Annotated in this window: 228 protein-coding genes, 4 tRNA genes, 1 pseudogene and 1 riboswitch (2 of these 234 cut by a window edge); of the genes and pseudogenes, 111 read left to right on the top strand and 122 right to left on the bottom strand. The window is 57.3% G+C overall.

The window, feature by feature from the left end; all coding sequences use genetic code 11:
- The 5 genes in view from mreC to BSK21_RS11050 are tightly spaced (at most 1 nt apart) and all read left to right on the top strand, a layout consistent with a single transcriptional unit that may run on beyond the window.
- Positions 1–92, top strand: partial view of a rod shape-determining protein MreC gene (gene mreC / locus BSK21_RS11030; RefSeq protein ID WP_067550598.1) — the end only. Its footprint begins 817 nt before the window's first position; 92 of the gene's 909 nt are visible here — the last part of the coding sequence; its start codon lies off the left edge, out of view; its stop codon occupies positions 90–92.
- Positions 85–624 (top strand): hypothetical protein, encoded by a 540-nt coding sequence (locus BSK21_RS11035; protein WP_067550600.1) that lies wholly within the window; start codon positions 85–87, stop codon positions 622–624. The genes mreC and BSK21_RS11035 overlap by 8 nt, the downstream gene beginning before the upstream one ends.
- Positions 621–2,564, top strand: a complete 1,944-nt coding sequence (mrdA, locus tag BSK21_RS11040; RefSeq protein WP_067550602.1) for a penicillin-binding protein 2 — start codon at positions 621–623, stop codon at positions 2,562–2,564. The genes BSK21_RS11035 and mrdA overlap by 4 nt, the downstream gene beginning before the upstream one ends.
- A gap of 1 nt (position 2,565) precedes the next feature.
- Positions 2,566–3,705, top strand: coding sequence for a rod shape-determining protein RodA (rodA, locus tag BSK21_RS11045; protein WP_067550604.1), 1,140 nt, complete (start codon positions 2,566–2,568; stop codon positions 3,703–3,705).
- Positions 3,705–4,628, top strand: coding sequence for a glyoxylate/hydroxypyruvate reductase A (locus tag BSK21_RS11050; RefSeq protein ID WP_067550606.1), 924 nt, complete (start codon positions 3,705–3,707; stop codon positions 4,626–4,628). Before rodA ends, BSK21_RS11050 begins: the two co-directional genes overlap by 1 nt.
- On the opposite strand, the gene BSK21_RS11055 is transcribed toward BSK21_RS11050, so the two are convergent.
- Positions 4,625–5,407 (bottom strand): SseB family protein, encoded by a 783-nt coding sequence (locus BSK21_RS11055; protein WP_067550870.1) that lies wholly within the window; start codon positions 5,405–5,407, stop codon positions 4,625–4,627. The genes BSK21_RS11050 and BSK21_RS11055 overlap by 4 nt on opposite strands.
- A gap of 284 nt (positions 5,408–5,691) precedes the next feature.
- Between BSK21_RS11055 and BSK21_RS11060 the strand changes: the two genes are divergently transcribed.
- The 5 genes from BSK21_RS11060 to BSK21_RS11080 all read left to right on the top strand — a co-directional run bounded on the left by BSK21_RS11060 (position 5,692) and on the right by BSK21_RS11080 (position 11,149).
- Complete coding sequence (locus BSK21_RS11060) at positions 5,692–6,951, top strand: Na+/H+ antiporter NhaA (RefSeq protein ID WP_067550608.1); 1,260 nt, start codon at positions 5,692–5,694, stop codon at positions 6,949–6,951.
- Positions 6,952–7,104: 153 nt separating this feature from the next.
- The gene (locus tag BSK21_RS11065) at positions 7,105–7,767 is read left to right on the top strand and encodes an ABC transporter ATP-binding protein (protein WP_067550610.1); all 663 of its coding nucleotides are present in this window, start codon (positions 7,105–7,107) and stop codon (positions 7,765–7,767) included.
- The gene (locus BSK21_RS11070) at positions 7,742–9,436 is read left to right on the top strand and encodes a capsule biosynthesis protein (RefSeq protein ID WP_067550612.1); all 1,695 of its coding nucleotides are present in this window, start codon (positions 7,742–7,744) and stop codon (positions 9,434–9,436) included. Before BSK21_RS11065 ends, BSK21_RS11070 begins: the two co-directional genes overlap by 26 nt.
- Before the next feature lie 204 nt (positions 9,437–9,640).
- Positions 9,641–9,715 (top strand) — tRNA-Gln (locus BSK21_RS11075).
- Between the two features lie 255 nt (positions 9,716–9,970).
- Entirely contained in the window at positions 9,971–11,149 is a 1,179-nt protein-coding gene (locus tag BSK21_RS11080) for a cytochrome b/b6 domain-containing protein (protein WP_082959443.1), read from the top strand.
- Positions 11,150–11,202: 53 nt separating this feature from the next.
- On the opposite strand, the gene BSK21_RS11085 is transcribed toward BSK21_RS11080, so the two are convergent.
- Positions 11,203–11,781 (bottom strand): YceI family protein, encoded by a 579-nt coding sequence (locus BSK21_RS11085; protein WP_067550616.1) that lies wholly within the window; start codon positions 11,779–11,781, stop codon positions 11,203–11,205.
- A 388-nt stretch (positions 11,782–12,169) separates the two neighbouring features.
- On the opposite strand from BSK21_RS11085, the gene deoC reads away from it, so the two are divergent.
- From deoC to rsgA, 3 genes are all read left to right on the top strand, one after another.
- The gene (gene deoC / locus BSK21_RS11090; protein ID WP_197498188.1) at positions 12,170–13,081 is read left to right on the top strand and encodes a deoxyribose-phosphate aldolase; all 912 of its coding nucleotides are present in this window, start codon (positions 12,170–12,172) and stop codon (positions 13,079–13,081) included.
- Positions 13,082–13,091: 10 nt separating this feature from the next.
- Positions 13,092–15,449: an aldehyde dehydrogenase family protein gene (locus BSK21_RS11095; RefSeq protein ID WP_067550618.1), complete on the top strand. Its 2,358-nt coding sequence runs from the start codon at positions 13,092–13,094 to the stop codon at positions 15,447–15,449.
- A gap of 80 nt (positions 15,450–15,529) precedes the next feature.
- Positions 15,530–16,564 (top strand): ribosome small subunit-dependent GTPase A, encoded by a 1,035-nt coding sequence (gene rsgA, locus BSK21_RS11100; RefSeq protein WP_067550620.1) that lies wholly within the window; start codon positions 15,530–15,532, stop codon positions 16,562–16,564.
- Positions 16,565–16,625: 61 nt separating this feature from the next.
- On the opposite strand, the gene BSK21_RS11105 is transcribed toward rsgA, so the two are convergent.
- The gene (locus BSK21_RS11105; protein ID WP_067550622.1) at positions 16,626–18,908 is read right to left on the bottom strand and encodes an adenosylcobalamin-dependent ribonucleoside-diphosphate reductase; all 2,283 of its coding nucleotides are present in this window, start codon (positions 18,906–18,908) and stop codon (positions 16,626–16,628) included.
- Positions 18,909–19,045: 137 nt separating this feature from the next.
- Between BSK21_RS11105 and BSK21_RS11110 the strand changes: the two genes are divergently transcribed.
- Entirely contained in the window at positions 19,046–19,477 is a 432-nt protein-coding gene (locus tag BSK21_RS11110) for a DUF1489 family protein (protein ID WP_067550624.1), read from the top strand.
- A gap of 6 nt (positions 19,478–19,483) precedes the next feature.
- Here BSK21_RS11110 and hisG read toward each other — a convergent pair whose 3' ends face one another.
- The 3 genes from hisG to hisS are packed head-to-tail and all read right to left on the bottom strand — an operon-like array spanning position 19,484 to position 22,751.
- Positions 19,484–20,176, bottom strand: coding sequence for an ATP phosphoribosyltransferase (gene hisG, locus BSK21_RS11115; RefSeq protein WP_067550626.1), 693 nt, complete (start codon positions 20,174–20,176; stop codon positions 19,484–19,486).
- Positions 20,173–21,258: an ATP phosphoribosyltransferase regulatory subunit gene (locus BSK21_RS11120; RefSeq protein WP_067550627.1), complete on the bottom strand. Its 1,086-nt coding sequence runs from the start codon at positions 21,256–21,258 to the stop codon at positions 20,173–20,175. The genes hisG and BSK21_RS11120 overlap by 4 nt, the downstream gene beginning before the upstream one ends.
- Entirely contained in the window at positions 21,255–22,751 is a 1,497-nt protein-coding gene (hisS, locus tag BSK21_RS11125) for a histidine--tRNA ligase (protein ID WP_067550628.1), read from the bottom strand. The genes BSK21_RS11120 and hisS overlap by 4 nt, the downstream gene beginning before the upstream one ends.
- Positions 22,752–22,865: 114 nt before the next feature.
- Between hisS and BSK21_RS11130 the strand changes: the two genes are divergently transcribed.
- Positions 22,866–23,069: a SlyX family protein gene (locus BSK21_RS11130; protein WP_067550629.1), complete on the top strand. Its 204-nt coding sequence runs from the start codon at positions 22,866–22,868 to the stop codon at positions 23,067–23,069.
- Here BSK21_RS11130 and BSK21_RS11135 read toward each other — a convergent pair whose 3' ends face one another.
- Positions 23,070–23,924, bottom strand: a complete 855-nt coding sequence (locus BSK21_RS11135; protein ID WP_067550630.1) for a hypothetical protein — start codon at positions 23,922–23,924, stop codon at positions 23,070–23,072. It lies immediately after the preceding gene.
- 85 nt (positions 23,925–24,009) lie between these two features.
- On the bottom strand, positions 24,010–27,510 hold the full coding sequence (gene dnaE, locus BSK21_RS11140) for a DNA polymerase III subunit alpha (protein ID WP_067550631.1): 3,501 nt from the start codon (positions 27,508–27,510) through the stop codon (positions 24,010–24,012).
- A 229-nt stretch (positions 27,511–27,739) separates the two neighbouring features.
- On the opposite strand from dnaE, the gene xdhA reads away from it, so the two are divergent.
- From xdhA to BSK21_RS11180, 8 genes are all read left to right on the top strand, one after another.
- Positions 27,740–29,098: a xanthine dehydrogenase small subunit gene (xdhA, locus tag BSK21_RS11145; RefSeq protein ID WP_067550872.1), complete on the top strand. Its 1,359-nt coding sequence runs from the start codon at positions 27,740–27,742 to the stop codon at positions 29,096–29,098.
- Complete coding sequence (gene xdhB / locus BSK21_RS11150) at positions 29,095–31,431, top strand: xanthine dehydrogenase molybdopterin binding subunit (RefSeq protein ID WP_074039028.1); 2,337 nt, start codon at positions 29,095–29,097, stop codon at positions 31,429–31,431. The genes xdhA and xdhB overlap by 4 nt, the downstream gene beginning before the upstream one ends.
- A 17-nt stretch (positions 31,432–31,448) precedes the next feature.
- Positions 31,449–32,354 carry a xanthine dehydrogenase accessory protein XdhC gene (gene xdhC, locus BSK21_RS11155; RefSeq protein WP_156529602.1) on the top strand — a complete coding sequence of 302 codons (906 nt, stop codon included), beginning with the start codon at positions 31,449–31,451 and terminating at the stop codon, positions 32,352–32,354.
- Positions 32,351–33,868, top strand: a complete 1,518-nt coding sequence (locus BSK21_RS11160; RefSeq protein WP_067550633.1) for an ABC transporter ATP-binding protein — start codon at positions 32,351–32,353, stop codon at positions 33,866–33,868. The genes xdhC and BSK21_RS11160 overlap by 4 nt, the downstream gene beginning before the upstream one ends.
- Positions 33,855–34,940, top strand: coding sequence for an ABC transporter permease (locus BSK21_RS11165; RefSeq protein WP_067550634.1), 1,086 nt, complete (start codon positions 33,855–33,857; stop codon positions 34,938–34,940). Before BSK21_RS11160 ends, BSK21_RS11165 begins: the two co-directional genes overlap by 14 nt.
- Positions 34,940–35,845, top strand: coding sequence for an ABC transporter permease (locus BSK21_RS11170; RefSeq protein ID WP_067550635.1), 906 nt, complete (start codon positions 34,940–34,942; stop codon positions 35,843–35,845). Before BSK21_RS11165 ends, BSK21_RS11170 begins: the two co-directional genes overlap by 1 nt.
- 55 nt (positions 35,846–35,900) lie before the next feature.
- Positions 35,901–36,983, top strand: a complete 1,083-nt coding sequence (locus tag BSK21_RS11175; protein WP_067550636.1) for a BMP family ABC transporter substrate-binding protein — start codon at positions 35,901–35,903, stop codon at positions 36,981–36,983.
- Between the two features lie 98 nt (positions 36,984–37,081).
- Positions 37,082–38,152: an FAD-binding oxidoreductase gene (locus tag BSK21_RS11180; RefSeq protein ID WP_067550637.1), complete on the top strand. Its 1,071-nt coding sequence runs from the start codon at positions 37,082–37,084 to the stop codon at positions 38,150–38,152.
- A 57-nt stretch (positions 38,153–38,209) separates the two neighbouring features.
- Here BSK21_RS11180 and BSK21_RS11185 read toward each other — a convergent pair whose 3' ends face one another.
- Positions 38,210–40,714 carry an FAD-dependent oxidoreductase gene (locus tag BSK21_RS11185; protein ID WP_067550638.1) on the bottom strand — a complete coding sequence of 835 codons (2,505 nt, stop codon included), beginning with the start codon at positions 40,712–40,714 and terminating at the stop codon, positions 38,210–38,212.
- A gap of 158 nt (positions 40,715–40,872) precedes the next feature.
- Positions 40,873–41,325 (bottom strand): hypothetical protein, encoded by a 453-nt coding sequence (locus tag BSK21_RS11190; RefSeq protein WP_082959444.1) that lies wholly within the window; start codon positions 41,323–41,325, stop codon positions 40,873–40,875.
- 202 nt (positions 41,326–41,527) lie between these two features.
- Here BSK21_RS11190 and panC point away from each other — a divergent pair, with 202 nt between their 5' ends.
- Positions 41,528–42,385, top strand: coding sequence for a pantoate--beta-alanine ligase (gene panC, locus BSK21_RS11195; protein ID WP_067550640.1), 858 nt, complete (start codon positions 41,528–41,530; stop codon positions 42,383–42,385).
- Complete coding sequence (gene panB / locus BSK21_RS11200) at positions 42,382–43,194, top strand: 3-methyl-2-oxobutanoate hydroxymethyltransferase (protein ID WP_067550641.1); 813 nt, start codon at positions 42,382–42,384, stop codon at positions 43,192–43,194. The genes panC and panB overlap by 4 nt, the downstream gene beginning before the upstream one ends.
- On the opposite strand, the gene BSK21_RS11205 is transcribed toward panB, so the two are convergent.
- The gene (locus tag BSK21_RS11205; RefSeq protein ID WP_067550642.1) at positions 43,191–43,652 is read right to left on the bottom strand and encodes a pyridoxamine 5'-phosphate oxidase family protein; all 462 of its coding nucleotides are present in this window, start codon (positions 43,650–43,652) and stop codon (positions 43,191–43,193) included. The two genes, panB and BSK21_RS11205, sit on opposite strands and share 4 nt — an antisense overlap.
- Positions 43,653–43,719: 67 nt before the next feature.
- Positions 43,720–44,706, bottom strand: coding sequence for a D-glycerate dehydrogenase (locus tag BSK21_RS11210; RefSeq protein WP_067550643.1), 987 nt, complete (start codon positions 44,704–44,706; stop codon positions 43,720–43,722).
- A 116-nt stretch (positions 44,707–44,822) separates the two neighbouring features.
- Between BSK21_RS11210 and BSK21_RS11215 the strand changes: the two genes are divergently transcribed.
- Together BSK21_RS11215 and BSK21_RS11220 are read left to right on the top strand one after the other, a co-directional pair.
- Entirely contained in the window at positions 44,823–45,356 is a 534-nt protein-coding gene (locus BSK21_RS11215) for an SH3 domain-containing protein (RefSeq protein ID WP_067550644.1), read from the top strand.
- 29 nt (positions 45,357–45,385) lie between these two features.
- Positions 45,386–46,294, top strand: coding sequence for a cation diffusion facilitator family transporter (locus BSK21_RS11220; protein ID WP_067550645.1), 909 nt, complete (start codon positions 45,386–45,388; stop codon positions 46,292–46,294).
- Here BSK21_RS11220 and BSK21_RS11225 read toward each other — a convergent pair.
- From BSK21_RS11225 to BSK21_RS11255, 7 genes are all read right to left on the bottom strand, one after another.
- Positions 46,291–47,388, bottom strand: a complete 1,098-nt coding sequence (locus tag BSK21_RS11225) for an alpha/beta hydrolase (protein ID WP_082959445.1) — start codon at positions 47,386–47,388, stop codon at positions 46,291–46,293. The genes BSK21_RS11220 and BSK21_RS11225 overlap by 4 nt on opposite strands.
- Positions 47,385–49,406, bottom strand: coding sequence for a M3 family metallopeptidase (locus tag BSK21_RS11230; protein ID WP_067550646.1), 2,022 nt, complete (start codon positions 49,404–49,406; stop codon positions 47,385–47,387). Before BSK21_RS11230 ends, BSK21_RS11225 begins: the two co-directional genes overlap by 4 nt.
- 66 nt (positions 49,407–49,472) lie before the next feature.
- A complete protein-coding gene (locus BSK21_RS11235; protein WP_067550647.1) occupies positions 49,473–50,519 on the bottom strand; it encodes a molybdopterin-synthase adenylyltransferase MoeB in 1,047 nt (348 codons plus the stop codon).
- Positions 50,516–50,986 (bottom strand): dUTP diphosphatase, encoded by a 471-nt coding sequence (gene dut / locus BSK21_RS11240; protein ID WP_067550648.1) that lies wholly within the window; start codon positions 50,984–50,986, stop codon positions 50,516–50,518. Before dut ends, BSK21_RS11235 begins: the two co-directional genes overlap by 4 nt.
- A complete protein-coding gene (gene coaBC / locus BSK21_RS11245; protein ID WP_067550649.1) occupies positions 50,983–52,173 on the bottom strand; it encodes a bifunctional phosphopantothenoylcysteine decarboxylase/phosphopantothenate--cysteine ligase CoaBC in 1,191 nt (396 codons plus the stop codon). The genes dut and coaBC overlap by 4 nt, the downstream gene beginning before the upstream one ends.
- A gap of 56 nt (positions 52,174–52,229) precedes the next feature.
- The gene (locus BSK21_RS11250; protein WP_232230432.1) at positions 52,230–52,949 is read right to left on the bottom strand and encodes a ChaN family lipoprotein; all 720 of its coding nucleotides are present in this window, start codon (positions 52,947–52,949) and stop codon (positions 52,230–52,232) included.
- Between the two features lie 26 nt (positions 52,950–52,975).
- A complete protein-coding gene (locus BSK21_RS11255; protein WP_067550651.1) occupies positions 52,976–53,854 on the bottom strand; it encodes an RNA polymerase factor sigma-32 in 879 nt (292 codons plus the stop codon).
- Between the two features lie 83 nt (positions 53,855–53,937).
- On the opposite strand from BSK21_RS11255, the gene cobU reads away from it, so the two are divergent.
- The 4 genes from cobU (at position 53,938) to BSK21_RS11275 (ending at position 57,319) form a co-directional block, all read left to right on the top strand.
- Positions 53,938–54,462: a bifunctional adenosylcobinamide kinase/adenosylcobinamide-phosphate guanylyltransferase gene (gene cobU / locus BSK21_RS11260; RefSeq protein WP_067550652.1), complete on the top strand. Its 525-nt coding sequence runs from the start codon at positions 53,938–53,940 to the stop codon at positions 54,460–54,462.
- Positions 54,459–55,010 (top strand): histidine phosphatase family protein, encoded by a 552-nt coding sequence (locus BSK21_RS11265; RefSeq protein ID WP_067550653.1) that lies wholly within the window; start codon positions 54,459–54,461, stop codon positions 55,008–55,010. The genes cobU and BSK21_RS11265 overlap by 4 nt, the downstream gene beginning before the upstream one ends.
- Positions 55,011–55,131: 121 nt before the next feature.
- Entirely contained in the window at positions 55,132–55,749 is a 618-nt protein-coding gene (locus BSK21_RS11270; RefSeq protein WP_231924800.1) for a glutathione S-transferase, read from the top strand.
- A gap of 55 nt (positions 55,750–55,804) precedes the next feature.
- On the top strand, positions 55,805–57,319 hold the full coding sequence (locus BSK21_RS11275; protein ID WP_067550654.1) for a YifB family Mg chelatase-like AAA ATPase: 1,515 nt from the start codon (positions 55,805–55,807) through the stop codon (positions 57,317–57,319).
- Here BSK21_RS11275 and BSK21_RS11280 read toward each other — a convergent pair.
- The 4 genes from BSK21_RS11280 to rsmI are packed head-to-tail and all read right to left on the bottom strand — an operon-like array spanning position 57,289 to position 60,441.
- On the bottom strand, positions 57,289–58,197 hold the full coding sequence (locus BSK21_RS11280; RefSeq protein WP_067550655.1) for an alpha/beta hydrolase fold domain-containing protein: 909 nt from the start codon (positions 58,195–58,197) through the stop codon (positions 57,289–57,291). The genes BSK21_RS11275 and BSK21_RS11280 overlap by 31 nt on opposite strands.
- A 1-nt stretch (position 58,198) precedes the next feature.
- Positions 58,199–59,140: a glutathione synthase gene (gene gshB / locus BSK21_RS11285; protein ID WP_067550874.1), complete on the bottom strand. Its 942-nt coding sequence runs from the start codon at positions 59,138–59,140 to the stop codon at positions 58,199–58,201.
- Positions 59,141–59,200: 60 nt separating this feature from the next.
- Positions 59,201–59,581 carry a YraN family protein gene (locus BSK21_RS11290; protein ID WP_231924801.1) on the bottom strand — a complete coding sequence of 127 codons (381 nt, stop codon included), beginning with the start codon at positions 59,579–59,581 and terminating at the stop codon, positions 59,201–59,203.
- Positions 59,581–60,441, bottom strand: coding sequence for a 16S rRNA (cytidine(1402)-2'-O)-methyltransferase (gene rsmI / locus BSK21_RS11295; RefSeq protein ID WP_067550656.1), 861 nt, complete (start codon positions 60,439–60,441; stop codon positions 59,581–59,583). The genes BSK21_RS11290 and rsmI overlap by 1 nt, the downstream gene beginning before the upstream one ends.
- 100 nt (positions 60,442–60,541) lie before the next feature.
- On the opposite strand from rsmI, the gene BSK21_RS11300 reads away from it, so the two are divergent.
- From BSK21_RS11300 to murJ, 4 genes are all read left to right on the top strand, one after another.
- On the top strand, positions 60,542–61,726 hold the full coding sequence (locus BSK21_RS11300; RefSeq protein ID WP_067550657.1) for a penicillin-binding protein activator: 1,185 nt from the start codon (positions 60,542–60,544) through the stop codon (positions 61,724–61,726).
- A gap of 40 nt (positions 61,727–61,766) precedes the next feature.
- Positions 61,767–64,511, top strand: a complete 2,745-nt coding sequence (locus BSK21_RS11305; RefSeq protein ID WP_232230459.1) for a [protein-PII] uridylyltransferase — start codon at positions 61,767–61,769, stop codon at positions 64,509–64,511.
- Positions 64,511–65,041: a hypothetical protein gene (locus BSK21_RS11310; protein WP_067550658.1), complete on the top strand. Its 531-nt coding sequence runs from the start codon at positions 64,511–64,513 to the stop codon at positions 65,039–65,041. The genes BSK21_RS11305 and BSK21_RS11310 overlap by 1 nt, the downstream gene beginning before the upstream one ends.
- A gap of 66 nt (positions 65,042–65,107) precedes the next feature.
- Positions 65,108–66,649, top strand: a complete 1,542-nt coding sequence (gene murJ, locus BSK21_RS11315; RefSeq protein ID WP_067550659.1) for a murein biosynthesis integral membrane protein MurJ — start codon at positions 65,108–65,110, stop codon at positions 66,647–66,649.
- Here the strand turns inward: murJ and BSK21_RS11320 are convergent.
- The gene (locus tag BSK21_RS11320; protein ID WP_067550660.1) at positions 66,646–67,371 is read right to left on the bottom strand and encodes a rhomboid family intramembrane serine protease; all 726 of its coding nucleotides are present in this window, start codon (positions 67,369–67,371) and stop codon (positions 66,646–66,648) included. The two genes, murJ and BSK21_RS11320, sit on opposite strands and share 4 nt — an antisense overlap.
- A 103-nt stretch (positions 67,372–67,474) precedes the next feature.
- On the opposite strand from BSK21_RS11320, the gene trpS reads away from it, so the two are divergent.
- The 11 genes from trpS to BSK21_RS11375 all read left to right on the top strand — a co-directional run bounded on the left by trpS (position 67,475) and on the right by BSK21_RS11375 (position 77,212).
- Entirely contained in the window at positions 67,475–68,500 is a 1,026-nt protein-coding gene (trpS, locus tag BSK21_RS11325; protein ID WP_067550661.1) for a tryptophan--tRNA ligase, read from the top strand.
- Positions 68,501–68,749: 249 nt separating this feature from the next.
- On the top strand, positions 68,750–69,205 hold the full coding sequence (locus BSK21_RS11330) for a universal stress protein (RefSeq protein ID WP_067550662.1): 456 nt from the start codon (positions 68,750–68,752) through the stop codon (positions 69,203–69,205).
- A gap of 348 nt (positions 69,206–69,553) precedes the next feature.
- Complete coding sequence (locus BSK21_RS11335) at positions 69,554–69,895, top strand: hypothetical protein (RefSeq protein WP_067550663.1); 342 nt, start codon at positions 69,554–69,556, stop codon at positions 69,893–69,895.
- A gap of 126 nt (positions 69,896–70,021) precedes the next feature.
- Positions 70,022–70,582, top strand: coding sequence for a NifU family protein (locus BSK21_RS11340; RefSeq protein ID WP_067550664.1), 561 nt, complete (start codon positions 70,022–70,024; stop codon positions 70,580–70,582).
- Positions 70,575–71,171, top strand: coding sequence for a tRNA (adenosine(37)-N6)-threonylcarbamoyltransferase complex dimerization subunit type 1 TsaB (gene tsaB / locus BSK21_RS11345; protein WP_067550878.1), 597 nt, complete (start codon positions 70,575–70,577; stop codon positions 71,169–71,171). Before BSK21_RS11340 ends, tsaB begins: the two co-directional genes overlap by 8 nt.
- Positions 71,168–71,587, top strand: coding sequence for a ribosomal protein S18-alanine N-acetyltransferase (gene rimI, locus BSK21_RS11350; protein ID WP_067550665.1), 420 nt, complete (start codon positions 71,168–71,170; stop codon positions 71,585–71,587). The genes tsaB and rimI overlap by 4 nt, the downstream gene beginning before the upstream one ends.
- A 151-nt stretch (positions 71,588–71,738) precedes the next feature.
- The gene (locus BSK21_RS11355) at positions 71,739–72,734 is read left to right on the top strand and encodes a BMP family protein (RefSeq protein ID WP_067550666.1); all 996 of its coding nucleotides are present in this window, start codon (positions 71,739–71,741) and stop codon (positions 72,732–72,734) included.
- A 75-nt stretch (positions 72,735–72,809) separates the two neighbouring features.
- Entirely contained in the window at positions 72,810–74,348 is a 1,539-nt protein-coding gene (locus BSK21_RS11360; RefSeq protein WP_067550667.1) for an ABC transporter ATP-binding protein, read from the top strand.
- Positions 74,348–75,442, top strand: a complete 1,095-nt coding sequence (locus tag BSK21_RS11365; protein WP_067550668.1) for an ABC transporter permease — start codon at positions 74,348–74,350, stop codon at positions 75,440–75,442. Before BSK21_RS11360 ends, BSK21_RS11365 begins: the two co-directional genes overlap by 1 nt.
- A complete protein-coding gene (locus tag BSK21_RS11370) occupies positions 75,442–76,428 on the top strand; it encodes an ABC transporter permease (RefSeq protein ID WP_067550669.1) in 987 nt (328 codons plus the stop codon). The genes BSK21_RS11365 and BSK21_RS11370 overlap by 1 nt, the downstream gene beginning before the upstream one ends.
- Complete coding sequence (locus BSK21_RS11375; protein WP_067550670.1) at positions 76,412–77,212, top strand: purine-nucleoside phosphorylase; 801 nt, start codon at positions 76,412–76,414, stop codon at positions 77,210–77,212. Before BSK21_RS11370 ends, BSK21_RS11375 begins: the two co-directional genes overlap by 17 nt.
- A gap of 58 nt (positions 77,213–77,270) precedes the next feature.
- Here the strand turns inward: BSK21_RS11375 and BSK21_RS11380 are convergent, their stop codons facing one another.
- Entirely contained in the window at positions 77,271–78,116 is an 846-nt protein-coding gene (locus tag BSK21_RS11380) for a DUF1989 domain-containing protein (protein WP_067550671.1), read from the bottom strand.
- A 117-nt stretch (positions 78,117–78,233) separates the two neighbouring features.
- On the opposite strand from BSK21_RS11380, the gene BSK21_RS11385 reads away from it, so the two are divergent.
- Positions 78,234–78,587, top strand: a complete 354-nt coding sequence (locus BSK21_RS11385; RefSeq protein WP_067550672.1) for a DUF6455 family protein — start codon at positions 78,234–78,236, stop codon at positions 78,585–78,587.
- Positions 78,588–78,640: 53 nt separating this feature from the next.
- On the opposite strand, the gene BSK21_RS15920 is transcribed toward BSK21_RS11385, so the two are convergent.
- The 13 genes from BSK21_RS15920 to BSK21_RS11445 form a co-directional block, all read right to left on the bottom strand.
- A complete protein-coding gene (locus BSK21_RS15920; RefSeq protein ID WP_156529590.1) occupies positions 78,641–78,805 on the bottom strand; it encodes a hypothetical protein in 165 nt (54 codons plus the stop codon).
- Positions 78,806–78,971: 166 nt separating this feature from the next.
- Positions 78,972–79,751, bottom strand: a complete 780-nt coding sequence (locus BSK21_RS11390) for a succinate dehydrogenase iron-sulfur subunit (protein WP_067550673.1) — start codon at positions 79,749–79,751, stop codon at positions 78,972–78,974.
- A gap of 24 nt (positions 79,752–79,775) precedes the next feature.
- Complete coding sequence (locus BSK21_RS11395) at positions 79,776–80,126, bottom strand: hypothetical protein (RefSeq protein ID WP_067550674.1); 351 nt, start codon at positions 80,124–80,126, stop codon at positions 79,776–79,778.
- Between the two features lie 17 nt (positions 80,127–80,143).
- Positions 80,144–80,422 (bottom strand): hypothetical protein, encoded by a 279-nt coding sequence (locus BSK21_RS11400; RefSeq protein ID WP_156529591.1) that lies wholly within the window; start codon positions 80,420–80,422, stop codon positions 80,144–80,146.
- On the bottom strand, positions 80,407–80,781 hold the full coding sequence (locus tag BSK21_RS11405; RefSeq protein WP_067550675.1) for a hypothetical protein: 375 nt from the start codon (positions 80,779–80,781) through the stop codon (positions 80,407–80,409). The genes BSK21_RS11400 and BSK21_RS11405 overlap by 16 nt, the downstream gene beginning before the upstream one ends.
- The gene (gene sdhA, locus BSK21_RS11410; RefSeq protein ID WP_067550676.1) at positions 80,781–82,586 is read right to left on the bottom strand and encodes a succinate dehydrogenase flavoprotein subunit; all 1,806 of its coding nucleotides are present in this window, start codon (positions 82,584–82,586) and stop codon (positions 80,781–80,783) included. The genes BSK21_RS11405 and sdhA overlap by 1 nt, the downstream gene beginning before the upstream one ends.
- A 12-nt stretch (positions 82,587–82,598) precedes the next feature.
- Positions 82,599–82,970 (bottom strand): succinate dehydrogenase, hydrophobic membrane anchor protein, encoded by a 372-nt coding sequence (gene sdhD, locus BSK21_RS11415; protein ID WP_067550677.1) that lies wholly within the window; start codon positions 82,968–82,970, stop codon positions 82,599–82,601.
- A 10-nt stretch (positions 82,971–82,980) separates the two neighbouring features.
- Positions 82,981–83,373, bottom strand: coding sequence for a succinate dehydrogenase, cytochrome b556 subunit (sdhC, locus tag BSK21_RS11420; protein ID WP_067550678.1), 393 nt, complete (start codon positions 83,371–83,373; stop codon positions 82,981–82,983).
- Between the two features lie 245 nt (positions 83,374–83,618).
- Positions 83,619–84,647, bottom strand: a complete 1,029-nt coding sequence (locus BSK21_RS11425; RefSeq protein ID WP_067550679.1) for a MaoC family dehydratase — start codon at positions 84,645–84,647, stop codon at positions 83,619–83,621.
- On the bottom strand, positions 84,644–84,847 hold the full coding sequence (locus BSK21_RS11430; protein ID WP_067550680.1) for a DUF1737 domain-containing protein: 204 nt from the start codon (positions 84,845–84,847) through the stop codon (positions 84,644–84,646). The genes BSK21_RS11425 and BSK21_RS11430 overlap by 4 nt, the downstream gene beginning before the upstream one ends.
- Positions 84,848–84,890: 43 nt before the next feature.
- Entirely contained in the window at positions 84,891–85,436 is a 546-nt protein-coding gene (locus BSK21_RS11435; RefSeq protein WP_067550681.1) for an NnrU family protein, read from the bottom strand.
- Positions 85,437–85,469: 33 nt separating this feature from the next.
- Positions 85,470–86,318, bottom strand: coding sequence for a CoA ester lyase (locus tag BSK21_RS11440; protein WP_067550682.1), 849 nt, complete (start codon positions 86,316–86,318; stop codon positions 85,470–85,472).
- A gap of 100 nt (positions 86,319–86,418) precedes the next feature.
- Complete coding sequence (locus BSK21_RS11445) at positions 86,419–87,165, bottom strand: sulfite exporter TauE/SafE family protein (protein ID WP_067550683.1); 747 nt, start codon at positions 87,163–87,165, stop codon at positions 86,419–86,421.
- Positions 87,166–87,357: 192 nt separating this feature from the next.
- Here BSK21_RS11445 and mdh point away from each other — a divergent pair, with 192 nt between their 5' ends.
- The 9 genes from mdh (at position 87,358) to BSK21_RS11490 (ending at position 98,572) form a co-directional block, all read left to right on the top strand.
- The gene (gene mdh / locus BSK21_RS11450) at positions 87,358–88,320 is read left to right on the top strand and encodes a malate dehydrogenase (RefSeq protein ID WP_067550684.1); all 963 of its coding nucleotides are present in this window, start codon (positions 87,358–87,360) and stop codon (positions 88,318–88,320) included.
- A gap of 242 nt (positions 88,321–88,562) precedes the next feature.
- The gene (sucC, locus tag BSK21_RS11455) at positions 88,563–89,759 is read left to right on the top strand and encodes an ADP-forming succinate--CoA ligase subunit beta (RefSeq protein ID WP_067550685.1); all 1,197 of its coding nucleotides are present in this window, start codon (positions 88,563–88,565) and stop codon (positions 89,757–89,759) included.
- Between the two features lie 4 nt (positions 89,760–89,763).
- Positions 89,764–90,648 carry a succinate--CoA ligase subunit alpha gene (sucD, locus tag BSK21_RS11460; RefSeq protein ID WP_067550686.1) on the top strand — a complete coding sequence of 295 codons (885 nt, stop codon included), beginning with the start codon at positions 89,764–89,766 and terminating at the stop codon, positions 90,646–90,648.
- A gap of 101 nt (positions 90,649–90,749) precedes the next feature.
- Positions 90,750–91,445: a hypothetical protein gene (locus BSK21_RS11465; protein ID WP_067550687.1), complete on the top strand. Its 696-nt coding sequence runs from the start codon at positions 90,750–90,752 to the stop codon at positions 91,443–91,445.
- Positions 91,446–91,455: 10 nt separating this feature from the next.
- Positions 91,456–94,425: a 2-oxoglutarate dehydrogenase E1 component gene (locus BSK21_RS11470; RefSeq protein ID WP_067550688.1), complete on the top strand. Its 2,970-nt coding sequence runs from the start codon at positions 91,456–91,458 to the stop codon at positions 94,423–94,425.
- A gap of 2 nt (positions 94,426–94,427) precedes the next feature.
- Positions 94,428–95,618 carry a 2-oxoglutarate dehydrogenase complex dihydrolipoyllysine-residue succinyltransferase gene (gene odhB / locus BSK21_RS11475; RefSeq protein WP_067550689.1) on the top strand — a complete coding sequence of 397 codons (1,191 nt, stop codon included), beginning with the start codon at positions 94,428–94,430 and terminating at the stop codon, positions 95,616–95,618.
- A 102-nt stretch (positions 95,619–95,720) separates the two neighbouring features.
- A complete protein-coding gene (locus tag BSK21_RS11480) occupies positions 95,721–96,134 on the top strand; it encodes an MAPEG family protein (protein WP_074039029.1) in 414 nt (137 codons plus the stop codon).
- A 41-nt stretch (positions 96,135–96,175) separates the two neighbouring features.
- Positions 96,176–97,564 carry a dihydrolipoyl dehydrogenase gene (lpdA, locus tag BSK21_RS11485; RefSeq protein ID WP_067550690.1) on the top strand — a complete coding sequence of 463 codons (1,389 nt, stop codon included), beginning with the start codon at positions 96,176–96,178 and terminating at the stop codon, positions 97,562–97,564.
- A gap of 126 nt (positions 97,565–97,690) precedes the next feature.
- Positions 97,691–98,572, top strand: coding sequence for a TerB family tellurite resistance protein (locus tag BSK21_RS11490; RefSeq protein WP_067550691.1), 882 nt, complete (start codon positions 97,691–97,693; stop codon positions 98,570–98,572).
- On the opposite strand, the gene BSK21_RS11495 is transcribed toward BSK21_RS11490, so the two are convergent.
- Positions 98,569–99,219, bottom strand: coding sequence for a GntR family transcriptional regulator (locus BSK21_RS11495; protein WP_067550692.1), 651 nt, complete (start codon positions 99,217–99,219; stop codon positions 98,569–98,571). The two genes, BSK21_RS11490 and BSK21_RS11495, sit on opposite strands and share 4 nt — an antisense overlap.
- 31 nt (positions 99,220–99,250) lie before the next feature.
- Positions 99,251–99,838: a SprT family zinc-dependent metalloprotease gene (locus tag BSK21_RS11500; protein WP_318254760.1), complete on the bottom strand. Its 588-nt coding sequence runs from the start codon at positions 99,836–99,838 to the stop codon at positions 99,251–99,253.
- A gap of 212 nt (positions 99,839–100,050) precedes the next feature.
- Here BSK21_RS11500 and BSK21_RS11505 point away from each other — a divergent pair, with 212 nt between their 5' ends.
- Together BSK21_RS11505 and BSK21_RS11510 are read left to right on the top strand one after the other, a co-directional pair.
- The gene (locus BSK21_RS11505) at positions 100,051–100,374 is read left to right on the top strand and encodes a TIGR02300 family protein (RefSeq protein ID WP_067550694.1); all 324 of its coding nucleotides are present in this window, start codon (positions 100,051–100,053) and stop codon (positions 100,372–100,374) included.
- A gap of 87 nt (positions 100,375–100,461) precedes the next feature.
- Positions 100,462–100,537: transfer RNA gene (locus BSK21_RS11510), tRNA-Ala, on the top strand.
- Between the two features lie 10 nt (positions 100,538–100,547).
- Here BSK21_RS11510 and BSK21_RS11515 read toward each other — a convergent pair.
- Positions 100,548–100,889 (bottom strand): cupin domain-containing protein, encoded by a 342-nt coding sequence (locus tag BSK21_RS11515; protein ID WP_067550880.1) that lies wholly within the window; start codon positions 100,887–100,889, stop codon positions 100,548–100,550.
- A gap of 153 nt (positions 100,890–101,042) precedes the next feature.
- On the opposite strand from BSK21_RS11515, the gene BSK21_RS11520 reads away from it, so the two are divergent.
- The 3 genes and pseudogenes from BSK21_RS11520 to BSK21_RS11530 all read left to right on the top strand — a co-directional run bounded on the left by BSK21_RS11520 (position 101,043) and on the right by BSK21_RS11530 (position 104,615).
- Positions 101,043–102,431: a phosphomannomutase gene (locus BSK21_RS11520; protein ID WP_067550884.1), complete on the top strand. Its 1,389-nt coding sequence runs from the start codon at positions 101,043–101,045 to the stop codon at positions 102,429–102,431.
- A 2-nt stretch (positions 102,432–102,433) separates the two neighbouring features.
- Positions 102,434–103,450, top strand: a pseudogene (locus BSK21_RS11525) (SDR family NAD(P)-dependent oxidoreductase).
- 1 nt (position 103,451) lies between these two features.
- Complete coding sequence (locus BSK21_RS11530; RefSeq protein ID WP_067550695.1) at positions 103,452–104,615, top strand: nucleotide sugar dehydrogenase; 1,164 nt, start codon at positions 103,452–103,454, stop codon at positions 104,613–104,615.
- 35 nt (positions 104,616–104,650) lie between these two features.
- Here the strand turns inward: BSK21_RS11530 and putA are convergent, their stop codons facing one another.
- Positions 104,651–108,052 (bottom strand): bifunctional proline dehydrogenase/L-glutamate gamma-semialdehyde dehydrogenase PutA, encoded by a 3,402-nt coding sequence (putA, locus tag BSK21_RS11535; protein ID WP_067550696.1) that lies wholly within the window; start codon positions 108,050–108,052, stop codon positions 104,651–104,653.
- 363 nt (positions 108,053–108,415) lie between these two features.
- Between putA and BSK21_RS11540 the strand changes: the two genes are divergently transcribed.
- From BSK21_RS11540 to BSK21_RS11585, 10 genes are read left to right on the top strand one after another with little or no spacing between them, the layout of a single operon-like run.
- The gene (locus BSK21_RS11540; RefSeq protein ID WP_067550697.1) at positions 108,416–109,843 is read left to right on the top strand and encodes a mannose-1-phosphate guanylyltransferase/mannose-6-phosphate isomerase; all 1,428 of its coding nucleotides are present in this window, start codon (positions 108,416–108,418) and stop codon (positions 109,841–109,843) included.
- Positions 109,844–109,848: 5 nt separating this feature from the next.
- On the top strand, positions 109,849–110,967 hold the full coding sequence (gmd, locus tag BSK21_RS11545; protein ID WP_067550698.1) for a GDP-mannose 4,6-dehydratase: 1,119 nt from the start codon (positions 109,849–109,851) through the stop codon (positions 110,965–110,967).
- A gap of 1 nt (position 110,968) precedes the next feature.
- Entirely contained in the window at positions 110,969–111,901 is a 933-nt protein-coding gene (locus BSK21_RS11550) for a GDP-L-fucose synthase (protein WP_067550699.1), read from the top strand.
- Entirely contained in the window at positions 111,894–112,646 is a 753-nt protein-coding gene (locus BSK21_RS11555; RefSeq protein ID WP_067550700.1) for a WecB/TagA/CpsF family glycosyltransferase, read from the top strand. Before BSK21_RS11550 ends, BSK21_RS11555 begins: the two co-directional genes overlap by 8 nt.
- 2 nt (positions 112,647–112,648) lie before the next feature.
- A complete protein-coding gene (locus BSK21_RS11560; RefSeq protein WP_067550701.1) occupies positions 112,649–113,818 on the top strand; it encodes a glycosyltransferase in 1,170 nt (389 codons plus the stop codon).
- Positions 113,815–114,696: a sulfotransferase domain-containing protein gene (locus tag BSK21_RS11565; RefSeq protein WP_067550702.1), complete on the top strand. Its 882-nt coding sequence runs from the start codon at positions 113,815–113,817 to the stop codon at positions 114,694–114,696. Before BSK21_RS11560 ends, BSK21_RS11565 begins: the two co-directional genes overlap by 4 nt.
- The gene (locus tag BSK21_RS11570; protein ID WP_156529592.1) at positions 114,686–115,963 is read left to right on the top strand and encodes a lipopolysaccharide biosynthesis protein; all 1,278 of its coding nucleotides are present in this window, start codon (positions 114,686–114,688) and stop codon (positions 115,961–115,963) included. Before BSK21_RS11565 ends, BSK21_RS11570 begins: the two co-directional genes overlap by 11 nt.
- The gene (locus BSK21_RS11575) at positions 115,963–116,919 is read left to right on the top strand and encodes a sulfotransferase (RefSeq protein WP_067550704.1); all 957 of its coding nucleotides are present in this window, start codon (positions 115,963–115,965) and stop codon (positions 116,917–116,919) included. Before BSK21_RS11570 ends, BSK21_RS11575 begins: the two co-directional genes overlap by 1 nt.
- Entirely contained in the window at positions 116,919–118,145 is a 1,227-nt protein-coding gene (locus BSK21_RS11580) for a hypothetical protein (protein WP_067550705.1), read from the top strand. The genes BSK21_RS11575 and BSK21_RS11580 overlap by 1 nt, the downstream gene beginning before the upstream one ends.
- Positions 118,142–119,017 carry a glycosyltransferase family 2 protein gene (locus BSK21_RS11585; protein WP_067550706.1) on the top strand — a complete coding sequence of 292 codons (876 nt, stop codon included), beginning with the start codon at positions 118,142–118,144 and terminating at the stop codon, positions 119,015–119,017. Before BSK21_RS11580 ends, BSK21_RS11585 begins: the two co-directional genes overlap by 4 nt.
- Here BSK21_RS11585 and BSK21_RS11590 read toward each other — a convergent pair.
- From BSK21_RS11590 to BSK21_RS11605, 4 genes are all read right to left on the bottom strand, one after another.
- A complete protein-coding gene (locus BSK21_RS11590) occupies positions 118,995–119,921 on the bottom strand; it encodes a hypothetical protein (RefSeq protein WP_067550707.1) in 927 nt (308 codons plus the stop codon). The two genes, BSK21_RS11585 and BSK21_RS11590, sit on opposite strands and share 23 nt — an antisense overlap.
- Before the next feature lie 2 nt (positions 119,922–119,923).
- Positions 119,924–120,187, bottom strand: a complete 264-nt coding sequence (locus BSK21_RS11595; RefSeq protein WP_067550708.1) for a hypothetical protein — start codon at positions 120,185–120,187, stop codon at positions 119,924–119,926.
- A 93-nt stretch (positions 120,188–120,280) separates the two neighbouring features.
- Complete coding sequence (locus BSK21_RS11600; protein WP_067550709.1) at positions 120,281–122,803, bottom strand: ABC transporter permease; 2,523 nt, start codon at positions 122,801–122,803, stop codon at positions 120,281–120,283.
- Positions 122,800–123,480: an ABC transporter ATP-binding protein gene (locus BSK21_RS11605; protein WP_067550710.1), complete on the bottom strand. Its 681-nt coding sequence runs from the start codon at positions 123,478–123,480 to the stop codon at positions 122,800–122,802. Before BSK21_RS11605 ends, BSK21_RS11600 begins: the two co-directional genes overlap by 4 nt.
- Positions 123,481–123,499: 19 nt before the next feature.
- Between BSK21_RS11605 and BSK21_RS11610 the strand changes: the two genes are divergently transcribed.
- Both BSK21_RS11610 and BSK21_RS11615 read left to right on the top strand, forming a co-directional pair.
- A complete protein-coding gene (locus BSK21_RS11610) occupies positions 123,500–124,159 on the top strand; it encodes an arylesterase (RefSeq protein WP_067550711.1) in 660 nt (219 codons plus the stop codon).
- On the top strand, positions 124,156–124,455 hold the full coding sequence (locus BSK21_RS11615) for a DUF1330 domain-containing protein (RefSeq protein WP_067550712.1): 300 nt from the start codon (positions 124,156–124,158) through the stop codon (positions 124,453–124,455). Before BSK21_RS11610 ends, BSK21_RS11615 begins: the two co-directional genes overlap by 4 nt.
- Here the strand turns inward: BSK21_RS11615 and BSK21_RS11620 are convergent.
- The 19 genes from BSK21_RS11620 to BSK21_RS16055 form a co-directional block, all read right to left on the bottom strand.
- Positions 124,442–125,569: an OpgC family protein gene (locus BSK21_RS11620; RefSeq protein ID WP_067550713.1), complete on the bottom strand. Its 1,128-nt coding sequence runs from the start codon at positions 125,567–125,569 to the stop codon at positions 124,442–124,444. The genes BSK21_RS11615 and BSK21_RS11620 overlap by 14 nt on opposite strands.
- 9 nt (positions 125,570–125,578) lie before the next feature.
- Complete coding sequence (gene mdoH / locus BSK21_RS11625) at positions 125,579–127,366, bottom strand: glucans biosynthesis glucosyltransferase MdoH (RefSeq protein ID WP_067550714.1); 1,788 nt, start codon at positions 127,364–127,366, stop codon at positions 125,579–125,581.
- Positions 127,367–127,369: 3 nt separating this feature from the next.
- Entirely contained in the window at positions 127,370–127,561 is a 192-nt protein-coding gene (locus BSK21_RS15925) for a hypothetical protein (RefSeq protein WP_156529593.1), read from the bottom strand.
- A complete protein-coding gene (locus tag BSK21_RS11630; RefSeq protein WP_074039030.1) occupies positions 127,546–129,156 on the bottom strand; it encodes a glucan biosynthesis protein in 1,611 nt (536 codons plus the stop codon). The genes BSK21_RS15925 and BSK21_RS11630 overlap by 16 nt, the downstream gene beginning before the upstream one ends.
- Before the next feature lie 350 nt (positions 129,157–129,506).
- A tRNA-Phe gene (locus tag BSK21_RS11635) sits at positions 129,507–129,581 on the bottom strand.
- 133 nt (positions 129,582–129,714) lie between these two features.
- Complete coding sequence (locus BSK21_RS15930) at positions 129,715–132,534, bottom strand: calcium-binding protein (protein ID WP_156894215.1); 2,820 nt, start codon at positions 132,532–132,534, stop codon at positions 129,715–129,717.
- Between the two features lie 439 nt (positions 132,535–132,973).
- Positions 132,974–133,150: a DNA gyrase inhibitor YacG gene (locus BSK21_RS11645; protein ID WP_074039031.1), complete on the bottom strand. Its 177-nt coding sequence runs from the start codon at positions 133,148–133,150 to the stop codon at positions 132,974–132,976.
- Positions 133,150–134,184, bottom strand: a complete 1,035-nt coding sequence (locus tag BSK21_RS11650) for a ribonuclease E/G (RefSeq protein ID WP_067550716.1) — start codon at positions 134,182–134,184, stop codon at positions 133,150–133,152. Before BSK21_RS11650 ends, BSK21_RS11645 begins: the two co-directional genes overlap by 1 nt.
- Entirely contained in the window at positions 134,181–134,759 is a 579-nt protein-coding gene (locus tag BSK21_RS11655) for a nucleoside triphosphate pyrophosphatase (protein ID WP_197498193.1), read from the bottom strand. Before BSK21_RS11655 ends, BSK21_RS11650 begins: the two co-directional genes overlap by 4 nt.
- Positions 134,760–134,782: 23 nt before the next feature.
- Positions 134,783–135,001, bottom strand: a complete 219-nt coding sequence (gene infA, locus BSK21_RS11660) for a translation initiation factor IF-1 (RefSeq protein WP_067550718.1) — start codon at positions 134,999–135,001, stop codon at positions 134,783–134,785.
- Between the two features lie 83 nt (positions 135,002–135,084).
- Positions 135,085–135,963: a carbon-nitrogen hydrolase family protein gene (locus BSK21_RS11665; protein ID WP_067550719.1), complete on the bottom strand. Its 879-nt coding sequence runs from the start codon at positions 135,961–135,963 to the stop codon at positions 135,085–135,087.
- On the bottom strand, positions 135,960–136,547 hold the full coding sequence (locus tag BSK21_RS11670; RefSeq protein ID WP_067550720.1) for a GNAT family N-acetyltransferase: 588 nt from the start codon (positions 136,545–136,547) through the stop codon (positions 135,960–135,962). The genes BSK21_RS11665 and BSK21_RS11670 overlap by 4 nt, the downstream gene beginning before the upstream one ends.
- Positions 136,544–136,945: a ketosteroid isomerase-related protein gene (locus tag BSK21_RS11675; RefSeq protein ID WP_067550721.1), complete on the bottom strand. Its 402-nt coding sequence runs from the start codon at positions 136,943–136,945 to the stop codon at positions 136,544–136,546. Before BSK21_RS11675 ends, BSK21_RS11670 begins: the two co-directional genes overlap by 4 nt.
- Positions 136,946–136,947: 2 nt before the next feature.
- Entirely contained in the window at positions 136,948–137,340 is a 393-nt protein-coding gene (locus BSK21_RS11680; protein ID WP_067550722.1) for a low molecular weight phosphatase family protein, read from the bottom strand.
- 82 nt (positions 137,341–137,422) lie between these two features.
- Complete coding sequence (locus BSK21_RS11685) at positions 137,423–137,902, bottom strand: UPF0262 family protein (protein ID WP_067550723.1); 480 nt, start codon at positions 137,900–137,902, stop codon at positions 137,423–137,425.
- A gap of 11 nt (positions 137,903–137,913) precedes the next feature.
- Positions 137,914–139,218, bottom strand: coding sequence for a histidinol dehydrogenase (gene hisD, locus BSK21_RS11690; protein WP_067550724.1), 1,305 nt, complete (start codon positions 139,216–139,218; stop codon positions 137,914–137,916).
- Positions 139,219–139,300: 82 nt separating this feature from the next.
- Positions 139,301–139,780, bottom strand: a complete 480-nt coding sequence (locus tag BSK21_RS11695; protein WP_067550725.1) for a DUF2948 family protein — start codon at positions 139,778–139,780, stop codon at positions 139,301–139,303.
- Positions 139,777–141,045 carry a UDP-N-acetylglucosamine 1-carboxyvinyltransferase gene (murA, locus tag BSK21_RS11700; protein WP_067550726.1) on the bottom strand — a complete coding sequence of 423 codons (1,269 nt, stop codon included), beginning with the start codon at positions 141,043–141,045 and terminating at the stop codon, positions 139,777–139,779. The genes BSK21_RS11695 and murA overlap by 4 nt, the downstream gene beginning before the upstream one ends.
- A gap of 7 nt (positions 141,046–141,052) precedes the next feature.
- Entirely contained in the window at positions 141,053–141,202 is a 150-nt protein-coding gene (locus BSK21_RS16055; RefSeq protein ID WP_167668764.1) for a hypothetical protein, read from the bottom strand.
- A gap of 90 nt (positions 141,203–141,292) precedes the next feature.
- Between BSK21_RS16055 and BSK21_RS11705 the strand changes: the two genes are divergently transcribed.
- The 5 genes from BSK21_RS11705 to ptsP all read left to right on the top strand — a co-directional run bounded on the left by BSK21_RS11705 (position 141,293) and on the right by ptsP (position 148,089).
- Positions 141,293–141,367 (top strand) — tRNA-Thr (locus BSK21_RS11705).
- A gap of 163 nt (positions 141,368–141,530) precedes the next feature.
- Positions 141,531–143,807 (top strand): methyl-accepting chemotaxis protein, encoded by a 2,277-nt coding sequence (locus tag BSK21_RS16190; protein ID WP_067550727.1) that lies wholly within the window; start codon positions 141,531–141,533, stop codon positions 143,805–143,807.
- Between the two features lie 70 nt (positions 143,808–143,877).
- Positions 143,878–144,291, top strand: a complete 414-nt coding sequence (locus BSK21_RS11715) for a DUF1178 family protein (protein WP_067550728.1) — start codon at positions 143,878–143,880, stop codon at positions 144,289–144,291.
- A gap of 111 nt (positions 144,292–144,402) precedes the next feature.
- Positions 144,403–145,659 (top strand): aspartate kinase, encoded by a 1,257-nt coding sequence (locus BSK21_RS11720; protein WP_067550729.1) that lies wholly within the window; start codon positions 144,403–144,405, stop codon positions 145,657–145,659.
- 186 nt (positions 145,660–145,845) lie between these two features.
- Complete coding sequence (gene ptsP, locus BSK21_RS11725; protein ID WP_067550730.1) at positions 145,846–148,089, top strand: phosphoenolpyruvate--protein phosphotransferase; 2,244 nt, start codon at positions 145,846–145,848, stop codon at positions 148,087–148,089.
- Here the strand turns inward: ptsP and BSK21_RS11730 are convergent, their stop codons facing one another.
- Together BSK21_RS11730 and BSK21_RS11735 are read right to left on the bottom strand one after the other, a co-directional pair.
- Positions 148,090–148,887 (bottom strand): EcsC family protein, encoded by a 798-nt coding sequence (locus BSK21_RS11730; RefSeq protein ID WP_067550731.1) that lies wholly within the window; start codon positions 148,885–148,887, stop codon positions 148,090–148,092.
- Positions 148,856–149,407 (bottom strand): GNAT family N-acetyltransferase, encoded by a 552-nt coding sequence (locus tag BSK21_RS11735; RefSeq protein ID WP_082959450.1) that lies wholly within the window; start codon positions 149,405–149,407, stop codon positions 148,856–148,858. The genes BSK21_RS11730 and BSK21_RS11735 overlap by 32 nt, the downstream gene beginning before the upstream one ends.
- Before the next feature lie 84 nt (positions 149,408–149,491).
- On the opposite strand from BSK21_RS11735, the gene BSK21_RS11740 reads away from it, so the two are divergent.
- Positions 149,492–150,100, top strand: a complete 609-nt coding sequence (locus BSK21_RS11740) for a flavin reductase family protein (protein ID WP_067550732.1) — start codon at positions 149,492–149,494, stop codon at positions 150,098–150,100.
- 4 nt (positions 150,101–150,104) lie between these two features.
- Here the strand turns inward: BSK21_RS11740 and BSK21_RS11745 are convergent, their stop codons facing one another.
- Both BSK21_RS11745 and BSK21_RS11750 read right to left on the bottom strand, forming a co-directional pair.
- Positions 150,105–150,728, bottom strand: coding sequence for a YdeI family protein (locus tag BSK21_RS11745; RefSeq protein ID WP_231924804.1), 624 nt, complete (start codon positions 150,726–150,728; stop codon positions 150,105–150,107).
- A gap of 75 nt (positions 150,729–150,803) precedes the next feature.
- Entirely contained in the window at positions 150,804–152,417 is a 1,614-nt protein-coding gene (locus tag BSK21_RS11750) for a SulP family inorganic anion transporter (RefSeq protein WP_067550733.1), read from the bottom strand.
- 172 nt (positions 152,418–152,589) lie between these two features.
- Here BSK21_RS11750 and BSK21_RS11755 point away from each other — a divergent pair, with 172 nt between their 5' ends.
- Positions 152,590–153,459 (top strand): S-methyl-5'-thioadenosine phosphorylase, encoded by an 870-nt coding sequence (locus BSK21_RS11755; RefSeq protein WP_067550734.1) that lies wholly within the window; start codon positions 152,590–152,592, stop codon positions 153,457–153,459.
- 31 nt (positions 153,460–153,490) lie between these two features.
- Entirely contained in the window at positions 153,491–154,021 is a 531-nt protein-coding gene (locus BSK21_RS11760) for an adenine phosphoribosyltransferase (protein ID WP_067550735.1), read from the top strand.
- A gap of 6 nt (positions 154,022–154,027) precedes the next feature.
- On the opposite strand, the gene BSK21_RS11765 is transcribed toward BSK21_RS11760, so the two are convergent.
- Positions 154,028–155,338 (bottom strand): ATPase, encoded by a 1,311-nt coding sequence (locus BSK21_RS11765; protein ID WP_067550736.1) that lies wholly within the window; start codon positions 155,336–155,338, stop codon positions 154,028–154,030.
- Between the two features lie 102 nt (positions 155,339–155,440).
- Here BSK21_RS11765 and BSK21_RS11770 point away from each other — a divergent pair, with 102 nt between their 5' ends.
- Complete coding sequence (locus BSK21_RS11770) at positions 155,441–157,069, top strand: hypothetical protein (RefSeq protein WP_067550737.1); 1,629 nt, start codon at positions 155,441–155,443, stop codon at positions 157,067–157,069.
- On the opposite strand, the gene BSK21_RS11775 is transcribed toward BSK21_RS11770, so the two are convergent.
- The 14 genes from BSK21_RS11775 to BSK21_RS11840 form a co-directional block, all read right to left on the bottom strand.
- The gene (locus BSK21_RS11775) at positions 157,070–157,561 is read right to left on the bottom strand and encodes a prepilin peptidase (protein WP_067550738.1); all 492 of its coding nucleotides are present in this window, start codon (positions 157,559–157,561) and stop codon (positions 157,070–157,072) included.
- Entirely contained in the window at positions 157,561–158,412 is an 852-nt protein-coding gene (locus BSK21_RS11780; protein ID WP_067550739.1) for a lipopolysaccharide assembly protein LapB, read from the bottom strand. Before BSK21_RS11780 ends, BSK21_RS11775 begins: the two co-directional genes overlap by 1 nt.
- Before the next feature lie 27 nt (positions 158,413–158,439).
- Complete coding sequence (locus BSK21_RS11785) at positions 158,440–158,991, bottom strand: tetratricopeptide repeat protein (protein ID WP_067550740.1); 552 nt, start codon at positions 158,989–158,991, stop codon at positions 158,440–158,442.
- A gap of 8 nt (positions 158,992–158,999) precedes the next feature.
- The gene (locus tag BSK21_RS11790) at positions 159,000–159,971 is read right to left on the bottom strand and encodes a type II secretion system F family protein (protein WP_067550741.1); all 972 of its coding nucleotides are present in this window, start codon (positions 159,969–159,971) and stop codon (positions 159,000–159,002) included.
- A gap of 12 nt (positions 159,972–159,983) precedes the next feature.
- Positions 159,984–160,952 carry a type II secretion system F family protein gene (locus BSK21_RS11795; RefSeq protein WP_067550742.1) on the bottom strand — a complete coding sequence of 323 codons (969 nt, stop codon included), beginning with the start codon at positions 160,950–160,952 and terminating at the stop codon, positions 159,984–159,986.
- A gap of 5 nt (positions 160,953–160,957) precedes the next feature.
- On the bottom strand, positions 160,958–162,367 hold the full coding sequence (locus BSK21_RS11800) for a CpaF family protein (protein ID WP_074039033.1): 1,410 nt from the start codon (positions 162,365–162,367) through the stop codon (positions 160,958–160,960).
- A 60-nt stretch (positions 162,368–162,427) separates the two neighbouring features.
- Positions 162,428–163,702 carry an AAA family ATPase gene (locus BSK21_RS11805; protein ID WP_232230433.1) on the bottom strand — a complete coding sequence of 425 codons (1,275 nt, stop codon included), beginning with the start codon at positions 163,700–163,702 and terminating at the stop codon, positions 162,428–162,430.
- Between the two features lie 183 nt (positions 163,703–163,885).
- Positions 163,886–164,542: an OmpA family protein gene (locus BSK21_RS11810; RefSeq protein ID WP_067550887.1), complete on the bottom strand. Its 657-nt coding sequence runs from the start codon at positions 164,540–164,542 to the stop codon at positions 163,886–163,888.
- Between the two features lie 22 nt (positions 164,543–164,564).
- Entirely contained in the window at positions 164,565–165,986 is a 1,422-nt protein-coding gene (locus BSK21_RS11815; RefSeq protein WP_067550744.1) for a type II and III secretion system protein family protein, read from the bottom strand.
- A 174-nt stretch (positions 165,987–166,160) separates the two neighbouring features.
- Positions 166,161–167,027 (bottom strand): Flp pilus assembly protein CpaB, encoded by an 867-nt coding sequence (gene cpaB, locus BSK21_RS11820; RefSeq protein WP_067550745.1) that lies wholly within the window; start codon positions 167,025–167,027, stop codon positions 166,161–166,163.
- A gap of 205 nt (positions 167,028–167,232) precedes the next feature.
- Positions 167,233–167,418, bottom strand: coding sequence for a Flp family type IVb pilin (locus BSK21_RS11825; RefSeq protein WP_067550746.1), 186 nt, complete (start codon positions 167,416–167,418; stop codon positions 167,233–167,235).
- 28 nt (positions 167,419–167,446) lie between these two features.
- The gene (locus tag BSK21_RS11830; RefSeq protein ID WP_067550747.1) at positions 167,447–167,632 is read right to left on the bottom strand and encodes a Flp family type IVb pilin; all 186 of its coding nucleotides are present in this window, start codon (positions 167,630–167,632) and stop codon (positions 167,447–167,449) included.
- A 37-nt stretch (positions 167,633–167,669) separates the two neighbouring features.
- The gene (locus BSK21_RS11835) at positions 167,670–167,855 is read right to left on the bottom strand and encodes a Flp family type IVb pilin (RefSeq protein ID WP_067550747.1); all 186 of its coding nucleotides are present in this window, start codon (positions 167,853–167,855) and stop codon (positions 167,670–167,672) included.
- A 37-nt stretch (positions 167,856–167,892) separates the two neighbouring features.
- Positions 167,893–168,078 (bottom strand): Flp family type IVb pilin, encoded by a 186-nt coding sequence (locus tag BSK21_RS11840; RefSeq protein ID WP_067550747.1) that lies wholly within the window; start codon positions 168,076–168,078, stop codon positions 167,893–167,895.
- A 355-nt stretch (positions 168,079–168,433) separates the two neighbouring features.
- Between BSK21_RS11840 and BSK21_RS11845 the strand changes: the two genes are divergently transcribed.
- Together BSK21_RS11845 and BSK21_RS11850 are read left to right on the top strand one after the other, a co-directional pair.
- Positions 168,434–169,303 (top strand): lytic transglycosylase domain-containing protein, encoded by an 870-nt coding sequence (locus BSK21_RS11845; RefSeq protein ID WP_067550749.1) that lies wholly within the window; start codon positions 168,434–168,436, stop codon positions 169,301–169,303.
- A gap of 2 nt (positions 169,304–169,305) precedes the next feature.
- On the top strand, positions 169,306–170,733 hold the full coding sequence (locus tag BSK21_RS11850; RefSeq protein ID WP_067550750.1) for a UbiA family prenyltransferase: 1,428 nt from the start codon (positions 169,306–169,308) through the stop codon (positions 170,731–170,733).
- Between the two features lie 10 nt (positions 170,734–170,743).
- Here BSK21_RS11850 and BSK21_RS11855 read toward each other — a convergent pair whose 3' ends face one another.
- The 7 genes from BSK21_RS11855 to topA all read right to left on the bottom strand — a co-directional run bounded on the left by BSK21_RS11855 (position 170,744) and on the right by topA (position 177,945).
- The gene (locus BSK21_RS11855; RefSeq protein ID WP_067550751.1) at positions 170,744–171,478 is read right to left on the bottom strand and encodes an SDR family NAD(P)-dependent oxidoreductase; all 735 of its coding nucleotides are present in this window, start codon (positions 171,476–171,478) and stop codon (positions 170,744–170,746) included.
- A complete protein-coding gene (locus BSK21_RS16195; protein ID WP_231924805.1) occupies positions 171,475–172,188 on the bottom strand; it encodes a hypothetical protein in 714 nt (237 codons plus the stop codon). Before BSK21_RS16195 ends, BSK21_RS11855 begins: the two co-directional genes overlap by 4 nt.
- The gene (locus tag BSK21_RS16200; RefSeq protein WP_231924806.1) at positions 172,145–172,750 is read right to left on the bottom strand and encodes an FAD-binding protein; all 606 of its coding nucleotides are present in this window, start codon (positions 172,748–172,750) and stop codon (positions 172,145–172,147) included. Before BSK21_RS16200 ends, BSK21_RS16195 begins: the two co-directional genes overlap by 44 nt.
- Positions 172,751–172,769: 19 nt before the next feature.
- Complete coding sequence (locus tag BSK21_RS11865) at positions 172,770–173,762, bottom strand: lysylphosphatidylglycerol synthase transmembrane domain-containing protein (RefSeq protein WP_067550889.1); 993 nt, start codon at positions 173,760–173,762, stop codon at positions 172,770–172,772.
- A gap of 113 nt (positions 173,763–173,875) precedes the next feature.
- Complete coding sequence (locus BSK21_RS11870) at positions 173,876–174,505, bottom strand: CoA transferase subunit B (protein WP_067550752.1); 630 nt, start codon at positions 174,503–174,505, stop codon at positions 173,876–173,878.
- Entirely contained in the window at positions 174,505–175,209 is a 705-nt protein-coding gene (locus BSK21_RS11875; protein WP_067550753.1) for a CoA transferase subunit A, read from the bottom strand. Before BSK21_RS11875 ends, BSK21_RS11870 begins: the two co-directional genes overlap by 1 nt.
- Positions 175,210–175,356: 147 nt before the next feature.
- Positions 175,357–177,945, bottom strand: coding sequence for a type I DNA topoisomerase (gene topA, locus BSK21_RS11880; protein ID WP_067550754.1), 2,589 nt, complete (start codon positions 177,943–177,945; stop codon positions 175,357–175,359).
- Positions 177,946–178,103: 158 nt separating this feature from the next.
- On the opposite strand from topA, the gene BSK21_RS11885 reads away from it, so the two are divergent.
- A complete protein-coding gene (locus BSK21_RS11885; protein WP_067550755.1) occupies positions 178,104–178,538 on the top strand; it encodes a hypothetical protein in 435 nt (144 codons plus the stop codon).
- Here the strand turns inward: BSK21_RS11885 and dprA are convergent.
- From dprA to tldD, 3 genes are all read right to left on the bottom strand, one after another.
- The gene (gene dprA / locus BSK21_RS11890) at positions 178,535–179,665 is read right to left on the bottom strand and encodes a DNA-processing protein DprA (protein WP_067550756.1); all 1,131 of its coding nucleotides are present in this window, start codon (positions 179,663–179,665) and stop codon (positions 178,535–178,537) included. The genes BSK21_RS11885 and dprA overlap by 4 nt on opposite strands.
- Positions 179,666–179,732: 67 nt before the next feature.
- Complete coding sequence (locus BSK21_RS11895) at positions 179,733–180,176, bottom strand: hypothetical protein (protein ID WP_067550757.1); 444 nt, start codon at positions 180,174–180,176, stop codon at positions 179,733–179,735.
- Positions 180,177–181,601: a metalloprotease TldD gene (tldD, locus tag BSK21_RS11900; RefSeq protein ID WP_067550758.1), complete on the bottom strand. Its 1,425-nt coding sequence runs from the start codon at positions 181,599–181,601 to the stop codon at positions 180,177–180,179.
- Between the two features lie 188 nt (positions 181,602–181,789).
- Here tldD and coxB point away from each other — a divergent pair, with 188 nt between their 5' ends.
- The 10 genes from coxB (at position 181,790) to BSK21_RS11950 (ending at position 190,792) form a co-directional block, all read left to right on the top strand.
- Positions 181,790–182,689, top strand: a complete 900-nt coding sequence (coxB, locus tag BSK21_RS11905) for a cytochrome c oxidase subunit II (protein ID WP_067550759.1) — start codon at positions 181,790–181,792, stop codon at positions 182,687–182,689.
- A gap of 100 nt (positions 182,690–182,789) precedes the next feature.
- Positions 182,790–183,722: a heme o synthase gene (cyoE, locus tag BSK21_RS11910; RefSeq protein WP_067550760.1), complete on the top strand. Its 933-nt coding sequence runs from the start codon at positions 182,790–182,792 to the stop codon at positions 183,720–183,722.
- The gene (locus BSK21_RS11915; protein ID WP_067550761.1) at positions 183,722–183,940 is read left to right on the top strand and encodes a hypothetical protein; all 219 of its coding nucleotides are present in this window, start codon (positions 183,722–183,724) and stop codon (positions 183,938–183,940) included. The genes cyoE and BSK21_RS11915 overlap by 1 nt, the downstream gene beginning before the upstream one ends.
- Complete coding sequence (locus BSK21_RS11920) at positions 183,937–184,533, top strand: cytochrome c oxidase assembly protein (protein WP_067550762.1); 597 nt, start codon at positions 183,937–183,939, stop codon at positions 184,531–184,533. Before BSK21_RS11915 ends, BSK21_RS11920 begins: the two co-directional genes overlap by 4 nt.
- Positions 184,534–184,557: 24 nt before the next feature.
- The gene (locus BSK21_RS11925) at positions 184,558–185,364 is read left to right on the top strand and encodes a cytochrome c oxidase subunit 3 (RefSeq protein WP_067550763.1); all 807 of its coding nucleotides are present in this window, start codon (positions 184,558–184,560) and stop codon (positions 185,362–185,364) included.
- Positions 185,365–185,458: 94 nt separating this feature from the next.
- Positions 185,459–186,139, top strand: coding sequence for an SURF1 family protein (locus BSK21_RS11930; protein ID WP_067550764.1), 681 nt, complete (start codon positions 185,459–185,461; stop codon positions 186,137–186,139).
- Between the two features lie 3 nt (positions 186,140–186,142).
- Positions 186,143–187,531, top strand: a complete 1,389-nt coding sequence (thrC, locus tag BSK21_RS11935; protein WP_067550765.1) for a threonine synthase — start codon at positions 186,143–186,145, stop codon at positions 187,529–187,531.
- Positions 187,528–188,793 carry a pitrilysin family protein gene (locus tag BSK21_RS11940; protein WP_067550766.1) on the top strand — a complete coding sequence of 422 codons (1,266 nt, stop codon included), beginning with the start codon at positions 187,528–187,530 and terminating at the stop codon, positions 188,791–188,793. Before thrC ends, BSK21_RS11940 begins: the two co-directional genes overlap by 4 nt.
- Complete coding sequence (locus tag BSK21_RS11945) at positions 188,793–189,383, top strand: GNAT family N-acetyltransferase (RefSeq protein WP_067550767.1); 591 nt, start codon at positions 188,793–188,795, stop codon at positions 189,381–189,383. Before BSK21_RS11940 ends, BSK21_RS11945 begins: the two co-directional genes overlap by 1 nt.
- Complete coding sequence (locus tag BSK21_RS11950; protein WP_067550768.1) at positions 189,377–190,792, top strand: FAD-binding oxidoreductase; 1,416 nt, start codon at positions 189,377–189,379, stop codon at positions 190,790–190,792. The genes BSK21_RS11945 and BSK21_RS11950 overlap by 7 nt, the downstream gene beginning before the upstream one ends.
- Here the strand turns inward: BSK21_RS11950 and hrpB are convergent.
- Positions 190,789–193,194: an ATP-dependent helicase HrpB gene (hrpB, locus tag BSK21_RS11955; RefSeq protein WP_067550769.1), complete on the bottom strand. Its 2,406-nt coding sequence runs from the start codon at positions 193,192–193,194 to the stop codon at positions 190,789–190,791. The two genes, BSK21_RS11950 and hrpB, sit on opposite strands and share 4 nt — an antisense overlap.
- An 88-nt stretch (positions 193,195–193,282) precedes the next feature.
- Entirely contained in the window at positions 193,283–194,686 is a 1,404-nt protein-coding gene (gene gndA, locus BSK21_RS11960) for an NADP-dependent phosphogluconate dehydrogenase (protein WP_074039034.1), read from the bottom strand.
- Positions 194,687–194,779: 93 nt separating this feature from the next.
- Between gndA and BSK21_RS11965 the strand changes: the two genes are divergently transcribed.
- The gene (locus tag BSK21_RS11965; protein WP_067550770.1) at positions 194,780–195,241 is read left to right on the top strand and encodes an NUDIX hydrolase; all 462 of its coding nucleotides are present in this window, start codon (positions 194,780–194,782) and stop codon (positions 195,239–195,241) included.
- A gap of 83 nt (positions 195,242–195,324) precedes the next feature.
- Positions 195,325–196,806, top strand: a complete 1,482-nt coding sequence (locus BSK21_RS11970; protein ID WP_067550771.1) for an inorganic phosphate transporter — start codon at positions 195,325–195,327, stop codon at positions 196,804–196,806.
- 72 nt (positions 196,807–196,878) lie between these two features.
- On the opposite strand, the gene argF is transcribed toward BSK21_RS11970, so the two are convergent.
- The 3 genes from argF to BSK21_RS11985 form a co-directional block, all read right to left on the bottom strand.
- Entirely contained in the window at positions 196,879–197,805 is a 927-nt protein-coding gene (gene argF, locus BSK21_RS11975) for an ornithine carbamoyltransferase (RefSeq protein WP_067550772.1), read from the bottom strand.
- A gap of 69 nt (positions 197,806–197,874) precedes the next feature.
- Positions 197,875–199,053, bottom strand: a complete 1,179-nt coding sequence (locus tag BSK21_RS11980; protein ID WP_067550773.1) for an aspartate aminotransferase family protein — start codon at positions 199,051–199,053, stop codon at positions 197,875–197,877.
- 196 nt (positions 199,054–199,249) lie between these two features.
- The gene (locus BSK21_RS11985; protein ID WP_067550774.1) at positions 199,250–200,053 is read right to left on the bottom strand and encodes an ABC transporter permease; all 804 of its coding nucleotides are present in this window, start codon (positions 200,051–200,053) and stop codon (positions 199,250–199,252) included.
- A gap of 126 nt (positions 200,054–200,179) precedes the next feature.
- Here BSK21_RS11985 and BSK21_RS11990 point away from each other — a divergent pair, with 126 nt between their 5' ends.
- The 3 genes from BSK21_RS11990 (at position 200,180) to BSK21_RS12000 (ending at position 202,097) form a co-directional block, all read left to right on the top strand.
- The gene (locus BSK21_RS11990) at positions 200,180–200,776 is read left to right on the top strand and encodes a GcrA family cell cycle regulator (RefSeq protein WP_067550775.1); all 597 of its coding nucleotides are present in this window, start codon (positions 200,180–200,182) and stop codon (positions 200,774–200,776) included.
- A gap of 89 nt (positions 200,777–200,865) precedes the next feature.
- Positions 200,866–201,303: a PaaI family thioesterase gene (locus BSK21_RS11995; protein ID WP_067550776.1), complete on the top strand. Its 438-nt coding sequence runs from the start codon at positions 200,866–200,868 to the stop codon at positions 201,301–201,303.
- 215 nt (positions 201,304–201,518) lie between these two features.
- Positions 201,519–202,097 (top strand): SGNH/GDSL hydrolase family protein, encoded by a 579-nt coding sequence (locus tag BSK21_RS12000; protein WP_231924807.1) that lies wholly within the window; start codon positions 201,519–201,521, stop codon positions 202,095–202,097.
- Here BSK21_RS12000 and BSK21_RS12005 read toward each other — a convergent pair.
- Complete coding sequence (locus BSK21_RS12005) at positions 202,094–202,420, bottom strand: helix-turn-helix domain-containing protein (RefSeq protein ID WP_067550778.1); 327 nt, start codon at positions 202,418–202,420, stop codon at positions 202,094–202,096. The two genes, BSK21_RS12000 and BSK21_RS12005, sit on opposite strands and share 4 nt — an antisense overlap.
- Positions 202,421–202,498: 78 nt before the next feature.
- On the opposite strand from BSK21_RS12005, the gene rimO reads away from it, so the two are divergent.
- A complete protein-coding gene (rimO, locus tag BSK21_RS12010; RefSeq protein WP_067550779.1) occupies positions 202,499–203,875 on the top strand; it encodes a 30S ribosomal protein S12 methylthiotransferase RimO in 1,377 nt (458 codons plus the stop codon).
- Here rimO and BSK21_RS12015 read toward each other — a convergent pair.
- The 4 genes from BSK21_RS12015 to BSK21_RS12030 all read right to left on the bottom strand — a co-directional run bounded on the left by BSK21_RS12015 (position 203,872) and on the right by BSK21_RS12030 (position 205,976).
- Entirely contained in the window at positions 203,872–204,489 is a 618-nt protein-coding gene (locus tag BSK21_RS12015; RefSeq protein ID WP_067550780.1) for a hypothetical protein, read from the bottom strand. The two genes, rimO and BSK21_RS12015, sit on opposite strands and share 4 nt — an antisense overlap.
- A gap of 177 nt (positions 204,490–204,666) precedes the next feature.
- Positions 204,667–205,017, bottom strand: coding sequence for a YigZ family protein (locus BSK21_RS12020; protein ID WP_067550781.1), 351 nt, complete (start codon positions 205,015–205,017; stop codon positions 204,667–204,669).
- 39 nt (positions 205,018–205,056) lie between these two features.
- The gene (locus BSK21_RS12025; RefSeq protein WP_067550782.1) at positions 205,057–205,467 is read right to left on the bottom strand and encodes a cytochrome c family protein; all 411 of its coding nucleotides are present in this window, start codon (positions 205,465–205,467) and stop codon (positions 205,057–205,059) included.
- 110 nt (positions 205,468–205,577) lie between these two features.
- Positions 205,578–205,976, bottom strand: a complete 399-nt coding sequence (locus BSK21_RS12030; RefSeq protein WP_067550783.1) for a hypothetical protein — start codon at positions 205,974–205,976, stop codon at positions 205,578–205,580.
- 440 nt (positions 205,977–206,416) lie between these two features.
- Between BSK21_RS12030 and BSK21_RS12035 the strand changes: the two genes are divergently transcribed.
- Complete coding sequence (locus BSK21_RS12035) at positions 206,417–206,902, top strand: DUF4405 domain-containing protein (protein ID WP_067550784.1); 486 nt, start codon at positions 206,417–206,419, stop codon at positions 206,900–206,902.
- Here BSK21_RS12035 and BSK21_RS12040 read toward each other — a convergent pair.
- Positions 206,899–207,159, bottom strand: coding sequence for a DUF6455 family protein (locus BSK21_RS12040; RefSeq protein ID WP_067550785.1), 261 nt, complete (start codon positions 207,157–207,159; stop codon positions 206,899–206,901). The genes BSK21_RS12035 and BSK21_RS12040 overlap by 4 nt on opposite strands.
- 165 nt (positions 207,160–207,324) lie before the next feature.
- Here BSK21_RS12040 and ppk2 point away from each other — a divergent pair, with 165 nt between their 5' ends.
- Positions 207,325–208,224 carry a polyphosphate kinase 2 gene (gene ppk2 / locus BSK21_RS12045; protein WP_067550786.1) on the top strand — a complete coding sequence of 300 codons (900 nt, stop codon included), beginning with the start codon at positions 207,325–207,327 and terminating at the stop codon, positions 208,222–208,224.
- Here ppk2 and BSK21_RS12050 read toward each other — a convergent pair.
- Positions 208,202–208,576 carry a diacylglycerol kinase gene (locus BSK21_RS12050; RefSeq protein ID WP_318254761.1) on the bottom strand — a complete coding sequence of 125 codons (375 nt, stop codon included), beginning with the start codon at positions 208,574–208,576 and terminating at the stop codon, positions 208,202–208,204. The two genes, ppk2 and BSK21_RS12050, sit on opposite strands and share 23 nt — an antisense overlap.
- Before the next feature lie 81 nt (positions 208,577–208,657).
- On the bottom strand, positions 208,658–209,359 hold the full coding sequence (locus BSK21_RS12055; protein WP_067550787.1) for a M48 family metallopeptidase: 702 nt from the start codon (positions 209,357–209,359) through the stop codon (positions 208,658–208,660).
- Between the two features lie 126 nt (positions 209,360–209,485).
- On the opposite strand from BSK21_RS12055, the gene BSK21_RS12060 reads away from it, so the two are divergent.
- Complete coding sequence (locus BSK21_RS12060) at positions 209,486–209,722, top strand: hypothetical protein (RefSeq protein ID WP_067550788.1); 237 nt, start codon at positions 209,486–209,488, stop codon at positions 209,720–209,722.
- Here the strand turns inward: BSK21_RS12060 and BSK21_RS12065 are convergent.
- Complete coding sequence (locus tag BSK21_RS12065; protein WP_067550789.1) at positions 209,719–209,967, bottom strand: DUF167 domain-containing protein; 249 nt, start codon at positions 209,965–209,967, stop codon at positions 209,719–209,721. The genes BSK21_RS12060 and BSK21_RS12065 overlap by 4 nt on opposite strands.
- 91 nt (positions 209,968–210,058) lie before the next feature.
- On the opposite strand from BSK21_RS12065, the gene BSK21_RS12070 reads away from it, so the two are divergent.
- Both BSK21_RS12070 and BSK21_RS12075 read left to right on the top strand, forming a co-directional pair.
- On the top strand, positions 210,059–210,652 hold the full coding sequence (locus tag BSK21_RS12070; RefSeq protein WP_067550790.1) for a nitroreductase: 594 nt from the start codon (positions 210,059–210,061) through the stop codon (positions 210,650–210,652).
- A complete protein-coding gene (locus BSK21_RS12075; RefSeq protein WP_067550791.1) occupies positions 210,649–211,338 on the top strand; it encodes an EI24 domain-containing protein in 690 nt (229 codons plus the stop codon). The genes BSK21_RS12070 and BSK21_RS12075 overlap by 4 nt, the downstream gene beginning before the upstream one ends.
- Here BSK21_RS12075 and BSK21_RS12080 read toward each other — a convergent pair whose 3' ends face one another.
- Positions 211,339–211,632, bottom strand: a complete 294-nt coding sequence (locus BSK21_RS12080; RefSeq protein WP_067550792.1) for a DUF1467 family protein — start codon at positions 211,630–211,632, stop codon at positions 211,339–211,341. It lies immediately after the preceding gene.
- Between the two features lie 84 nt (positions 211,633–211,716).
- A complete protein-coding gene (gene mce / locus BSK21_RS12085; RefSeq protein ID WP_067550793.1) occupies positions 211,717–212,121 on the bottom strand; it encodes a methylmalonyl-CoA epimerase in 405 nt (134 codons plus the stop codon).
- 142 nt (positions 212,122–212,263) lie between these two features.
- Here mce and BSK21_RS12090 point away from each other — a divergent pair, with 142 nt between their 5' ends.
- Together BSK21_RS12090 and BSK21_RS15935 are read left to right on the top strand one after the other, a co-directional pair.
- Positions 212,264–212,989, top strand: a complete 726-nt coding sequence (locus tag BSK21_RS12090; RefSeq protein WP_067550894.1) for a response regulator — start codon at positions 212,264–212,266, stop codon at positions 212,987–212,989.
- Between the two features lie 159 nt (positions 212,990–213,148).
- Positions 213,149–213,325, top strand: a complete 177-nt coding sequence (locus BSK21_RS15935) for a hypothetical protein (RefSeq protein WP_156529597.1) — start codon at positions 213,149–213,151, stop codon at positions 213,323–213,325.
- A 70-nt stretch (positions 213,326–213,395) separates the two neighbouring features.
- Here BSK21_RS15935 and aspS read toward each other — a convergent pair whose 3' ends face one another.
- From aspS to BSK21_RS12105, 3 genes are all read right to left on the bottom strand, one after another.
- Positions 213,396–215,174: an aspartate--tRNA ligase gene (gene aspS, locus BSK21_RS12095; RefSeq protein ID WP_067550794.1), complete on the bottom strand. Its 1,779-nt coding sequence runs from the start codon at positions 215,172–215,174 to the stop codon at positions 213,396–213,398.
- Between the two features lie 61 nt (positions 215,175–215,235).
- On the bottom strand, positions 215,236–215,877 hold the full coding sequence (locus tag BSK21_RS12100; protein ID WP_067550795.1) for an aminotransferase class IV family protein: 642 nt from the start codon (positions 215,875–215,877) through the stop codon (positions 215,236–215,238).
- Positions 215,832–216,938: an aminodeoxychorismate synthase component I gene (locus tag BSK21_RS12105; protein WP_067550796.1), complete on the bottom strand. Its 1,107-nt coding sequence runs from the start codon at positions 216,936–216,938 to the stop codon at positions 215,832–215,834. The genes BSK21_RS12100 and BSK21_RS12105 overlap by 46 nt, the downstream gene beginning before the upstream one ends.
- Before the next feature lie 182 nt (positions 216,939–217,120).
- On the opposite strand from BSK21_RS12105, the gene carB reads away from it, so the two are divergent.
- Both carB and BSK21_RS12115 read left to right on the top strand, forming a co-directional pair.
- Positions 217,121–220,453 (top strand): carbamoyl-phosphate synthase large subunit, encoded by a 3,333-nt coding sequence (carB, locus tag BSK21_RS12110; RefSeq protein WP_067550797.1) that lies wholly within the window; start codon positions 217,121–217,123, stop codon positions 220,451–220,453.
- 128 nt (positions 220,454–220,581) lie between these two features.
- Entirely contained in the window at positions 220,582–221,694 is a 1,113-nt protein-coding gene (locus BSK21_RS12115) for a beta-ketoacyl-ACP synthase III (protein ID WP_067550798.1), read from the top strand.
- Here the strand turns inward: BSK21_RS12115 and BSK21_RS12120 are convergent, their stop codons facing one another.
- Positions 221,695–222,114 carry a hypothetical protein gene (locus tag BSK21_RS12120; protein WP_231924808.1) on the bottom strand — a complete coding sequence of 140 codons (420 nt, stop codon included), beginning with the start codon at positions 222,112–222,114 and terminating at the stop codon, positions 221,695–221,697.
- Between the two features lie 316 nt (positions 222,115–222,430).
- Here BSK21_RS12120 and BSK21_RS12125 point away from each other — a divergent pair, with 316 nt between their 5' ends.
- Complete coding sequence (locus BSK21_RS12125; RefSeq protein WP_067550800.1) at positions 222,431–223,015, top strand: thymidine kinase; 585 nt, start codon at positions 222,431–222,433, stop codon at positions 223,013–223,015.
- On the opposite strand, the gene BSK21_RS12130 is transcribed toward BSK21_RS12125, so the two are convergent.
- The 8 genes from BSK21_RS12130 to lnt all read right to left on the bottom strand — a co-directional run.
- Entirely contained in the window at positions 223,012–223,962 is a 951-nt protein-coding gene (locus tag BSK21_RS12130; RefSeq protein WP_067550801.1) for a D-glycerate dehydrogenase, read from the bottom strand. The two genes, BSK21_RS12125 and BSK21_RS12130, sit on opposite strands and share 4 nt — an antisense overlap.
- The gene (locus BSK21_RS12135; protein ID WP_067550802.1) at positions 223,959–224,297 is read right to left on the bottom strand and encodes a tRNA-binding protein; all 339 of its coding nucleotides are present in this window, start codon (positions 224,295–224,297) and stop codon (positions 223,959–223,961) included. The genes BSK21_RS12130 and BSK21_RS12135 overlap by 4 nt, the downstream gene beginning before the upstream one ends.
- The gene (gene proC / locus BSK21_RS12140) at positions 224,290–225,105 is read right to left on the bottom strand and encodes a pyrroline-5-carboxylate reductase (protein WP_067550803.1); all 816 of its coding nucleotides are present in this window, start codon (positions 225,103–225,105) and stop codon (positions 224,290–224,292) included. The genes BSK21_RS12135 and proC overlap by 8 nt, the downstream gene beginning before the upstream one ends.
- Positions 225,106–225,195: 90 nt before the next feature.
- Positions 225,196–225,699, bottom strand: a complete 504-nt coding sequence (locus BSK21_RS12145; protein ID WP_067550804.1) for a YbjN domain-containing protein — start codon at positions 225,697–225,699, stop codon at positions 225,196–225,198.
- A gap of 119 nt (positions 225,700–225,818) precedes the next feature.
- Positions 225,819–226,106: a hypothetical protein gene (locus BSK21_RS15940; RefSeq protein ID WP_156529598.1), complete on the bottom strand. Its 288-nt coding sequence runs from the start codon at positions 226,104–226,106 to the stop codon at positions 225,819–225,821.
- Positions 226,107–226,287: 181 nt separating this feature from the next.
- Complete coding sequence (locus BSK21_RS12150) at positions 226,288–227,001, bottom strand: tRNA (guanosine(46)-N(7))-methyltransferase TrmB (protein WP_067550896.1); 714 nt, start codon at positions 226,999–227,001, stop codon at positions 226,288–226,290.
- A gap of 81 nt (positions 227,002–227,082) precedes the next feature.
- Positions 227,083–228,264, bottom strand: a complete 1,182-nt coding sequence (gene metK / locus BSK21_RS12155) for a methionine adenosyltransferase (RefSeq protein WP_067550805.1) — start codon at positions 228,262–228,264, stop codon at positions 227,083–227,085.
- A gap of 5 nt (positions 228,265–228,269) precedes the next feature.
- A riboswitch (SAM-SAH riboswitch) is annotated at positions 228,270–228,318 on the bottom strand.
- 34 nt (positions 228,319–228,352) lie between these two features.
- Positions 228,353–228,509, bottom strand: the 3' end of a protein-coding gene (gene lnt / locus BSK21_RS12160; protein WP_082959451.1) for an apolipoprotein N-acyltransferase. Its footprint extends 1,292 nt past the window's final position; the window shows 157 of its 1,449 coding nt (coding positions 1,293–1,449); its start codon lies beyond the right edge, outside the window — the gene reads right to left on this strand; it ends in the stop codon at positions 228,353–228,355.

Raw genomic sequence — 228,509 nt, forward strand, 5'->3', positions numbered from 1 at the left:
GGGAACGCATCGACGACCCTGGCAATCTCTTAGCCCCCAACGCCGTAGAAGCCGCATCGCCCGAAACTATGGAAGCGCCTTCAGATGGCTGAGGTTCAGGCAACACGTCGTTGGGCTGGACGCGCCCTTTTTGTCGGTCTGTCGTTCACCTTTCTGTTCGCCCAGATGTTACCTCTGAACATGGTGCCTGACCGCATCGCAGCACCTGATATTCTGGTCGCCTTCACTCTGGCGTGGGTGATCCGACGTCCAGACCTAACGCCTGTTTCCTTAATCGCGCTGGTTCATTTCAGTGCCGATATCTTGCTCGACCGACCACCCGGGCTTTGGGCCGCGCTGATCGTGATCAGCACCGAGATTTTGCGCAATCGTGCCGCCGACCTGCGAGCCTTGGCCTTTCCGTTTGAATGGCTACTCGTCACAGGAACGCTCGTGGGTCTTTACGTGGGCTATCGCGTTATTTTGACCATCTTACTCTTGCAGCAAGCCCCGTTGATGCTGACATTAACCCAACTGACCATCACGATTTTGGTTTATCCTGTTGTGGTGTTCTTATCTTACTTCGCTTTCGGGATTAGCCGTCCCGCGATGGGCGAAGTTGACGATCTGGGGAGACGCCTGTGAAACGCCCACCAAAGGACACTGCGCAGAGCCAGCGGGGCATTGGCCGCCGCACTTTGGTCGTGGGTGGGTTGCAGCTTGCGACGGCAGGTCTATTGGCGCTGAAACTACGGTCGATGCAGGTCGAACAGGCAGAGACATTCCGCCTATTGGCCGATGAAAACCGCATTAACATCAAGCTATTACCGCCTGCTCGCGGTTTAATCTATGACCGCCGTGGCGTGTTGCTCGCGGGGAACGAACAGAACTATCGGATTACGATGACCCGCGAGGATGCGGGCGACGTTGAAGAGGTGCTCGACCGTCTGTCGCAGCTTATCCCACTGTCCGACACCGCGCGTGCGGAAGCTCTCAAAGAGATGAGCAACCGTTCCGCCTTTGTGCCTGTCACCATCGCGGACCGTCTGACGTGGGACGATATCACCCGCGTGACCGTAAATGCCCCTGCCCTGCCCGGTGTAACGACCGAGGTTGGCCTGAGCCGTTATTACTCCCAAGGCGCGGACCTCGCCCACGTTATTGGCTATGTCGGTCCCGTATCGGATTACGACCTCAGCCGCATCGAAAACCCTGATCCTCTCCTCCAGATTCCCAAATTTCAGATTGGCAAGACAGGCGTCGAAGCCAAGATGGAAGAAGTCCTGCGTGGATCGGCTGGCACCCGTCAAATCGAGGTAAATGCCATTGGCCGCGTTATGCGCGAACTGTCGCGGGAAGAGGGGCAACCCGGTGCCGACCTTCAGTTGACCATCGACAGCGCACTACAAACTTACGTCGAAGCGCGCCTCGAGGGTGAATCCGCTGGCGCCGTGGTGATTGACCTCGAAAACGGTGATCTGCGTGCGGTCGTGTCATCGCCTTCGTTCGATCCGAACCTCTTTGTGCGCGGAATTTCTGTGGCCGAATGGAACGCTTTGAACGAAAACCCGTTCCGCCCCCTCGCCGCCAAAGCCGTGCAAGGCACTTACCCACCGGGGTCGACGTTCAAGATGATCACCGCGCTTGCGGCACTCGAAGACGGCGTGTTGGACCCAGAAGAGACGATCCTTTGCCGTGGCTACACCGAAGTGTCTGGCACCCGTTTTCACTGCTGGAAAAGCGGCGGGCACGGCAACGTCAACTTACATGACAGCCTCAAACAGTCCTGTGACTGCTACTATTACGAGGTCTCCCAGCGCGTCGGCATTGATAAGATTTCGGCAATGGCACGGCGGTTTGGTCTAGGCGTCCGCCATGACCTCCCCTTGTCGGCAGTGGCTGAAGGGCTTGCACCCGATAAAGAGTGGAAAGCCACCGTTCGCGGTGAGGATTGGCGGATTGGTGACACGGTCAACGCATCAATCGGACAGGGCTATGTCCTAGCCTCGCCGCTCCAGCTGGCGATCATGTCCGCACGCATCGCAACCGGACGCACCATCACACCACGCCTGATCCACACGATCGACGGTGTCGAGACGCCAAAGCTGAGCGACGACACAATCGGCCTCAACGAAAACTACCTCCGCCGTATTCGTGCAGCGATGGATGCGGTGTCAAACAACAACCGTGGCACAGCCTATGGGTCGCGGATCAATGTCTCCGACAAACGCATGGGCGGAAAGACAGGCACCAGCCAGGTGCGCCGCATCACCGCAGAAGAACGCGCGCGTGGCGTGACGAGCAACGCTGATCTACCATGGGAACGCCGTGACCACGCGTTGTTTGTGGGCTTTGCCCCCGTGGATAATCCAAAATACGCGGTTGCGGTCGTTGTCGAACACGGTGGTGGCGGGTCCGCTGCCGCTGCACCAATTGCGCGCGACGTGATGCTTCAAGCCCTCTACGAAGGGCAGCCTCCGTTAGAAGCGTATCCGTCGAACGTGCGAGGCCGCATTTCGGAACAGCAACGCGCCATCCAAAACCGCGTTCAACCTGGGGCCATTCAAGGCAACGATAGGGCCTGACATGAGCTACCTCGAATATAACGTGAAATCGGTTCCGACGGGGTTCAGAAAGCTCCTCTTTCTAAACTGGCCGATCATTCTATTACTCTGCGCGATCTCAAGCGCGGGCTTTATCATGCTCTACTCCGTCGCTGGCGGCTCCATAAACCCTTGGCTCGAACCGCAATTGAAACGCTTTGCGTTGGGCATGGCGGTGATGTTGGGCATCGCAATGATTCCGATCTGGTTTTGGCGCAACGTCTCTGCGGTCGGCTATATCGTTTCTGTCCTTCTCTTGATCGCGGTTGAGCTTTTCGGCGAAGTCCGCATGGGGGCCCAGCGCTGGATCAACCTCGGCTTTATGGTTCTTCAGCCATCCGAGCTGGCAAAGATCACCGTAGTTATGTTCCTCGCCTCCTATTACGACTGGCTGCCTCTGAACCGCAAATCCCACCCACTCTGGGTCTTTATACCCGTGATGATCATCATGGTGCCCACGGCGTTGGTCCTAAAACAGCCCGACCTTGGAACAGCCTTGCTCGTGATGATTGGTGGTGGCACGATCATGTTCCTCGCCGGCGTCCATTGGGCCTACTTTGCAGCCGTCATCGCAAGTGGGGTCGGCGTCGTGTGGGCCGTGATGGTATCCAAAGGCCAATCTTGGCAGTTGTTGAAAGACTACCAATACCGTCGAATTGAGACCTTCCTCGATCCAGCCAGTGATCCGCTGGGCGCGGGGTATCACATCACTCAGGCAAAGATCGCACTCGGCTCGGGCGGGTGGACAGGACGCGGGTTCATGCAAGGCACGCAATCGCGCCTGAACTTCCTGCCCGAAAAGCATACCGACTTTATTTTCACTACCTTGGCCGAAGAATTCGGTTTCATCGGCGCCACGACCCTATTGGCGCTCTATGTTGCGCTGATTTTGATCTGCATTTTCACGGCCCTTCAAAACCGCGACAGGTTCGGATCTTTGCTGACATTGGGCATCACGATGACATTTTTCCTCTATTTCGCGGTGAATATGTCGATGGTGATGGGCATGGCGCCGGTCGTGGGTGTACCTCTGCCGATGGTCAGCTACGGCGGTTCGGCAATGTTGGTGCTCTTGGTCGGTTTCGGCCTTATCCAGAGCGCGCACGTCCATAGGGCACGATAATGATCAATATTCTCTTTTCCGCTCGTCCGCAGCTTTGGGACGTATACCGCGATCTCTTGATCGAGGCCTGCGCGGCTAAAGGCGTCGACATCAACCTCGGCACGGATATTCCTGCGGAACAGGTCGACTATATCATCTTTGCGCCCAATCCGACACTGACCGACTTTACGAAGTTCACCCGCTGCAAAGCGGTACTTAGCCTTTGGGCAGGGGTCGAAACCATCGCCCCAAATACCACCCTGACCCAGCCGCTGTGCCGATTGGTTGATACTGGACTGACCCAAGGCATGGTCGAATGGGTGACGGGCCATGTTTTGCGCCATCATCTGGGTATGGATCAGCAGATCAAAAACCAAAACGGCGAATGGGCCCCCGTGGCACCACCGCTGTCAAAGGATCGACCTGTCACGATTCTCGGGCTCGGGGAACTTGGTGCAGCCTGCGCTAAGTCATTGGTGCAGCTTGGATTCCCAGTGACTGGTTGGAGCCGAACACCAAAATCCATCGACGGTATCCGCTGCCTATCGGGATCACCAGCTGAAGCGCTCAAGGACGCGCAAATCGCGGTTCTTTTACTGCCTCTCACGTCGCAGACTGAAAATATTTTGGACGCAGACGCACTGGCCACGATGTCCAAAGGCGCGTTTGTAATCAATCCAGGTCGGGGTGCACTGATCAACGACCATGCGCTATTGGCCGCACTCAACTCTGGGCAGGTTGCACACGCCACGTTGGATGTGTTCCGTGTCGAACCGCTCCCCGCAGATCATCCCTACTGGGCGCACCCTAATGTTACGGTCACGCCCCATATCGCCAGCGAAACGCGACCCGAAACGGCTGTTGAACAAATCGCGGAAAATCTGCGCCGTGCCGAAGCAGGCGAGCCACTCCTAAACCTCGTCGATCGGACCCGAGGCTATTAACGCAGCTTTGGCGGACGCGCTGGGTCCATGCCTGGGTTAGACCCTGGGATGGCTTGTGGAACCTCTGGTTTCGGCAAATCGAACCGCAGCCCAACACGTTCCAGTCGCGCGACAAAATCGCTGTCTGCAGACACAAAGGTGACGTCGATCATACCTGCGTCCACGCCTGAAAACGTCAGCGCTTCGGCAACAGCACGTGCTAAGGCAGGTTCTGCGCCTTCGACAGCGCCCACATAGGTCAGAATATGACCGCGTGCGCCCGTGTCATAGGTCACGCCAGAAAGATAAGCGACCTCGGCCAATCCTCCGGCCGTTGCGAGTTTGCGGTCCAATCCTGTCACGACAGACTCGGGCAACCCTTTGGGAGCGGTGATTTCAACGGGACGCGCTTGGGCTTCTTCTGGTGCATTGCCAAGCGTTTCAATCAGCCAGTCGATCGCCGAAGGCGGGATCAGGATCGACGAGGGCTGACCAAGGTTCACCCCCATACCGACGCCCTGCCCGACCAACATCTGAGCAAGACCACGCCCTGACACAGCCGCATAGCTCGCTGCCCGCTCTGCAAAATCGGCCAGACGTTCTTCGCGGTCAAAGACGAGGACATATTGCACATCGTCAGCCTCAATCACTTCGGGATTTATATCGTCATCGCCCTCAGGCTCTGACGCCAGCAAAAGGAACATCTCGGTATCAGCGAGGCGTTCGTAAAACCGCAGACGCGCCGCATCATTGTCGGGGTCGGCATCCATCGCAGCGTGGGCTGTATCAAGCTCTGTCATCATGGAACACCTCATCCGTTTGCGGTCCGCATATTGGGCTTTGGCCTATTGCGCCGCGTGCCCAAGGGCAAGGGTCGGCTGCGGCGAATAGGACAATTTCCACGATACAAACTAGGCAAACCGATAAATTTCACCAATATGGCCGTAATTGCTCGGATTTGCCGAAAAGCCTTAGCGCAAATGGACACAACAGGGGCCAAAGGCGGTATAGAGCTACACCGCATCGTTGTGATTGACGTCAAGTTACGGTAATCGCACGTCACCTAAATAACGAGGAAAGCTGCATGTACCGCGTCTGGAACTTTCTTACGCAATACTCGCTCCTGCTAATCATCGGGGCGCTTGCCGCTCTCGCATGGGCGAACACCAACCCCGAAAGCTATCACCATTTTGTCGATTATGTTCTGATCGATAACTTCTTTATCGGTCACCTGCATGATGACGGCCACGGGCATGTCACACGCACGCTGACTCTCCACTATCTGGTCAATGACGTCCTTATGGCGCTGTTCTTTGCCATCGCAGCCAAGGAAGTCTGGGAAGCGATTATCCTCGAAAATGGGTCCTTGCGCGGCAAGAAAGCTGCAACCCCGCTGATCGCGACCGCTGGTGGCGTGCTTGGTCCAGTGGCTGTTTACCTTGGCCTCGCAGCATTCCTCGGTTCGGACACCTACGAAGCCGTGTCCAAAGGTTGGGCGATCCCCACCGCAACGGACATCGCGTTTTCGTACCTCGTTGGTCGTCTGGTGTTCGGCGCTGGTCACCCTGCGGTTCGCTTCCTGCTTCTTCTGGCAATCGCGGACGACGCTGTCGGCCTGTTGATCCTCGCGATCTTCTACCCATCGGGCGATCTGGCTCCGGTTTGGCTGCTGCTCTCGTTCGGCGCTGCCATCGCAGTCTTCGTTCTGGCAAACTGGCTGCCCCGCCATCTGGACCGCGGCAATCAAGCCCGCCCGAACTCCACTTGGGTGCGCAAAAAACTGTCGTTCTGGCCCTACGCGATTGCGGCGGCTCTTAGCTGGTATGGCTTCCAAGAGTCGGGCATTCACCCTGCGCTTGGCCTCCTGCCGATCGTTCCAACAATCCCTCATGCAGACCGTGCGTTCGGCTTCTTCTCTGACGCTGAAACTCACCTGCATGACCTGCTCAACGACATCGAACACGCGTTGAAGTATCCCGTTGAAATCATCCTGTTGTTCTTCGGCCTCTTGAACGCTGGTGTGGAGTTTAAATCCATCTCTGAACCGACTTGGCTCGTGCTTGCTGGTCTGCTGATCGGCAAACCCCTCGGCGTGATGATCATGGGCTGGATCGCGGCGAAACCACTTCGCCTTGGCCTGCCAGAAGGCATGCGGATCATCGACCTCTTCGTAATCGGCTGTGTCGCCGCGATTGGCTTTACCGTGGCTCTGTTCGTGGCCTCTGTTGCCTTTGACGCTGGTCCCGTTCAGGACGCAGCCAAGATGGGCGCATTGTTCAGCTTCTTTGCTGCTGCCATTTCAATCGTCGCCGGCAAACTGACCGGCGTTCAAAAAGTGAACTAATACTTAACGCGGCCCGCCTTCACAATTTGAGGCGGGCCGCGAAATCATTGTATTTTTCCTCTTCGATCCGACATAATGAGGGGAAAATTGCCAAACAGTTTGGCACAACCATGACCCAACAATGGGCGCCCGAGCAGGGCAGAGCGGATCGCGATGCTTGAATTCGTAAACGTGAGCAAGTCCTTTTGGACCGGAAAACAGCGCAAGGTCATCCTTGATCGCGCATCGTTTCGTGTGGACCTCGGCAACTCGCTTGGCATTTTGGCCCCGAACGGCACGGGTAAAACCACGCTGATCAACATGATGTCCGGCTTGGAAAAACCCGACGAAGGCGAAATCCATCGTAAGTGCAGGATTTCATTCCCGCTGGGGTTTATGGGCGGACTCGTCACGCGCCACACAGGCAAAGAGAACACCCGCTACATCGCGCGCCTCTACGGCCTAGACCCTGACTACATCGAAGCCTTCTGCCGCTGGCTCTGCGATATCAAAGAATACTTCGACATGCCCGTCGGCACCTATAGCCAAGGTATGCGCGCACGATTGTCTTTTGCGCTGATGTTGGCGCTCGATTTTGATATGTATCTGATCGACGAAGGCATGCCTTCGACAACTGACCAAGAATTTAACCCCAAAGCGGGCGAAATATTAAGAGAACGGTTGGAAACAACAACGGTGGTCATCGTGTCCCACCAAGCCGCCACGCTAGAGCGGTTCGCCAAATCGGCAGCCGTCTTGATGGACGGTCACCTACATATGTTCGATACCTTGGAAGAGGCAAAACAGCTTTATGACTATGAAACCCAAGGCCAGTAAATTCCGCCTACGGACCACCGATCCGAAAGCACCCGATGACAAACCGCAAGCGGCTCGCCCAACGCCACCGCAGCAGCCACAACCGCGCCCACAGGTCCAGCGCCCTCAACAGGCACGCGCACCGCAACCTGAGCAGGCGCAAGAGCAGCCGACGCCGCCCGTTGACGCCAATGTCGACAGCCCCGCCGTCGCCTCTGCCGAAGCTGAAATTGATGCGATCCGCAAAGAGGGCCTCACGGGTCGTCAGTTGCGAATGGCGCGGCGTGTCGCGCAAAAACATGGCCTAGCCACGACCTCCGATTTCGATGCCGTCCGCCAATTGCGCCAAAACGGAATTGATCCCTTTGAACGGTCGAGCATCCTCGAACTCGTCGCCCCAAGTGGCGGCGGGAATGGTGGCGGCGCGAACCCTCCCACTGGGACCGCGCTCGCGGCTGGTGGGAAAATGCAACTGCCACAGACGATCCAACAGGGCCGCGCACTCACCGCACCTGATCCCGCTGCCGCCGCAGAACGCCGCGCGAGCGAGATCATGCGCATCCAGCAGGACCTCATTCGCCGCCGCCGCCAACGGTTGGTGTCCCTGTTCTCGCGTCTCGCGATCTTTGTCCTGCTGCCGACGCTGCTGGCAGGCTATTACTACTTTGTCATCGCGACCCCGATGTATGCGACAAAGTCTGAATTCGTGATCCAGCAATCCCAGCCTGCAGGCGGTGCCGCTGGCGGCCTCTCTGGTCTGTTCCAAGGCACATCGCTCGCCACTCAGGCCGATGCGATTGCCGTGCAGTCCTATCTCACGTCCCGTGCCGCTATGGTGCGCCTCGACGAAGAAGAGGGTTTCAAAGCCCACTTTAGCCAGGATCACATCGACCCCATTCAGCGCCTTGATCCAGACGCCAGCAATGAGGCCGCCTACAAACTGTATCAGCGTCTCTTGACCATCGGCTATGACCCGACCGAGGGCATCGTCAAAATGGAAATGGTCGCAGCCGACCCACAGACCAGCCAACGGTTCTCTGAAGCGCTGATCTCATACGCCGAAGAACAGGTCGATCAACTGACGCAGCGTATGCGCGAGGACCAGATGTCCGGTGCAAACGCCAGCTACGAAGAGGCAGAGGCCCGCCGTAAAGAAGCGCTTGAGGCCCTTCTAACCATTCAGGAAGACCTCGAAACCTTCAGCCCCGATAGCGAAGCGCAGCTCGTCATGAACCAGATCGGGCAGCTTCAGACCAGACGGCAGGATAAGATCCTCGAATTGGCGTCCTTGCAGTCCGTCGCCCGCCCGAACGAAGCCCGCGTAAACGCCGTGAACAGCGAGATCGCGAGCCTTGAAACCTCGATTGAGGACCTGCGCCTACAACTCACCGAAACAACAGGCTCCGGGAATTCACTTGCGTCCAAAACAACGGAACTGCGAGCTGCGGAAGAAAATTATCAATTCCAGATCGCACTGGTACAGCAGGCCCTCACCATGATGGAAACGGCTCGGCTCGAGGCCAACCGTCAGGTGCGCTACTTGTCCCTCGGCGTTGTGCCGATCGCGCCCGATGATCCGACTTACCCCAAAGCTTTTGAGAACACCCTAGTCTCTTTCCTGATCTTCGCAGGGATTTACCTCATGTTCTCACTGACGGCTTCGATCCTCCGCGAACAGGTTTCGTCGTAGATTCTGTGTCCGACTCGCTTTGACATCGAACGTCCCGCCCATTCGGCGGGACGTTTTCGTATTCAGCGTGTCACCAAAGGCTCGAAAACACGCACGGATACCCCTGTTTTCCAACGGCCTAAAAAGAATGCACCAAGAGTAACAGTTTTTTGCCGCTTCCCCCTTGAACCGCCCCGCAGCAGCTTGTAATACCCCCCTCGCTGCTGGGGTGTAGCCAAGTGGTAAGGCACCGGTTTTTGGTACCGCGCACCGTAGGTTCGAATCCTACCACCCCAGCCAGTTTCTCAATAAGTTTTTGATATGTAGGATAAAATGGCACACCGTTGTCGCAGCCATTTCCTTGCGGTACTTAGGTGCGATACATGCGCCGAATACCCCCTTTCCCATGATCAGGATTCTATGACTGGGGACTAGCTGCACGGAACTTGCCTCATCCCACCATTTTGCACAGACTCTGTGGAAAGCGGGGCGAAGATTTGCGGAGGCTATTGCGATAACGTGCGCGTATCATAGTCCAACAAGATCGTTCACATCATGGTTTCCAACACGTCGAATAGCTACGGGGCGCTTGCCCGTTTTTTTCATTGGTCTATCGCCCTCTTGATCCTCACCGACATTGTATTGGGGTTGATCGGGGATGCGACCGAACGCAACGCAGAGACTGCGGGGTTCCTCCAGACCCTGTATTCCACACATAAAACCATCGGCGTCGCGGTTCTGCTCCTCGCAGTCCTGCGCGTGATCTGGGCCCTCACCCAGCCCAAGCCCGCACCATTGCACCCCGACCGCAAAGCCGAAACCTTTGTGGCCGAAGTCGTACATTGGGCGCTCTATGGCGCGATTTTCGTGATGCCTTTGTCTGGGTGGGTGATGCATTCGGCCGAGACGGGCTTTGCTCCGATTTGGTGGCCCTTCGGTCAAAACCTCCCGTTCGTTCCAAAGTCTGAGTCCGTCGCTCATATCGCGGGGGCCGTTCACGGGCTGTCCGCTATTGTCATCTACCTCACCGTCGGCGCGCATATCGCTGGTGCGCTGAAACACGCGATTATCGACCGCGATGATACTCTGGCCCGTATGACCAAAGGCACGGCTGCAGGTTCGAAGGCGTCATCGGGCAGCCATATTGCTGCGATGGTTCCCGCAACGATCCTTTGGGTCGCCGTCATAGCAACGCCTATTCTGACACAACCCGCTCACGAACACGGCCCAGAAACGGTTGCTGTCGAAACGGCGTCAGATGCGAATTGGCAGGTCGAGAGCGGAACCCTCACATTTACGGTCGCGCAAATGGGGGCGCCTGTGACAGGCCAGTTCGGCGCTTGGACGGCATCGATCCAGTATGGCGACACGGGGTCGGGTGAGGTTGAGGTCATCATCGACACCACGTCTCTCACTCTCGGGTCGGTCACTGATCAGGCCAAAGGAGCGGAGTTCTTTGACACCTCCAACTACACCACTGCCGTCTTTGCTGCCGACATCGAACAGATCGACGGGGTATCGCACCGCGCGAATGGGACGCTGACACTGGTCGGTCAAACCATCCCTGTGGTTCTGGACTTCACGCTCAACCGCGACGGTGATGCCGCGACAATGATGGGCACAGCATCACTGGATCGCCGCGACTTCGGGATGGGATCGGGTTACACGGATGAATCGACGGTTGGCTTTGGCGTCACAGTCGATGTGGCCCTCACCGCGACACGAACCCGCTAAACAAAAAAGCCGCCGGAGCGCTCCGGCGGCTTTCGCATTCACTTTGGTTCGGATTATTCAGCCGGTACCATTGCTTCGATCGAAATCTCGATGGCCACTTCGTCGCTGACGTAAGGCGCGAACATTCCCATATCAAAGTCCGAACGCAGAACAGTGGTGGTCGCGTTGAAACCAACCCACGGCAGGTTCGCCATCGGGTGGTCGCCCATCTGGGTCATGGTCGCGTCCAGAACGACCGGTTTGGTGATGCCGTTTACAGTCAGGTCGCCAGTGATGAGGCCTGTGTTTTCGCCAGTCACTTCGATGCCAGTCGAGGCAAAGGTGATCAGCGGAGCAGCGCCCGCACCAAAGAAATCGTCCGACAGGAAGTGTGCGTCGCGCTCATTCCAGCCGGTAATCAGGCTGTCAGCTTTGACTTCGACGGTCACAGACGACGCCGCGGGATTTTCAGCGTCGAACGAGATCGCGCCGTCAAAGCCCGAGAACATGCCAGTCGTGGTCGAGAAGCCAAGGTGGTTATAGGAGAACACGATCTGGCTGTGCGATGCATCCAGAACGTAATTTACAGGCTCTGCAGCCACAGCAGTTGCGAGGCCAAAGACCGCAGCTGACGTAAGGAAGAACTTTTTCATAATACACTCTCTTGGGTTGTGTGAGAACTGATCCCGACACTTAACCGAAACATTTGGTTCGGCAATTCACAGTGGCGGAACAGGGTCTGTGTTTTGGCGAACAGCCCGTCGCGCCAAAGTGACTTGCTAATGACGTAAGGGCAGGCCACCCACATTTTACCCTTCGATCAAAAAATACTTTTAATTTCGCCTGTGGTCTGGTCTGTCCTGTGGATGCATCGCGCAATTCAGGCTACCATCCTGACATTGCCCAGAGGTTTTGGAGCTTTCTATGACTGTAGACGCCCGCCAAGGCGCCACCACAATGCAGGCCGCGCATCAAGTGCCCGCAACGACTGATACGGCCCATGCGTTCGAACGAAACGCGGGCTGCCCCCTTGATGTGTCCATGTTCGACGGACACGCCGTCAACCTAAGCGCTACGGAACGGCGCGCGGCGACACTCACAACCCGCAGATCAGTAAAGAAAGCGCATCAGGCGGCCTGGCTCGTGAACGCGATCCGCATGATCGACCTGACGACTCTCTCTGGTGACGACACACGCGAACGTGTGCGCAGGCTGTGTGCTAAGGCTGCCCAACCCCTGTCCCCACAGCTTAAGGCCGCAATCGGGATGGAGGGCATGCGCCTCACAACCGGCGCTGTCTGCGTCTACCCCACAATGGTGCGACACGCGGTTGAGGCGCTCGATGGCACTGGCATTCCTGTCGCCTCGGTCGCCACCGGTTTTCCGGCGGGTTTGACGCCCCTGAACCTCCGCCTCGCTGAAATCCGTTATGCGGTCGAAGAAGGTGCCGAGGAAATCGACATCGTGATTTCCCGCGAACTGGCGCTCAAAGAAAACTGGTCGCAGCTTTACGACGAAATCGCCGCAATGCGCGAGGCCTGTGGGCCCGCCCACATGAAAGCGATCCTTGCCACAGGCGAATTGCGTACGCTTCGTAATGTCTATGCGGCCTCGATGGTCGCGATGCAGGCGGGTGCCGATTTCATTAAGACCTCCACCGGCAAAGAAGGCGTGAACGCCACCCTGCCCGTCTCACTCACTATGGTGCGCGCACTTCGGGACTACGGCGCTGAAACTGGGTTCAAAATTGGGTTCAAACCTGCGGGCGGCATCAAATCCGCCAAAGAAGCCATCGCATGGCAAATCCTGATGAAAGAAGAAATGGGCCGCGATTGGTTGAACCCTGATCTGTTCCGCTTTGGCGCGTCCTCTATGCTAGGCGACATTGAACGCCAGATCGAACATTTCGTCACAGGCCGCTATTCCGCCGCCAACCGCCACGCCACCGCGTAAGAGAGTTCAGATGACCGATATTACACCGCTTCTTTCCGACCTCGATTACGGCACCGCACCAGAGGACGCATCCATCGTTCGCAAATGGCTCGACGATCATAAGGCTGGCTTTGGCCATTTCATTGACGGTGCGTTTACGCCCGCGGGCGAAACCTTTACCGTCACAGACCCCGCAACTGGCGATGTCATTGCCCACGTGACCCAAGGCACGAACGCCGACGTGGACAAGGCCGTTGCCGCCGCGAACAAGGCTCAGCCGAAATGGGCGAAACTGTCGGGCCATGAACGTGCCAAACACCTCTATGCTTTGGCGCGTCACATCCAACAACACGCACGGTTTCTGTCCGTCTTGGAAACCATCGACAACGGCAAACCGATCCGCGAAAGCCGCGATATCGACATCCCGCTAGTCGCTCGCCATTTCTACCACCATGCAGGCTGGGCCGAAATTCTGTCGGACGAATTCCAGAACATGGATGCCGTGGGTGTCTGCGGTCAGGTGATCCCGTGGAACTTCCCGCTGCTGATGCTCGCATGGAAAATCGCGCCCGCGTTGGCAGCGGGTAACACCGTTGTTCTAAAACCCGCTGAATACACGCCGCTGACCGCGCTGGCCTTTGCCCAGATCGCGGCGGAGTGTGGCCTGCCCAAAGGCGTGCTGAACATCGTAACGGGTGATGGCGCGACGGGTGCTGCCATCGTCGGCCACAAGGACATCCAAAAGGTCGCCTTTACGGGATCAACCGAGGTGGGCCGCATCATTCGCGACCAGATTGCCGGTTCGGGCAAGGCGTTGACCCTCGAACTTGGCGGTAAATCCCCGTTCATCGTCTTCGCAGATGCTGACCTCGATGCAGCCGTCGAAGGCGTCGTCGATGCCATCTGGTTTAACCAAGGTCAGGTCTGCTGTGCAGGGTCCCGCATCCTCGTGGCAGAGGCCGTTGCCCCTCGCTTTACCGCTCTCTTGAAAACCCGCATGGCAAAGCTGCGCGTTGGTGATCCGCTCGACAAAAACACGGATGTCGGCGCGATTGTGCATCCCGTTCAGGCCGACCGCATTCGTGATCTGGTCCAAAAGGGCCAAGACGCAGGCGCCGTCCTGCACCAAATCCCTGCACCGCAGGGCTGTTTCTACCCCCCAACCCTCGCGACCGATGTCGAACCCGCGTCGATCCTGTGGGAAGAAGAAATCTTTGGCCCCGTGGTCACGCTTACGACCTTCCGCACGGTCGATGATGCCATCGCATTGGCGAACAACACGCGCTACGGCCTCGCGGCGTCGATCTGGTCAGAGAACATCAACCTCTGCCTCGATATCGCGTCCAAGGTCAAAGCGGGCGTTGTCTGGATCAATGCGACCAACATCTTTGATGCAGCCGCTGGCTTTGGCGGCTACCGCGAAAGCGGGTTTGGCCGCGAAGGTGGCCGCGAGGGGATGCTGTCCTACTTGAAACCCGCGTCGGTCAAATCGGGCAAGGTAGAACCCGCTCCCGCCGCACTGGATGCCGCCGTTGGCCTATCAACGACCAACGACGTTGACCGCACGGCCAAGCTCTATATCGGTGGGAAACAAGCACGCCCTGACAGTAGCTATTCCTACACCGTGTCTGGCGCGAAAGGCCCCGTAGGACTCGCCCCACTTGGCAGCCGTAAGGACATCCGCAACGCCGTTGAAGCCGCTGCCAAGGCCTCTGGCTGGGGCAAGGCGACAGGTCACAACCGCGCGCAGGTCCTCTATTACATTGGTGAAAACCTCTCGGCCCGCGCGAACGAATTCGCGGACCGCCTGCAGTCCTTCGGCGCCAACAAAGGTACCGCGCAAACAGAAGTCGAGGCCGCAATCCGCCGCTGTTTCTGGTATGCGGCTCAGGCCGACAAATTCGACGGTGCGGTTCACTCCACCCAGTCGCGCATGGTCACATTGGCGATGAACGAGCCGTTGGGAGTCGTCGGGATCGCTTGCCCCGACCGCCATCCGCTGCTCGGGTTTATCTCAACCGTGCTGCCAGCCATCGCGACCGGCAATGCCGTGGTCGCCGTGCCATCGCAGACCCACCCACTTGCAGCGACGGATTTCTACCAGATTCTCGAAACCTCTGACGTGCCCGCTGGCGTCGTCAACATCGTGACTGGCCCGCGTGAGGAACTCTCCAAAACGCTCGCCCAACACGATGAAGTCGCCGCCATGTGGTATTTCGGAACTGCTGACGGCTGCGCCATGGTGGAAAAGGCATCGACCGGGAACCTGAAACAAACGTGGACCGAAGTCGCAGGCACCCGTGATTTTGCATCCACCGCAGGGCAAGGGCGCGAATTCCTCGTCCGTGCGACCCAAGTGAAAAACATCTGGGTGCCCTACGGCGAATAACCCCGTTAGGTGCAGCCCTTTGATCAAAGGGGCTGCACCTAACACTTGCAACACTCGGCAATTCTAGCCATGCAGTGCGCGTGACTATTGCATCTGAATCCCAGTCTGATCGTTTGGCCACCCTTGGGTGGACCTCGTTCTATGTCGACCAATTGTCCGACGACGAGGCTGGCCTCGTGCCCATGCGCGTCGCGACTGTCCACCGCAGCCGAATGATGGCCACGACAGGGACGGATTCCATACGTCTGGTTCTGGGCCACAATGTCCGAACCACTGATTTCGCGGTTGGCGATTGGGTCTTGGTCGAACCTGACACCTCGCTTTTGGTGCGCCGCCTTGACCGTCATTCCCTGCTCCAACGCCGCACCGAAGGGGGCCGCGATCACCAGCTGATCGCCGCAAACGTGGACACACTCTTTATCGTCACCTCCTGCAACGACGATTTTAATCCTGCGCGGTTAGAGCGATATCTGGCCCTCTCGAATGAGGCAGGCACGACTCCCGTCATCGTTCTGACGAAGGCCGACCAAACCACCGAACTCGACCGATACAAGACCGAGGCCGCCGCCATCCAACGCGACCTGACCGTCGTCACGGTCAACGGCAAATCCCCTGACGCGGCCAAAGTCCTCGCGCCGTGGTGCGGCGCGGGTCAAACGGTTGCCCTGATCGGATCGTCTGGCGTTGGCAAATCAACACTCTTGAACACGCTCGCTGATAAAGCCCCCGACGAGGCCCAAGCCACGGGCGGCATCCGCGAATCCGATGCCAAAGGACGCCACACGACTACATCGCGGTCGCTGCATTCCATTGAGGGCGGTGGCTGGGTCATCGACACCCCAGGCATGCGCACCCTTCACGTCAGCGATCTGTCGGTCGGACTCGACCTACTCTTTGCCGAAATCGTAGAGCAAGCCGACAACTGCCGCTTTCGCAATTGCACCCACGCCCACGAACCGGGTTGCGCCGTCCAAGCCGCCGTCGCCCGCGGCGAAATCGACGCGGCGCGCCTAGATCGCTGGCACAAGCTCCAAGACGAAAACCGCACCAACACGCCCGTTCAAACTGGCCCGCGCGGGAAAAAGGTCACCAAACCGTCGGGGCGCAGGCGCTAAGCACACAACGAAAAAGGGCGGCTCTCACAGCCGCCCTTTCGTAAGTTCTATTCAGCGCAGATCAGCCACACTTGGAATATCCGCATGATGGGCAAGAGGCACAGCCGCTTTCCATTTTCATGCCGTATTCACCGCAGGATGGGCAAGGTTTGCCGCGCGGGGCTTCGCCGACGACCATAACTTCGGCTTGGGGATCGACCTTGAGGTGCTTGCCTTCGCCTTCGATAAAGCCAATCGCAACCATGTGTTGCTCCAGCACACCACCGATAGCCGCGAGGATCGACGGGACGTATTTGCCCTTCATCCATGCACCACCACGCGGGTCGAATACAGCCTTCAGCTCTTCGACAACAAAGGACACATCACCACCGCGACGGAAAACGGCCGACACCATGCGGGTCAGTGCAACAGTCCACGCAAAGTGCTCCATGTTTTTGGAGTTGATGAAGACCTCGAACGGACGGCGATGACCGGCGATCACAACGTCATTGACGGTGATATAGATCGCATGCTCGCTATCCGGCCATTTGACCTTGTAGGTGTTACCTTCGAGGGCGGCCGGACGGTCCAGCGGCTCGGACATGTAGATGACTTCCGCATCAGTCGAAGTGGTCTCTGGTGCCTCCGACGGGGTCTTGTCCGACGATTCAGACACCGACAGAACCGAACCCGTCACATCATTCGGACGGTAGGTGGTGCAGCCCTTACAGCCTGTCTCATAAGCTTCCATGTAGACTTCTTTGAACGAGTCAAAGTCGATGTCTTCGGGGCAGTTGATGGTTTTCGAAATCGACGAGTCGATCCATTTCTGCGCAGCTGCCTGCATGCGCACGTGTGCCAGAGGCGCGAGCGTCTGAGCGTTCACAAAGTAGCTCGGCAGTTCTGCGTCTGCGCCGAACTTATCACGGTAGAGTTTGACCGCGTAATCGACGACTTCTTCTTCGGTGCGCGAACCGTCTTTTTGTAGAACCTTTCGAGTGTAAGCGTAAGCAAACACAGGTTCGATGCCCGACGATACGTTGCCAGCATAGAGCGAAATGGTGCCTGTCGGCGCGATCGAAGTCAGCAGCGCATTGCGGATGCCGTGCTCTGCAATTGCGTCTTTCACGTCCTGATCCATGATCTTGAGCGAACCGGACGCGAGGTATTTGTCTTTGTCAAAGAGTGGGAACGCGCCCTTCTCTTTGGCCAATTCAACAGACGCGAGGTAGGACGCGCGAGCAATCTGTTTCATCCATGCTTCGGTTTGCGCGGCGGCTTCTTCGGTGCCGTATTCCAAACCAACCATCAGCAGCGCGTCAGCCAAACCAGTGACGCCCAGACCGATACGACGCTTGGCCGCCGCTTCTTGGGCCTGCGCCTCAAGCGGGAAGCGCGATGCGTCTACAACGTTGTCCATCATACGCACAGCGGTCGCCACTAGGTCATCGAGCTGTTCAACGTTCAGACGAGCGTCTTTTTCGAACGCGTTCTCAACCAGACGCGCCATGTTGATCGAGCCGAGCAGACATGCGCCGTAAGGCGGCAGCGGCTGTTCACCACAGGGGTTCGTCGCTGCGATGGTTTCGCAGTAGGACAGGTTATTCATCTCATTGATGCGGTCGATAAAGATCACGCCCGGTTCAGCGTAATCGTAGGTCGACTGCATGATGGTGTTCCACAGATCACGTGCGTTGACGGTCTTGTAGACCTTACCGTCGTAGATCAGTTCCCACGATTTATCCGCCTTAACCGCTTCCATGAACGGATCAGTGACGAGCACCGACATGTTGAACATGCGCAGACGTGCAGGGTCGGATTTCGCGGTGATGAACTGTTCGATATCGGGGTGATCACAGCGCATCGTAGCCATCATAGCACCACGGCGCGAACCAGCAGACATGATCGTGCGGCACATCGCATCCCAAACATCCATGAACGACAGCGGGCCAGACGCATCAGCAGCCACACCTTTGACCAGCGCGCCTTTGGGACGAATCGTCGAAAAGTCGTAACCGATGCCGCCGCCCTGCTGCATGGTCAGCGCCGCTTCTTTGAGCATGTCGAAAATGCCGCCCATCGAATCCGGCACGGTGCCCATAACAAAGCAGTTGAACAGAGTGACCGAGCGCGCGGTACCAGCACCAGCGGTGATGCGGCCAGCAGGCAGGTATTTGAAATCTTCCAGAGCGCCGTAGAACTTATCTTCCCATTTCTTGGGGTCTTTTTCGACAGCCGCCAATGCCCGCGCGATCCGACGCCACGAATCTTCGACGGTGCCATCCAAAGGTTTGCCGTCGGCATCCTTGAAACGGTACTTCATATCCCAGATTTGTTCGGCAATTGGGGCGGCGAAACGAGTCATTCGATCAATCCTCTGTCGGCATTCATATATGGCTGGACCGCATAGATATTGTGATGAAACTCGTGAGGCAACACAAAATATTGCCTTGCCCACAGGTTTATTTGCTCTATCTAGCTATGCTTCGGAGACCATAAGTTATGACCAAATTCACCCACTTAATCAAGCTATCGGTCGGCACAGAAGGCGTTTCAGACCTTGCTGATTGGCAGAAAACAGTTGCTGCACGGACCTCTGACGGATTGCCGCGCCATGTGACTCGCATGTGGCCGAAACGCGAGGACGAAGTTCTGAACGGTGGATCGATCTATTGGGTGATCAAAGGTGTGATCCTTTGTCGCCAAACGATTCTGCGTTTGGATGAGGTCACAGGACACGACGGCATCCGCCGCTGCGCAATCGTGCTTGATCCTGAACTGGTGCGCGTTGAGCCGACGCAAAAACGTGCGTTCCAAGGCTGGCGATACCTGAAACCCGAGGACGCCCCCGCCGATCTAAGCCGCGCCAAAGAGGGAGAGGCCGATCTGCCCCCATCCCTCTCTGCCGCATTGGCCGAAATTGGTGTTCGGTAGGACCGCTCAGATACCCAGCAGGTCTTCGAGCTGCGCCAAAACCAGACGATCTTCGTTCGACCAATCCGCAGAACGCGATTTGAACAAAGTCGCCTGTGACGAGTGAACCAGCGAATCCGACAGGATTTTCAGGTTATTCGCCCGCAGCGTTTCACCCGTTGACGTAATATCCGCGACCGCTTCGGCGGTTTCATTGCGAACGGTGCCTTCTGTCGCGCCTTGGCTATCGACCAACTGATAATCGGCAACGCCGTGTTCCCGCAGGAATTCCCGCACCAGGCGGTGATATTTGGTCGCGATGCGCATACGATAACCATGGGTCCGACGGAACTGAGCCGCCGCCGCATCAAGATCGTCGAGCGTCTCTACATCGACCCACGAGGTTGGCACCGCGATGATCAGATCAGCGCCACCGAATCCCATGCCCGCCAGTTCCGTGACACGGGTTTCCCAGCTCGGCACTTTCTCCCGAACGAGATCCGATCCTGTGACGCCCAAATGGATTCGCCCAGCCGTCAATTCACGCGGAATTTCCCCCGCCGACAAAAGCACCAGTTCAACGCCGTCGATCCCCTCGACCGCACCAGAGTATTCGCGCTCTGACCCGGTTTTCTTTAGCGTTAGTCCACGCTCTTCAAACCAGTCAAAAGTCTTATCCATCAACCGCCCTTTGGACGGCACACCGAGCTTGATCGTCATAGCGTATCCCTCAGCGCGAGAACGAGTTCAGGACGGATCACCCCGCCCACCGCAGGCACGGCACGGCCACGACCCAGAACATGGGTGAGCGCATCATATCGTCCACCCGACGCCACGGGCGGCAAATCAGGGCGTTTGTCCGCGTAAAAGCCAAACACGAACCCGTCGTAGTATTCGAGTGTGGTCCGACCAAAGTTGCCTTCGAAATCGAGGGCATCAACGTCAATCCCTGCCTTCGACAGCGCCTCAAGACGTTGGCTGAACCGCTGAACGGCAGCGCCAATCGATGGCATATCAACCGCGATATCGCGCAGGTGGCTCAAGACATTCGGAGATGTTTCCCGCAGGCTCAGGATTTCGTCCAGCAGGGCAATCTGTTCAGACGCAATCGGGGCCGCCGCCGCATCTTCGCGGAGCGCATCAATGCGGGCCTCAACCTCGGCACGGGTCCGAACACCGTGGCTGGTATCAATCCCTTTGAACGGGTCATCGCTCGCCAAAAGTGCAGTGCGTGACGCAGGCACAGGCGTTTTCCCTCCGAACCGATCGAGAAGTGCACGGAACCGACGCGGGCGCCAGATATGACGCAATAGCGCAGCCTTGCGGGCCTCAGTCGTTGACAGCCCACGCACCGCAGCCATCAAAATTCCCAAATCACCCGTCGCAGCGCGAACAGGCAAACCTTCGAGAGCTTTGGAAATCAGGGTGAAAACCTCGGCGTCCGCGTGATTGGGCGCCTTGCCGTCAAAGACCTCATAGCCGACCTGAACATATTCGTTCGGTCGCGATGTATCGTCTTCCTGCATACGGAATACTTTGCCCGAGTAGGTATAGCGGGCAGGTTCTGCGTTGGTTTCCATGTGCCACTGCACCACAGGAACGGTAAAGTCAGGACGCAGCATCATTTCGCCGCGCAACCCATCATAGGTTACATAGGCGCGGGCTCGGATGTCTTCGCCGTAGAGATCCAACAGGGTCTCAGCGGGCTGGAGGATATCCGTCTCAACGATCTGCGCGCCCTGCGCTTCAAACAGCGCACGAATACGGCGCGCTTCGGCGTTTGCTTGGATCAAGCCTGTCATTTCTTCTGGCTTTCCAAAATCTCTCGCACTTTCGCGACCAGATCACCGCGCGGCACTTCGTACTGGCTTGGACGTTCTTTCCATTCGTCGAGCGTTGCGTTCTGCGCGATCTGCGCACCAAGGATCAGGTCCTTGATCTGCACAACGCCGTTTTCTTTTTCAGAACAACCCTCGATCACAGCGATCGGAGAATTGCGTTTGTCCGCGTATTTCAGCTGATTGCCAAAATTCTTGGGGTTCCCCAGATAAACTTCGGATCGAATACCCGCGTTGCGCAGTTCCGCGACCATCGCCTGATAGTCCGCCATGCGGTCCTTATCCATCACGGTAACAACAACGGGGCCAACGGCCTCATTGCTCATCCGCCCTTTGGCGCGCAGTGCAGCCAACAGGCGGTCAACACCGATAGAGACACCTGTCGCAGGGACTTCTTGACCCGTGAACCGTTTCACGAGGTCATCGTAACGACCACCACCCGACACGGACCCGAACTGACGCGGACGCCCTTTTTCGTCGAGGATTTCAAAGGTCAGTTCAGCCTCGAACACGGGACCAGTGTAGTAACCAAGACCACGCACCACCGACGGGTCGATCAGGATACGGTCAGAGCCATAGCCCTGCGCGTCCAAAAGCTCTGCCATATACTCAAGCTCGTTCACACCGTCGTTGCCGACGACCGAAGCGCCAACCAACTCGCGCAGACGCGCAGCCGTTGCTGCTCCGCTTTCGCGACGTGCATTCATAAAGCCCATGACGATATCGGCCTGCTCGTCCGACAGACCTGCACCTTTGGTAAAGTCGCCAGAGTCGTCCATACGGCCTTTGCCGATCAGAAGGCGAACGCCCTCTTCGCCGAACTTGTCGAACTTATCGATGGCGCGCAAAACGATGCCGCGTTCATCAACGAACTTCTCGGGATCGGTCGGGTCGAGAACGCCAGCGACTTCCATCACGCCGTTCAGAACTTTGCGATTGTTCACACGGACAATGTAATCACCACGCGGAATACCCACGGTTTCCAGCGTATCCGACAGCATCGCGCAAATCTCTGCATCTGCGGCAACGGTTGGCGATCCAACGGTATCCGCATCGCACTGATAAAACTGACGGAACCGGCCCGGACCCGGCTTTTCATTGCGCCAAACAGGCCCCATCGCATAGCGGCGATATGGCGACGGCAGATCGTTGCGATATTGCGCGGCCACACGCGCCAGCGGCGCGGTCAAGTCATAGCGCAGCGCGACCCAGTCCTTTTCATCCTCTTGCCACGCGAACACACCCTCGTTCGGGCGGTCCACGTCAGGCAGAAATTTACCAAGCGCCTCAACGGTCTCAACAGCCGAGGTTTCCAGCGCCTCAAACCCGTAGCGATGATACACTTCGGCAATCTGACCGAGCATATGGCTCCGCTCGGTGACTTCTGCACCGAAGTAATCACGGAAACCTTTGGGCGTTTCTGCCTTGGGGCGGGGCTGTTTCTTTACCTTGGCCATCTTATTCCTCGAGGGTCGGCTATCGGGTCTGCGTTTAACCCGCCAATGGCCTAAGGGCAACGCGAAGGTTGCAGGTTACTGGCGGGGTCTCTTCGGACGTGCTATCTGGGCGATATGACAAATATTACCGACCTCGAAGAAAAAATCGCTCACCTGACCCGCACCGTCGACGATCTGTCGGATGTTGTGGCCCGTCAGGAACGCGCACTCGCTCTCGTGATGCGCCGCGTTGGCCTTCTGATGGAGCGCGAGGCCGAACGCGAGGCCGCCTCAGGCGACGGCGTCCCGCTGGCCGATCAACGCCCGCCGCACTGGTAATCAGTGTTCGTCGATTGCGGCGACATCACCGTTATGCAGCAGGATATTGGTCCATTCGGGGTTGGTCCCAAATGTCTCATACACCGTCATAAACACAGTATTCCGACCCAGCGCGTCCAGTTGCGCGCCGCAGGGTTCACCATGCCCGACGCGGCAGACCGATGATTTGATCGCCTCGTACGTGCTATCGGTGTCCGTATAGGGCAGCGCTGATTCAGGTGTCAGATAGCGCACCATTTCATGCGTGCCGACATCACCGAACATCACAACCGCCGCCGTCACCTGCCGTGCGCAGCCATCTGCGAAACCCGTGATGTAATGCGTGCGCGGAACCGATGTGTCCCCACCCGCGTCATAAACCGTGTAACCCGCAACCGATTCCACCTTTTGTCCCATGTCAGAAGTCGAAACCCCACAAACGGGCGCGATCATACCGTAAGGGAGGAAGGTCCCAATCGGCACCGCATCGGCCGGCTCTGCTGGTGTTTCAGCATCATCCGTATTCCGCGCAAACATGCGACCAAAGAAACCGCCACGGGCCGCAGGGGTCTCTGGTTCGAGGTCATCTACAGGGTCAGTCACTTCAACCGCGGCCAATTCGACCTCGGCCTCTGGGGTGTCATCGGCGACGGCAGCTTCGGCAGACACCTCAGCATTGCCCGCAAATATCCGCCCGAAAAATCCGCGTTTCTCTTCGATTTCTTCGGCGACTGTCACATCGGTTTCAGCCGCAATCGCTGCCTCTGGCACATCAGCGGCCAGTTCGACCTCATCCAGACGACCCACCTTATCGAGCGGGGACATACAGCCCGCCAACAGCCCGACAGAGGCGATAGCAAAAAGGCGGTTTAACATGGCGGGTCCCTTCCGAGTGGTCCCGCGTTTTAACACGATACCCCCGATGGTCCACCCGCGACCTTAGCAGCGGGCAAAAGAGCGCCTAGGCCTCGACCACATCCATGACCCCATCCAAGGACCGCAAGGCGCCTTTGATCTCGGGGTTGATCGGGAAATCTTCGCTCAGGTCGATGTCGATCTCAGCAAGGTCGCCCGAGGTCATCAATGTCAGGATCACAGGCCCACGAGCACCGCGCAATTTCTGCGTTTTTGCACCCTCAAGCACGGTAGAAATCGCCGAAACGGCCTGCGGTTCATTCACGTAGACCCGCAATGCCGACGACGTCAGATCAGAGACAACCGTATCAATCGGCACAATCGACCGCGCCAAGAGCTTCAGTTGATCGGATTCCATCGTCGCTTCGACTGTCAGAACAACCTTGTTGCCCGTCTCCAGATGATCGCGGCACACATCCAACGTGTCCGAGAAAATCGTGACCTCGTAGGCCCCTGTCGGATCAGACAACTGCGCAAAAGCAAAACGATTGCCCCGCGCGGATTTGCGTTCCTGACGCCCTGCCACGTGGCCTGCCATTTTGACAACGCAGGCGCCATGTTCAGCTTTCGCCATCACGTCGTCGAGCGATAAAACCTGATTGCGTTTCAGCGCCGTCATGTAATCATCCAGCGGGTGACCTGACAGATAGAAACCAATCGCCTTATATTCCTCGGCCAGTCGTACCGCAGGCAACCAGTCGGGCGTATTTGCCAATCGCGGCTCTGGCAGATCATCACCTGCCTCGCCAAAGAGCGACACTTGGTTCGATGTCTTCTGATCCTGAATAGCCGCCGAATAGCCGACCAACGCCTCTAGACTGTCAAAGACCCGCTTGCGGTTGCTGTCTAACTGATCGAACGCCCCTGCCCGTGCGAGCATTTCGAGCGGACGTTTCCCGATCCGTTTCAGGTCACACCGCCGCGCGAAATCAAACAGCGTCGCAAAGGGTTTTTCACCGCGACCCTCAACCACCAACCGCATCGCATCAGCGCCCACGTTTTTCAACGCGCCCAGCGCATAGACGAGCTTTTGATCGACAACGTCGAACGTCGCGAGACTGCGATTCACACAGGGCGGGATGTAGTCGATCCCAAGCCCCTTTTTCACCTCTTGGAAATAGATCGACAGCTTGTCGGTCAGGTGAATATCGCAGTTCATCACACCGGCCATAAACTCGACGGGATGGTTCGCCTTGAGCCATGCTGTCTGATAAGACACCACCGCATAGGCCGCCGCGTGGGATTTGTTAAAGCCGTAGTTCGCGAATTTTTCGAGAAGGTCGAAAACCTCCGATGCCTTCTTTTTATCGACACCGTTCTTGGCCGCGCCCTCTTCGAATTTCGGGCGTTCGGCGTCCATCGCCTCTTTGATCTTTTTACCCATCGCGCGGCGAAGCAAGTCCGCACCACCAAGCGAGTAACCCGCCATGACCTGTGCGATCTGCATCACCTGTTCCTGATAGACGATAATGCCCTGCGTTTCGGCGAGGATGTGGTCGATAGTCGGGTGTATCGATTCCAGTTCTTTGCGACCGTGTTTCACATCGCAATAGACAGGGATGTTCTCCATCGGACCCGGACGGTAGAGCGCAACAAGCGCCACGATGTCCTCAATACAGGTCGGCTTCATCCGTTTCAGGGCGTCCATCATGCCCGTGGATTCCACCTGGAACACCGCGACCGTTTTCGCCGCCGAATAGAGCTTGTAGGTCTTTTCATCCTCAAGCGGGATGGCGTTGATCTCGTTCTCTGCCCCTTCGGCAGGTTCATAGAGCTGCGTGCCATCCGCTGCGACGTGCAGCGGGCGACCCGATTTAAAGATCAAATCCATCGCGGACTGAATGACGGTCAGGGTCTTTAGACCCAAGAAGTCGAACTTTACGAGACCCGCCTGTTCAACCCATTTCATATTGAACTGGGTCGCGGGCATGTCAGACCGCGGATCCTGATAGAGCGGCACCAAGGCATCCAACGGACGGTCCCCGATCACGACACCCGCCGCGTGGGTCGATGCGTTGCGCAACAGGCCTTCAATCTTGGTTCCGTAGGTCAAAAGCCGATCAACGACCTCTTCGTTGCGGGCCTCTTCGCGCAGACGTTCCTCTTGGATCAGGGCCTGTTCAATGCTGACAGGTTTCACACCCTCGACAGGGATCATCTTGGACAGACGATCCACCTGTCCATAAGGCATCTGCAATACCCGCCCAACGTCACGCACCGCAGCCTTGGACAAAAGCGCACCAAACGTGATGATCTGACCCACTTTGTCACGACCGTATTTCTGCTGCACATAGCGGATCGTTTCTTCGCGTCGATCCATGCAGAAGTCGATGTCGAAGTCAGGCATCGAGACACGTTCGGGGTTGAGGAAGCGTTCGAACAGAAGGCTATACCGCAGCGGATCAAGGTCGGTAATCGTCAGCGCATAAGCCACGAGAGAGCCCGCACCCGAACCACGGCCCGGTCCGACAGGGATGCCGTTATCCTTGGACCACTTGATAAAGTCCGCAACAATTAGGAAGTAGCCAGGGAACCCCATCCCCTCGATAATATCCAACTCGAAATCGAGCCGCGCCTGATATTCCTCGACCGTAACCGCATGAGGAATAACCGCCAGTCTTGCCTGCAAACCCTCGTTGGCCTGACGACGAAGTTCAACGACCTCATCATCCGCAAACTTCGGCAAAATCGGGTTACGCTTATAAGCCTTGAATGCACAACGTTTTGCAATCTCAACCGTATTTTCCAGCGCCTCGGGAAGATCGGCAAAGAGTGTCGCCATCTCTTCGGGCGATTTGAAATAGTGCTGCGGGGTCAACCGCCGACGTGGTTCGGCCTGATCAACATAGGCCCCCTGCGCGATACAGATCAGCGCATCATGCGCCTCGTAAATATCGGGCTTAGGGAAATAGACATCGTTGGTCGCAACGAGCGGCAATTCCATCGCATAGGCCATCTCAATGTGACCGCGCTCTGACAATTGCTCTGCTTCAGGTAGGCCGTCCTCTTGGGGGTGGCGCTGAAGTTCGACATACAGCCGATCAGGGTAAATCCCTTTCATTTGCGACAGCAGCGCCTCGGCCTTGCCACGTTGTCCCGCCCGCAACAGACGACCAATCGGACCATCGGGCCCACCAGACAAACAAATCAGCCCTTCGGAATACCGTTCAAGGTCCGCAACCTCGACCTGCGGCAACCGCCCACCAGCGTCCACATAAAGAACGCTGTTCAGCTTCATCAGGTTCTCATAGCCGCGCTCTGACTGGGCCAGTAGCACAATCGGCGCTGGATCATCGGGACGCTTCCCCGGTTCGGGCGTGGTATACGCCAAATCGACCTGACAGCCGATAATCGGCTGGATACCCGCCCCGCTTGCGTATTCGGAAAACTCCAATGCGCAGAACATGTTATTCGTATCTGTCACAGCGACCGCAGGCATGTTCATATCCGCCGCCATGCCCGACAATTTCTTTACCCGCACCGCCCCTTCAAGGAGCGAATATTCCGTGTGAACGCGAAGATGGATGAATCGTGGCTGGCTGGTCATGCGGCTAGGATATGGTCAGCGCTTGGGATGTAAAAGCATCAAATGCACGCAAACTCACCGCGCAAATTTTGAGCACCTGACGCAAAGTGCGGCAAGTTTCGACACAAAATTCTTGCCAACTGAGGAAAGCATCGCTTTGATCGGTGTGATAAAGAGAGTGGGCGTCTACGCCGCATCGATGCCCAATGACATTCTCTGGACTTTTGGTAAGGCGGCAGGTCAAGACCCTATGGAGGTATCGTTTCTTCTCAACGGAGAGACAGTCCTTGTCTCGCAACCCGCGACACGGACCCTACTCGATTGGCTGCGCGAAGATCGCAGCCTTACAGGAACAAAGGAAGGCTGTAACGAAGGCGACTGCGGTGCTTGTACGGTCGTCGTGCAGGATGGCACCTCTGTGCGTGCACTGAATGCCTGCATCCTCTTCCTGCCCCAACTCAACGGTAAAGCCGTGCGCACGGTTGAGGGCATCGGCAAAGACGGCTTGCACGCCGTTCAGCAGGCTTTGGTTGATCAACACGGCAGCCAATGCGGGTTCTGCACCCCGGGGTTTGTCGCCTCTATGGTCGCGGGCCATGCCCAAGGTCGCACCGATCACGACACTGTCCTTGCGGGCAACCTGTGCCGCTGCACGGGCTATGCCCCGATCATTCGCGCCGCCCGTTCCGCCGAGGGCGCCGCCCTGCCAGAGTGGTTGAAACAGGACGCGGAATGGGTCGCGGCACAGCAGCCGACAGGCGCAGCACCGAAAACCAGCGACGACCTCGCCGCGCTTTACCTTGCCAATCCTGACGCAACGCTTGTGGCGGGTGCAACGGACGTGGGGCTCTGGGTGACCAAACAGCTCCGCGATTTAGATCAGGTGATTTTCCTCAACCAATGCGATGACCTGAAAACCGTTGAGGTCACTGACACCGCGATCCGCATCGGCGCAGGTGTCTCAATGACCGACGTTCGCGCCCTTATGGCCGAACACCACCCCAGCTACGCCGAAATGATCCGCCGCTATGGGTCCGAACAGGTCCGGAACGCCGCCACCATCGGCGGCAATATCGCCAACGGATCGCCCATCGGTGACAACCCGCCTGCCCTCATCGCGCTGGGCGCAATGCTACACCTGCGCAAAGGCGATACCCGCCGTGATCTCCCGATCGAAGACTTCTTTATCGACTACGGCAAACAGGACCGTGCAGAAGGCGAATTCGTTGAGGCCGTCACGATCCCGAAATCGGCACCAGACCTACGGTGTTACAAGCTTTCCAAACGGTTCGACCAAGACATCTCTGCCGTCTGCGGATGTTTTAACATCACGGTCACCGATGGCACTGTCACAGCGGCCCGCATCGCCTTTGGCGGTATGGCCGGGACGCCGAAACTGGCCAGCGCGACGATGTCCACTCTGATCGGGCAACCATGGATCGAGGCCACATTGGATGCTGCCTGCGATGCTCTTGCCACCGATTATAGCCCAATGTCCGATATGCGCGCTTCAGCCACCTACCGACTAGAGGCGGCGAAAGGCATGTTGCGCCGCTATTTCGCGCAGTCCTATGGCCTGCCGACAAACGTGTTGGAGGTAGAGGTATGACCGTTCGCCAACCCCTCCCCCATGACGGCGGCCCGCTCCACGTCACTGGCTCTGCACGGTATATCGATGACATCCCCACACCGCGCGATTGCCTGCATATCGCCTTTGGTCAGTCACCCGTCGCATGTGGGACGATCGCCTCGCTGGATCTGACAGCAGTTAAATCAGCCCGAGGCGTCGTCGCTGTCCTCACCGCAGATGATCTGCCTTTTTCCAATGACGTGAGCCCGTCGATCCATGACGAACCCTTGCTCGCCGTTGGTCAGGTCCACTATGTCGGCCAACCCATTTTCATGGTCGTCGCTGACAGCCACCTGAACGCCCGCAAAGCGGCACGTATGGCAAAGATCGAAATCGCAGACGAAAAGCCGATCCTCTCCGTTGAAGACGCAATGGCGGCAGGCAGCTTCTTTGAAGGTGGTCCGCGCACATGGACCAAGGGCGACGCAAAAACGGCTATAGAATCGGCGCCCCGTCGTCTGACTGGTCAATTCGACATGGGCGGTCAGGAACATTTCTACCTTGAGGGTCAGGCAGCCCTCTCTCTCCCCCAAGATAACGGGGACATGGTCGTTCACAGTTCGACCCAGCACCCGACCGAAATCCAACACAAGGTCGCCGATGCGCTGGGCGTGCCGATGCATGCGGTCCGCGTCGAATGTCGTCGGATGGGTGGTGGCTTTGGCGGCAAGGAAAGCCAAGGCAACGCGCTCGCCGTTGCAACCGCAGTGGCAGCCCGCCTGACGGGTCGTGCTTGTAAAATGCGCTACGACCGCGACGACGACATGGTGATCACAGGCAAACGCCATGATTTTCGGATCGGATACGAGGTCGGCTTTGACGACAAAGGTCGGATCAAAGGCATCGCCTTTACCCAGATCACCCGCGGGGGATGGGCGCAGGATTTGACAGGGCCGGTCGCTGACCGTGCGATGCTCCATTCAGACAACGCCTATTTGCTGCCTCACGCGATCATCACGTCGTATCGCTTAAAGACCAACATGCAATCCGCCACCGCGTTTCGTGGATTCGGTGGTCCGCAGGGTGTTCTGGGCATTGAACGGGTGATGGACCACATCGCCCATGACCTCGACATGGACCCCGTAGAGGTGCGCCGCCTGAACTACTACGCCCCCGCCAAAGGGGCCGAGGCCAAAGCGATTGGCACAGGCAAACCCTTTGGGGCAGAGTTTTCACCCGAAACCCATCGCCCCGAGCCGAACACCACGCCCTATGGGATGGAGGTCAAAGATTTCCTCCTTCACTCCATGACGGAACGGTTGCTCGAAACGTCGGACTATAAAAATCGTAAGGCACAGATCGCAGCGTGGAATGCGAACTCTCCGATCCTGAAACGTGGTATCGCCTTTAGCCCTGTTAAATTCGGTATCTCCTTTACCCTCACCCACCTGAACCAAGCGGGCGCGTTGGTCCACGTTTACCAAGACGGCTCCATCATGCTGAACCACGGCGGGACAGAGATGGGTCAGGGCCTGTTCCAGAAAATCGCCCAAGTCGCCGCCGCGCGGTTTGGCGTCTCGACCGAGACGGTCAAAATCACCGCGACCGACACCGCAAAGGTGCCGAACACCTCGGCCACCGCTGCCTCCTCTGGGTCTGACCTCAACGGCATGGCGGTCCTTGCGGCTTGCGATGCCATCCGCACCCGCATGGCAGAGTTCTTGGGCCAAGGCGCTTCGGTCACATTCGCAGACGGTATGGTCACTTGGGCAGGCCAATCCATCACCTTCGCTGAGGCCGCGATGCGCTGCTATCAGGCTCGTGTCGGACTATCAGCCACAGGGTTCTACAAAACCCCAGACCTCTCTTGGGACCGCGAAGCAGGCAAAGGGCGACCGTTCTTTTATTTTGCTCACGGCGCATCCGTCACCGAAGTTGTCATCGACACACTCACAGGTGAAAACCGCATCCTGCGGGCGGACGTTCTCCATGATGTCGGTGCATCATTGAACCCCGCGTTGGACAAGGGCCAAATCGAAGGTGGCTATGTCCAAGGCGCTGGATGGCTCACCACCGAAGAACTGGTTTGGGACGACCACGGACGACTGCGCACCCACGCGCCCTCGACCTACAAAATCCCTGCCTGTTCTGACCGCCCGCCTGTGTTCAACGTAGACCTCGTCGACGGTGAAAACCCCGAAGCCACGATCTACAGGTCGAAAGCCGTAGGCGAACCGCCATTTATGCTGGGCATTTCGGCATTCCTCGCGCTCTCGGATGCGGTTGCCGCCTGCGGGGATCGCTATCCCGACCTCGACGCTCCCGCCACGCCAGAGCGTATCCTCATGGCCGTGAAACGGGTGCAGGCGTGACGTTCGACCTGACATATATGCGCACCTGCGCAGAGCGTGGCCCTTTTGCCCGCGTGCTTGTGACGCGCACGGCAGGGTCAGTGCCGCGTGAGGCTGGAACCTCGATGGTCGTTTGGCACGACGGGCAAGACGGCACTATCGGCGGTGGTCGGCTGGAATGGGACGCGGTGCGCGACGCCCGCGCGATGATCGGGCGCGGTGGGATTAGCGAACGGACTTACCCGCTTGGCCCTGAACTGGGTCAATGTTGCGGAGGTTCAGTGACCTTGGTGACCGAGGTCTTTGATGCGCATTCTCTTCCCAGCAGCTTACCCTACGCGCGGCCCCTTCGCCCTGCATCCTCTTTACCCCCAAAAATCGCCAATCGGCTGGCAACCATGCCGCCGCAGTTGGTGCCCCTGATCATCGACGGTTGGCTGATCGAAACCGCCCATGTTGAAACTCGGCATCTCTGGATATGGGGCGCTGGCCATGTCGGGCGGGCGCTGGTCAATGTCCTCGCGCCGCTGCCCGAGCTTTCGATCACGTGGGTCGACATCGCTCGCGATCGGTTCCCCTACACGATCCCCGAAGGCGTAACCGAAGTCATCGCTGCCGATCCGCCCCTCTTGGTCGCTCATGCGCCAAAATCGGCAGAGCACATCATTCTGACCCACAGTCACCAGATCGACCTCGACCTATGCCATGCGCTTTTGTCGCGCGGATTTTCAGCGCTTGGGCTCATCGGATCGGCCACAAAATGGGCACGCTTCCGTAACCGACTGACATCGTTGGGTCATTCACCTGCACAAATTTCGCGCATTGCCTGCCCAATAGGCGACCCGACATTAGGAAAACACCCACAGGCGATTGCCTTGGGGGTTGCCACACGCCTGCTTGCGCGGGCAGATAGCGACCAAGACAAAGAAACGGGGACAACGTGACGCTTCTCGACCTACAGGGATTGACCAAGGCCTATCCGGGCGTTGTCGCAAACAGCGACATCAGTTTTGCCATCGGCAAAGGCCAAATCCACGCGCTCCTCGGTGAGAACGGCGCGGGCAAATCGACGCTCGTCAAGACGATCTACGGCCTCGTCCGCCCTGACGCAGGCACGATGACACTCGAAGGCGCGCCCTTTACCCCGACCGATCCCCGCGCGGCCCGAGCTGCTGGTATCGCTATGGTTTTCCAGCACTTTTCCCTGTTCGACGCCCTGACCGTCGCGGAAAACATTGCCCTCGGCATGGAGAACCCGCCGAAGCAACGCGAGCTTGCCCAGCGCATCCGCGAGGTATCGGAAAACTACGGCCTACCTTTGTCCCCCGACCGTATTGTAGGCGACTTGTCGGCGGGTGAACGGCAACGTGTCGAGATCATTCGCTGCCTGCTCCAAGACCCGAAACTCCTGATCATGGACGAACCGACCAGCGTTCTGACCCCTCAGGAGGTAGAGATTCTCTTTGGCACTCTCCGCCTTTTGGCGTCCCAGGGCACGTCGATCCTCTATATCTCGCACAAGCTCGAAGAAATTCGTGCGCTCTGCGAACACGCGACCGTTCTGCGTCTGGGCAAGGTCGTCGGCACCTGCGATCCCCGTGAAACCACCAGCCGTGATATGGCGGAACTGATGGTTGGATCGACATTGATGACACCGAAACGCGACAGTGAAACCCTAGGCGATGATGTTCTGGTCATCGAAGGGCTCACCGCTCCTGCGCCGCATCAATTCGGCACGGCTCTGAAAAACATCAGCGTTTCTGTGAAGTCTGGCGAAGTCCTCGGCATTGGCGGTGTGGCTGGCAACGGTCAGGACGAACTCGTCGCGGCTCTCTCGGGCGAAATGCCTGTAAGTGCGGCAATGGTATCGCTCGATGGGCAAGCGATTGGTCACCTCGACCCGAATACACGTCGCAAAATTGGCCTGTGTGCTGCACCAGAAGAACGCAACGGTCACGCAGCCGCCCCTGACATGACACTCACAGAAAATGCGCTCATGACGGCAAAGACGCGGTTGGGCCTGTCTAAAAACGGCTTCCTCGATTGGGCAAGCGCGCGTGACTTTGCCCTCTCTGTGATCGACGGCTTTGACGTGCGGACCCCTGGTCCAGAAACAGCAGCCCGCGCACTCTCTGGCGGCAACCTCCAGAAATTCGTGATCGGGCGGGAAATTCTGCAAAAACCGCGCGTTCTGGTCGTGAACCAGCCGACATGGGGCGTCGATGCTTCTGCCGCCGCTGCGATCCGTCAGGCGCTCTTGGACCTCGCGGGCGAAGGCTCTGCAGTGGTTGTTATCTCCCAAGACCTTGATGAGATTTTGGAAATTGCCGACCGTTTTGCTGCGCTAAACGAAGGCACCCTATCCCCCGCAGTGCCAACCGCTGGCCTCACGATGGAGCGGATCGGTCTGATGCTCGGTGGCGCACATGATATGGAGGCCGCTCATGTTGAGGCTTGAGAAACGGCCACAGCCGTCGAAAAATTGGTCCTATGGCGCGCCACTCCTCGCAGTGGTGCTGACGATCATCCTCGGCATGGGGCTCTTCGCGATCTTGGGCAAAGACCCCGTCATCGCGATCAAAACCATCTTCTGGGACCCGGTCTTTGGCCAGTTCGCGCATTTCTATCGACCTGAGGTCGTGAAAAAGGCCGCGCCACTGGTGCTGATCGCCGTGGGTCTGTCGTTCGGGTTTCGTGCAGGCATCTGGAACATCGGTGCCGAAGGCCAATACATCATCGGCGCGATCTGCGGCGCCGGCGTGGCGCTGGCGGTCTACCCCTATGACACCCGCTGGGTTCTGTTCCCGCTGATGATTGTCGCGGGGGCCTTGGGTGGGTTCCTCTGGGCGATGATCCCCGCGCTCCTCCGTGTGTTTTTCAAAACCAACGAAATCCTTGTGTCGCTCATGTTGGTCTATGTGGCCGAAGTGTTGATTAAGGCCTTTTCGATCGGTCTTTTGCGTAACCCAGAAGGCTACGGCATGCCGGGCAGCCGCAACCTGCGCCAATATCCGGCCGCAGCAAACCTCGACCTGATCAGCGGGACGGGGTTCCACTGGGGCGCACTGACCGCCGTCTTTGCCGTGGTCGTGGCCTACGTCATGTTCACCCGCCACCAGTTCGGCTTTAACGTCCGCCTCGCAGGGCAAAGCCCCCGTGCGGCTGGTTTTTCTGGTGTGAAAGCGAACAAACTGATCATTGTCTGCCTCGGCCTTTCTGGCGCAATGGCAGGCCTCGCTGGTCTGTTCGAAGTCGCAGGCCCCTCGGGGCAGATTCTCGGGTCGTTCCCGTCGTATTATGGCTTTACCGCGATCATCGTGGCCTTCCTCGGTCGTCTGAACCCCATCGGCATCTTGCTTGCGGGTCTGTTGATGGCGCTGACCTACATCGGGGGCCAAGCCGCCGAAGCCCAACTGAACCTCCCCTCAGCCGCGATCCTGACGTTCCAAGGGATGCTGTTGTTCTGCCTTCTGGCCGTGGACGTTCTGACCAACTACCGTTTCAAAATCGGCAAGGCAGAGGTGCGCTAATGGACATCAACCCAATCCTCCTACTTGCGGCGCTGATGGTTGCGTCGACGCCCATCCTCTTGGCCGCGATTGGCGAATTGGTCGTCGAACGTTCTGGCGTCCTGAACCTCGGTGTTGAGGGCATGATGATCGTCGGCGCGGTTTGCGGTTATATCGCGGGCCATTCCAGCGGGAACCCGTACTTGGGCTTCGTCGGTGCAGCGGCGGCTGGCGCGGCGTTGTCACTGATCTTTGCCGTGCTAACCCAGTTTCTCCTGACCAATCAGGTGGCGACGGGGCTTGGCCTGACAATGTTCGGTCTGGGACTATCGTCACTGATCGGCCAAGGCGCGAAAGGGTCGCCGGACCTGACCGTTTCGAAACTCCACATCCCGCTGCTGGCTGATATTCCCGTGGTAGGCCCGATCCTGTTCCAGCACGATGTCATGGTCTACCTGAGCGTTGCCATCGTCGCGGGCGTCTGGGCTTTCCTCAAATACTCTCGCGCAGGTCTCATCCTTCGGGCTGTTGGCGAAAACCACGATGCCGCCCACGCGCTGGGATATAACGTCCGCGCCGTCCGCGTCCTCGCCATCATGTTCGGTGGTGCCTGTGCTGGCCTCGCCGGAGCCTACATCAGCCTCGTGCGCGTGCCCCAGTGGATCGACGGCATAACCGCTGGTGCGGGCTGGATCGCTCTCGCCATCGTCGTCTTTGCCAGCTGGAAGCCGTGGCGTTTGATCGCAGGTGCCTATCTTTTTGGCGGTGTGACTGTCCTTCAGCTTAACTTACAGGCTGAGGGCTTGAAAATTCCTGTAGAATATCTGTCGATGGCACCATACCTCGCGACTATCGTCGTCCTCGTGATGATCCGTGCAGGACGTGCGCCTGCATCGCTGGGCAAATCTTTCCACCCCTCGACCTGAGGGACGAAAACTAACCGCCAGAGTCTGCTCTCTGGTCCAATTGGGAGAATACAATATGAAACGCAGAACGCTCCTTGCTACTGGTGCTGGCGCAGCAATGGCTGCAGCGCTCGGCCTGCCGGCTCGCGCTCAGGACAAAACCAAAGTTGGCTTTATCTATGTCGGCCCGATCAATGACGGCGGCTGGACACAGCACCACCACCACTCCGCTATGGAAATGGTTCACCACTTCGGCGACGCGGTAGACTTCGTGTACCAAGAGAACGTCCCAGAAGGCCCTGACGCAGAGCGCGCTATCACTCAGATGGCTCTCGGCGGTGCGGACATCATCTTTACCACCTCGTTCGGCTTCATGGACCCGACCATCAACGTTGCTGCGAACTTCCCTGACGTGAAATTCGAACACGCAACTGGCTACAAGCAGGCTGACAACGTGTCCGTTTACTCGGCTCGCTTCTACGAAGGCCGCGCAATCCAAGGCACCCTCGCTGGTCGCGTCACCAAATCGAACAAAGTAGGCTACATCGCGTCGGTTCCGATTCCGGAAGTTATCCGCGGTATCAACTCGGCATACCTGCACGCGAAAAAGGTTAACCCTGACGTAGAATTCAAAGTCATCTGGATCTTTGAATGGCTGAACCCAGCAAAAGAAGCAGACGCTGCTAAGGCGCTGATCGAACAGGGCTGTGACGTTGTTCTGCAGCACACCGACTCCACCGCACCGCATCAGGCTGCAAAAGAAGCTGGCGGCGTTTACACCTTCGGTCAGGCTGCTGACATGGCAGAATATGGCCCGATGCCGCGCATCTCGTCGATCATCGACAACTGGTCGCCCTACTACATCGAGCGCGTTCAGGCAGTCATCGACGGCACTTGGGGCTCCGTGAACACTTGGGACGGTATCGGCGCTGGCATGGTCGGCATCGGTGAAATCTCTGACGCTGTTCCGGCAGAAGCCAAAGCAGAAGCAGAAGCGATGCGCGACGCGATCGCAGCGGGCACCTACCACCCGTTCACTGGCCCGATCAACAAACAAGACGGTTCGGCTTGGCTCGCTGAAGGCGAGATTGCCAACGACGGCGATTTGGCTGGAATGTTCTTCTTCGTCGAAGGAATCGAAGGCGATATCCCGTCCTAATCAGGCGATTTTCCTGAATTTGAGGGGGCGCTTAGGCGCCCCCTTTTTCGTTCCAGCACTCCGTGGCAGGGTCGCCCACGACACATGAGGAGGATGAAATGATCGACTATCTCGTTATTGGCGGCGGCATAGCAGGACTATCTGCAGGCGCAGGTTTAGCGCCTCACGGGTCGGTCGTTTTGGTGGAGGCCGAAGACACATTGGGCCACCACACCTCTGGCCGCTCTGCCGCGCTCTACGAACCGAGCTACGGCAAACCCGCCGTACAAGCCTTGGGCCGTGCGTCCTATGACGGGCTAAAGGACGCGGGCACCCTGTCCCCACGTGGTGTGATGGTCGTGGGCCTCGCAGGGCAAGACGACGCCTTCAAAGAGGATGTCGCCCACATGGGACTGACTGAGGTCACATTGGACGAGGCCAAGGCCCTCTGCCCGATCCTCGACACTGATGCGATCACGCGGGCCGCCTACCTTGAGGCGGTCTATGACATCGACACCGACCTTTTGATGCAAACCTACGCAAAGGACATCCGCGCCAACGGTGGCCAAGTCCTAACCCGCCACCCAGTCAACGCGATCACCCGCACCGCCAACGGCTGGACCGTGACAGCAGGCGGCACAGAGTTCACAGCCAAAAACATCGTAAACGCTGCTGGCGCTTGGGTCGATAAGATCGCAGAAATGGCGGGTATAGCACCGATTGGCTTCACTCCTCTGCGCCGTTCGATGGCCCGCATCCCTTCCCCCGATGGCATGGATCCGGCGACATGGCCGATGGTGTTTGGCGCGGGCGAAGAATGGTATATGAAACCCGATGCTGGCGCGCTGATCGTCTCTCCCGCCGAAGAAGACCCGACCGAGCCGCATGACGCATGGGCAGACGATATGATCCTCGCCGAAGGACTCGCACGGTTCGAGGAAAACGTCGCCATGGAGGTCACACGCTTGATCGCAAACTGGGCAGGTCTGCGGACCTTCTCTCCCGACCGCGTTTTGGTCGTGGGACGGGACCCATTGGACGAGACGTTCTTTTGGTGTGGTGGCCAAGGCGGCTATGGATTCATCACGGCCCCCGCCGTCCGTGATCTGGTCGAAGCGCTCGTGACAGGTCGCGATCCCATCATCGGGGCGGAACACATCCCTGCCCTATCGCCGGTAAGATTCCGTTAACTAGTTGACAACTGTCAACAAATTGAAAGGGCGGCCACTTGGGCCGCCCTTTTTTGGTTATCCGTCGATGCGGATATTTGCGTTTGTCGGATCGTAGGGGCTGTCCTCGACGATTGTCGCATCCCACAGCTCGCCCATGATCTTAACCTTAAGCTTCGTGCCAACTTCGGCCAGCGCAGGCTTCACGTAGCCCATGCCGATCTGTTTACCAAAGGCGACCGAATAACCGCCCGAGGTCAGACGACCAGCGTAGTTGCCGTCCAGATCGCGCAGCGCTTCTTTGCCCCACGGATCAGCATCCGCCGGACCGTCGATCAACAGTGTAACGCACTTGGAACGAACGCCGATTTTCTCCATCGCGGCTTTGCCGTTGAACTCTTTACCGAGGTCAACAAAGCGCGGCAGGTCAGCTTCGATCGGGGTCGCATCACGGCCCAGTTCGGTGCCGAATGCGCGGTAGGATTTTTCCTGACGGAGCCAGTTCTGTGCACGAGCACCAACCAGTTTACCGCCATGCTTCTCCATTGCAGGCATCAGAAGATCCCACAGATAGTTCTGCATTTCGATCGGGTGGTGAAGTTCCCAACCCAGCTCACCCGTGTAAGCCACGCGGATCGCGTTCACAGGGCACATACCCAGTTCGATCTGGCGAGCCGACAACCACGGGAAGCGTTTGTTCGACAGCGCGGTTTCTGGATCGACGTCTTTGATGACTTCTTTCAGAATGTCGCGCGACTTCGGACCTGCGATTGCGAATACGCCCCACTGAGTGGTGACGTTCTGCATCTCGATACGGCCAAACTCGGCTTCTTTGTCTTCGATGCATTTCTTCAGGTAGTCCGCATCGTAGTCGGTCCATGCACCTGCAGACACCAGATAGTATTCGTCCTCAGACAGACGAACGATGGTGTATTCGGTGCGGGTGGTGCCTGCTTCGGTCAGTGCGTAGGTCAGGTTGATACGACCAACTTTCGGCAGTTTGTTGGTGGTGAACCAATCGAGGAACGCCGTCGCACCTGGGCCTTTGACGATGTGTTTGGTGAATGCTGTTGCATCGATCAAACCAGCGGTTTCACGAACGGCCTTGGCTTCGGCAACGGCATACTCCCACCATGCGCCACGGCGGAAGCTGCGGCTGTCATGGTCAAACGACGACGGTGCATCGACGGGGCCGTAATAGTTCGGGCGTTCCCAGCCGTTGACTTGGCCGAATTGTGCGCCGAGCTTTTTCTGGCGGTCGTAAACAGGCGAAGTGCGCAGCGGACGTGCAGCTTCGCGCTCTTCGTCTGGGTGGTGAAGAATAAAGACGTGCTCGTAGCATTCTTCGTTCTTTTTCACCGCGTAATCGGTGGTCATCCACGAGCCGTAACGTTTCGGGTCGAGCGACGCCATGTCGATCTCGGCTTCGCCGTTTACCATCATCTGAGCGAGGTAGTAGCCCGTGCCACCCGCGGCGGTGATACCGAAGGAGAAGCCTTCAGCCAGCCACATGTTGCGCAGACCCGGAGCGGGGCCAACGAGCGGGTTGCCATCCGGCGTGTAGCAGATCGGGCCGTTGAAGTCGTCCTTGAGACCGACAGTCTCAGAGGTCGGAATACGGTGGATCATCGCCATGTATTCTTCTTCGATACGCTCGAGGTCGAGCGGGAAGAGGTCCGCACGGAAGCTATCCGGAACGCCGTATTGGAAACGTGCAGGTGCGCCGCGTTCGTACGGGCCGAGGATCCAGCCGCCACGCTCTTCGCGGACATACCATTTCGCGTCAGCATCACGCAGAACAGGGTGCTCTGCACCACCGTTTGCACGGTATTCAACCAGCGCCGGATCGGGCTCGGTCACGATGAACTGGTGCTCAACAGGGATTGCAGGGATTTTGATGCCCAAGAGTTTCGCAGTGCGCTGTGCGTGGTTACCCGTTGCAGTTACAACGTGGTCCGCGTGGATCACTGTGGTTTCTTCGGTCGCAACGAGGTTACCGCCGCGCTCACCCATTTTGGTGACGGTGACTTCCCAGTGGTCGCCGGTCCATTTGTACCCGTCGACCTGCCATTTGCGTTCGATGATCACGCCGCGCTGACGGGCACCCTTTGCCATCGCCATAGTGACGTCAGCAGGGTTGATGTAGCCGTCTTGCGGGTGGAACAATGCACCTTTGAGGTCATCGGTGCGGACCAGCGGCCAGCGCTCTTTGATCTCGTTCGGGGTGAGGAATTCGTGGTAAACGTCTGCGGTTTCCGCAACAGACGAATAAAGCATGTATTCGTCCATGCGTTCTTGGGTCTGGGCCATACGCAGGTTGCCACAGATCGAGAAGCCAGCGTTCAGGCCGGTCTCTGCCTCGAGCGATTTGTAGAAATCGACCGAGTATTTGTGGATGTGAGTCGTCGCGAACGACATGTTGAACAGTGGCAGCAGACCGGCAGCGTGCCATGTCGAGCCTGAGGTCAGTTCGTCACGCTCCAAGAGCATGACATCTTCCCAGCCAGCTTTGGCAAGGTGGTAAGCAATCGAGGTACCGACGGCACCACCGCCGACGACTAGGGCACGAACATGGGTTTTCATTTGGCGACTCCATTTGGACTTGGCGTCACTTTTGCCCGAAACTCGCAGCCCATAACGGAACCAGACGACATACGACTGTCCAAAACCGACAGCCCGAAAACAAAGCGCCGCCCCTGATCACAGGAGCGGCGCGTCGATCACTGACAAAGGGAAGTAACTCAGTGACCAAAATCTGCAGGTGATAGTTCGCCGTCACCTGAGGTGTCCAGCTCTGCGAAAAGGCGTTCCGTCGCAGCGGTCCATTCATCTGCACTGATCGCGCCATCGCCGTTTGTATCGGCGTATTCGGCTGTCATCGTGGCGTGAATTTTCGCACCCGGACCACCCGCGCCGTGACCACCGCCGTTGCCATTGCCGCCACCGTGGTTAGCCTCCATCGCAGAAGCGACGGTTGCGTCCATATTGGCTTGTTCTTCGGCATCGATGCTGCCGTCTTCGTTCAGGTCGAACATGTAGAACTGATCACCGCGGCGCGCATGAAAATCTTCGATGGTGACCGCACCAGATGCGTCCACGTCCCATTCGTTCATGAACTCTGCCATCGGCCCTTGGGCGAATGCGGCGGTTGCTGTTCCAGCGAAAAGGACAAATCCAAGGGTTGCGACTTTCATATCATCATATTCTAATTTTGTTATGTTTTATATTTGGAGTTTTTAATTCAGGATTACTAGCCCCAAAACACGGACAGGTTGTCGCAGGTAAAAGTGAATATGTGTCCGACCTCAGGTCACCGTTAGCGTTATTCCCCCTCTCCGCCGCTTGCCGCAGTTCGGCAGGGGGGCTACACATTCGCAGCACACCTTGGGAGGGGACATGAAGATCTGTCGAACCATTGCAGAGGTCCGCGCGGTCGTTCGTGATTTGCGCCTATCTGGGCAGACCGTTGGCTTTGTTCCGACGATGGGTGCGCTGCACGCGGGACACATGTCACTGGTCGCCGCGGCAAAGGCTGAAAACGACGCGGCGATTGTGTCAATTTTCGTGAACCCGACGCAGTTCGGACAGCAGGCCGACCTCGACAAGTACCCTCGCACAGAAGAGGCCGATTGCGCCATGCTAGAGGCTGCAGGCGTGGTCGCGGTCTTTATGCCCTCGGTTGAAATTATGTATCCCGACGGGGCCGAAACAATCGTTGAGACGACGAAACTCGCCAACATGTTGCACGGGCTGGTTCGCCCTGGGCACTATCGCGGGGTCTGCACGGTGGTGACGAAACTGTTTAACATCGTAGGCGCGGATCGGGCCTACTTTGGCGAAAAGGATTACCAGCAATTACAGGTGATCCGTCGCATGGCACGTGATTTGGATGTCCCAACCGATGTCGTCGGTGTCCCGACAGTGCGCGAGGCCGATGGGCTCGCCATGTCGTCCCGCAACGTCCGCCTCACGCCAGCGGATCGCAGCGCCGCCGTTGTCCTGAACCGTTCGCTGATCGCCGCAGAAACCGCCGCCCGAACTGGGGCAACGGTAGAGGCGATTGCGCAGACGATCCGTGATACTATTGAAACCGAACCTCGGGCCCGCGATCCGCATGTGGACATCGTGCAAGCCCTCACGCTCGCCCCCGTTAGCGGTCGCCCATCAGGCACCATCGGGATCATGATTTCGGCCGCTTTTGGCCCCGTGGACGACCCTGTCCTGCTTATTGACCAGAGGGAGATCACCCTATGAGCACCCAAACCGAAACCATCCGCCGTATCACCGTGCCACAAATCGCACGTCGCAAAGGCGGTGAGCCGATTGTATCTCTGACCTCGTATCATGCGCATACCGCAGCAATCGTGGATAAGTTCGCGGATTTCATTCTGGTGGGCGATAGCCTTGGTATGGTGATGCATGGGATGGAATCGACCGTGGGTGTGCCTCTTGATCTGATGATCATGCACGGCAAGGCCGTTGTGCGCGGCACCAAGCGGGCGCTGATTGTCGTAGACATGCCCTTTGGCACCTATGAAGAAAGCCCGAATATGGCCTTCCGCAATGCTGCCAAAATCATGAAGGAAACGGGCTGCGGTGCGGTAAAACTTGAGGGCGGCAAACGGATGGCAGAGACCATTCGGTTCCTCGTTGAGCGCGGTATTCCCGTGATGGCTCATATCGGCCTTACGCCGCAGTCGTCCCACGTTATGGGTGGCTTCAAAACCCAAGGCCGCGAAGAAGACAGCTGGCCGCTCCACGAAGAGGATGCACGCGCTGTGACTGAGGCTGGTGCCTTCGCCGTCGTGCTGGAAGGCATGGTTGAGCCGCTCGCCGCGAAGATCACCAAACAGATCGATATTCCGACCATCGGCATTGGTGCTTCGGCAGAATGTGACGGGCAGATCCTCGTTCTCGAAGATATGCTCGGTCTGAACCCTTGGACGCCAAAGTTCGTTAAGGTTTACGGCCAGCTTGGCCCGATGATCGAAGATTCGGTCCGTCGCTATGCCGAGGACGTGAAATCCCGCGCCTTCCCGACCGAGGACGAGGTCTACCGTTAATCCACGGCCCTCACGCCGTAGGCTTTGAATGCCTGCCTCACCTGCTCTGCCTCGGTTCTGTCGGGGTAGTGCTGGTAGCTGGGCGCGACGATGGGTGACACCCGCACGGCATCCACACGGATCAACCCACGCAATGGGAATGCGGTTCCGATCATCGCTTTGATCGGGCCGCCGATGGCGTCGAATTCTGGCTCATCGGGCAAGATCAGGCGCGCGTCGCCAACGACCTTGTAGCCCTTCTGGCGGAACACATCGATAAAGCTGACACAGACCTTTGAATTTTCGGCGATATTTCGGCGAGACACTGGGCTTGCGATCTCTGCGATCAACAAGGTCACGTCATCAATGGCGCAGAAAATCTCTTTGGGGCTGACGTTGGGTTGGCCGTCCGCATCGACGGTTGCGAGCCAACATAGGACCGACCGATCAACGGCCTGACGTACTTCTCCGGTGAACATCGTGCTCCTCCTCCCAAAGGACTATGTTCAGGAAAACTAATCCAAATTCACGACAGGTAAAGGAAGGTTACACCATCCACGGGAGAACCTGATCCGGCGGGCGGTGCCCATCGGCAAAGGTATGCGCGTTGAGGATCACCCGTTCGCCCATCTCGATCCGGCCTTCAACTGTCGCCGATCCCATATGCGGCAAGAGCACCACATTCGGCAAAGCACGCAGACGCGGATTCACCTCGGTCCCGTGTTCGAACACATCGAGGCCAGCACCGGCGATTTCGCCCGTGCGCAGCATCCGTGTCAGTGCGTTTTCGTCGATCACTTCACCGCGCGATGTGTTCACGATCACCGCCGTCGGCTTCATCAATTTCAGACGGCGGGCATTCATCAAATGGAACGTCCCCGGCGTATGCGGGCAATTGATCGAGATGATATCCATCCGCGCGACCATCTGGTCGAGGCTATCCCACCACGTCGCATTCAGCGCCTGCTCCGTTTCCGCCCGCAGACGGCGGCGGTTGTGGTAATGCACCGACATGCCAAAGGCAGCAGCACGGCGGGCCACCGCTTGCCCGATCCGCCCCATTCCAAGGATACCGAGTTTACGTCCCGCAATCCGACCACCGAGCATGGCGGTGGGCGACCAGCCCGTCCAATCCCCCTCTTGCATTTTGGTCATGCCTTCGGGGATGCGGCGCACGACCGAGAGGATCAACGCCATCGTCATGTCGGCCGTATCATCGGTCATCACACCCGGCGTGTTCGTGACCATGATTCCGCGATCACGGGCCGCTTCGACGTCGATGTGATCGACCCCTGCGCCGTAGTTCGCAATCAAACGCAACCGACCGTTGGAGGCGTCCATGACGTCTGCGTCGATCTTATCGGTCAAAGTGGGGACCAGAACATCCGCCTGAGGGACCAAGGCCAAGAGCTCTTCGCGGGTCATGCGGGTATCGTCATCCCGCAAACGCGCATCGAATAGCTCTTTCATGCGGGTCTCTACGACATCGGGCAACCGTCGCGTGACGACAACACTCAGTTGTTTACCGGCCATTTGCCCCCTCCGTGACTTTCCTTCAGGCGTTCTTAGTGGCAGATTGCCCGTATGATCGACGCGATACAAGAGCGGCCAAACGCCCATTGCGTCTAAACAGGCAAACAGGTGGTAAGATGCGTTCTTTTCTGCGGTCCCTTACGGTGGTCATCGCACTCATCGGTGGTGTTTTGCCTGCCATCGCAGAAGAAAACGAAACCGCAGAGGATCAGACCGAGCTTCGCACGGGTCCCGTGACGGGTTTGCCGTTGCCCCGTTTTGTGTCGCTCAAGGCGAATGAGGCCAACGTGCGTCGTGGTCCATCGACCTCTCACCGCATCGATTGGGTCTTTGCCCGCCGCGATATGCCGCTACAAGTGACCGCCGAATATGAAAACTGGCGTCGCGTGGTCGATCGTGACGGATTGGGTGGTTGGGTCCACTACATCATGCTTTCGGGCGTGCGGACGGTGATTATCGACACCGACATGCAGCCGCTCTACGCACGCCAAGACGAATCCAGCCCCCAAGAAGCGATCCTCGAAGCGGGGGTGGTTGCGCGGGTTGAAGAATGCACCCTGAACTGGTGCCAGCTGAGCACCGCTGGATATAAAGGCTGGGCTCCAAAATCGGCGATCTGGGGTGTTGGCGCGGACGAAGTGCTCGACTAAACAGGACGGCCTAGCACAAGGGGGCCCGCATGACGACTTCTGGAAACAAGCTGAACCTCTCGGCAGGTGTGTTTTCTGTCATCGTTGCGATTACGCTGGTACTGGCAAAACTCTGGGCGCTCTGGGCGACGGGGGCGTTGTCGATTGCGGCAACACTCGCAGACAGTGCGTTGGATTTGCTGATGTCGATGGGCGGATTGGCGGCTATCGCCTATGCCGCAAAGCCCGCAGACGACGATCACACCTTTGGACATACCTCTGCCGAAGACCTCGCTGCGCTGGGTCAGTCCCTTTTCATCATCGTCTCTGCCGCCGCCATTTTCGGCGCTGCTGTGGTGCGACTGTCCCAACCAGAATCGGCTCATATCTCTTCGGAGACAGCTGGCGTTGCGGTGATGGCGCTGTCGATCGTGCTGACCCTGATTCTGGTCGCATGGCAGCGCTACGTCGCCCGCAAAACAGGGAGCCGCGTGGTCGCCGCCGATAGCCTCCATTATATAGGTGACTTGATCCCCGGGATCGGTGCGATTGTGGCGCTCTGGCTCAATGCGAAATTTGGCTGGGGCTGGGTCGATAGCGCCGTGGCCATCGTTGCAGCGTTGATCATGTTCCACGGCGCGCTCAAAATCGGTAAAGGCGCGTGGGACGCCCTGATGGACCGCGCGGCGGATGACGAAATCATTGCCTCTATCGCTGACATCGCGGGCAACTTCGACGGGGTACACGGGTTTCACGACCTCAAAACCCGCCAAGCAGGGAGCCGCGTTTTCGTGAACCTTCATATCGAATTGGACGGATCGCAGACGTTGGAAGAGGCGCACAGCATCGGTGCTGCGCTTCGACGTGCCATTGTGGCAGAGCACCCGAATGCCGATGTTCTGATCCACAAGGATCCTGTCGGGGTCGAACCCCACCCCGACGATACGCGCTATCCTTAATTCCGCGTCAGCACGTTCACAGGCAGCAACAGCCCCTGACCAATCGCATCGAACACGAATGTCCCTGCCGTCGCGAGGTCGGTGCGTCCGCTGGCCTGCCCTTCGAGAGCGGTATAGAGCGTAGCGAGGTTGATATAGCGGCTATGGCGCAGAGGATCAGATTCGACGGAACTCACATCGATGATCCGAATGTTAAAGTCCTCAGCGACCGAGGCCACCTCTGGATCGCTCACATCCAATGCCCCCAGCCGAGGCCGCCCGCCACCAACGCGGGATGACAACAACAAGGCGCGATCATCGGGCGACACGAGAACTGTCAGAGGTTCGCGCATTTCACCGATAACCTCCATCTGGCGGCGGAAGAGGAACAGGTCAACATCGGGTGCAGCCAGAACCACCGACAGCTTATCCAAGGTGTTGTCCTTGCCTTCGAGTTTGAGCGTCCGCATCGCCTCCATCGTCAGAAAACCACCCATAGAGTGGGCAAAGATCAGCGTTTTGCCGTTCCGTTTGACGATATCATCCATCAGTTCGGCCAATGGCTCGCGCGAGAAAATCGCGGCCTGACGGTCGCCGATGTATTCGAGAGGTCGCCCGTTCGACGGCCAAGCAAAGAGGATCGGCGCGTTGCCACCACCTGCATCCGCAGTCAATTGGGCTAGTCGGAACAGTGCCTCTTGGTAGCGTTGGTTAAAGCCGTGGACAAAGATTCCGACCTCGCCCGACCCATTGGATCGGTTGCGGGCGGTGACCTCATTCAAGAAATCGGGCCGCTCCATAATTCCGCTATCAACCACAACGAATTGCTTGGACGGATCGGGCGTGCGGCTGGGCCATGTCACCTGCCCTGCCCGACGGTGCGGCGGCACCGAAATATCATAATAGCGATAGGCCAGTTCAAAGCTCGGCGTGTTGTCGAACCCCAACAGTGGCGCCTCGTCCGCTGTGCGCGTCGTCACCGCGTAGAGACGGATCACCTTGGCCCCGTCCGCAACCTCGGGGATCGGGGTGAGCACCTCTGGCCCCGGGCGACCTGAACAGGCCGCAACGAGGCAGAGCATCACAAAACTGAGCCAAATCCGTCGCAGCATCATGCGACGTCGAGCAAACCACGGCCCTGAAGCAGCGCTTCAACACCAGGAAGCCGCCCACGGAAGCGGGTGTAGAGTTCAGCCGCATCGACGGTGCCCCCGACAGAGAGGATATGCGCCTCAAGCGATTGAGCGGTTTCAGGGTCAAAGGCATCGCCTTTTTCCTCGAACGCAGCAAAGGCGTCAGCATCCATGACTTCGGACCACATGTAGCTGTAGTAACCGCTGGAATAACCGTCGCCGCTGAACACATGGGCGAAATGCGGGGTGGCGTGGCGCATCCGGATCGCGCGGGGCATCCCGATGGCCTCTAGCACTTCAGCCTGTTTCTGCATCGGATCCGCGGGTGGTGTGCCGAGGTGGAATTCGAGGTCCACAATCGCCGAAGCCACATATTCAACCGTCTGGAACCCCATGTCATAGGTCGCCGCGCCAAGTACCTTTTGCAGAAGCTCCGCAGGCATCGACTCTCCTGCCGCGTTAACCGCAAATTCTGCCAACACTTCTGGCACATCAAGCCAGTGTTCATAAAGCTGGCTAGGGAGTTCGACGAAATCGCGGGCCACAGATGTGCCCGACATGGAATCGTAGGTCACATTCGACAGCATTTGGTGCAACGCATGGCCGAATTCGTGGAACAGGGTGCGGGCATCGTCATAGGACAACAGCGCAGGCTGCCCCTCGGCGGGTTTGGCAAAGTTGCAGACGTTGATCACGATCGGACGGACATCACCGTCGAGCTTGTTCTGGCTGCGCATGGCAGAGCACCACGCGCCAGAGCGTTTGGACCCACGAGCAAAGTAGTCGCCCATAAAGAGCGCGATATGTTCGCCGTTGCGTGTCACTTCGAACAGTCGCACATCGGGGTGATATTGCGGCCCTTCGGTCGGTTTGAACTCTAGCCCGAACAGACGATTGGCGCAGGCAAAAGCCGCGTCGATCATGCGGTCGAGTTGGAAATACGGTTTGACCTCAGCTTCATCCAGATCATGTTCTGCCTTGCGGCGGATGGCGGAATAATAGTGCCAGTCCCATGCCTCGAGCGGGCCTTGGTGACCATCATTGTGGAGCATGCCTTCGAGAATTTTAGCGTCTGCTTCTGCGCGGGATTTCGCGGGGCCCCAGACATCCATCAACAACCCGCGCACCGCATCTGGCGTACCCGCCATTTCGGTTTCGAGTTTGTAATGGGCAAAGTCCTCGTAACCGAGCAGTTTGGCGCGTTCAGACCGCAAGGCCAGAATTTCAGCGGCAATCGCACGGTTGTCCGTGTCACCGCCATTGGCGCCGCGCGCGGTCCACGCCTCATAGGATTTACGACGCAGTTCACGGTTCGGACAGGTTTGCAAGAACGGCACGATGACAGAGCGGGACAGAGTAACAACGGGGCCGTCTTGGTCCTTGTCTTTGCCAGCGGCACGCAGGGCTGAGACCACATAATCGGGCAAACCGTTTAGATCGGATTCCGCAAGCGGCATGAACCACGACCGTTCGTCGGCCAAAAGGTTCTGGGTGAACTGTGTGCCCAAGACGGACAGGCGCGATTTCACTTCGGTCAAACGCTCGGCCTCAGCGCCCTTGAGCTTGGACCCTGCGCGGACGAACCCACGGTAGGACAGATAAAGCAACCGGGCCTGTTCGTCGTTCAGACCCAAGTCATCCCGTTGTTCCCACAGGGTTTCGACGCGAGCAAAGAGCGCCTCGTTGGTGGTGACTTCGGACCAGAAGGCCGACATCTTTGGCGCAAATTCCCGCATCAATGCCTCACGCGCGGGGATCGCATCGGCACCCGCCAGCGCGTAGAACGCCCCCATCACGCGGTCGAGCGTGGCTGTCGTGCGCTCCATCGCCTCAACCGTATTAGCAAATGTGATCTCTGGCTCAGCAACAATCGCCGCATAATTCGCCCGCGCCTCGGCCAAGGCTGCATCGACCGCTGGCGCGAAATCATCGTCCGAAATCGCATCAAAGGGTGGCAAGCCAAAGGGGGTGGACCAATCGTTCAGCAACGGGTTTGTCATCGGGTTCTCCTATACTTGGGCAGAGTCTAGGTCCGTCGAAAGGGAACCGCCAGAGCCATTCACTCGTTAATCGTGGGATGTTCCGCAAACGGGGCAATCTGCCCGCGGTTTGGTCTTCATCATGCGACTATCGGCGTAGAGAGCATCATACATCATCAATCGACCACGTAGCGTTTCGCCCGCGCCTGTGATCAATTTAACAGCCTCTGCCGCCATCAACGATCCGATCACGCCAGGGAGTGGCCCAAGAACGCCAGCCTCTGCGCACGACGGAACCAACCCTGCGGCTGGAGCCTCGGGAAAGACACATTGGAAACAGGGGCCACCATTGGCGGGATCGTAGACCGAAATTTGTCCTTCCCATTGCGTCATCGCGGCGGCGATCAGCGGTTTCCCCAGTTTGACCGCGATGCGGTTCACCATGTAGCGCGTGGCGAAGTTGTCGGTCCCGTCGAGGATCAGATCGTAGTCGGCAAAAAGAGCCTCTGCCGTGTCATCGTCCAAGCGACGCGCATATGGACGCACTTCGATCCACGGGTTCAGCGAGGTCATCGCGGCCGCAGCTGAGTGCACCTTGGGCTGGCCGATGCGGGCATCGGTGTGGATCACTTGGCGCTGAAGGTTGGAGTTATCGACGGTATCGTCATCCACGACGCCGATTGTGCCGACACCCGCCGCTGCGAGATACATCAACGCGGGCGATCCAAGGCCGCCTGCGCCAATCACCAGTACCTTGGCTTGTTTCAGCCGTTTCTGCCCCGCACCACCGATTTCGCGCAGCATCATGTGGCGGGCGTAGCGGTCCAATTCGCTGTCGGAGAATGTTTTGGTCGGCGATGTGGCAACGGGTTCCTTCGCGGCGACCTTGGCTTTGATCCAGCCGAGGCCGACGCGGTAGATATAAATCACAACGCCCGCGCCGATGATCAGCGCCCAGAGGCGGGCGTCGCCGCCAGTGGCTTGGCGCAGCGGATTGCCTGCGGGCAAAACGATGTTCGCCAAAAGCACCGCCGCCATCAGAACGCCCGTCATGCCCCAACGCACGCGGTGGGGAACGTTCATCGCCCAACCGATGCCCCACATGACCGAAATCATCGCGAAAACGGTGATCATTTACGCCCCGTCGAGCCAAAGCCGCCTTGGCCGCGCGCCGTCTCGGACAAGCCAGAGCCGAGAGCGAACTGCCCCTGAACCACAGGCGCGACCACGAACTGCGCGATGCGGTCACCGTGGGCGATGTGGAACGGTTCGGACCCCGCGTTAAGGATGATCACCCCAACAGGCCCGCGATAATCGCTGTCGATAGTGCCCGGTGTATTCGGCAAGGTGATACCGTGTTTCAGGGCGAGGCCAGAACGTGGGCGGACCTGCACTTCATATCCTGCAGGGATTTCCATCCGAAACCCGCAGGGGATCAGTGCTCGAGCGCCCGCCTCGATGGTGACGCCTTCGCGCCCGTTGGGAGCAAAGTTCGCACGCACGTCCGCACCAGCCGCCCCCGCCGTTTCGTAGGCTGGCAACGCGATGTCGGTATCAGCTCCGTCGAGCCATTCGATCACAATAGTCGGCGTGGTAGTCATAGGGCCTCCGCGATCCGCTGGGCGAGCCGCTGTGCAACGGCATCCTTGCCCATACGCGGCCAGTCTTCGGCGGACGTTCCAGTGATGAGCGTCACAGCGTTTTCGGTGCCCCCCATGATCCCCGTTTCAGGAGAGACGTCATTCGCCACGATCCAGTCACACCCTTTGCGGGCCCGCTTGGCCGTTGCGTGGGCGATCACATCGTCTGTTTCAGCCGCAAACCCAACGACCAACGGCGGGCGGCCATCAGTCATCTGGCTCACGGTTGCGAGGATATCGGGGTTCTCTGCGAACTCCAAAACGGGCAGCGCGCCGTTCACTTTCTTGATCTTCGACCCAGAGGCCGAGGCGACCCGCCAATCCGCTACTGCCGCCGCAAAGACCGCAGCATCAACGGGTAAAGCGCCCTGAACGGCCTCTAACATTTGAGACGCAGTTTGCACTTTCACAACATTTACGCCCGCGGGCGGCGGCACATCGGCGGGGCCTGTCACAAATACAACATCCGCACCCAATTGAGCCAATGCCCGCGCGACAGCGGTGCCTTGGGCGCCTGACGACCGATTGGCGATGTAGCGCACAGGGTCGATAGGTTCGTGGGTCGGACCTGAGGTTACGAGGATGCGTTTGCCCTTGAGCGGCCCGTCAGAGAGAGCGGCGTCTATGGCGGCGATGATCTCAGGCACCTCAGACAGGCGGCCAAAGCCAAACTCGCCACAGGCCATGTTGCCTTCGGTCGGGCCAACGAACAGGATACCGTCGCCCTTGAGCGTCGCAACATTGCGCTGGGTGGCGGCATGTTCCCACATCCGCACGTTCATTGAAGGAGCCACCAGCACAGGTTTGTCGGTCGCCATCAACAGCGTCGACGCCAGATCATTCGCATGACCGCCCGCCATTTTCGCCAAGAGATCCGCCGTCGCAGGGGCCACAACAACGAGGTCCGCCGCGCGTGACAACTCGATATGGCCCATCTCGGCCTCATCGGTCAGATCGAACAAATCCTGATAGACCTTGCGGGCGGCGAGACCAGAGACAGAGAGCGGCGTCACGAACTCTGCCCCTGCTTTGGTCAACACGGGCGTGACCTCTGCCCCTTGTTCGCGCAGACGCCGGATCAGATCGAGCGACTTAAAGGCTGCAATGCCCCCGCCGATGATCAATAGGATATGTTTGCCAGCCAGCATCACGGCCCCCTTTGAACGATTGGTGGAACCCTAACCAGCGGCAACGAAAAGAACAATCACCGGAACGCCGCACATGTGTCGTCTCGTTCTGCGGGGGCTGTGACGATCACCCTGTCAAAGGGCGCATCGTCCTCGGGTGCTTCCAGCAGACCCAACGCATGAACCGTCAGTTCAGGCCGAACGCGGGCGATGTAGGCGGGCACCGCGCGGTCGGTGCGGGCGTGGCCGTTGCCCGTGATCAGAACCACCGGTCCACCAGTTTCATCATAGGCGGTCAGGGTCACGCGCGCGAAATGTGCGTCGCGCAAGCGCTGCGCCTCTACCATTCCAGGGAGCATTTCAGCGGGGAGTGCATCGCAATGAGCCTCTGCCTGTTCGGCCTCCATCGCGGCTCTTAGGTCGTCAGACAGAGTAGTGAGGCCATAACGATCGGCGCCCTCACCAAAGACATCGGCGGCCGACGATGCTATCGCAGCTATCACCGTATCCCGAGGAAGCGCCGCGCCGTAAACTGGGGCGTCGCTCGCCGCGAAGATGGGCGCGTAGATCGCGAACTCGGGCCAACCTGACTCTTCCCACCCAATGATCATGCTGAGATTGGGATCGTTGCGATCGCTGGAGTTAACCAGCGCGGCCTGATCAGGCGTCAGCATCTCGAACACGATTGCGGAGGGCGTAATAGCCGCGATCTGGTTTGCTTGTTCGATATGACGCAGAGGATTGTCATGCACCTCGCCCAAGATATGGATATCTTGCGCCACGGCGGGCGCTGACATCCATAACAGCAGGGCAAGGGCAGTTCTCATGCGAGGAAGTTCAACACTTCCTTTGACTGACCTTCAAGGCTCTTGCGCATTTTGTTGAAGGCCGCAGCCTCTAGCTGACGAATGCGTTCTTTGGACAGACCCAGCTCGTCACCGAGGCTCTCCAATGTGCGCGGATCGTCCCGCAGTTTGCGTTCGCGCACGATAAACCGTTCGCGGTCATTGAGTGCCATCAGCGCAGTTGTCAGCCATTGGCGCAGGGTTTCCTGATCGTGAGATGCCTCGACGCGTTCCGCCGCCTGTTCACTGTCATCGACGAGCGTATCGACCCAAGAGCGCCCCTCGTCTTCTGACGATTGCGTCGCATCGAGCGAGAAGTCAGACCCCGACAGACGACCATCCATCATTTCAACATCGTGTACAGGTACACCAAGTTCAGTCGCTATCGCGAGGTGCAGATCGCCTTTGCTGAGGGTGATCCCTTCGGCGGTGGCTTCGCGCTCCAGACGGGCCTGAACGCGGCGCATGTTAAAGAACAAGGATTTCTGACTGCTGGTCGACCCAGTGCGAACCATCGACCAGTTGCGCATCACGAAATCTTGGATCGACGCTTTGATCCACCAGACGGCATAGGTCGAGAACCGAACGCCACGGTCGGGGTCAAATTTTTCAGCAGCTTTCATCAGACCGAGGCTGGCCTCTTGGATAAGGTCGGGCATCGGCGCGCCATAGCGTCGGAATTTCCCTGCCATTGAGATCGCCAAACGCATGTAAGCGGTCGTCAAACGGTGGAGCGCTTCTTCATCGCGGTGATCCCGCCACGCGTAGGCCAGTTGAGCTTCGGTTTCAGCATCCAAAAGCTCCGCCTTCATCGCGCGGCGCGTCATGTTAAAGTTAGACGTGGTATCCAGAGCCATAATCTCATCTCCCGCCGGCTGTTGTGTGTGACTTCTGTCATCGTTACCAATGCTTACGCACCACACCGCGAAATGGATCACAGATGCCTGCACATCCCACCTTGCAAAAACTAACACTTGTGTTCGGTGGCGCGGCCTCAGGTAAGTCGAAATACGCGGAAAAGTTGATTTTCGAATCTGGCTTAGAACGCTTCTACATTGCGACTTCGCAGGTTTATGATGACGAAATGCGCGCCAAGGTGGAGCAGCACAAAGTGCAGCGCGGCGACGGCTGGACGACCATCGAAGAACCGATAAACATGTCAAAGGCTCTCGATAACGTGAGCGCAGATGGCGTGGTTCTGATCGATTGCGCGACGCTTTGGCTGACGAATCTGATGCTGGGTGAGGCGGATATTGACGCCATGATCCCCGAATTCATCGAAGCCTGCCGACGTTGCCCTGCCCCTGTTGTGGTGGTGTCGAACGAGCTTGGCCTTGGCATTGTGCCTGAGACAAGCATGGGGCGGCGGTTTCGGAATTTGCACGGTGCGATGAATCAACAGATCGCAGCGGCGGCGGATCACGTGGTGTTTGTGGCGGCGGGTCTGCCGATGGTTTTGAAATGACGCGGCTCTGGCTCGTTCGGCACGGCCCTACGCATGCCAAGGCGATGGTAGGTTGGACCGACCTACCCGCCGATCTGTCCGATGTTGATGCGATAGCCCGCCTGTCGGATCACCTGCCCGATGCGCCCGTTGTCTCGTCTGACCTATCCCGCGCGGTCAGCACCGCCGATGCGATCCAAGCCCATCGCCCTCGATTGCCCCACGACGCGGCCTTGCGCGAAATTCACTTTGGCGATTGGGAAATGGCAACGTTTTCGGATGATCCATTGATGCGCGCCTATTGGGAAACCCCCGGCGATATCGCACCACCCAATGGGGAAAGCTGGAACGCAGTCGCTGCGCGGGTCAGCGCGGCCATCGATGGGTACCTCGCGCTTGGTCTGCCCGATCTCATTGTGGTCGGACATTTCGGGATGATCCTGACCCAAGTCCAACGCGCCCTGTCGATCACCCCCTACGAAGCATTCGGTCATCGGATCGACAACCTCTCTGTCACCGAAATCAAAACCGCTCCGTGGTCGGCAGAACGGATCAATCACAAACCGTGATGACCGCGCGCACAAAACAACGATAGCGTTGTCTCGCAGCCCGACTTAGCATCCTCTCATGATGTATGATCTTTATGTTGGCGATCGCCTTTTTAGCAGCTGATCCCTCCGCGGCTGGCTTATGTTTGAAAAATTCGGAGTGCCCTATCGTGAGCATATGATGGGGCTCTACGCGGGCACATTGGCCCAAGACATGGCCGAACTGGCCCCTGCGCGTACTGTGCCTGCCGCAAAAACGCCCGAAGGCTATATTCTGTCAGACAGCCTGTCGATGGCAGAGACGCTGGCCGAACGGCATCCCGATGCCGGGCTATGGCCGAGCGACCCTGCGGCACGCGCATTGGCCCGCAACTTGGTCTGTGAAATGCATTCTGGCTTCGGCGCACTGCGCGATGTCTGCAACATGCAGATCAGTCACGTTTGGGAGGGCTTTATCGCGCCCGAGCCCGTTCTAAAAAACCTTGAGCGGATCGAATTCCTATGGGCCATGGCCCGCGAACGTCATGGGGCGAAAGGTCCTTGGCTGTTCGGTGAATATTCGCTCGCCGATGTGTTCTACGCCCCTGTTGCGATGCGGATCACGGGATATGGATTGCCCGTGTCGGACGCCGCCAGGGCCTATGTGGAAAACCACCTCAACGATCCAGCGTTCCTGCGCTGGCGGGCGGAGGCGTTGAAGGAAAATCACAAGACCTTCCCCTACGAGATGAACCTTCCGCGCAAGGACTGGCCGTTTTAACCAAACTTAAACACCTGCCCCGTTAACCAGAATAAGCTGGTTAGCGGGGTTTTTCATGGTCGCATCGACCTACACAGTTGCGTTCGAAGGGATAGAGGCCCGCATGGTCGAGGTGCAATGCGCCACCATGGCGGGTTTGCCGTCCTTTTCCATCGTGGGTCTCCCAGACAAAGCCGTTTCAGAGGCCCGCGAACGTATTCGGGCGGCACTAGAGGCTATGTCAATCGCCCTGCCGTCCTGCAAAATAACCGTGAATATGTCCCCCGCCGACATGCCGAAAGAGGGATCGCATTTCGACCTCCCCATTGCCTTGGCTTTGCTTGCTGCCCTAGAGATCGTGCCAAAAGACAAGGCGTTAGAGACAGTCCCGTTGGGGGAATTGTCGCTCGACGGAACGCTCGTGCCCGTGATCGGCACCCTGCCTGCCGCCCTCGCCGCTGCCGAAGAGGACCGCGTTCTACTCTGCCCAACAGCATCAGCCGCAGAGGCCGCTTGGGTCGGCGCGACATCTGTTTTCGGTGCCAAATCTCTCCTCGATGTGATCCGCCACTACACGGGCAAGGCGGTCTTATCCCCTGCCCTCCCCGGTGAAGTCAGCCACGCCCCCGCTGCCCGCGACCTACGAGATGTAAAAGGGCAAGAACGCGCCAAGCGGGCGCTTGAAATCGCTGCCGCTGGGCGTCATCATCTGTTTCTCCTCGGTCCTCCGGGATCGGGGAAATCTATGCTTTCGGCCCGCATTCCAGGGATTTTGCCGCCCCTCACGGCTGCTGAGGCGTTAGAAACATCCATGATCCATTCGCTCTCTGGCCTCTTAGACGAGGGCGGGATCAGCCGCACGCGACCCTTCCGCGAACCCCACCACACAGCCTCCATGCCAGCGATTGTCGGCGGTGGGAAAGGTGCAAAACCCGGGGAAATCAGCCTCGCCCACAATGGCGTTTTGTTCATGGACGAGTTCCCAGAATTTAACCGTCAAGTCCTCGAAACGCTCCGCCAGCCGATTGAGACGGGAGAAGTCGTCGTGGCTCGTGCCAATGCCCATATCCGCTACCCCTGTCGGTTCATGCTGGTCGCTGCGGCCAACCCCTGCAAATGTGGGTTCATGTCAGATCCCGCCCGCGCCTGTTCGCGAGCGCCTGCCTGCGGGGCCGACTACCTCGCCCGTATTTCTGGGCCGTTGATGGATCGGTTCGACCTGCGCGTCGAAGTGCCGCCTGTATCCTTCACCGACCTAGACCTACCCGCGACGGGCGAAAATTCGGCCAGTGTCGCGGCACGTGTGCAATCGGCGAGAGACCTACAAACCCAAAGGTATCAAGGGATTGACGGAATACGCACAAACGCTGAGGCCGAAGGCGCAATCCTCGAAGAGGTCGCTACGCCTGACGCAGAGGGACGCGACCTTCTGACCCGAGTGGCGGAAAAGTTCGGACTGACCGCGCGAGGTTACCACCGCGTCCTTCGGGTTGCGCGAACGATTGCGGACCTCGACGGATCGCCATCAGTGCGCCATCCTCACATCGCCGAAGCGGTCAGTTATCGGCTCGCCCTATCGAAAGAGGTTTGAACAAAATTGGCAATGTCACGAAGGGCAGCCCGCGCCTCTGGCACCCAATATTCCCCCAGATGCCAAACATGCGGCGCGTCGTGCCACGTCTGAACCTCAACGTCACCGCCTGCTGCCCGTAACACCTCAGCCATCCGATAGGTGTCATCGGCGAGAACCTCAGGGCTTCCCACTTGAAAGAATGCAGGTGGTGGGGCATCGAACTCGGCAAACAGCGGCGAAACTCGTGGATCATCGGCAGGCGTTTCAGCGTGATACATCCGCGCGGCCGCGCCCATCCAATCAGCGGGAATAATCGCATCAGCCGCTGCGTTTTGGGCCACAGACTCCCCCGAAAGGGTCAAATCGGTCCAAGGGGACATAGTAAAGATACCCGCAGGGCGTTCGCCCCTCGCGCAGAGCACGGACAAAAGAGCCAATGCCAGTCCCCCGCCTGCGCTGTCCCCGCCAATGACGATTTTGCTGGGGTCATAACCGCGCGCCACCAGATCATCCCACGCAGCATTTGCATCGTCGAAAGCCGCTGGGAACGGCGCCGCAGAAGAAAGTCGGTAATTGGGCATGACAACGGGCACGCCCGCATAGTGCGACAACCGCGCCATGATGGGGCCGTGCGTGTCCGCCGATCCTGCGAAATACCCGCCACCATGAAAATAAAGGATCACGCGACCACTCTCGGCACCACGTCCCGACACCCAATTTGCCGACCGCCCACCAAGGCCGCGCTCGAGCAGCAGGGAATAAGGCACATATTGCCCTGCCAAAGCGCCCAAACGGTCGAGCTTTGCCGCGTCGCGAATGGGGTCGTCGGATAAACGGAACAGTGGCTTTACAATGCGACGGCTAATCGCCGTGTAAAGCCACAGTCGAACCGACATATCAGGCTCTCCGCGCCTCAATCGCCTGCCAGACCTTCTCGGCGATATTCACGCCATCAAAACGTTCAAGCTCTTGAATGCCCGTCGGCGAGGTCACGTTAATTTCGGTCAACCAATCGCCGATTACGTCGATACCGACAAACACCTGACCTTTTTCTTTCAGAAGCGGGCCAATGGCGGCGCAGATCTCGCGATCACGGTCGGTCAGTTCAACCTTTTCAGCGCGGCCGCCGACATGCATGTTCGACCGGGTCTCGCCTTTTTGCGGAACGCGGTTGATCGCTCCGACGGGTTCGCCATCGACAAGGATCACGCGCTTATCACCCTTGGACACGGCGGGCAGGAATTTCTGCACGATCAAAGGCTCAGAATTGATACCCGTGAACATTTCCCACAGAGACGCGAGGTTGCCGTCGCCCGCCGAGAGTTTGAATACGCCAGCACCACCGTTCCCGTAGAGCGGCTTGAGAATGATATCGCCATGCTTCTCACGGAAATTTCGGAGCGTTTGCAGGTCACGCGCAATCGCGGTCGGCGGTGTCAGTTCTGGGAATTGGAGGACCAAGAGCTTTTCGGGGTAATTGCGCACCCAGAACGGATCATTCACGACCAGTGTTTTCGGATGGATCATGTCCAACAGATGGGTGGTGGTAATATACCCCATATCAAACGGAGGGTCCTGACGCAGCCAAACCACGTCGAAGTCCGACAAATCGACCTCTTGTTCTTCTCCCAAGGTAAAGTGATCGCCCTTCACCCGTTGAACCGTCAGAGGCCAACCACGCGCTGTTACCCGCCCTTCTTGCCATGCGAGTTTGTCAGGCGTGTAGTAAAATAGCGAATGGCCCCGCGCCTGTGCCTCTTCTGCGAGACGGAAAGTGCTGTCCCCATCGATATTGATCGCACCGATCGGGTCCATTTGAATGGCAACTTTAAGAGACATGGTTAGGCCTTTCGTATCTGTTGCCACATACATGGCGCAGTCCGACCTGCCCTTCAATGGCTACCACATCATTGATGCGTTCTCGATCACCTTTATCGCGCCAGTTCCGTCAACCAACGCCACATCAATCCGCATTGGTGTCAGCTGCCCCTTCGGTTCACCCGCTACGTAATCCGTGGCGCTGGCGCAGATACGCTGCATTTGCCGACTGGTAATGTGCGACACCGCCTGATCGTGGGATTTGCTTTGTTTAACTTCGACAAAGACAATCCGATCCCCGTCACGACAAATCAGATCGATTTCGCCATACCGACCGCGCCAGCGCCGCGCTGCAACCGTTTGCCCGCGACGTAAATAATCCCGTTCAACGATCCCTTCAGCAGCAAGGCCTGCATGATAGGCCCGCTGACCACGTTCCGATTTTCGCAGAGCAACGCCCACTAGTCCTCCTTGGAAAGGCCCAGCGCAATTTGGTAAACCTGCCGTTTGGGTAGGCCCAGCGCGCCTGCTACCGCTGTGGCGGCATCCTTGACCCGCATGGTTTCCATTGCCTGACGCAAAGCCGTTTCCACATCCATCTCTTCGACATCAGTGGCACCAGCCCGTCCGACCAGAACCACCAGTTCACCTTTGACGCTGCGCCCCTCGTAGGCGTCGATCACCTCATCCAGCGTGCCGCGCGTCACTTCTTCAAACTTTTTGGTTAGTTCCCGACAGACCGCGACATCCCGCGATCCCCCCAGAATCTCTCTCAAGTCTTCTAACATTTCTTGAATCCGTTTCGGACTCTCATAAAAAATCATGGTTAACGGCATATCCCGCAACGCGGCAATCTCGGTTTGGCGTTGGGCGCGCGCGGCGGGCAAGAACCCTGCAAACATGAACCGATCGGTCGGCAGACCCGACACAGTCAGCGCGGCCAAGACCGCAGAAGCGCCCGGGGCTGCGGTCACGGTTAGACCTTGCGCGATGACTTCGCGGCCCAGTTCGAACCCCGGATCGGCGACGAGAGGCGTTCCTGCCTCGGACACATAGGCCACCGATTTTCCTTCGGCGATGAGCTTTACGATCCCTTGGACCGAATTATCACCAGAGTGGTCATGATAGGCGATCATGCGCCGACCGTTCAGCGGCACACCATGGATATCGAGCAATTTGCGAGCGGTTCGGGTATCCTCGGCGACGATAAGGTCGCAAGAAGCCAAAATATCGAGCGATCGCAGGGTGATATCGCGGGCAGAGCCGATAGGTGTTGCCACCAGATACAGACCTGCGGTTAACGGCGTGTTGCGGTGATTCATCGCTGGACCCTCTGGTTGTGGGGCCTATGATACGCCCAGGAGATTTGTCCTATCGGTCTGCCGTATCCATGGCGCCCGATGCAAGAGGAGTAAGATATTCATGTTCGCATTTGCCCGCACCGCCAAACAGGTGGCCGCACGGATTTTCGTTTTGTTTTCCATCGCTTGGGTTGCTGCCTGTGAGCCGATTCCTGTCTCGAACGGAATGGGCGGCGGGATGCGTGTCGATCCGACAAAACCTGTCACAGTGGCGCTTTTGGTGCCCGGTGGGTCGGGCGTCGAATCGGATAGCTTCCTTGCATCGAACCTCGAAAACGCGGCGCGGATGGCCATTGCGGACCTTCAAGGCGTGCAAATTGACCTGCGCGTCTACAACACGGGCGCGTCACCTGAACAGGCGGCTACTGTTGCAACGCAGGCCGTAAATGATGGTGCCAAGATCATCCTCGGACCTCTATACGCCGAGGCTGCAAATGCGGCGGGCATCGCCGTCGCTGATCGTGGCGTGAATGTTTTGGCTTTCTCGAACAATGCGTCCATCGCGGGCAACAACGTATTTGTCCTCGGGCCGACCTTTGACAACACTGCAAACCGTCTCGTGTCCTATGCGGGCACCAAAGGCATCCAGAATTTCAGTATCGTGCACGGCGACGACCTCCAAGGGGCTGTAGGCCGTGATGCGATTGCCAATGCGGTTCGCAACGGTGGCAAAACCGTGGGCAGCGTGCAGAGCTATCCGATGACCCAGCAGGGCATCATTTCGGCGGCTGGCCCGATTGCCAATTCGATCCGCAGTTCTGGATCGCAGGCTGTGTTCCTCACAGGCGGGGTCAATGCTGACCTGCCGCTGATCGCAACTGCACTGCCAGAACAAGGTATTGACCCGACGATGACACAATACATCGGCCTAACCCGTTGGGATGTGGCGCCTCAGGCGCTCGCTCTGCCGGGCCTACAGGGTGGCATTTTCGCGATGCCGGATACGCAGATGATTTCCCTCTTTGAATCGCGTTACGCCGCGGCCTATGGGGAAAATCCGCATCCGCTGGCAGGTCTGGCCTTTGACGGGATCGCGGCAATCGGCGCGCTCCTCGCCCAAGGCAACCCCGAAGCCCTTTCGGTTGCTGGTCTCACTCAATCGCAAGGGTTCCAGGGCACACAGGGCGTGTTCCGCCTGCTGCCCAACGGCACAAACCAGCGTGCGCTTGCAATCGCTCAAATTCAGAATAATCAGGTGGTAATCCTTGAACCTGCCCCAAGAAGCTTTGCGGGACTCGGCTTCTGAGCCGACCCTCCTCACTCAAGCCCCCGATGAAACCTCTGCCATAGGGCTAATTTGCGCTGCGGTAGATATTTTTGACGAACTTGCCGTTCAGGCAGAAATCGACGCGAAATTGGCCGACCTCACGGACGCAATGGCGATCCGCAAGGCGGTGGTTGACGTCCTGATCGCAGCCCGCAAGAAAGGTGTGGCTGCGATTGAGGCTGCGTTCGTTGAGCGCCCATTTGACGCCCGCCCCGTGACGCGGTCCTACACGATGCTCACCGACTATCTGGTGAAAACCGTCTATGACGTTGCTCGCACACGGCTGCACAAACTGAACTCTCCCACCGATGGGGAACGGCTCGCTATTGTGGCAGTGGGTGGCTACGGGCGGGGCGAAATGGCGCCCCATTCGGACGTCGATCTACTCTTCGTCACGCCCTACAAGATCACCCCTTGGGCGGAGAGCCTGATCGAGTCCATGCTCTACATGCTGTGGGATTTACGCCTGAAGGTCGGACACGCGAGCCGCACGATCAAAGACTGTCTCAGGCTTGCCCGTGAGGATTACACCATCCGCACGTCATTGGTGGAATTTCGGTTCCTCGATGGGGATGCCGATCTGGCGAAGTCGCTCAATGACAAACTCTGGAGCGAACTGTTTTCGACCACCGCCACCGATTTCGTTGAAGCTAAGCTAGAAGAACGTGCCGAACGCCACCGCAAACAGGGTGGGCAGCGGTATGTGGTCGAACCGAACGTCAAAGAGGGCAAAGGCGGGCTTCGCGATTTGCAGTCTTTGTTCTGGATTGCGAAATACGTGAACAAGGTGCAGACCACGGCAGAACTGGTGGATTGTGGCGTGTTCACAGCTGAGGAATACACGACATTCTTACAGGCAGAAGAATTCCTGTGGGCCGTCCGCTGCCATCTCCATCTGATTTCCGCCAGAGCAATGGACCAGTTGACCTTTGACCTACAGGTCGAAGTGGCAACACGCATGGGATACCACGACAGCGCAGGTCGGCGCGGCGTCGAACACTTTATGCAGGACTATTTCCGCCACGCGACGCGCGTAGGCGAATTGACTCGCATCTTCTTGACCGCGCTTGAGGCCCAGCACGCGAAACCAGAGCCAATGTTGCAACGGTTGCTGACCCGCCGTCGCAAGGCCCGCCCCCCCTATGCGATCAAACAGAACCGTCTGACGGTCGCCGATGAACAGGCGTTCTTTGCCGATAAGGTGAACATGCTGCGCATCTTTGAAGAGGCGCTCCGTACCGGCACCCTGCTGCACCCCGATGCCATGCGCCTTTTGGCAGCGAACCTCGATTTGATTGATGACAGCGTCCGCGACGACAAAGAAGGAATCCGCATTTTCCTCGACCTGATGCTGAAGCACGGGAACCCCGAACGGGCGCTGCGTCGGATGAACGAATTGGGCGTTCTGGCTGCATTCCTGCCCGAGTTCGCACCGATCGTCGCGATGATGCAGTTCAACATGTATCACAGCTACACTGTGGATGAGCATATCATCCAATGTATCAGCCACCTCGCACAGATTGAACGTGGTGAATTGGTCGAAGAGCTGCCCGTCGCCTCTGGCATTCTCCAGGAAGGTGTGAACCGCAAGGTTATCTATGTCGCGCTTCTGCTTCATGACATCGGCAAGGGCCGTCCCGAAGATCACTCGATCCTCGGCGCACAAATGGCCCGCAAGATCTGTCCGCGTCTGGGTCTGACCAAAGAAGAGTCAGAGACAGTTGAATGGCTTGTTCGGTATCACCTTTTGATGTCCGACACCGCGCAAAAGCGCGATCTGTCCGAACCGCGCACCGTGCGCGATTTCGCAAAGGCGGTGAAGTCGGTCAAACGGCTCGATCTACTGACCGTTCTGACCGTCTGCGATATTCGCGGCGTTGGGCCCGGAACGTGGAACAACTGGAAGGCCATGCTGCTGCGTGACCTGCACCAGTTGACCAAAATCGCGCTGGAAAGCGGGATGGAAGAGATCAACCGCGACGCCCGTGAAAACGAAGCCAAGAAAGCACTACGCGAGGCATTGTCAGATTGGGACAGCAAAGATGTCCGGACCGAATTGGGTCGGCATTATGGTCCCTATTGGCAGGGCCTTCCTGCGTCGGCGCAGGTTGTCTTTGCGAAACTGCTTCGTGACATTTCGGACGTCGAAATCCGCATCGATATGGAGCTGGACCACGACCGCGACGCGACACGCGCCTGTTTCGCCATGGCCGACCACCCAGGTCTGTTCAGCCGTATGACGGGTGCGCTGGCTCTCGTTGGGGCGAACGTTGTGGATGCGCGCACGTATACGTCCAAAGACGGCTACGCGACGGCGATTTTCTGGATTCAGGATGCCGAAGGGCACCCCTATGAAAAGGCTCGCATGCCGCGCCTGCGCCAGATGATCGAACGCACCCTCAAAGGGGAGGTCATCACCCGCGAGGCGCTCAAAGACAAAGACAAGATCAAGAAGCGCGAGCAGGCTTTCCGCGTTCAAACCCATATCACCTTTGATAACGAAGGGTCGGACCTCTACACGATCATCGAGGTGGATACCCGTGACCGCGCGGGCCTCTTGCACGACCTCACGCGCACGCTTGCTGCGAACAACGTCTACATCGCCTCTGCCGTGATCGCGACCTATGGCGAACAGGTCGTCGATACCTTCTACGTCAAAGACATGTTCGGCCTGAAATTCCACCAAGAGAGCCGCAGACAGGCGCTTGAAAAGAAGTTGCGCGAGGCAATTATTCAGGGCGTGGAGCGGGCGAAGGTAAACTGATGCGATATGCGAAAGTCCTAGCGGTGATCGCCGTGGGGCTATCGATCGGGATGGTGGCGCGATCTGCGTATCAAAGCGCTCATCGCGTCGAGGCCATGATTGCGCATTTTGATCGGGTCTGCCGATCCGCCTATGACGGGGATTTCGTGTCTGATGCTGCGCGAGACGCGTTCGAGGGCACGGGGGAACCCGAGATGATCTGGGACGGCGCGTCGAAAACTTTTGCAGAAGTTCAGCACTCGCGCTGCGCTGTCTTCGAGGGTGAACACCTCTTGAATGACGAGGACCGAGCGCAATTCGAATTGGCCGCAGCGGACTATCTAGCAGAGGCTTTTCCCCAACTGACCTTCGACCCGAACGCTGAACTCGGTTATTTCGATCTATTCAAATTCTGGGCGCAATATGACGTCAACGACCAGAGGCGTTGGGGTATTTCACTAAGCCGTATCCAACGCCCCACCGACCTCACCGCCATTGTCGAAAACTGGTCTCTCGTGCGTACCGAGATCGAGATTGTCATTCCTCACTAAGATTGGCCTGACATTCCAATCGGCATTCATGCTAGAAGGCGGGGAATTTTACTTTTGGACTTCTAAATGAAACCCATTCGCCTTGTTTCCGGCTTTCTGACGGTTGGACTGTGGACCCTGCTCTCTCGTGTTTTGGGGTTCGCGCGGGATATCATGATCGCGGCCTATCTGGGCACGGGCCCCGTGGCAGAGGCGTTTCTGATCGCGTTTTCGCTGCCAAACGTGTTCCGTCGGTTCTTTGCCGAAGGGGCGTTCAACATGGCCTTTGTGCCGATGTTTTCCAAAAAGGTTGAAGGCGACGAAGACGCGGCGAAGTTTGCCAATGACGCGTTTACAGGTCTGGCGAGCGTTCTGATCGTCTTTACCGTGGTTGCGATGGTCGCGATGCCGTGGCTCGTGCTGGCGATGGCCTCTGGGTTTCAAGGGGACGAGCGGTTTGACCTCGCGGTTTTATACGGTCGGATCGCGTTCCCCTATATCCTGTTCATCTCCCTCGCCGCACTGTTGTCGGGTGTTCTTAACTCTATCGGTCGGTTCACGGCCGCTGCTGCCGCACCTGTGTTCCTGAACATCTTTTTCGTCAGTGCGATGATCCTCGCAACAATCATGGGGTGGCCGATTGGGGATACATTGGCGTGGACCGTTCCCTTTGCTGGGATCGGGCAAATGGCACTGGTTTGGGTTGCTGCGAAAAAGGCGGGCTTCACGCTGACTTTCAGCCGCCCCAAAATGACGCCAGACCTAAAGCGTCTCGCGATTATCGCGGCCCCTGCCGCACTGGCGGGCGGGGTGGTGCAGATCAACCTGCTGGTCGGTCGTCAGGTGGCGAGCTTTTATGACGGCGCTGTAGCGTGGTTGTCTTATGCGGACCGTCTGTATCAGCTGCCCTTGGGCGTTGTCGGCATCGCGATTGGCGTTGTTCTTTTGCCCGACCTGTCACGTCGTTTGCGCGCTGGTGACACTGAAGGCGGACGTGATGCGTTCAACCGTGCGTGTGAAATGTCTCTGGCCCTGACGATCCCTGCGGCGGTCGCTTTGATGGTGATCCCGATCCCGCTGGTTCAAGTGCTCTATCAACGCGGTGCATTTGGTACAGATGATACGATGGCAACAGCAATCGCGGTTGCGGTCTATGGCCTCGGCCTACCTGGGTTTGTAATGCAAAAAGCCTTGCAACCATTGTTCTTTGCCCGCGAAGACACCCGCCGTCCGTTTTATATCGCGCTTGTGTCCCTGATCGTGAATGCCACGGTCGCGATTGGCCTGATGCCGTACATCGGCTTTATTGCTGCCGCCATCGGTACCACCTTGTCTGGCTGGGCGACTGTCGTTTTCCTCTGGGTGAAATCCCGCAGCATGGGCGAAGCCGCCACCTTTGATGACCGTTTCAAGAGCCGTTTTTGGCGGATTTGCGCAGCATCTGTAATGATGGGCGTTGTGCTTTGGTTCGCAGCCGTGGTGCTAACGCCTGCTCTCGGCCTGCCACTCTGGCGCTATCTCGCACTTTTGGTGCTAGTTACCATCGGCATGGCCGCCTATTTCATCAGCGGCCAAATGATAGGCGCATTCAAACTATCAGAGTTCAAACGTGCGATGAAACGCGGTTAATCGCTGCGCTGGCGGATGCGGTTGACGAAGGCAGCCCATCCGCCCGGACCAACGAGCGGCGACAGCAAAAGCCCCGCAAAGAATCCAGCCATATCGGCGACGCCCACGTAAAACACCATCGGCGTGGCATCCCCACCCATGCCCAACACTGCAAAGATCTTGAGCATCAGGCCCCACATGACCTGAATGATCAAAAGCACACCGATCATCGAAAATGCACGCCAACGATTTTGCCCCGTTTGGCCGAGCCGCATCCACATCATGTAGGAAAATGCACCGATCAGGCCGTAGATCGGAGGGTAAGCGCCATAGAGCGGCCAGTTTTCAGGGGCCACCGCACCAAACACCATCGCGGCCACGATACTGGGGACGACGAACACAGACAGCATCGACGCCCAGTGCCAGCGTTCACCGACAAATTTACCCAAGGCCAAAACGATCGCCATCGCGAAAAACGCGTGGGTGAAGCCTGAATGGATGAAGGGATAGGTCACGTAGCGCCAGAGGAACTCAGGCACGAATAGCCCACGCGTAAACATCTCGTGCTGAACGGCAGGGAAGAAGCCGAAATCTGTGACTGTATCCGCGCGCCAGCCGATCCCAGCCGCCCCCGCTAAGACCCCCGACCCTGCCAATTGCATCAGGATTTCCACGCCAGCGATCAACAACGCCAGCACTGCAGCGGTGTTCGGAATGTCGTTCAACAGGCTTTCGCGTTCCATATCTCTGTCTTCCTTGCCTCTATCTGCCCGCTTCGCATTGACGGGACTTGCCCCCCTCGGTAAGCCTTCGCCGACTTTTAATCCAGCCCCGGAAGGTTTGACGATGACCGATACCAAATTCACACCACGTGTGTTCTCTGGCATCAAACCCTCGGGCGGGTTGACCCTTGGCAACTATCTCGGCGCGATCAAGCGGTTTGTGGATATGCAGGGCGGCCAGTTCGAGACGATCTATTGCGTGGTGGACCTCCACGCGATCACCGTCTGGCAAGACCCCAAAGAATTGGCAAATGCGACACGTGAAGTGGCTGCTGGCTACCTCGCCTCTGGTATCGATCCTGAACAGTCGATCCTCTTTAATCAGGCGCAGGTATCTGGCCATGCCGAGCTCGGTTGGATTTTCAATTGTGTGGCCCGCGTCGGTTGGATGAACCGCATGACCCAGTTCAAGGACAAAGCAGGTTCGGGCAAAGACGCGGAAAAAGCATCGCTTGGCCTCTATGCCTATCCGTCGTTGATGGCGGCTGACATCCTGCTCTATCACGCGACCCACGTTCCAGTGGGCGAGGACCAGAAACAGCACGTCGAACTGACCCGTGACATCGCGAAAAAGTTTAACCACGACTTCAAGGTGGATTTCTTCCCCGAAACCACGCCCGTCATCGAAGGCCCCGCCATGCGCGTCATGAACCTACGCGATGGGTCGAAAAAGATGTCCAAGTCGGGCGAGAGCGATATGGAACGCATCAACATGACCGATGATGCCGACACCATCGCAAAGAAGTTCAAGAAAGCCAAAAGCGATGCCGAAGCCCTGCCAGAAACCGTCGAAGGTCTGGCTGAGCGTCCAGAGGCGAGGAACTTGGTTAATATCTACGCTGCACTGAACGATCAAACCAACGAACAAGTGATTGCAGAGTTCGGTGGCGAAGGTTGGGGCAAATTCAAACCCGCCCTCGCAGATTTGGCTGTTGAAAAGCTCGCGCCGTTTTCGACCGAGATGAAACGTCTGATGGACGATCCCGCAGAGATCGATCGCATTTTGACCCGTGGCGCTGACCGCGCACGCGAAATCGCGCAGCCGATCCTGAAACAGACCTACGATATCGTCGGTCTTTTGCGCGGGTAACAACCCACAGCTGGTGTCGCTACGGCGACACCAACGTTGACCCAACGTCACATTATTGAATCGAACTCACCCCATCCTGGGTTCAACCGTGCGTCATTTGTCCTGGCCGCATGGTGTCAGCCGACACGTCCCAGTCGGTAAAGTTGCGCGCGTCCGGTTCTCCCCAGCCGGACGCGCCTTTCTTTCGATCAGCGATAGTCGTTGCCTCGCCCCAGCCATTGCGTCAATATCCCGCCAAAGGGGGATCCGATGCGTAAGTTTCTTGTGGTTTTGGACGATAGCCGTGAATGCTTGAACGCGATGCGCTTTGCCGCGATGCGTGCCTCTCATACAGGTGCTGGGGTTGCGATCCTGTCGATCATCGCACCCGAAGAATTCAATCACTGGATCGGTGTGGGAGAGATTATGCGCGAAGAAGCGCGTGAACGGATTGTCGCCCATTTCGAGGTCTTTGCGAAATGGATGCGCGACAAACAGGGCGTTGATCCCGAATTGATCATCCGCGAAGGCGAAGCAGTGACCGAAATCCTGTCCGTGATCGAAGAGGACCAGTCCATCGGCGTTCTCGTCCTCGGTGCGGGGAACGACAAAAAGGGACCGGGACCATTGGTGACGCAGCTTTCGCGTCAATCTGGGAGCTTGCCGATTCCGATCACCGTCGTGCCCGGTGATTTGAGCAAAGAAAAGCTCGAAGCGATCACTTGAACGCAGGGGCAAAACCCAAAATCAAATGTGAGAAGCCCGCGTGATGAACGCGGGTTTTTTTATTTTCTCATTTTGACGGCTGGCGCCTGTGATCGGACAGAGGGCTGAATTGCAGAGGTCACCATATCAAAATGCACCAAAGTCCCCCTTTTGCGACATCAATGCACACCCACCTCTGCAACGTTCAACGGACGTCGCACCCAACGTGGAATTCAATGCTTTCCGTCGCTCACCCGCCCTCATTTTAATGTGACTTATCAAAGGCTTTTCAACTTCAGCGCAAATGCACAGTTTCCAATTCACAAACGGCCAGCACGGTGTTGGCCAATAATAAAACTGGAGACTGAAATGCTGAAACAAACAACTCTTGCTGCCCTCGCGCTGACTGCAACTTTTGCTGCGGCAACCTCTGCTTCTGCGGCTGACGCTTACTTTGGCGTGCAGAACGCGGTGAAAGACAGCGGTGACCTCACGATTGGCTACGTGAATTCCCCTGCAGATGGTGTCATCGAAGTCTATGACTTCGACGGCAGCGTCAAAGGGCGCCTGCTCGGCACCGAGACAGTCAAAGCCGGCGGCAACATCAACACCGAGGTCGACGTTACGAACTACCCCGCGTCCAAACTGATCGCAGTCCTGAAAGTCGGCGGCCAAGAGCTCGCGACCAAGACGCTTTATGTGAACAACTAAGTTAGACCAGTGTCTCTCTTGCGGGGTCGCCTAAGGGTGGCCCCGAAAACATTTAGAACCATTCTAAACCTTGACTTCGATGCCCTGAGGGCAGATATGTAAGTCCGACAGAAAAGGTTGGCTTCCATGTTTATCCAGACCGAATCCACGCCGAACCCGGCGACACTGAAATTCCTGCCTGGTCAGGCCGTTCTCGAAGTTGGCACCGCTGATTTCCCGACCGCTGACGCGGCTGCACAATCCCCGCTTGCTTCCCGTATTTTCGGAATCGACGGTGTGAGCGGTGTGTTCTTTGGCACCGACTTTGTAACCGTGACCAAATCCGATAGCGTTGAATGGGACCACATCAAGCCAGCGATCCTTGGCGCGATTATGGAACACTTCCAGTCGGGCGCTGCCGTGATGAGCGGCGAAGGCTCTGGCGGTCACGCGGACAACCACAGCGAAGAAGACACCGATATCGTCAACCAGATCAAAGAACTGCTCGACACTCGTGTGCGTCCTGCGGTGGCTCAAGACGGCGGCGACATCACGTTCCATGGCTTTGATCGCGGCATCGTTTACTTGCACATGCAGGGTGCATGCGCAGGCTGCCCGTCTTCGACCCTGACCCTGAAAATGGGCATCGAAAACTTGCTGCGCCATTACATCCCCGAAGTGCTCGAGGTGCGCCCCGTTGCTGCCTAAGTCACCGACGATACTGGCATTTGATACATCGGCGGCGCATTGCGCCGCCGCTTTGTTACAGGGTGGCACGATCACCACTCGCATCGACGAAATGGCCAAAGGTCAGGCAGAGCATTTGATGCCGATGCTGACCGAGGTGCTGTCGAACGCAGGGCTATCATGGTCCGATCTGGATGCGATCGGCGTTGGCACTGGACCTGGAAATTTCACAGGTATTCGGATTTCCGTCTCAGCGGCGCGTGGTCTGGCCCTCGGCCTGTCGATTCCCGCAATTGGAGTGAATGGGTTTGAAGCGCTGACGCATGGCTTGCCCCTCCCCATTGCCGCACTGATCGACGCCCCGAGAGGGAGCGCATACCTCCAGCATTTCACCGTTGATGGACCGCAAGCACCCAAAATGATCGTCGTTGCGGATCATCAAATCGACGGGCCTCTCGCGCCCACACTGAGTGCTGCCGATCACGCTGCGAATATTGCCCGCGTCGCGGCAGAGCGTTTGAGTCAGCAGCAACCGCGTCCTGCGCCGCTCTATGTGCGGGCAGCGGATGCCGCGCCGCCACGCGACCCCGCACCGGTTATCTTAACGTGAACGCCGACGCGCTCGCCCAAATTCACGCGGAGTGTTTTTCGACGCCACGACCGTGGTCTGCGGATGAACTGCGCGGAATGATGGACGACAAGTTCACGACATGTATCACGTCAGAGAACGGATTTGCCGTAATCCGCATCGTTCTGGACGAGGCAGAACTTTTGACGATCTGCGTAGCGCCCTCTGCGCGCGGCACAGGTGAAGGGCGCAGACTGCTGGAACTCGCGCTCCACACGGCAAAAGAGCGAGGGGCAGAAAACATGTTTCTTGAGGTTGCAGCGAATAACGCAACAGCCATCGGGCTTTACCGCTCTGTCGGTTTCGTCGATTCGGGATTTCGTAAAGATTACTACAGAACACCCGACGGTGCGCGGATTGACGCGCTTTTGCTCCAATTACCGCTCTCACAACGCTAATTTATTGATCATCTGATCAAAGTGACACCAAGTGACGTGAGAATCCGGTTGACCCCCAGAGAGTTAATAGCCCTAATTCCAAAAGACACGAGAGATGTCCGCCCACGCGGGCCGCTGCGGCTCCGGGGCAAAACCAGTTGGGAGATACTAAATGACCCTCGTCACAAAATTCCTCGGCGCATCTGCTGCCCTTGCTCTGTCCGCAGGCGCTGCGCTGGCTGATCCGGCAATCATTTTTGACCTTGGCGGCAAATTCGACAAATCCTTCAACGAAGCAGCATTCGGCGGCGCAACCCGCTGGGCCGAAGAAACCGGCGGTAGCTTTGCTGAATTCGAAATCACCTCGGACGCACAGCGTGAACAGGCGATCCGTCGCTTTGCTGAAGACGGGAACAACCCGATTGTTATGGCTGGCTTCTCTTGGGCAACCCCGCTGGCAGCTGTTGCACCTGAATACCCTGACCTGAAGTTCTCGATCATCGACATGGTTGTTGATGCACCGAACGTTCAGTCGGTTGTGTTTAACGAACACGAAGGTTCCTACCTCGTTGGTATGCTGGCTGCGATGGCATCCGAAGATGGCACCGTTGGCTTTATCGGCGGCATGGACATCCCGCTGATCCGCAAATTCGCATGTGGCTACGCTCAAGGTGCACTTGCTGTGAACCCTGACGCGACCGTCATCGCGAACATGACTGGCACCACCCCTGCCGCATGGAACGATCCGGTAAAAGGTTCGGAACTCACCCTCGCTCAGATTAGCCAAGGTGCTGACGTGATTTACGCTGCTGCTGGCGGCACTGGCGTTGGCGTTCTGCAAACCGCAGCTGACCAAGGCGTCTATTCGATCGGCGTCGACTCCAACCAGAACTACATGCACCCGGGTTCCGTTCTGACCTCGATGATGAAACGCGTTGATAACGCTGTTTACGATGCGTTCACCGCTGGTGCGGACCTCGAAGCAGGCTTTAACGTGATGGGTCTGTCGAACGGTGGCGTTGGTTACGCGCTCGACGAATACAACGCAGAACTGATCACCGATGAAATGAAAGCAGCGGTCGAAGCGGCTTCTGCTCAGATCGCATCGGGCGAACTGGTCGTTCACGACTACATGTCGGACGAAACCTGCCCGGTTCTCGACTTCTAAGTCGAACGATCCACGCATATTGGGCCGCGCCGTTATTATCCGGCGCGGCTTTTCTATCTGCCCGAGGGACAGAGAATGACCGCACCTGCACCTGCCATCGAACTCGTCGGAATTTCCAAGGCCTTTGGGCCAGTTCAGGCAAACAAAGACATTTCCATTCGCGTTATGCCTGGAACGATCCATGGGATCATTGGGGAAAATGGCGCAGGCAAATCCACGCTCATGTCGATCCTTTACGGGTTCTACAAGGCCGATGCGGGCGAGGTGTTCATCAACGGGCAAAAGACCGAAATCCCTGATAGTCAGGCAGCGATTGCTGCTGGGATTGGGATGGTGTTCCAGCACTTTAAACTGGTTGAGAATTTCACCGTCCTCGAAAACGTCATCTTGGGCGTTGAGGACGGATTTTTGCTGCGCCCGTCTCTGACCAAAGCGCGCAAAGAGCTAAAGCAACTGTCCGAAGAATATGAACTCCACGTAGACCCAGATGCCGTGATCGAAGAGATCGGCGTCGGGATGCAGCAACGTGTTGAGATCCTCAAGGCGCTCTACCGTCAGGCCGATATCCTGATCCTCGATGAACCGACGGGCGTTCTGACCCCTGCTGAGGCGGACCAGCTATTCCGCATCCTTGGTCGTCTTCGTGAAGAAGGCAAAACGATCATACTGATTACCCATAAGCTACGGGAAATCATGGAGATTACAGACACGGTATCGGTCATGCGGCGCGGTGAAATGACAGCAACCGTCAAAACCGCAGAAACCGATCCCGCCCAACTGGCTGAGCTGATGGTAGGCCGTAAGGTTCTGCTTCAGGTCGATAAGGTTCCTGCAAAACCGGGTGACGTGATCCTCGATGTGCAGAACCTGAACGTCACCGATGCGCAGGGCGTTCATCGTGTCAAAAACGTATCCTTCAATATCCGCGCGGGCGAAATCCTCGGCATCGCGGGCGTTGCGGGGAACGGTCAGTCTGAACTTCTCGAAGTACTGGGTGGCTATGAAAAGGGCACGGGCACCATCATAGTGAACGGCCAACCGATTGACCTAACGGGTAAATACTCCGACGGACAAAGTCGCCGCAAACGGGGCATCGCTCACGTGCCAGAGGACCGTCAGCGCGAAGGTTTGGTGATGAACTTCTCTGCGTGGGAAAACACGGCATTCGGCTATCACAGCGACCCGCGCTACCAGAAAAACGCCCTGTTTATGGATCACGCTGCGATCAAGGCCGATACCGCCGAAAAGATGAAACGTTTCGACGTGCGGCCGCCGAACCCGCTGTTGGCCGCCAAGAACTTCTCTGGTGGCAACCAGCAAAAGATCGTTGTGGCGCGTGAGATCGAACGCAATCCAGATGTGCTGCTGATCGGTCAGCCGACCCGTGGCGTCGACATCGGCGCAATCGAATTCATTCACAAACAAATCGTGGCCCTGCGCGACCAAGGCAAAGCGATCCTCCTCGTGTCAGTCGAGCTAGACGAGATCATGTCGCTCTCTGATCGGATTGCCGTGATGTTTGACGGGCGGATCATGGGCGAACGCCTGCCGCAAGATACCAATGTTCAGGAACTCGGCCTGTTAATGGCTGGTGTTCAAGGGGATGCCGCCTGATGCAAAAGATGCCGAACTGGGCCGATGTGGTCCTTGTCCCTGTATTGTCGCTGGTCTTGGCCGCGATCATCTCTGCCATCGTGATTTTGGCGATCGGGCACAACCCGATTGATGCGCTCGGCATCATGGTCAAAGGCGCGCTGGGCAATAGTGCGAACGTGTCCTACACGCTCTACTACGCGACAAACTTTATCTTCACGGGCCTTGCTGTTGCAGTGGCCTATCATGCCCGAATGTTCAACATCGGCGGCGAGGGTCAGGCGTATATTGGCGGCCTTGGTGCAGCGCTCGCTTGCCTCTACATCTCGTGGCCGCATTGGACGCTCGCGCTGATTGGCGGCGGTGTTGCTGCGGCGGTCTTTGGTGCGGCGTGGGCAGCAATTCCTGCCTACCTTCAAGCAAAACGCGGCAGCCACATCGTGATCACCACGATCATGTTTAACTACATGGCCTACCCGCTGCTGAACTTTCTCTTGAATGGCCCGATCAAGGCAGGTGGAATGGAACCTGCGACTCCGTCATTTGCGGAGACAATGCACCTCCCTAACCTCTCAGCCATCCTAGGCGCAGTTGGCATCAGTTTCTCGGACCGCGGCCCTGCGAACTTTGCCCTGATCATCGCGCTTTTGGCCTGCGTGTTTGTCTGGGCGCTGATTTGGAAAACCAAGCTCGGCTACGAAACCCGCGCCTTTGGCGAAAGCGAAAGCGCGGCGAAATATGCAGGCATAAAACCAACGAAGATCATCATGATAGCAATGCTGATCTCTGGAGGTTTGGCAGGCATGATGGCCATCAACAACGTTATGGGCGAGGCGGAACGTCTGGTTCTCAACGCTGTTGAGGGCGCAGGGTTTATCGGCATCGCTGTGGCGCTGATGGGCCGCAACCACCCCGTCGGCATCCTGATTGCAGCGATCCTATTCGGCATCCTCTATCAAGGCGGCGCAGAACTCTCTGCCGAACTGCGCATCCCACGGGAGATGGTAACTGTGATCCAAGCACTGGTCATCCTATTTACAGGCGCGCTCGACAACATGGTGCGCATGCCAATCGAAAAACTCTTCGTGGCGTTTGGCCGTAAGGGGGCAAACTGATGGATCTTCTCGCGTTTTTCGACATTGCAGTTTTGGACGGCACTGTGCGCCTTGGCGTGCCGTTGCTGCTGGCATGCCTTGCAGGTCTTTTTTCTGAGCGGGCTGGCATTTTCGACATCGGCCTCGAAGGCAAGATGCTAATCTCAGCCTTCCTCGCGGCTGGCGTATCCTTTACCACGGGCAGCGTTTGGCTCGGGTTGATTGCTGGGATCATGGCCTCGGTGGTCTTGTCGCTCTTGCATGGGCTCGCCTCGATCACGTTCCGTGGGAACCAGCTGATTTCTGGCGTTGCGATCAACTTCTTCGCCTCAGGTATTACCGTCGTTGCCGCCCAAGCATGGTTCGGCGAAGGTGGTCGCACGCCGTCGCTATCGGGTGCTGCCCGTTTTGAGTCGATCCAATTCCCAGGCGCATTGACCCGCATCCGCGACATCGCCAAAGCGGACCTACCAATGAAGGTCTATTCCGAACTTCTGTCGGGTCACACGATCATTGTTTACCTCTGCATCCTGATCGTTCCCCTCGTTTGGTGGACCCTCTACCGCACCCGTTTCGGCCTGCGCCTTCGCGCTGTTGGCGAAAACCCAGGCGCAGTGGATACAGCTGGTATATCGGTCTACCGCATGCGCTATTCGGCTGTGATCATCTGTGGCGTGCTCTGCGGCCTTGCAGGTGCTTACCTGTCTACTGGGCTTCAAGCGGGCTTTGTCCGTGAAATGACTGCGGGTCGTGGCTATATCGCCCTCGCCGCGCTGATCTTTGCGAAATGGCGTCCGTGGCAGGCACTGGGGGCAACAATGCTCTTTGGCTACCTGCAGGCCCTCGCTATTCGCCCAGACATCCTTGAGCGGGCCATTGGTATCCGCGTCCAAACCCAAGTCCTCGACGCCCTGCCCTACGTCCTGACCGTTATCGTGCTTGCTGGTTTCGTCGGCAAAGCCATCCCGCCACGCGCGGGCGGAGAAGCCTATGTCAAAGAACGCTAAACTACTAAAAATCATCCGCGACCACGCAGGCGAAGAACCCGTTAAACTGGGCCTGATCCTCGGCTCTGGCCTCGGCCACCTTGCGGGCGCAGTCGAAGGCGTGGCCATCCCCTACTCCGAACTTCCGGGGTTCCCTCACGCGGGCGTGTCGGGCCACAACCCGAACCTCGTGATCGGAACGCTCGAAGGGGTGCGCGTTGCGGTCTTTGGTGGTCGGGCGCACTATTACGAACGCGGCAAACCCGATGAAATGCGCATCCCGCTAGAGGTCCTCTGCGAACTTGGCGCTGATACGGTCATTGCGACCAACGCCGCAGGATCGCTGCGCCCCGATATGCCAACGGGCTCGATCATGGCGCTGACAGATCATATCAATTTCTCGGGCCTCAACCCGCTGATCGGTGAACCCTCAGACAAACGCTTTGTCCCGATGATGGACGCCTACGAGCCTGAGTTGCGTGAAAAGCTCCTCTTTGCGGCCGCCTACGAAGAGGTCAGCCTGCATCAGGGCATCTACGCGTGGTATTCTGGCCCTTCGTTCGAAACGCCCGCCGAAATCCGTGCAATCCGAACGCTGGGCGCAGATGCTGTTGGCATGTCCACCGTGCCCGAGGTGATCCTCGCGCGGTTCCTAGGCCTTCGCGCCGCTGCCATCTCGACCATCACGAATATGGCCGCAGGTATGAGCGACGAGGCTATCAGCCACGAACATACCAAGGCGATGGCCCCCTTAGGCGCTGCGAAACTGGAAAAGGTCCTGCGCCGTTTCTTGCGCGACCTCTGATCCTGCCTTTGTGCAAAAAATATCTCGGGGGTGTGGGGGCAGAGCCCCCACATAACGATTAACGACCGTGGGTCCGATCATAAGAATTGACCTGTGGCGGCACCCACCCCTCCAGCGCCCCATCGGCTGGCGTCAAAACCTGCATTGAGAGCGGATAACAGGCCGCAGTATCGGACGAATGTTCCGATCCACAATCGCCACCCGGACAGGCACTCAGCACCGCTAAGAGATCAACCTCGGCAAAGAGATCGAGGTGGTCACCTTTGCGCACGGGGCTGGCCTTCATGAAATACTGGCCCGTATCGCGGGTGAAACCCGTGCACATGAACACGTTCAACACATCGTGCACGCGGGGTTCGGCTTCGGTCAGGCTCACGCCTTGATCGTCTGCTAAGGCGCGCGTCAGGTTTGAATGGCAGCAATAGTGGTAGTGATCCCCGCCCAAGGCACGGCCAGTATAAGGATCGCACCGTGTGCCGATCACATCATGCACACGCCCACCAAATTCATCCGCGCCATACCACGCGAGGCTATCTTCAACGACGGTCGCCATGGGGCGCAGATAGGGGAAACAGGACCAAAGCTGGTCGCCTTCGGTCACATGCGTGCCGTGAAGTGCACGCGTTTTCCCTGAATAGAACCGCTCCTCCAAGTTCTTCGCGTTGAATAAGTTCAAATCGCCCACCTGAGGTCCCTCGGGGCAGCCGATCCGCAGGAACGATCCAGCCGGCACGCGGATCGTTGCCGCATCGCGGGGCGGAACGATGACCAAAGGCCCTTCAACAGCCGTGTCGAGCGCTGTGCGATAGAGATCCATCTGTGGGCGCGGCAGAGTTTCGGTTGGGTAACAGATTACCGGAGCGATAGCGCGCCGTTTTTCTGCATCTTCAGGGATATTTGACACGTTTTGAACCTATCTGAGTGATCGACGCTCAATATCCCGCCCAATTTGATCCCAATCAAGTTTATTTCCCCACTTTGGAATCAAATGACCGCAGTTCCCAATTTGGAGTGCCTCCCAATGTCTTTCGTTTCTCAAGTTATCGACCGCGTCCGTGAACATGCCCGCATCGATGCAGAAGTTGACAATTTGGACGTCAATGACCTGAACGGCCTTGGCCTTACCCGCGGTGAAATGCGCAATATCGCTCATATGCCCCAAGAACAAATCGACCGTATGGAAAAGATGGCTGGGGTCTTTGATGTGAAGGTCGACAGCCTGCGCGCCTCTGGTGAACAGGTCGAAGTGGTGCGTCGCTGCGCCTGTTGCGGCGAGAATGGCGCCTGCAAATCCGCTCTGGCCAATGGAGCATCAGCCGAAGAGATGACGTTCTGCCCGAACGCGAGCACCTATCGGGCGCACCGCAATGGCTAAAATAATAAAGCCCCGGATCATCCGGGGCTTTTTAGTATAAAGTCATGGCAGGATCATGCATCGTAATAAGCGAACATTTGATCCAATACGGGTAAATTCCGCACAGCTTTGATCTTCTTAGGTCTTTCGTAAGTATAATATCCAATCCACTGCTCCATCGCGTCAGTCGACAGAACGATTTTTGCAGCAGCCTCTGGATTTCGAATGGCGATGTTCATCACAGGCTCCAATCACTCGATACTCCGCCCTTACAACATCATATCACTATACGAACGAATATTAACCTATCTTTTTGCATATGCAGCATGATTTCGCTGCATGGCAGAAACGCAAAAGGCCCTGCGCGTAGCAGGGCCTTCATCTTTAGCGTGCATTCTCTGACAACTAGCCTTGGCGTTCGACCAACATCTTCTTGATGCTCGCAATTGCCTTCGCAGGGTTCAGACCCTTCGGACAGGTTTTCGCGCAGTTCATGATGGTGTGGCAGCGGTAGAGTTTGAACGGATCTTCCAACTCGTCCAGACGCTCGCCAGTTGCCTCATCGCGGCTGTCGATGATCCAGCGGTATGCGTGGAGCAGCGCAGCAGGTCCGAGGTATTTATCGGAGTTCCACCAGTAGCTCGGGCACGAGGTCGAGCAGGAGGCGCACATAACGCATTCATACAGACCGTCGAGTTTCTTGCGATCCTCGATCGACTGACGCCATTCTTTTGCCGGACGATTGGTCTTGGTTTCAAGCCACGGCATAATCGACGCGTGCTGTGCGTAGAAGTGGGTCAGGTCAGGAATAAGGTCCTTCACCACTGGCATGTGCGGCAGCGGGTTGATCTTAACGTCGCCCTTAATCTCATCCAGACCGTAGATACAGGCCAGCGTATTGATCCCGTCGATGTTCATCGCACAAGAGCCACAGATACCTTCGCGGCACGAACGGCGGAACGTCAGGGTCGGGTCAATCTTGTTTTTAATGTAGATCAAGCCGTCCAGAACCATCGGACCACAATCGTCCATATCGACGAAATAGGTATCGATGCGCGGGTTTTTCCCGTCGTCAGGGTTCCAGCGGTAAATCTGGAACGACCGGAGGTTCGTTGCACCTTCGGGCTTGGGCCAGGTTTTGCCGACAGTCAGGCGGCTGTTCTTGGGAAGCGTAAGTTGAACCATGGGTTTAGGCTCCTGCGATTAAGGTCATGCCCCTGCGCCGCCCGTCAGTGCGCGAGACGCACAAGCGGTCGTAGAGGAACGGCTGAGAATATTTGACACCATGTAATTGGTGTCTGCGGTAGGTCCGGTTACGGCCGCTGCGGCAAGAGCCGTCAGTTCTACATCAGTAGAGTTTTCAATGATGCAGGTGGTCATAGCCGTGGCGATGGATTCGGGGATCGTGTGACCTCCGGGCAGTTCGGTGTTCATCACGATGGGAACCACTACTGCGCGAGCGGCGTCAGATTTTGCCTCTGCCGTCATCTCTGCCATGTTGTCAGTGGTGCATGCTGCCAATGCGGCAACGATAGTCCCAAGTGCGATAATCCGTTTCATGCCTGTCATCCTTTTCATTAACGCAGGTCCGGCTGTCGGATCGGGTCCTGTCCGGTGAGGTCAACGACACAGCGTTCGTAGACCAGCATTGGATCGGCACCACGTAGGTAATCGGACGAAACCCCGATTGACCCACCAACATAGCCCCCTGTGGACGAGTTTACGCCAAGCGTCAGGTGTCCGGTAGGACCTTGCGCCATACGCGCCCGCTCTTCGCATCTTTCCGCCGCCTTCTCAGGCGACATCGGGCCACAAGCAGACAAGGCCAGAAGGCAGAGGATCAACGCAGCACGCAATATCCTACCCCCCCTTGCATCGTCGCCCCACCCGGCAAACAGGTGCTGGATGACGCGACAGACAAAGTCGACTCTTGCGGTGCATCGACGATCCAGACCGCTTCGGGGGCAGCCCCGACAGTCCCGCCAACACGCGCAACACACTGGTTAAACGCACCCTCTAGGATACCTCGCGAAATCGAGCGGCCAAACAGGGCACCAGCGCCAGACGCCGAATAATTCGGACGGTTCAGGGCCGCGTCATATTGCGCTTGGCATTCTGCAACAGAAGTCGCAGGCGTCATCGACAGGACCTGCTCGCCACATCCAGCGAGCAAGGAACCTGCAACAACAGCCAATGCAATAAACGCGAACCGCATTAGAACGTCCGTGCTTTCGGCGCGATCTTCTTGAGGCTGATACCGCCTTCCGCTTCGGTGGTGAGCGGATCGACAACAACCGGACGATATGTCAGGTCCACCTTGTTCCCATCAACGCGGGAAATGGTGTGAACACGCCAGTTTTCGTCGTCACGGGTCGGGAAGTCCTCGTGTGCGTGCGCACCGCGAGATTCCTTACGTGCCTCAGCGCCGTGGATGGTAGCCAGAGCGTTCGGCATAAGGTTTGCCAACTCGAGCGTTTCCATCAGGTCAGAGTTCCAGACCAAGCTGCGGTCGGTGACCGACAGGTCATCCATTTTCGCAGCAATGGCGGTCATCTTCTCGACGCCCTCTTTCATGGTTTCAGCGGTACGGAACACAGCTGCATCCGACTGCATGGTTTTCTGCATCTCAAGACGCAGTTCTGCAGTTGCCATGTTGCCCTTCGCGTGACGCAGACCGTCAAAGCGATCGAACGCTTTGTCGATGGACGCTTGGTTCAGGGTCGGGTTCGCGCTGTCTGGGTTCACAACCTTACCAGCGCGGATCGCAGCCGCACGACCAAACACAACGAGGTCGATCAGAGAGTTCGAACCCAGACGGTTTGCACCGTGAACCGAGGCACACCCAGCTTCACCAACAGCCATCAGGCCCGGAACAACAGCGTTCGGGTCTTTCGCGGTCGGGTTCAGCACTTCGCCCCAGTAGTTGGTCGGAATACCGCCCATGTTGTAGTGAACCGTAGGCAGAACCGGGATCGGCTCTTTGGTCACGTCAACACCAGCAAAGATTTTCGCGGACTCGGAAATACCCGGCAGACGTTCTGCCAGAGCAGCCGCAGGAAGGTGGTTGAGGTGCAGGTGGATGTGATCGCCATCCTTACCTACGCCACGGCCTTCGCGGATTTCCATAGTCATCGAACGGGATACGTAGTCACGCGGTGCGAGGTCTTTGTACTGGGGCGCATAACGCTCCATGAAACGCTCGCCTTCGGAGTTGGTCAGATAACCGCCTTCGCCACGTGCACCTTCGGTGATCAGACAGCCAGAGCCATAGATACCGGTCGGGTGGAACTGAACGAATTCCATATCCTGCAGAGCCAGACCAGCGCGAGCCACCATGCCACCGCCGTCACCCGTGCAGGTGTGCGCCGAGGTCGCCGAGAAGTATGCGCGGCCGTAACCACCAGTCGCCAGAACGACCATCTTTGCGTTGAAGACGTGGAACGTACCGTCGTCGAGTTTCCAGCACACAACGCCAGTGCACTGACCGTCTTCGGACATGATGAGGTCGATTGCAAAGTATTCGATGTAGAACTCTGCGTTGTTCTTCAGCGATTGGCCGTAGAGCGTGTGCAGGATCGCGTGACCGGTGCGGTCAGCCGCAGCACATGTACGCTGAACGGGTGGGCCGTCACCGAATTCAGTGGTGTGACCACCGAACGGACGCTGGTAGATTTTGCCTTCTTCGGTCCGCGAGAACGGAACGCCGTAGTGCTCTAGCTCGTAAACCGCTTTGGGGGCTTCGCGTGCGAGGTATTCCATCGCGTCGGTATCACCGAGCCAGTCAGAGCCCTTAACAGTGTCAAACATGTGCCACTGCCAGCTGTCTGGACCCATGTTGCCCAGCGATGCCGCAATACCGCCCTGTGCCGCAACCGTGTGCGAACGGGTCGGGAAAACCTTAGAGATACACGCAGTGCGCAGACCTTGTTCGGCCATGCCGAGGGTCGCGCGGAGGCCAGCGCCGCCAGCGCCGACAACTACCACGTCGTATTCGTGAACTTCGTATTCGTATGATGCCATCGGTCGTATTCCTTACAGAGCCAGCTTCGCGAGCGCGAACAGGCCCGTTGCCATCAGAGCATAGGTGAAGGCGGTCATGAAAATGACTGACGCCTTGCGGGCGGTGCCGCGTGCGTAGTCTTCAATCATCATCTGGAAACCAGCGTTAAAGTGTTTCAGGCCGAAAACCAGAACGAGGCCCGTCAGGATCGCAGGGATCGGACGAGCAAAGGTCGCCTGAACAGTCGCATAATCGCTGCCCAGCGCATGGCCAAAGATATAGAGGAAGGTCGGCACGATCAGCGCGAGGCCAACAGCGCTCACCTGCATGTAGCGGTGATGTTCGGTGCCAGTGCCCGAAGCACCTTTGCCAACGGCACGTTTACGGTCGGTTAGATAACGCATCCCGTTCTCCTTAAACGATCACGATGGTCAGGATGGTCAGAACGACCGACCCGATGATGCAGGCCCAGCCCAGCTTTTCAGCGGTGGGGATGTCCATTCCGTGACCCGCATCAAAGTAGAGGTGACGCAGACCCGCGAGGAAGTGATACCAGATGCCCAGCGCCGAGAGAGTCATTACAACATCACCCACGAACGAGGTCAGGATAGCATTTGCAAAGTTAAAGTAGCTTTCCGACGTCGCCGCGGCGAACAGCCACCAAACAACCAGAAGCGTCGAAACGATCAGTGCGTTACCGGTGATGCGCGTCAGGATCGACGACATCGAAGTCAACTGTGGCCGGTAGTACGGGCCGATCATGAAAGGCGAAAGCGGACGTTCAACGCCCTTGGATTTTTCAGCCATGTGGGTCCCCTTTGGATTTGGGCAGCCATGCACGCAGGCGCACACGGGCCATCGCTGTCTGTTCTGACGTATAATTCCCGCTCTGTCACGCTATCCGATCAGGGTGATGGCCCAAAAAATGTCTGTTTTAGCGTTAACAGAGGGATTTGTGATCACGTAATTTTAACCTGTGATCACAAACTTATTCCCGACAGAAACTATAAGGAAATAAAGGCGCGACTCGCGTCACGCCCCTATTTTGCGTTTTAGATCGGCATCAGTGCCCAGTAGTCGAGATCGAGAAGGACACCCGGAAGATACTTGCCATCCTCGCCCTTCAACTGGCCCACTGACCCGTCACTGGTCGCAACCAACCGCAAACGAATAGCGCCAACGCCCGGCACATCGGTCTCGGCCTTATCCAGAACTTCGGACCATGCTTTAACCGTTGTCCCCGCAAAACACGGGTTCGCGTGAGCGCCGCCGTTCAGGCCAACGATCATCTGCGCATTCGCCAGACCATTGAACGACAAGGCCCGCGCCATCGAAATCACGTGACCTCCGTAGATCAAACGCCCCTCGGGACGGAAGGTCAGGTCAAAATGGACCTTCGCCGTGTTCTGCCACAGACGCGTTGCGATCATGTGCTCGGCCTCTTCGATGGTCACACCATCAACGTGGTCGATCACTTCGCCGATCTCATAATCACCCCAACGATGCTCTTCACCTGCGAGGCCAAAGTCATAGTCATCAAAGGTCAGACCTTCGGGAACGACCAGATCCTCAACCGACAGAACTTTTTTCAGGTCTGGCAGAACGGCTTCCGGTGCGGGCGCGTCGAGGTTGCCTTTGCGGACCATGACCCAGCGGACATATTCCAACACAACGTCGTCGTTTTGGTTGAACCCACGGGTGCGCACGTAAACCACGCCCGTTTTCCCGTTGGAGTTTTCTTTTACCCCGATCACTTGGGATTCCGACCGCAGTGTATCGCCCGGATAAACAGGAACCAGCCAGCGTCCTTCGGCATAACCGAGGTTCGCAACCGCGTTCAACGAAACGTCAGGCACAGTTTTGCCGAACACCACGTGGAACGCGATCAGATCGTCCAACGGCGACCCATCCAGACCGCAATCCGCAGCAAAAGCGTCCGACGAATACAGCGCGTGACGCGCTGGATAGAGCGCGTGATAGAGTGCGCGTTCGCCTTCGGCCACGGTGCGAGGCACCGCATGACGGATCACATCGCCGACTTTGTAGTCTTCGAAAAAGCGGCCTGAATTGGTTTTGGTCATAGCTGTCCTAACTTCATGTCTGGGGAATAGTCGGCGTCCACCTCTTTCACGACGGCTTGACCACAGCGCATCACGCCGCGGGCCGCATCAAAGGAATACGTGGGATCGCCATGCAGGCTCCAACCCTTGGAGAGGGCTTCGGTCACCTTGTGGCAGAAGGCCGAGGTGTCATCCTCGGAGAGAAAACGATAGGCAATCATTGGGTCGCGTCCTGTGCTGGCCGCGACCCGATAGGCAGCGGCATTAACCGAAGGGCATATAGCCCAGCAGGATATGGATATAGGCGATCACGCCGTAGACCAAGAGTGACCCGAACGCCGCGCCGATCTCTTTGCCCTTGGGTGCAGGCGCGGGTTTTTCCCACACGGGGTTCTGCGCGTTGATCAGCGCGATGGACACCACGGCCCAGATCAACATGCCACCAAACAGTACCACCGAAGCCCAGTCGCCGTTGGCGAGAAGGTGCGCGACCGACCACAAAATCACGCCAATCAGCATCGGATGACGCATCTTGCGCGCGATGGCAGTTTTCATTCCCGACGCCGCAAAGAGATACATCGACACGAGCATTAGCGTGTTGTTCGCATGTTTGCCCCACGCGGGCGGCGCGTAGGCCAGATCGGCCCACCACATCCGATAGCCAACGATCATCAAGCCGACCGACACAAAGAGCAGGATCGCGATCGGACCGCGCCCTTTGTCGCCCATAGCCGCCCGCTGTTCGGGTGCCAGTCGTTTGAAGAGATGTGCGCCGCTCCATAGCAATACGCCTAATATCAGTAGAATCATTCCGCCCCCTTTGGGCGGAACGCTCCGCCCGAATTAACTATCCAACGCGGCGATGGCCGCAGCTTTGGCAAGAGTTGCCCGCGCTGTCACAATATGCAGGTTTTCGACGATCTTGCCATCAACAACCGCAACGCCGAGCCCTTGCGCCTCAGCTTCTTCAAAGGCCGCGATCTGACGCTGGGCCAGTTCGATTTCGGCTTCGGTCGGGGCAAAAGCTGCGTTGGTGATTTCGACCTGTGCAGGGTGGATGAGCGACTTACCGTCATATCCCATGTCACGGCCCTGCTCGCACTCGACCTTGAGGCCTTCGTCATCTTTGAACGCGTTGTAGACACCATCAATGGCAATCACGCCATAAGCCTTAGCAGCCAATAGCGCCGCTTGAAGTGCGTATAGCAGCGGTTCGCGACGTTCTGCCTTGCGGGTGTTGAGATCTTTGGCGAGGTCATTGGTCCCCAGAACGAACCCTTCGATCGAGGGATGCGCCGCAATCGACGCGGCGTTGATAATGCCCAGTGGGGTTTCCATCATCGCCCAAATTTTCTTGTCACCGATGATCGCGGCCAGCGCGTCAACATCGGCGGTGGAGTTCACTTTGGGCAACAAAACCGCATCACACTCCATCTCGAGCGTCTCAGCAGCGTCGTCTTTGCCCCACTCGGTATCAAGACCGTTGATCCGCACGACACGGTATTTGTTCCCATAGCCGCCCTGATACAGCGCTTCTTTCAGAGTGTGCCGTGCGTTCACCTTTTCATCGGGCGCAACCGCGTCCTCAAGGTCAAAGAGAATTGCATCGACAGGAAGCCCCCGCGCCTTTTCCAAAGCACGCTCTTTCGAGCCAGGGATATACAGAGCTGAACGGAACGGACGGTCGGTCATGATTCTTCCTCGCAATAAAGTTGCGCAAAGATGACCTCATCCATTCGATTCATTCAACAGGCTTTTTGCCGCATCGCAGCGATACTTTGGGAGGAGAGCGTTAAATCTGCCCGAAACCGTCCCACAACAGCTTTACCGAAATCAGTAGAAGCGCACCCGTTACGATTTTGAAGAATGCCGCATCCGGAAGGATCCTCACCAAACGCGCACCGACCACAACAGAGATCGCAGCAGGCACCATGAGGAACCCTGCAATCTTTAGGCTGCTAAAGTTCACCTGCCCGAGCATCACGTAAGGGATCATCTTAATCCAGTTGATGTAGGCAAAGGCGATGGTCGAGGTGCCCGCAAAGGCGAGCTTTGATAGCTTCTGCGGCAGAACCCAGACCTGATAGGGCGGCCCACCTGCATGGCTCACAAAGCTGGTAAAGCCCGTCAGAACACCCCAGAACAGACCAGATGGCGTATGCGGCGCCTTTGCTGGAACCTCGCGGTTACGGCGCCAAATTAGGTTCAGGGCGAACACAAACCCGATCAAACCCACAAGTATCGTCACCCACCCTTTGGGCGTGATGCTGGCCGTCAGACCACCAATAGCGACCCCAACTGTGGCTCCCGCACAGATGATCACGATGACCCGTTTGTTGAACTCATGCCGATAGGTCCAGACGCCAACCACATCCGAGACGATGTAGACGGGCAGCAAAAGACCAGCCGCGACCACCGGATCAATGACGAGCGCTAAGAGCGGAACCGCGAGGTTACTCACGACGGGCAAACCGCCCTTACTCATACCGACGGAAATCGCAGAAAGAGTCGCCAAAACCCAAAAAAGAGTCCCGTCCATGCTGTTTTCCCTAGAATCACCCGTGTGATTCCCTGTGAAAATCCGCCACGGCATACCATTGTGTGCCGTTTTTTAGCGCAAACATCCTTTTAACAACAGGCGAAACCCTTTGCCGCATCGCAGCACTCTTGATTGCGGCGTTCCAAAAGACTACCCCTTGCGCCGACCACAACCCCTATCAAGGACGGAAAAATGGCTCGACCCAAGATTGCCCTTATCGGCGCTGGCCAGATCGGTGGCACCCTCGCCCACCTCGCAGCGATCAAGGAACTCGGTGATGTTGTTCTCTTCGACATCGCAGAAGGCACCCCGCAGGGCAAAGCCCTCGACATCGCGGAATCCGGCCCGTCGGAAGGCTTTGACGGCTCTTTCAAAGGCTCGAACGACTACGCTGACATCGCGGGCGCAGACGTTGTTATCGTAACTGCTGGTGTTCCCCGCAAACCGGGCATGTCCCGTGACGACCTGCTGGGCATCAACCTCAAAGTTATGAAATCGGTTGGCGAAGGCATCAAAGCTCACGCACCGGACGCATTTGTAATCTGCATCACCAACCCGCTCGACGCGATGGTTTGGGCTCTGCAGCAGTTCTCGGGCCTGCCCACCAAGAAAGTCGTCGGCATGGCTGGCGTTCTGGACTCGGCTCGTTTCAGCCACTTCCTCGCGACCGAATTCAACGTCTCCATGAAAGACGTTACTGCATTCGTTCTCGGCGGCCACGGCGACACCATGGTTCCTTCGGTTCGTTACTCGACCGTTGGCGGCATCCCGCTCCCGGATCTGGTAGAAATGGGCTGGACCACTCAGGACAAACTGGATGCGATCGTTCAGCGCACCCGTGACGGCGGCGCAGAGATCGTTGGCCTGCTGAAAACTGGTTCCGCGTTCTACGCACCGGCAACGTCTGCTATCGAAATGGCTGAAGCATACCTCAAAGATCAGAAGCGCGTTCTGCCTTGCGCAGCTTACTGTGACGGCGAAATCGGCGTTAAAGGTATGTACGTTGGCGTTCCGACCGTAATCGGCGGCAACGGCATCGAGCGCGTCATCGACATCAAGCTCAACAAAGAAGAGCAAGAGATGTTCGACAAGTCGGTTGATGCGGTCAAAGGTCTGATCGAAGCATGTAAAGCAATCGACCCGTCGCTGTCCTAATCGACACGACATCTGATTTGCAAAGGGCGGTCTTCGGGCCGCCCTTTTTCTATTTGCGACTCTTCACGGTCGAATCCGCCTTTGCACGCATGGCGAATGCCGCAACGCAACATTTGTGATCACACCCTTAAAACCTGTGATCACAAATGTCGGATTTTACCGCTCACACTAAAAATAAACGTTCTTTGCACCGTCATCATGTGCTTAGACGGTACAAACCGAAGCACAGCGAGGGACACTCGATGAACATTCATGAATACCAAGCCAAGGCGCTTCTGCGCAGCTACGGCGCACCCGTCTCTGACGGTCGCCCCGTTCTGAAAGCAGAAGATGCGAAAACTGCAGCTGGCGAACTCGATGGCCCGCTCTGGGTTGTTAAGTCGCAAATCCACGCAGGTGGCCGCGGCAAAGGCAAATTCGTAGAGCCTGAAGCCGGCGAAAAGGGCGGCGTTCGCCTCGCTTTCTCCGTCGAAGAAGCTGCCGAAATGGCAAAACAGATGCTGGGCAAGACCCTCGTCACCCACCAGACCGGTCCGGCTGGCAAACAGGTGAACCGCATCTACATCGAAGACGGCTCCGACATTGAACGTGAACTTTACCTCGCTCTGCTGATCGACCGTCAGACCTCGCGCGTTTCGTTCGTTTGCTCGACCGAAGGCGGCATGGACATTGAAGAAGTCGCAGCATCGACCCCTGAGAAGATCCTCTCGTTCTCTGTCGATCCGGCAACTGGCTACCAGCCATACCACGGCCGTCGCATCGCGTTCGCTCTGGGCCTCTCGGGCACTCAGGTCAAAGAATGCGTTAAGCTGATGGGCATCCTCTATAAAGCTTTCATCGAGAAAGACATGGAGATGCTGGAAATCAACCCGCTCATCGTTCTCGAAGGTTCGGGCAGCCTGAAACTGCTGGACGCAAAAGTTGGGTTCGACGGCAACGCGATCTACCGCCAGCCTGACATCGCTGAACTGCGCGACACCACCGAAGAAGACCCGAAAGAGCTGGAAGCGTCGAAATTCGACCTGAACTACATCGCTCTCGACGGTGAAATCGGCTGCATGGTGAACGGTGCTGGTCTCGCTATGGCGACCATGGACATCATCAAACTCTACGGCGCAGAGCCTGCTAACTTCCTCGACGTAGGTGGCGGCGCGACCAAAGAGAAAGTGACCGAAGCATTCAAAATCATCACCTCTGACCCGAACGTCAAAGGCATCCTCGTCAACATCTTCGGCGGCATCATGCGCTGCGACGTGATCGCAGAAGGCGTTATCGCTGCTGTCAAAGAAGTTGGCCTGAAGGTTCCGCTGGTTGTTCGTCTCGAAGGCACCAACGTCGAAAAAGGCAAAGAGATCATCAACAACTCTGGCCTCGACGTTATCGCTGCTGACAACCTGTCTGACGGCGCAGAGAAAATCGTGAAAGCGGTGAAAGGCTAAGACAATGGCAATCCTTGTAAACGAAAATACCAAAGTGATCTGCCAGGGCTTCACCGGCTCGCAGGGCACGTTCCACTCGGAACAAGCAATCGCTTACGGCACCAAAATGGTTGGCGGCGTGACCCCTGGTAAAGGCGGTCAAGAGCACCTCGGCCTGCCGGTTTTTGACTCGGTTCACGAAGCGAAAGCAAAAACCGAAGCAAACGCGACCGTAATCTACGTTCCGCCGCCGTTCGCAGCAGACTCGATCCTCGAAGCGATCGACGCTGAAATGGAACTGATCGTCTGCATCACCGAAGGCATTCCCGTGCTCGACATGATGAAGGTAAAGCGCGCGCTGATCGATTCCAAATCGCGCCTGATCGGTCCGAACTGCCCGGGTATCATCACCCCTGACGCATGTAAGATCGGCATTATGCCAGGTCACATCCACAAGCGTGGTTCGGTTGGCGTTGTGTCCCGTTCGGGCACCCTGACCTACGAAGCTGTGAAACAGACCGCTGACATCGGCCTCGGCCAATCGACTGCTGTTGGCATCGGCGGCGACCCAATCAAAGGCACAGAGCACATCGACGTGCTGGACATGTTCCTCGACGATCCGGAAACCCAATCGATCATCATGATCGGTGAAATCGGTGGCTCTGCAGAAGAGGAAGCCGCAGCATTCCTCGCTGAGCAGCGCAAAAAAGGCCGTTGGAAACCGACCGCTGGCTTCATCGCTGGCCGCACAGCCCCTCCGGGCCGTCGCATGGGTCACGCTGGCGCAATCGTCGCTGGCGGCAAAGGTGACGCAGAGTCCAAGATCGAAGCTATGAAGTCGGCAGGCATCATCGTTGCAGATAGCCCTGCAACGCTCGGTGAAGCTGTTCTGAAAGCGATCAAGGGCTAAGATGCGCCCGCGTGCTCGTCATATGCAAGACGCAGCGGTCAGCCTCGTGCTGGCCGCTCGTCGCGCATTTTCGGGCCAAGCTATTGGCGGAGGCTGCTGATATGCGCCGCCTTCGCCCCATTTTCGATTTTTCGACCTCGCGCGAAACGCTGGCACCTCGTGTGTTTGTCATGCTGATTGCCGCGCTGGGTCTGATCCTCGTCAGCGCCTTTGCTTATGGCGCGTCGAATGATCCTGATCGCCTCTCTCCTCCGTTTGATACCTGCTATGAGACCCGTGACGGCAAGGTTTCATATGTTGATGGCCTTGCATCTGAGGGATGGATTGATGTCGCCGACCGTGTGGGGGCCATTGCCCGCCTCACGGATGCATTTTTGCCGATCAACGTGCCAGAGCAGCCATCGGATTGGGCCGGTATCATGGCATATCGTAGCTCAAACGCCCTGCCCGATGCGAACACCCTCACCGAAGGCCGCGCAATCCTCGAACAAGAAGGCGCTACCCTACTGCTGGCGGGCTATCGTGCCGACAACGGCGATCTGATGGTAGAGTGCGCAATCGCGCTCCCTGACAGCCGCCTCACCGACAATTTCTTTGATGGTGCCGATCATGACGATGAGCACGAAGTCACAGTCACCGATGGCTACCGCATGATGACCCTATCTGGCATGCAAGCCGACGGCACCGAAGCCGCCATCTATGTCATTCAACTGGTTCCCGAAACAGAGCCAGTCCCGCCCCTTGCCGCGTCGAACGCTGTGTTGACGCGCCTGACCATTCCCGCCCCCTCGAACTGAGGTTCAAACTATGAACGATCAATCCCCGAACGACGTGTTCCACGCATCATCCTTCCTGCAAGGCCACAATGCGGAGTATATTGAGCAACTTTACGCTCGTTATGCTGACAACCCCAATGCAGTCGACGAAAGCTGGCGCGATTTCTTTGCATCGCTCGGCGACACTCCGTCTGAGGCAAAAGCCGAAGCCGCAGGTGCATCGTGGACCCGCCATGACTGGCCGCCGGTTCCGAACGACGACCTGACCGCTGCGCTGGATGGCCAGTGGCCGGCAGACGCCAAGGCGGCTGGGGATAAGATCAAAGCGAAAGCCGCCGAAAAGGGCGCTTCGATCTCTGAAGAGCAAGTTCGTCTCGCGGTTCTGGACTCGATCCGCGCGCTGATGATCATCCGCGCCTATCGTATCCGTGGTCACCTGATCGCTGACCTTGATCCGCTGGGCATGCGCGACACTGTTCCGCATCCAGAGTTGGACCCGAAATCCTATGGCTTCACGCCTGCGGACATGGATCGCCCGATCTTTATCGATAATGTTCTAGGTCTAGAAGTTGCGACCATGAACGAAATCATGGCAATCGTGCGCCGCACCTACTGCGGCACCTTTGCTCTGCAATACATGCACATCTCCGATCCCGAACAGGCGGGCTGGCTGAAAGAGCGGATCGAAGGTTTCGGTAAAGAGATCACTTTTACCCAGAATGGCCGTAAGGCGATCCTGAACAAACTGGTTGAAGCCGAAGGCTTTGAGAAGTTCCTCCATGTAAAATACATGGGCACCAAACGCTTTGGTCTGGACGGCGGCGAAAGCCTCATTCCGGCGATGGAACAGATCATCAAGCGCGGGGGCGCGCTGGGTGTGAAGGAAATCGTCATCGGTATGCCACACCGCGGTCGTCTGTCGGTTTTGGCAAACGTGATGTCCAAACCCTACCGCGCGATCTTTAACGAATTCCAAGGGGGGTCGTTCAAACCCGAAGACGTTGATGGTTCGGGCGACGTGAAATACCACCTCGGCGCATCGTCTGACCGTTCGTTCGACGGCAACGAAGTGCACCTCTCGCTGACCGCGAACCCATCCCACCTCGAAGCGGTGAACCCCGTTGTTCTGGGTAAGGCACGCGCGAAAACCGACCAGATGAACGACCAGACCCGTCACTCGGTTCTGCCTATCCTTCTGCACGGTGACGCTGCATTCGCAGGTCAGGGCGTTGTGGCCGAATGTTTCGCTCTGTCAGGCCTGCGCGGTCACCGCACTGGCGGCACCATCCACATCGTTGTGAACAACCAGATCGGTTTCACCACCGCACCGCACTTCTCGCGTTCGTCGCCGTATCCGACCGATAACGCACTGGTGGTTGAGGCTCCGATTTTCCACGTAAACGGTGACGACCCAGAGGCCGTTGTTCACGCTGCGAAAGTTGCGACCGAATTCCGCCAGAAGTTCCACAAAGACGTTGTCATCGACATCTTCTGCTACCGCCGCTTTGGTCACAACGAAGGCGACGAGCCGATGTTCACCAACCCGGCGATGTACAACCGCATCAAAAAGCACAAAACCACGCTCCAGCTCTATACAGAGCGTCTGGTCAAAGACGGCCTGATCCCCGAAGGCGAAATCGAGGATATGAAGGCACAGTTCCAAGCCCTTCTGAACGAAGAGTTCGAAGCTGGCCGTGAATACAAGCCGAACAAAGCTGACTGGCTTGATGGCCGTTGGTCGCACATGGACCGTCAGAAGCAGGGCAAATATCAGCGCGGCAAAACCGCGGTGAAAGAAGCGACCCTTAAAGAAGTTGGTCAGGCTCTGACCACCGTTCCTGAGGGCTTCAACCTGCACAAAACGGTGGGTCGCCAGCTCGAAGCGAAAAAGGCGATGTTTGACAACGGTACTGGCTTTGACTGGGCAACCGCAGAGGCATTAGCCTTTGGCTCGCTCCAACTCGAAGGCTATCCCGTTCGTCTATCGGGTCAGGACGCAACACGCGGCACTTTCTCGCAGCGTCATTCGGCCTTCATCGACCAGCAGACCGAAGATCGGTACTACCCGCTGAACCACATCCGCGAGGGTCAGGCTCAGTACGAAGTGATCGACTCCATGCTGTCCGAATACGCGGTTCTGGGCTTCGAATACGGCTACTCGTTGGCTGAACCGAACGCTCTGACCATGTGGGAAGCCCAGTTCGGCGACTTCGCAAACGGCGCGCAGATCATGTTCGACCAGTTCATCTGTTCGGGTGAATCAAAGTGGCTCCGTATGTCGGGCCTCGTGATGCTCCTGCCGCACGGCTTCGAAGGTCAAGGTCCGGAACACTCCTCCGCACGCCTCGAGCGCTTCTTGCAGCTCTGTGGTGGTGACAACTGGATCGTTGCAAACTGCTCGACCCCAGCGAACTACTTCCACATCCTGCGTCGCCAGTTGCACCGCAATTTCCGTAAGCCGCTGGTTCTGATGACGCCGAAATCGCTTCTGCGCCACAAACTCTGCGTCTCGGATATGGCTGATTTTGCAGAAGGTTCGTCGTTCCACCGCGTTCTGTGGGACGATGCGGACACCGAAAAGAAAACCGGTCGTTCGACAGCGAACCTCGTCTCTGACGACAAGATCAAGCGCGTCGTGATGTGTTCGGGCAAGGTCTATTACGACCTCCTCGAAGAGCGTGACGCACGCGGCATCGACGATGTCTACATCCTGCGTCTGGAACAGTTCTACCCGTTCCCAGCACAGTCGATGATGAAAGAGCTTGAGCGCTTTAAAGACGCCGAAATGGTTTGGTGTCAGGAAGAGCCGCGCAACCAAGGTGCATGGACCTTTGTTGAACCCAACATCGAATGGGTCCTCACCCGCATCAAAGCGAAACACAAGCGTCCAGTCTATGCTGGTCGCGCTCCATCGGCATCGCCCGCAACGGGCCTCGCCAGCCAACACAAAGCCCAACAAGAAGCCCTCGTTAACGAGGCGCTGACCATCGAAGGAAAATAACCATGAGCATCGAAGTCCGCGTGCCCACTCTGGGCGAAAGCGTCACCGAAGCCACCGTCGCAACTTGGTTCAAAAAACCAGGTGATGCGGTCGCCGTTGACGAAATGCTGTGCGAGCTGGAAACCGATAAGGTCACCGTCGAAGTGCCGTCTCCGGCGGCTGGCGTGATGGGCGATATCGTCGCGAACGAAGGCGACACTGTTGGCGTTGACGCCCTCCTCGCCCACATCAACGAAGGCGAAGGCGCTGCACCCGCACCGAAAGCAGCGGCGCCTGCTGCTGCTCCTGCCGCCGCTGCTGCACCGGCAGGCAAAGATGTTGAAGATGCACCGTCTGCCAAAAAGCTGATGGCTGAAAACAACATGGCTGCAGGCTCTGTTTCCGGCACAGGCAAAGACGGTCGCGTGATGAAAGAGGACGTTCTGAACGCTCTCAACACACCTAAAGCGGCGGCTCCTGCTGCGCCTGCCGCTCCACGCTCCGAGGCAAACGCCGCGCGCGAAGAGCGCGTAAAAATGACCAAGCTGCGCCAGACCATCGCGCGCCGCCTGAAAGAGTCGCAAAACACCGCCGCCATGCTCACCACCTACAACGAGGTGGACATGACCGAAGTGATGGCTCTGCGGAACCAGTACAAAGACCAGTTCGAGAAGAAACACAAAGTCAAACTCGGCTTCATGTCCTTCTTCACCAAAGCTTGCGTGCACGCTCTGAAAGAAGTGCCGGAAGTGAACGCCGAAATCGACGGCACCGACATCGTTTACAAGAACTACGTAAACATGGGTATCGCTGCAGGCACCCCGACTGGCCTCGTTGTTCCGGTCATCAACGACGCGGATCAGATGTCCTTTGCTGACATCGAAAAAGCGATCGCTGACAAAGGCGCACGCGCACGTGACGGCAAACTGTCCATGGCAGAAATGCAGGGCGGAACCTTCACCATCTCCAACGGCGGCGTCTACGGCTCGCTGATGTCCTCGCCCATCCTGAACCCCCCGCAGTCCGGTATCCTCGGCATGCACAAAATTCAGGACCGTCCGATGGCCATCAATGGTCAGGTCGTCATCCGTCCGATGATGTATCTGGCTCTGTCCTACGATCACCGCATCGTTGACGGCAAAGGCGCTGTAACCTTCCTCGTTCGCGTGAAGGAAGCCCTCGAAGATCCGCGCCGCCTGTTGATGGACCTGTAAGGCAAAGAGGCCTCGCCTCTTTCACCTTGCATTAACAACTCTCGGGGGGTCCGGGGGGCAGACAGCCCCCCGGCCTCTCAACAAAAGGCACCGATTGCACTCATGACCCCCGAACTCGAAGCCCTCGCATATGCTGCTTTGCTGCAAGGCATACAGTTTGGCTGGATGTCGATCCGTGCCAACCTCGAAGTCGGCCCCGGTGTCACAACGAGTCCCCGTGACCCTGATCGTTTGACCAAACCCTTGGTCGAGATGGTCAGCACCAAAACGGGTCGCCTTTTCCGCGCCATGAACAACCACTTCGAGGCGCTGATCATGTTCACCATCGCGGTCCTTGTGGTCGTGCTGGGAGACAAAACCACAGGATTTTCTGCGGCCTGCGCTTGGACCTACCTCGCGGCCCGCGTTCTATACGTTCCGGCTTACTATTTCGGTTGGCGCCCATGGCGTAGCCTGATCTGGATGGTCGGATTTCTCGCAACAATGGCGATGATTGCATCTGCCATTCTCTTTTGACTACGCTTGCCACAAAGGTGGCTACTGAACAGGAGACTGCTATGTCCAGCTATGACGTTATCGTAATCGGCGCCGGCCCTGGTGGCTATGTCTGCGCAATCCGTTGCGCCCAGCTGGGTCTGAAGACCGCAGTTGTCGAAGGTCGTGACACCCTCGGCGGCACCTGCTTGAACGTAGGCTGCATCCCGTCCAAGGCCCTTCTGCACGCGTCTCACTCGCTGCACGAAGCCGAAGAGAACTTTGGCAAAATGGGCCTCAAAGTCGCAAAACCCAAGGTCGATTGGGCAGCGATGCTCGATTACAAACAGGGCGTGATCGACGGCAACACCAAAGGGATCGAATTCCTGTTCAAAAAGAACAAGGTCGATTGGATCAAAGGTTGGGCCTCCATCCCCGAAGCTGGCAAGGTCAAAGTCGGCGACGACATTCACGAAGCCAAGAACATCATCATCGCCACAGGCTCCGAACCTTCTGCCCTGCCCGGTATCGAAGTTGACGAAGAAACCGTTGTGACCTCGACGGGCGCTCTGGCTTTGAAATCAATCCCCAAATCGATGGTTGTGATCGGCGCTGGCGTCATCGGCCTCGAACTCGGTTCGGTCTACAAACGCCTCGGCGCTGACGTGACTGTGGTTGAATTCCTAGACGTAATCACCCCAGGCATGGACGGCGACGTTCAGAAGACCTTCCAGAAGATGCTCGCGAAACAAGGCCTCAACTTTGTTATGGGCGCTGCCGTTCAGGGCGTTGCAAAAGGTAAAGGCAAGAACACCGTCACCTACAAACTGCGCAAAGACGACAGCGAGCACAGCATCGACGCCGAAGTCGTTCTGGTCGCCACAGGTCGCCGCCCCTACACCGCAGGTCTCGGCCTTGACGCTCTGGGCGTAGAAATGACCCAACGCGGTCAGATCGCAACCAACGGCCATTACGCGACCAACATTCCGGGTGTTTACGCCATTGGTGATGCAATCGAAGGCCCGATGCTGGCGCACAAAGCCGAAGACGAAGGCATGGCAGTTGCCGAAGTCATCGCGGGTCAGGCTGGCCACGTGAACTACGACGTGATCCCGGGCGTGATCTACACCGCACCCGAGGTAGCTTCGGTTGGCAAAACCGAAGAGCAGCTCAAGGCCGAAGGTCGCGCCTACAAGGTCGGCAAATTCTCGTTCATGGGCAACGGTCGTGCAAAGGCTGTCTTTATGGGCGACGGTTTTGTTAAAATCCTCGCTGACAAAGCAACCGACCGTATCCTCGGCGCGCATATCATTGGACCGGCAGCGGGCGACCTGATCCACGAGATCTGCGTTGCGATGGAATTTGGCGCAGCCGCTGAAGATCTGGCACGCACCTGCCACGCGCACCCGACATACTCTGAGGCAGTCCGCGAGGCGGCGCTCGCCTGCGGCGACGGACCGATCCACAGCTAAGACATCCAAAGGGCGGCCCTCGGGTCGCCCTTTTCATTTACGCTCCTGAAATTCCCCGATCCCGTCCAATCTCCGCCCCAATTCACAGGCACAAATGTCCTCAAGTTGTAACGAGGAGCCTGCAATATGCGCGGAATGATGACCCTGTTTTCGGTCCTATTGACCCTAGCCTTTGTGCCGTCACAGGCTGAGGCCAAACAATATTCCACCCCGAGCACAGGCATTGGCGAGAGCCTGAAATTCATCGCCGAGACGGACCAAGTTGATCCCAACGGAAATCCGATGTCGCTCTGCTATTTGGGCGAAGGCATCGTTCTCTTCTCCGCCCAAATGACGTTTGAGGTTCAGGCATATGTCCTCGCTGAAAACCGCTGCGACGCCGATAGCTATTTCGAACTCACCCTCCAACAAATGATCATGAATAAAGCCGCTGGTCTGTTCCCGTCCGACCTTCCGCTCGTGCCTGAAACCCCTGCTGATATCAAACTGCGCAACTATGGGTTCTATGGTCTGATCGCGTTTATCATCGGCTTCGGCGTCCTATCAAAACTCATCGGATCGATGGGTGGCCTGCAGGCCATGACCAGCAAACGCGGCACGCGCAAGGCACGCTACAATGATGAGACAGCCGTTCATGCCTTGGCTGCGATGTGCTATGTCGCGACCTGCGATGGTGACTATGACCAACGCGAGATCAAACAGATTTCCCACACGCTGAGCACCCTGACAGGCTGCGTTTATACGCCAAAGCAAATCATCGAGATGCTCAACTACACGGCCCAAGACAGCGACGCTGTTTCGGCCATCGGTGCGGACCTAAGCGAAAACGACCGTCACATCGTGATGGAAGCCGCAATGCGCATCGCCTTTGCCGACGGTAAGGTTGAACAGGTCGAATACGACGCCATTGCCCGCATCGCGAACCTTTTGCAGGTTCCGGCACAGGTGATGCGTGATCTGGTCCAAAAAATCGCGAATGCAGGTGCGGCGCAGCCCGCGACGGCCTAACCCCTAAGGAGCCGTAGACCTTGGGTCACGTCCGCCCGCACGGCGAGCCGCAGTCCGGGCTCATCCCCTGCCTTGAGCGCCGATAGGATCAGACGGTGATGGGGTGGCGGCTCTTTGCGGTTTAGACGCCCATAGAGTGCCCGCATCGTTGGCCCCATCTGGAGCCATACCGTTTCCGTCATCATCAACATCGCAGGAGCCTGCGCCCGCAGATAGAGCGTGCGGTGGAACTCTAGGTTCATGCGGATGTAACCAATCGCATCGTGCCGCGCGACCATCTGACTGACCGCCTGATTAATCGTCTCAAGCCGTTCGATCAGCGCAAAGTGCGCACGCGGCAAAGCACGGCTCGCCAATTCGGGTTCGAGCATGGCACGCAGGGCCGCCAATTCCTCGATCCGTTCGTTGGACAGTTCTGGCGTCGAGACGCGCCCCGAAGAGGACAAGAACAACGCGCCTTCGGCGACCAACCGACGGACGGCTTCGCGGGCGGGGGTCATAGACACGTCGAACTGTTTTCCAATGCCCCGTAGGGTGAGCGACGCCCCCGGCATAATCTCTCCGTGCATGACCTGCATACGCAGGGTGCGATACACCCGTTCATGGGCAGCGGCAGAAGGATCAGTGGGGCGGCTCGTCGGTATCATGCTTCGTTTGTGATCACAAAAACCGCAATCGTCAATCGCTGAACCGAACCCGATGCAGAACCTGCCCTTCGGTTTTCAGCCAGTGACGGGGTTCTTCGTAATCGGGGTAAATATCGGCGACGACATCCCAAAACGCTTGGGAATGGTTCATCTCGACCAGATGCGCGACCTCATGCGCAGCCACATAATCAAGCACCTCTGGCGGAGCCATAATCAGCCGCCAGCTATACATCAAATCACCCGCAGAGGTGCACGACCCCCAGCGCGACCGCGTGTCCCGTAGGCTCAGTCGCCCGTAGCTGCGCCCCAGACGGGCCGCATAGCGATCCGACGCCTCTGCCAAGGCATCGCGGGCTTGATGTTTGAGAAAAGCTAGAACGCGCGTCCCTGCCCGCTCTGGATCATTAGGAACCTCGAACGCCTCACCAGTGAACCGCACCCGTTTGCCAGTCGTGCCCAAAACGGGCACCTCGTCCCCCCGAAACAGAACCGTCCCGTCGATCCCGACGGTGCGTTCTTCGCCCATCTTATCCAGATGCGACCGCAGCCAAAGTTCCCGCTCCCGCACAAAGGCGATTCCTTCGCGTTCGTCCACACGGGTCGGCATCGTCAGGGTCACTCGACCATCCAACCTAGAGATTCGCAGCGAAATTCGCCGCGCGCGTGCAGAACGGCGCAGATTCACCGAAATCGGGGGGTTGCCAGCAAGCGTTATACGGCCCATATGCCTGTTCCTGATGTAAACCGGTGTCAAAGCCTTTGACACCATGGATGGCTTATGGCAGGTGGCATCATTCCACCGCAAGAGCGTGACAGATTGAAGGGATAGCCATGCCCAATGAAGAATGGGGAACAAAACGGATTTGCCCAACCACAGGCAAGCGTTTTTACGACCTGAACAAAAACCCGATCGTTAGCCCCTACACGGGTGAGGTCGTCAATATCGACTCGTCGAAGACCCGCACCATGATTGCGGACGCAGAAGACGCGCAGACCAAGAAAATGAAGGTCGAAGACGCGGATGATGATCTGATCCTCGACGATGATGACGACGAAGACGTAGATCTGGGCGATGATGTGCTCGACGAAGACGACGACGATACCGTGTCGTTCGACGATCTGGGCGACGTTGCTGCAGGCGACGACGAAGACTAAAAAATTCCGGCTCGGGCGAAATTTGCACTTGCACCCGCCCGAGCCAGCGCATAATCAGCGCAGCACGGCAGAAATGCCTACATTGATGGGGCCTTAGCTCAGCTGGGAGAGCGCCTGCATGGCATGCAGGAGGTCAGCGGTTCGATCCCGCTAGGCTCCACCAAATCCTCCCCTTATACCTTGATCACGTAGTCTTTGACCGTCGTTTCAACGACTTCCCACGTGCCCGAAAACCCTGGTCGGATGATAAAACTATCGCCCGCCTTAACGGTTTTCTCTGACCCATCGTCCCCGCGCAGGATCGAATGACCAGCTAGGATGCGGCAGTATTCCCATTCGTCATAAGACACCTTCCAAACACCCGGTGTCGCCTGCCAAATCCCCGCATAGATGCCGTCACGATCTTCGATGTCCCATGAGGTAAAGACGGGATCGCCTGCGATAACCTTGGACGGGTCTGGGCGGCTCTCAACAGGATCGGCAGCGGATTGGGTGATGGATTGAAGAAGTGTCATGGGGCCCCCTTGTTTGCCGTGATCAAATCCGAAGCAATGCGTGATTGCCACATCTTTCTGCACAAAGCCCGCGGCTTGCCGTTATAGGTTGCATGATCGTCCCTGAACGCTAGGGTCGCGCCATATTTTATAACGTTGATCTTGGACTATCAGATGGCTCCCTCTTTTGGCACCAGTGGCTTGCGTGGACTTGTCACTGAACTCGCACCCGAGCTGGTGACAGCCTATGTGCAGGCATTTTTGTCAGTCTGCCCTCATGGTGGCGCTCTCTATGTGGGGCGTGACCTGCGGCCATCGTCACCTGACATCGCAGGTCAAGTGATCGCTGCCGCTCGTGCCGTCGGCATCCGTGCGGTGGATTGCGGTGCTGTGCCAACCCCTGCTCTAGCCTTGGCGTCAATGTCCGCAGGCGCGGCAGCCGTGATGGTCACAGGTAGCCATATCCCCGCAGACCGCAACGGTCTGAAGTTCTACGTGCCATCGGGCGAGATCAGCAAAGAGGACGAGGCCGCGATCAGTGCAGCCTATGCCGCGAAACAAACTCCCGCAGCGGGCAGCGGCACCCTCGACCAGATCGATGCCACGGCCCCCTATATCGCCCGCTATGTGACCGCCTTTGGCACTGAGAGCCTCAATGGGCTGACCATCGGCGTCTACGAACATTCCTCGGTCGCGCGAGACATCATGTCGGATGTTCTAAACGCCTTGGGCGCCAATGTCGTGCGATTTGGTCGATCCGAAGTGTTTATCCCCGTCGATACCGAAGCCGTCGATCCCGATACTCGCTCCATACTTCAAACGCTCTGCCGCGACCATGGGCTCGATGCGATTGTGTCGACAGATGGTGATGCAGACCGCCCGATGGTGACGGATGCAAGCGGGCAGGTCATTGTCGGTGATGTGCTGGGCGTGATGACCGCGCTGTTGCTCGCGGCGGATACAATCTGCACACCGGTATCATCAAACGACATGGTGCGCCGCATGCCAGAGTTTGGATCGGTCCACCTGACACGGATCGGATCGCCCTATGTGATCGCCGAGATGGAAGAGGCACAAAAGAACCCAGCCAATCACGTGGTCGGATTTGAGGCCAATGGCGGGTTCCTGATCGGGTTCGAGGCAACCCTCAAAGGCCCGCTGCCCCCACTGATGACGCGCGACAGCCTATTGCCGATTATCGCGCCGCTGGCCTCGGCCAACTTGGCAGGTAAATCCTTAGCTGATTGCGTTGCCGACCTTCCACCATGCTTTACCGCGGCCGACCGCGTGCAAGAGATCAACCGCGATAAAGCAGCTGCTTTCCTGTCGGCCCTGATCGAAAATGACACCGCGCGAGAGACCTTTTTCGCGCCAACAGGCAGTATCAAAAACGTCGATTTGACGGATGGCCTACGGGTCAACTTTGACGGCGGTCAGGTGGTGCATCTCCGTCCGTCTGGCAACGCCCCCGAATTCCGCGTTTACGCCCAATCCCAAAGCGCCGCAGACTCAGCTGAACTGGTTAAGACATATATGGCCCGCGTGGCCGCAGAGGTTTTGTAAAAATGACAACGCAACAACGAACCGCACTGGTGACGGGCTCCTCGGGCTTTATCGGCTTTCACCTTTGCCAGAAACTGCTCGACGATGGCTTCCGCGTGGTCGGTATCGACAACCTGTCGGACTACTACGATGTGGCGTTGAAACAGCGCCGCCAGTCGATCCTGCTGCAGAACTCAAACTTCCGAGTCATCAACGATAACATTGAGGCCCCAAACCTTATGATGTCCCTCTTTGCTGAGGAAAAACCTGACGTCATCATTCACCTCGCGGCCCAAGCAGGCGTTCGTTATTCCATCGACAACCCGCGCGCTTATCTGGAAAGCAACATCGTCGGCACCTTTGAAATCCTAGAGGCCGCCCGCGCGTATCCACCCGCGCATATGTTGTTGGCCTCGACCTCGTCCGCCTATGGTGCAAACACGGTTATGCCCTATCAAGAAACCGTCAAAGCGGACCATCAAATGTCTTTTTATGCCGCCACCAAAAAGGCGACAGAGGCGATGGCGCATTCCTACGCGCATCTCTACGACCTACCTGTTACGATGTTCCGCTTCTTTACCGTTTACGGTCCATGGGGACGTCCAGACATGGCGCTATTCAAGTTCACCAAAGCGATCCTGAACGGTGATCCGATCGACGTCTAAAACCACGGCGATATGAAGCGCGACTTCACCTATGTGACGGACCTCGTCGAAGGAATCCGCTTGCTGATAGACGCAGCTCCCAAACGTGTCGATGAGGTGCCTGAGGGAGACAGCCTTTCCCCTGTGGCCCCGTGGCGCGTGGTGAACATCGGGAATTCGGACAGCGTCCAATTGACCGATTTCATCGCCGCAATTGAGGATGCGACAGGCAAAACCGCGACACGCAACATGATGCCGATGCAAGCGGGTGACGTGCCTGCGACGTGGGCTGATGCCTCGCTCTTGCAAACGCTGACGGGTTACAAACCACAAACGAATGTCCGCGACGGGGTGCAGGCCTTTGTCGATTGGTACCGCGATTACTACGAGGTCTGAGATGAAGATTGCTGTTGCAGGACTTGGCTATGTGGGCCTCTCGAACGCTGTGCTGCTGTCACAGAACAACGAGGTGATTGCAGTCGATATTTCGGAACATCGTGTGCAAATGGTGAACGGCGGAAAATGCCCCATCGTTGACAAAGAGATGGAAGAGTATTTGTCGCGCGGGAACCTCAACCTCTCCGCCACGACTAGCGCGGATGCCTACCGCGATGCAGAGTTCGTGATCGTAGCAACGCCCACGAACTACGATCCGCAGAATAACTACTTTGACACTTCCTCGGTCGAGGATGTTATCCGAACTGTTATCGCACAAAACCCCAAGGCAACGATTGTCGTCAAATCGACGATCCCCGTGGGCTTTGTCGAACGGGTCCGCAAAGAGTTGAACACGGATCAAGTGATCTTTTCGCCCGAATTCCTGCGCGAAGGCCGCGCCCTTTACGACAACCTCCATCCCAGCCGTATCATCGTTGGTGAACGCTCTGACCGTGCCCGCCGCTTTGCCGATCTGCTGCTCGAAGGCGCCATCACCAAAGATGTTGAAGTTCTCTTTACAGACCCGTCTGAGGCCGAAGCGATCAAACTATTCGCCAATACCTACCTCGCCATGCGCGTCGCGTTCTTTAACGAACTCGACAGCTATGCCCTATCGCGCGGCATGGACAGCCGTCAGGTCATCGACGGCGTGAGCCTCGATCCCCGCATCGGCAGCCACTACAACAACCCGTCCTTTGGCTACGGTGGCTACTGCTTGCCTAAGGATACCAAGCAGCTCCTCGCGAACTACTCTGAGGTGCCCCAGAACCTCATCGCAGCCATCGTGGATGCAAACCGCACCCGCAAGGACTACTTGTCTGACCGCATCATCGCGATGCAGCCCAAACAGGTCGGCGTCTATCGCCTCGTGATGAAAGCGGGCTCGGACAATTACCGCCAGTCGTCAGTGCAAGGCATTATGAAACGCGTAAAGGCCAAAGGGATCAAGGTCGTCGTTTACGAACCCGTCCTCGACGCGCCCGACTTCTTTGGGTCAGAGGTTATTCACGACCTCACCGCCTTCAAAGACCAATGCGATGTGATCATCGCCAACCGTATGACTGACGATATTCGGGACGTCGCGGATAAAGTCTTTACCCGCGACCTCTTTGGTGAGGACTAAGAGAAACGCCCGCCGAATGTGGCGGGCGTTTTCGTTTATCCAGCCAGAAGGGCTGCGTTACCCCCTGCGGCTGTTGTGTCGATGCACAAGTGCCGTTCATGCGTCACATGGCCAAGGTCAGGCATATCCGTGATCAGCGGAATGATCGGTCCCTTCCGACGCGCCAGCGCCTCCACATAGGGGCGCGCACCGTTGCCCCACCAGATCGCACCATGGAAACCGTTCAGCGTCGCGAGCGCAGAGGGCGCCAATTCACCCTGAACCGCAATCGCAACACCACCCAAAGCCTCTACCGCCGCGACCTGTGCCGCCACGGCCTCAACCCCTGGTCCCATGCAGAGGATCGGGCCACGCGGCAGGATAGAGAGCGTGTTGGCCTCACCCGTCGGACCGGGGAGTTCGATCTGACGAATAATGCCAACAGCCTTGGCCGCGTTGATTGCGTCTTGGGTATCCGACAGGTCCGCCGCTGTTTCCCAATCTGCGCCCTTCGCTGCCGACTTGGGTGCAGCAAAACGATAGAGGTACTGCGGACCGCCAGCCTTTGGCCCCGTGCCCGATAGACCCTCACCGCCAAACGGCTGGCTTCCAACGACCGCGCCGATTTGGTTACGGTTCACGTAAAGGTTCCCGACATGGATACCGTCCGCGACTTCTTGGACTCGGTTATCAATGCGGGTGTGCAGTCCAAAGGTCAGGCCAAAACCTTTTGCGTTTACCGCATCAATCACCGTTTGCAGGTTCGATCCCTTAAAGGTCGCAACATGCAGAACAGGCCCGAAAATCTCGCGCTCCAGATCTTCGATCCCGTTTACCTTGATCATGGTCGGGGCAATGAAGTTCCCAGTGCTCGGCACGGGCAGCTGATGAAGGACAGAACCCTTGGTCGCTTCGATGTAGGCGCCAATCTCAGTATAGGCCTCTTGATCGATGACAGGGCCAACGTCGGTGTTCAAACTCCACGGATCCCCCACAACCAATTCGTCCATCGCGCCCTTAATCATGTCGATCACATGAGGTGCCACGTCCTCTTGGATATACAAACAGCGCAGGGCCGAACACCGCTGACCCGCTGATTGGAAAGCCGAGGCCACAACATCGCGCACCGCTTGTTCAGGCAGCGCGGTCGAGTCCACGATCATCGCATTCAAACCACCCGTTTCCGCAATCAACGGCGCAGATGGCGACATATGTTTCGCCATGGATTTGCGGATGATCAGTGCGGTATCGGTCGAACCCGTAAACACAACACCCGCAATCCGTTTGTCTGACGTCAGCGCGGCCCCAACTGTGCCACCCTGTCCCGGAAGAAGTTGCAGCGCTGAAGCGGGAACGCCAGCCTCTATCATCAGCTGCACAGCGATGGCGGCGACAACGGGCGTTTGCTCTGCTGGTTTCGCCAAAACAGCATTCCCGACAGCCAGCGCCGCCGCGATCTGGCCCGTGAAAATCGCCAAGGGGAAGTTCCAAGGGCTGATTGCGGTAAAAATACCCCGCGGGAAATGATCCGCTTCTTCGGCCTGATCCGCATAGTAACGCAGGAAATCGACCGCCTCACGAACTTCACCCACGGCGTCGAGCAACGTCTTGCCTGCCTCTTGAGCCAAGGCCGCAAAGATCAGACCATAGTTTTCCTCGTAAAGATCCGCCGCCTTGCGCAGCACCGCCGCACGTTCAGATACGGGCGCATACCACACCTTTGCGTCCGCAATGGCGCGTTCAACAGTCGCGCTATCAGCCTCGACCACGGTCGCGATGGTCTCGCCTGTTGCGGGGTTGATCACAGGAACCTCTACGCCTGTGGCTGGCGACACCGTGATTGGACCAGCATTGGGCAGGACAACATCGCGCGCGGCAAAGACCTCTGCCAGCGTTTGTTCATCGCTCAAATCCCAACCCTTGGCGTTTGTGCGCCCTGCGCCGAAAATCTCGGGCGGGAGAACGAGGCCTATTGGGGCGGTCGCGGATTTAACCGCTTCAAACGGGTCGGTCGCGATCAGTTCAGGCGAAACGGCTTCGTCCACGATCTGGTGCACAAACGAAGAGTTCGCGCCGTTTTCGAGCAAGCGACGCACAAGGTAAGCGAGCAAGTCACGGTGCGCACCCACGGGCGCATAAATGCGGCAGCGACCTTTGGTTTCCTTGAGCACGATGTCGTGCAAACGTTCGCCCATGCCATGAAGTCGCTGGAATTCGAACGGACGGTCCTCTGCCATTTCCAGAATAGCGGCAACAGTATGCGCGTTATGCGTCGCGAACTGAGGGTAGATGCGGTCGGTGTAATCGAACAGCTTTTTCGCGTTTGAAATATAGCTCACATCGGTCGCAACCTTCGAGGTGAACAGCGAAAACCCCTCGAGGCCCTGCACCTGAGCCAGCTTCATTTCGGTGTCCCAATAGGCACCCTTTACCAACCGCACCATGATCCGACGGTCGAGCCGCGTTGCAGTCTCATAGAGCCAATCGAGCGCCGCCCCAGCTCGTTTGCCGTAAGCCTGAACAACAACACCGAACCCGTCCCAACCCGCGAGGCTATCGTCGGACAGAACCGCCTCAATCACCTTGAGCGATAGAACCAAACGGTCCTGTTCTTCGGCGTCGATGTTGAACCCCATACCAGCCGCTTTGGCCTTTTGCGCAAGTTCCAGAACCACAGGCACCAGTTCGGCCATCACACGGTCCTCATGGGCGACCTCGTAACGCGGATGAAGCGCGGAGAGTTTGATCGAAATCCCTGGGTTCGCTTCAACGCTGCCTTTGGTGCACGATGCGGCGATACCGTCGATCGCTTTGGAATAGGCGATGGCATAACGGCGGGCATCCTCTGCGGTCCGCGCTGCCTCGCCCAGCATGTCGTAGCTGTAAGTGTAGCCCTGCGCCTCTAGCTTTGCCGCGCGGTCGAGTGCCTTCGCGATGGTTTCGCCCAGTACGAACTGACGCCCCATTTCCTTCATCGCACGCCCAACGGCAGTGCGGATCACGGGTTCACCCAGACGTTTGATCGCGCCGCGCAGAACACCAGCCATCCCCGGCTTTTCATCGTCGAGCACACGGCCCGTCAGCATCAGCGCCCATGTTGAAGCGTTTACCAGCGACGATGACGCTTCGCCCAAGTGTTTGCCCCAATCCGACGGCGCGATCTTATCTTCGATCAGTGCGTCGATGGTGTCCGCGTCGGGTACGCGCAACATGGCTTCGGCCAAACACATGAGCGCGACGCCTTCACGGGTCGATAGACCGTATTCGGACAGGAAGTGCTCCATCAGGCTCGGATCGGCAGAGGTGCGGATATTCCGAACCAAGCCCGCCGCACGCGCCGAGATTTTAGTGCGCTTCTCCACCGACAAATCGGCCTGCTGGATCAACGATTGAAGCAGGTCAGCTTCGGAAGCGAATTTCATAGTGCGTGTGAACGCGGTCATGGGCCGTGCAGGCATTGCTGTCACCTAGAATGGAAGTTTCGCCTATAATCCTGTTTTGCCACGAATTTTGAAATGGGTCTTTTAACTGCATTGATGCCAATCTACATACTTTTGACCCGCAAATTTATCAATTCTCAAACCATGACCCCTTTCAGGCCACTTATAGCAGTGAATCTTCCTATTTGAAATTTGACCACCGAGTCTTTCAAATCACTGCTTATTTCTTCTCGAATTTTTAACCATTTCCCAAAATACTCTGCGAAGGTTCCGCGCATTTTTATGAAAATGTTTGGAATTTCCGCGCACTTACTGCGGTTCACTTGCTACATTCACCCTGCGGCCCTACCACGGCCCTATTGCGACACCCTTGGATAGAAAATGATTACACCGATTATACTTTGCGGCGGTTCTGGCACACGGCTCTGGCCGTTGTCCCGTAAGTCCTATCCAAAGCAATTCGTTCCACTTGTTGGTGACAAGACCCTGTTCCAAGGTTCGGCCCTCCGCATGACAGGCTCCGATTTCGCGGCGCCTATCGTGATCACCAATTCCGATTTTCGGTTCATCGTGACCGAACAGTTGCAAGAGGTCGGCATTGACCCCGGTGCCATTTTGATCGAACCCGACGGCCGCAACACCGCACCTGCGGTCCTTGCTGCAGCCCTTTATGTCGCGCGCAAAGACCCCGATGCGGTTCTGCTGGTCGCGCCGTCTGACCACATCATTCCCGATACCAACGCGTTCAAAGCCGCTATTGAGGCTGGCCTCAGCGCCGTTGACAGCGGTCAACTCGTGACATTTGGGATCACACCGACCCATCCCGAAACGGCCTATGGCTATCTCGAACTGACGACCCCATCGGACGGCCAGCCTGTTGCGCTCAAACGGTTTGTCGAAAAACCAGATGCCGAACGCGCAGCAGCGATGTTAGCCGAAGGCTCGTTCCTCTGGAACGCAGGTATTTTCCTCTTCCGCGCGCGCGACATCATAGCAGCCTTTGAAACCCACGCCCCCGACCTGATCGCTCCAGTAACGGCAGCGATTGAAACAGGACATGTCGACCTCGGGTTCTGTCGCCTCGGGCCCGAGGCTTGGGCGGGTGCCAAAGACATCTCCATCGACTACGCTGTGATGGAAAAGGCCGACAACCTATCCGTCGTGCCCTTTAACGGCGGCTGGTCCGACTTGGGCGGCTGGGATGCCGTCTGGCGGGAAAGCGACACGGACACCAACGGCGTCGTCACCTCCGGCGAGGCAACCGCGATTGATTGCACCGACAGTCTGTTGCGATCTGATAGCGACCGACTAGAGGTCGTGGGCATTGGGCTGAAAAACGTCATGGCCATCGCGATGAATGATGCCGTTTTGGCCGCCGACATGTCCCGCGCCCAAGACGTGAAAAAAGCCGTCGACGCGCTCAAAGCCAAAGGCTCGACGCAAGCCACCACCTTCCCAAAAGATCACCGCCCTTGGGGTTGGTTCGAAAGCCTCGCCATCAGCGACCGCTTTCAGGTCAAACGCATTCACGTGCACCCCGGTGCGGCACTGTCACTGCAGAGCCACCACCACCGCGCCGAACATTGGATTGTCGTAACAGGCACCGCCGAAGTCACCATCGACGATAAGGTCCAATTGGTGACGGAAAATGAATCCGTTTACATCCCTCTCGGCGCGGTGCATCGCATGAGAAATCCCGGCAAGGTTCCGATGGTCCTCATTGAGGTCCAGACAGGTGCCTACCTCGGTGAAGATGACATCATTCGATACGAAGATGTCTATGCTCGCGGACAAGGAGCGAAAGGCTAACCTTCATGAAAACAGCTCTCATTACGGGGGTAACTGGCCAAGACGGCAGTTACCTAGCGGAATTCCTATTGTCTAAAGGCTATGAAGTTCACGGGATCAAACGCCGTGCATCATCCTTTAACACCCAGCGCGTTGACCACATTTATGAGGACCGACATACCGACAATGCGCGCTTCAAACTGCACTACGGAGACCTGACGGACACGTCGAACCTGACCCGCCTGATCCGCGATATTGAACCTGACGAGATCTATAACTTGGGCGCGCAATCGCATGTCGCCGTGTCGTTTGAAGCACCCGAATACACTGCCGACGTCGACGCGATGGGCACTCTACGGATCCTTGAGGCGATCCGTTTTCTAGGTCTCGAGAAAAAGACACGGTTCTATCAGGCCTCGACCTCTGAACTCTACGGCCTCGTCCAAGAAACCCCACAGCGCGAGACGACACCGTTTTACCCCCGTTCGCCCTACGCTGTAGCGAAAATGTATGCCTATTGGATCGCTGTGAATTACCGAGAAAGTTACGACATGTATGCCTGCAACGGCATCCTCTTTAACCATGAATCCCCCCGTCGTGGTGAGACGTTCGTGACCCGCAAAATCACCCGCGGCCTAGCGAACATCGCACTCGGCCTCGAAGACTGTCTCTATATGGGCAACATCGACAGCCTGCGCGATTGGGGCCACGCCAAAGACTACGTGCGGATGCAGTGGATGATGCTGCAACAGGACGCGCCAGACGACTTTGTGATCGCGACAGGCGTTCAGTATTCGGTGCGTGAGTTCATCACGTGGACCGCCGCGGAGCTGGGCATTTTGGTCGAGTTCACAGGCAAAGGTGTCGATGAGGTCGCGACTGTGGTGGGCATCTCGGGCGACTTGTCCCCCGCGCTGAACGTCGGTGACGTGATCATGCGCATCGACCCGCGCTATTTCCGCCCCGCAGAGGTTGAGACGCTACTGGGTGATCCGACGAAAGCGAAGGAAAAGCTCGGGTGGGTGCCAGAAATCACCGCCCAGCAGATGTGTGCGGAAATGGTCGCTGAGGATCATAAATCCGCGCGGCGCCTCCAACTGCTCAGGGAATACGGGCTCGAACTGCCTGTGGCTTTGGAGGGCTGACATGACCTACGATCTGACGGGCAAACGCATCTGGGTCGCGGGGCATCGCGGCATGGTCGGTGGCGCGGTCGTGCGGCGTCTAGCATCCGAGGGCTGCGAGGTCATCACCGCTGGCCGCGATGTCGTCGATCTGGTGAACCAAAAGGCCGTCGACGATTGGATGGCAATGTCCAAACCCGACGTTATCGTGCTCGCTGCCGCTAAGGTCGGGGGCATCCACGCGAACGCCACCTCCCCCGTGGATTTCCTCTACGAAAACCTAATGATCGAGGCGAACATCCTCCATGCCGCCCACGAGGCAAACGTGGAGCGCCTTCTGTTCCTCGGTTCATCCTGCATTTACCCAAAATTCGCGATCCAACCGATCCAAGAGGCTAGCCTCCTCACGGGAGCGTTGGAGCCAACTAACGAATGGTATGCGATTGCAAAAATCGCTGGCCTCAAACTGGTCCAAGCCTTCCGCAAACAGCACGGACGTGACTGGATTTCGGCGATGCCCACGAACCTCTACGGTCCGGGCGATAACTACGATTTAACGACCAGCCACGTCCCGCCCGCGCTCCTCCGCAAGTTCCACAAGGCCAAAGAGAGTGGTGACACAGAGGTCGTCGTCTGGGGCACGGGCACCCCCCTGCGCGAGTTCCTGCATTGTGACGATCTGGCTGACGCGCTTGTGTTCCTGCTGCGCAGCTATTCGGGCGACGACCATATCAACGTGGGGTCTGGCGTTGAGGTGACGATCAAAGAACTGGCTGAGACCATTGCAAAGGTCGTCGGCTGCGACGCGGTCCTGACGTGGGACACCTCAAAGCCCGACGGCACCCCACGCAAGCTGATTGATAGTTCGCGCCTGCACGCATTGGGGTGGAACAACGCGCGCGACCTCAAAGAGGGGATCGCGCAGACTTACTCGGATTGGGTCGCCAATGGCTAAGATCGTTCCAGACGACGTGATCTACGACGTCCTCGGCGTGCCGATCACCGTAACAAACCTCCAAGCCGCTGCGGACCGCATTCATGCGTGGAAAGGTGGGCAGTCGCGCTATGTCGGCTGTCGCGATGTGGCGAGCCTCATGGTCATGTCCGAGACACCCGATCTGCGGGAAATCGCGAAAAACGCCGCGATGAATGTGCCTGACGGTGCGCCCATCGCGCTTCTTGGGCGGATCAAGGGGCACAACGTCAGCCGCACTTGCGGCCCCGACCTCATGGAAAAACTGCTCACCGATCCCGCCTATCATGACCTGAAACACTTCTTCTACGGTGGCAAAGACGGGATCGCAGGGGTGCTCTCGCAGACATTTGCAGCGAAGGGTGCCCAGATCGTCGGAACCCATTGCCCCCCCTTTCGTCCTCTGACGCCAACCGAAGACGCGAGGGTCGTGGCCCAAATCCACAACAGCGGTGCCGAGGTCGTTTGGGTTGGGATTTCATCACCAAAACAGGACATCTGGATCGCGGAACACCTTGGGCACATCAACGCAACGATGATCGGCGTGGGGGCAGCCTTCGACTTCCATTCTGGTGCTGTTGAACGCGCCCCTAAATGGATGCAACGCGCTGGGTTGGAGTGGTTATTCCGACTGCTTCAGGAACCTCGCAGACTGTGGCGACGGTATCTAATCCTCGCGCCGAAGTTCGTATTTCGCGTTCTGACCACGGGCACGAGGGCAGCATAAAGATGTTCAGTTTGTCAGGGTCACGCGTTGTTTTCGCCACCACCGTTCTGCCCGATGAAAGGGCCAATGGCGGTGAGATTTGTTCGCAGGAATTCATCGACGTTCTGCGCGATATTGGAGCCGACGTCAGGGTGGTTGGATATGAACGGGTGGGTCGCGGGCCGCTGCAGTCCGATCCATCGGTCTATTCAGCAGGGCCATGGTTTATCGAGATGGCTGAAGCAGGATGGCGCCGCATTTTGTGGCTGGCGCGCGCGTTCATCACCCATGCGCCCTTTACCCAGACCAAGTTCAAAGGCACCGCATACGTTCGGGCTTTGCGAAACGCGCTACGTGATGGGGCAGACGTATTGATAATCGACCATGCGCATATTGGCTGGATCGCGGAGTTGCCCGACCTGCCCACGCGCAAACTTTTCATCGCGCACAATTTAGAGCATTCACTCTACAACAGCATTGCCCAGCACGGTTCGATAGCAAAACGAGCGATCTATGCTAGAGAGGCAAGGCTACTGGAGGACAAAGAGGCAGCCCTTGGGGTCGAATGCAAAGCCGTAGTCGCCCTGTCCAACGCGGACCGAGGTGGCTTTGCCCGTTTGGGCGTCCCCACCGACAAAATCACCGTCATCGACCTGCCCGGACAGGCGTTCGACCTGTCCAAACCCGCACCGCCGAAATCCTATGACATCGGCTTGATCGGAAGCTGGCAGTGGGAGGTAAACCGCCAAGGCATTCGATGGTTTCTTGCTGAGGTCTTGCCTCATCTGCCAAACGACTTGACGGTCGCTATCGCAGGCAGTGGTTCCGAAACACTTTCGACCACCGATCGCCGCGTGTTCAAACTTGGGCGCGTTCCAGACGCGGGGCAATTCATGCGCGCTTGCCGTGCTCTCGCCGTCCCGACGGTGGTCGGATCAGGCATCCAGCTCAAAACCATCGAAGGCATATCGGTCGGCGTCCCAATGGTTGTCACGCCCTTGGCCTTACGCGGGATCAATGACGCGCCATTGCATGTCCGAACCGCTCAGACGAGCGTCGAATTTGCAAAAGCCCTAACCGAAGCGATGACCTCCTCCCCTACCGATGCCGACCCCCAATGGGCCAGCCGCCGCCGCGAGCGATTCCGCGAAACTCTGCTGTCAGTCTTTGAAAAGATCGGAGACGCCACATGACGCAGAACGTTCTGGTCAATTCGCTCCCCAAAAGCGGGACGCATCTTCTCGAAAAGGCGCTCATGGTTTTGGGCGGCGCAGCGCGTGAAAATGGGCGTACGGTTCTCGAACGGGCGACGGATAAGATCGGCCTCACGCCACCGCCTTTTCTCGACCGCCGTACCGCGGGGCGTTGGGGACGGCTGCGCATCTACAGAAATCGCGATCGCAGAGCGCACCCCACGGACGTTCCTGTTGGCGTCTTTTCGCCCTACTTCGTCCCTCGGTTCACTTTCGAAAACTGGCTCCAGAACCGCCCTCTCACCTCTTTTGGGAAAGCACATGTGCCCTTTAGCCAATGCGCAATGGAGGCCTTCGACGCCACTCAGACGAAGGCCATCACCATCCTGCGTGACCCTCGCGCTGTCGCCGCTTCGATGATCCCCTATGTCTTGGATGCGCGAAATTGGAACCATTTTTTGCGCCCCTTTTTCGAGACACTGACTGAGGACGAGCGCGTCGATTTCAGCATACACGGCGGTTACGCCAATCCGCCTGGACTGCCTGTCAAATCGCTCAATGACGCGTTCGAAAGCGTGCTGAATTGGGACCAACACGTCGGCACCCTGATCATCAAATTCGAAGACCTCGTTGGCCCACAAGGGGGCGGCACGATTGACGCCCAATCCGCTTGTTTTCAGGCCATCGCCGCGCATCTCGACGTCCATATGACCGATGATCTTTGGGCAAAGGTAGGCCAAGTCTTCGACCCGTCCTCACCGACCTTTCGCGGCGGGCGCATCGACGGGTGGCGGGATCGACTGACGACCAGCCAAATCGCACGGATTGAGGCCTCTCTCGACCCTGCTCTGATACGACGGGCGGGCTATGCAGAGTGAAAAAACGGCCATAAGGGGCAGCGTGATCCTCGCCATTGCCCGCGTCAGCACAATGGTGCTCGGCTTTGGGATTAATGTGCTCTTGGCGCGAATTCTGCCCATCGACGGCCTCGGCACGTATTTTCTTTTGACAAGCTTCTCTCAGGTGGCCGCCTTAATCGCGCTCGGCGGCTTTAACCACAGTGCGGTACCGCTGCTGTCGGGGTCTGATCGTGGATTGCCTATCCTTCGGGGGAGCGGGCTGTTCCTCATCCTCACGATTAGCATCACCTGCGGCGTTGCGATCCTGTTCATGCCCCTAATCCCGATGTCAGACGGGGCTGTGACCTGCATGGCGATCCTGCTCATTTGGATTATCGCACGCGCGACGACCCAAGCCATTGCCCATATCCTGAGGGCCTTCGGGCGAATGACCGACTTTGGCCTGCACGAAGTGTTTTCCTTCAACCTTCTGCTGTTTATCGCTTGCGCGTTGGCGTTTGCGCTAGGAAGAACCCCTAACCTCACGCAGATCGTGTGGATCACGGCGATTGCCGCTGCACTCTGTGTTCCATTGTCCATTGGCAGCCTGATCCCAGCCTTGCGGGCACTTCCGAAAATGTCAGGGGTCGACGTCGCACCCGTGGTCAAAACCAGCCTTCCACTCGCGATTATCGTCATCGCCAATACGGCCCTGTCAGAGGTACATCTCTGGATCGCGGGCGCATTGGGCGACACGGAAACTGTTGCGTTGTTCGGGGCTGCATTGCGCGTGGTGCGGTTGCTGGCGCTGCCACTCATGGCAGTCAACATGGCGATCGGACCGCAGATCGCACATCTCTGGAAGGCCAACGAAACGGTTCCGCTCGAACAGCTTTTGCGGCGGTCGGCAACGGTGATTATGGTTATCTCGCTCACTATGATGAGCGGCTTGGCGGTCGCTGGGCCCTCGATCCTCAGCCTCATTTTCGGGGATGCCTTTGCCTCCGCTTGGCCCGCATTACTCGTCCTTCTGGTCGGGCAATCCGTCAATGCCACGACAGGATCGCCGATGCTCGTGTTGACCGTCACGAACGGTCAGCGGATCGCGATGTGCTTTGCCGTTCTCGCCAGCGTCATTGGCGTCGGCGTGTCGCTTATCCTCGGACAAATCGATCCACTATGGGGCGTCGCGATTGGGGCCAGCGTGACGGTGATCGTTCAGAACCTACTGGCGGTTAGGTATTGCTCGGTCCGCATGGGGATCAAGACCTACCCCACCCTGCACTTTGGCAAGGAGCCGTGCTGATGGCTGTGACACCAGTCTTTCTCTTATCCCTACCTCGGTCTGGGTCCACCATGTTGCAACGGGCCTTGGGGCGGCATCCGAACATCGCGACCCTATCGGAGCCTTGGTTTCTGTTGGGTCTGATCCCGCCCCATGCTGTGGACGAAGCCGTCGCGACCTTTGAGTATTCCACCTATCGTATGGCGATAGAGGACCTCACGGCGGCACTCCCCAACGGGGAGGATGACTGGAACGACGCCATGCGCAGCGCAGCGCAAGTGATTTATGACCGTCTCTGCCCGGGCGAGCAGGCGATCTATTTCTTAGATAAAACGCCGCGCTACGCCTTAGCACCAAAAGCAGTGACCGCGTTGTTCCCTGACGCCCCAGTGATCATCCTGTGGCGCAATCCATTGGCTATCGCGGCGTCGATGATGACGACATGGAGCAAGGGCCGCTGGAACCTGTTTCGGTTCAAACAGGATTTGGACATCGCGCTCCCCCGCCTGATCGACTTTGCACGGACCAGCGATACCGCGCTGACGATCCGCTATGAGGATGCCTCAGAGAAGCTCGACGCGACGACGACGATGATCTGTGATCATCTTGGCATCTCCTGCGCCAACTTGAGCGAAAGCACCGACGTCGCGCTCTCGGGGCGCATGGGTGATCCGACGGGCGGGATGAAGCAGGTCGTGGCGGATGACCGTTGGAAGGCGATGTATTGCAACCCGCTGCGGCGCTGGTGGGCACGACGGTATTTGGATCGGATCGGGCGAGATGGCTTGGCCGTGATGGGCTATGACATTGATGTGCTGAAATCAGAACTGAACACCTGCAAGGGTGTTTTCAGGCACCTGAGCACAGACTTCTTATTGATGCCGTGGGGGACGCTGCGGGCGGTATTTGTGCTGCCATTGATCGGGCGACAACTGCGCCGACTGTTCGCGGGCCAGCTAGTGACGGAGGTCGATTGATGCAGGCCGCCACGGCACAGGATCACGCCCCTTCGGTCGGACTTGGGGCGCGATTGATTTACACCTCGGTTCTGTTCTTGCTCGCTATGGCAGTGGACCCGACGGATAGCGGTCTGGGCCTGCCGCTTACGTTTCAGTTCCTGCCTGCGATCATCGCGATTTCGGGCAGCGCCGCGTATCTAGCCCAAGGGTTCCGCCCTATCGGCGGTATCATTTGGCAAGACATCGCCTTTGCCATTTTGATCACCATGATCACCCTCGGTGGCGCCTCGACAAGCTATGTCACAGGCGACACCGCCGACAGCTTCCTACGCCTCGCTCTCTCTGCACTGAGCTACATTCCGATCCGCATGATGGCGAGCGTTCCTGAGGACCTCGATTGGTTTATGCGCAAACTGACATGGCCCGTGATTGTCATCGGACTGCTGATGTCAGCGCAATTGTTTTACTGGCAAATCGTCGGCCCGTTTCTGAAGCAGCGATCAGGCATTAACCATATTTTCCACGAAGAGGTTTTCCTCATCGGCGTTGCGACAATGGTTGCTGCGATGGGTTTGGTAGATCGCCCTATTCTAAGAATGATCGTTGGAGCCATACTGATTTTAGGGCAGTTTTTTACCTTTAAGATCACAGGTTTCCTGACGGCCTTTGCCACCATCGGCATCCTGCTTTTGATCCCGATTGATTGGGTGAGCCAAACGCCGAACCGCTCTGTCGTATTTCGATTTCTCAGTGTGATTTACGTGCTGATCGGGGTCGGCGTATTTTTGACCTTCCTCCCCATGATCGTTGATCATCTACCGTCGGGCAGTCGGTCCGTGAGGCTCTTTACCTACGCGATACGCTGGCAAAAATTTCTGGATGCGCCGGTCTTTGGAGCGATGTTTCATGGCTCCCCGCTCGTCTCGGTTCAGCGACAAAACCTCATCATCCCGAGCCACAGTGACCTTCTCGACCTCCTCGCTTTTGGCGGCACGGTCGGGACACTCGCGCTGTTGCTGCCCGTGCTATCCTTTGTTTTCAGTATCTTCCGCCTCAGGCACCTGACCTCAGAACGATTGGTCGCGCTGTTCGGCTATGGCCTCGTCGTGATGCTGGTCATTGTGATGACGTTTAACCCCCTGTGGCTCCAACCCAAGATGGGTGGGTTTTTATGGATGGGTTTCGCGGTCATGGCGGGTGTTCTGTCGCGTTCACACTTCAACACGAGGTCCGTTGCACCATGATCCCATCCATCGCCGTCCTTCTGACCTGTTTTAACCGTCGCGCCAAAACGCTCAATGCGCTTGAGGCACTTTTCAAACAAGACGGCGCTAGTGCCGCGTTTAGGCTGAACGTGTTTCTGGTCGATGACGGCAGCAGCGATGGCACGGGCGACGCGGTGCGTGAGGCATTTCCGCAGGTGCACGTGATTGATGGCACGGGCGACCTCTATTGGAACGGCGGGATGCGCCGCGCATTTGAAGGAGCGCTAGAATACCCGTTCGACTATATGCTTTGGCTCAACGATGACACCGATCTGAACGATGATGCAATCCTTCGCTTGCTTGAGACTTCGCAGATCCTCGCACAACAAGGACAGGACAAAACAGCCGTTTTCGGATCGACCTGTGATCCCCTATCGGGGGAGCTGACATATGGAGGGTTTCAACGGCGAAAGGGGCCGATTTTACGATTGAGGCACGTTGGTCCCGATCTACAAAGCCCACGCGAAGTCACCACGATGGCCGGCAATTGCGTGCTCGTCAGCAAAGCTGCCGTTGATGCGATTGGGAACTTAGAACCAAGGTTTTTCCATGCGTGGGGCGATGTGGACTACGGGATGCGGCTGCGCGATGCGGGGGGCAGCGTTTGGCTCGCGCCAGGGTATTTGGCGCAATGCGACCCTAACCCCGCCGCGCAACGGTGGCGCGACGATCCGAGCTTAAGCCTTCGGGATCGCTTAGCGCAGATGAACTCGTTTCGGGGGCTTTATCCCCCCGATTGGCTCCTGTTCATGCGTCGACATGGTGGGGTGATGTGGGCGTTGGCCTGGGCCATCCCCTATGTCCAACTCATCACCCGCCATCTCAAGTTCAAGCTATCGGCGTCAGCGTGATACTCTGAATTCGACGCGCCGTCGGGGCGATGCCATAGCCCGCGGCCACCATAACACCGCTACGGATTTCGACGCCGCCGCCGTCATAGGTCAGCGCGATGTCATACACCCCGTCCCAACTATTGAGCATCACACTGTCAGCTGCACGGGAGACCGCAGCACCTGAGGTTGGGATATAGCTTGTGCCCGCTCCGATCTCGACCTGAACACCAAGCGCGACGACGGTCTCGCCTGCGGACGCACTAAAAGGCCCGATGCCAAACTTGCCAGAGGTGCTGCCCGCGTTCGGGGTAAAGGTGTAGGTCACGGTGTAGACCCCACCCCCAAGCACGGTATTGACGATATCAGTAATCGCCCCCGCCGCAGCGCTATGAACGCCCAGAGCACCGACTGTGCCAGACAGGGAGCTATCAACACCCGCATCCACGTTCCGCAGCGAAAGGAACATCGCGCCCGAGGTCCCTGCCATATACCAGACACGCACCCGGAGGTTCTGTCCCGCCGACCAGCCGTCCGTATCCGCCTGAAGCCGATGCCACTTTGCCCCGCCGCTAGCGACCGACATGCCCGAGAAATAGCCCAAGGCATTCAGCGCCAAAGGTGTCGAGGTGGACACTAGATCCGCCCAGTCGGTGAGGTTCGGCTCTGATCCGTGGACAAGGTTGGTCGACGCGGGTTCGACCAACAATCCTCGTGGGTCGAGGGTTTGCGGATCATAATCGAAACGCGGCTGATCATTGCCAACAACCTCTAGCACTCCGACAGAGTTGATGCGGGTGCCCGTAGACGCTCGTGAATGCGAAACCCCCGCGGGTAGGCTATCTGTCAGAAACGATAGAACAACAGGACCATTGCCCGCAATTGCAGGGCGCTGCCCCAATTCAGCGATAGAAAACCCCAGCATGATCAGATCACATAGCCGTGGATGCCCGTGGCCGTTGTCCCCGTCGCGTGGACCTCTTTGATCCCCACAGGCAGGATCGACTTATCGCCAACCGTCACAGTCCTGATCATGTCCGCGACGGTCTTCACGACCAACACACCACCCGTTTCGACGTAGAGCGCGACCGCAACGTCCGCCAATTCAACGCCATCAGCGGGCGTGACTGGCACGATGTCACGCGCCGGACCAGAGAGGGACAACGTGCGGTTCTGAAATGGGTTCGACATGGTTACTCCGTTCTGTCAGCGGGCAAATTCGCCCTGTTGACAGACACAATAACAATGCCGCGTTAATCCCCGTTCAATCGACCGTACGCTGGGTCATTCGCGGGCACGCAACACCCGCGCGGGCTTGGCAGCTAAGGGGCGCAGAGCAAAGGCCAAACCTGCGAGCAAAGTGGTTCCCATACCGCCCAGAACGATCAGCGCAGCGTTGGACCAGATCGGAGCAAAGCTCGTCTCCATCACAAAGGTCGTCACAGCCCAACCGCCTGCGATCCCAGCGATCAACGCGACAATCCCAGCCGCCAATCCCAAGAGGACCGAGCGGAGCGCGAAACTACGCAGGATCAACCGCCGATCTGCGCCAAGCGTTTTCAGGACCGCCGATTCAAATACCCGCGCCCGTTCGCCCGAGGCGGCAGCGCCGATCAGCACGAGGAACCCAGTGACCAGTGTGGCGAGCGCACCATATCGGGTGGCCGCAGCGATACCTGCGACGACGACCATGACTTGATCAATGGCATCACGCACACGGATCGCGGTAATATTAGGATAGCTATTGGCGAGGTCACGCAGGATCGCGGCCTCGGCTTCGGGTTGGGCGTAGACCGTGCTGATCCAGCTATGCGGCGCACCTGCGATGGCAGCGGGGTTCAACGTCATGACAAAGCCCATGCCTGCGTTGCTAAAGTCCACTTCACGGAAGCTAGTGATGGTCGCGGTGATGTCACGGCCAAGGATGTTTACCGTCACCTCATCCCCAAGGGTGAGGCCCATCTCAGCAGCTTCTTCGGCGGCAAAGCTGACCTGCGGCGGACCATCGTAACCCTCTGGCCACCATGTGCCTTCGGTCACGGTCGTGCCATCGGGTGGCGTATCGCCATAGGTCAGCCCACGATCACCACGAACAACCCAATGATCGATCACATCCGTGGCCTTTACCCCGTTGATGCGAGTGACAATCCCGCGCAGCATCGGTGCGGCTTCATAGTCTTTGACCGCTGGATCGGCGTCCAAACGCGCGCGGAATCCATCGATCTGATCGGGCTGGATGTCGACAAAGAAATAGGATGGCGCGACGTCGGGCAATTCATCCGAGATCGCCGCACGAAGGTTACCGTCGATTTGCCCGACCGCTGCGAGAACCGACAAACCGAGGCCGAGGGACAACACGACCGAGGTCGCCTCGCCCCCTTTGGCACCGATTGAGGCCAACGCCAGTCGTAGGGTCGGGCGACCCCGCGCGGCACGTCGGAACCTTCGGGCTAAGGCGCGAACGCCTTGGGCCGAAAGCACCAAAAGGCCCAGCGCAAAGGCGATCCCGCCCGCAGTCCAGATGGTCAAACGCACGGTGCCCGTGAACCAAATCGCCAACCCGATGAGCAACGCAACCAAAAGCACCGTGATCGCGATATAGCGGGCGGCAGGAAGGGTTGTGCCCGCGCCGCTTGCATCGCGGAACAGGGTGGCGGCGCGGATTTCCTCGGACCGCGCCAGTGGCCAGAGGGTAAAGAGCGCTGCCGTGATCAGACCGTAGATGCCAGCTTCGATCAGGGGGCGGGGATAGACGGCAAATTCGACAGGGATGGGCAGTTGCGCCGCGATCATGGGCGCGAACAAGAGCGGGATCAGAGCGCCCATGAGGATGCCCAAACCAACGCCGAACAGCGTCAGAATGCCGATCTGGATAAAGTAAGTCTGAAAAATAACCCGCCGTGTGGCGCCTAGGGTTTTCAGGGTCGCGATGACTTCGGTCTTGCCCGTTAGATAGGACCGCACAGCAGCCGACACACCGACGCCACCCACAGCCAAGCCTGACAACCCAACCAAAACCAAGAACGACCCGAGGCGATCGACAAAACGTTCTACGCCCCGCGCCCCATCGCGGCTATCGCGCCACCTCATCCCAGTGTCACGAAACCGCTCTTGAGCCACCTGTTCCAGCGCTGCGAGGTCGGAGCCCTCAGGCAATTTGAGGCGGTAGTTCGTGTCCATCAACGTCCCCGCCGCCAATAGGCCAGAGTTCGCGAGGTCACGCGTCAACACAATCGACCGAGGTCCAAGCCCGAACCCGCCAGCCGCGTTGTCGGGGTATTTCGCGAGGATCGCGGTGAGCACGAAATCTTGGGTTCCCAGGCGGACAGTGTCGCCCGCAACTACGCCCATCCGTTCGGCGAGCACACGTTCTACCACGATACCCGGCGTGCCATCCACGCCCGCAAGCGCCGCATCCAGTGGCATCGCAGGGTCCAGCGTCACTGACCCGATTAACGGATAGGCCGAGTCCACGGCCATGACCTGCGTCAGCCCGCGTTCGACCGTGTCGCGGGTCACAACGAGCATGGATCGGAAATCAACCGTCTCTGAAACGGTGTCCGCGATGCTCTCCATCCACGCGCGTTCTGCTTCAGAAGCGAAACGGTAGGTCAGTCCGACCTCTGCATCCCCACCCAAGAGCGCCGCGCTTTCGCGTTCTAACCCTGCGGTGATCGCAGACCGAACCGTGCCAACAGCGGCAATCGCCATGACACCCAGCGCCAAACAGGCAAGGAAAATGCGGAACCCACGCAGACCACCGCGCAGTTCACGGCGAGCGAACCGATAGGACAAGGACAGGCTCATGCGGCGGACCCGTCGATACGACCATCCCGAAGGCGCACCACGCGATCACACCGCGCCGCAAGGTCGTTCGAATGCGTTACCATCACGAGCGTCGCCCCATGCCGATCACGAAGTCCGAACAACAGGTCAATGATCGCCGCACCATTGGTTTCGTCCAGATTACCCGTAGGTTCGTCGGCCAACAGCAGCTTGGGCCGTGAAACGGACGCGCGGGCCAGTGCCACGCGCTGTTGTTCGCCACCCGACATTTGCGAAGGGTAATGATCGGCCCGAGACGCCAGACCAACCGCCGCCAATTCCGCCTCGGCCCGATCAAAGGCATCGCTGACACCTGCCAGTTCTAGCGGGGTTGCGACGTTTTCTAAGGCGGTCATGGTGGGAATGAGGTGGAAGGATTGGAACACAACCCCCATATTGTCTCTGCGGAACCGCGCCAGAGGGTCTTCGCCCATGCGGGTGATATCCGTGCCCAGCGCCGTGATCCGCCCCCCCGTGGCGGTCTCTAGCCCGCCCATCAACATGAGGAGTGAAGATTTGCCCGACCCGCTTGGCCCGACAAGCCCCAAGGTTTCCCCCTGCGCCACGTCCAGCGTAATGTCGTGCAAAATATCCACTGGTCCAGCATTGCCCATCAATGACAGGGATACATCTAAAAGGGACAATGCTGGTTTGGTCATAAAGAGGGCTTTCTGTTCAATGCTTTCCTACACATATGGGTCACTTCGCCGTGCCTGCAACATCGCTGCGGCAATTGTGATCGGCGCAAGCGCTGTTCAGGCCGAAACGGTCACTATTGCAGCACTGGGTGATAGTCTAACCCAAGGCTACGGGCTGATCCCCGAGGACGGCTTTGTTCCGCAGTTAGAGGATTGGCTGATCGACCATGGCGTGGATGTGTCCGTACTGAACGCAGGCGTGTCTGGAGATACAACGGCGGGGGGGCTGAGCCGTGTTGCCTGGACCCTGACGCCCGATGTGGATGCGATGATTGTCGCGCTGGGTGGCAACGACCTGCTCCGTGGAATTCCCCCCGAAGTGAGCCGTGCCAATATCGACGGGATTTTGACCGCTGCAGAAGATGCAGGCGTTCCAGTTCTATTGATCGGGATGGAAGCACCGAACAATTACGGCCCCGACTACAAACTGGCCTTCGACACGCTGTATCCAGACCTTGCCGCACGGCATGGGGTGCTGTTTTTTCCCAGCTTTCTGAGCGCACTCTATCCCGATGGCGACCTGACCGCTGCGCGTGACCTGATCCAAGCGGACGGCTTTCACCCCAATGCCCAAGGTGTCGAGCTCATCGTCGATGCAGTCGGCCCCACTGTCCTTCAACTGATCGAGCAGACCCAATGACCGCCAAAGCCTATTGGGTGGCCCATGTCACCGTCACTGATCCCGACCTCTACGCCGCCTACCGTCGGGCAGCCGCACCCGCGATTACAGCAGGTGGCGGTGTGATCCGTGTCTTGGCTGGGGAACAGGTTACAGGCGCAGGGAACGCTAGGCCGCAGACGGTCGTAGTGGAATTTCCGTCCCTCGACGCGGCGAGGACCTGTTATTTCGGTGAAGCCTATCAGGCCACTGTCGCCCAGCGAGACGCAGGGGCAGAGGTCGACTTGGTCATCGTTGAGGGCGTTATGCCGTCGTAGGTTTCGGCCAATACTGACGTGCCGCGGCCAGCGCAAATTGCGCGACGAGACCACCGCCGACCAGCATCAGGTCGGTCCACACATTATCGCCCAGCACGCGACCCACGCCCTGCAGCCAGATGCAAAGCACCGATCCCAAGGCAAACACAGGCAGCGCCTGACGACCCAAAAGGGCAAATGGTGCCATCGCCTTGGTTCCTGTGAGCCAACGCACACCGCTGAAGGCAGACAACACATAGGCCAACGCCAAGATGTGCAAGAGGCGCGGGACGCTCAGGAAGGTTTTGTCGAATGCGGTGATGAACCACGGCAGGTGGAACGTCTCTTTGGCGAGCCACATCGTTTGGCCAAAGACCTTTGAGAACGGAGGGACTTGGACCGTGAGCACACCGACGATCAACAGGAAGATCGCAGGCACCAAAAGCCACCATGTGACAGGCACAAAGCGTTTCCCCTGTTTGTAATAGACCCCAGTTAACAGGCCGACCACAAAGATGAGCTGCCAAGAAAACGGGTTAAAGAACCACCCACCCTGCATTGGGAAGTTTGGCAGATTGATCCGCCACATGGCGGCAGAGAACCAAAGCGCGATGGACGCCAATAGAACGATCCGCGGCGCGCGCCACGCGAAGTAAAACGCAATCGGCGAGACAAAGAGCAGCACGAGGTAAAGCGGCAGAATATTCACATAACCGAACTGATGGGTCATGAGGATCAACCCGACCGAGGTTTCTAGCGGGTTATACCACAAGTGCTTCATCGCGTTGATGAACAGGATCTCACCATTCCCCATCCACAGCGCAACCGAGGCCGCAGCCGCAACCGCTGCAAAGGTCGTCAAAATATGCACCTGATAAAGCGTCCATGCCCTACGCCACAATCGCGCGAGCCCTGTCCAAAGCCGCATCGAGTTGTCCTTGAAATCCAGGGAATAGGCGAGGCCCGCCGCGACACCGGACATAAACACAAACCCTTCAGCCGCGTCAGAGAACCCGAAATTTCGGTTGGTAAAGGCTTCGAGCACGTTACCGGGCACGTGGTTGATGAAGATCATCACAAGGCAGAGGCCACGGAACACATCAAGGCGCGGATCGCGTTGTTTTTCGGGAGTCATAACGGGGCCTTATTCGGCGAAAGGGACAGCATCGGCAGAGGTGTCCGCCTCTGCGCTTGCAGATGGTGACCACCGCGATAGGACATCGGCCTGTATCACCATGATCGGCGCTGCAGCGATCTCGGTCGGGGTGGTGAAAAGCGTTGGAAAACCGGGACGTGAGAGCCACGCGATCAGCAAGGGCGAGATCACCATCGGCAGGGCAACGGGCAGCAACCACGGCACCAAGGCAGGCGAGAGCATCTGCGCCGCTCCGATGACCGCTGCGCCTGTGAGAACAATCCAATAGCTCGCCGACCACGCATCGCCGAACGATAGGCTTCCATCGCCACGACTCTGCGCGGGCCAACCGCCATCGGCACCACGCAGGACTTGGCTCACCGAGCGGGTCTGGAACATCAGGAATATGGGCGCTGTGAGGGTCGAAAGTGCCACTTCGGCCAATGTTGAGGCAGCGGCTCGTAGCATCCCGCCAAAGCCAACGACCCGTCCGTCGAACCCAGCCTTGATCGCGATCAACACCTTGGGCAGGAACAACAGCCCAACAACGCCGACCATGAGGCTCAGCGCCTTGGACACTTGCGACACGGGCAAAACAGGAAAAGGCCAGTTTTCGATGGGGAAGTAATCAATCGGCGGTGCGAACAAAGGGGCCGCGATAGAAGCCGTCAAAAACGCCAGCCAAAAGACGGGCGCGATATAGGCGAGGATTCCTTGGAGAAAGACAAAGCGGCTCCATGGTTTCAGGCCGCGCGCCAGCAAAAGACGACTGTGTTGCAGGTTGCCTTGGCACCAACGGCGATCCCGTTTCGCGAAATCGACAATGTTTTCTGGGCCTTCTTCATAACTGCCCGCCAGATCATCATCGACCCGCACGACCCAGCCACCACGAGCCAGCAATGCGGCCTCAACATAGTCATGCGACAGGATATGCCCGCCAAACGGAGGACGCCCCGCCAATTCGGGCAGAGCGCAACACTGAGCAAAGGCACGAGTTCGCACGATGGCGTTATGTCCCCAAAACGGACCCGTACGCCCCTGCATCAAGGCCAAGCCACGGGCAAAGATGGGGGAATAGAACGTCGCCGCAAACTGCATCACGCGGCCAAAACGGGACCGCGCGTGAATGATATTCGGCAATGTTTGCAAAAGCCCCAGATCGGGCGTCGCGATCATGCGGCGCACCATTTCGATCATGGTGTCGCCTTCCATAAGGCTATCGGCATCGAGGATGATCATGAACTCATAGGCAGACCCAGAGCGTTTGATGAAGTCCTCGATATTGCCCGCCTTGCGACCCGTGTTTTTCACGCGGCGGCGATAGAACAGTCGTCCGTCCCCATCCGTCTCGCGCAGCAACCTCTCGAACCAGAGACGTTCCCGCGCCGCAATCGCATCATCCCGCGTATCCGACAGGATGGCAAAGTGGAACCGATCGCCCTGCCCTGTCTGATCAATCGACGCCATCATCGCAGCAATCCGCGCATAGGTGGCGACGGGGTCTTCGTTATAGACGGGGATCACAACGGCGGTGCGTTCGGTGAAATAACCCGCATGTCGCGCGGGAGGTTTGGGTTGGCTGAACAACCCCGCAATCGCGGTAAACGCACCCCAAGCCAGCCAGAACGTTGATGCGAAAATCAATCCAGAACGGACGAAATCCATCACGTCGATCCCGTCTGCGGCTCCGAATTCAAAAAACAGAGAAAACCCACCGTAGGCCGCTAGAATAGCCGCCAACAGCACAATGGTTCGGATGATCATCACCCGAACGGCTGCCCCGATGGGATGTGCCATCTATTATTGACCAGCCCGCGACGGCAGCAGCGTCAAAGCCCGCAACCAGCCCCGAACCGAGAATGTAATCGGCGCAGAGAGGTCTTGTTCAGGCATAGCCATCGGCGCATCGGGCAAGGTGCCTGCCGCGCTCATCAAACGCTCTTCCAAGGGTGCAAAGTGTCCTGTCGAACGATCCATTATGCGTTGATCCATTGATAGAGCCACACTTCGGTCAGACGTTGATCAAATCCGTTCACATAAGCGGAGAGCTCGACAACGGCGTCCGCATTCGCGCGCACGTCGATCACCAACCGCCAGATATCCGTTCCGCTGATTTTCTCGAGGGTATGGCCATAGATTTCGCCGCCCGTGGCGTTCAACACCGGCTCAATCTCTGCCTCGCCATCCAAAGCAGCCATCAAGCCACCTTTGAAATCGATCACAAATTTGCGGGTGCCTTTTTCGGCCTCGACGCCCGAAATGCCGCCATGGCCTGAACGGGTTTCAAACACCCAAGCCAAATCCGATCCAGCATTTTGGGACAGATCACCCCAACGCAAACGGTACGAATATTCACGATGGTCACCTGCAACGGCGCGATCTTCGGGGATCCAATAGGCAACGATATTGTCGTTCGCCTCGAGGTCAGACGGGATTTCGACGAGCCGAACATGGCCTTTGCCCCAGTCACCAACAGGCTCCACGTTCAAAGACGGACGCCGTTCATATCGTGCACCAACATCCTGATAGCTCGCGAAATCGCGGTCGCGTTGATGTAGACCAAAACTGCGCGGAACGGTTTCGCTAAAATACGAACCCGTCAGGCGCGGCGGATTGTTCAACGGTCGCCAGATCACATTGCCATCCGCCCGTTCGATCCGCAGTCCATCGCTGTCGTGGACGTTCGGGCGGTAATCATCCCAGCCCGCACGGTTCTTTTCGGAGAACAAGAACATCGATGTCATCGGCGCAATGCCCAGCTCGACCACATCCTGACGGAAATAGAGACGGCAGGTCACATCCATGAGCGTTTCAGCGCCCGGCTCAATAACAAAGCGGTAGGCACCCGTGACGCTTGGGCTCTCTAGCGCGGCATAAATCGTGAGGGTCGGACCACCGTTCTGATCACGCTCCATGTAGAACCGTGAGAACCGCGGGAATTCTTCGCCCTTTTGCGTGCCCGTGTTCAGCGCCAAACCGCGCGCCGACAGTCCATAGGCCGATCCACGACCCAAAGCGCGGAAATAGGACGCCCCCAAGAATGCAGCCACTTCATCCCATTTATCGGGGCGGTTCAGTTGCGCATTCAAACGGAACCCCGCCACACCCGGCAAAGCATAGTGATCGGGAACGCGGTCTTTCAGATCGTTGAGATATTCGAAATCATCGGTCGAAAAGACCATTTCGGTCGCGACACCGTTAGCAACTTCGAAAATGCGAACGGGTTCGGGAAACAGCCAACCCATGTGAAACGCTGCGAGTCGGAAATCTGAGCCGCCATCCTGCCAACGCGCCGCTTTGTCGTTGAAACGGATTTTCCGATAGTCGTCGTAATTCAACCCGTCGATGAAACCTTCGGTCACAGGGTGGGATTCATACACGCCAAGCGAGAGTTCTCGCATCTGTTCTGACAAAAGATCGAACGAAAATTGCTGCACAGCAGCAACAGAATTCTCCGCAACGACATCCGCCTCTTGGGCGTATGTCGGAACAGGCATCCCGAGGAGCGTTGCAGGAACCAGCCCTGCAACAAGAGCCAAGAGATCACGACGCGAAACAGACGCATCAGTCGGGCGCAAAGAGGCCATTTTCGTTTTACATCTCAATAGTTTTGCCGGAATCAAGGTCGCCAGCGGTTTTCAAGCTCCCAATTAGTGCCTCGCCCAGATTCTCCGCAAGAGGCAATGTAACAATCCTGTGGCACAAGCGTGTTACCGCCTGAATTCGGGCGCGATATCAGCAGGTTTTCGCACCTCTGGTTGCTGCAATTGCAAACATATCATAGCCGCAATGCAACCAACGCAGATCAGCCCATACGTGCATGGGCGGCTGGCACGACGTTGAGGGTCAAGAAAGATTGGAATGCAACGATGCCTAAGCGCATCGCAAAAACAACTGCACTGATCAAAAGCTACGTTATATCTGGGAGAGGTTTAAATGGTGCCCAGGGGCGGATTTGAACCACCGACACGAGGATTTTCAATCCACTGCTCTACCCCTGAGCTACCCGGGCACCGGTTAGCAAGAAACTCTGTTCCTCGCTGGGTAGCGGCGTTCTAGACAGGTAGCGCGGGGGTGTCCAGAGGCATTTTGACCGATTTTGAATTTGTTTTCCGAATTTTCGCGGAAAGAGGGTATTCCTCTTTCTAGCCCCTACCAGAGAGGTGATAGGAACTACGGAAGCCTTTGCTGTAACGGGCAACGACATCGCGATCACGCATGTAACCGATCACCCGAGCCAAAGCACCACGTGCAAAACCGCGCAAATGCGGATGCGGCATCAGCATCTTTGCGAGAATCGGACCAACGCGCCAGTAGGTCCAAATAAAGGCCCGACCGAATCTGTAGTGAACGAGGATTTCGTCCCGAACACGGCGCAGGTAGTTCACATCTGGATGGTAAGTGTCGCCGTAAGCGGCGGTTGCAACAAAGCACGATCCAGCACCACCATCCAAAGTCATATCGGACACGTCTTCACCACTGTAAGGCGTGGTGTCTTCTTCCTCGATCGGCTGGTTCATCGCTTGGATGATTTCGTCGACAGAGGGGATGACAGTAGCGTTGGCTTCATATTCGTCGGCCAGCAACGCTTTGGTATCGAGTTCGACGTCTACACTTTCTTCAAGCGGGAACGCTTCGGCGATCCGCATCAGGTAGTCGTCGAGAATATCAGGGTCGAATGCAGCCAACATAGCGTCAGCAGCATCGCCAGCATTTTCGAGATGATCGAGAAGCGACAGCGGATCAGCGTCTTCGAGGAAGGCATCAAGGTCGGCCTGATCGAAAGCGTTCAAAAGCAGCGGGAGGTTCTCTGCTGGAATGTTCTCGAGCAGCGCGTTGACGTCGGTGGTTTCCAGAAGGTCCGACAATTCGCTTGCGCTAAGATCTGACAGGTAATCCGCAACGTCCTCAGGAGATGCCGTCGTCAGGAAGTCTGCGAACTCGGTATCGCCACGCATGTTCTCAACACGGTCGAGCGTTGCTGCAACCCCTTCGGGGTCGGTGAAATCAACGAGCGAATTGGTCAGGTCATCCAACTGGCCAGCAGCGCCGAGCAGCTCAGTGGTGCCGCCGTCAGCGTGCAAGAAGATCAGGTCGTCGTCCTGAACGGTGACAGCGCTCATCAGATCATCAACAGTTTCATAAGCGCCCATAAAGCTGAGCGTATGTCCTGCAGTGGCATCAAAGCCCGTCACAACGGTGTCGCCTGTGGTGTCGATGAACAGATGTGCGCCTTCGCCCTCGATGGTAACGTCGTTTTCGCCTGCACCCGTGATGACGGTATCAGTGCCTTCACCCGTGGTGACGATGTCATTGCCTTCGCCTGTGACAAGCGTGTCATCGCCCGCACCACCGTCGATGGTGTCGTTGCCTTCGCCACCGAAAATGGTGTCACGGCCGGCTTCGCCCATCAGCGTGTCATCACCGAGGTTGCCCGCAATGGTGTCAGCGTGGTCTGTGCCGATCAGACGGTCAGAATAGTCAGCATACCGGTCAACTTTGGCGTCGTTGCCCCACATATCGACGCCCGTTCCAATCGAAAATTCCAGCTTAACGATGTCGTAGCCGTCGAGGGATAGATGGATGTCGCCGTCGCTCGCCGTGACTTCGTCACCCATAAAGGTTTCCGTGAATGGGCGTGACAGGTACGAAAGCGGATCACCTTCGTCCAAGGTGCTCGAGAACGGGTTATCGATGGTCGAAAGTTGCTGAACCCACAGGTGATCGTAGTCGCTGACGAGGTCGCCAACGTTCAATTCGATGTCGATGCCATCGGCGGACCGCGAGGCGAGGAAGATGACGACCTTTTCGTCATTGCCAAAGGCGTTGATGTCCACCTGATCCTGCGCAGTATCGTCGCCGATATCGCTAAAAAACCGCTGTGGATACGACACGTCGATCACTTGCGTATCAACGAGGCTGCGCGACATCATACGCATCACTTCGCCAGCCGGCGTCAGTTCGCTTGCTGTGCCACCAGGTGCGTCTGCGTCGTTATAAATGCGGCCAAGGCGGGTGTAGAGCGCCTTGTAGGTCGTGCCCCAAACAGACGCCTGATCGACACCGTGGACGGCCATGTCCTCGAACATTTCGATGATGTTCGACGCCTGCTCCATCCCGAATTCATTGCCGACGCGATTCTGAACGTTCCATTCCGAAACGTAGTATTCAACCTCGCCAAACCCTTTTGCGTAGGCGATGTCATCCAATCGATCAAAGACACCACCGCTGGACTGGATCTCGGCGTAGTCATCGGGGTAGTAGTGAGTTTCGATCACATCGATGGCACCACGGGCGTCCATGTCCATCTCGCCGATGATCTGAGGGATATCGTCGCGGTCCCAAGGCAATGCAGTCTGCATCGCGATTTTGGGAGCAACCCAATCAGGATCGCCAATTTCCACACGATACTGTTCAAACAGATCGTCCAGCTTTTTGGCCATCATGTTGACCATTTTGCCGTACTCGGCAGGGGTCTCACGGGCGCCGTCGTTCACCCAGTATTCGTTCCCGATGGTGACGGTGTCGAGCGTGATATCGCCATACAAACCGTGGATCAGGTCATCGATGTGAACAAGCAGGCCATCAACCGCTGCTTCATCAGGCAAATGGTTGCCAGCAGAGTCGGTGGCTGCAGAATAGAAATGCTCGGTCGGCAGAACCCAGTCGATTGTCGCGCCTTTGTCGGCAGCGTAGGCGACAAACTCTTTCGCGGTGACAAAATCATCTTCGAGATTGGGCGCATCTGTTAACGACCAGAATTGCTGCGAGGTGGCATTATCAGGCTCGAAAAGTTTTTCGGTGACTGTGCCGCCCGGAAAACGAAAAGAGGTCGTGCCCAATTGGTCGACAAACGTATCGTATTGACCGCCATCAATGGTGCCGTCTTTGGTAAACAGCGCATTAATGCCGAACATCTCGGACGATAATACGTCAGAAGCGTATCCATCATTTCCGATGATCATTTGCTGTACGATAGCCACGACAAACCCAACTGATGCGAGATGAAGAGAACGGCACCCGAACTCTGAGGACGCTTGTGCGCCTCAACTCAATCATCGCGGGAAAAGCTGTGATACTTAAGGAAACAGAGGTCTAACCAACGGTCACGACAGAAGAGTGACCTGACCAAATTCCACATTTCAGACCCTTAAAAAGAGTCAAATATACCCATTCGTATATTGTTTATATTTTTATGTATAAAAAATTTTGAACCCTTCAGGCGCAAACATAAACCTTAGAATATACCCGTTAATCATCTTTAAGTTGTTTTAAATTCTAAAAAATGACGATTTGAGAATCTAAAACAACTTTAATCAGAAGTTTGCTTTCCGATTCGCCTCGATTGAAAATGAACAGGCCGCCCAAATGGCGACCTTTTTCGTCAATTTTCCCTGATTGCGACTAGTGCCGCTGTGGGGGCATTTCATCTTCTGGGATATCTGACTCATCGATCGGTTCGGCGGACGGAATGGCGTAAGAACCCGACAACCACTTAGCCAAATCAATGTCCGCGCACCGTTTAGAACAGAACGGGCGGTATTTTTGATCCGTTTCTTTTGCGCAAATCGGACAGGCCATTACAGCCCCCGAAGGATCGCAGCCAGCGGCAGACGTTCGCGTTTGCGCTGCAATTCAAACAGACCCATCGTCGTCCAACCGACAAGGCTCGTTTCAATGGCATCATTGCGGAACGATGCGCGCAAGGACTGTTCGACCTGCTTACGGTGCGCCTTAGAGATCGGCGCGAAATCAACCGCTAGCTGGCCACCAAGGCCACGCAGACGTAAGGCACGCGGCAACATACGGCTCGCAGCCAAGTTCGCCTTGAGGGCCGCAGCAGGCGAGGTATCCCCGCCCGTGTTCACATCGACAGCCACCAAGGCACGGGTTGCTTCGACATACATATGGCCTTCGCCCAGATCGATGAACGGCGATTTCAGCGCTTCGATCTGATCCATAACGCCGTGATCTTCGAAACAGCCCTCATCGGTCACCACCTCAGCCGCAGACACCCATTCCCGCCACGCGAGGACATGCGGGCCATCACCCTCAGTCAGAGCCTCAGGTTCCGTGCCTTCGAGGTCGTTCAAGACAGCACTCGCCAGATCAGCCATCGCGGCAATGTCCTCGGCAATATCATCGTCATCGGCGCCAGCACAGGACGACCGTAGGATCAGACCGTGTTCGATCCCTTCCATGACGGCATGGCCGATAGCACTGATACGAGCGCGGTCTTCTTCGTCGTCGATAGAGCGGCTCACGTTCACGCCCGGCTTGCCCGGCGTGACGATCGCATAGCGGCTTTTGAACAGAACGCGGTCGGTTACAGGAACGGCTTTGCCCGCCTCCGTGTAACCCGTGACCTGAACCAGCATCGGTTGACCCGGACGCAGACCTTTGCTCTGACGCAGGAACGCGGTCTCACCCTCAGGCAGACGCAACATCATGCCACCCTGCCCCTTGAGTGGACGATCACAGATCGCGCGGAAAATCGCACCGGGTCGCGGCTGGCTATCATCGTCGATCAGCAGATCTTCGAGCTTGCCATCCACCATCAGCGCGGCAGCTTCTCGCTCGCCTACGTGGTCCAGAAGGATCGAACGTCCCTTCATTGTTCTACTCCGTATAAAGGAAAGCCCGCAGCAGTCAGCAAACCAGCGGTTTCAGCCAACGGAAGGCCAACCACGCCCGTAAACGACCCGTTGATCCACGGGATAAAAGCGCCCGCAGGCCCTTGGATCGCATATCCGCCCGCTTTGCCCTTCCAATCGCCAGATGCGAGGTAAGCATTCACTTCGGGATTAGAGAAACGCTTCATCGCCACTGTGGTGACAACGTCCGTCTGCCAAATCTTTTCTCCACGTTTCACCGCAACGGCGGTGATCACGCGGTGACGACGACCAGACAGGGCAAACAGGAACGCAGCGGCCTCGGCCTCGTCCGCGGGTTTGCCCATAATGCGACGCCCCAGCGCAACCGTCGTATCGGCGCACAACACAACCTCATCCGCGCCACAGGAAACGGCAGCGGCCTTGTCAGCGGCAATTCGATTAACATAGTCGCGCGGCAGTTCTCCCTTACGCGGATCTTCGTCCACGTCAGGCGGGCGCACCGCAATTGGCGTTACCCCGATTTGCGCCAAAAGCTCCAGTCGCCGCGGCGAACCAGAGCCCAAGATAAGCTGCAAACCGGATGTCGGTGAAACCGTGCTCACCGAAAACGATAGTTAATCCGACCTTTGGTGAGGTCGTAGGGGGTCATTTCCACCTGAACTTTGTCGCCCGCGAGGACGCGGATGCGGTTCTTGCGAAGTTTACCTGCCGTGTGTGCGATGATCGTATGGCCGTTTTCAAGCTCGACCAGGAATGTCGCGTTCGGCAGGAGTTCCTTCACGACACCGGGGAATTCGAGCAGTTCTTCCTTGGCCATGTGATCTCCGTAATTGCAAAATCCGCCATCATGAGCGGAACGGCGGTTAAATGCGCCCGATTTACCAATAATTCAAGCGCAAATCAGGCGAGGGTCGCCAAGGTGAGGTTTTGAAGCCGCGAATCCTGTTCGGTCCAGTGGCTAAAGTTGCCGACCTGCCCCGAAACCCGAGGGGCCGCAATAGCCGCAGGATCGACCTCTGCAATGACCCATGCCGCCTCGTCTGTGTCGCCTTGGGCGATAATCCCGTTGCTCGGCAGTCCGTGATCGGGCGGGCAGAACAGCGCAGCGCGGCCTGTTCCCGTGTCCAACACATCGCAATCTGACACAGGACCCAACACGGGCGACTGCACGATAAGGCATTGGTTTTCAATCGCACGCGCACGGCACGACTGGCGCACACGTGTTTGGCCCGCAGGTAAATCGGTCGCGGAGGGCACGAGGATCATATCCGCGCCACCTTCGCACATCGCGCGGGCCTGAAGCGGAAATTCGCTGTCATAGCAGATCAAGATGCCCAACCGACCCAAGGCCGTATCGAACAGCTTTACCGAATCCCCGACCGACAGCTGCATCTCGCGGCGTTCATACGGTGTCAGGATCAGTTTATCCTGAAACACCGCATCACCCGATGGGCCAAGCAAATAAGACCTATTTACCATCCGCGCCCCATCCCGAACGCAGAGCGATCCCGCGAGAATATGAACACCAAACTGTGCCGCCAGATCGGAATGTAGCGCTATCCAATCCTCAGCCGCATCCGCCATTCGGCCAGCCCATTGCGCAGGCAAACAGTCGTTCGGGGTCCCAATCAGCGCCGCTTCGCACCCGCCATATTCGGGAAACACGAGCAGATCAGCGCCCTGCTCCGCAGCGGCTGACACCCAGCCCGTCAATTTCATCTCAAGCGAAGACCACGTCGCGTGCCATTCGGGGCGGTAGGCAGAAGTAGCTATTTTCATAGAGCTTTCATCCAGAATTGAAGCGGCTTTTCGGTCTGTTCGGCGTCACCGTGGTCGGTCCATTTGAACCGCGCGATGACCCCGTCGAGTTTTTCATATCCACGTTTCCGCCAGAAACCATCCAAGGGTCGGTAGTCCGCAGGCCGCGCAGGATGATCCTCTGGCCGCATCACCGAACAAAATGCCACATAACGACGACCCAGCGCCTTCGCCTTGGCCTCGCGCATATCAAAGAACACATGCCCAGCGCCCTGCCCCCGATAGTCAGGCAGCAACACCGATTCGGCGCAGTAAAAAATGTCGGTCAGCGGAATACCCGTCTCCGCAAAGGGAGCCGCGAAATCGCTCGCATGATCTTCCATCGGGGTGCCTGTTGCCGCGCCAACAATGCGATCCCCATCCTTGGCTGCCACCAAAATAGCGTTTTGCGCATCACGATATGTCGCAACATAGTCCCGCTCGTAGTCGAGCGACCCTGCATAGAGGTAAGGCCAATCGGCAAACACATCGATCCTCAGCCGCGCCAGATCATCCAGCGCCGCCGCGACCGCATCTCCGTCGAGAACCTGATACGTCAGGGTCATGCGCTGACCTGACGGATCCAATCTGCGAGGTTGTAATAGGTGGTGACACGGCAAATCTTGCCGTCTTTGAGCGTCATGAACGACCCAGCCGGTAAGACGTATTTCTGACCCGCAGCTTCGGGCAGACCTTCGTCGGTCGACAGATATTCACCGTTCACCGTAAATTCAGCTGCCGCACGAGTGCCGTCAGCCGAGCCAAAGATCACAATGTCGGTCAGGCATTCGCGATAGCAGCGATCCATGTGGTCGCAAAATGCGCTGAACAACTCTTTGCCAACGCGCACTTGGCCCTCGTTCACGTGGTGAGCCACGTCATCCGACAACTCAGCCAACATGCCAGCCTTATCGCCCGCATTGAAAGCATCAAAATAACGTTGAAGAACGGCTTTGGCGTCCATGGTCACTCCTTTGAGGGGCCCCATCTGTCATGCAGGCGGGCAATTATCTGGTCACGTGTTTTGCGATAGCTCTCTAGCTTTTCATCCCGCGTGGTCCCCAACCCCGTCGGATCGAGGATCGGCCAATACTCAACGTCGAGATGGAAAAACCGCGTCATTTCAAGAGCCTGACGCTGGCTCGCAGGAGACAACGCAACAACGAGGTCGAACGACGACAGGTCGTCACCCCATTGTTTTAGCTCATCAAACGACCGCGCACGATGGCGGGATAGCTCTACGCCGACCTCTTGGCAGACAGCTATGGTAAACCCGTCGATTTCGAGATCGCTCTTAACGCCCACGGACTGCACATAGCATCCCGTGCCGTAAAATTGTTTCATCAATCCTTCGGCCATAGGAGACCGAACCGAATTATGATCGCAGCAGAACAGAACCGACTGCGGGAGAGGCTGATATGTCTTACCGCCCTCGTCCAAATCAGCCCCCGAAATGCAGAACGCAGATAAGGGTGAACAGGCGACGCGCGGTGTCGTGATCCACAACCGCCTTGCCCTCTAACCGTTCTTGCAGAACGTTGGCGCCTTCGTTGTGGATACCGCGGCGGGCCATATCGATTGTTTCAATCTGGCTAGGCGCAGCGGTTTTCACCGCATCAAAATAGCTTTCGCAGATCAAGAAGTAATCTTTGACAACCTGACGGAACGGCCCAAGGCTCAGGTGAAATTCACCAGCGGGATCGTTCGCTTCGGTTTTAATTTCGAACACAAGACGGCGTTCACGTACCGACAGGAACAGCTTATACGGCCCCTCGGGCACAGGACGGTCGTCCCGCGACACAAGGTCAAAGCTGTTCTCTTCGAGAAGATCAAACATCGCTACGCGGCGTTCCTGTTCGACCTCAGGTGTGGGCGGCGGCAGATTGCTGTCGTCCAGCTCTATGTGAATGATCTTCGACATTCCGCGATGCCCTATCCCTTGTTCAAACGGTCCAGACGTGCGCGGACCGACAATCCGTGCGCTTCCAGACTTTCCGACTGTGCCAGACGTTCCGCCGCGGGGCCAATAGCCAAAAGTGCCTCAGGCGTCATTCGTGACAAAGTGGTGCGTTTTACGAAGTCCATCACCGACAAACCCGACGAAAAACGGGCCGAACGCGCCGTAGGCAGCACGTGGTTTGGTCCGCCAATGTAGTCGCCGATGGCCTCGGGTGTGAAGGAACCGATGAAAATAGCGCCTGCGTGGCGAATCTTTCCCGACAGCGCTTCAGCATCTGCGGTGCAGATTTCGAGGTGTTCGGGCGCAATCCGATCTGAGAGGCGCACAGCCTCCTCCATGTCGCGCACAACGATCACCGCGCCAAAATCACGCCAGCTGGCGCCCGCGATCTCGCGACGTTCAAGCGTCTCTAGCCGTTTTTCGACGGCAGCAGCGACCGCGCGACCGAAATCGGCATCGTCCGTGATCAAAAGCGATTGAGCGCTCTCATCGTGTTCTGCCTGAGACATCAGATCAACCGCGATCCAGTCTGGATCGTTATCTTTATCCGCGATCACGAGGATTTCGGACGGACCCGCGATCATATCAATACCGACCTTACCGAACACACGACGTTTCGCCGCCGCGACAAAGGCATTGCCCGGTCCCGTGATTTTATCCACGGGCGCGATGGTTTCGGTGCCATAGGCCAGTGCCGCAATAGCTTGCGCCCCGCCCACACGGTAAATCTCATCCACGCCAGCGATCCGAGCAGCCAGCAAAACAAGCGGGTTCGTCACACCATCGGGTGTCGGCACCACAATCGCCAAACGATCAACACCCGCCACTTTGGCAGGGATCGCGTTCATCAGAACGGACGACGGATAGGACGCGAGGCCACCTGGCACGTAGAGCCCCGCAGCCTCAACAGCGGTCCAGCGCCAGCCTAGCTGCGCTCCAACTTCATCCACCCAAAGAGCATCCGCAGGCATCTGACGTTCGTGATAGGCCCGAATACGGTCTGCCGCGAGTTCGAGTGCAGCGCGATCTTCGTCCGATACTTTGGCACATTCGGCCTCGATCTCAGCATCCGAGAACCGCAACTGATCGGCAGTCAATTCCATACGGTCGAATTTCGCGGTCAGTTCCAGAACAGCCGCGTCACCACGTGCCCGAACATCAGCGATGATACCCGCAACGACGGTATCCACATCTGGGCTGTCTTCACGCTTCATCCCCAACAGGGCAACAAAGTCCTGTTCGAAACCTGCGTCGGTGGTGTCCAGAAAATGCGGCATGGGCGGTCTCCTTCTGAGGCTTGATAGCGCCCCATCACGGCCCCTTCAATCATCGGGGCCGCGTCATTTTAGGCATCAGCCATTATTCAGGGTGCTGCGGAGCCTTGTGAGACGGCGCAACATAGGGACGGGTGACATCGCGCAGCACGACTTCCAACGCCTCAACCGACAGCGCAATGGCGCCATCTCCTGCGAGGATCAGAATAACAGTGCCTGTCCCATCTTCGCCCGCTTCAAAGCTAATGGACAATAACGACAGCACAGTATCTGCATCACCGCGCGGCACACCTTGGGACCGAACAGAGGTGACATCCTCAATGGCCAGAACGGACTGAACACGTTCAAACGCACGATTGCGGGTCTGCGCCTTATCCGCATCTTCCCAACGGAAACGGTTCAACAGAAGGGCAAAGCGGCGCTCTTTCGATTTCCAAACCATTTCTGAGGATGGAAAAACCGAATCCTGAACCAGTGACGACACAACAGCGAGGTCGTCCGCATCCAGCGCCTTTAGCCGTAGCGGCGCGTCTGCGCCATCTTCGAACCGAGCATCTTGGGTCACTGGCCTTTGATCCTTTCGATCTGCGCACCAACGGCACCCAGTTTTTCTTCGACGTGCTCGTATCCACGGTCGAGGTGATAAACGCGGTTCACCTGCGTTTCACCTTCCGCCGCCAGACCAGCAAGGATCAGCGAAACCGATGCACGAAGGTCCGTCGCCATAACAGGCGCGCCCTTCATCTTTTCGACACCATGGACGGTCGCGGTACCGCCATGAACATCAATCTTTGCACCCATGCGGATCAGTTCCGGCGCGTGCATGAAGCGGTTCTCAAAGATCTTTTCTTCGAGCACCGATGTGCCTTCCGCAAAGCAAAGCATCGCCATCATCTGCGCCTGAAGGTCGGTCGGGAAACCTGGGAACGGTTCTGTCGTGACATTCACAGCTTTCGGACGACCGCCGTCACAGCGCACTTTGAGGCCACGATCGGTTTCCTCAACAGTGATTCCCGCCTCAGTGAGTTTTTCAACGAATGATTCGACGAGCGAGAGCTTCCCGCCCAGACATTCAACTTCACCGCCCGCGATCACAGGGGCGAGCATATAGGTGCCGAGCTCAATACGGTCGGTCACAACTGGGTGGGTTGCACCGTGCAGACGATCGACGCCCTGAATTTCGATACGGCTCGTGCCGTCGCCTTCGATCTGGGCACCCATCGCCCGCAAACAAGTCGCGAGGTCAACGATCTCCGGCTCGCGCGCTGCGTTTTCAATGATTGTCGTACCTTTGGCCAAGGTCGCGGCCATCAGAACGTTTTCGGTCGCACCAACAGAGGCAAAGCGCAGCTTTACGACGCCGCCTTTCAACCCGCCTTGGGTTGTTGCGTGCAGATAACCGTCTTTCAGATCGATGATCGCGCCCATCGCCTCGAACGCGGCAATGTGGATGTCCATCGGACGCGCACCGATCGCACAGCCACCCGGAAGCGACACAATCGCATGACCTTCACGCGCCAAGAGCGGCCCGAGAACGAGGTTAGACGCCCGCATTTTACGAACGATTTCATAATCCGCACGGGTCGAGTTCAGACCATGCGACGACATCGCCATGACCTTACCATCGGCCAGCGCAGACACTTCAGCGCCCAAGGACTGCAACAGAGCGGTCATCGTTTTGATGTCAGACAGGCGCGGCGTGTTGGTCAGCGTGAGGGGTTCGTCACTGAGCAAAGTTGCGGGCATCAGCGTCAACGCGGCGTTCTTTGCGCCCGCAATCGCGATTTCACCGCGCAGCGGTTTACCGCCCGTAACCAGAATCGAATCCATAATGCCCCTACTCTTCCTCAGAAATATCTGTTGCGGTCGCTCGTGCACGCGCCTGTGCCTTGCGCTTCGCCATATTAGCTTTCAACGCAGCTTTTAACCGATCCTCGCGGGTTTGCACCTTAGGATCACCAATTTTATTGCCTGTTTTCTCACTCATGACCCTTCTGATACCCGCTGATAAAAAAACCGTCCAGAGAGGGGTTGCGTATGGAATCTTTTGCAGCTAATTCCCCCGCACCGTAAGGACGCTGCAGTAGCTCAGTGGTAGAGCACTCCCTTGGTAAGGGAGAGGTCGGGAGTTCAATCCTCCCCTGCAGCACCATCCCCCCCGACATTTCAATACGATACGACAGACCGTGGTCGTTTTGCGTTTGCCGCGATGTCGCAGGTTCGAACGGCATTTTTTCCTAAAACCTTTTTCCTTTGGGCCGTAACCCTCGGTGAAAGGCCGTGTGATCGGTCGATAAGTAATTAGGCCGGTCGGTATGAAACTGTCTCTTTCGTGGAAACTTCCACTCGCGTTCGTGTTTTTCAGTGCAGTCTCTGCAAGCTTCGTTGGCATTTTGGCCTCGAACCGCATGAACGCAACTATGGAAAACGCCGCGATTGAAAACCTGACAGCCAGCCAACAGGTCATTTCCGACGCGATTGTCGCTCGGATGGACAGCTATCGCGGGGCGCTGCACCTTCTTGCTGACGACATCTCTATCGCCTCAGCCCTGCGTGGTTTTTCGCGAGCGCTATCTGCGAATGACGGCATCGAAGCAAACCTGACGACAATCCGCGACCTCTACACCACCAACAACCCGAACATTTTGATGAATGATCGGTCAAAATTGCTGAACGCAGGTGACGGTAGCCACTACTCAACACTCCATTCGAACCTACATCGCTGGTTCAACGTGATCGCATCTGAAATGACGATCGACGACCTCCTGTTGGTCGATCCGGACGGGAATATCGTTTACTCCTTTGCGAAACGAGACGATTTCGCGCTCAACATCTCTGATCCGAAGATCGCAGATACAGATATCGCAGCGATGGCGCGGGACCTTCTTTCGATGGATCTCACAACCACGCACACCAAGGGCAACGGAACCTTTTTAGATGGCACGCCGATCCTGACATCGGAATTCGACATCTACGATTTGTCAAACGGCGCACTGAACGCGTTCATGGGCGCACCTGTCGTGGATGATTTTGGAAACACACTCGGGGCAATTATTTTTGCCGTCCCACAGACACCAATCCAAACGGCCATGCGCCAGAAAAACGGTCTCAGCGTCGACGCGCAGATCGTTCTTGTGAACCAAGACGGTAACGCCGTGATCCTGTCTGGCCTGCTGCCCTCGGGCATCCGTCAAGGACATCACCTGCGCCTGTCGCGTAATTCCCCCAACATTGCCAATGCGATTAATGGCGAAACGGGGCAGATGGTGTTTGACAGTCCCGAGGGTGTGTCTCTCATGTCGGCTTACGGTCCAGTTGAGATCGGTGACACCTCCTACGGCCTCGTGATCACCGTAAACCATGGCATGATTTTGTCGGACGCCACTTCACTGACGAACATCATTGCTGCTCTGGTGGTCGGGATCATTATCGTGGTCGGGATCATCAGCGGCCTGATGGGCCGGGCGACCGTCCGCCCGATCGTTTGGGTATCGCGCCGCATGAACCGTATGGCCGACGAACGCGACCTGACCAAACGCATGATGGTCATCCAACGGGATGACGAAATGGGCGAGGCCGCCGGCGGGTTCGACCGATTGATCAAGTTTATCGCTGATACGATGAAAAAATTCCGCAATGGCATGGATGAACTGACTTTGTCTGCGCGTGACCTCGAAACTGCAGCGCAATCGCTTGCCAACAACGCGGAAATCCAATCCTCCGCGGTTGAAGAACTGTCCAGCTCGGTCGAACAAACCGCAAGCCAAGTGAAAACCAACGCGGAATCGGCAAAGGCGGCTGAAGAACTTGTTGAGAGCACCTCGACTGTTGTTGAACAGGGCACGCTCAAGGTTTCGCGAATGGTCGATGCGATGGATGCGATTAACGCGTCGAGCCAAGACATCGCTAAGATCATCAAAGTCATCGATGAAATCGCCTTCCAAACCAACCTGCTCGCGCTCAACGCGGCTGTTGAGGCCGCCCGCGCAGGTCAGCATGGTCGTGGCTTCGCCGTGGTCGCCCAAGAGGTGCGCAACCTCGCGGGCCGCTCGGCCAAAGCCGCACGCGAGACTAGCGAATTGATTGAAGGCAGCTCTGAACGTGTGCGCGAAGGCGTAGCTATTTCCGAGGAAACCCGCACGTCCTTTGACAAAATCGCGGAGAACATTGCGCATGTTTCTGATCTGGTGACGACGATTTCCGCGGCAAGCGCAGAACAGTCACGCGGCGTTGATCTGATTAACGATGCTATCCTCGATATCGCACGGATCACACGGGTCACGAGTCAGCAGGCCGACGCGTTTGCATCAACCGCAACGCAGTTGACCATGACCAACGAGGCGCTTCTGGAAGAACTGAGCAAGTTCAAACTGGACAAAGAGGACCACGTCGAAGCCATCGACGTGACCCCTGTCCAGGTTGAGGAAACACAGGCCCCTAAACCTGCATCTGGTCCAGAGAAAAACCACGTCGCGGCAGAACCCGAATCAACGCCAGTGGCAGAGGTGGAAACCGCGAACGTGCCGACCAAACCCGCGCCACTCGTGGTCATCGACGCCGACAACGACGAACGCGGTTACGGCACCTTCTGACGCCCCCCCCTTTTCCACACGATTAAGACACGCTAATTCTGTGTCATCGTTGCGAAACTGAGGGTTCATCATGATCCGCTACGCACTGAAGTGCGACCAAGGCCATAGCTTTGAAAGCTGGTTCAAATCCGGAGAGGCGTTTGACACGCTTCATGCCTCCGGACTGGTCGCCTGCACGCAATGTGGATCATCAAAAGTGACCAAGTCCCTCATGGCGCCGTCGGTTCGGACCGATCAGGACCGCCCGCTGACAACGACCGCATCCCCCGAAGAAGAGGCAATTGCGAAGCTGCGTAAAGAGGTCGAAGAGAACTCAGACTACGTCGGGATGAGCTTTGCGTCTGAAGCCCGCAAAATGCACGAGGGCGACGCGCCAAAACGCAACATCTATGGCGAAACAAAGCCCGAAGAGGCGATCAAACTCCTCGAAGAGGGCATTCCCGTTGCGCCCCTGCCCTTCACCCCGCGCAAACAGACGAACTAGCCCAGTCGACCGCCGTCTTTTGTTACAAAAATGACGCATCCTTACGTTTGGACAATTGCCCTTTATCGCAATGCCCGCTAAGGGGATCGCGATATTTTGCAAGGGACAGCCATGCCGACGCTTGTCATGAAATTCGGTGGGACTTCGGTCGCCAACCTCGACCGCATCGCCCGCGCCGCTAAACGTGTCTCTCTTGAGGTTGCCAAAGGCTATGACGTGATCGTCATCGTTTCGGCAATGTCGGGTAAGACAAACGAACTGGTCGGCTGGGTGAATGAAACCTCGCCGCTTTATGACGCGCGTGAATACGATGCGATTGTCTCCTCTGGTGAGAACGTAACCGCAGGTCTGATGGCGCTGCGCCTTCAGGAAATGGGCATTCCGGCGCGCAGCTGGCAAGGCTGGCAGGTTCCCGTGAAAACCACCAGCGCACACGGCGCTGCGCGGATCGAAGAGATCCCGAGCGATAACATCAATAAAAAGTTCGACGAAGGCATGAAGGTTGCCGTGGTCGCTGGCTTCCAAGGCATCTCACCCGAAGGCCGCATCACCACTCTTGGCCGTGGTGGCTCTGACACCACCGCTGTTGCCTTCGCGGCCGCCTTCGAGGCTGAACGCTGCGACATCTACACCGACGTTGACGGGGTCTACACCACCGACCCGCGTATCACGTCGAAGGCGCGTAAGCTCGATAAAATCGCTTTTGAAGAAATGCTGGAACTGGCCTCGCTTGGTGCGAAGGTTCTGCAAACCCGTTCGGTCGAATTGGCCATGCGCTACAATGTTAAACTGCGCGTGCTAAGCTCGTTCGAAGAACCGTCAGATGACGCAGGCACGCTGGTCTGCGCAGAGGAGCAAATCATGGAATCCAACGTCGTTTCCGGTGTCGCCTATTCCCGCGAAGAAGCGAAAATGACCCTCGTTACCATCGAGGACAAACCGGGTATCGCTGCCGCAATCTTTGGGCCGCTGTCCGAAGCTGGCGTAAACGTCGATATGATCGTTCAGAACATCTCTGAACAAAACTATCAGGGCCATGCTGGCGGCGTGACCGACATGACCTTCTCCTGTCCCATCGAGCAAAAGATGCGTGCAGAAAAGGCGCTGAACGATGCAAAAGAAAAAGGTCTGATCAACTTTGACCGTCTCGAAGCAGACACCGAAGTTGCGAAAGTCTCTGTCGTTGGCATCGGCATGCGTTCCCACGCTGGCGTTGCAGCTAAGATGTTCGAAGTGCTGTCAAAAGAAGGCATCAACATCAAAGTGATCGCCACCTCGGAAATCAAGATTTCTGTCCTGATCGACCGCAAATACATGGAACTCGCTGTTCAAGCGCTCCACGATGCGTTCGAACTCGACAAAGGCTAAACCAGCCTAGATCTTTACGAAGGGCCGCCGTGGGTTTCCACTGGCGGCCTTTTTCTTGTGCAAATACCCCATGCTGCAGCTGCGAAAAAATGCTGCGATAGCAAGAGTTTGCCGTGACACCTTTTGTCCACTCCCATTCTTGACAGAGGTCGCTTATAGATGGGCGTAACAAAAACGGATGGACCGATGGGACACAGGATCGAAAGCGACAGCCGCAAGCTGCTGGGCCGCTTGCGCGACACCATGGCCGAGGATGCCGCAGGGCAGGCTCGACTAGATAAAATCGTGCACCTGATCGCATCCTCGATGCAGACACAGGTGTGCTCGATTTATCTGTTCCGCGATTCTGAAACACTCGAACTTTGCGCGACCGAAGGTCTGGATGCGGCCGCTGTGCACCAAACACGGATGCGCTTGGGCGAAGGTCTGGTGGGCCGCGTTGCTCGCACCCGCAGCGTAATTAACACCGCCGATGCCCCCGCCGCCAAAGGGTTCCGCTATATGCCGGAAACGGGCGAAGAACGGTATTCGTCCTTCTGCGGTGTGCCGATCCAGCGGCTAGGCAGCGCCTTGGGCGTTCTGGTCGTTCAGTCCAAAGAAGCCCGCGAGTTTTCCGCAGACGAGGTCTACGCGCTCGAAGTCGTCGCAATGGTTCTCGCCGAAATGGCAGAACTAGGCGCGTTCGTCGGCGAAGGGTCCGCCATGACCGCCCGCCACCAGCAGCCTGTGCTGTTCCGTGGCACCACGGGCCAAGAAGGTGCAACCGACGGCCACGTTTACCTGCACGAACCGCGCGTTGTTGTGACGAATCCTGTCGCCGACGATCCTGACAGCGAACTGGCCCGCCTGCGCGAGGCCGTTGATACGCTACGTGTTTCTGTCGATGACATGCTGAACACGACAACGACTGTGAACACCGAACAGGTTCAGGTGCTCGAAGCTTATCGCATGTTCGCGAATTCGCGCAGTTGGATGCGCCGCATGGAAGAAGACGTGCAGAGCGGCCTATCTGCCGAAGCTGCCGTCGAGAAAGAACAATCCCTCGCCCGCAGTCGAATGAACAGCGCGGGCGACGCCTATCTGCGCGACCGTTTGCACGACCTCGACGACCTGTCGAACCGACTGCTCCGCATCCTGACAGGCCAAGGCAAAGAGACGGGCGCCGCGATGCCCGAGAACGCCGTTCTCGTCGCGCGCAACATTGGGCCGGGCGAACTGCTCGAATACGGCAAGGGTCTACGCGGTATCGTTCTGGAGGAAGGCTCAGTCGGATCGCACGCGGCCATCGTGGCCCGCGCATGGGCGATCCCGCTCGTCATTCACGCAAAGAACATCACCGCTGAGGCGCTCAACGGTGATCCGATCCTCGTTGATGGCGATCAGGGGATCGTGCACCTGCGGCCTGACGAAAACGTGCACAACGCTTTCCGCGACAAGATCGCGATGCAGGCTTTGGCCCAAGAACGCTATGGGTCGATCCGCGATCTTCCCGCGACTGCGCTCTGCGGCACCACCGTGAACCTGCATATGAACGCCGGGCTTATGGCGGACCTACCGTCGCTGCCCTCCTCGGGGGCCGAAGGTGTGGGGCTGTTCCGCACAGAGCTCCAGTTCCTGATCCGCAATCAAATGCCGAAACGCGCAGAGCTTTCGGCGCTCTATTCCCGCGTCATGGATGCGGCGAACAACAAACGCGTTGCCTTCCGCACGCTCGACATCGGGTCGGACAAGGTTCTGCCCTACATGCAGGCGCAGGACGAACCGAACCCCGCGATGGGCTGGCGCGCGATCCGCGTGGGCCTCGACAAACCGGGGGTCTTGCGGATGCAGCTTCAGGCGCTGATCCGCGCCGCGCATGGGCGTCCGCTAACCATTATGTTCCCCTTTGTGGCTCAGCTACAGGAATTCCGCGACGCAAAGGCCGAGATGAACAAGGCCTTGGACCGCGAACGCATCCTAGGCCACCCGCTGCCGTCCAAGATCGAAGTGGGCGCAATGCTGGAAACCCCCAGCCTTGCCTTTGCGCCTGACGCCTTCTTTGACGAGGTGGATTTCCTGTCGATTGGCGGGAACGACCTCAAGCAGTTCTTCTTTGCTGCCGACCGTGAAAACGAACGCGTCCGCCGCCGCTATGACACGCTGAACGTCAGCTTCCTTTCGTTCCTCGAACTGGTTGTTGAACGTTGCGCCAAGGCTGGCAAACCCGTGTCCTTCTGTGGCGAAGACGCTGGTCGCCCGATTGAAGCGGTCTGCCTTGCCGCGATTGGCCTGCGTACCCTGTCGATGAGACCTGCTTCTATCGGTCCAGTGAAACATCTGCTGCGCCGTGTGAACCTGAACGAGGCACGCGGAGTGATTGCCGATGCCCGCGCCCGCGGGGAACAATCGGTCCGCGAGGCGATCAGCGAGTGGCTATCCAAACAGAGCTGATCAGCGTTTCGCGACAGAACGCCCTTTAGCCGTTTCCGCATGGAAGGCCTCGATCACCTGATCGGGGTCGAATTCTCGCGCCAACTGCCGCAAACCAAAGTGAACATGCGCCATTTCGGTGTAGTAGTTCACAAAAGCTAAATTGGTTCCCGCCCCAGCAGCCGCACCCAAAACAGGCACCGCTTGCGTGGCGAGCTTTTGCGTCAGAACTGCCGCAAATTTCGGCGCCACCTTAGCAATCAGAGAATGGATCGCAGGCCCCGTCAGGGCCACGCGAGCCCCGATGAAGCTCGTGTCGATCCCATCGTCATCGGCATCCGGTCCGCCCGCGCTGAACACCCGCAGACACTCTGCGCGCGTCTCGTCACTGTCGATATCTTCGCCATAGGTTTGCGCCACGCCCTGCACAGCCCGAAAGATAATCGTCGTCGCGACAGGTATCTCTGCAATCGCAGTCGGAACGCCACCAACACCACCCAAGGCTCCCGAAATCGCGCCGATCACCTTGTGCAGACGGTCGCTGGCAACGGCCCGTTCTAACGGACCCTGCCGCGATGCTTTGGCCAGATGAAAACTGCGCTCTAACGCAGTTCGTGCGGCCCCTTCGATTTTGGTTCGGAACGCCGCGGGCAGCAGTTTCATGCCGTCCTCGACCTGACCACCGACATAGGTGATCACCTGCATCAACATGCCGTTTGCAGAGGCTTGACGCTTCGCCAAAGCCCGCACCCTCTCGCGCCCAGCGGCATCAAGCGGGTTGGTCGGGTTAATCAGTCGAGGCGGGCTTTTCGTGATCATGCCCTTTAAAATGGGGACGCCCACCAGGATTACAATCAGGGGCGGGCAGAACTTTGCCCGTAACTCCCGTCCATGCCGACGGACAAAGATTATAGCCCAGAATACGGTCAGGGTTTGTCGGCGGCGGCATCTCGACGCCCTCTAGATGAAAGAAACCGAACCGTTTGTAATAGGGGTAATCCCCCACCAGCATGACCCGCGACCAACCCAGATCAAAGGCGCGGTTCAGGGTCTTGCGCATGAGCGCGCCACCGACCCCTTCGCCCTGACGGGTCGGGTGAACGGCCACAGGGCCGAGGAGGATCGCCAACCGATTACCCACATAGACAGGCCAGTTGCGGATCACGCCCGCGAGAATCCCGTCTTGATCTCGTGCGGTGAAACAAAGCTGCTCAATCGGATCAACGCCATCGCGAAGCCGATACGACGAAAGTGCCGTTCGACCTGGGGCAAAGCAGAGGTCATAAAGTGCCTCGACTTCCCACCAATCCTGCACTGTTTCCAAATTCAGTTGGATCATTGCGAGCTTTTTTCCGCTTAAAGTCTGGAAGACGCCCTAGCATGACGCTACCTCTGCCGCAAACCAGATGAGGGTCTTTTTAATATGTTCTATCGTCCGGCCGATGGCCACGGCCTGCCGCATAATCCGTTTAACGCGATTGTATCTCCCCGACCGATTGGCTGGATTTCGAGCCGTGGCGCGGATGGCGTCGACAATTTGGCCCCCTATTCGTTCTTTAACGCCGTCGCCTACACGCCGCCCCAAGTCATGTTCTCATCCAGCGGGACAAAGGTTGATCGTGACGGCAAAGACAGCCTCGCCAATATCCGCGAAACAGGTGTCTTCTGTGTGAACATTGTTGAATACGCCATGCGCGACGCGATGAATGCGACCTCGGGCAGCCATGCAGCGCATGTCGATGAATTTGAATTCGCTGGGATTGATAAGGCTGAGTGCGACCAGATCGCTTGCGCCCGAGTCGCGAATGCACCTGCATCATTGGAATGCCGCCTTACCCAGATCGTAAAGCTCGAAGGGGACGAAAGTACCGCGATCTTTGGTGAGGTCGTTGGCGTGCACATGCGGGATGACTGCCTAGTTGATGGCGTGTTCGATGTGACCCGTTTCCAGCCACTCGCTCGCCTTGGCTACCGCGATTATGCGATCGTCAAAGAGGTCTTTTCGCTCACGAGACCCGACGACAAGGTGTAATCGCCTAGCGTTCGTTCAGGCCCTTACCCGCTAAAATACCCTCGCGAAACTTGGCGATCCGATTGATGCGGGTCGCCGACTGTTTGGCGGCGTTCAGGTTCATCACGTAACTGCGCCGCCGCCCCGGTGTCAGTGCGGCAAAGGCCTCAGCCATTTCGGGATCAGCGTCGAGAGCATTGGCCAATTCCTCGGGCAGTTCCAACTCTGTCGTCGTTTTCTTTTCCTTGATGCCTGCCTCTGCATAGCCCATTGCCTCTGCAATATAAGCCGACGCGATTGCAGCTTTGGCCGCCACCTGATCAGCCGCGGTAAAGCGCAGCATATCGGGGGTCTTTGTCTCAGCGCCCTGTTTTTCCAGAACACCTTCAGGGTCTTTAAGCAGTCCCGCATTGAAAAAGTTCAGACGGAAATTGTCGCGGAAGGCCCCAATGATCACGATGTTGCGGCCCGCGTGCGTGTAGCAGGCATGACCCCATTTCACCGTTTCCTTCAGCCCCGCGTTCAAGCAGATCTCGCGCAACTGCCGCACACCATCGCCCCAAATTTGGGTCGAGCAGTCTGGCGTCTCAAAGCGGGCACAGCGACCGCAGCCCTTTGTAAAGAAATCTTCGACGTCAGTTATCATCATGGTGCCCCCTCATACAGCCACGATACATCCACTCCTCATCACTGAGAAATGAAAAGGGGCCCGAAGGCCCCTAAATCAATGTCCACCCAAGATGCCGGTGCGGACGCCATAGTCCACAGCGATCTCGTAATCCGGATCATCGTCACTATCGACCATCAGGTGCCCAGCTTTGGTCAATAGCTTGTGGCAATCACGGCTCAGGTGACGCAATTGGATTCTCTTACCCGCCTGCTCGTATTTCGCTGCAACGGTTTCGATCGCCTGCAAAGCGGATTGGTCCGCCACACGGCTGTCGTTGAAGTCCACGATCACGAGGCTCGGGTCGCCAGCAAAATCGAACAATTCGATAAAACCATCCGTCGAGCCAAAGAACAGCGGGCCCTGAACTTGATAGACTTTCGCCCCCTCGGGAGTGCTGTAGGTTTTCGCGTGGATACGGCGCGCGTTGGTCCATGCATAAGCCAGCGCCGACACAATCACACCAACCACAACAGCCGTCGCAAGGTCGGTCCACACCGTCACAACGGTCACGAGGACGATCACAAAGGCATCCGTCATCGGCACGCGGAACAGGATTTTGAACGAGTTCCACGCAAAGGTGCCGATCACCACCATGAACATCACACCAACCAGCGCCGCCAACGGGATTTGTTCAATGAGCGGCGAAGCCACAACGATAAACGCCAGAAGGAACAACGCCGCAGTGATTGCCGCCACGCGGGTGCGACCACCAGATTTCACGTTGATCATCGACTGACCAATCATCGCGCAACCGCCCATCGTGCCAAAGAAACCAGCGATAAAATTCGCGGTGCCCTGCGCGATGCACTCCTGCGATGCGCCACCACGTTTGCCCGTCATTTCACCCACAAGGTTCAGCGTCAGGAGGCTCTCGATCAGGCCAATCGCGGCCAGAATAACCGAATACGGCAGGATGATTTTGAGAGTCTCAAAGGTCATCGGCACCTGCGGAAAATGGAACATCGGCAGACCACCCTTGATCTCGGCCATGTCACCGACACGTGGAACGTCGATGCCAAACGCAATCACGATGATCGCGGTAATGCCGATCCCAGCCAGTGGAGCGGGGATGATGTTCGTCACCTTCGGAATACCCCAGATGATCGCCATCGTCAGCGCCACGAGGCCCAGCATCATATAAAGCTGCATACCCGACAGCCATTCACCACCCGACATGCCGTGGCCAGCAGCCTCAGCACTGCCCGGAACCTGAAACTGGCTCATCTGCGCAAGGAAAATCACGATCGCCAGACCATTCACAAAGCCAAGCATAACAGGGTGTGGAACGAGGCGGATGAACTTGCCCCAATGCATCACACCAACGAGCAACTGGATGATCCCCATCAAAACAACAGTGGCAAAGAGGTATTCAACGCCGTGCTCAGCCACCAGCGCGACCATCACAACGGCCAACGCACCTGTTGCGCCCGAAATCATACCAGGGCGGCCACCGATCACTGCTGTCACCAGACCAATGATAAACGCCGCATAGAGGCCAACCAACGGGTGAACCCCTGCGACAAAGGCAAAGGCGACCGCTTCGGGCACCAGTGCCAACGCAACGGTCAGGCCCGACAGCACTTCGGTCTTGAGCTGGTTCGGGGTCAGATCGCCCTTATCGGCAATCGCGAGTTTTCCGGCCACAGCCGCCAGTCTTGCACGGGGCATATTGGTTTTCCTATTCCTGTTCGCTTGCCGCCGCCCTAACCTGTTAGCGCCTGAAAGTGAACCCGCTCGCGCGTTCGGCGCCCATGTGTTGCGATGGCGGCACTGACTTTGGGCTTGTGGAACGCCTCTCTGCGGGGCAGCATAACAACCATAGATTGCAAAAGGTGGGGTCATGCAGCCAAAAATCGGGATTATCGGCGGATCGGGCGTTTACGACATCGACGGATTGGAAAACCGCGACTGGGTGACGGTGGAAACGCCGTGGGGGATGCCGTCGGATGATTTGCTGACAGGCACGCTTGATGGGATCGATATGGTATTCCTGCCGCGCCACGGACGCGGCCACGTTCAGACCCCTTCGACCGTGAACTACCGCGCGAATATCGCCGCCCTGAAAATGCTCGGCGTGACAGATGTCTTTAGCGTTTCCGCATGCGGGTCATTCCGTGAAGACATGGCCCCCGGTGATTTCGTGATTGTCGACCAGTTCATCGACCGCACCTTTGCCCGCGAAAAGTCATTCTTCGGCCCGGGCCTTGTGGCGCATGTCAGCGTCGCGCACCCGACATGCTCCCGCCTCATGGACGCTGCCGAAGCCGCAGCGCGTGCGACAGGCACGACCGTTCACCGCGGCGGCACCTACCTCGCGATGGAGGGCCCGCAGTTTTCGTCGATGGCCGAAAGCCACCTCTACCGCCAATGGGGGTGCGATGTGATCGGTATGACCAACATGCCCGAAGCCAAACTCGCCCGCGAAGCAGAACTGTGCTACGCCTCCATCGCGATGATCACCGATTACGACAGCTGGCACCCTGACCACGGCGCAGTCGAAATCTCGGACATCATCCGCACGCTGCATGGCAACCCGGCCAAGGCTCGTGAAACTGTGGCTGGCTTGCCCGCGCAACTCGGCTCTGACCGCACTCCCTGCCCCTGCGGATGCGATACCGCGCTCGAATTCGCGATCATGACCGCCCCAGAGAAACGCGATCCGTTGATGGTCGAGAGGCTACGGACGATTGCGGCCCGCGTGTTGAGTTGATACCCAAAGGCGCAATCAGTCAGAGGCCGCTATGAAAACCGTCAAGGATTACATCCGTACCATTCCCGACTTCCCGCACGAGGGCATTATGTTCCGTGACGTGACGACGCTGTTTAGCGATCCGCGTGGTCTGCGGTTGGCGATTGATCAGCTTTTGGAACCTTATGTCGGCCAGAAGATCGATAAGGTGATCGGGTTAGAGGCGCGTGGTTTTATCCTCGGCGGTGCGGTTGCGCACCAGCTTGGCGTTGGGTTCGTACCCGTGCGGAAAAAGGGCAAACTGCCCGGAAAAACGATCTCGCAGGATTACAAACTCGAATACGGCGAAGCGACGGTTGAGATACACGAAGATGCTCTAGAAGCAGGTGAACGCGTGCTGATCGTGGATGACCTTCTGGCCACGGGTGGCACCGCCGTTGCTGGGATCAAACTGGTCGAACAACTCGGCGCGCGGGTTGTGTCGTGCGCGTTTGTTGTCGACCTTCCCGAACTCGGCGGGCGCAAGGTGCTGACCGATATGGGCCTTGATGTGCATACGATTTGCGATTTTGAAGGGGCCTAACGCCCCTTATTTCACAATCACTTCGTCCTTTACGAACAGGTTGGCCCATGCGCGGTCAACCAGTTCAGGGGTCATGTGATAGTGCAATCCTTCGAACTCGCAGATCGAAATAATCTGGTCGATTAAGAAACCTGGTTGGTAGTTCGCGTAGGTATTCTCAATCGTCGGATATTTGTTTTTCAGCAAATGGACCAATGACGCCTCATCCAGCGGCATCCCTTTTTTCTTTGCGATCATGGCAAAGATTTTAAGGAAATCCTGTTTGTTCGGCCCGTCGATCTTAATCTTGTAGAAAATCCGCCGCAGCGCCGCTTGGTCAAAGATTTCATTCGGATGGAAGTTGGTCGAAAAAATCACGAGGGTATCGAACGGCACCTCGAATTTCTCACCTGACTGCAGCGCCAGAATATCGCGGTTTTCCTCAAGCGGAACAATCCAACGGTTCACCAGCTTTTGCGGCGGGTCTTCTTGGCGGCCAAGGTCGTCGACGATGAACACGCCGCCTGTTGCCTTGAGCTGAAGCGGCGCCTGATAGGTCCGTGCCACGGGGTTATAAACAAGGTTCAGCATGTCGAGCGACAGCTCACCGCCCGTGATAACAGTAGGACGTTCACACTTTACATACCGCGTATCGAACTTGCCCGACGTGCGGCGGATCGCATTCGGGTCATCCAAATCTTCTTCGGCGGCAGAATGCACAATCGGATCATAAACGGTGATCACCTGCCCCGCGTATTCAACTGCACGCGGCACATAGATCTTATCGCCCAGCGCGTCCCTGATCCCGTTCGAGATCGACGATTTACCGTTCCCCGGAGGGCCATACATGAGAATCGAACGGCCTGCCGAAATCGCGGGTCCCAGTTCACCGATCAGTTTCGGCGGTAGGATCAGATGCCCCATTGCCGAAGTCAGACGATCACGGGTCATTTGCAGGTTACGGATCGACTGGCGTTTCACCTGTTCTGCATAGACCGCCATCGGCACAGGCATCGCGCCGTAGTATTCCGATTGGGTCAGCGCCTCTAGCGCCCGCGCTTTGCCCGCGTCGGTCAATTGGTAGCTCAACTCGCCGGCTGAATTGGGGCTCAGCATTCCGATGGTTTCGATAAGCCGTTGAGAACGCGCAATTTCGATCAGCTCCTGCGTCACGGGGATCGGCAAACAAATGACCCGCGCGATGTCAGAGACGATGGTCATATTGGTGCGGAACATCGACTTGATCATGATGTCGCGCATCATGACAATAGGCAGCTGCATCCCCTCCAATGACTTGGGGGCGGGTGGTGCCATGACAGCGTTCACTTGCATATTCATCGTCGTGCCTGTGTCGTATGGGCCGCGCTGCCTGATCTGATCCAGTCAACTGGTGCTTGTAATCCTTGTGAGAAATACATGACGGGGTATTGTGGCCAAAAAATGGACAAACCATTGAAAGAGATGGGCATGAGACAGGCAAACCGGACTTCGGTCTTAATCGTATTGATGGCAGCGATCCTCGCTTTGGGTGGCATGGCCATCGCAAAGAGCGGATTTTACCTCGGCAAGCACGAAGGTGACACGCTCCATATGGTCGAGATCGTGTCGCGGATGGCCGCTGGCCAATTGCCTCATATCGATTTCATGACACCCATCGGGGCCTTGGCATTTGCGCCCATCGCCCTGTTCAAGGCAAACGGGTTCGGCATCGGGATGTCTGTCCTTTGGGCGCAAGTACTCATGGCCTTGGCGTTCGTGTTGCCCACCTTCTGGGTCGCAATCTCACGCTTCCCGCGACTTCTCGCGGCACCTTATGGTTTTGTCGTAATGGTGTTGATCCTCGCCCTCGTCCATGGCGAGGCAGAGAGCGGCGTCTCGATCTCTATGCACTACAACCGTTGGGCATGGGCTGCGGCCTATGTCGCGATCCCTGCCGCGCTCTTTGTACCTCAATTCGCCCGCAACAGCCTATTTGACGGGATCATCATAGGGTTGATGCTTAGCGTTATGGCGATGATCAAAGTGACCTACTTCGTCGCCTTCGCCCCTGTGATCGTCGTAGCTCTCTTGATGACGGGTCAGCTACGGGCCTTTGGCATCGCAATCCTGACAGGTTTGGGTGTCGTCGCGATCCTCACCGCTGGGATGGGCATCGGCTTCTGGCTGGCCTACGTTGCGGATTTGCAGACCGTAGCGGGATCGGCCAATCGTGCCGCGCCAGGTTTGCCGTTGGCGTCTATCCTTGCCGCGCCCGCCTACGAAGGTGGGACAATCGCCGCCATCGCTGGCGTGATTTTCCTTCGCCGTGCTGGGGCTAACGCCGCTGGGATGGGCCTCCTCTTGCTGATCCCAGGGTTCATTTACGTGACCTATCAGAACTTCGGGAACGATCCGCAGTGGCTGTTGCTGATGGCGTTCATCCTGCTCGCCCATCGCCCCGACCAAGGCGACGAGCGCGCCACAATCACTGGCATTGCACTCATGTCGATTGCATTCGCGACGCCATCATTCCTGAACCTCGCCTACAGCCCGTTTCGGCATTTCAACGCGGATGTCGAACGCTTTACACCTCTGATCTCGGGCACCCCTGACAACGCGGACCTCTACACCCTGACCGCCCGTGCGATCCGCGTTGATGCGACCGTTGCTTTGGATACCGAAGGCCAGCCCTATGCGAAATGGCAGGATCAATCAGGCCGCGACGCACCCGTTTCGTTCAAAGGGGAAACCTTCGGGAATTGTGCGCTCGACAGTGGGATCACGGCATATTTCACCGATGTGTCCTCTGATTTGACCGAAGTTGGATATCAAGGTGCGAAACTGTTCACCGCTGACCTGTTGAACTCGTTCTGGCTCTACGGAGAGTTCGAACCGCTCACGGGCGGTGCGCCTTGGTATTACGGCGGGCTAAGTGGGTTTGCGGATGCCGAGTATCTGCTCGTGCCGCTCTGTCCACTGTCGGTCGAGGCCCGTGAATTGATCCTGACGGAAATCACAGAGACAGGCGCGGACACGACCCTCACCGAAGTGCGCCGCACGCCGCTCTATGTGCTGTTCGAAAAGGGCTAATCAGCCGAAAACGATGGGCCACGCGAGGTAGCAAATCAGCGTGGTCCCAAGCGGTAATCCCATTGGGAACCGTTTGCCTGTCGTCCAGCTTTCCCAATCGGGCACCATGCGGCGAATGGGGCTATGACGGGCGATGCGGTGCACGACAAACCCAGCGAGCGTGCAGCCCGCGAGAATATACATGACCATCACCGCGTCTCCTAAGGCTACGAACGGGGCGGCGGCTGCGATGAACTTTGCGTCCCCTGCCCCCATCGCGCCCGCTGCATTTGCCACGATCCCAATCACCAACATCACCGCGAGGTGCGACCATCGCCACGCCCAGTCTTGGATGCCAAAGGCGATAAGGCCGAACACGGCAAACACAACAACCAACGCGATGACTGACCAATTGGGGATCTTCATCGCCCGCATGTCATTCCACGCGACATAGAGGCAGATCGGCAAAACGGGCGGCAAAAGCCACAGCGCCTGAGAAGCGGTTAGGATCATCAGTTCACTACGTTATCTTCTAGCGCCCGAAGCGCCCGAACAGCCGCTTCAAAGTGTTGGGGATGGGTATCAATTGCTTCGCGCAAGAGGCCCTTGGCCATCGTCACGTCACCCTGCCGAACAGCCGACAGGGCAAGAGTATGCAATAGCTGCGCCCGCTCTGTCTGCGACATCTGGATGACCGGCAGATCGTAGTTCCGCTGTGCCCCACGGGCCAGAACAAGGTTGTTTTTCGCGGTGAACATGGTCGGGTCATGACGCAGGGCATCTGCGAACAAACGTTCCGCACCAGAGTAATCGCCACGGGTTAGCTTGGAAAAGCCCCAGTTGTTCAGCGCGCCAGCAGGACGTGTCGTCAGGCCCACGGCGGTTTCATAGAAACTATCTGCGCGATCCCATTCCTGATTACTGTCGGCAACCATCGCCTCAAGCCGATACCGCTCAAATGTCTCATAGGTCGGCGGGATCGCATCGAGCACCCGTTCCGCCTCGGCCCATTGGTCCGCGCGGATCAACGCATCGGCGTAGCCAACGCTATCCTCTGACGTGACCTCTGCATGTTCGATCACAGCTTTCCACGCGGTCACAGCGTCCTCTGGACGGCCCGCACGCACCAGCGACTTTGCCAAACCGCGGAGGAAATCGATCCGACCCGGGTCATTGGCGTTCGCGCGCTGAAAATAGGCGACGGCCTCGTTCGGGTCGCCGACGGTCAGCATCACGTCGTTGAGGTTGGTTTCATCGATGACGTTCACGTCTTGCATGGCGCGCGCCACTTCGGCTTCGCCATCTTTGACACAGCCCGATAGAGCCGAGGCGCCCAAAAGGGCGATGAATAGGGTCTGGCGCATTGCCTGCGTCCTTACTGCTCTGCCGTTCTAGATATCCGACAAGAGGAGGAAATCGCCTGTTCCCCGTCGGACAAGTTGGAACGTTTCATTATCGTTGGGGTCAACATACGCGGAATTATCGCGTTTTGCGAGTGCCAAGCGCAGGTTGTCGCGGATCATGTCGGAATTCCCGTTGTCCGTTGCATAGGCGATACGGAACACTTCTGCGGCTTCATAAACCTCGCCGCGCTCCATCAAAACAACACCGAGGTTGTTCCATGCCGCCGCAAAGGTTTCGTCCTCTTTGGTGGCGCGGCGCAACAGCTCTTCGGCTTGTCCGAGCCTTCCCAGCTTGAGGTTTGCAGAACCCAGCGCAGAAAGCGTGTCGACGTTTAGCCCCTGCTGACCCGCCGCCCGCATATAGGCCCGCAGCGCCAATTCGTATTCGCCCGCTTCCATCAAACGGTGCCCGACGATCAGCCCGTCGATGTCGGATTCACCCGCGACACCGGGGGCATAGACCCCGTCACCACGGTTGAGGCCGCCCGTGTCACAGGCGGCCAAAGCAATTAGCGATACAATCAAAAGGATAACGCGCATGGTGCGTGTTAGTTACCACCCATGCTCATGAAAGTCATGATGCCGTAGACGGAGGGGCCAATGAGAATGATCAACAGTGGCGGAACAGTCAGCATCATCGTCGCGAGCGTCATCTTGGTCGGCAGGGTGTTGGCCTTTTCTTCGGCGCGCATCACACGTTTATCGCGCATCTCGCCCGCATAAACCCGCAGTGCTTCGGCAATGGACGTACCGAACTGTTGCGACTGGATCAGCACGGTTACAAACGAGTTCACATCTGGCACGCCGCAGCGTTCAGCCATGTCGCGCATCACTTGGGTGCGGTCCTTACCAGCTTTAAGCTCATAGCTGACGATTTCGAATTCTTCGGCCAGTTCGGGGAAACCTGCCCGCAATTCACGCGCCACCCGCAAAATCGCTTGGTCCAGAGACTGACCCGCCTCAATACAGACCAAGAGCATGTCGAGGCTGTCAGGGAAGCCATTGACGATCGCATCCTGACGTTCAGCCTGACGGCGTGTGACCCAGTATTTCGGCGCCATATAGCCAACAGCACCCGGAATAAGGATCGCCAACATTGTGTCTTGGGTAGAGGGATCGCCCGTCTGCGTCTTCAAGATCGCATAGGCAACGCCAGCGATCAGCGCACCGATGCCCAAAGCGAATTGGAAGAAGTAATAGACGCGAACAGCGTTCTTTGTCCGATAACCAGCCTGCAGAAGTTTCAGCTGGATCGCGGAAAATTCGTCTTCGTTCTGCGGCTCTAGGAAGTTGGAGTATTTCTCCAGCTTATCCTTGCCCGTGGCCTGACGCAGCTTTGCCTTTTGACGACCAGCGTCATGGCTGCGTGCCGATTGTTTCAGACGATCAAGCGGATCCTCGCGCTTTTGCACGATCATCGGGATTGCCAAAAGCATCAGGGCCATAACGATCCCTGCAACCAGATAGAGCGGTCCGTAGGCGCCAAATTTATCCGTCAGTAGGTCCAGAAGTGCAGTCATATCAACGCCCCCTTACACTTTGATATTCACGAGCGCGCGCATCACAAAGAGGTTCGCCGCAAGGAAGCCAGCCACAATCAGACAGCCAGGAATAAAGGCCGCCGTGTCTTTTACGCCGTCGTAGTAGTCCGGCTTTGCCACGTTAATCAGCAAGAGCGCAGCCAGCGGGAAACCGGACAGGAACATGCCCGACCATTTGGCCTCGGCCGTGATCGCCTTAACGCGGCGGAAGAGTTTGAAACGTGCGCGGATCACCTTGGCCAAACCTTCGAGGATTTCAGCGAGGTTACCACCCGATTGTTGCTGGATCGTTACTGCCACCGCGAGAAAGCGCAAATCCTGCATATCAATGCGTTCGGCCATAGTTTTCAGGCTCTCACCCATGTCGCGACCATAGGCGGCCTCATCGGCGATCATGCCCATTTCGGTGCCCAGCGGGTCAGCGACCTCTTTGGCGACGATATTCACTGCAGAGGCAAACGGGTGCCCAACGCGCAGCGACCGCACCATCAGTTCAACCGCATCAGGCAGTTGTTCTTCGAGCAGGGAAATCCGTTTCTTGGCTTTGCCGTTCACCCAGACATAGACACCACCGATACCCATTGCGGCCGCCATTGCAGCACGCACAGGGGTGCTCGCCGAGGTGCCAACAGAAAGCGCAATGAAAGAAGCGACACCCAGCACACCCATGATCATGATCAATTGCACGGGGGTAAACGCGATGTTCGCCTTCTGCGCCTTCTGGGCCAAAAGCGAATACAGCGGGATTTGCTGTGACTTGATGTGTTGGGTCATCTCTTTGCGGAGCTGTTCCAACACTTGCTCACGGTTCGCGCCGCGCTCCATCAGAGCCAAACGACGGTTCACGCGGCTGTTCAGGCTGATCGATTTGCCAAATACCGTAAGGTAGAGGCCTTCGACCAAAACGAGGACCGCGACGAAAACGATGCCGTAGATAAGCGGTTCAGCAGAGAGGACCATGGCTATTACTCCGCAGCGTAGGGTTCAAAGATGGACGACGGTAGGTCATAGCCCCACAGACGGAACCGTTCAGCAAAGTGCGAACGCACGCCAGTGGCGGTGAAATGACCAATGATTTTGTTGTCAGGTGTCAGACCAACGCGCTGGTAACGAAACACCTCTTGCATAGAGATAACGTCGCCTTCCATGCCGGTGATTTCGGTGATCGAGGTCATGCGACGCGAGCCGTCTTGCAGACGCGACGCCTGCACGATCAAGTTCACAGCCGATGAAATCTGGCTCCGCACCGCTTTGATCGGCATCTCAATACCAGCCATCGCAATCATGTTTTCCAGACGCGACACGCCATCACGGGCAGAGTTGGCGTGGATGGTCGTCATCGATCCATCGTGGCCCGTGTTCATCGCCTGAAGCATGTCGATAACCTCTTCACCACGGGTCTCACCCACGATGATACGGTCAGGACGCATCCGCAGTGCGTTGCGCAGACAGTCACGCTGGGTCACAGCACCCTTGCCTTCGACGTTCGGAGGGCGGGATTCCATACGGCCCACGTGGGTCTGTTGCAGCTGAAGTTCCGCGGTGTCTTCGATCGTCAGAATACGTTCACTGTCATCGATGAAAGACGATAGCGCGTTGAGCGTCGTGGTCTTACCAGAACCCGTACCACCCGACACGATGACGTTCAGACGGGTCGCGACAGCCGCTTGAAGATAGGCGGCCATTTCTTCGGTAAAGGCACCGAATTTGACCAAGTCATCAATCGCCAGCTTTTCCTTTTTGAACTTACGGATCGAAACAAGCGACCCATCCACCGCAATCGGACCAACCATCGCGTTAAAACGCGAGCCATCAGCCAAACGGGCGTCCACATAGGGGTTCGATTCATCAACGCGGCGACCCACAGCGGACACGATTTTGTCGATGATCCGCAGGAGGTGCTTTTCATCCTTAAAGGTGATGTCGGTCAATTGCAGCTTACCTGCACGTTCGACGAAAATCTGTTTCGGACCGTTGACGAGAATATCGTTCACGGTGTCGTCTTTCAGAAGCGCCTCAAGCGGGCCTAGGCCCGTCACTTCGTCATATAGATCCTGGCTGAGCTGAAGCCGCTCTTCACGGTTCAAAACCAGTCCTTTTTCTTCGAGCGTTTCCGCCGCAATCGCGTTGATTTCCTGACGCAGATCGTTTTCGGTCGCTTTTTCGAGCGCCGCGAGGTTCAGGTTGTCCAACAGCGCCTTGTGCAGTTCGAGCTTGATCTCGGACAGGCGCTCTTTGCGCTTTTTCTCACGATCATCTGGGATGACCTGCGCACTGGCCGTTGGCGCGGGGCGACGTAGTGATTTCGGAGCTTCGGGCAAGGGCGAAGACGGCGCCGCGCTCGGCTCAACCGTCTTACCCTTGATCGCAGCCAGACGGGCAGCCGGCGCGGTTCCGCTCGATTTTTTTATACTTCGAAAACATTTTGCGCCTCCTTATCCGTGTGCCGCATCAGCGTCGGCGGTGTTATGTTCGTGAACTGACAGAGCCAGCTTTGCGATTTCCTTGCGCAGCGGGTTCTTCGCCGCCGTCTCAGACAACGGCGCACCGTGGTCGTTGGCTTGGGTGACTATTTTGCCGCCATCAGGCAGTTGCACCTCAATCGAGATACCGAGGCTTTCTGCCATACGCTTAACGCGGGCCTTGCCGTTCAAATCAGTGAATTTCGGCGCACGGTTCAGCACAAAGCGCAGCTTTTGGAACGGCAGTTCTTCGGCTTGCAGGGCCCGTTTCAGGCGCAGTGTGTTCTGTGCGCTGCGCATATCGAGTTCGGTCAGCGCGAAATAGACATGTGCCGCCTCAAGAACGGACTGCGACCACTCCACCATCACGGGCGGCATGTCGATCACCACATAGTCAAAGTTCGTCCGAGCCAGTTCGATCACCCGCTCAATATCTTCGGGCATCACAATATCCATCGGCACCAGATCCGCAGGCGAGGTCAGCACGTAGAGTTTGCTTTCGAACGGCAAAAGCGCCTGCATGAACGAGTCTTCGTCCATCGCTTCGGTATCGCTGAGCATTTCGAGCACAGCTTCACGGCGCGGCATGTCGAGGAAAGTCGACACCGATCCGAATTGCATACCGAAATCCAAAATCACCACGCGCGGCGGGTTCTTTTTATCGATATTTGCCAGTTCCCAGGCAAAGTTCACCGCAAAGGTCGTCGTGCCAACGCCACCTGCCATACCCTGAACGGGAATAACGACACCTGAACGATCTCCCGTTGCCTTGAGTTTATTGCGCGGTTCTTGAGCTACAGGCGGTGCGGGCGGTTCTTCTGCAAGTACACGATCGATCGCTTGAGACAGTTCACCTTCGGGCAGCGGATAGGGAATAAATTCGTCACCACCCTCACGCAGCAACTGATGCAACGCTTTGGGGCTGACGTCTTCGGCAATCAGAATAACCTTGAGGCCCTTTGCTTTTGCAGCAGAGATCACATTGGAAATCAGGCCAAGGTCGCCCTCGTCCTCTGCATTCAATGCAACCGCGATAAATTCGAGAGTGTCCGCATCAGGCTGTTCCAAGAACGCCAGAGCATCCTCAAACCCAAGATCACCCCAGCGTTCGCCCAGAGCCTCTTCCATGTCTTCAATCAAGAGATCAAAGAACTGCACATCGCGACTGACCGTGCAGGCGACAATCGGCTGCGGTTCTGGCTGCATGACTGCTATTTGACCCATTTTCGTTTCCTTCGTCTCGTCCATTGGCGGCGATACCGTCCGCCACAAACCACCTCGGAATCGCCGAGGACTACTTCTTTCGGACATTCATCACCTCCAATCGTGTCCAGAATTGGGCCGAAAGGATGCAATTGTGCGGAAATGAGAGACGATAAACAAAAAAGGAGGCGAATTGTTCGCCTCCTGCTTGCGTCGATTTAGACAGTGTTATCTGTCGGTTGCAATCTCTGCACCAGAGATGCCAGACAACTGAGTCGAGGCCGCCGCGCTGTTCACATACTCGCGGAAGATCACATCGGCGTAGCGGCCATCCATGATCATCTGGTTGCTTTCGACAAAGCCCGACACTTCGGTCACTGTGCGGCGGTTTGCACGCTCGCGACCCTCGGTCACGATCAAAGGCTGCTCTTCGCCATAGGAAACCACAGCCTCTAAACGCGAACGGTCGATGCCTTGGGATTGGAAATAGAGAACCACAGCCTCTGCGCGGCGCAGACCCAAACGACGGTTAGATGCGGTCGACCCCACGAGGTCAGTGTGGCCGTAGACCTTGAACCGAACTTCAGGGAACTGTTTGATAAAGTCGGCCTGTGCACGCAGCACGGCGCGGGCCTGTTCATCCAAAGCAGTCGAGTTGAAGTCAAAGTTGATCATTGTCGGAACTTCGGCTTCAAAACGGCGATTCAGGTTGGTCGCATAAGAAATAGCACCGGTATGAACCGCAGTATTGTTCATCGTGGCCAGACCAAAGGTGCCCGTATCCACGAGCGATCCCGCCTCACGATACGATGCCATGACAGAGGCGTTCTGGCTACAGGCCGTCAACGCGCCACATGCAGCGATCAGAAGTGCGATCCGTTTCATGTCTGCCCCCGCCTTCATACCATTAATCCAGAACGTAACCATAAGAGCCCGAGAAATCCTGACGTGCCACTTCGCCCGCAGGACCGGTGGTCGGTGTGCCCGTGACACGACCCATCAGGAACAAATCACGCTCAGACGGCAAAGGCACACGGTCCGTCGGCAGCGCAAGCGCTTCGCCACGGGTCGGGGTCACCAAATGCGCGGTCACGATAATAACCAATTCTGTCTGCTGACGTTCGTAATCCGCACTACGGAACAACGCGCCGAGCACTGGGATATCACCAAGCCACGGAACCTGTGTGTTCAGGTCACGGAAATCGTCGGACATTAGACCCGCGATGGCAAAACTTTCGCCGTCGCGCATCTCGACCGTGGTCGAAGTTTCGCGCTTGCGGAACGCATCAATCGTAAAGCCGTTTGCGGCGGTGTAACTGTTCGACGGGTCGATGCTCGATACCGCGGCATTGAGTTCAAGGTTGATCGCATCGCCATCCAGAACGCGCGGTGTAAAGTTCAGCTCGACACCAAAAGGTTTGAATTCAATGGTGATCTGGCCATCTCTTTGGCTGATTGGAACGGGGTATTCGCCGCCAGCGAGGAACCGTGCCTCTTGTCCAGACAAAGCGGTCAGGTTCGGTTCAGCCAAGGTGCGTACTACGCCGCGTTCTTCGAGGGCTTCGAGCAATAGACCAACTTCGAGGCCACCTGCGTTAAAGCCGAACAGAACCGCGCCCGCTGCTTCACCTGCGCCGATGGTCGTGCCTGTCGCACCGCCAACAGCCGTCACAGCCGTGTTCAAAGAGTTCGACCCACCCAGAACGCCAACGTTTCCGCCCGAAATGCTTCCCTGCATCCCCAATGACGACGATAGCGATTTCGCAACGGTGCGCTGCATTTCAGCAAAGCGGACGCGTAGCATCACCTGTTGGGTGCCACCTACGCTCATCAAATTCGACACGCGTTCGGGTGCGTAACGTTCAGCCAGTTCCAAGGCGCGTTCCATCCGCGCAGAAGAGGACACTGTGCCAGACAAAACGATCCCGTCGTTCGCAGTCCGCACTTCAATCGTTTCACCCGGAAGGATCTGTTCCAGCCGTTCTTTGAATTCCGTGATGTCAGGTGTGACCTGCACTTCAACGTTCGTGATCAGTCGTCCATCCGCGCCCAAAAGGGTCAGCGTGGTCCGACCGGGCTCTTTGCCCAGCACATAGATCGTGCGATCCGAGAGCGATGAAATGTCCGCGATCCCAGGGTTCGCGATCGACAATTCTGTAAAGGGAGTGTCGCTTTCGACAACAACTGCGCGGTTCATTGGAACCTGTAGCGCACTCGACGGTGCGCCGCGCATCACTTGCAATGTTTCCGCCACGCCAAACGATGGCATTGCTGCGAATGCCAAGGAAAGGCTGGTCAGTGCCGCCGTGATAATACTTTTACGTGTCATTGTGACCTGCCTCTTGGATCACGCCCGTTATCGGGTCTCTTGCCCGTATTTTTCTGCAGACTGCGCTGAAAAAGCATTTTTTGCAAGAATCAATACGTTGCGAGGCAAATTATATGTGGGACTTGGGCAACAGACCCATGTCCCACGACAACGCATCAGGGTTGTAAACGTGTCTTAGTCGGTGCAAGGGATCGGGATTTCGACCACATCACCACCACGACGCGTGCGGACGGTGCAAACCTTTTCCTCGACCACTTCGGGTTCAGGTTCAGGCGCAGGGGCCGCTTCGATGCCGAGCAACGTGTTCTGATCCACAACAACCGGAGCCGCGATGGTTTCGTCAAACGCACCGACCAGAGACAACATCAGGCTGCCGGTCGATTGCGCCTGAGCCAAAGCCGCAACCTGCTGTGGCGTTGCCTCAACCGTCACGGTGCGGGCAACGGTGCCGGTGTTTACCGATCCGTTGATAATCTGGTCAATCGCGATGATTTTGAGGCTCGATTGGATCAGTTGGGTCACGTCAGTGGTCCCCATATCGCCCACATTCATAGCGCGACCTGTCCAATAGACGTCAACACGGTCATTCGGGCGCAACAGTCCAGACACGCCCGATGCCACGTCAACGCGAATAGCAAAAGCTCGCATTCCGGGCTGCAAGAGCGAAGTAATACCAGCGTCGCCACCTGGCTCTGTCACCTTAACAGCCAAAACAGGTTCGAGCGGTTCCATCTGGCGCAGCACAACGCGGGGTTCTTCGGCACCATTGGGGAACAATTCTTCGATCGTGCGGAACACACCTTCGGGCAGGAAGGGCTCGGCATAGAGGATCATGCCCACATCGTCAGGGGTCAGCGTGGCGCCATAGGGCACCATTTCTTTGACGGCGACGACCTCAATTGTGGGGGCACGTGCGGCGATTGCGGCCCGCTCAGCTGCACGGACTTGTTCTTGCTCGTCGATATAGCCTTTGACCATAAAGACCGCAAAACCCGCGAGGCCAAGACCAATCACCAGAACCAAACCAAATACTGATCGCATATTTTTACCCTCTGCCGCCTCAAGCTGCGTCGATCCAACGTTTTCTTAGTTTATCACTCGCAGGAAAATGCGGCGATTTGTGGACAAATAACAGCTAATGATCGTTTTATTGTCGAATTCAGAGACAATCACTAGTGCTCACACCCCTGAAACGATTTTGACCGCCCCCACGTAAGGGACGGTCAGTCATTTTAAGGCACCAAGATCAATAGTATTGATCTGCGAGCTCTGACATCTGGCTAGACATCTTATCGCCCATGGCCGTTTGGTGTTCCCCAGTCGTCGAGACAATCGAGATCCCAAGTCCCACCAATGCCGCGGCCAATACAACCCAATCGACGGTTACGGCACCTTCTTCATCATGGCGTAGTTTTTTAAACCAAGTTGTCATGTCGAGGCTCCGCTAACCTGGGATGATCTTAGTAGGTTGCGTCTTTTTGTGCGGACAGCATGGTCGACATCTTGTCGCCCATTGCAGTGGTGCCGCCCGATACGGACGAAATAACTGCGATGCCGATACCTACGAGAGCTGCGGTCAGAACAACCCAGTCAACAGTTACTGCGCCGTCTTCGTCGTTGCGGAAGTTTTTGATGAAGTTAAGCATGATACGCTCCAGAATTTCTTTGATGATTGAATAAGGATTAGTAGGTTGCGTCTTTTTGTGCGGACAGCATGGTCGACATCTTGTCGCCCATTGCAGTGGTGCCGCCCGATACGGACGAGATAACTGCAATGCCGATACCTACGAGAGCTGCGGTCAGAACAACCCAGTCAACAGTTACTGCGCCGTCTTCGTCGTTGCGGAAGTTTTTGATGAAGTTAAGCATGATACGCTCCAGAATTTCTTTGATGATTAAATAAGGATTAGTAAGTTGCGTCTTTTTGCGCAGACAGCATGGTCGACATCTTGTCGCCCATTGCAGTGGTGCCGCCCGATACGGACGAGATAACTGCAATACCGATACCTACGAGAGCTGCGGTCAGAACAACCCAGTCAACAGTCACAGCACCGTCTTCGTCGTTACGGAAGTTTTTGATAAAGTTCAGCATGTCGGTCCCTCCTCAGGGAAATGTAATCGCTCAGTTTTCAGTTCCTTGCGGGGGTGTTTCTCACCAGCCTCTCTGGTTCGTTTCCCGCTTTGGATGAGATGATATAGCCATCCGAATGGGGCGGGATTTGGGCAGCTTTGGTGCAATTTCTGTCCATCTGAGATTTTTTAATACGAAAGGTATAAGTTACTGATTAATAAGGTATAAAAGGTTAAATTTTATATACTTTAGGGTATTCCGCCCCTGAAAATACTCTACAATTAGGCTCACTCATGGCCATTGTTCCTCCTTTAGGTAGCAATTGGACAGATTTTCTGCGATAGATTTGAAAAAAGCAGAGGCAGGGCAGACCCGCATGACGCGGCGCTTCGCAATCATTTTCAGTTTGGCGACTCTTTTGGCGTCCTCGGCCTTGGCCGAGTCGAGCCGTTTGCAGCCCGACTTTACCTTTAGGCGAGTCACCGCGCCGCCCGTTGGCACAACCACAAATCGTATCAATGTGCAGATCGACCCCGCAGCGCCGCGTGCGCCCAGCGCTCCATCTGCACCCGCCGCAGCAGGTGAGGCGGCGATCCCGACGTCGCGCACTCCTGCCCCATCGTCGAACCCAATTGAAGGCGCCGTTCCGCAAACAGGAACCCTCGATTGGTTTTGGGAGGCCGTGCCCCCTACCCTCGATGCCACCGCTCCTGGACGATTGATCCTTGCGTTGGACGCGATGGCCAAAGCCCCCGAAGGCGAAGCGGTCACGGAACCTCGCTTATCCGCCCTGCACCAGATTGCCGCCGCGCATGGCAAAGACATTATGATCAGCACGATTGATACAAATGTCTCGCCCGCGCTGGCTTTGGCCGTGATCGCAGTTGAAAGCGGCGGAGACGCCAGTGCCGTGAGCCGAGTAGGCGCGCAGGGCCTCATGCAACTCATGCCAGCGACGGCTGCACGGTTTGATGTGCGCAACAGCCTCGATCCATCACAGAACATCCGCGGCGGGATTGCCTATCTCGACTGGCTCATGACCGAATTTGATAACGACCCAATTCTATTCATCGCAGCATATAACGCAGGCGAGGGTGCGATCCGTGACAACAACGGCGTTCCGAACTTTGCTGAGACACGTGCCTATGTACCCAAAGTGCTGTCCGCATGGACAGTGGCACGCGCGCTCTGCGTCACACCGCCAGAGCTGATGTCGGATGGCTGCGTCTTTAATCTAGGGGACTGACTTTGACCGCTTCAAAGCCACTTGTGCTGGATATCGACGGCACGCTTTTGCGCACCGACATGTTGTTCGAAAACGTCTGGGCGGGTCTGGGCACTGATCCGATCAGAACGATCAAAGCAGGCGTGACGCTCTTTCGTAAACCCGCGCATCTGAAAGAGGCCGTTTATAATATAACCGATATTCGCGTGGACTTATTGCCCGTTAATACCGAGGTTCTAGAATTCGCAAAGGCCGCCCAAGCCGACGGGCGCGAGGTGATCCTCGCCAGCGCATCGGACGAACGATTGGTTCAGGCGCTTGCCGATCATCATGGGTTCGACGGGGCCATCGGGTCGAAAGACGGTCACAACCTCAAAGGCGCGAACAAAGCCGCCGCGTTGGTCGAACGCTACGGCAAAGGTGGGTTCGATTACGCAGGCGACGATTCATCAGACACGGCGATCTGGGACGTCGCAGATAAGGCGATTATCGTGGGAACCGCAGGCGGAGCCGCCGCACGTTACCCCTCTGAAAAGGTGACGACCTTCGACGCGCCGCACAAAACCTCCGAAGCCATTCGCGCCATGCGTCCGCATCAGTGGGTCAAAAACGTACTGCTATTCCTGCCCATGATCGCGGCCCACCAATTCGGGTTGGTGTCCTTTGGTCTGATCATCCTCGGCATCATGGCGTTCTCGGCGGCTGCATCCTGCATTTATATCGTCAACGACCTACTCGACCTCGAAGCGGATCGCCTCCACGTTAAGAAATGTAAACGCCCGTTCGCCGCAGGCACCGTGCCAATCAAAACGGGCATGATGATCTGCGCGGGGCTTGGGGTCTTTGCACTGGGCCTTGGCGCGTTCCTCGGCATCGCGTTCTTTGGTGTCGTCGCTCTTTATATGATCCTGTCGCTGGCCTATTCGCTGAAACTCAAACGGATGCGCTGGATCGACATTTTCACGCTCGCATCGCTCTACACAATCCGCGTGGTGGCTGGCGCTGCGGCGAGCCGTGTTGACGCCTCTGTCTTTATGTTGATCTTCATATTCCCGATCTTTGTCACCCTCGGCTGCGTGAAGCGTTTAACCGAACTAACGTTGGCCACGAACGACGACCGCCTTCCGGGGCGCGGGTATGGCCGCCCTGATAGACCTGACCTGTTGAACGTCGGCATTCTCGGGATGATCGGGGCGCTGGTGATTTTCTTCCTCTACTCGTTCAGCGAACAAGCACGGATGCTCTACCCGTCCCAATGGCTGCTGTGGGTCGCGCTGATCCCAATTGCGGCATGGCTCAACCGAATGGTGCGTCTGGGTTGGTATGGAAAGCAGGACTACGACCCGATTGTTTTCGCCCTCAAGGACAAACGCGGGATCGGCCTTTTGCTCATCACGCTGTCGCTGATGTTCTACAGCGCAGGACTCTGGCAAAAATGGTTTGGGTTCTGAGGGGCACCCCTCAGAACGACAGTTTCTTAAAGATCGGCTCGGGGATCAGTTTGATCACGGTCATGATCGGGAACCAGATTTTCGCTGTGTAGATCACGTTCCGTTTTTTCTGAACGCCTTTGAGGATGTCCTCTACCGCCGCCTCTGGCGTGGTCATAGCAGGCATTTTCATGCCCCATGTCATCGCCGTATCGACAGGGCCAGGTTTTACCGTCATCACGTGGACGCCCTTGCGACCCATGCGGTTGCGCAGACCCGACAGGTAGGTCGTGAAGCCAGCCTTTGCCGCGCCGTAGACATAGTTGTTCAAACGCCCACGATCACCTGCGACAGAGCTGATGCCGACGACAATGCCTTGTTCACGGGCTTCCATCACTGGGCACAGCATGGTCAGGAACCGCGCAGGACCTGTAAAGCTGTCGGTGACAACGCCATCGATCAAGGACGGATCAGCGTCAATCTCGGCCTGATCTGGCATGGAGCCAACAAAGACCGCGCAATTGATCGTACCTTCGAGGCACTTGGCTGCCTCAATCACCGCGTCAAAGGTTGCGGCATCGCGCATATCGATCGGCATGACGGTCGCCTCAGGCGCACCACGGACCGTCGCGTCAGCTGCGGTCGCCTCCATATCAACGATGTCACGACCACATAGAATGAACGCAGCGCCGGCCTCGGCTTGCTTACGAATGAACGCGCGGGCGATGGCGGATGTTGCGCCTAGGATGATCCAAGTATCGGTCATTTCGCACCTCGTAGGTTCAAACGGCGGGTCATGTCAGTTTCAAAACGGTGATCGGGATCGGATTCGTTCACGGCCTCTGACCACTCCGAATGTTCGGGATACATGGATTTGATGACGTCCCCCGATGCGAGGCTATCTTTGGCCAGATAAACCCGACCACCAGCCGCGTCTGCTAGGCTGATCAGCTCCGCAATCAGTTCAGCAGCGGCATCACGTGCGGGGAAATCAACAGCGAGCGTGTACCCCTCCATCGGGAAGGACATATAGCCACCCCGCCCCGCGCCCATGCGTTTCAAAACGGCAAGTGGAGAGGCCAGACCAGAGGACGCAATCGCGCTCAGCATGGACTTCAGTGCATCCACTTGGGCCAAGGGCACAACGCATTGGAACTGATGGAAGCCACGCTTTCCATAGAGACGGTTCCAGTCGTGGATCTTGTCGAGCGGGAAAAAGAAATCCTCAATGCGACGATCAACGGTGCGACCCTCAGCAGGGACACGACGGTAATAGGCTTCGTTAAAAGCCTTTACGATGGGTGCGGCCAAGGCAAAATTCGGCGCATCAAAAGGCACCTTTTTCGCCCCTTTCGGCGCGGAATAGTCCCCACCGCCAACCTCAGCCTCTTCGACGATGCCGCGTCCCAGAGCGTCACCCTTGGCCATTGCATCAATCCAACCCACACAATAGGTCGCCGTACTCGCGTCCAGCATTTCGATGTGCTGGTCCCAGTTTTGCACGCGCCGTTCGGTAACGCGCAATTGGCCGCCGGTGATAGGCTTCAACCGCAGCTTTTGCTGACAGGATCACACCTGTTTGGCCCAGCCCGCCAATCGTCGCTTTCCAGATCACCTCATCGGCTGGGGTAATAGCTCGCGTTCCATCGATGCCGAGCAGGGTAATTTCGGTCACATGTTGGCCAAACGATCCGTCATTGTGGTGGTTTTTGCCATGCACATCCATGCCGATAGCACCACCGACCGTAGCGAACCCTGTGCCGGGCATCACGGCGGGCAGATAGCCCTTGGGTGCGAAAATCCGTGCCAGAGTAGCAATGGTGCAGCCCGCCTCGACATGGACGATGTCACCGTCGAACCCGATGATCCGATCGAGCCGCGTCATATCTGTCGCCCGACCGTTATCGTTCAGCGCGGCATCACCATAACTGCGGCGGTTGCCAATCGCAGGGCCTTGGGCCGTAACCGCAGTCCGCCGTTCAGGGCGTGCAAGTTCGCCATCAGCAGTCAGGGTGCGGCCCCAACCAGAATAAGTCATTGTCTTCCAAAGCATCGTATCAAAGTGCCTGTTTTAAAGAATGTCGTTCGGCAAATGGGAAAACCAATAGCCCCAACCCAATCGCAAACCAAAGGGTCGTTACACGAATAATCGCCGTCGCAGGCAGCGAGGTTTCAAGAGGCACGCCCTGCATTGATAAGAGCGCAACCATCGCGGCCTCGGCCCCACCAACACCACCAGGTGCGCCCGTCAGCCCGCCAGCAAGGGTCGAGAACGTGAAAATCGTTGCGGCCATCCAGAACCCAATGTCCGCGCCCATCCAAAGAAGGAGAAGGTGGAACGCATAGCCTTCGGCAATCCAACCTGTCAGGCCCAGTGCCAAGGTGATGATCACCGTTTTGGGGTCAGAAAACGCAGCAAGCGACCCTGCCGCACGGCGCACACGCACCATGAGACGCGGGAAAAATCCGGTTAGTCGGTAGGCAAATTCCGCCGCTCCAGCAAGGAGCCGTGGGCGTGTAGCTACAAATGCAACCAACAGTGCAGCGATAGCCACAGGCAGGCCAAACGCGATACCACCCGCGCCAAAGGACAGGCCCAGCGCCAGAATAATCGCCATCGCGGCCAGATCACCGGCCCGATCCATGAGCACCAACGGCGCGGTCCGTTCAACGGCCCACCCCGTTTCACGTCTGATCCACCGCATACGGATCAGTTCCCCGACGCGACCTGGGGTCACGGACATCGCGAACCCACCGATGAAGTGACGGAGGTCTTGGGTTAATGTCGTCGGAAGACCAATTTTACGTGCCATCACGTGCCAGCGACTGCCGCGTAACACGTAGTTCACAAGGCTTAGCCCCAAGAGCACGATAAATTGCAGAAAAGACAGTCGCGACAATTGGGCAATCGTTTCTTCCCAACCCGTCGCAAGAGCGAGCCCAGCCAAACCCAAAATGACAAAACCAAACAACCCCGCCAGCAGCGCGATGTCGCGCCAACGGCGGTGTGCGGTAGAGCCTGTGTCTGGCAATCTATTTGTGCTGCTCATTGTCATTGGTCACGAAATAGCAACCGATTGGGGCCGAATTATGAAACCCAAGGCAATTTTAGAAACAACTAACACACGCGAAAGAAGAAGGGCGCCCGAAAGCGCCCGTTCCCTTAGTCTACAATCGTCGCCTCGGTCGCGGCCCGAAGCTCTTCTTCGGTGACGCCATCGGCCAGTTCGACGATTTTGAGGCCACCGTCGACCACATCCAGAACCCCGAGGTTCGAGATGATGCGGTCCACCACGCTCTTGCCCGTGAGTGGCAGAGTGCACGCCTTGAGAACCTTCGATTCACCATGTTTGTTGGTGTGATCCATCACGACAACAACGCGACCAACGCCCGCGACGAGGTCCATCGCGCCGCCCATACCTTTGACCAGCTTGCCCGGAATCATCCAGTTAGCGAGGTCGCCGTTCTCGGCCACTTCCATCGCGCCAAGGATCGCCATCGCGATTTTGCCGCCACGGATCATTGCGAACGACTGCGCAGAGTCGAAATAGGCGGTGTGCGGCAGTTCGGTGATCGTCTGTTTGCCTGCGTTGATCAGGTCAGCGTCTTCTTCGCCTTCAAATGGGAACGGCCCCATGCCGAGCATGCCGTTTTCCGACTGAAGAGTCACTTCAACGCCTTCGGGAATGTAGTTCGCAACGAGCGTCGGGATACCGATGCCGAGGTTCACATACCAACCGTCTTGAAGTTCTTGCGCGGCCCGCGCCGCCATCTGGTTACGATCCCACGGCATTATGCGGACTCCTTCTTGCGGGTGGTGCGCTGTTCGATACGTTTTTCGTGTGCGCCCTCAATGATGCGATGGACGTAGATCCCCGGCAGATGGATAGCATCTGGATCGAGCGTTCCTGCTGGCACGATTTCTTCGACCTCTGCGATACAGATTTTACCGCAGGTCGCGGCTGGCACGTTAAAGTTCCGCGCGGTTTTGCGAAAAATCAGGTTGCCCGTTGTGTCCGCTTTCCATGCCTTAACGATCGCGAGGTCGGCAAAGATGCCTTCTTCCATGATGTAGGTCTGACCGTTGAAGTCTTTGTGCTCTTTGCCTTCCGCGATCACGGTGCCCACGCCAGTTTTGGTATAGAAACCGGGGATGCCGGCGCCGCCAGCACGCATACGTTCGGCCAATGTGCCTTGCGGGTTGAACTCCAACTCCAGCTCGCCCGACAGATACTGGCGCATGAATTCGGCGTTTTCGCCCACATAGGACGAGATCATTTTCTTAACCTGTTTGGTCTGCAACAGGATGCCGATCCCAAACTCATCTACGCCTGCGTTGTTCGATGCAAAGGTCAGGTCCTTGGTGCCTGCGTCTTTGATCGCGTCCAGCAAAAGTTCGGGGATACCGCAGAGGCCAAAACCACCGGCCGCGATAAACATCCCGTCAAACAAAAGCCCATCGAGGGCCTCTGCTGCACTACCGTAAATCTTCTTCATTCTCTCCCCCTCTGGGTCCGTATGGGCCACTCTTGGCAAAGAGCCTCCCTCATCATGGCGGTTAGATTACTGAAAAAATCGCCGCTGTCCCGTGGTTTTTTCTGCACCTGCAAAAGAAAGCGGCGAGCCTTGGCCCGCCGTTCTATGTCATTCGTCGCTAGCTGCTTTTTTCGCTGGCGCTTTTTTCGCTGTGGCCTTCTTGGCGGCGGGCTTTTTCGCTGCAGCCTTTTTCGCGGGGGCCTTGCGTTTCTTTCCCGACTTCGCGGCTTTTTCGTTCACCAGCTCAATCGCTTGTTCGACCGTCACCGTCTCTGGGTCTACGTCTTTGGGCAGCGTCGCGTTGACCTTATCCCATTTGATGTAGGGACCATATCGACCCGACATGACCGCCATCGCGCCGCCATCAGGGTGATCACCCAGTTCCTTGAGCGGTTTCGCGGCCTCACGTCCACCACGACCTGCCTTTTTCAGGGCGAGCACTTCGACGGCGCGGTTCATACCGATGTCAAAGACCTCATCCACCTCTTTGAGGTTCGCATAGGTCGTGCCGTGTTTCACAAACGGACCAAAGCGACCGATGCCCGCCTCGACCACAACGCCATCTTCGGGGTGCGGGCCGATTTCGCGCGGCAGGTTCAGAAGCATCAGCGCCTTATCAAGGTCGATAGTGTCTGTCGTCCAACCTTTAGGCAGGCTTGCACGTGGAGGTTTTGGGAAATCCTCAGACGCTTCGCCACGTTGAACATAGGGACCATAGCGACCATCGCGGAGCGAGATTGGATCGCCATCATCGTGACCCAGAAGTTTGCCGTCTGGACCGATACCCGTTTGTTCCATCCCCGGAGGGCCGAACGGACGGGTAAAGCGGCATTCGGGATAATTCGAACAACCGATGAACGCACCACCAGAGCGCGCCGTCCGCATGGACAAACGCCCAGCGCCACAGTTCGGACAAGCACGCGGATCGCTGCCGTCCTCTTTGGCGGGGAAAAGATGCGGTTCGAGAACTTCGTTGATCTTGTCGAGAACCTCAGTGATCCGGAGTTCAGACGTTTCTGCAATCGCCGCCGAGAAATCCTTCCAGAACCGTCTCAGCAGGTCGTGGTAATCCACCTCACCCGCCGACACTTCATCAAGTTCGTTCTCAAGGCTCGCCGTGAAGTCATACTCCACATACTTTTTGAAGTAGTTCGACAGGAAGACAGTGACCAAACGGCCTTTGTCCTGCGGGATCAGGCGACCTTTATCCTTGGTCACATAATCGCGGTCCTGAATCGTGGTCACGATAGAGGCATAGGTGGACGGGCGACCGATGCCCAGCTCTTCCATCTTTTTGACCAAAGTCGCCTCGGTGTAACGCGGCGGCGGCTGGGTGAAGTGCTGCTCTGGCAGAACCTCTTTCTTGTCGGTCTTGTCGCCAGCAGCGAGGAGCGGCAGACGTTTATCGTCGTCATCCACAACGCTATCGTCGCGGCCTTCTTCGTAAACCGCGATGAAGCCTTCAAACAGAACGACCTGACCCGTGGCACGCAAGACAACCTGACCGTCAGCCGATGCGATATCGACCGTGGTGCGTTCCATTTGCGCAGCTGCCATCTGGCTCGCGATGGTGCGTTTATAGATCAGATCGTAGAGTTTTTGCTGATCAGCGTCCGAGATTTTGACCTTTTCGGGCGACATAAACATATCTGTCGGACGAATACACTCGTGCGCTTCCTGCGCATTCTTCGCCTTGTTTTTGTACATGCGCGGGCTGGACGGCAGGTATTTTTCGCCGAACTTTTCCCTGATCGCGTCACGCGCCGCCATGACTGCCTCGGGCGCCATGTCGATGCCGTCGGTACGCATGTAGGTGATCAGACCCGCTTCATACAAACGCTGGGCCGCGCTCATCGCTTGGCGAGCACCCATGCCGAACTTGCGTGATGCTTCTTGTTGAAGCGTCGAGGTCATGAACGGCGGGGATGGGTTACGGTTGGCGGGCTTTGCCTCAACTGACTGAACCGTCAAATCACGGCTCGAAATCGCAGCGGCAGCTAGTTCAGCCTGCGCTGCCGTCGAAATATCAAATTTATCGAGCTTTTTGCCTGCGAACGATGTCAGACGCGCCTCAAACTGCTGACCGCGTGGGTTCGCGAGAACAGCCTTCACGGTCCAATATTCTTGAGGATTGAACGCCTCAATCTCCATCTCGCGTTCAACGATCAGTCGCAGACAAACGGACTGCACGCGGCCTGCCGATTTAGAACCGGGGAGCTTGCGCCACAGAACAGGCGAAAGGTTAAATCCAACGAGGTAGTCCAGCGCACGGCGGGCCAGATACGCCTCAACCAGATGGGTGTCGACCTGACGCGGGTTTTTCATAGCCTCCGTCACGGCGTTCTTGGTGATCGCGTTGAATGTCACGCGGCTAACCGTTGTCGATTTCTTGATCGCGCGACGCGTGGTCAGGGTCTCTTGCAAGTGCCAGCTGATCGCTTCGCCTTCGCGATCAGGGTCGGTTGCGAGGATAAGAACGTCGTCGTCCTTGAGCGCGTCAGCAATCGCCTTAACGTGCTTTTTGCTGTCATTCGCGACTTCCCATTTCATCTCAAAATTGGAGTCGGTATCGACAGAGCCGTCTTTCGGAGGCAAGTCGCGGACGTGACCGTAGGATGCCAAAACCGTGTAGTCCGATCCAAGATATTTGTTGATTGTCTTGGCTTTAGCCGGGGATTCGACAACAACAACTGGCATGGGAACTCCGTAATAAAAGGCTTTGGCGTATGGCGCGGCAACATGTGTGCTATCGCAGTGGAATGTCAATGCACCCATTTCTCACCCTTGATCAAGGTCATAGCGACACTGTCAAAATAACTTCAAACTAAGGTCTGATTGGTTAGGAGGGTATTTTGATGACTTTCAAATTCGTCGCGATGGCTGCACTTGTCGCTCTTCCGATTGGCGCGATGGCAGAGCAAGTGTTCACCCCAGAGCGCGGGACTAGCCTCAGATCCGAGCTGATGAACACCGCCCGCCCTTATGCGGAATCCGTATTCGGCGCACCTGTAGAATTTGTCGTGCACGACCTACTTGTTCAGGGCGACCACGCTTATGCTTGGCTAACAGCACAGCGACCAGGCGGCGGGCAAATTGACCTGACACGAGCACCCGCAGCCAAAGACATCATGTTCGGTGTGAACGACCACACAGATATAAACGTGTTCTATGAACGAAGCGGAGCGGGTTGGCAGGTCTACGACTGGGCCGCGTTTGCGACGGACGTTTGGTGGCAGCGCAAGGACATTTGCGCAGGTTGGGGTGATCTTCTCGAGTACGGTTGCAACTAAAGTCGCGACAGCAAACCACCGACATGCCGTTGGATCGCCCCGTCTAGTTCAAGAGCGATCAATGCGGGTGCAATGAGGTTTGGCGCTGACTTCATGTCTCTGATCAGCTGATCTTCAGCGATTGGCGATGGCCCGAGGCGCGATAAGATTTGCTTGTTGAGCTCCTTGCTGTCTTTGAAACTGCGCTGGGGCTGGGGGTTCGGAGCGAGAGGCAGCTCGGGGGCCTCGTCCACCAATGGCATTAGACCGGCAATCACGTCCTCGGCCCCACGGATCAACGTCGCTCCATCGCGGATCAGCGCATTACAGCCCCCTGCCCGCCCATCAAACGGATGCCCCGGAACGGCAAAGACTTCCCGCCCTTGGGCCAGAGCATTCTCAGCGGTGATCAGACTGCCCGATTTCGCTGCTGCCTCGACCACGACAACCGCGCGACTGAGGCCAGAAATGATGCGATTGCGCGCAGGGAAATGGCGAGCTTGGGGTTGCAGACCGATTGGTTGCTCGGACAACCGCAGACCTTTGGCCCCGATGGCGTGGAACAATTCTGCGTTTTCGTTGGGATAGATAACATCGACCCCACCACCCAACACCGCAACAGTCCCCACCTCAATCGCGGCGTGATGTGCGGCGGCATCTACACCACGAGCGAGGCCTGACACGATGACATACCCCGCCGCCGATAGATCCGCCGCGAGTTTCCGCGCCATCCTCGTGCCCAATGAGGACGCATTGCGGGCACCGACCAGCGCGACCATAGGGCGGGTCAATATGGACGTATCGCCAACCGCCCAGAGGATCGGCGGGGCGTCATCTAGAGTAGCCAGTGACGCAGGATAATCTGGATCGCCAAGGCACAGCATCCGTGCTTTGACAGCGCGAGCCGCCTTGAGTTCTGCATGAATGACGCCTTCGGGACAAATCGCGTAATCGGTGACACCCGCCGCGCGCGCAACCTCGGGCAAAGCCTCTAATGCAACTGCAGCCGAACCATGCTCCGCGATCAGTCGGTGAAATGTCGCGACACCAACCCGTCGGGATCGCAGCAGACGGAGACGGTTAAACCGGTCGGCTTCCGTGGTGGGTGGGAGTGGGGGGTGAGTGGAAGAACGTAGGGTTCCGGTCATCCTGTACTCCGTCTGCTGCAGGTATGGGATACACCCGCAAACTTAAGAAGCCGTAAATTTCGAGGACTTACTCCGGCTTAAATGCTCGGGGGAATTTTAGCCGCAACGTGAGCCAATACGCGAGCGCAAGAACGATCGAGGGGAGAATTGTTAAACGCCACAAATGAAAGTCTGGGAACAGAAATATTGCACCAAGGAACTGGGTAAAAATTGCAACCAAGATTGCGATACCCCATCCAGCCAGACCGATCCTCAAAAGGTAACGTGAAACCGGCACCGCGGTGGCAAAGCCTATCCAAGATATCAATGGGCTCATCGATAAGGGCGTGAAGAGGAAAAACTCTAGTCTGTCCGCAAAATCATTGAGGTAGAGCGCAGGCGTGCGCCGTATCACAAGAGAGAGAACATACCCAATCAATGGGACCGCGACGAACGACGGAAAAACTGCGAGTACCGATGCTGAAATGGGCACGATATTGTGCCCATTTTTGCCACTAAGGAACACGCCCATTTACGACGATGCGCCGCCGACGGTCAGCCCGCCGATCATGAGTGTCGGCTGTCCTACGCCAACAGGAACCCACTGGCCTGCCTTGCCGCAGTTGCCAATACCGGGGTCGAGCGCCATGTCGTTCCCGATGGCACGAATTTGGCCCATCGCGGTCGGGCCATCGCCGATTAAGGTCGCACCTTTCACTGGCGCACCAACAATACCGTTTTTAACGCGGTAGGCTTCGGTGCAAGAGAACACAAACTTGCCGTTCGTGATGTCGACCTGACCGCCGCCAAAGCCGACCGCATAGATGCCGTCCTTTAGATCAGCGAGGATCGCCGCGGGGTCAGCGTCACCACCTAACATATATGTGTTGGTCATGCGAGGCATCGGCAGGTGGGCAAAACTTTCACGGCGCCCGTTCCCTGTCGCCTCAACGCCCATCAATCGCGCGTTCTGACGGTCCTGCATGTAGCCAACGAGGATACCATCCTCGATCAGGACGTTTTTACCGGACGGCGTGCCTTCGTCATCGACGGTGATCGACCCACGACGACCTGGAATGGTGCCATCATCCAGAACAGTCACACCTTTGGCAGCGACCTGCTGGCCGACACGTCCCGAAAACGCGCTGGTGCCTTTGCGGTTAAAATCGCCTTCAAGGCCATGACCCACAGCTTCGTGCAGCAGAACCCCCGGCCAACCCGGTCCAAGAACGACATCCATCACGCCCGCAGGGGCAGCTTCGGCCTCAAGATTTACCAGAGCAACGCGCAGCGCCTCGCGGACGGCAGGTTCCCAGTGATCGCGCGAGATCAGACCGATCAGCCCTTCACGGCCACCACCACCGTGCCCCCCAGATTCGCGGCGCCCGTTCGCATCCTCGACGATGACAGAGACGTTTACGCGGCTCATCGGGCGAATGTCTGTGACGATGGTGCCTTCGGGCCGCAGAATCACGACCTCTTGCAGCGAGGCCGCAAGGGATGCGGTCACTTGAACAACCCGACTATCCAATTCACGCGCGAAAGCATCGATTTCGTTCAGCACGTCGATCTTAGCTGGAAAGGTCGCCTGCGCGATGGGATCAACGTCACTATATAATTTTACGTTCGTAGGCTTTGGGCCGATCGCCAAAGTGCCGCCGCCGTCACCAACCGCAAGACGGGCCGTCGCGACCGCTCTTTTCAGCGAAGATTCGTCGATTGTCGTCGAATGCGCGTAGCCTGCCGTCTCTCCACGCACGGCGCGGAGGCCAAAACCTTCAGAAGAATCGTAGCTGGCTGTTTTGATACGACGATCGTCTAAAGTCAGAACTTCCGCGCGACGCCGTTCGAGAAAAAGCTCTCCGTCATCGGCCCCAGCAGTCGCTTCACGCAACAAAACAAGGGCTTGATCCTGATCTAGGGAGGTTTCGAAGGGGCGGAAGTGATCGGTTTTCATATTTTACTTTCGTGATATTATCTTTGACATAGGTCAAAAAAGGACAATATGCCGCCCTTGTGGTTCTTGAGTTGTGTCGCAGGATATGGGACATGCAACGCTGGATACAATGGGATTCCGGAGATTGTTCTCTTGGGTACCACACTAAGGGGAGGGGCATCAGTGCCCCTAAAAGCACAGGGTTAAAGATGCGATTGACCAATTTTGTCTCCAAGCTTTCCGCTGCCGCTGGCCTTGCACTGGCTGGCGTTGCTGCGAAAGCGCAGGAAGTGAACCAACAACTCGAAGTAATCGGTGCGCCGACACCAGGCGGCATGGGCTTCCAGCCGGCTGCGTCTGAACTCGCACGTGACCTGCAGTGGCTCGACGGTATGATCCTCGGGATCATCACCGTTATCACCCTGTTCGTCGTGGCTCTGCTGGCTATCGTGATTGTGCGCTACAACCGCCGCGCAAACCCGACGCCGGCAACATTCACCCACAACTCGCCGCTGGAAATCGCTTGGACCGTTATTCCGATCGTTATTCTGGTGTTCATCGGTGCGTTCTCGCTGCCGATCCTGTTCAAACAGCAGGAATTCCCTGAAGGTGACATCACCATCAAGGTCACCGGCAACCAGTGGTACTGGTCTTACGAATACGTTGATGATGGCGTTGCATTCGACAGCTACATGATCGGTCACCCATCTTCGGTTCCGATGGGCTACGAAGGTCCGGAAATCGCTCCGTTCGTTCGCGACGACGCTATGGACGCTCTGATGGAGAACTTCGGCTACGATCCGTCGCTCTTTGCTCTGGCAACCGACACTGCGATCGTTGTTCCGGTTGGCGCAACTGTCGTGATGCAGGTCACTGGCGCGGACGTGATCCACTCCTTCGCTCTGCCGGCAATGGGCGTAAAACAGGACGCCGTTCCTGGCCGTCTGGCACAACTGTGGTTCGCACCTGAAGTCGAAGGCATCTACTTCGGTCAGTGTTCGGAAATCTGCGGTAAAGACCACGCTTACATGCCGATCACTCTGAAAGTTGTCAGCCAAGAAGCCTACGACGAATGGCTGGCTGCTGCGAAAGAAGAATACCCGGCCTAATCGCCGAGTGGCAGGGCTTGTCCCCGCCGACCACAGAACACGAACGGGCGGGATTTCCCGCCCTTCGCTTCACCCCATTACCTCGCAGGAAGAGCCGCGAATGACCGACGCAAGCTTGCCAGAGACCACCCGCGAAGCCAGCATGGGCGATTACGTCGCTTTGCTGAAGCCCCGCGTGATGTCGCTCGTGGTGTTTACCGCGCTGGTTGGTCTGATCGTGGCTCCTGTGCCTGTGCACCCCTTCATCGCTTTTGTTGGCATCTTGTGCATCGCAGTAGGCGGCGGCGCTTCGGCGGCGTTGAACATGTGGTGGGATGCTGACATCGACCGCATCATGAAGCGCACTTCGAACCGCCCGATCCCCTCGGGTCGCGTTCAGCCCGAAGAAGCACTGGCCATCGGTCTTGCGCTCAGCGGGTTTTCGGTTGTGCTTTTGGGTTTGGCGTCGAACTGGCTGGCGGCTGGTCTGCTGGCGTTCACCATTTTCTTTTATGCCGTCGTCTACACGATCTGGCTGAAACGCTCGACACCGCAGAACATCGTGATCGGTGGTCTCTCTGGTGCGCTGCCGCCGATGATCGGCTGGGCGGTTGCAACCGGCAGCATCACCATCGAATCGGTTCTCATGGTTGCGCTGATCTTTATGTGGACCCCACCGCACTTCTGGGCGCTGGCGATCTTTGTTAAGTCCGACTACGGCCGCGCTGGTGTGCCGATGCTGACCGAAACACACGGTCGCCGCGTCACTCGCAACCACATCATGGGCTACATGATCGCGCTGATTCCTGTGTCGATGGCTATCGTATTCACTTCGATCGGCGGCTGGGTCTACCTCGCAACCGCGATTATCATGAACCTGTGGTTCCTCAAGGCATGCTACGCCGTATGGCGCCGTGACGAAGAGACCGCAGAGGCAGACAGCTTTGCCGCCGAACGTTCGGCGTTCAAAGTCTCGCTCGCCTATTTGTTCCTCCATTTTGCAGCCCTGATGATTGATGCAGCTCTGCGCACTCAAGGGATCGGAAGCTTCTAATGACTATCCGCGTTGAACACGAACTTCATTCACGTCGCAAAGGCCGTAACTACGGTCTGCTCATCCTGCTGCTGGCTTTTGTTGGCTTGGTCTTTGGCCTGACCGTGGTCAAAGTCCTCGAACTGGGCGATGCCCGTAAATTCGAAAGCAACGATCACGTTTTGCGTCCGGCACTTTTGCCGATGGATACCCCTGCAACAACGGAGGCTAGTCAGTGACACTGTTCCCAAACCTTCAAGGCGCTAAACGCACTGTGGTCCAACTGGTGACAGTTGTGGTCGTCATGGGTGCGTTGTCTTGGGCTTCGGTTCCGTTTTACAGCTGGTTCTGCAAGGTCACGGGCTTTGGTGGTGCGACAAATGTCGTCGAAACAGCAAGCGACGTGATCCTCGAACGCGAAATGAAAATCCGCTTCGACGGCTCGACCGATCCATCTTTGCCGTGGTCGTTCAAACCCGTTCAACGCGAAATGACCGTGAAAATCGGCCAAACCGCCCTCGCCTATTACGAAGCGACCAATACCTCGAACCGCCCCGTTGCAGGTCAAGCCACCTATAACGTCGTCCCTTATGAGGCGGGTGGTTTCTTTGATAAGATCGAATGTTTCTGCTTTACCGAACAGGTTCTGCAGCCAGGTGAAACCGTGGTTATGCCCGTGAGCTTTTTTGTAGACCCCGCGATCGTTGACGATCGGGACGCAAAATACGTGCATACAATCACGCTCAGCTATACATTCTTTGAAATCCCGCTGCCGGACCAAGACACGGCAGCACTGTCCGATACGGCACCCGCCGAAACCAAACTTAACTAAAGACCAGCCGCAGGGAACACTGACATGGCTCACGCTAAGAACCACGACTACCACATTCTTCCGCCGTCGATCTGGCCGTTCACTTCGGCTGTAGCGGCCTTCATCATGCTGTTCGGCGCCGTCATGTGGATGGCAAACGACACGCCTTGGATGTTCCTGATCGGCCTCGTTGCGTCGCTCTACTCGGCAGGCGCATGGTGGGCTGACACCGTGAAAGAGAACAAAGCAGGCGACCACACTGCGGTTGTTCGCATTGGTCTGCGCTACGGCGTGATCCTGTTCATCATGTCCGAAGTTATGTTCTTCGCGGCATGGTTCTGGGCGTTCTTTAAAACCCAAATGTACCCGATGTTCACCTACGAAGGCACCTCCTACGTAGAGCCGTCCATCGTCCCGGTTGATGCTTTCCACCTGCCGCTGATCAACACCCTAATCCTGCTCTGCTCTGGTGCTGCTGTGACTTGGGCACACCACGCGCTGGTTCACGAAAACAACCGCAAAGACCTTATCCAAGGTCTGACGATCGGTATCATTCTCGGCGTATTCTTCACCATTCTTCAGGTTTACGAATACTACGAACTGATCGTGCACATGGGTTGGTCGCTCTCGGGCGATGTGTTCTACAATACCTTCTTCATGGCAACTGGCTTCCACGGTTTCCACGTCGTCATCGGTACGATCTTCCTGACTGTTTGTTTGATCCGCGCAACTCGCGGTCACTTCTCGCCTGAATCGCATGTCGGCTTCGAAGCAGCCGCTTGGTACTGGCACTTCGTTGACGTTGTATGGCTGTTCCTCTTCGCAGCAGTCTACATCTGGGGCCAAGCCTAAGGTTTGCGCAGGCGGGACTTGACCCGCCGCCCATGACAGGACAATGACCGCGCGGGGACTGCCTCGCGCGGTTTCGTTTACAAAGGACGTTCGGATGCGCCGAATTCTCTTCTTGTTGACCTTTGGTTTGGGTGGCTTGGCCGTCCTGCTGTCGCTCGGCACATGGCAGATGCAACGGCTCGACTGGAAACAGGAACTCCTCGCTGAGATGGAGAGCCGCATCGCGGCCCCTGCGATCCCCCTGCCCGCCGCCGCGACCGAAGCGGACGACGAGTATATCGCCGTGACGCTAACGGGCACACCAACGGGTCAAGAGCTCCATGTTCTGTCATCTGGCTCTGCTGCGGGCACGGGATACCGCGTGATTTCGGCATGGGTCACCAATGATAACCGCCGTATCATGGTGGATATGGGCGTCATGCCGCTGGAAGCAAAATCCATCGCACCAGCACTGGCCGAACAGACCATCACAGGTAACCTATTTTGGCCTGACGATGCGGCAGCGACGTCCCCTGCCCCAGACCTCAACGCGAATATCTGGTTCGCTCGCGACACGGCTGCGATGGCAGAAGCTCTGGGCACAGAGCCACTCATGGTCGCCCTGCGCACAACGACCGCGCCTGACCCGCGTGTGACCATCGTTCCCGTAAGCACAGCGGGGATCAAAAATGATCACCGCGAATATGCAATTACTTGGTTCCTGTTGGCCTTTGTTTGGGCTGTAATGACTGGGTATTTCCTCTACCGCTCCTCCAAAGATTCTAAGAAGGACTGACCGATGCGCTATATCTCGACCCGTGGACAGGCCCCCGCCCTTACGTTTGAAGAGGCGATGATGACTGGCCTTGCCCGTGATGGCGGTCTCTATGTCCCTGAAACCGTCCCGACGATGACCGAGGACGAAATCGCTGCGCTGGCTGGAAAGTCCTACGAAGAGATCGCCTTTGCTGTGATGAAGCCGTTTGTGGCAGATACCTTCACCGACGAAGAGTTCAAAGGTCTGATCGCAAAAGCCTACGCTGGGTTTGGTCACGATGCCCGCGCACCGCTAGTACAATTGGCGCCGAACCACTTCCTTTTGGAACTGTTCCACGGCCCAACCCTCGCGTTCAAAGACTTTGCAATGCAGCTCATCGGCCAGATGATGCAATTCGCGCTGGCCCGTTCAGGAAAACGCATCACCATCGTCGGCGCGACCTCGGGCGACACAGGCTCTGCCGCGATTGAGGCGTTCCGTGGTCTGGACAACGTGGATGTGTTCATCCTCTTCCCGCATGGCCGTGTATCCGAGGTGCAACGCCGCCAGATGACCACCCCGTCGGAATCGAACGTTCACGCGCTGGCGGTTGATGGTGACTTTGACGATTGTCAGGCCGCACTCAAGGACATGTTCAACGACTTTGACTTCCGTGATGAGGTCCACCTCGCGGGTGTGAACTCGATCAACTGGGGCCGCGTTCTGGCGCAGGTCGTTTACTACTTCTCCTCCGCTGTGAGCCTCGGCGCGCCGCATCGCAAAGTGTCCTTCACTGTGCCCACAGGCAACTTCGGTGACATTTTCGCGGGCTATATCGCTAAGAAGATGGGCCTACCGATCGACCGTCTGGTCGTCGCGACGAACCAGAACGACATTTTGCATCGCACACTGGCAACAGGCGTTCAAAAGAAAGAGGGTGTGACCCCGTCAATCAGCCCGTCGATGGATATTCAGGTTTCGTCCAACTTTGAACGTGCGCTGTTCGATGCCTATGGCCGTGACGGTGCTGTGACCGCTCAAGCGATGGCAGACCTCAAGGACAAAGGGGAATTCACTATTTCCCAAGGCGCCTATGACATGCTCAAGGACACCTTCAACTCTGGCCGCGCGTCCGAGGATGAAACCCTCGACACCATCGGCGCACAGATCAAAGCGTCGGGCGAACTTCTCTGCCCGCACTCGGCTGTTGGCGTGAAAGTGGCCGAGGGTTTCCTCGGCGCGACCCCAATGATCACATTGGCAACCGCACACCCCGCAAAGTTCCCAGATGCCGTGGAAAAAGCGAGCGGCATTCGCCCGCCTCTTCCCCCGCGCATGGCAGACCTGTATGACCGTGATGAACGGGTCACACGCGTCGCCAACGACATGGACGCCCTGCAAGCTATCATTCGGGAGCGTCGCGCGCGTTGACCATCCGCACTCACACACTATCCAACGGCTTCCGTATCGTAACCGAAGCCATGCCCAGCCTGAAATCTGCCTCTATCGGCGTTTGGGTTTTGGCAGGTGGACGCCACGAACGGATCGAACAGAACGGCATCGCGCATTTCCTTGAACATATGGCGTTCAAGGGAACGACGAACCGCACTGCGTTGCAGATTGCCGAACAAATCGAAGACGTAGGCGGCTATATCAACGCCTACACCAGCCGCGAAATGACGGCCTATTATGCGCGCGTCCTCGAAGAGGACGTGACGCTTGGCCTCGACATCATTGGCGATATTCTGATGAACCCAGTGTTCAATCCCCACGATGTGGATGTTGAACGTGGTGTGATCCTACAGGAAATCGGGTTGTCGTACGACACACCTGACGACATCGTCTTTGATTGGCTGCAAGAAGCGGCCTACCCTGATCAGCCGCTTGGCCGCACCATCCTAGGTCCGTCTGAGCGTGTGTCCGCGTTCCAGAACCATGACCTACAAGGGTTCATGGATGAACATTACGCACCTGACCGCATGATCCTGTCGGCTGCTGGAGCCGTGGACCATGATGCGATCGTTAAACAGGCCGAAGCGATCTTTGGCGGGATGACATCGCGTCCAAACCTCCAGACTGTTGTTCCAGCAAAGTTCCGCAGCGGCGAAAAGCGTGAACTGAAAGCGCTAGAGCAGGTCCATTTCACATTGGGCTTTGAAGGTCCGGACTACCTGGGTCGGGACATTTTTACCGCACAGATTTATTCGTCGGCTCTGGGCGGCGGTATTTCCAGCCGTCTGTTCCAAGAGATCCGCGAAAACCGTGGCCTGTGCTACTCGATCTTTGCTCAGACCGGCGCCTATGCCGACACGGGCATGATGACGATCTATGCGGGCACATCCGCAGACGACATCGCGCAGCTATCGCAGATCACAATGGACGAGATGAAGCGTGCTGCGGACGACATGTCCGAGGCAGAAGTCGCTCGTGCCCGTGCGCAAATGAAGGCTGGTCTGTTAATGGGGCTGGAAACGCCGTCAAACCGCGCGGAACGTCTGGTCCATATGCTCTATTCCAAGGGCCGCATCATCGACCTCGAAGAAACCGTAGCGATGATCGACAACGTTTCTGTTCAGGACGTGCGCGAATTTGCGGGCAAGATGGCGGGGGAGGCAGAAATGGCAATGGCGATCTACGGCCCTGGCCATAATACACCCGATCTCGACACTCTGAAATCAAGGCTAGCTGCATAATGCTGGGTAGGCGTCGCAAGGTCAGGCTGGAAACAGACCGCATGACATTGCGGCTGCCAGATCACGGCGACTGGCGCCAGTGGGCGGACCTTCGGCAGGAAAGTCGCGAGTTTCTAACTCCTTGGGAACCCGAGTGGTCCAAGGACCACCTGAGCCGCAAGGCCTTTACCAACCGTGTGTATTGGTCCCAACGGTCGCTCGCCAATGGCACTGCGGTTCCGCTGTTCCTCATTCGCCGTGAGGATCAGGCGCTCCTCGGGGCAATCACCCTCGACAATATCCGCCGTGGCCCTGCCCAAGCGGGCACCGCAGGCTACTGGATCGGCCAACGCTACGCCCGAAACGGCTATATGCGCGAAGCGATTGATGCACTGGTACATTACGCCTTTGTCGAACTGGACCTGAGCCGGATCGAAGCCGGCTGTTTGCCCGAAAATACTCCCTCGCGCCGTTTGCTCGAAAGCTGCGGTTACAAATACGAGGGGGTGGCACAAAGTTACCTCGAAATTAACGGACGCTGGCGCAATCACGTCCTTTACGCAAACCTCCGCGCGGATCGCCGCGGGAAGGCAAATCTAGGCCAATGCTGAACTCTGCTGACGATACTTTTGTCACCCTTCTACAATCCACCATCCCTGATCTGGTGATTAAAGACGATACGGACCCCTACCTAAGGGAACCGCGCGGGCGGTTCATGGGGACGGGCGTCGTTGTTGCGCCGTCCAGCACGGCAGAGGTCTCTGAGATCGTCAAACTCTGCGCTGCGCATAAGGTTGGCATCATCCCCTATTCTGGCGGCACTGGATTGGTCGGTGGTCAACTGATGGAAGACGGGCCCGTGCCCGTTGTCCTCAGCCTTGAGCGGATGAACCGTATTCGTGACATCTACCCGACAGAAAACGTGCTCGTCTGCGATGCGGGCTGCATTTTGGCGGAGGTTCAGGCAGCGGCAGAGGGCGTAGAACGCCTGTTCCCTCTCTCGCTCGCCTCTGAGGGATCGGCGCGGATCGGCGGGCTCCTTGGCACCAATGCGGGCGGGTTGAACGTTCTGCGCTATGGCAACGCACGCGCTCAGGTTCTGGGACTTGAGGTCGTAACGGCGAGCGGGGAGGTCTGGAACGGCCTTACCCGATTGCGCAAAGACAACACCGGCTATGACCTGCGCGACCTGATGATCGGGTCCGAGGGCAGCCTCGGCATCATTACCGGCGCCGCACTGAAACTCTCCCCGCGCCCTGCAACGCATGGCACGGCGCTGATGGTCGTGCCGTCTCCTGCGTCTGCGCTCGAGCTGTTGGCGCTGGCTCAGGCGCAAATCGGCGAAGGCATCTCTGCCTTTGAACTGATGAGCAAACAGGGCATCGCATTTTTGGATGAGGTCGGCCCAGAGGTCGCGAAACCTTTTGCCGAGACACCAGAATGGTTCGTCCTAATCGACCTCGGTTTACCCGCTGGGTTCCACCCCCAAGAAGCGCTTGAGTCGCTATTTGTCACTGCGTCTGAGGCCGATCTGGTCAGCGACGGCGTGATTGCACAGTCCGAGGCCCAGCGTCAGGCGTTTTGGGCGATCCGAGAGAGCATCCCCGAAGCAAACCGCCGCATCGGGTCGATTTCCTCACATGACATCTCTGTGCCGCTGTCGAAAATCCCTGACTATATCGTCGAGGCCACCGCTGCACTCGCGCAGGTCGGTGAATTCCGCATCAACTGCTTTGGGCATTTGGGCGACGGCAACCTACACTTCAACGTCTTCCCAACCCAAGGCCGAACCCGCGCGGATTATGAAAACCTGCGCGGCGCGATAAAAACGACCGTCCACGACATCGTTCACAAGTTCGACGGGTCGGTCAGTGCCGAACACGGGATTGGGCGGCTCAAGGTCGATGACCTTGAGAAATATTCCGACCCGATGAAACTATCGATGATGCGTGCGATCAAGAATGCACTAGACCCGCAGGGCATCCTGAACCCCGGTGCGGTTCTGCGCGCGCGGGATTAACGGGCGCGCGGTTTGGCCCGCAAGGTCGGGTCGGCCGTTGTCGGATCTTCGGGCCATGGGTGTTTGGGATATTGGCCACGCATGTCTTTGCGCACATCGGCGTAGGAATTCGCCCAGAAACCAGGAATATCCATCGTGACCTGCACAGGCTTTTGACCGGGTGATAGCAGCGTCACACGAAGCGGCGTTTTCCCAACGGTCGGATGGCGCGTGACGCCAAACATTTCCTGCAATCGCAGTGTGATCTGCGGATGTTCCCCGTCGTAATCAATCGGAATTTTACGCCCCAGCGGCGTTTCAAAATGCGACGGGGCCGCTTGATCCAGAACCTGTAACTGGTCCCACGACATCATTCCGCGCAGGGCGTCATGCGGGTTGAACCGCTTCCAATCGTCCGCAGAGCGCACTCCGTTCAGGTGAGGCAGCAACCAATCCTCTAGTCCCGCCATGAGGCTATCCGTGTCCATCGAGGGCAAATCAGCGCCACCCGCGCGCACCAGTTCGACCCGCGCACAGAGACGCGCCGCAGCCCCATCCAATCGCAGACCAAGGTCACGTACGCCATCCAGCATCGCACGGGCAATCGCCTCTTCGCTGGCCTCGGACCACTGCCGATCATCGAGTGGGAGCGCACCAAACATCTCAACGCGACGTGTTTTCACCCGACGGTCCCGCTTGGACCATTCGCACACGTCCGTCCATGCGATCTGATCCGCAAAGAGGCCACGGAGTTCGCTTTCTGAAATGGCCAGCGCCTGACGGATTTTGGCCTCACGCGGATTTCCGTCGAGGTCGGTTGCGACAATCAACCGTTGCCCAGCGAGGCCATCGCCATCTGGCATCACGGCCCCTTTGCCCCCCGACAGGATATAGCGTGGCGCATCGCCCGACCGACGCAGCCCGATACGGTCAGGATAGGCCAAGGCCGCCATCTCTGCGGGTGACAACCTGGGCTTTTCCTCGGCCAGCTGGGCAAAGCGTTTTGCCTCGACCTTGATCCGATCCAGCACGCTTCGGTTTACGTTTCCTTCACTTGTTCGGATGGCCCTCAGTCGCAACATCAGATCCGTTTGCCCGCCAATCATCGGATCGCGGTCCGCCAAAAGCGCGGCCAAAGGCGCTGCCTGTTTACCCGCAACCGCCAGCATATGGGCGAGCCGTGGGTGCAGCGGCATCGCCGCGATAAGCCTGCCGTGATCCGTGATCCGACCGTCAGCGTCTAACGCGCCCAGTTGATGCAAAAGCGCCTGCGCCTCGGCTATGGTTCCCTCGGGCGGAGGGGTCAGGAACGGCAAATCAGCCGCGCCCCACAGCGCCATTTCCAAGGCAAGGCCCGCCAAATCGGTCGCTTCGATCTCTGCTGGTGGGAAGGCCTGCAACGCGCCGTCTTCGCCTTTGGTCCAGAGGCGGTAACACGTGCCAGCAGCGACACGACCTGCGCGGCCTGCACGCTGCGTCGCTTCGGCCTTTGACACGCGTTCGGTGACAAGTCGCGCCATGCCAGACGACGGGTCATAACGTGACCGTCGCGCACGACCCGCATCGACGACAACACGAATATCCTCAATCGTCAGCGAGGTTTCCGCGATAGAGGTCGATAGAACAATCTTCCTCCCGCTTGAGACAGGTGCGATCGCGGCACGTTGCTGGGCAAAGGGCAGCGCACCATAGAGCGGGCGAACTTCGCATTCTTTGGGCAAACGCCCCTGCAGCGCGGCCTCTGTCCGACGGATTTCACCTTCACCGGGCAGGAACACCAAAACGCCGCCCTCAGTCTGGGCCACAGCGTCAACGATCAAATCCGCAGTTGCCGCTTCAAGGCGGCGGGCTTTGTCGAGAGGACGATCCAAATAGACCAGATCGACGGGATAAGCACGCCCCTCTGAGGTGATCATCGGGGCGTTGTCCAACAACCGCGCAACAGGTTCGGCATCCAGCGTCGCGGACATCACCACCAAGATCAAATCATCTCGCAAGGCTTGCCGAATTTCCCACGTCAGCGCGAGGCCGAGGTCTGCATTCAGGCTGCGTTCGTGAAATTCGTCAAAGATGATCGCACCAATCCTCGTCAATTCGGGGTCAGATTGGATCATGCGGGTCAGGATACCTTCGGTGACAACCTCGACCCTGCTGCCAGCCTTGCTATCGCCGCGCATACGGTAACCAACTGTCTGGCCCGTCTTTTCACCTAGCTGTTCCGCCAAGCGTTCCGCCGCTGCGCGGGCCGCAAGGCGACGCGGTTCGAGCATGATGATCTTGCCATCGGTGATAGACGCATCAAGTAGCGCCAATGGCACCCGCGTGGTCTTACCCGCGCCCGGAGGAGCCTGTAGCACGGCGCGACCTTCGACGCGGAGCGCGTCGATCAGGTCAGGCAAGGCGGAGTCGATGGGAAGTGTCATATCAGGTGTTTAGGGGGCGCCGCTGGCGCGGCGCAAGGGGGCTCTGCCCCCTAACCCCCGAGATATTTACAGCACAAAGGCGGGACGATCAGTCCCACCAAGGGCCATGATGACCTGCGCCACCATCGATGCGTTCAAACCCGTGCATACCGAAGAAGTCACGCTGAGCCTGAATGAGGTCGGTGGTGCCACGTGCCATCGACAGGGTATCGATGAACGAAAGCGCCGATGCGCATGCAGGTACCGGGTGGCCGTTCAGGGCCGCAGCAGCGACCACACGGCGAAGCGCCGGCACGGTAACTTTCAGACGTTCCGCAAAGGCGGGCGCAAAGACCAGCTGACCTTTGGGCATTTCACCACGGAAGGCCGCGGAAATATCGTCGAGCAGAGCCGAACGAATGATGCAACCTGCACGCCAGATCTCAGAAATACGAGCGAAGTCGAGCGACCAGTTGTATTCCTCTGATGCGGCGGCCAAGAGGCGGAAACCTTGAGCGTAGGCGATGATACGCGCTGCGAGGAGAGCATCGGCGTAGTCTTGCTCTGACAGGTCAACGGCCGTGCGGGTGCCCGAGAGGATCGCTTCGCCGTCGATGCGGGTTTCTTTTTCCGACGACCAAGAGCGCGCGGCAACAGCGGCTTCGATGGCGGAGGCCGATTGGCCGAGGCGGAGAGCTTCGATCAAGGTCCATCGGCCTGTGCCTTTCTGACCAGCGCGGTCAAGGATCACATCAACCGCAGGCGCACCCGTTTTGCTATCAACGGCCTGAAGAACCTTACCCGTGATTTCCACCAGATAAGATTGCAGAGCGCCAGTATCCCACGATTCAAAACGTGCACCGATTTCAGCAGGCGACATACCCTGACCGTAGCGCATGATCCCGTAGAGTTCAGAAATCATCTGCATATCGGCGTATTCGATGCCGTTGTGAACGGTTTTGACAAAATGCCCTGCCCCATCGGGACCGAGGTGATCGGCACAAGCCTCACCGTTGAACTTTGCCGCTATGGCTTCGATGACGGGGCGGATACCAGCCCATGCTTGGGGCGTACCACCAACCATGATCGACGGACCGTGACGAGCACCTTCTTCGCCGCCCGAAACGCCCATACCGATAAAGGTCAGGCCACGGCCCTCGACCAAAGCAGTGCGGCGGCGGGTATCGTGGAAATCGGTGTTCCCTGCGTCGATGATCGTGTCACCCGGTTCGAGCAGATCACAAAGCTCCTCGATCGATGATTCGACGGGATTGCCCGCTGGCACCATGAGGATGATCGCACGGGGCGCAGGCATATTGCGCGCCATATCCGCAAGGCTTGCGTGCGAGGTCAGTCTTGCAGCGAGATCGCCCGCTTCGGCAACAAATTCAGCGGTGACATCGTAGGAGCGGTTGGCAACATGGAGCGCAAATCCGTTGTCGAGGATATTGAGCGCAAGTGCGCTGCCCATTGTACCCAGACCATAGAGGCCAAGGTTGGCAAGTTGAGTCATTTAAAAACGTCCTTTTCGGGTTCGTTGTTTGCCTCTCTCTGGGTGCTCTGATAAGGCTTGGCCAATGAAATATAAACGTCCCTAGGCGAATATATGGTACCTTTTTTGCGCACAGCCTGGACCGAAGTGGTGTCCCCAATGTTGAACCGCCCTGCGTTGGTTCAGATTGCGGCGCTGTGCATGCGTGAAACCAAGTCCGGTGATGAAGTGCTTTTGGTCACATCGTCCAATGGCCGTTGGATTCTCCCCAAAGGTTGGCCCATCGACGGAATGAGTGGCTCGCAGACTGCATTGCAGGAAGCATGGGAAGAGGCGGGGGTCAAAAATGCCCGCGCCGCAAAGGAACCTGTCGGCACCTATGACGGGAAAAAGACCGTCGATAACGGGATCGAACGCGACTGCCGCGTCTATGTCTACGCGATCGAGGTCGAAAAACTGGCCAACAAATTCCCTGAGAAGGACAAGCGCAAGCGCAAATGGGTACCGTTTGACCGCGCAGCAGAGTTCGTTGAAGACGCCGATATGGCCGAATTTTTGCGAACCCTTAACGGATAGTGCTGCAAAGAAATGGTTGCAATCGTATCGGGTAATCCTTACCCGACTTGCCAATTGTAACACTTTCATGACGGGCCAATCTGATGACCTCAGAAGACAAGTCGAGCTGGAAAACCCTCGATCGCGATCTTAACCGGATTTCGACGCTCGAAACAGCGACACTGTATGTGTCGCGTCCCATGATCGGCTTCGGGCTCGGTCTGACCTTTATGGTGCTTGCTGGCTTTGGCGCCGCATTCGTGTTTGGCCTTGGCTCTGGATCTGCCGTGGTCGTGGCTGCTGCGGTTTTTGGGGCCTATATGGCGCTCAACATCGGGGCCAATGACGTTGCGAATAACATGGGACCTGCGGTGGGCGCGAATGCGCTTACAATGGGCGGCGCGATTGTCATCGCGGCCTTGTGTGAAAGTGCGGGTGCTCTGCTGGCTGGCGGTGACGTCGTCTCGACTATTTCCAAAGGGATTATCGATCCTGCGAGCTTTGATAGTTCGATGATGTTCATCTGGGCGATGATGGCGGCGCTGGTGTCGTCTGCTCTCTGGGTGAACCTTGCAACTTGGATCGGTGCACCTGTCTCCACGACCCACTCTGTTGTGGGTGGCGTAATGGGCGCTGGTATCGCGGCGGCGGGTCTGGCCACCGTGAACTGGACGTCGATGGGCCAAATCGCAGCAAGCTGGGTGATTTCGCCAGTTCTGGGCGGCGCAATTGCTGCGCTGTTTCTGTGGTTCATCAAGACCTTCATCATCTATCGTGAAGACAAAATCGCAGCCGCGCGCCGTTGGGTGCCCGTTCTGATCGGCATCATGGCTGGTGTCTTTGCTGTTTACCTCGCGGTGAAGGGCCTGAAAAAGCTGATCTCTATCGACCTCGGACCTGCACTGCTCATCGGTTTGGCTGTTGGTGTTGCGACCTACCTTCTGTCGTCGCCTTACATCCGTAAGAAATCCCAAGGCTTGGAGAACCGTAACAAGTCGCTCAAGGTGCTGTTCGGACTGCCGCTGGTAATCTCTGCGGCGCTCCTGTCCTTTGCGCACGGCGCGAACGACGTTGCGAACGCTGTTGGCCCGCTTGCTGCAATCGTTCACACCCAAGAGTTCGGTGAAATCGCGGGCAAAGTGCACATTCCGATTTGGGTTATGGTGATCGGCGCGTTGGGCATTTCCTTCGGCCTCGTGACCTTTGGTCCCAAGCTCATCCGCATGGTTGGCTCTCAGATCACAAAACTGAACCCGATGCGCGCATACTGCGTGGCTCTCTCTGCAGCGATCACCGTGATCGTCGCGAGCTGGCTGGGTCTGCCTGTGTCATCGACCCACATCGCGGTTGGTGGTGTGTTCGGCGTGGGTTTCTATCGTGAATGGGATCACAGCCGCCGCGCACGCAAATTGAACCTCGATACGCCAGAAGCGAAGCGCCTCGCTCCCGAAGAGCGTCGCCGCCGTAAACTGGTGCGTCGTAGCCACTTTATGACCATCGTCGCGGCATGGGTGATTACCGTGCCCGCAGCGGCTGGCCTGTCGGCTGTTGTGTTCTACGTGCTCAACGGCATCTTCGGTCACTGATCTAAGTCTAACAACCAAACGCAAAAGGCGGACCCTCGGGCCCGCCTTTTTCATTTCTAACCTACCGCTAAATCAGACGCCCAAGCACCAACGCATCACAGCCTTTTGTGCATGCAGACGGTTTTCCGCTTCGTCAAAGATCACCGAATGCGGGCCATCCATCACGGCGCTGGTCGCCTCATCGTCACGGTGGGCCGGCAAGCAGTGCATAAACAACGCATCAGGCTTTGCCGCTGCCATCAACTGTTCGTTCACCTGGTAGCCCCGCAGTTGGTTATGACGGCGCTCGCGTGCGGACACGGGATCATGCATCGAAACCCATGTATCGGTGACAACCAGATCGGCGCCTTCGACGGCTTTCATCGGATCGCGTTCAATCACGATGTTCGCACCTTTGGCGCGGGCCTCTTCAACAAAGACCGCTTCGGGATCGAGCGAAGACGGACCAGTGAAGGTCAGATCAAACCCGAACTGACCAGCCGCATGGATAAAGGACGCGCAAACGTTGTTGCCGTCACCCGACCAAACGACCTTTTTCCCCGCGATTGAACCGCGGTGTTCTTCGAAGGTCTGAATGTCCGCCATGATTTGGCAGGGGTGGGTGCGGTTGGTGAGGCCGTTGATCACTGGCACGGTCGCATATTCTGCCATCTCAAGCAGAGTTTGCTCTTCGAACGTGCGGATCATGATCATGTCCACGTAGCGCGACAGAACCCGCGCGGTGTCTGCAATCGTCTCACCATGGCCTAACTGCATATCCGCACCAGATAGCACCATCGTTTGACCGCCCATCTGGCGCACACCCACATCGAACGACACGCGGGTACGGGTCGACGGCTTTTCAAAGATCAGCGCGACCATGCGACCATCAAGCGGTTTATCGTCGTCAGCAGACCCTTTGGGACGACCGTTACGAGCCGCTTTCATCGCTTTGGCGTTATCAATGATCGCCCGTAGATCGTCGGACGAGGTGGTGTGGATATCAAGGAAGTGTTTCATAGTGTTTTCTTTCGTCGTCGGGATCGGGGCAGTGCCCCTCACCCGCGAAGGTTCAATGCCATCAGACGATCAGGCTTGCTCCAGTTTCGTTGCAGTCGTGTCGAGGCGTGTAACGGCCTCGGAAATGTCTTCGTCGGTAATGTTCAAAGCTGGCAGAAGGCGCAGCACGTTGTCACCCGCAGGCACGGTCAGAACGCCAGCGTCATAGCCTGCTTTGACCACATCGGTGTTGGTGACTTTACATTTGAGGCCGAGCATCAGGCCAGACCCACGCACGCCCTCGAACACGTCAGGGTGTGCCGCAACCAAACCTTCGAGCTTTTGGCGCAGCAGGGCCGCCTTACGGTTCACTTCTGCCAAAAACGCATCATCCGCGATGGCCTTCATCACCGCGTTCCCAACCGCACAAGCGAGAGGGTTGCCGCCGTAGGTCGACCCGTGGGTGCCTGCCGTCATGCCAGATGCCGCGTCTTCAGTGGCCAGAACAGCGCCCAGTGGGAAACCACCGCCGATGCCCTTGGCGACCATCATGATGTCAGGTGTTACGCCCGACCATTCATGCGCAAAGAGCTTGCCCGTCCGGCCCATACCGCACTGAACCTCGTCAAGGATCAACAGGATGCCATGTTGATCGCACAGATCGCGCAACCCCTTGAGGCACTGATCAGGCAGCGGACGAATGCCGCCCTCGCCCTGAACGGGTTCAATCAGGATCGCGCAAACGTCAGCCTCTGCCGCAGCAGCGGTCAGTGCGTCGTGATCCCCCCATTTCAGGTGCTTGAACCCAGGAAGGAGCGGACCAAAGCCCTTGGTCATCTTCTCGGAGCCTGCTGCAGCGATACCAGCGGACGAACGACCGTGGAACGATCCTTCAAAAGCGATGATGGTAGTGCGCTCTGGCTGGCCTTTTTCATAATGATACTTTCGCGCCATTTTCACAGCGAGTTCGCAGGACTCTGTGCCCGAATTGGTAAAGAACACAGTATCCGCAAAGGTCGCAGCAACTAAACGGTCCGCCAGTTCTTGCTGTGCAGGAATGTTATAAAGGTTCGACACGTGCCACAGCGCGTTCGCTTGGGTCGTCAGGGCTGCCACCAGATCAGGGTGCGCATGGCCGAGAGCATTCACGGCAATCCCTGCCCCAAGGTCGAGATAACGTCGGCCCGATGCCTCCACCAGCCAAGAGCCCTCGCCAGAGACGAAAGACAGAGGTGCACGGTTATAAGTCGGCAAGACTGAGGGGATCATGGATAAACCCTTTGTAAATAGAAGCCTGATTGGTGCCGCAGGGGCAAAGGCGTGTCAATGTATAAGGAAGTCAGATGGATGCGCAAAAAGGCGCACGGCGCTAAAAATTAGCGTCGGCGTCGAATCAGTGTGATTTTCGCATTGGTCATCATGGGGCCGCGTATAGGCGACCCCGAGATATTCGCAAAGGGTTTTGTCAGGCTTTCAACCGGTAGCCGCGCTTGAACCAATACCAGCAGATCGAGGTGACGACCGCACAGGCCAAGATGGCCACCCACAGGCCGCGCCAAGGGCTTCCGTCCGACACACCGATCATGCCGAAACGAACACCGTCGATGATGTAGAAAAACGGGTTCACGTGGCTGAGTTTGTTCAACACAGGCGGCAAAGCGTCGATAGAATAGAATGTCCCCGACAAAAACGACAACGGCGTCACAACAAAATTCGAAATCGCAGCAAGTTGGTCGAATTTATTGGCGAAAATGGCTGCGATGATGCCCAAACCGCCCATAAACACAGCGCCAAGCACCACAAAAACCAGAACCCACTGCGGATGTTGCATCCCGACGCCGAGGAACAGCCAGACGCCAATTGCGATCACCACGGCGACCAATAGGCCACGCGCAACCGCGCCTGCGATGTAGCCAGTTACCAATTCACCCGCCGACAAGGGCGGCATCAGCGTGTCCACGATATTACCCTGCACCTTGGCTGAGGTGAGCGACGAGGACGAGTTCGCAAACGCATTCTGGATCACCGTCATGGTCAGGATACCCGGTGCGAGGAAGTGCATGAACGGCACGCCCATCACGTCACCCCGCTGCGATCCGATCGCGATCGTAAAGATCAAAAGGAACAAGCCAGCGTTGATCAACGGCGCCATAAGCGTCTGCGACCAAACGTTGAGGAATCGCAAAACTTCACGGCGGCAGAGGGTATAGAGACCCAACCAGTTCACTTTTCCGAACCTACGCACACCCATTCCGGCATCTTGTGACATCTTTGCCTCCGTTTTCGCGATTCGAACGCTTGTATCCCGCGCCCACGTGCTTAGAATAGTCCCTTGACCAATGATGCAAGGTCGGATGCGCAAATGCGCCCGCCCAATTAGCCAAAGGAACGTAATATGTCCTGGACCGACGAACGCGTCGAGCTCTTGAAAAAGATGTGGGGCGAAGGCCAGTCGGCCAGCCAGATCGCCAAAGAACTTGGCGGGGTGACCCGAAATGCGGTCATCGGTAAGGTGCATCGTCTTGGCCTTTCGAACCGCACAACTGGTGCGGCTCCTGCAGCGCCCGCAAAACCTGCCAAAGAGGCAAAGCCCGCAGCGCCCAAGGTCGCTAAGGCGGAACCAAAACCCGCAGCGGCTGCAGCGCCCAAGCCGAAGGCAGAGCCGAAACCGGCTGAAACGACCCTCGCGCCGATTCCGATGAGCCCTGCGCGCAAGGCAATCATCCCAGCTGGCCAGCCTCTGCCGCCGCAGCCCTCTGCAAACGAAATCTCGCCCGAGGCGCTGGCCAAGGTGAACGAAGTCGAAAAAACCGCAAAGAAACTATCGCTGATGGAACTCACCGAACGGACCTGCAAATGGCCGATTGGTGACCCCGCAACGCCTGACTTCTGGTTTTGCGGTCTGCCGACCCAACAGGGTAAGCCGTACTGCGAAGCCCACGTTGGCGTGGCCTTCCAACCGATGAGCGCCCGCCGCGACCGTCGTCGCTAAGCGTTCAGCACAGATGATACCGAATGAAACCCGCCTGTGACGGCGGGTTTTGTTTTACAAACTGACGGACGCCGTTCTAGCGTCATCGCATGACAGTTAGTGATGACACCCGCGCCCGCATCCGTGACAGCTTTGCCAAACAATCGGCCATGGCGTTGATCCATGCCGAAATTCCCGTGATCGAAGAAGGCCGTGCCGAGATTGAAATCCCGCACTGGGACGGCGTTCTCCAGCAGCACGGATATGTGCACGGTGGCGTCGTTGGAATGATTGCGGATTCTGCGGCGGGCTATGCTGCGATGACGGTCGTGCCTGAGGGAACATCCGTTCTTACCGTTGAATATAAGATCAACATGGTTGCCCCAGCGAACGGCGATAAGATCGTCGCAAAAGGATCGGTGCTGCGGGCGGGGCGGACCCTCCTGTTGACCAAAGCCGACGTCTATGCGGTCAAGGATGGCACCGAAACGCTCTGCGCAGTGATGCAACAGACCATTATGGCCATGCACGGCAAAGGCGAACGCTAAGCGGCGACAAACTGTTTCCCCTGCGTAAAGGCATATGCGCACAAGGTTCATTTGCTATATAAACCACGGATAAAGCCTCAACCGCGCAGGCTCACTTCATAGGTGTTCGAATGTCGTTTCGGTGGCTTTTTGGGTTTGTTTTCGTTAGCTTAATTAGCTGCGGTGAAACCGCGCCTCGTGCCGAGAATGCACGCATTCTACTTTTGGGCGATTCTATGATGGCCTTTAATCGCGGCTCTGGAGCAGCCGTTTCAGATGCGATTGAGGATCAACTCGGCGAAGAAGTCGTTGATCGTTCCGTCTCTGGCGCACGGATCAACTACGCGCTGCCTGTCAGCGGTGCGGCTGGCCTCAGCATCCCGAAACAAGTGATCGACGGCCCGTGGGAATGGGTGGTCATGAATGGCTATGGAAACGACATTCTCTTCGGCTGCGGGTGCCGCGCCTGCGACCGTCAGGTGGATCGCCTGATCAGTGCGGATGGTCTGTCAGGGTCGATACCAGAGTTTGTTGCGTCCCTGCGTGCGCGTGGTGCAAAGGTGATCTACTCTGGCTACCTCAGAACCCCCGGTGTACAAGCCCCTGTCGAGAGCTGCGGTATAGTCGGCGACGAACTAGATCGTCGCCTGGCGCTCATGGCCGCGGCGGATGATGGCATCACCTTTGTTGCGATGTCCGACCTCGTACCCTATGGCGACCGCAGCTATCATGGCCTCGACCTCGTCCACCCATCGCCCAAAGGCAGTCAGGCTATCGGCGCACGGATCGCGGAAATCATCGCTGCAAACGACTAGCGCCCGTTTTCCCGTTCCGCCCATTGGCGTAGCGGCTCCATCGCGGCGAGCAATCCTTCGCCCTGCGGGGTCAGCGCATATTCAACACGCGGCGGGATTTCGGCAAACGCCGTGCGGCTGATCAAACCATCGCGGGTCAATTCATCCAAGGCCGCACTCAATACCTTGTCCGACACACCTGACAGGGCATCCTTCAGATCGCCATATCGCAAAGTCCCGCGAGACAGCACATCCAACACCCGCGCCTTCCAGCGCTTGGACACGAGGCCCATCGCCAGCTCATAGGGGCAATCTGCGCTGCGGGTGCGGTAGGAATACTTCATTCCTTACCAATACGTGAGCGAACCACCCCCTGTCTAGCACCACTTCCCAGAGGCCAATTCCGGCGCTATATGCGCCCCATGTCCCAGAACCCGCCAAACCTCCGCCCCGACCTTGCCCCGAAACCTCGCTTTTCGGAGCCGAAACGTGACGGCCAGCCGACCATCGGTATGGTGTCCCTCGGTTGCCCCAAGGCCTTGGTCGACAGTGAACGCATCCTGACACGCCTGCGGGCCGAAGGCTATGCGATCAGCCCCGACTATTCGGGCGCGGACGCTGTAATTGTGAACACCTGCGGGTTTCTCGACTCGGCCAAGGCGGAAAGCCTTGATGCCATCGGTGAAGCCCTCGTGGAAAATGGCAAAGTGATCGTGACCGGCTGTCTGGGCGCCGAACCCGATTACATCCGCGAACACCACCCGAATATCCTCGCTGTCACGGGGCCGCACCAATATGAACAGGTGCTCGATGCTGTGCATGGCGCTGTCCCGCCATCACCCGATCCATTCATCGACTTGCTGCCAGCCTCGGGCGTGAAACTCACCCCGCGCCACTACAGCTACCTCAAGATCTCTGAGGGCTGTAACCACAAGTGCAAGTTCTGCATCATCCCCGACATGCGCGGCAAACTCGCCTCGCGTCCTGCCCACGCTGTGATCCGCGAGGCGGAAAAGTTGGTCGAAGCGGGCGTCAAAGAACTGCTCGTCATCTCGCAAGACACCAGCGCTTATGGCGTCGACATCAAACACGCGACCGAACGGGACCACCGCGCGCATATCACCGACCTTGCCCGTGATCTGGGCAGCTTGGGCGCATGGGTGCGGCTGCACTACGTCTACCCCTACCCGCACGTGCGTGACCTGATCCCGCTGATGGCAGACCGCCTGATCCTGCCATACCTCGATATTCCGTTCCAACACGCGCACCCTGACACGCTCAAACGCATGGCACGGCCTGCGGCGGCCGCCAAGACGCTGGACGAGATCGCGGCGTGGCGGTCGGTCTGCCCTGATATCACGCTCCGCTCGACCTTTATCGTCGGATACCCCGGTGAAACCGAGGCCGAGTTCCAGACCCTCCTTGATTGGCTGGATGAGGCGCAGCTCGACCGCGTGGGCTGCTTCCAATACGAAAACGTGGATGGCGCACGGTCGAACGACCTGCCCGATCACGTCCCTGATGAGGTAAAGCAAGACCGCTGGGACCGCTTTATGGAAAAGGCCCAAGCCATTTCCGAGGCCAAGCTACAGGCCAAAGTCGGCAAAACCCTCGAAGCGATCGTGGACGACATCGACGAGGACGGCATCGCGACCTGCCGCACATGGGCCGACGCCCCCGAGATCGACGGCAACCTCTTTATCGACGACGGCACCGAAGGGTTGTCAGTGGGTGATATTGTTACCGTTGAGGTAGATGAGGCAGGCGAGTATGATTTGTGGGGTATTTTGAAGGGTTAAACACTTCTTAATTTGTTCAACACCCTGTCCAAGTCCCACGGCCGCACAAGCGAAATTATTTCATGAATTGCATCTATCTTTTGCAGGGTGTCAGCAGGAATTGCGTCCGGCAATGAGAACTCTACTTCGGAAATCCCAGAATTAAGTTCGAGAACCTGACTTGAAATCTCGTCCAACTTATCTTCCATAGACAGAAGCACGTTAGCTGCGTCAACGTCCTCACGTTGGAATGTCGCCATGCCAAGCGCAGCGGCAACAGGCCCAACATATCGTTTTTGTTTCATCGCACTCTCAACGAAACGCTTTATCTGAGCTCTGCTTTGATCTAATTTATCAGGGTCGGTTAAATCATATTTTATGTGTCGATGAGAAATCAGATCAAATGGAAATTTTTGATCTGATTTACAAATAGTAACGATAGGCTTGTTGAAAGCATGTCTTAGACCTACTTCCCACATCACATTGGCATTTTGATCAGTCAGGTCAGCAACAACAAGATCCGACTTATGAAGCCTAACGATTATATCTTGGTTTATGTCCCCCGGGCTATTAATCAAGTCCGCCCTTACTATCTCAAATTCGGCCGCCAATTCAGGTTCTAGCAGGTGGCGCATCACTTGGTCGCACTGCACTCGGCTTGATGAATTTGGCTCACCTATTGGAGTTACAAAAAAAAAGGCTTTTTTTCATCACTACACCGCAAGTCAACACTGCAAAGGTGTTACACCCAAGGACAATTCAAACTCAAGTTGTTTTCCGATTTGACTCATTAGGACAAACTCGAGACAACCTCACCCCATCCCCTCCAAATAAACCCTGACCGCCTCCTGCACGTGCCTGAACCTGTCTCCGCCGAGGTGTTTGCCGCCGAACCAGCGGGTGACGCAGATGAGGTGTCCTCGGCGTCCTTCGCGCTCTAGCATCCGCACGATCACCATGCCTGCGCCGCTTTCGCCGTCGTCGTTTTTCAACGGCCCATCGTCCAGCAGCACGGCCCATGTGTTATGGGTCGCCTTGGCGAATTTCTTGGTCTTACACAGCTCTTTGATGAACGCCTTTGCGTCCTCTGCGCTGTTACATGGCGCGCCAGAGACCGCGTATTTCGACCCGCGGTCGCTGATGACATTGTCGATGATCTTCATGCCCGCGACCCTAATCTGCGAGGGCCGCAGGCGAAAGGGTTACTCGCTGATGGCAGCGTTATCTTGGGTCGTGATGCTCTGCAGGTAGGACAGGATAAAGTCCTGCACGACGGGATCGGTGATGCCCACATGGCGCATCTTGGTCCCTGGCATAAAGCCGTCGTTGTCCTCCATCCACGCCCGCAGCGCGGCAGGGGTCCAGACAATACCAGAGGCCGCCAGAGCGGTGGAGTAATCGTAGTCCGCAACGGTCCCAGCCCCACGACCCACAACGTTCACGAGAGGCGGGCCATAGCTCGGGTCGGTGGGGTTGTCAGCGTGGCAACGGTGGCATTCCGCGTCAAAGAGTTTCTCGCCCGCCTCAACTTTGATCTCGTTGTAGGAGTCCGCAAAAATTGGCGTGGACAGCGCGATCAGCGCAAGGGTCGCAGCAGTTTTAAAGTAGGTCATAGTGCCCTCCTGAATGAATGTGCCAAGGCTACGCCTCTGGGCAGCAGGAGGGTTGACCCAGATCAACGAAGACGGGTCCGAGCCTAGTCCTTTGGTCGTAGAAATCGCAATTAAAGCGCGGAAAGCACCACCCAGAGGAGGAAAACAACGGCCGCAGTGATCGTATAAACCTCGACCCGACCGAGTTGGACCATGCGAACCTGTGGCGGCGGATTGTGGAATTCGACACGCGGTTTCGGCGGTTTAATCTCGTTCACGACACCCTCTTTCAAGAGCGCCATCAAAAGCTGATCGCCTGTAAGGGATTCACCGTATTGGGTGCTAATCCGGACTGTCGGCCAGAGCGGGAATTGAGAAAGTTGGCCATCTTTGCCCTCGACCGTCATCGCGAGGACCGATGTGTCGATCACATCAAACCCGATGATCGTCACACTGTCGCTTGGGCTATCAGGCCGCCCTGCATCATGGATCACGGTAGCGGGCAGGAGGGATTTGACTGTGTAACTCATCCCGGAACTGCCGGCCTTTCATCAATCTATCAGCGCAGCCTTAATACGGTCCAAATGCGCGCAACCTTGCCATACACCACAACTACTATCGACGCTGACCCAGCCCCGCGGCCTGTAGCGTCGAGCACACACACGGCATTTTGCCAAAAGCTCGTCCGCCTGCACTTCGTCCACATATCCATCTGCTAATGCGGCAAGAATGTCTGCCGCGCAGGGCGGAACCTGTGTCATCGTAAAGGCTGTCTTAAAGTCCGAGTGTCTTAGCGCCGTCATCTCACATCCCGCAGCCTAGCGTGTGTTTCATTTGGTTAGGATAACGGTTCCAAAGGGAGGCATTTTACATACCACTGACAAAAAATACTGACCGAGTGAAAAATTTCGACGGACTTTGGATTAGTCAGCGTTTCACGATCAGCATTTGATCACTCTGGATTATCGAGATGAAACACCTTCGCACCTATGCAACCCCCATCACCATCGGGACCTTCCTCATTATGGGGGCGACCGGTATTTTAATGTTCTTCCACACCAATACGACGCTGAACAAAGTCGTCCATGAGTATGTCGGTCTGGTGATGGTGGCGGCAGTCATTCTGCACGTCGTCCTGAACTGGCGCGCCTTTCAGACCTATTTCAAACGGCCCGTTGCACTGACGCTGATGACAGCCTCTGCGGTGATATTGGCCGCGTCGTTTGTGTCGCTCGGCGATGATGCAGGTGATGTTCGACCTGACATCCTCGCCCTGCAAATGGTCAGCTCTGCCCCGCTGACCGACCTCGCACCTCTGATGAGGACTGATGCAGAGAGCCTCATTGCGAAACTGGCAGATCAGGGCGTAACCGCAACAGCGGATCAGACCCTGATGGACCTCTCTGATGGTGACATGCGCGGCGCAATCACTCTGCTCTCTGCCGTCAAAAGTTAAGCGGGTACGCTCGTCAATTCGGCAAAGGACGCTTTGTTCTGACAATACTGCGGGGGTTCGTCTCCCGCAGAGGCGTTTTTCAGCCAATGCTTGCAATGTTCGGGAGATGGGCACGCGCGGCAACGGGTGATGTGATCCGCATAGTCCGTCGTTGAGATGCGACCATCGCGCATGGCTTCCGCCAGATCGACCTCACAATGCTTTGCCATAGCGAGGGTCAGCCAAAAATGTTCCCGAATATCGCCCAACCGCTGCATCGGTTCATCCTTTGTATGTCTTAATCCAATCAAGCAGCGTTGTGCGCCAAGTCACTAAGGCCCGCATTGCGCCAGATCAAAACGGCGCACCGTTGACGCATATCAAGGCAACCTTCCCGCATCAGGTCTAGAGTCCCCAATCAAACACGAACAAAGGATGACGCTATGACAGAGACCACCGCCGCGATTGCCACCGATGCTCAGGACCCCTCTGTCGAGGTCAAACCGTCAGCCCCTCATCGTCGCCAGACGCGCATGGCCCGCATCCCCTATGAGGCTGAGAAAGCAAAGCTTCAGGCGGAAATGCTCAAAGTGCAGCACTGGGCGCAGGAAACAGGCCAGAAATTCGTCATCCTATTCGAGGGCCGTGATGCTGCGGGCAAAGGCGGCACGATCAAACGGTTTATGGAGCATCTGAACCCGCGTCATGCGCGGGTTGTAGCACTGAATAAACCGACGGAAACTGAACGCGGCCAGTGGTTCTTCCAGCGCTATATCGAACATCTGCCAACGGCGGGCGAAATGGTGTTCTATGACCGCAGTTGGTATAACCGCGCAGGCGTCGAACGGGTCATGGGGTTCTGTGAACCCAACGAATACCTAGAGTTTATGCGCATGACCCCCGACCTCGAACAGATGCTCGTGCGGTCTGGTATTCGGCTCTATAAATACTGGTTCTCAGTGACCAGAGACGAACAACTTCGCCGCTTTAAGGCCCGCGAAACCGATCCACTGAAGCAGTGGAAGCTGTCCCCGATTGACAAGGCGTCGCTCGACAAATGGGATGACTATACTGAGGCAAAAGAGGCGATGTTCTTTTACACGAACACCGCTGATGCGCCGTGGACCGTGATTAAATCGAACGACAAAAAACGGGCGCGGATCAATTGCATGCGCCATTTCCTGTCGACCATCGATTATCCGGGCAAAGACCCGTCAATCGCCGTATTGCCCGATCCCGAAATCGTAGGCTCTGCGGATAAAGTCATCCATACCGACGAACATATTCTGGGCAAGGCGCTCCACCCCGAAACGCGCAAGGTCAGCCGGTCGTCACGAGCCTAAACAAGATTACGAGCCAAGCCATCCCGACGCCTACGGCAGAAACTGCGACAGCGGCGCTGCCAGCGTCCTTGGCTTGGCCTGCGCGGTCACGGCGCTGGGTTGAGATGTCGTCGACAACGCGTTCAATCGCCGTGTTGATGCACTCCATCGCCAAAACGAACACACCGCCCAATATGATCAATGCGGTTTCACCCGCCGTCAGTGGCAAAATCACAGCCAATGGAATCGAGATCGCATTGGCCCAAATCCACTGCATCAGCGATTGTTCTGTCTTCCAAACGTGAACCCAGCCTTGCCATGACCATATAGCCCGTTGGCGAATGCGCATAATACCTTGCATGATTTTTCCCACTGACCGCTCCTCCCTGCCGTTGGTGCAGAGAAGTCTAATTGGGCGCTCATAGCAGCGCGAGTTAAAAGCTATGTGTCAGTTTCAGATTGCACCCACGGCACGGCGCACCGCCGCTACACGGTCCGCATTCGCAGGGTGAGAGCCGAGGAACTGATCCCCTGGGTCAGGAATACGGGCAAAGAACGCGGCGCCGCGCAGCGCATCATACCCTGCGGCCGTCACGATACGAGCAGCCATCATATCAGCCTCCAACTCGTAATCCTTGGAATAGGCGCGGGACGCCACAGCGGCGCCGATCTCACGTGCGGCCTGCACATTCGACGGAAGCCCGGTCCCTGCAACACCCGCCAACTCGCCAAAAATCATCGCACCTACCGCAGCATTGCGTTGTGTCCGTTCCAGGTGTCCCGCAATATGGTGCGAAGCTTCATGCGCCAGAACAAAGGCAAACTCGTCCTCGTTCTGGATGTCATCCAGCAGAGCCAACGTAAACGCGATCACAGGACGCCCCGACCGATCCACGGTCTGAAACGCGTTGGCCTGCGCACCGGGGGTGTCATCGATCACAATACGAAAGTCACAGTTCCTGCGCGCATCTGTTCGAACGCAGATCTCTTCGACAAAGGGTTCCACGTCCTGCACCACGGCCACGAACATATTCGCTGCTTGGCGATCAGGCGTAACTGTAACTGCCTTGGGCGCGACGGTGGCCACGGTGATTGGTGGCATCGAACAGCCCGCCAACCCGAAAACACCGAACATGAGAATGAGGAACGCCCGCATCGGCCTCTCGCTTTGTTTTCTGGCAGCATATCATTCCGCCTGTCGCTCGTAAGCCCCCGTTCCATCATCCTCACGGGATTGGCATCGCCTCTTTTCAAGTCGCGATTGAAGGTCTAGGCTGATCTCATGTTTACGATTGAACACGATTTCGACGCCACCGTCGTAACCCTTGTCGACGAGGACGCAGCCTTCTTGCAAGAAGATGTGACCGTTTCCGCGTTTGAGGATTGCATCACGGTCCAGCAATTGGACCCGCGCACCGATCAGGTCGTTAAAATTACCCTGTCGCTGAGCCAGCTCCGCGATCTTGAGGCGGCATTGGACCTACCCGAAGGCGTCTATCGTCTGCGCAAGGACGGCTAGACGATCCGAAACACCTTATCCCGCGATGTTGCCCCACGGATCAGATCAAGCCGCGTTTTGGGCACGCCCAGCGCCTTGGACAGCAGCTTGACCACCGCTTTATTCGCTTTCCCGTCCTCTGGCACAGTGGTCACGTAAACACGGATCGCGTCGTCTTCGACGAGGATACGATCACGGCTCGCCTTTGGGGTCACCCGAACAGCGATTTCAGCGCCCTCTAAGGCAAGATGGGAAAGATCAGTCATGGCGACGGGTTTAATCTGCGGCTGCGTATAATTCTACCGATTGAATTCGATCCCGTTAATGCCGATATCCCTAACGAAGCAGGAGATTTTGATGACCGACACGACTATTCCGCCCCTCACTCGCAATGACGCCGCCCTCGATTTCCTTTTGACCCGCCGGTCGCGTCCCGCAAAAACAATCAAAGGGCCGGGACCAGATCGTGCCGCATTGGAAACCATCCTGACCGCCGCAGCCCGCACACCCGACCACGGCGCATTGGTACCATGGCGGTTCATCGTGTTGGGCAAAGAGGCACTGGAAACCTACGCAGGCGCATTGCAAGCGGCTGGCGAACGGCTAGGTATCGAACAAGGCAACATCGACAAACCCGCAACCGTCTACGCACAATCCCCCTGTGCCGTTGTGGTCGTCTACAGCCCCAAAGACGCGGCAAAGGTGCCTGCGATTGAACAGCAGTATTCGGCGGGCGCAGTTTGCCTTAGCCTCGTGAATGCAGCGCTCGCCACGGGTTGGGCTGCATCGTGGGTGTCGGGTTGGCATAGCCACGATCCGCAGTTCGCCGCCGAACAGTTGGGCATCACTGCGGATGAAAAGGTCGCTGGCATCATCCATATCGGCACCGAAGGTATGGTGCCGCCCGAACGTCCGCGTCCGGACCTTAGCCAGATTGTGACGTGGAAATGATCCTCGGTGATTTCTTTAAGGCCGTCGCCCAACTGGGTGATAGCCGCTTTCAGCGGGTCGTAATGCTCGGCATCGGGCTGACCATTGCGCTCCTCGTCGCGATCTACGCGGGCTTTCTGATGTTGATCGACTGGGCAGACCCCTCTGCCCTCACCCTCCCTGGGGTGGGTCAAGTCACGTGGCTGGGCGATCTCCTGTCGTGGGGGTCGCTGATCCTGATGATCGTGGCCTCCATGTTCCTCATGGTGCCAGTCGCCTCTGCGATGACGTCGTTCTTTTTGGATGATGTGGCCCAAGCGGTTGAGGACCGTCATTTTCCTCACCTACCCCCAGTCCCCCACGTGGGATTTTTGGAAGGCCTGCGCGACACGATCAACTTTCTCGGCGTGCTGTTGGTCGGCAACATTTTGGCATTTGTGCTCGCTGCACTCCTGCCGATTTTCGCTCTGCCGATCTTCTACATGCTGAACGGCTACCTACTGGGCCGAGAGTATTTCACCCTCGCCGCCCAGCGCCGTGAAGGTCGCGAAGGCGCCAAGGCCCTGCGTCGGCACTATTCAGGTCAGATATGGATAGCAGGCTGCCTAATGGCCGTGCCGCTGTCGTTTCCGCTGGTGAATTTATTCATTCCGGTGCTCGGCGCTGCGACATTCACACACCTGTATCACCGCCTCGCGTCTCGCTGATTATTCAGCGGGACGGCTCACTTCGGGCGTGCTCATACGGTGGAACCAATCTAGGTCGCGCACCGAAATCAGGCCCGACAGGATCACACCCGCGATCACACCCCAGAGCGGAACAGCCACCATCGTGGTGATCCACGCTTTACGCTTAAAGCTAAAGTTAGCAGGGGACGACGCATGGGTTCCTTTGACCACCTCGCCCGCCTCACCCTGCGTTTCGAGCCGCAGCGGCAGGACGATAAAGAACACCATGAACCAGATCACGGCAAAGAGGACAAATGCGGACGTCGGAGCCATCGGACTCTCCTGTTAAAGTAAGGGGCGAAGGGCCGCCCCTTTTGTTTGATGCTTACATACTCTGCTTCAGGTCAGGGGCAAGCCTTAGACCTGCTCAAGCTCAACCAAGCAGCCGTTGAAATCTTTGGGATGCAGGAACAGAACGGGTTTCCCATGCGCCCCGATTTTCGGCTCGCCAGTGCCTAGAACCCGTGCGCCCTGCTCTTTGAGTTTGTCCCGCGCTGCGAGGATGTCGTCGACCTCGTAGCAGATGTGGTGGATGCCGCCCGCTGGGTTCTTTTCCAAAAAGCCCGCGATCGGAGAGTTCTGGCCCAACGGATACAGGAGTTCGATCTTTGTGTTCGGCAATTCGATGAACACAACAGTCACGCCGTGATCGGGTTCGTCCTGCGGCGGGTTCACTTTGGCACCCAAAGTATCACGGTATTGCGCCGATGCGGCCTCTAGGTCCGGCACTGCAATGGCAACATGGTTCAAACGTCCGATCATGCGATCTCTCCCTCATAGCGTTGTTCACCTTATCGCGGGTTCCGCACCCCAAGGCAAAGCTGTCGTTTCGTCGCGGATTAATCTTTCATCAACCATGCTGGTGTTTTCTGACCTCATCCAACCCCGACCAAAGGGCCTAATGATGGACAGCCAAACCGATTTTATGATGACCCTTCCTCCAACCGCCAGCCGCCCTTTGGCTGGACTAACGTTGCTTTTGGTCGAAGATAGTCGTTTCGCGTCCGAGGCGATGCGCCTCATGACCCAAAGGTCGGGCGCACGATTGCGGCGGGCGGATACACTGGCGAGCGCCCGTATGCACCTACGCGTCTATCGTCCTGCCGTGGTGATCATCGACCTTGGCCTACCTGATGGCTACGGTGAGGGATTGATCACCGACCTGTCCCGCGCCCACCCCCGCGTTGATGTGATTCTAGGAACGAGCGGTGATCCAGACGGCGAAATGCGCTCGGTTGTAGCGGGAGCTGATGGGTTTCTGCCCAAACCGATGGGGTCTTTAGCCGCGTTTCAGTCCCTTATCCTCAAACACCTTCCGACGGATCGGCAACTACACGGATTGCGGGTTGTGACGAATGACAATGTCGTTCCTGATCTCGTGGCCTATGAAGATGACCTCGCCCAAGCGGCAGAGGTGCTGGCACACTGCCATGATGGTCGGTCGCTGGACTATGTTACGCAGTTTCTATCAGGCATCGCCCGCAGCGCCGATGACAGACCCCTCACCCATGCGGTCGCCGCGCTCGATCAATGCCGCCACGATGGGCAACCGATTCTCCCGTCGTTGTCGCGAGTAATGGCGCTGGTGCAAGCTCGCCTTTCGGCACCGTCGGGACAGAGGCTACAGTAACCAAAACCACTTCGGATTGTTGCGACCGCCCGATCAATGCCACAATCAGGTGCCCAGATTCCTCAAAAAAGGCACAAACCGTCCGCCAAGCAGCCCTAGTCAGATGTCAAACCTAATCTCAACGCGGCCCACGCCGTAAAGAGACTTAGGAGTGAGATCATGGTAAAGATTATCGACCACATTTGGTCAGAGGACAAAGGCAGCGACCTCGTAGATTGGGTCGTATTGACTGCTGGCCTCATTATGCTGGCTGTTGCCGTGGTTGCCGTGATCGATACATCGACTGGAAAATTCGCCGCGGATAGCCTCCCTCTCTACACTGCAACTGGGGTTTAAGTCCTAATCCTCCATGTAAAAAGGCCGGTCAGGTTTCCCTGCCGGCCTCTTTGTTTATCTGTCGCTTGCTTTACTTTTCCTGCGGAACAACGCGCAAGTTCAGTTCGCGAAGCTGTTCGTTGGTCGGATCGCTCGGCGCGTTCATCATCAGGTCTTCTGCGCGCTGGTTCATCGGGAACATGATGACTTCGCGGATGTTTGCTTCTTCAGCCAAGAGCATCACGATACGATCGATACCTGCCGCGCAACCACCGTGCGGCGGAGCGCCGTATTGGAACGCGTTAACCATGCCGCCGAACCGCTTTTCGACTTCTTCTTTGCCGTAACCCGCAATCTCAAACGCCTTAAACATGATCTCGGGCTTGTGGTTACGGATCGCGCCCGACACCAGCTCGTAGCCGTTACAAGCAAGGTCATACTGGAAGCCACGAACGGCCAGCGGATCGCCCAACAGCGCGTCCATACCACCCTGCGGCATCGAGAACGGGTTGTGTTCAAAGTCGATCTTGCCAGTTTCGTCGTCTTTTTCGTAGATCGGGAAGTCCACGATCCAAGCGAAGGCGAAACGGTCCTTGTCGGTTAGGCCCAGCTCTTCACCGATGACGTTACGGGCTTTGCCAGCAACCGATTCAAAGGCTTTCGGCTTACCACCGAGGAAGAACGCAGCATCGCCGATACCGAGACCTAGCTGCTGACGGATCGCCTCAGTGCGCTCTGGTCCGATATTTTTCGCGAGCGGTCCTGCAGCTTCCATTTCACCATCGGTTTCGCGCCAGAAGATATAGCCCATACCGGGCAGACCCTCTTTCTGAGCGAAAGCGTTCATGCGGTCACAGAACTTACGGCTGCCACCTGTCGGCGCGGGAATTGCGCGCACTTCGGTGCCGTCTTGCTCCAGCAGTTTCGCAAAGATCGCAAAGCCAGACCCGCGGAAGTGTTCCGAGCAGTCCTGCATTTTGATCGGGTTGCGAAGGTCAGGTTTGTCCGAACCATACCACAGCGCCGCGTCTTTATAGGAAATCTGGGTCCAGTCGCGGTCAACCTTTTTACCGCCGCCGAACTCTTCAAAGATACCAGCGATCACAGGCTCAACGGTGTCGAACACGTCTTGCTGGGTGACGAACGACATTTCCATGTCGAGCTGGTAGAAGTCGGTCGGCGAACGATCGGCGCGCGGATCTTCGTCACGGAAGCACGGCGCGATCTGGAAATATTTGTCGTAACCCGACACCATGATCAGCTGTTTGAACTGCTGCGGTGCCTGCGGAAGCGCGTAGAATTTACCCGGGTGCAGACGCGACGGCACGAGGAAGTCGCGTGCGCCTTCAGGCGAGGACGCCGTAATAATCGGTGTCTGGAATTCGCGGAAACCTTTGTCCCACATGCGACGACGCATGGAGGCGACAACATCCGACCGCAGCTTCATGTTGGTCTGCATCGCTTCACGACGCAGATCGAGGTAGCGATATTTCAGACGGGTTTCTTCGGGGTATTCCTGATCGCCAAACACCATCAGCGGAAGTTCAGCGGCCGCGCCCAGCACTTCGATGTCACGAACAAAGACTTCGATTTCGCCGGTTGGCAGTTTTGGGTTTACCAGCTCTGGATCGCGGGCCTTCACCTCGCCATCGATGCGGATACACCATTCCGAACGCACCTTTTCGACAGCAGAGAACGCAGCCGAGTCGGGGTCGCAGAGAACCTGCGTCACGCCGTAGGTGTCGCGCAGGTCGATAAAGAGGATACCGCCGTGGTCGCGCACACGGTGGACCCAGCCCGACAGGCGGACGGTCTCACCAACGTTGTCTTTCGTCAGTGCGGCGCAGGTATGAGTGCGATAGGCGTGCATAATGTCATGTCCCTTGGGTTTGCGGGGTTCCGCGCCGATACACAGGGTTCACCGCCCGATGTCAAGCAAAGGGCGCGAGTTGGACGCGTATAAGGCCTCTTAAAGCGTTCCCCATGTGGATTTCGCGGGCTTTTGACAGATCAGAGAGGGTCAGAACCTGTTCCTCGCACCCGTTCTGGATGAGCGACTGCCGCAACACCCCAGGCAAAAGACCCGAGGTCAGAGGCGGCGTTACTCGTCGTCCGTCCTCTAGCACAACGAATATATTGGTGATCGTGCCCTCACAGACCTCATCGCGTTCGTTCAGAAACAGCCATTCATCTACGCCGTTCGGCAGATCGGCGCGCGCATCATTATAAAGTGCACGGTTGGTGGTCTTCACCTGCAACCAAGGATCGTCGGAATTTAATCGGATACTATGGACTGCAACGGTCCAATGCGGGGGATTGGGCGGCAGATGACCCGTTTCGACCACAGTGTTGCCAGCCTCGTTCAGCGTCAGACGAATGCGTTCGTGCCCTTCGGCCGCATCGGCCAGCGCAGAACGAACCTGAGATTCATCAAAGGGATAGCCCAGCGCCTCAGCACCCCGTTTCAACCGCGCAAGGTGGAGGTCAAGGTAGCGGATACCATCAGCCCCGCGCCCCATCGTTTCGATCAGGAGGAGGTCTTTGGGTCGATCTGTGCGAAGCGCGCTTTCCATAAGGCTTCCTCGTATTCCGATGCTGGGGTCGAATCCCAAACGATCCCGCCCCCAACGTTCAATGTCGCCTGATCTCCGTCTACCATAAGCGTGCGGATCGCGACGTTGAATTCCGCTTGTCCATCTGGTGAGAACCAGCCGATCGACCCGCAATAGACCTCTCGAGGAGCGGTCTCCAGCTCTTCGATAATCTCCATCGCCCGCAATTTTGGTGCACCTGTGATGGACCCACACGGGAACAGTGCTTGCAAAATATCGGGCAAGGACACGTCATCCATCAAACGCGCCTCAACACGGCTGATCATTTGGTGGACAGTCGCGTAGGTTTCGACGTGGAACAGTTTCGGCACCTTCACCGTCCCCGCCACAGAGATTCGCGAAATGTCGTTGCGGAGCAAATCCACGATCATCAGGTTTTCGGCGCGGTTCTTTTCATCCATCGACAGGAACGCCTTATTCGCGGCGTCCTCTTCGTCGGTCTTACCGCGCGGCATGGTGCCTTTCATCGGCGCGGTCTCGATCATCCCGTCCTTGATACGGAAAAATAGTTCGGGCGAGCGCGAAAGAATCGCCGGGCCGTCCTGAAGCACCAGCGCCGAATGACCGACCGCCTGACGCGCAGCGAGTGCGCCATAGATGCCTTCGGGTGTTCCATCGACCGTTGTGGTGATCGGAAATGTCAGGTTGGCCTGATAAATATCGCCCGCCGCGATGTAGTCGCGCAGTTTCGCAATCGCATCGGCATGTTTTGGCGCATCCCAAAGTGGGGCCAATGTTCCGATTGTTCCATCGGCCGCTGGCATCACTGCAGGCTTTGGTCCGTCATAAACCCCAAACCGCAACAATGGCAGTTTACGGTTCTTTGGAAACAACGGCAAAAGCCGCGGCTCCAACGCATAGCCAAGCTCATATGAACAATAGCCAACCAGCCAACCCTCTGCGGACTTCAGCGCCGCGAACGCAGCGGGAATATCTTCGGGCTCCCATGCTTCAATGATTTGATGCGGCACATCAAATTCGGCCGCTGACCCATCTGGTCCACGGTCAAATAAAATACGCATTTTTCGCACCTAATCTTTGCATGCTGGACGGATAAACCAGCCATTCAGCCAGCGACAGTACAAAAGCGACATGGTTTTCGCTAATCATACCCCTTGAACCTTGGGCGACTCTGTCTATAACGCCCAACAATTTGGGCGCGCTATGCGCTCTGCTGTCTGCTGCCATAACATATGAGGGTCCCATGCCGAAGAGAACCGACATCAAGTCGATCATGATCATCGGAGCGGGGCCAATTGTGATTGGCCAAGCTTGCGAGTTTGACTACTCGGGCGCTCAAGCGTGTAAAGCACTTCGCGAAGAAGGCTACCGCGTCATCCTCGTGAACTCGAACCCAGCAACGATCATGACCGACCCCGGTCTGGCCGATGCCACTTACATCGAACCGATCACCCCTGAGGTCGTCGCTAAGATCATCGAAAAAGAGCGTCCCGATGCGCTTCTCCCGACGATGGGTGGTCAAACAGGCCTGAACACCTCGCTCGCTCTGGCGGACATGGGTGTGCTTGAGAAATTCAACGTCGAAATGATCGGCGCAAAGCGTGAAGCCATCGAAATGGCTGAAGACCGCAAACTGTTCCGTGAAGCGATGGACCGTATCGGCCTCGAAAACCCGCGTGCGACGATTGTGACTGCCCCGAAAAACGAAAAGGGCAAACATGACATCGACGCTGGCGTGAAAATCGCGATGGAAGCACTGGAAGACATCGGTCTGCCCGCGATCATCCGCCCCGCGTTCACCTTGGGGGGCACCGGCGGTGGCGTTGCCTATAACCGTGAAGAATACGAATACTACTGCCGCTCGGGCATGGATGCGTCGCCTGTAGGCCAGATCCTCGTCGATGAATCGCTCTTGGGCTGGAAAGAATACGAAATGGAAGTGGTCCGCGACAAAGCGGATAACGCCATCATCGTTTGTTCGATTGAAAACGTGGACCCGATGGGTGTGCACACAGGTGACTCGATCACTGTGGCCCCTGCCCTGACCCTGACAGACAAAGAATACCAGATCATGCGCTCTGCCTCGATCGCGGTTCTACGCGAGATCGGCGTTGAGACAGGTGGTTCGAACGTTCAGTGGGCGGTGAACCCAAAAGATGGCCGTATGGTCGTCATCGAGATGAACCCGCGTGTATCGCGTTCGTCAGCTCTGGCCTCCAAGGCAACAGGTTTCCCGATTGCTAAAATCGCGGCTAAGCTGGCTGTTGGTTACACGCTAGACGAATTGGACAACGACATCACCAAGGTTACGCCGGCATCGTTCGAGCCGACGATCGACTATGTCGTCACCAAAATCCCGCGCTTTGCATTCGAGAAGTTCCCGGGCTCTGAACCCTACCTCACCACCGCGATGAAATCCGTGGGCGAGGCAATGGCGATTGGCCGGACCTTCCACGAATCGGTCCAGAAAGCGCTCGCTTCGATGGAAACGGGCCTGACTGGTTTTGACGAAGTGAAAATTCCGGGCGCACCGGACAAGGCTGCCGTTTCTGCCGCTCTCGGCAAGGCTACCCCTGACCGTCTGCGCACCATCGCGCAGGCGATGCGCCACGGCTTTACCAACGATGAAATCATCGCAATCACCTCGTTCGATCCGTGGTTCCTCGACCGTATCCGCGAAATCATCGAAGTCGAACAGGATGTGGCCAAGAACGGCCTGCCTGTGACAGAAGATGGCCTGCGTAAACTCAAGATGATGGGCTTCACCGACGCACGTCTTGCCAAATTGACAGGCCGCGACGAAGCACAAGTGCGCCGCGCACGTCAGAACCTCGGCGTAACGGCTGTGTTCAAACGCATCGACACCTGCGCAGCAGAGTTCGAAGCGCAGACCCCCTACATGTATTCCACCTACGAAGCCGCAGCGATGGGCGACGTGGAATGCGAAAGCCGTCCGACCGACCGTAAGAAAGTCGTCATCCTCGGCGGTGGCCCGAACCGTATCGGTCAGGGCATCGAGTTTGACTATTGCTGCTGTCACGCATGTTTCTCGCTGACCGATCAGGGTTACGAGACCATCATGATCAACTGCAACCCTGAGACCGTGTCGACTGACTACGACACCTCTGACCGTCTGTATTTCGAACCTCTGACGTTCGAACACGTGATGGAAATCCTGCGCGTGGAACAGGACAACGGTACCCTGCACGGCGTCATCGTTCAGTTCGGCGGCCAAACTCCGCTGAAGCTCGCGAACGCTTTGGAAGAAGCAGGTATCCCAATCCTCGGCACTTCGCCGGACGCAATCGACCTTGCAGAAGACCGTGAACGGTTCCAAGACCTTGTAAACCGTCTGGGCCTGAAACAGCCGGTCAACGGCATCGCATCGACGGACGAACAGGCATTTGCTATCGCCGCCGATATCGGCTTCCCGTTGGTAATCCGCCCATCCTACGTTCTAGGTGGCCGCGCGATGGAAATCGTGCGCGATCAGGCGCAGCTCGAACGCTACATCGCCGAAGCTGTGGTTGTTTCGGGTGACAGCCCTGTTCTCTTGGACAGCTACCTCTCTGGCGCAACCGAAGTTGATGTCGACGCGCTCTGCGACGGTAAAAACGTCCATGTTGCGGGCATCATGGAACACATCGAAGAAGCAGGCGTTCACTCTGGTGACTCCGCATGCTGTCTGCCTCCGCACACTCTGTCGGCAGAGATCGTTGCTGAAATCCGCAAACAGACCCAAGCTCTCGCCCTCGCGCTGGAAGTTAAAGGTCTGATGAACGTTCAGTTCGCTGTCAAAGACGGCGAAGTTTACCTGATCGAAGTTAACCCGCGCGCATCACGCACCGTGCCTTTCGTTGCAAAAGCAACCGACAGCGCGATTGCATCGATCGCTGCCCGCCTGATGGCTGGCGAACCGCTGTCGAACTTCCCAGTGCGCGAACCTTATGACGAAACCATCAGCGCTGATCAGATGCAGCCGCAGGGCGACCCGTTCACCCTCGCTGATCCGAAAACGCCTTGGTTCTCGGTCAAAGAAGCTGTGCTGCCCTTCGCTCGCTTCCCGGGCGTTGACACCATCCTCGGGCCGGAAATGCGCTCCACGGGTGAGGTCATGGGTTGGGACCGTTCGTTCGCACGTGCGTTCCTCAAGGCTCAGATGGGTGCGGGCACCCACCTGCCGACCGAAGGCACCGTGTTCATCTCGGTTCGTGACAACGACAAAACTGCAGGCATGGTCGAAGCGGCAAAAACCGTCTCTGACCTAGGCTTCAAAATTCTCGCAACCCGCGGAACGGCTTCGTTCCTAAGCGAAAACGGTATCGATTGCGAAATCGTTAACAAAGTCTATGAGGGCGGCCGCACAATCGTAGACCTGCTAAAAGACGGTAAAGTGGACCTGTTGTTCAACACCACCGAAGGCGCTCAGGCTGTGAACGACAGCCGCGATATCCGGTCGGTCGCTCTATATGACAAGCTACCTTACTTCACCACGGCAGCAGGCAGCCAAGCTGCGGCTCAGGCGATGAAAGCCCGCGTTGAGGACGACATCAGCGTCCGCAGCCTCCAAGGCTAACCGCGCAGACATCGATAACAGGCCGGACCATTGCGTCCGGCCTTTTTCGTTTGGTCAAACGACCTTTGGTCAATCTGGACAACTAAGGGATTAACGCCCACTCTACCCCAACGATGTTGGAGGAACCCATGCATTCTGTCGTCCTGACCGCCACCGGCGTATTCACCCCGTCCGAAGTCATCACGAATGACGAGTTGGTCGAAGCCTTCAACGCCTACGCGGACCTCCAGAATGCCCAGAACGCGGATGCGATTGAAGCGGGAACTATCGCAGCGATCCCACATTCGAGCAGCGATTTCATTCTAGCGGCTTCTGGCATCGAACAGCGTTATGTCATGTCACGCGACGGCATCCTCGACCCGACGCGCATGTATCCTCGATTTCCCGAACGGTCCGACGACGAACCGTCGCTCATGGCCGAGATTGGCGTGAAGGCCGCGCAGATCGCTCTCGACCGCGCGGGACTGAGCGGGGCTGACGTCGACCTGATCCTTTGCGCGGCGTCGAATATGGAACGCGCCTACCCCGCGATGGCGGTGGAAATCCAACAGCTCATCGGCGCGGGCGGTATGGCTTTTGACATGAACGTCGCCTGTTCCTCTGCCACCTTTGGCATCCAAACCGCCGCCGACATGATCCGCGCGGGTTCTGTGAAACGTGCGCTGGTGATCTCGCCTGAAATAACCTCTGGCCACCTCGAATGGCGTGACCGTGATTGCCATTTCATCTTTGGCGACGTTGCGACCGCAGTTCTGTTAGAACGCGACGAAGGTCAGGACGGGTTCAGCGTTCTCTCAACCCGCTGCGCCACCCAATTTTCAAACAATATCCGCAATAACAACGGCTTCTTGCGACCAACCCGTAACGCGATGGAAGACCGCCGCGACATGCGGTTTATGCAGAACGGACGCAAAGTGTTCAAAGAAGTGCTGCCATTGGTCAGCGCCCACATCGCCAATCACATGGCCGACGAAGGGGTTGAAGCGGTAGACCTCAAACGTCTCTGGCTCCACCAAGCAAACAAGACGATGAACGACTATATCGGCAAGAAAGTTTTGGGCCGCGAACCCGAAGCAGGCGAACAGCCCAACATCCTTCAGGACTACGCAAATACGTCGTCCGCAGGATCGATCATCGCTTTTGACAAATACTCCGCCGATTTAACCAGCGGGGACACGGGCCTGATCTGTTCGTTTGGCGCAGGGTATTCTGTTGGCTCAGTAATCGTGCGGCGGAAATAATCAGACCACGCGCCGTTCTAGATGCACTTTCAGGCCCAATAAGGTCTTCTGTAGCGCCATCGCCTCGCGCAGCATACGGCGGGTGTCGTTCTCGGACATGTCCGCCTCATACGAGCGACCGAATTCAGCCATCAAAGTTGCGTATTGCTCGCTCAACCCGATCATGATCGCGCAAAGCCCTTCGGGCTGCGTCGCTGCATCACCCAGTTTGATCGTACGGATTTCAGCCAGTGCAGATGTCACATGGGGATAAGACGCGACAGCTTCTAACGCGGCCACAGTATCGACGGGCATATAGCGTTCCGCATGCTCAGGGGCCTCAGAGTAATACCGACCCAAAGTCGCCTTGGACTTGCCCGAGACACGACAGGCCACCTCTAGCCCAACATCCTTGACCAGGGCCTCGGTGTGTTTTTTCAAATAACCATTCACTACGGCTGAACCTCTAACACGGTGTACATTTTATTTCGGGGAACCAGCCCGATTGTTTCCCATTACACGTTATAAGTTAATTTACCATATGTCGGCGTGCATAGCGTGCATTTACCGCACCACGTGCCCCGAGTTCAGTTTCCAGAATGCGCTGCGGAACCGCCGCGCTAGGCCAGAGAATGCGACCCCATCCTGCGCGCTGTTGGCGGCTTGCCGATCTTCACCGCACCGCGTTCTCTGGCCGCTCAAATCACCTGAGACAGACCTCTTGCATCTCGGCGGTTCTGCCGCTTATTCCTCTGCCATGGCAAAGCTCTATTTCAATTATTCGACCATGAACGCTGGCAAGTCGACGATCCTCTTGCAAGCGAGTCACAACTACATCGAACGCGGAATGCAGACCTATCTGCTGACGGCGCGGTTTGATGATCGTGCAGGCGCTGGCCGCATTGCGAGCCGCATTGGAATCGGTGCTGATGCAGATACCTACACGCCCGAAAGCGATCTCTTTGCCCAGATCGAAACCCGACTGAACGATGGCCCTTGTGCCTGTGTTTTCGTGGACGAAGCGCAGTTCCTGACCGAAACCCAAGTTTGGCAACTCGCCCGCGTGGTGGATGATCTGAACGTGCCGATTATGTGCTACGGGCTGCGAGTCGATTTTCAGGGTAAGCTGTTCCCTGGCTCGGCCGCTCTGCTCGCACTTGCGGATGAAATGCGTGAAGTGCGGACGATCTGCCACTGCGGGAAAAAGGCGACCATGGTCGTTCGCAAAGACGAAAACGGCGTCGTTGTGACCGACGGTGCGCAGGTTTCGATCGGCGGCAATGATCGCTACGTATCCCTTTGCCGCCGACATTGGCGCGAAGCCGTGGGTGATCGCGGTTAATTCACCCGCTGTGGCGGCTCGCGACCCTCGCTCCACGCGATGATGTTATCGAGCGCCATCTGCCCCATCGCCTGACGCGTTTCGACAGTTGCAGAGCCAAGGTGCGGCAGCAGGACACAGTTTTCCAACGCAACGAGACGCGCAGGCACATGCGGTTCGTGTTCATACACATCCAGACCAGCCCCAGCGATTTTGCCTGCCTCCAGCACATCGATCAGCGCGCTTTCATCGACAACTTCGCCACGTGCGATGTTCACGAAAATTCCGTGTGGCTGCATGGCGCCCAGCACGTCTGCGTTGATCAGATACCGCGTCTCCGCACCACCTGGAACGGTCACAACAAGGAAATCAACAGACGCCGCAAGCTCGGTCAGGCTGGTGATCTGCGTCGCAGGGAAATCGACCGCCTTCGGGCTGCGGTTATAGAACATCACTTCCATCCCGAACCCGTAGTGGCACCGACGCGCAACAGCTTGACCGATGCGGCCCATGCCGACGATGCCAACGCGTTTACCTGTCACGTGAGTGCCCAGCTTAACCTTCGGGCCAAAGCCCTCCCACTGGCCCGCACGCAGCATCCGTTCGCCTTCGCCCGCACGACGTGCAGTGGCGAGGACAAGCGTCAGGCCGATATCAGCCGTCGCATCCGTAAGAACGTCAGGCGTGTTGGTGACGATCACGCCTGCCTGTGCTGCTGCGGCTGCGTCGATGTGGTTATACCCGACACCGAAGTTCCCGAGGATCTTGCAACGCAGTTCCCCCGTAAAAGCATCAGCGGAAAACGCATCGCCCAATGTCGGCAGGATCGCGTCATAGGTCGCCAATGCCTCTGCCGCATCTGCGACCGTCAGCGGGTTGCCGTCCGTGCGAACGGTCAAATCGAACAGACCCGCCGCCTGCTCCAAAACAGGTTCCGCGATTTGACGCGTGATGAGTAGTTTCTTCAATGTAATCTCCCCCCGACTGGCACCACGTCATCGGGGCCAACCAAAACAATGTCGCCATTTTCATCCGGCAGCCCGAGCACCAGAACCTCAGACATGAACTTCCCAATTTGCCGAGGCGGGAAATTCACCACTCCCATAACCTGTTTTCCAACAAGCTCTTCGGGCGTGTAATGCTTGGTCACTTGTGCCGAACTGCGACGTTCACCGATGTCTCCTCCGAAATCGATCCACATCTTGATCGCGGGTTTGCGAGCCTCAGGATAGGGTTCCGCACGAATGACACGACCCACACGGATATCCACCTTAAGGAAATCGTCAAAGTCGATGTCAGCCATTGGACAGTTCCTGATCCCGTTTCACCGCAGCCTCGACCGCACGAACGAGAAGTGGCGGGAAACCATCTGTGTCGTTCATCAGAACTTGCAAGGCCTCGTAGGTCACTCCGTTCGGAGAGGTCACGTTTTGGCGCAGCGTTGCAGGGTCTTCTGCAGCTTCTTCAGCCAATGCGCCCGCGCCGGCAACAGTCGCTTTGGCGAGCTTCATCGCAAGATCAGGCGCAAGTCCCGCACCGACACCCGCCGCAGCCATCGCCTCGATCAGATGGAAAACATAGGCAGGACCGCAGCCGGAAATCGCTGTGACCGCGCTCATCTGGTGTTCACCCTCAAGGCGCACAACCTGGCCAATCGCCGACAACAGGGCGTCAGCAAGGTCGAGCATTGGGCCCGATGCATGAGCATTGCCGACGATCGCCGTGATCCCACGACCGATCGCAGCAGGGGTATTCGGCATCGCGCGAATGATGGGCGTCTGGGCACCCATCATTGCCTCATAGGTGGCAATCGTGATCCCAGCAGCAACAGACAGGAACACGGTTGTGCCATTGCCCAACGCCTGCAAGGTCGGCAGCGCATCACCCATCATCTGCGGTTTTACCGCAACCAAAACGACCGCTGGATCAGCAGGCAGCGCTTGGTTCACATGCACCCCTTGCGCCTTGAGCCAATCGCTCGGGAATGGATCGTTCACCCAGACAGAGGTTGCGGGCAGACCCGACTTCAACCAGCCTGCCAGCATAGCCGAACCCATTTTACCGCAGCCCAGCAAAACCAGACCGCGATGTGCAACATCATCCATATTCATGAAAATTCCCCGTGTCGTTTGCACTATTGATAGCAGGCAAACGAACGGGTTCAAGGCGCGGCGGTTGTTCCCCGCCCCGCCAATAAAGTGTTACGCGGTGCCGTAAGCCTCGGTGAGGGCGATCTGCATCGCCTCTGCAACGTCGCGTTCGGCCCAAGTGACCAGTTGGAACGCAGGGTAGAACCGCTCACAGCTCATGACCGCAGCACCGATGATTGTGTCGATCTGATCAGGCGTCGCGATTTGATCCGTGCCCAGCACCAGACCGTAACGGAACACCATGACCTTTTGCCCAGTCCACCACGTGAAATTACCCGACCAGCACATCTCATTCGCTGCATTGAGCGCCTCATACAAGGCGGGCTCGCGGTGCGCGGGTGGCTCCATATCGAAAGTGCAGATCAGACGGAGGGTCTGGTCATAGAGGGACCACGCGAGAGTGATGGAATAGGTGCGCCATTGGCCTTCGACCTGCATCGCGATTTGGTCGTCCGCGATACGGTCGAATTCCCATTCATGAAATTCAGCGATGTTTTCAACGACATCAATCGGATGAATGTCACCGCTGTCTTCGAAATGCTCGGTCAGTGCCATTGCTCGGCCTCGTTCGCTATTGCGCTTGGGCATAGGCAGCGTCCCTAGCGCTTGGTGCCTGCTCAAGGACCTGTGGAATTATCCACAACCCCATACGATATATGGTGGGCCGAGAGGCGCTATTCTGTAAAGCACTTTCTTGGGGATAACGTAGCCATCGCAGAAATTTCATGTGGATGACTTGAAAAACGGCAGAATTCAAAAACGAAAAAGGCGGCATTTACGCCGCCTCGTTCCTTATCTTGGTTTCTTGAAAAAACAGCTATTGCGTCAAAATCACGCCAGCCGCGCAAAGCGCGATCACCGAAGCCACCCAAAATCCCTTGCGGTTCCGCAAAGGTGTGCGTGCATTGCACCAACCACAAAACTCCGATCCGAACCGCAGTTTGTGATCGCACTTCGGACATTTAAACAACCGAACTGCATCCATGATTAAAATCTCATAAGTTTGGAATCTTACGAGAAACATGTATCAAGATGAGACTGAATTTGCAGGGGAAATATAGGAACGCACCCCAAAATGATCAAATGTGCTTAAATACACACAGAAAATACAACTTATGCATTAATAATGCAATCACAACTCAATCAAGGACGGAGAAACGTCAGGTAATGCGGCGTCCGACCTTCGCGCAGCGCTTTTTGTTCGTAGCGGGTTGAATACCAATCGGACCAAGGTTGGCTCCAATCCTTTGGACCTTCGGCCTGCCAAACGAAACCTGCCTTTGGCACTTCGATCAGAGTTTGGCGAACGTAGTCAGGAATATCCGTCGCCACTCGGAATTCTGCACCAGGCTTTAGAACGCGAAAAAGCGGTTCCAAATGCTCAGCTGTCACGAACCGACGACGATGGTGACGTTTTTTCGGCCACGGGTCGGGGTAGTTAAGGAACGCTTTGGAAATTGAATGATCGGGCAGCACGTCGAACAAATCCCGTGCATCGCCCGGATGAACAGCAACGTTCTGGGTTTGCAATTTGCGGATTTTGCCCAAGAGCATCGCCACGCCGTTCATGAACGGCTCACAGCCGATGATCTCAATCTCTGGGTAGGTTTCGCCCATGTGAACGAGGTGTTCACCCCCACCGAACCCGATCTCGAGCCAGACAGGTTTACCCTTGAACCGCGCGTCCATATCAATGGGGTCACGATTAGGGTTAATGTCCCAGCTTACCGCACCCGGCGACAAGGCCTCCAGATCTTCGTCCAGATAGTCCTTCTGAGCCTGATTCAGGGTTTTCCCATGAATACGGCCATAGAAATTGCGCCAAGGGGCTTCGGGGTGTTTGTTCGATGCGGTCATGGGCGGCGCCATAGCAACTCCGTGCTCTGCGCGCAATAAACCAAAAAGAAAGGCGACCCGAAGGCCGCCTTTTTCGTTGGATCAAACCGCTTTCTTGAGCGTTTCGACCAGATCGGTACGTTCCCAAGAGAACCCGCCCTCCGCATCTGGCGCACGACCAAAGTGGCCGTAAGCTGCCGTGCGAGCATAAATCGGTTTATTCAGACCCAAATGGGTCCGGATGCCCCGCGGGGTCAGGTCCATCGCCTGCGCAACTGCACGTTCAATTGCTGCCTCATCTACAGTGTTGGTGCCATAGGTGTTGGCATAGATCGACAAGGGCTTGGCCACGCCGATCGCGTAGGACAGCTGGATTGTACATTTGTCAGCCAGACCCGCAGCAACAACGTTCTTTGCCAGATAGCGCGAAGCATATGCAGCCGAGCGGTCAACCTTGGTCGGATCTTTACCAGAAAACGCGCCACCACCATGCGGAGCCGCGCCGCCGTATGTATCGACGATGATCTTACGCCCCGTCAAACCAGCATCCCCATCAGGCCCGCCAATGACGAATTTACCTGTTGGGTTGATCCACCACTCGGTCGCGTCGGTCAGCCAGCCTTCGGGCAGCACTTCGCGGATGTAGGGTTCAACGATTGCACGCACGTCATTGGAAGACAGCGATTCATCAAGGTGTTGCGTCGACAGAACCAGAGAGGTCACACCAACAGGTTTACCGTCACGATACTGGATCGAAAGCTGTGACTTCGCATCCGGACCAAGCTTGGGCTCGGTGCCGTTCTTGCGCACCTCGGCCAAACGGCGCAGGATTGCATGTGCGTATTGGATCGGTGCGGGCATAAGTGCTTCGGTTTCGTTGGTTGCGTAACCGAACATAATACCCTGATCGCCTGCGCCCTCTTCCTTATCTTCAGTAGCATCAACACCCTGAGCGATATGCGCGGATTGTTCATGAAGAAGGTTGGTGATCTCGACCGTGTTCCAATGGAATTTGTCTTGTTCGTAGCCAATGTCTTTGATCGCACCGCGGACAAGGTCCGGAACTGCGTTCATGTATTCAGTCAGTTTGGACTGATCAGAGAGGCCAACTTCGCCACCGATAACAACCCGATTGGTCGTGGCAAAGGTTTCACAAGCAACGCGGGCCTCAGGCTCTTCAGCCAGAAATGCATCAAGAATGGTGTCCGAGATACGGTCGCAAACCTTATCCGGATGACCTTCGGAAACGGATTCCGAAGTGAAAATGTAGTCGTTACGTGACATTGAAGTGCTCCGTTAGGGTGAACCCGCCACGCCAGGAAGCCGTTGTGGGGGCATAATGGAGGACGGCTAATCCCCAGCGTGTTTTAGGTCAACCGGATATTAATCGGCGTCGTATTGCTACGGCTGAGCATGACAAAAGGATCACTATTACAAACGGCCAAGACCCAAATCGGGCAAAAAAAGTCTCCTCGCGAGCTTCGGGAAGCAGTGCATCGACATAGCCGACCGTTTCAAACGGCAGCGAT

Source organism: Marivivens sp. JLT3646 (assembly GCF_001908835.1).
In the GTDB taxonomy this organism is placed as follows: Bacteria; Pseudomonadota; Alphaproteobacteria; order Rhodobacterales; family Rhodobacteraceae; genus Marivivens; species Marivivens geojensis.

Excerpts from the sequence above, each read along its gene's own strand:
- BSK21_RS11370 (WP_067550669.1), top strand. The coding sequence starts at position 75,442 with ATGGATCTTCTCGCGTTTTTCGACATTGCAGTTTTGGACGGCACTGTG.
- rimO (WP_067550779.1), top strand. The coding sequence starts at position 202,499 with ATGTCCCAGAACCCGCCAAACCTCCGCCCCGACCTTGCCCCGAAACCT.
- BSK21_RS11355 (WP_067550666.1), top strand. The coding sequence starts at position 71,739 with ATGACCCTCGTCACAAAATTCCTCGGCGCATCTGCTGCCCTTGCTCTG.
- BSK21_RS11190 (WP_082959444.1), bottom strand. The coding sequence starts at position 41,325 with ATGAAAGTCGCAACCCTTGGATTTGTCCTTTTCGCTGGAACAGCAACC.
- BSK21_RS12145 (WP_067550804.1), bottom strand. The coding sequence starts at position 225,699 with ATGGCACTGACCGAGCATTTCGAAGACAGCGGTGACATTCATCCGATT.
- BSK21_RS11490 (WP_067550691.1), top strand. The coding sequence starts at position 97,691 with ATGCGCGGAATGATGACCCTGTTTTCGGTCCTATTGACCCTAGCCTTT.
- BSK21_RS11855 (WP_067550751.1), bottom strand. The coding sequence starts at position 171,478 with ATGACCGATACTTGGATCATCCTAGGCGCAACATCCGCCATCGCCCGC.
- BSK21_RS11220 (WP_067550645.1), top strand. The coding sequence starts at position 45,386 with ATGACGACTTCTGGAAACAAGCTGAACCTCTCGGCAGGTGTGTTTTCT.
- BSK21_RS11130 (WP_067550629.1), top strand. The coding sequence starts at position 22,866 with ATGACAAATATTACCGACCTCGAAGAAAAAATCGCTCACCTGACCCGC.
- BSK21_RS11065 (WP_067550610.1), top strand. The coding sequence starts at position 7,105 with ATGCTTGAATTCGTAAACGTGAGCAAGTCCTTTTGGACCGGAAAACAG.
- BSK21_RS11095 (WP_067550618.1), top strand. The coding sequence starts at position 13,092 with ATGACCGATATTACACCGCTTCTTTCCGACCTCGATTACGGCACCGCA.
- gndA (WP_074039034.1), bottom strand. The coding sequence starts at position 194,686 with ATGACTCAACTTGCCAACCTTGGCCTCTATGGTCTGGGTACAATGGGC.
- BSK21_RS11105 (WP_067550622.1), bottom strand. The coding sequence starts at position 18,908 with ATGACTCGTTTCGCCGCCCCAATTGCCGAACAAATCTGGGATATGAAG.
- BSK21_RS11310 (WP_067550658.1), top strand. The coding sequence starts at position 64,511 with ATGCGATATGCGAAAGTCCTAGCGGTGATCGCCGTGGGGCTATCGATC.
- BSK21_RS11185 (WP_067550638.1), bottom strand. The coding sequence starts at position 40,714 with ATGAAAACCCATGTTCGTGCCCTAGTCGTCGGCGGTGGTGCCGTCGGT.
- BSK21_RS11330 (WP_067550662.1), top strand. The coding sequence starts at position 68,750 with ATGCGTAAGTTTCTTGTGGTTTTGGACGATAGCCGTGAATGCTTGAAC.
- BSK21_RS12035 (WP_067550784.1), top strand. The coding sequence starts at position 206,417 with ATGAAACACCTTCGCACCTATGCAACCCCCATCACCATCGGGACCTTC.
- BSK21_RS11565 (WP_067550702.1), top strand. The coding sequence starts at position 113,815 with ATGACGCAGAACGTTCTGGTCAATTCGCTCCCCAAAAGCGGGACGCAT.
- BSK21_RS12030 (WP_067550783.1), bottom strand. The coding sequence starts at position 205,976 with ATGAGTTACACAGTCAAATCCCTCCTGCCCGCTACCGTGATCCATGAT.
- lpdA (WP_067550690.1), top strand. The coding sequence starts at position 96,176 with ATGTCCAGCTATGACGTTATCGTAATCGGCGCCGGCCCTGGTGGCTAT.
- BSK21_RS11735 (WP_082959450.1), bottom strand. The coding sequence starts at position 149,407 with ATGATCCAACTGAATTTGGAAACAGTGCAGGATTGGTGGGAAGTCGAG.
- BSK21_RS11060 (WP_067550608.1), top strand. The coding sequence starts at position 5,692 with ATGTACCGCGTCTGGAACTTTCTTACGCAATACTCGCTCCTGCTAATC.
- dut (WP_067550648.1), bottom strand. The coding sequence starts at position 50,986 with ATGACTACCACGCCGACTATTGTGATCGAATGGCTCGACGGAGCTGAT.
- BSK21_RS11835 (WP_067550747.1), bottom strand. The coding sequence starts at position 167,855 with ATGCTTAACTTCATCAAAAACTTCCGCAACGACGAAGACGGCGCAGTA.
- BSK21_RS11575 (WP_067550704.1), top strand. The coding sequence starts at position 115,963 with ATGGCTGTGACACCAGTCTTTCTCTTATCCCTACCTCGGTCTGGGTCC.
- BSK21_RS11550 (WP_067550699.1), top strand. The coding sequence starts at position 110,969 with ATGACCTACGATCTGACGGGCAAACGCATCTGGGTCGCGGGGCATCGC.
- thrC (WP_067550765.1), top strand. The coding sequence starts at position 186,143 with ATGCGCTATATCTCGACCCGTGGACAGGCCCCCGCCCTTACGTTTGAA.
- BSK21_RS11995 (WP_067550776.1), top strand. The coding sequence starts at position 200,866 with ATGACAGTTAGTGATGACACCCGCGCCCGCATCCGTGACAGCTTTGCC.
- BSK21_RS11275 (WP_067550654.1), top strand. The coding sequence starts at position 55,805 with ATGGTCGCATCGACCTACACAGTTGCGTTCGAAGGGATAGAGGCCCGC.
- BSK21_RS12105 (WP_067550796.1), bottom strand. The coding sequence starts at position 216,938 with ATGCGTATTTTATTTGACCGTGGACCAGATGGGTCAGCGGCCGAATTT.
- trpS (WP_067550661.1), top strand. The coding sequence starts at position 67,475 with ATGACCGATACCAAATTCACACCACGTGTGTTCTCTGGCATCAAACCC.
- BSK21_RS11870 (WP_067550752.1), bottom strand. The coding sequence starts at position 174,505 with ATGCCGTGGGATCGTAACCAGATGGCGGCGCGGGCCGCGCAAGAACTT.
- BSK21_RS11180 (WP_067550637.1), top strand. The coding sequence starts at position 37,082 with ATGATCGACTATCTCGTTATTGGCGGCGGCATAGCAGGACTATCTGCA.
- BSK21_RS11755 (WP_067550734.1), top strand. The coding sequence starts at position 152,590 with ATGCAGCCAAAAATCGGGATTATCGGCGGATCGGGCGTTTACGACATC.
- BSK21_RS11385 (WP_067550672.1), top strand. The coding sequence starts at position 78,234 with ATGTCTTTCGTTTCTCAAGTTATCGACCGCGTCCGTGAACATGCCCGC.
- BSK21_RS11280 (WP_067550655.1), bottom strand. The coding sequence starts at position 58,197 with ATGTCGGTTCGACTGTGGCTTTACACGGCGATTAGCCGTCGCATTGTA.
- BSK21_RS11495 (WP_067550692.1), bottom strand. The coding sequence starts at position 99,219 with ATGATACCGACGAGCCGCCCCACTGATCCTTCTGCCGCTGCCCATGAA.
- BSK21_RS11175 (WP_067550636.1), top strand. The coding sequence starts at position 35,901 with ATGAAACGCAGAACGCTCCTTGCTACTGGTGCTGGCGCAGCAATGGCT.
- BSK21_RS11250 (WP_232230432.1), bottom strand. The coding sequence starts at position 52,949 with ATGTCAGCGCCCGCCGTGGCGCAAGATATCCATATCTTGGGCGAGGTG.
- BSK21_RS11630 (WP_074039030.1), bottom strand. The coding sequence starts at position 129,156 with ATGGCCTCTTTGCGCCCGACTGATGCGTCTGTTTCGCGTCGTGATCTC.
- BSK21_RS11335 (WP_067550663.1), top strand. The coding sequence starts at position 69,554 with ATGCTGAAACAAACAACTCTTGCTGCCCTCGCGCTGACTGCAACTTTT.
- BSK21_RS11375 (WP_067550670.1), top strand. The coding sequence starts at position 76,412 with ATGTCAAAGAACGCTAAACTACTAAAAATCATCCGCGACCACGCAGGC.
- BSK21_RS11470 (WP_067550688.1), top strand. The coding sequence starts at position 91,456 with ATGAACGATCAATCCCCGAACGACGTGTTCCACGCATCATCCTTCCTG.
- BSK21_RS15935 (WP_156529597.1), top strand. The coding sequence starts at position 213,149 with ATGGTAAAGATTATCGACCACATTTGGTCAGAGGACAAAGGCAGCGAC.
- BSK21_RS11595 (WP_067550708.1), bottom strand. The coding sequence starts at position 120,187 with ATGTCGAACCCATTTCAGAACCGCACGTTGTCCCTCTCTGGTCCGGCG.
- BSK21_RS11590 (WP_067550707.1), bottom strand. The coding sequence starts at position 119,921 with ATGCTGGGGTTTTCTATCGCTGAATTGGGGCAGCGCCCTGCAATTGCG.
- BSK21_RS12025 (WP_067550782.1), bottom strand. The coding sequence starts at position 205,467 with ATGACCTACTTTAAAACTGCTGCGACCCTTGCGCTGATCGCGCTGTCC.
- BSK21_RS11740 (WP_067550732.1), top strand. The coding sequence starts at position 149,492 with ATGTTCTATCGTCCGGCCGATGGCCACGGCCTGCCGCATAATCCGTTT.
- BSK21_RS11205 (WP_067550642.1), bottom strand. The coding sequence starts at position 43,652 with ATGTTCACCGGAGAAGTACGTCAGGCCGTTGATCGGTCGGTCCTATGT.
- cpaB (WP_067550745.1), bottom strand. The coding sequence starts at position 167,027 with ATGCGATCAGTATTTGGTTTGGTTCTGGTGATTGGTCTTGGCCTCGCG.
- BSK21_RS11830 (WP_067550747.1), bottom strand. The coding sequence starts at position 167,632 with ATGCTTAACTTCATCAAAAACTTCCGCAACGACGAAGACGGCGCAGTA.
- hisG (WP_067550626.1), bottom strand. The coding sequence starts at position 20,176 with ATGACGATCAAGCTCGGTGTGCCGTCCAAAGGGCGGTTGATGGATAAG.
- gshB (WP_067550874.1), bottom strand. The coding sequence starts at position 59,140 with ATGTCTCTTAAAGTTGCCATTCAAATGGACCCGATCGGTGCGATCAAT.
- BSK21_RS11435 (WP_067550681.1), bottom strand. The coding sequence starts at position 85,436 with ATGATTCTACTGATATTAGGCGTATTGCTATGGAGCGGCGCACATCTC.
- BSK21_RS12100 (WP_067550795.1), bottom strand. The coding sequence starts at position 215,877 with ATGGAAAGCGCGCTTCGCACAGATCGACCCAAAGACCTCCTCCTGATC.
- deoC (WP_197498188.1), top strand. The coding sequence starts at position 12,170 with ATGTTCGACGGACACGCCGTCAACCTAAGCGCTACGGAACGGCGCGCG.
- BSK21_RS11865 (WP_067550889.1), bottom strand. The coding sequence starts at position 173,762 with ATGAGCAGCACAAATAGATTGCCAGACACAGGCTCTACCGCACACCGC.
- BSK21_RS11405 (WP_067550675.1), bottom strand. The coding sequence starts at position 80,781 with ATGCGGTTCGCGTTTATTGCATTGGCTGTTGTTGCAGGTTCCTTGCTC.
- BSK21_RS11440 (WP_067550682.1), bottom strand. The coding sequence starts at position 86,318 with ATGACCGACCGTCCGTTCCGTTCAGCTCTGTATATCCCTGGCTCGAAA.
- metK (WP_067550805.1), bottom strand. The coding sequence starts at position 228,264 with ATGTCACGTAACGACTACATTTTCACTTCGGAATCCGTTTCCGAAGGT.
- BSK21_RS12020 (WP_067550781.1), bottom strand. The coding sequence starts at position 205,017 with ATGAAGATCATCGACAATGTCATCAGCGACCGCGGGTCGAAATACGCG.
- BSK21_RS11515 (WP_067550880.1), bottom strand. The coding sequence starts at position 100,889 with ATGACACTTCTTCAATCCATCACCCAATCCGCTGCCGATCCTGTTGAG.
- BSK21_RS11730 (WP_067550731.1), bottom strand. The coding sequence starts at position 148,887 with ATGATCACGAAAAGCCCGCCTCGACTGATTAACCCGACCAACCCGCTT.
- BSK21_RS11795 (WP_067550742.1), bottom strand. The coding sequence starts at position 160,952 with ATGGTCCTCTCTGCTGAACCGCTTATCTACGGCATCGTTTTCGTCGCG.
- BSK21_RS11840 (WP_067550747.1), bottom strand. The coding sequence starts at position 168,078 with ATGCTGAACTTTATCAAAAACTTCCGTAACGACGAAGACGGTGCTGTG.
- BSK21_RS11540 (WP_067550697.1), top strand. The coding sequence starts at position 108,416 with ATGATTACACCGATTATACTTTGCGGCGGTTCTGGCACACGGCTCTGG.
- BSK21_RS11465 (WP_067550687.1), top strand. The coding sequence starts at position 90,750 with ATGCGCCGCCTTCGCCCCATTTTCGATTTTTCGACCTCGCGCGAAACG.
- aspS (WP_067550794.1), bottom strand. The coding sequence starts at position 215,174 with ATGCACGCCTATCGCACTCATACCTGCGCCGCACTGACGAAAGACAAC.
- sucC (WP_067550685.1), top strand. The coding sequence starts at position 88,563 with ATGAACATTCATGAATACCAAGCCAAGGCGCTTCTGCGCAGCTACGGC.
- BSK21_RS16190 (WP_067550727.1), top strand. The coding sequence starts at position 141,531 with ATGAAACTGTCTCTTTCGTGGAAACTTCCACTCGCGTTCGTGTTTTTC.
- BSK21_RS11605 (WP_067550710.1), bottom strand. The coding sequence starts at position 123,480 with ATGACCAAACCAGCATTGTCCCTTTTAGATGTATCCCTGTCATTGATG.
- BSK21_RS11965 (WP_067550770.1), top strand. The coding sequence starts at position 194,780 with ATGGTACCTTTTTTGCGCACAGCCTGGACCGAAGTGGTGTCCCCAATG.
- ppk2 (WP_067550786.1), top strand. The coding sequence starts at position 207,325 with ATGACAGAGACCACCGCCGCGATTGCCACCGATGCTCAGGACCCCTCT.
- BSK21_RS11670 (WP_067550720.1), bottom strand. The coding sequence starts at position 136,547 with ATGACCCTGACGTATCAGGTTCTCGACGGAGATGCGGTCGCGGCGGCG.
- BSK21_RS11780 (WP_067550739.1), bottom strand. The coding sequence starts at position 158,412 with ATGCGCCAGACCCTATTCATCGCCCTTTTGGGCGCCTCGGCTCTATCG.
- BSK21_RS11430 (WP_067550680.1), bottom strand. The coding sequence starts at position 84,847 with ATGATTGCCTATCGTTTTCTCTCCGAGGATGACACCTCGGCCTTCTGC.
- BSK21_RS11825 (WP_067550746.1), bottom strand. The coding sequence starts at position 167,418 with ATGACAACTTGGTTTAAAAAACTACGCCATGATGAAGAAGGTGCCGTA.
- rodA (WP_067550604.1), top strand. The coding sequence starts at position 2,566 with ATGAGCTACCTCGAATATAACGTGAAATCGGTTCCGACGGGGTTCAGA.
- BSK21_RS11570 (WP_156529592.1), top strand. The coding sequence starts at position 114,686 with ATGCAGAGTGAAAAAACGGCCATAAGGGGCAGCGTGATCCTCGCCATT.
- mce (WP_067550793.1), bottom strand. The coding sequence starts at position 212,121 with ATGATCGGACGTTTGAACCATGTTGCCATTGCAGTGCCGGACCTAGAG.
- cobU (WP_067550652.1), top strand. The coding sequence starts at position 53,938 with ATGCCTGCACATCCCACCTTGCAAAAACTAACACTTGTGTTCGGTGGC.
- topA (WP_067550754.1), bottom strand. The coding sequence starts at position 177,945 with ATGCCAGTTGTTGTTGTCGAATCCCCGGCTAAAGCCAAGACAATCAAC.
- BSK21_RS12135 (WP_067550802.1), bottom strand. The coding sequence starts at position 224,297 with ATGGCTGACATCGACTTTGACGATTTCCTTAAGGTGGATATCCGTGTG.
- BSK21_RS11745 (WP_231924804.1), bottom strand. The coding sequence starts at position 150,728 with ATGATGATAACTGACGTCGAAGATTTCTTTACAAAGGGCTGCGGTCGC.
- BSK21_RS11480 (WP_074039029.1), top strand. The coding sequence starts at position 95,721 with ATGACCCCCGAACTCGAAGCCCTCGCATATGCTGCTTTGCTGCAAGGC.
- dprA (WP_067550756.1), bottom strand. The coding sequence starts at position 179,665 with ATGACCGGAACCCTACGTTCTTCCACTCACCCCCCACTCCCACCCACC.
- hrpB (WP_067550769.1), bottom strand. The coding sequence starts at position 193,194 with ATGACACTTCCCATCGACTCCGCCTTGCCTGACCTGATCGACGCGCTC.
- proC (WP_067550803.1), bottom strand. The coding sequence starts at position 225,105 with ATGAATATGGATGATGTTGCACATCGCGGTCTGGTTTTGCTGGGCTGC.
- BSK21_RS11600 (WP_067550709.1), bottom strand. The coding sequence starts at position 122,803 with ATGAGCCTGTCCTTGTCCTATCGGTTCGCTCGCCGTGAACTGCGCGGT.
- BSK21_RS11585 (WP_067550706.1), top strand. The coding sequence starts at position 118,142 with ATGATCCCATCCATCGCCGTCCTTCTGACCTGTTTTAACCGTCGCGCC.
- BSK21_RS11945 (WP_067550767.1), top strand. The coding sequence starts at position 188,793 with ATGCTGGGTAGGCGTCGCAAGGTCAGGCTGGAAACAGACCGCATGACA.
- BSK21_RS11085 (WP_067550616.1), bottom strand. The coding sequence starts at position 11,781 with ATGAAAAAGTTCTTCCTTACGTCAGCTGCGGTCTTTGGCCTCGCAACT.
- BSK21_RS11615 (WP_067550712.1), top strand. The coding sequence starts at position 124,156 with ATGACCGCCAAAGCCTATTGGGTGGCCCATGTCACCGTCACTGATCCC.
- xdhA (WP_067550872.1), top strand. The coding sequence starts at position 27,740 with ATGGAGGTATCGTTTCTTCTCAACGGAGAGACAGTCCTTGTCTCGCAA.
- BSK21_RS15920 (WP_156529590.1), bottom strand. The coding sequence starts at position 78,805 with ATGAACATCGCCATTCGAAATCCAGAGGCTGCTGCAAAAATCGTTCTG.
- BSK21_RS11340 (WP_067550664.1), top strand. The coding sequence starts at position 70,022 with ATGTTTATCCAGACCGAATCCACGCCGAACCCGGCGACACTGAAATTC.
- BSK21_RS11775 (WP_067550738.1), bottom strand. The coding sequence starts at position 157,561 with ATGATCCTAACCGCTTCTCAGGCGCTGTGGCTTTTGCCGCCCGTTTTG.
- BSK21_RS12080 (WP_067550792.1), bottom strand. The coding sequence starts at position 211,632 with ATGGCTCCGACGTCCGCATTTGTCCTCTTTGCCGTGATCTGGTTCATG.
- BSK21_RS11990 (WP_067550775.1), top strand. The coding sequence starts at position 200,180 with ATGTCCTGGACCGACGAACGCGTCGAGCTCTTGAAAAAGATGTGGGGC.
- BSK21_RS11980 (WP_067550773.1), bottom strand. The coding sequence starts at position 199,053 with ATGATCCCCTCAGTCTTGCCGACTTATAACCGTGCACCTCTGTCTTTC.
- BSK21_RS11925 (WP_067550763.1), top strand. The coding sequence starts at position 184,558 with ATGGCTCACGCTAAGAACCACGACTACCACATTCTTCCGCCGTCGATC.
- mdh (WP_067550684.1), top strand. The coding sequence starts at position 87,358 with ATGGCTCGACCCAAGATTGCCCTTATCGGCGCTGGCCAGATCGGTGGC.
- BSK21_RS12075 (WP_067550791.1), top strand. The coding sequence starts at position 210,649 with ATGATCCTCGGTGATTTCTTTAAGGCCGTCGCCCAACTGGGTGATAGC.
- infA (WP_067550718.1), bottom strand. The coding sequence starts at position 135,001 with ATGGCCAAGGAAGAACTGCTCGAATTCCCCGGTGTCGTGAAGGAACTC.
- BSK21_RS11555 (WP_067550700.1), top strand. The coding sequence starts at position 111,894 with ATGGCTAAGATCGTTCCAGACGACGTGATCTACGACGTCCTCGGCGTG.
- BSK21_RS11390 (WP_067550673.1), bottom strand. The coding sequence starts at position 79,751 with ATGGTTCAACTTACGCTTCCCAAGAACAGCCGCCTGACTGTCGGCAAA.
- gmd (WP_067550698.1), top strand. The coding sequence starts at position 109,849 with ATGAAAACAGCTCTCATTACGGGGGTAACTGGCCAAGACGGCAGTTAC.
- BSK21_RS11395 (WP_067550674.1), bottom strand. The coding sequence starts at position 80,126 with ATGAAACGGATTATCGCACTTGGGACTATCGTTGCCGCATTGGCAGCA.
- BSK21_RS11560 (WP_067550701.1), top strand. The coding sequence starts at position 112,649 with ATGTTCAGTTTGTCAGGGTCACGCGTTGTTTTCGCCACCACCGTTCTG.
- BSK21_RS11620 (WP_067550713.1), bottom strand. The coding sequence starts at position 125,569 with ATGACTCCCGAAAAACAACGCGATCCGCGCCTTGATGTGTTCCGTGGC.
- BSK21_RS11805 (WP_232230433.1), bottom strand. The coding sequence starts at position 163,702 with ATGGACGAGACGAAGGAAACGAAAATGGGTCAAATAGCAGTCATGCAG.
- BSK21_RS11320 (WP_067550660.1), bottom strand. The coding sequence starts at position 67,371 with ATGGAACGCGAAAGCCTGTTGAACGACATTCCGAACACCGCTGCAGTG.
- BSK21_RS11930 (WP_067550764.1), top strand. The coding sequence starts at position 185,459 with ATGCGCCGAATTCTCTTCTTGTTGACCTTTGGTTTGGGTGGCTTGGCC.
- xdhB (WP_074039028.1), top strand. The coding sequence starts at position 29,095 with ATGACCGTTCGCCAACCCCTCCCCCATGACGGCGGCCCGCTCCACGTC.
- BSK21_RS11445 (WP_067550683.1), bottom strand. The coding sequence starts at position 87,165 with ATGGACGGGACTCTTTTTTGGGTTTTGGCGACTCTTTCTGCGATTTCC.
- BSK21_RS11675 (WP_067550721.1), bottom strand. The coding sequence starts at position 136,945 with ATGGACGCCAAAGCCGTTCTTCAACGTTATTTTGATGCTTTCAATGCG.
- BSK21_RS12150 (WP_067550896.1), bottom strand. The coding sequence starts at position 227,001 with ATGACCGCATCGAACAAACACCCCGAAGCCCCTTGGCGCAATTTCTAT.
- BSK21_RS12005 (WP_067550778.1), bottom strand. The coding sequence starts at position 202,420 with ATGAAGTATTCCTACCGCACCCGCAGCGCAGATTGCCCCTATGAGCTG.
- cyoE (WP_067550760.1), top strand. The coding sequence starts at position 182,790 with ATGACCGACGCAAGCTTGCCAGAGACCACCCGCGAAGCCAGCATGGGC.
- BSK21_RS11530 (WP_067550695.1), top strand. The coding sequence starts at position 103,452 with ATGAAGATTGCTGTTGCAGGACTTGGCTATGTGGGCCTCTCGAACGCT.
- BSK21_RS11360 (WP_067550667.1), top strand. The coding sequence starts at position 72,810 with ATGACCGCACCTGCACCTGCCATCGAACTCGTCGGAATTTCCAAGGCC.
- BSK21_RS11750 (WP_067550733.1), bottom strand. The coding sequence starts at position 152,417 with ATGCCCCGTGCAAGACTGGCGGCTGTGGCCGGAAAACTCGCGATTGCC.
- BSK21_RS11210 (WP_067550643.1), bottom strand. The coding sequence starts at position 44,706 with ATGGCCGGTAAACAACTGAGTGTTGTCGTCACGCGACGGTTGCCCGAT.
- BSK21_RS11845 (WP_067550749.1), top strand. The coding sequence starts at position 168,434 with ATGACGCGGCGCTTCGCAATCATTTTCAGTTTGGCGACTCTTTTGGCG.
- sdhD (WP_067550677.1), bottom strand. The coding sequence starts at position 82,970 with ATGCGTTATCTAACCGACCGTAAACGTGCCGTTGGCAAAGGTGCTTCG.
- BSK21_RS11300 (WP_067550657.1), top strand. The coding sequence starts at position 60,542 with ATGTTCGCATTTGCCCGCACCGCCAAACAGGTGGCCGCACGGATTTTC.
- BSK21_RS11970 (WP_067550771.1), top strand. The coding sequence starts at position 195,325 with ATGACCTCAGAAGACAAGTCGAGCTGGAAAACCCTCGATCGCGATCTT.
- BSK21_RS11645 (WP_074039031.1), bottom strand. The coding sequence starts at position 133,150 with ATGGCCTGTCCGATTTGCGCAAAAGAAACGGATCAAAAATACCGCCCG.
- xdhC (WP_156529602.1), top strand. The coding sequence starts at position 31,449 with ATGCGCACCTGCGCAGAGCGTGGCCCTTTTGCCCGCGTGCTTGTGACG.
- BSK21_RS12065 (WP_067550789.1), bottom strand. The coding sequence starts at position 209,967 with ATGACTGATCTTTCCCATCTTGCCTTAGAGGGCGCTGAAATCGCTGTT.
- BSK21_RS11165 (WP_067550634.1), top strand. The coding sequence starts at position 33,855 with ATGTTGAGGCTTGAGAAACGGCCACAGCCGTCGAAAAATTGGTCCTAT.
- BSK21_RS15930 (WP_156894215.1), bottom strand. The coding sequence starts at position 132,534 with ATGATCATCGGAAATGATGGATACGCTTCTGACGTATTATCGTCCGAG.
- ptsP (WP_067550730.1), top strand. The coding sequence starts at position 145,846 with ATGGGACACAGGATCGAAAGCGACAGCCGCAAGCTGCTGGGCCGCTTG.
- BSK21_RS15940 (WP_156529598.1), bottom strand. The coding sequence starts at position 226,106 with ATGTCCGAAGTGCGATCACAAACTGCGGTTCGGATCGGAGTTTTGTGG.
- BSK21_RS11580 (WP_067550705.1), top strand. The coding sequence starts at position 116,919 with ATGCAGGCCGCCACGGCACAGGATCACGCCCCTTCGGTCGGACTTGGG.
- BSK21_RS16195 (WP_231924805.1), bottom strand. The coding sequence starts at position 172,188 with ATGCTGGACGCGAGTACGGCGACCTATTGTGTGGGTTGGATTGATGCA.
- BSK21_RS16200 (WP_231924806.1), bottom strand. The coding sequence starts at position 172,750 with ATGACTTATTCTGGTTGGGGCCGCACCCTGACTGCTGATGGCGAACTT.
- BSK21_RS16055 (WP_167668764.1), bottom strand. The coding sequence starts at position 141,202 with ATGAGTGAGAAAACAGGCAATAAAATTGGTGATCCTAAGGTGCAAACC.
- sdhA (WP_067550676.1), bottom strand. The coding sequence starts at position 82,586 with ATGGCATCATACGAATACGAAGTTCACGAATACGACGTGGTAGTTGTC.
- BSK21_RS11425 (WP_067550679.1), bottom strand. The coding sequence starts at position 84,647 with ATGACCAAAACCAATTCAGGCCGCTTTTTCGAAGACTACAAAGTCGGC.
- BSK21_RS11520 (WP_067550884.1), top strand. The coding sequence starts at position 101,043 with ATGGCTCCCTCTTTTGGCACCAGTGGCTTGCGTGGACTTGTCACTGAA.
- BSK21_RS12055 (WP_067550787.1), bottom strand. The coding sequence starts at position 209,359 with ATGCGGGCGTTCCTCATTCTCATGTTCGGTGTTTTCGGGTTGGCGGGC.
- BSK21_RS11055 (WP_067550870.1), bottom strand. The coding sequence starts at position 5,407 with ATGACAGAGCTTGATACAGCCCACGCTGCGATGGATGCCGACCCCGAC.
- BSK21_RS11650 (WP_067550716.1), bottom strand. The coding sequence starts at position 134,184 with ATGAAGGGACGTTCGATCCTTCTGGACCACGTAGGCGAGCGAGAAGCT.
- BSK21_RS11235 (WP_067550647.1), bottom strand. The coding sequence starts at position 50,519 with ATGATCACCGTTTTCGCGATGATTTCGGTCATGTGGGGCATCGGTTGG.
- coxB (WP_067550759.1), top strand. The coding sequence starts at position 181,790 with ATGCGATTGACCAATTTTGTCTCCAAGCTTTCCGCTGCCGCTGGCCTT.
- BSK21_RS11080 (WP_082959443.1), top strand. The coding sequence starts at position 9,971 with ATGGTTTCCAACACGTCGAATAGCTACGGGGCGCTTGCCCGTTTTTTT.
- BSK21_RS11265 (WP_067550653.1), top strand. The coding sequence starts at position 54,459 with ATGACGCGGCTCTGGCTCGTTCGGCACGGCCCTACGCATGCCAAGGCG.
- BSK21_RS12060 (WP_067550788.1), top strand. The coding sequence starts at position 209,486 with ATGTTTACGATTGAACACGATTTCGACGCCACCGTCGTAACCCTTGTC.
- BSK21_RS11985 (WP_067550774.1), bottom strand. The coding sequence starts at position 200,053 with ATGTCACAAGATGCCGGAATGGGTGTGCGTAGGTTCGGAAAAGTGAAC.
- BSK21_RS12015 (WP_067550780.1), bottom strand. The coding sequence starts at position 204,489 with ATGCGCCACCTGCTAGAACCTGAATTGGCGGCCGAATTTGAGATAGTA.
- rsmI (WP_067550656.1), bottom strand. The coding sequence starts at position 60,441 with ATGAATCACCGCAACACGCCGTTAACCGCAGGTCTGTATCTGGTGGCA.
- BSK21_RS11610 (WP_067550711.1), top strand. The coding sequence starts at position 123,500 with ATGCTTTCCTACACATATGGGTCACTTCGCCGTGCCTGCAACATCGCT.
- BSK21_RS11950 (WP_067550768.1), top strand. The coding sequence starts at position 189,377 with ATGCTGAACTCTGCTGACGATACTTTTGTCACCCTTCTACAATCCACC.
- dnaE (WP_067550631.1), bottom strand. The coding sequence starts at position 27,510 with ATGACCAGCCAGCCACGATTCATCCATCTTCGCGTTCACACGGAATAT.
- putA (WP_067550696.1), bottom strand. The coding sequence starts at position 108,052 with ATGCCTGCACGGCCCATGACCGCGTTCACACGCACTATGAAATTCGCT.
- BSK21_RS11230 (WP_067550646.1), bottom strand. The coding sequence starts at position 49,406 with ATGACAAACCCGTTGCTGAACGATTGGTCCACCCCCTTTGGCTTGCCA.
- BSK21_RS12000 (WP_231924807.1), top strand. The coding sequence starts at position 201,519 with ATGATGGCCTTTAATCGCGGCTCTGGAGCAGCCGTTTCAGATGCGATT.
- BSK21_RS11365 (WP_067550668.1), top strand. The coding sequence starts at position 74,348 with ATGCAAAAGATGCCGAACTGGGCCGATGTGGTCCTTGTCCCTGTATTG.
- BSK21_RS12040 (WP_067550785.1), bottom strand. The coding sequence starts at position 207,159 with ATGCAGCGGTTGGGCGATATTCGGGAACATTTTTGGCTGACCCTCGCT.
- BSK21_RS11225 (WP_082959445.1), bottom strand. The coding sequence starts at position 47,388 with ATGATGCTGCGACGGATTTGGCTCAGTTTTGTGATGCTCTGCCTCGTT.
- BSK21_RS11170 (WP_067550635.1), top strand. The coding sequence starts at position 34,940 with ATGGACATCAACCCAATCCTCCTACTTGCGGCGCTGATGGTTGCGTCG.
- BSK21_RS11255 (WP_067550651.1), bottom strand. The coding sequence starts at position 53,854 with ATGGCTCTGGATACCACGTCTAACTTTAACATGACGCGCCGCGCGATG.
- BSK21_RS11715 (WP_067550728.1), top strand. The coding sequence starts at position 143,878 with ATGATCCGCTACGCACTGAAGTGCGACCAAGGCCATAGCTTTGAAAGC.
- BSK21_RS12115 (WP_067550798.1), top strand. The coding sequence starts at position 220,582 with ATGCATTCTGTCGTCCTGACCGCCACCGGCGTATTCACCCCGTCCGAA.
- BSK21_RS11915 (WP_067550761.1), top strand. The coding sequence starts at position 183,722 with ATGACTATCCGCGTTGAACACGAACTTCATTCACGTCGCAAAGGCCGT.
- BSK21_RS11505 (WP_067550694.1), top strand. The coding sequence starts at position 100,051 with ATGCCCAATGAAGAATGGGGAACAAAACGGATTTGCCCAACCACAGGC.
- BSK21_RS11875 (WP_067550753.1), bottom strand. The coding sequence starts at position 175,209 with ATGAAGAAGATTTACGGTAGTGCAGCAGAGGCCCTCGATGGGCTTTTG.
- BSK21_RS11895 (WP_067550757.1), bottom strand. The coding sequence starts at position 180,176 with ATGGGCGTGTTCCTTAGTGGCAAAAATGGGCACAATATCGTGCCCATT.
- BSK21_RS11790 (WP_067550741.1), bottom strand. The coding sequence starts at position 159,971 with ATGACTGCACTTCTGGACCTACTGACGGATAAATTTGGCGCCTACGGA.
- BSK21_RS11685 (WP_067550723.1), bottom strand. The coding sequence starts at position 137,902 with ATGTCGAAGATCATTCACATAGAGCTGGACGACAGCAATCTGCCGCCG.
- sdhC (WP_067550678.1), bottom strand. The coding sequence starts at position 83,373 with ATGGCTGAAAAATCCAAGGGCGTTGAACGTCCGCTTTCGCCTTTCATG.
- BSK21_RS11215 (WP_067550644.1), top strand. The coding sequence starts at position 44,823 with ATGCGTTCTTTTCTGCGGTCCCTTACGGTGGTCATCGCACTCATCGGT.
- murA (WP_067550726.1), bottom strand. The coding sequence starts at position 141,045 with ATGGATTCGATTCTGGTTACGGGCGGTAAACCGCTGCGCGGTGAAATC.
- BSK21_RS11110 (WP_067550624.1), top strand. The coding sequence starts at position 19,046 with ATGACCAAATTCACCCACTTAATCAAGCTATCGGTCGGCACAGAAGGC.
- odhB (WP_067550689.1), top strand. The coding sequence starts at position 94,428 with ATGAGCATCGAAGTCCGCGTGCCCACTCTGGGCGAAAGCGTCACCGAA.
- BSK21_RS11035 (WP_067550600.1), top strand. The coding sequence starts at position 85 with ATGGCTGAGGTTCAGGCAACACGTCGTTGGGCTGGACGCGCCCTTTTT.
- BSK21_RS11680 (WP_067550722.1), bottom strand. The coding sequence starts at position 137,340 with ATGGCCGAAGGATTGATGAAACAATTTTACGGCACGGGATGCTATGTG.
- BSK21_RS11070 (WP_067550612.1), top strand. The coding sequence starts at position 7,742 with ATGACTATGAAACCCAAGGCCAGTAAATTCCGCCTACGGACCACCGAT.
- BSK21_RS11770 (WP_067550737.1), top strand. The coding sequence starts at position 155,441 with ATGGACAAACCATTGAAAGAGATGGGCATGAGACAGGCAAACCGGACT.
- murJ (WP_067550659.1), top strand. The coding sequence starts at position 65,108 with ATGAAACCCATTCGCCTTGTTTCCGGCTTTCTGACGGTTGGACTGTGG.
- BSK21_RS11885 (WP_067550755.1), top strand. The coding sequence starts at position 178,104 with ATGACTTTCAAATTCGTCGCGATGGCTGCACTTGTCGCTCTTCCGATT.
- tldD (WP_067550758.1), bottom strand. The coding sequence starts at position 181,601 with ATGAAAACCGATCACTTCCGCCCCTTCGAAACCTCCCTAGATCAGGAT.
- BSK21_RS11720 (WP_067550729.1), top strand. The coding sequence starts at position 144,403 with ATGCCGACGCTTGTCATGAAATTCGGTGGGACTTCGGTCGCCAACCTC.
- BSK21_RS11120 (WP_067550627.1), bottom strand. The coding sequence starts at position 21,258 with ATGACAGGCTTGATCCAAGCAAACGCCGAAGCGCGCCGTATTCGTGCG.
- BSK21_RS12070 (WP_067550790.1), top strand. The coding sequence starts at position 210,059 with ATGACCGACACGACTATTCCGCCCCTCACTCGCAATGACGCCGCCCTC.
- BSK21_RS15925 (WP_156529593.1), bottom strand. The coding sequence starts at position 127,561 with ATGGATCAACGCATAATGGATCGTTCGACAGGACACTTTGCACCCTTG.
- coaBC (WP_067550649.1), bottom strand. The coding sequence starts at position 52,173 with ATGCTGGCTGGCAAACATATCCTATTGATCATCGGCGGGGGCATTGCA.
- BSK21_RS11270 (WP_231924800.1), top strand. The coding sequence starts at position 55,132 with ATGTTTGAAAAATTCGGAGTGCCCTATCGTGAGCATATGATGGGGCTC.
- BSK21_RS11815 (WP_067550744.1), bottom strand. The coding sequence starts at position 165,986 with ATGACACGTAAAAGTATTATCACGGCGGCACTGACCAGCCTTTCCTTG.
- BSK21_RS12090 (WP_067550894.1), top strand. The coding sequence starts at position 212,264 with ATGGACAGCCAAACCGATTTTATGATGACCCTTCCTCCAACCGCCAGC.
- BSK21_RS12125 (WP_067550800.1), top strand. The coding sequence starts at position 222,431 with ATGGCAAAGCTCTATTTCAATTATTCGACCATGAACGCTGGCAAGTCG.
- argF (WP_067550772.1), bottom strand. The coding sequence starts at position 197,805 with ATGAAACACTTCCTTGATATCCACACCACCTCGTCCGACGATCTACGG.
- carB (WP_067550797.1), top strand. The coding sequence starts at position 217,121 with ATGCCGAAGAGAACCGACATCAAGTCGATCATGATCATCGGAGCGGGG.
- BSK21_RS11785 (WP_067550740.1), bottom strand. The coding sequence starts at position 158,991 with ATGCGCGTTATCCTTTTGATTGTATCGCTAATTGCTTTGGCCGCCTGT.
- mdoH (WP_067550714.1), bottom strand. The coding sequence starts at position 127,366 with ATGGCACATCCCATCGGGGCAGCCGTTCGGGTGATGATCATCCGAACC.
- BSK21_RS11135 (WP_067550630.1), bottom strand. The coding sequence starts at position 23,924 with ATGTTAAACCGCCTTTTTGCTATCGCCTCTGTCGGGCTGTTGGCGGGC.
- panC (WP_067550640.1), top strand. The coding sequence starts at position 41,528 with ATGAAGATCTGTCGAACCATTGCAGAGGTCCGCGCGGTCGTTCGTGAT.
- BSK21_RS11665 (WP_067550719.1), bottom strand. The coding sequence starts at position 135,963 with ATGAAAATAGCTACTTCTGCCTACCGCCCCGAATGGCACGCGACGTGG.
- sucD (WP_067550686.1), top strand. The coding sequence starts at position 89,764 with ATGGCAATCCTTGTAAACGAAAATACCAAAGTGATCTGCCAGGGCTTC.
- BSK21_RS11050 (WP_067550606.1), top strand. The coding sequence starts at position 3,705 with ATGATCAATATTCTCTTTTCCGCTCGTCCGCAGCTTTGGGACGTATAC.
- hisD (WP_067550724.1), bottom strand. The coding sequence starts at position 139,218 with ATGCCGCATTTTCTGGACACCACCGACGCAGGTTTCGAACAGGACTTT.
- hisS (WP_067550628.1), bottom strand. The coding sequence starts at position 22,751 with ATGGCCAAGGTAAAGAAACAGCCCCGCCCCAAGGCAGAAACGCCCAAA.
- BSK21_RS11760 (WP_067550735.1), top strand. The coding sequence starts at position 153,491 with ATGAAAACCGTCAAGGATTACATCCGTACCATTCCCGACTTCCCGCAC.
- BSK21_RS11765 (WP_067550736.1), bottom strand. The coding sequence starts at position 155,338 with ATGAATATGCAAGTGAACGCTGTCATGGCACCACCCGCCCCCAAGTCA.
- panB (WP_067550641.1), top strand. The coding sequence starts at position 42,382 with ATGAGCACCCAAACCGAAACCATCCGCCGTATCACCGTGCCACAAATC.
- BSK21_RS11810 (WP_067550887.1), bottom strand. The coding sequence starts at position 164,542 with ATGAAACGGATCGCACTTCTGATCGCTGCATGTGGCGCGTTGACGGCC.